The 224693-nt window shown below is 67.2% G+C and carries 219 protein-coding genes, 1 tRNA gene and 1 pseudogene (1 of these 221 cut by a window edge); 123 read left to right on the top strand and 98 right to left on the bottom strand.

The genetic code is table 11. The annotated features are described in order from the left end of the window. From O3305_RS14125 to O3305_RS14115, 3 genes are all read right to left on the bottom strand, one after another. Positions 1-839, bottom strand: partial view of a DNA-packaging protein gene (locus O3305_RS14125; RefSeq protein WP_269573117.1) — the 5' portion only. 466 nt of this gene lie to the left of the window's left edge; only the first 839 of its 1305 coding nucleotides appear in the window; its start codon is at positions 837-839; its stop codon lies off the left edge, out of view. After that, positions 829-1296, bottom strand: a complete 468-nt coding sequence (locus O3305_RS14120; protein ID WP_269573116.1) for a hypothetical protein — start codon at positions 1294-1296, stop codon at positions 829-831. The genes O3305_RS14125 and O3305_RS14120 overlap by 11 nt, the downstream gene beginning before the upstream one ends. A 241-nt stretch (positions 1297-1537) precedes the next feature. Beyond that, positions 1538-2332, bottom strand: a complete 795-nt coding sequence (locus O3305_RS14115; RefSeq protein ID WP_502958134.1) for a DUF1134 domain-containing protein — start codon at positions 2330-2332, stop codon at positions 1538-1540. 134 nt (positions 2333-2466) lie between these two features. On the opposite strand from O3305_RS14115, the gene O3305_RS14110 reads away from it, so the two are divergent. The 4 genes from O3305_RS14110 (at position 2467) to O3305_RS14095 (ending at position 5741) form a co-directional block, all read left to right on the top strand. Beyond that, positions 2467-2556 (top strand) — tRNA-Ser (locus O3305_RS14110). Positions 2557-2660: 104 nt separating this feature from the next. Continuing rightward, positions 2661-3458 carry a FadR/GntR family transcriptional regulator gene (locus O3305_RS14105; RefSeq protein WP_184163970.1) on the top strand — a complete coding sequence of 266 codons (798 nt, stop codon included), beginning with the start codon at positions 2661-2663 and terminating at the stop codon, positions 3456-3458. Between the two features lie 131 nt (positions 3459-3589). Then, a complete protein-coding gene (locus O3305_RS14100; RefSeq protein WP_269573115.1) occupies positions 3590-5161 on the top strand; it encodes an aldehyde dehydrogenase (NADP(+)) in 1572 nt (523 codons plus the stop codon). Positions 5162-5297: 136 nt separating this feature from the next. Further along, complete coding sequence (locus O3305_RS14095) at positions 5298-5741, top strand: nuclear transport factor 2 family protein (protein ID WP_269573114.1); 444 nt, start codon at positions 5298-5300, stop codon at positions 5739-5741. Between the two features lie 23 nt (positions 5742-5764). Here O3305_RS14095 and O3305_RS14090 read toward each other — a convergent pair whose 3' ends face one another. From O3305_RS14090 to O3305_RS14070, 5 genes are all read right to left on the bottom strand, one after another. After that, positions 5765-6232 (bottom strand): hypothetical protein, encoded by a 468-nt coding sequence (locus tag O3305_RS14090; protein WP_269573113.1) that lies wholly within the window; start codon positions 6230-6232, stop codon positions 5765-5767. Between the two features lie 85 nt (positions 6233-6317). Continuing rightward, positions 6318-7361 carry an aldose epimerase family protein gene (locus O3305_RS14085; protein ID WP_269576522.1) on the bottom strand — a complete coding sequence of 348 codons (1044 nt, stop codon included), beginning with the start codon at positions 7359-7361 and terminating at the stop codon, positions 6318-6320. Between the two features lie 2 nt (positions 7362-7363). Continuing rightward, positions 7364-9829: a glycoside hydrolase family 3 protein gene (locus O3305_RS14080; protein WP_269573112.1), complete on the bottom strand. Its 2466-nt coding sequence runs from the start codon at positions 9827-9829 to the stop codon at positions 7364-7366. A gap of 43 nt (positions 9830-9872) precedes the next feature. Beyond that, positions 9873-11375, bottom strand: a complete 1503-nt coding sequence (locus tag O3305_RS14075; protein ID WP_502958133.1) for an ABC transporter permease/substrate-binding protein — start codon at positions 11373-11375, stop codon at positions 9873-9875. A 17-nt stretch (positions 11376-11392) separates the two neighbouring features. Beyond that, complete coding sequence (locus O3305_RS14070) at positions 11393-12160, bottom strand: ATP-binding cassette domain-containing protein (protein ID WP_269573111.1); 768 nt, start codon at positions 12158-12160, stop codon at positions 11393-11395. A 55-nt stretch (positions 12161-12215) separates the two neighbouring features. Here O3305_RS14070 and O3305_RS14065 point away from each other — a divergent pair, with 55 nt between their 5' ends. Then, positions 12216-12995: an SDR family oxidoreductase gene (locus O3305_RS14065; RefSeq protein ID WP_269573110.1), complete on the top strand. Its 780-nt coding sequence runs from the start codon at positions 12216-12218 to the stop codon at positions 12993-12995. Between the two features lie 3 nt (positions 12996-12998). On the opposite strand, the gene O3305_RS14060 is transcribed toward O3305_RS14065, so the two are convergent. Further along, positions 12999-13289 (bottom strand): 4a-hydroxytetrahydrobiopterin dehydratase, encoded by a 291-nt coding sequence (locus O3305_RS14060; protein WP_269573109.1) that lies wholly within the window; start codon positions 13287-13289, stop codon positions 12999-13001. Positions 13290-13333: 44 nt separating this feature from the next. Here O3305_RS14060 and O3305_RS14055 point away from each other — a divergent pair, with 44 nt between their 5' ends. Genes O3305_RS14055 through O3305_RS14045 form a run of 3 tightly spaced genes read left to right on the top strand, consistent with a single transcriptional unit; the run spans position 13334 to position 14924 of the window. Continuing rightward, positions 13334-13726 (top strand): metallopeptidase family protein, encoded by a 393-nt coding sequence (locus O3305_RS14055; protein ID WP_269573108.1) that lies wholly within the window; start codon positions 13334-13336, stop codon positions 13724-13726. Next, complete coding sequence (gene ccmA, locus O3305_RS14050; protein WP_269573107.1) at positions 13723-14289, top strand: heme ABC exporter ATP-binding protein CcmA; 567 nt, start codon at positions 13723-13725, stop codon at positions 14287-14289. Before O3305_RS14055 ends, ccmA begins: the two co-directional genes overlap by 4 nt. After that, positions 14286-14924 (top strand): heme exporter protein CcmB, encoded by a 639-nt coding sequence (locus O3305_RS14045; RefSeq protein WP_269573106.1) that lies wholly within the window; start codon positions 14286-14288, stop codon positions 14922-14924. Before ccmA ends, O3305_RS14045 begins: the two co-directional genes overlap by 4 nt. Before the next feature lie 210 nt (positions 14925-15134). On the opposite strand, the gene O3305_RS14040 is transcribed toward O3305_RS14045, so the two are convergent. The 12 genes from O3305_RS14040 to coxB form a co-directional block, all read right to left on the bottom strand. Beyond that, positions 15135-15431 carry a hypothetical protein gene (locus tag O3305_RS14040; protein ID WP_269573105.1) on the bottom strand — a complete coding sequence of 99 codons (297 nt, stop codon included), beginning with the start codon at positions 15429-15431 and terminating at the stop codon, positions 15135-15137. Next, positions 15431-16303, bottom strand: coding sequence for a class I SAM-dependent methyltransferase (locus O3305_RS14035; protein ID WP_184164008.1), 873 nt, complete (start codon positions 16301-16303; stop codon positions 15431-15433). The genes O3305_RS14040 and O3305_RS14035 overlap by 1 nt, the downstream gene beginning before the upstream one ends. Before the next feature lie 131 nt (positions 16304-16434). Further along, positions 16435-17826 (bottom strand): threonine synthase, encoded by a 1392-nt coding sequence (gene thrC / locus O3305_RS14030; RefSeq protein WP_269573104.1) that lies wholly within the window; start codon positions 17824-17826, stop codon positions 16435-16437. A gap of 131 nt (positions 17827-17957) precedes the next feature. Further along, a complete protein-coding gene (locus O3305_RS14025; protein ID WP_269573103.1) occupies positions 17958-18578 on the bottom strand; it encodes an SURF1 family protein in 621 nt (206 codons plus the stop codon). Then, complete coding sequence (locus O3305_RS14020) at positions 18578-18937, bottom strand: DUF983 domain-containing protein (protein WP_269573102.1); 360 nt, start codon at positions 18935-18937, stop codon at positions 18578-18580. The genes O3305_RS14025 and O3305_RS14020 overlap by 1 nt, the downstream gene beginning before the upstream one ends. A gap of 43 nt (positions 18938-18980) precedes the next feature. Continuing rightward, positions 18981-19814, bottom strand: coding sequence for a cytochrome c oxidase subunit 3 (locus tag O3305_RS14015; protein WP_269573101.1), 834 nt, complete (start codon positions 19812-19814; stop codon positions 18981-18983). An 80-nt stretch (positions 19815-19894) separates the two neighbouring features. After that, positions 19895-20461 (bottom strand): cytochrome c oxidase assembly protein, encoded by a 567-nt coding sequence (locus O3305_RS14010; RefSeq protein ID WP_184164023.1) that lies wholly within the window; start codon positions 20459-20461, stop codon positions 19895-19897. Continuing rightward, positions 20458-20625, bottom strand: a complete 168-nt coding sequence (locus tag O3305_RS14005; protein ID WP_269573100.1) for a cytochrome c oxidase system small membrane protein — start codon at positions 20623-20625, stop codon at positions 20458-20460. Before O3305_RS14005 ends, O3305_RS14010 begins: the two co-directional genes overlap by 4 nt. Beyond that, positions 20622-21524: a heme o synthase gene (locus O3305_RS14000; RefSeq protein ID WP_184164029.1), complete on the bottom strand. Its 903-nt coding sequence runs from the start codon at positions 21522-21524 to the stop codon at positions 20622-20624. The genes O3305_RS14005 and O3305_RS14000 overlap by 4 nt, the downstream gene beginning before the upstream one ends. A gap of 70 nt (positions 21525-21594) precedes the next feature. After that, positions 21595-22482 (bottom strand): pepsin/retropepsin-like aspartic protease family protein, encoded by an 888-nt coding sequence (locus O3305_RS13995; RefSeq protein WP_269573099.1) that lies wholly within the window; start codon positions 22480-22482, stop codon positions 21595-21597. 169 nt (positions 22483-22651) lie between these two features. Continuing rightward, positions 22652-24331: a cytochrome c oxidase subunit I gene (gene ctaD, locus O3305_RS13990; protein WP_269573098.1), complete on the bottom strand. Its 1680-nt coding sequence runs from the start codon at positions 24329-24331 to the stop codon at positions 22652-22654. Between the two features lies 1 nt (position 24332). Continuing rightward, positions 24333-25418: a cytochrome c oxidase subunit II gene (coxB, locus tag O3305_RS13985; RefSeq protein WP_502958132.1), complete on the bottom strand. Its 1086-nt coding sequence runs from the start codon at positions 25416-25418 to the stop codon at positions 24333-24335. Between the two features lie 178 nt (positions 25419-25596). Here coxB and pyrE point away from each other — a divergent pair, with 178 nt between their 5' ends. Genes pyrE through O3305_RS13945 form a run of 8 tightly spaced genes read left to right on the top strand, consistent with a single transcriptional unit; the run spans position 25597 to position 32315 of the window. After that, positions 25597-26178 (top strand): orotate phosphoribosyltransferase, encoded by a 582-nt coding sequence (pyrE, locus tag O3305_RS13980; protein ID WP_269573096.1) that lies wholly within the window; start codon positions 25597-25599, stop codon positions 26176-26178. Between the two features lies 1 nt (position 26179). After that, a complete protein-coding gene (locus O3305_RS13975; protein WP_269573095.1) occupies positions 26180-26908 on the top strand; it encodes a pyridoxine 5'-phosphate synthase in 729 nt (242 codons plus the stop codon). 35 nt (positions 26909-26943) lie between these two features. Continuing rightward, positions 26944-27204 (top strand): hypothetical protein, encoded by a 261-nt coding sequence (locus O3305_RS13970; RefSeq protein ID WP_269573094.1) that lies wholly within the window; start codon positions 26944-26946, stop codon positions 27202-27204. After that, the gene (acpS, locus tag O3305_RS13965; RefSeq protein WP_184164049.1) at positions 27205-27609 is read left to right on the top strand and encodes a holo-ACP synthase; all 405 of its coding nucleotides are present in this window, start codon (positions 27205-27207) and stop codon (positions 27607-27609) included. Continuing rightward, entirely contained in the window at positions 27609-28481 is an 873-nt protein-coding gene (gene lepB, locus O3305_RS13960) for a signal peptidase I (protein ID WP_269573093.1), read from the top strand. Before acpS ends, lepB begins: the two co-directional genes overlap by 1 nt. Further along, a complete protein-coding gene (locus O3305_RS13955) occupies positions 28481-29644 on the top strand; it encodes an AI-2E family transporter (protein WP_269573092.1) in 1164 nt (387 codons plus the stop codon). The genes lepB and O3305_RS13955 overlap by 1 nt, the downstream gene beginning before the upstream one ends. Beyond that, positions 29641-30264 (top strand): maleylacetoacetate isomerase, encoded by a 624-nt coding sequence (gene maiA, locus O3305_RS13950; protein WP_269573091.1) that lies wholly within the window; start codon positions 29641-29643, stop codon positions 30262-30264. The genes O3305_RS13955 and maiA overlap by 4 nt, the downstream gene beginning before the upstream one ends. Then, the gene (locus tag O3305_RS13945; RefSeq protein WP_269573090.1) at positions 30261-32315 is read left to right on the top strand and encodes a TonB-dependent receptor; all 2055 of its coding nucleotides are present in this window, start codon (positions 30261-30263) and stop codon (positions 32313-32315) included. The genes maiA and O3305_RS13945 overlap by 4 nt, the downstream gene beginning before the upstream one ends. Positions 32316-32352: 37 nt before the next feature. Here the strand turns inward: O3305_RS13945 and O3305_RS13940 are convergent, their stop codons facing one another. Continuing rightward, positions 32353-33441, bottom strand: a complete 1089-nt coding sequence (locus O3305_RS13940) for a glycosyltransferase (RefSeq protein WP_269573089.1) — start codon at positions 33439-33441, stop codon at positions 32353-32355. 190 nt (positions 33442-33631) lie between these two features. On the opposite strand from O3305_RS13940, the gene O3305_RS13935 reads away from it, so the two are divergent. The 3 genes from O3305_RS13935 to O3305_RS13925 are packed head-to-tail and all read left to right on the top strand — an operon-like array spanning position 33632 to position 36293. Further along, positions 33632-34564: a hypothetical protein gene (locus tag O3305_RS13935; RefSeq protein ID WP_184164067.1), complete on the top strand. Its 933-nt coding sequence runs from the start codon at positions 33632-33634 to the stop codon at positions 34562-34564. Next, complete coding sequence (locus O3305_RS13930; protein WP_184164070.1) at positions 34561-35079, top strand: DUF2141 domain-containing protein; 519 nt, start codon at positions 34561-34563, stop codon at positions 35077-35079. The genes O3305_RS13935 and O3305_RS13930 overlap by 4 nt, the downstream gene beginning before the upstream one ends. A 14-nt stretch (positions 35080-35093) precedes the next feature. Continuing rightward, positions 35094-36293 (top strand): glycosyltransferase, encoded by a 1200-nt coding sequence (locus tag O3305_RS13925; protein WP_269573088.1) that lies wholly within the window; start codon positions 35094-35096, stop codon positions 36291-36293. Here O3305_RS13925 and O3305_RS13920 read toward each other — a convergent pair. Then, a complete protein-coding gene (locus O3305_RS13920) occupies positions 36230-37780 on the bottom strand; it encodes an ArnT family glycosyltransferase (protein ID WP_269573087.1) in 1551 nt (516 codons plus the stop codon). The two genes, O3305_RS13925 and O3305_RS13920, sit on opposite strands and share 64 nt — an antisense overlap. 164 nt (positions 37781-37944) lie before the next feature. Between O3305_RS13920 and O3305_RS13915 the strand changes: the two genes are divergently transcribed. Beyond that, positions 37945-39564, top strand: coding sequence for an alkaline phosphatase D family protein (locus tag O3305_RS13915; protein WP_269573086.1), 1620 nt, complete (start codon positions 37945-37947; stop codon positions 39562-39564). On the opposite strand, the gene O3305_RS13910 is transcribed toward O3305_RS13915, so the two are convergent. From O3305_RS13910 to pepN, 3 genes are all read right to left on the bottom strand, one after another. Continuing rightward, positions 39561-41063, bottom strand: a complete 1503-nt coding sequence (locus O3305_RS13910; protein WP_269573085.1) for an ABC1 kinase family protein — start codon at positions 41061-41063, stop codon at positions 39561-39563. The genes O3305_RS13915 and O3305_RS13910 overlap by 4 nt on opposite strands. Positions 41064-41096: 33 nt before the next feature. Continuing rightward, positions 41097-41582, bottom strand: coding sequence for a methylated-DNA--[protein]-cysteine S-methyltransferase (locus tag O3305_RS13905; protein WP_269573084.1), 486 nt, complete (start codon positions 41580-41582; stop codon positions 41097-41099). A gap of 71 nt (positions 41583-41653) precedes the next feature. Further along, a complete protein-coding gene (gene pepN / locus O3305_RS13900; RefSeq protein WP_269573083.1) occupies positions 41654-44257 on the bottom strand; it encodes an aminopeptidase N in 2604 nt (867 codons plus the stop codon). A gap of 294 nt (positions 44258-44551) precedes the next feature. Here pepN and O3305_RS13895 point away from each other — a divergent pair, with 294 nt between their 5' ends. From O3305_RS13895 to O3305_RS13880, 4 genes are all read left to right on the top strand, one after another. After that, a complete protein-coding gene (locus O3305_RS13895; RefSeq protein ID WP_269573082.1) occupies positions 44552-46237 on the top strand; it encodes a M28 family metallopeptidase in 1686 nt (561 codons plus the stop codon). Next, positions 46237-47811, top strand: coding sequence for a M20/M25/M40 family metallo-hydrolase (locus O3305_RS13890; RefSeq protein ID WP_269573081.1), 1575 nt, complete (start codon positions 46237-46239; stop codon positions 47809-47811). The genes O3305_RS13895 and O3305_RS13890 overlap by 1 nt, the downstream gene beginning before the upstream one ends. Beyond that, positions 47808-49430 (top strand): M28 family metallopeptidase, encoded by a 1623-nt coding sequence (locus O3305_RS13885; protein WP_269573080.1) that lies wholly within the window; start codon positions 47808-47810, stop codon positions 49428-49430. Before O3305_RS13890 ends, O3305_RS13885 begins: the two co-directional genes overlap by 4 nt. A 139-nt stretch (positions 49431-49569) precedes the next feature. Further along, positions 49570-50379, top strand: a complete 810-nt coding sequence (locus tag O3305_RS13880; protein WP_269573079.1) for a Rossmann-fold NAD(P)-binding domain-containing protein — start codon at positions 49570-49572, stop codon at positions 50377-50379. Here the strand turns inward: O3305_RS13880 and O3305_RS13875 are convergent. The 6 genes from O3305_RS13875 to O3305_RS13850 all read right to left on the bottom strand — a co-directional run bounded on the left by O3305_RS13875 (position 50289) and on the right by O3305_RS13850 (position 58251). Continuing rightward, positions 50289-51206: a DMT family transporter gene (locus tag O3305_RS13875; protein ID WP_269573078.1), complete on the bottom strand. Its 918-nt coding sequence runs from the start codon at positions 51204-51206 to the stop codon at positions 50289-50291. The two genes, O3305_RS13880 and O3305_RS13875, sit on opposite strands and share 91 nt — an antisense overlap. Next, positions 51203-52204, bottom strand: a complete 1002-nt coding sequence (locus O3305_RS13870) for a threonine aldolase family protein (RefSeq protein ID WP_269573077.1) — start codon at positions 52202-52204, stop codon at positions 51203-51205. Before O3305_RS13870 ends, O3305_RS13875 begins: the two co-directional genes overlap by 4 nt. Positions 52205-52538: 334 nt before the next feature. Beyond that, on the bottom strand, positions 52539-53237 hold the full coding sequence (locus tag O3305_RS13865; protein ID WP_269573076.1) for a hypothetical protein: 699 nt from the start codon (positions 53235-53237) through the stop codon (positions 52539-52541). Between the two features lie 292 nt (positions 53238-53529). Further along, positions 53530-55656 (bottom strand): transglycosylase domain-containing protein, encoded by a 2127-nt coding sequence (locus O3305_RS13860; protein ID WP_502958205.1) that lies wholly within the window; start codon positions 55654-55656, stop codon positions 53530-53532. Positions 55657-55935: 279 nt separating this feature from the next. After that, complete coding sequence (locus tag O3305_RS13855) at positions 55936-57522, bottom strand: serine hydrolase (protein WP_269573074.1); 1587 nt, start codon at positions 57520-57522, stop codon at positions 55936-55938. A 162-nt stretch (positions 57523-57684) separates the two neighbouring features. Beyond that, positions 57685-58251: an HNH endonuclease gene (locus tag O3305_RS13850; RefSeq protein WP_184164112.1), complete on the bottom strand. Its 567-nt coding sequence runs from the start codon at positions 58249-58251 to the stop codon at positions 57685-57687. Positions 58252-58349: 98 nt separating this feature from the next. Between O3305_RS13850 and gluQRS the strand changes: the two genes are divergently transcribed. The 7 genes from gluQRS (at position 58350) to egtD (ending at position 64273) form a co-directional block, all read left to right on the top strand. Further along, a complete protein-coding gene (gene gluQRS, locus O3305_RS13845) occupies positions 58350-59198 on the top strand; it encodes a tRNA glutamyl-Q(34) synthetase GluQRS (RefSeq protein WP_269573073.1) in 849 nt (282 codons plus the stop codon). Positions 59199-59207: 9 nt separating this feature from the next. Beyond that, complete coding sequence (locus O3305_RS13840) at positions 59208-59441, top strand: twin transmembrane helix small protein (protein ID WP_184000342.1); 234 nt, start codon at positions 59208-59210, stop codon at positions 59439-59441. A 41-nt stretch (positions 59442-59482) separates the two neighbouring features. Next, positions 59483-60118, top strand: coding sequence for a LysE family translocator (locus O3305_RS13835; RefSeq protein ID WP_269573072.1), 636 nt, complete (start codon positions 59483-59485; stop codon positions 60116-60118). A 46-nt stretch (positions 60119-60164) separates the two neighbouring features. Then, positions 60165-61034, top strand: coding sequence for a class I SAM-dependent methyltransferase (locus O3305_RS13830; RefSeq protein ID WP_269573071.1), 870 nt, complete (start codon positions 60165-60167; stop codon positions 61032-61034). A 43-nt stretch (positions 61035-61077) separates the two neighbouring features. Next, positions 61078-61623 (top strand): cob(I)yrinic acid a,c-diamide adenosyltransferase, encoded by a 546-nt coding sequence (locus tag O3305_RS13825; protein ID WP_269573070.1) that lies wholly within the window; start codon positions 61078-61080, stop codon positions 61621-61623. A 270-nt stretch (positions 61624-61893) separates the two neighbouring features. After that, positions 61894-63159 carry an ergothioneine biosynthesis protein EgtB gene (gene egtB, locus O3305_RS13820; protein ID WP_269573069.1) on the top strand — a complete coding sequence of 422 codons (1266 nt, stop codon included), beginning with the start codon at positions 61894-61896 and terminating at the stop codon, positions 63157-63159. A gap of 136 nt (positions 63160-63295) precedes the next feature. Further along, positions 63296-64273: an L-histidine N(alpha)-methyltransferase gene (egtD, locus tag O3305_RS13815; protein WP_269573068.1), complete on the top strand. Its 978-nt coding sequence runs from the start codon at positions 63296-63298 to the stop codon at positions 64271-64273. A gap of 79 nt (positions 64274-64352) precedes the next feature. On the opposite strand, the gene O3305_RS13810 is transcribed toward egtD, so the two are convergent. After that, complete coding sequence (locus tag O3305_RS13810) at positions 64353-65030, bottom strand: queuosine precursor transporter (protein WP_184164132.1); 678 nt, start codon at positions 65028-65030, stop codon at positions 64353-64355. A gap of 464 nt (positions 65031-65494) precedes the next feature. Between O3305_RS13810 and O3305_RS13805 the strand changes: the two genes are divergently transcribed. Further along, positions 65495-66790 carry a NupC/NupG family nucleoside CNT transporter gene (locus tag O3305_RS13805; protein WP_184164135.1) on the top strand — a complete coding sequence of 432 codons (1296 nt, stop codon included), beginning with the start codon at positions 65495-65497 and terminating at the stop codon, positions 66788-66790. Positions 66791-67353: 563 nt separating this feature from the next. Beyond that, entirely contained in the window at positions 67354-67896 is a 543-nt protein-coding gene (locus O3305_RS13800) for a PilZ domain-containing protein (RefSeq protein WP_269573067.1), read from the top strand. Here O3305_RS13800 and O3305_RS13795 read toward each other — a convergent pair. After that, a complete protein-coding gene (locus tag O3305_RS13795; RefSeq protein WP_269573066.1) occupies positions 67893-68762 on the bottom strand; it encodes a 3-hydroxyacyl-CoA dehydrogenase NAD-binding domain-containing protein in 870 nt (289 codons plus the stop codon). The two genes, O3305_RS13800 and O3305_RS13795, sit on opposite strands and share 4 nt — an antisense overlap. A 59-nt stretch (positions 68763-68821) precedes the next feature. Here O3305_RS13795 and O3305_RS13790 point away from each other — a divergent pair, with 59 nt between their 5' ends. The 7 genes from O3305_RS13790 to O3305_RS13760 all read left to right on the top strand — a co-directional run bounded on the left by O3305_RS13790 (position 68822) and on the right by O3305_RS13760 (position 73561). Further along, positions 68822-69811, top strand: coding sequence for a DUF1176 domain-containing protein (locus O3305_RS13790; protein WP_269573065.1), 990 nt, complete (start codon positions 68822-68824; stop codon positions 69809-69811). A gap of 38 nt (positions 69812-69849) precedes the next feature. Then, the gene (gene argB / locus O3305_RS13785) at positions 69850-70746 is read left to right on the top strand and encodes an acetylglutamate kinase (protein WP_269573064.1); all 897 of its coding nucleotides are present in this window, start codon (positions 69850-69852) and stop codon (positions 70744-70746) included. Positions 70747-70834: 88 nt separating this feature from the next. Next, positions 70835-71131 (top strand): YggT family protein, encoded by a 297-nt coding sequence (locus tag O3305_RS13780; RefSeq protein WP_184165130.1) that lies wholly within the window; start codon positions 70835-70837, stop codon positions 71129-71131. Between the two features lie 7 nt (positions 71132-71138). After that, positions 71139-71447, top strand: a complete 309-nt coding sequence (locus O3305_RS13775; RefSeq protein WP_269573063.1) for a DUF167 domain-containing protein — start codon at positions 71139-71141, stop codon at positions 71445-71447. After that, complete coding sequence (folD, locus tag O3305_RS13770; RefSeq protein ID WP_269573062.1) at positions 71437-72312, top strand: bifunctional methylenetetrahydrofolate dehydrogenase/methenyltetrahydrofolate cyclohydrolase FolD; 876 nt, start codon at positions 71437-71439, stop codon at positions 72310-72312. The genes O3305_RS13775 and folD overlap by 11 nt, the downstream gene beginning before the upstream one ends. Next, positions 72309-72923, top strand: a complete 615-nt coding sequence (locus O3305_RS13765) for a Cif family virulence factor (protein WP_269573061.1) — start codon at positions 72309-72311, stop codon at positions 72921-72923. The genes folD and O3305_RS13765 overlap by 4 nt, the downstream gene beginning before the upstream one ends. Continuing rightward, positions 72920-73561, top strand: a complete 642-nt coding sequence (locus O3305_RS13760; protein ID WP_184164160.1) for a MarC family protein — start codon at positions 72920-72922, stop codon at positions 73559-73561. Before O3305_RS13765 ends, O3305_RS13760 begins: the two co-directional genes overlap by 4 nt. Before the next feature lie 92 nt (positions 73562-73653). Here the strand turns inward: O3305_RS13760 and O3305_RS13755 are convergent, their stop codons facing one another. Beyond that, positions 73654-75492, bottom strand: coding sequence for an AcrB/AcrD/AcrF family protein (locus tag O3305_RS13755; RefSeq protein ID WP_269576520.1), 1839 nt, complete (start codon positions 75490-75492; stop codon positions 73654-73656). 127 nt (positions 75493-75619) lie between these two features. Here O3305_RS13755 and O3305_RS13750 point away from each other — a divergent pair, with 127 nt between their 5' ends. Together O3305_RS13750 and O3305_RS13745 are read left to right on the top strand one after the other, a co-directional pair. Then, complete coding sequence (locus tag O3305_RS13750; protein WP_311768414.1) at positions 75620-76036, top strand: GtrA family protein; 417 nt, start codon at positions 75620-75622, stop codon at positions 76034-76036. A 1-nt stretch (position 76037) separates the two neighbouring features. Beyond that, complete coding sequence (locus O3305_RS13745) at positions 76038-76769, top strand: class I SAM-dependent methyltransferase (protein WP_269573060.1); 732 nt, start codon at positions 76038-76040, stop codon at positions 76767-76769. 37 nt (positions 76770-76806) lie between these two features. Here O3305_RS13745 and O3305_RS13740 read toward each other — a convergent pair whose 3' ends face one another. Further along, positions 76807-77766 (bottom strand): glycosyltransferase family 2 protein, encoded by a 960-nt coding sequence (locus tag O3305_RS13740; RefSeq protein WP_269576519.1) that lies wholly within the window; start codon positions 77764-77766, stop codon positions 76807-76809. Positions 77767-78242: 476 nt separating this feature from the next. On the opposite strand from O3305_RS13740, the gene O3305_RS13735 reads away from it, so the two are divergent. Further along, positions 78243-80459 (top strand): TonB-dependent hemoglobin/transferrin/lactoferrin family receptor, encoded by a 2217-nt coding sequence (locus O3305_RS13735; RefSeq protein WP_269573059.1) that lies wholly within the window; start codon positions 78243-78245, stop codon positions 80457-80459. A 23-nt stretch (positions 80460-80482) separates the two neighbouring features. Beyond that, entirely contained in the window at positions 80483-81439 is a 957-nt protein-coding gene (locus tag O3305_RS13730; protein ID WP_269573058.1) for a DUF6607 family protein, read from the top strand. A 96-nt stretch (positions 81440-81535) separates the two neighbouring features. Here the strand turns inward: O3305_RS13730 and O3305_RS13725 are convergent, their stop codons facing one another. Beyond that, positions 81536-83107 carry a tail fiber domain-containing protein gene (locus O3305_RS13725; RefSeq protein WP_269573057.1) on the bottom strand — a complete coding sequence of 524 codons (1572 nt, stop codon included), beginning with the start codon at positions 83105-83107 and terminating at the stop codon, positions 81536-81538. Positions 83108-83299: 192 nt separating this feature from the next. Between O3305_RS13725 and O3305_RS13720 the strand changes: the two genes are divergently transcribed. The 4 genes from O3305_RS13720 (at position 83300) to O3305_RS13705 (ending at position 86662) form a co-directional block, all read left to right on the top strand. Next, positions 83300-83719 carry a DUF2946 family protein gene (locus O3305_RS13720; protein ID WP_269573056.1) on the top strand — a complete coding sequence of 140 codons (420 nt, stop codon included), beginning with the start codon at positions 83300-83302 and terminating at the stop codon, positions 83717-83719. A gap of 91 nt (positions 83720-83810) precedes the next feature. Then, positions 83811-85805, top strand: a complete 1995-nt coding sequence (locus tag O3305_RS13715) for a TonB-dependent receptor domain-containing protein (protein WP_269573055.1) — start codon at positions 83811-83813, stop codon at positions 85803-85805. A gap of 58 nt (positions 85806-85863) precedes the next feature. Then, entirely contained in the window at positions 85864-86274 is a 411-nt protein-coding gene (locus O3305_RS13710) for a MerC domain-containing protein (protein WP_269573054.1), read from the top strand. Then, positions 86225-86662: a Fur family transcriptional regulator gene (locus O3305_RS13705; protein ID WP_269573053.1), complete on the top strand. Its 438-nt coding sequence runs from the start codon at positions 86225-86227 to the stop codon at positions 86660-86662. Before O3305_RS13710 ends, O3305_RS13705 begins: the two co-directional genes overlap by 50 nt. Here the strand turns inward: O3305_RS13705 and O3305_RS13700 are convergent. After that, complete coding sequence (locus tag O3305_RS13700; protein WP_269573052.1) at positions 86659-88749, bottom strand: RelA/SpoT family protein; 2091 nt, start codon at positions 88747-88749, stop codon at positions 86659-86661. The two genes, O3305_RS13705 and O3305_RS13700, sit on opposite strands and share 4 nt — an antisense overlap. 115 nt (positions 88750-88864) lie before the next feature. Continuing rightward, the gene (locus tag O3305_RS13695) at positions 88865-89176 is read right to left on the bottom strand and encodes a CC_3452 family protein (RefSeq protein WP_184164190.1); all 312 of its coding nucleotides are present in this window, start codon (positions 89174-89176) and stop codon (positions 88865-88867) included. Between the two features lie 150 nt (positions 89177-89326). Here O3305_RS13695 and O3305_RS13690 point away from each other — a divergent pair, with 150 nt between their 5' ends. After that, positions 89327-89827, top strand: a complete 501-nt coding sequence (locus O3305_RS13690; protein ID WP_184164193.1) for a winged helix-turn-helix transcriptional regulator — start codon at positions 89327-89329, stop codon at positions 89825-89827. Between the two features lie 37 nt (positions 89828-89864). On the opposite strand, the gene O3305_RS13685 is transcribed toward O3305_RS13690, so the two are convergent. The 3 genes from O3305_RS13685 to O3305_RS13675 form a co-directional block, all read right to left on the bottom strand. Next, complete coding sequence (locus O3305_RS13685) at positions 89865-90284, bottom strand: acyl-CoA thioesterase (protein WP_269573051.1); 420 nt, start codon at positions 90282-90284, stop codon at positions 89865-89867. Positions 90285-90414: 130 nt separating this feature from the next. Continuing rightward, positions 90415-91191 carry a sulfite exporter TauE/SafE family protein gene (locus tag O3305_RS13680; RefSeq protein ID WP_269576518.1) on the bottom strand — a complete coding sequence of 259 codons (777 nt, stop codon included), beginning with the start codon at positions 91189-91191 and terminating at the stop codon, positions 90415-90417. Positions 91192-91203: 12 nt separating this feature from the next. After that, a complete protein-coding gene (locus O3305_RS13675; protein WP_184164199.1) occupies positions 91204-92409 on the bottom strand; it encodes an LL-diaminopimelate aminotransferase in 1206 nt (401 codons plus the stop codon). A gap of 122 nt (positions 92410-92531) precedes the next feature. Between O3305_RS13675 and O3305_RS13670 the strand changes: the two genes are divergently transcribed. The 3 genes from O3305_RS13670 (at position 92532) to clpS (ending at position 95712) form a co-directional block, all read left to right on the top strand. Then, a complete protein-coding gene (locus O3305_RS13670; RefSeq protein ID WP_502958204.1) occupies positions 92532-94280 on the top strand; it encodes a PHA/PHB synthase family protein in 1749 nt (582 codons plus the stop codon). Positions 94281-94398: 118 nt separating this feature from the next. Next, complete coding sequence (locus O3305_RS13665) at positions 94399-95151, top strand: phasin family protein (protein ID WP_184164205.1); 753 nt, start codon at positions 94399-94401, stop codon at positions 95149-95151. A 228-nt stretch (positions 95152-95379) separates the two neighbouring features. Next, positions 95380-95712 (top strand): ATP-dependent Clp protease adapter ClpS, encoded by a 333-nt coding sequence (gene clpS / locus O3305_RS13660; protein ID WP_184165141.1) that lies wholly within the window; start codon positions 95380-95382, stop codon positions 95710-95712. A gap of 361 nt (positions 95713-96073) precedes the next feature. Here the strand turns inward: clpS and O3305_RS13655 are convergent, their stop codons facing one another. Then, positions 96074-96808 (bottom strand): Crp/Fnr family transcriptional regulator, encoded by a 735-nt coding sequence (locus tag O3305_RS13655; RefSeq protein ID WP_269573049.1) that lies wholly within the window; start codon positions 96806-96808, stop codon positions 96074-96076. Between the two features lie 145 nt (positions 96809-96953). On the opposite strand from O3305_RS13655, the gene murA reads away from it, so the two are divergent. Together murA and O3305_RS13645 are read left to right on the top strand one after the other, a co-directional pair. After that, positions 96954-98237, top strand: coding sequence for a UDP-N-acetylglucosamine 1-carboxyvinyltransferase (gene murA / locus O3305_RS13650; RefSeq protein ID WP_184164208.1), 1284 nt, complete (start codon positions 96954-96956; stop codon positions 98235-98237). 1 nt (position 98238) lies between these two features. After that, complete coding sequence (locus O3305_RS13645; RefSeq protein WP_269573048.1) at positions 98239-99120, top strand: alpha/beta hydrolase; 882 nt, start codon at positions 98239-98241, stop codon at positions 99118-99120. A 3-nt stretch (positions 99121-99123) separates the two neighbouring features. Here the strand turns inward: O3305_RS13645 and O3305_RS13640 are convergent, their stop codons facing one another. The 3 genes from O3305_RS13640 to scpC form a co-directional block, all read right to left on the bottom strand. Beyond that, the gene (locus O3305_RS13640) at positions 99124-100383 is read right to left on the bottom strand and encodes a GGDEF domain-containing protein (RefSeq protein ID WP_269573047.1); all 1260 of its coding nucleotides are present in this window, start codon (positions 100381-100383) and stop codon (positions 99124-99126) included. A 72-nt stretch (positions 100384-100455) separates the two neighbouring features. Beyond that, complete coding sequence (locus tag O3305_RS13635) at positions 100456-102780, bottom strand: GH92 family glycosyl hydrolase (RefSeq protein WP_269573046.1); 2325 nt, start codon at positions 102778-102780, stop codon at positions 100456-100458. 43 nt (positions 102781-102823) lie between these two features. Beyond that, positions 102824-104335, bottom strand: a complete 1512-nt coding sequence (gene scpC, locus O3305_RS13630; RefSeq protein ID WP_269573045.1) for a succinyl-CoA:acetate CoA-transferase ScpC — start codon at positions 104333-104335, stop codon at positions 102824-102826. 133 nt (positions 104336-104468) lie between these two features. On the opposite strand from scpC, the gene O3305_RS13625 reads away from it, so the two are divergent. Next, entirely contained in the window at positions 104469-105482 is a 1014-nt protein-coding gene (locus O3305_RS13625; protein ID WP_269573044.1) for an SGNH/GDSL hydrolase family protein, read from the top strand. Here O3305_RS13625 and O3305_RS13620 read toward each other — a convergent pair. The 6 genes from O3305_RS13620 to lgt form a co-directional block, all read right to left on the bottom strand. After that, a complete protein-coding gene (locus O3305_RS13620) occupies positions 105463-107151 on the bottom strand; it encodes a UDP-N-acetylglucosamine--peptide N-acetylglucosaminyltransferase SPINDLY family protein (protein ID WP_269573043.1) in 1689 nt (562 codons plus the stop codon). The genes O3305_RS13625 and O3305_RS13620 overlap by 20 nt on opposite strands. A gap of 166 nt (positions 107152-107317) precedes the next feature. Further along, on the bottom strand, positions 107318-108628 hold the full coding sequence (locus O3305_RS13615; protein WP_269573042.1) for a cystathionine gamma-synthase family protein: 1311 nt from the start codon (positions 108626-108628) through the stop codon (positions 107318-107320). Positions 108629-108885: 257 nt separating this feature from the next. Further along, positions 108886-109656, bottom strand: a complete 771-nt coding sequence (gene pgeF, locus O3305_RS13610) for a peptidoglycan editing factor PgeF (protein WP_269573041.1) — start codon at positions 109654-109656, stop codon at positions 108886-108888. Between the two features lie 8 nt (positions 109657-109664). Then, on the bottom strand, positions 109665-110168 hold the full coding sequence (locus O3305_RS13605) for a GNAT family N-acetyltransferase (protein WP_269573040.1): 504 nt from the start codon (positions 110166-110168) through the stop codon (positions 109665-109667). Further along, positions 110165-111169, bottom strand: coding sequence for a class I SAM-dependent methyltransferase (locus O3305_RS13600; RefSeq protein WP_269573039.1), 1005 nt, complete (start codon positions 111167-111169; stop codon positions 110165-110167). The genes O3305_RS13605 and O3305_RS13600 overlap by 4 nt, the downstream gene beginning before the upstream one ends. Before the next feature lie 89 nt (positions 111170-111258). After that, complete coding sequence (lgt, locus tag O3305_RS13595; RefSeq protein ID WP_502958130.1) at positions 111259-112188, bottom strand: prolipoprotein diacylglyceryl transferase; 930 nt, start codon at positions 112186-112188, stop codon at positions 111259-111261. Between the two features lie 53 nt (positions 112189-112241). On the opposite strand from lgt, the gene O3305_RS13590 reads away from it, so the two are divergent. The 4 genes from O3305_RS13590 (at position 112242) to O3305_RS13575 (ending at position 117433) form a co-directional block, all read left to right on the top strand. Continuing rightward, positions 112242-114482, top strand: a complete 2241-nt coding sequence (locus O3305_RS13590) for a xanthine dehydrogenase family protein molybdopterin-binding subunit (RefSeq protein ID WP_269573037.1) — start codon at positions 112242-112244, stop codon at positions 114480-114482. Further along, entirely contained in the window at positions 114479-115486 is a 1008-nt protein-coding gene (hemH, locus tag O3305_RS13585; RefSeq protein ID WP_269573036.1) for a ferrochelatase, read from the top strand. The genes O3305_RS13590 and hemH overlap by 4 nt, the downstream gene beginning before the upstream one ends. Before the next feature lie 37 nt (positions 115487-115523). Then, the gene (gene phbB, locus O3305_RS13580; protein ID WP_269573035.1) at positions 115524-116246 is read left to right on the top strand and encodes an acetoacetyl-CoA reductase; all 723 of its coding nucleotides are present in this window, start codon (positions 115524-115526) and stop codon (positions 116244-116246) included. Between the two features lie 188 nt (positions 116247-116434). Then, on the top strand, positions 116435-117433 hold the full coding sequence (locus O3305_RS13575) for an esterase-like activity of phytase family protein (RefSeq protein WP_269573034.1): 999 nt from the start codon (positions 116435-116437) through the stop codon (positions 117431-117433). A gap of 4 nt (positions 117434-117437) precedes the next feature. Here the strand turns inward: O3305_RS13575 and O3305_RS13570 are convergent. Both O3305_RS13570 and rpmB read right to left on the bottom strand, forming a co-directional pair. Further along, positions 117438-117518 (bottom strand): annotated as a pseudogene (locus tag O3305_RS13570). Between the two features lie 75 nt (positions 117519-117593). Then, positions 117594-117890, bottom strand: coding sequence for a 50S ribosomal protein L28 (gene rpmB / locus O3305_RS13565; protein WP_116839891.1), 297 nt, complete (start codon positions 117888-117890; stop codon positions 117594-117596). A 173-nt stretch (positions 117891-118063) separates the two neighbouring features. Here rpmB and O3305_RS13560 point away from each other — a divergent pair, with 173 nt between their 5' ends. The 4 genes from O3305_RS13560 to O3305_RS13545 all read left to right on the top strand — a co-directional run bounded on the left by O3305_RS13560 (position 118064) and on the right by O3305_RS13545 (position 120455). Next, positions 118064-118360 carry a hypothetical protein gene (locus tag O3305_RS13560; RefSeq protein ID WP_184164256.1) on the top strand — a complete coding sequence of 99 codons (297 nt, stop codon included), beginning with the start codon at positions 118064-118066 and terminating at the stop codon, positions 118358-118360. Between the two features lie 23 nt (positions 118361-118383). Next, positions 118384-118557 carry a YqaE/Pmp3 family membrane protein gene (locus O3305_RS13555; RefSeq protein ID WP_269573033.1) on the top strand — a complete coding sequence of 58 codons (174 nt, stop codon included), beginning with the start codon at positions 118384-118386 and terminating at the stop codon, positions 118555-118557. 85 nt (positions 118558-118642) lie between these two features. Then, positions 118643-119074 carry a nucleoside deaminase gene (locus O3305_RS13550; protein WP_269576517.1) on the top strand — a complete coding sequence of 144 codons (432 nt, stop codon included), beginning with the start codon at positions 118643-118645 and terminating at the stop codon, positions 119072-119074. Positions 119075-119147: 73 nt separating this feature from the next. Further along, on the top strand, positions 119148-120455 hold the full coding sequence (locus O3305_RS13545; protein WP_184164262.1) for a hemolysin family protein: 1308 nt from the start codon (positions 119148-119150) through the stop codon (positions 120453-120455). Between the two features lie 345 nt (positions 120456-120800). Here O3305_RS13545 and O3305_RS13540 read toward each other — a convergent pair whose 3' ends face one another. Beyond that, the gene (locus O3305_RS13540) at positions 120801-121658 is read right to left on the bottom strand and encodes a helix-hairpin-helix domain-containing protein (RefSeq protein ID WP_269573032.1); all 858 of its coding nucleotides are present in this window, start codon (positions 121656-121658) and stop codon (positions 120801-120803) included. Positions 121659-121730: 72 nt separating this feature from the next. Then, positions 121731-123518, bottom strand: coding sequence for a vWA domain-containing protein (locus O3305_RS13535; RefSeq protein WP_269573031.1), 1788 nt, complete (start codon positions 123516-123518; stop codon positions 121731-121733). 249 nt (positions 123519-123767) lie between these two features. Here O3305_RS13535 and O3305_RS13530 point away from each other — a divergent pair, with 249 nt between their 5' ends. Beyond that, a complete protein-coding gene (locus O3305_RS13530) occupies positions 123768-124934 on the top strand; it encodes an HD-GYP domain-containing protein (protein ID WP_269573030.1) in 1167 nt (388 codons plus the stop codon). Here the strand turns inward: O3305_RS13530 and purD are convergent. Then, positions 124931-126193, bottom strand: coding sequence for a phosphoribosylamine--glycine ligase (purD, locus tag O3305_RS13525; RefSeq protein WP_269573029.1), 1263 nt, complete (start codon positions 126191-126193; stop codon positions 124931-124933). The genes O3305_RS13530 and purD overlap by 4 nt on opposite strands. Here purD and xseA point away from each other — a divergent pair. The 4 genes from xseA to O3305_RS13505 all read left to right on the top strand — a co-directional run bounded on the left by xseA (position 126192) and on the right by O3305_RS13505 (position 132022). Then, entirely contained in the window at positions 126192-127568 is a 1377-nt protein-coding gene (xseA, locus tag O3305_RS13520) for an exodeoxyribonuclease VII large subunit (protein ID WP_269573028.1), read from the top strand. The genes purD and xseA overlap by 2 nt on opposite strands. Positions 127569-127598: 30 nt before the next feature. Then, positions 127599-127799: a DUF2093 domain-containing protein gene (locus O3305_RS13515; RefSeq protein ID WP_269573027.1), complete on the top strand. Its 201-nt coding sequence runs from the start codon at positions 127599-127601 to the stop codon at positions 127797-127799. 13 nt (positions 127800-127812) lie between these two features. Further along, positions 127813-128715, top strand: coding sequence for a M23 family metallopeptidase (locus O3305_RS13510; RefSeq protein WP_269573026.1), 903 nt, complete (start codon positions 127813-127815; stop codon positions 128713-128715). Positions 128716-128971: 256 nt separating this feature from the next. After that, positions 128972-132022, top strand: coding sequence for a TonB-dependent receptor domain-containing protein (locus tag O3305_RS13505; RefSeq protein WP_269573025.1), 3051 nt, complete (start codon positions 128972-128974; stop codon positions 132020-132022). 115 nt (positions 132023-132137) lie between these two features. Here the strand turns inward: O3305_RS13505 and clpB are convergent, their stop codons facing one another. Next, positions 132138-134717: an ATP-dependent chaperone ClpB gene (gene clpB, locus O3305_RS13500; RefSeq protein WP_269573024.1), complete on the bottom strand. Its 2580-nt coding sequence runs from the start codon at positions 134715-134717 to the stop codon at positions 132138-132140. A gap of 263 nt (positions 134718-134980) precedes the next feature. Between clpB and O3305_RS13495 the strand changes: the two genes are divergently transcribed. Then, positions 134981-137287 carry a TonB-dependent receptor gene (locus O3305_RS13495; protein WP_269573023.1) on the top strand — a complete coding sequence of 769 codons (2307 nt, stop codon included), beginning with the start codon at positions 134981-134983 and terminating at the stop codon, positions 137285-137287. Between the two features lie 215 nt (positions 137288-137502). On the opposite strand, the gene O3305_RS13490 is transcribed toward O3305_RS13495, so the two are convergent. After that, positions 137503-139176, bottom strand: coding sequence for a M20/M25/M40 family metallo-hydrolase (locus tag O3305_RS13490; RefSeq protein WP_269573022.1), 1674 nt, complete (start codon positions 139174-139176; stop codon positions 137503-137505). 128 nt (positions 139177-139304) lie between these two features. On the opposite strand from O3305_RS13490, the gene O3305_RS13485 reads away from it, so the two are divergent. From O3305_RS13485 to O3305_RS13475, 3 genes are all read left to right on the top strand, one after another. Continuing rightward, on the top strand, positions 139305-142169 hold the full coding sequence (locus O3305_RS13485) for a M16 family metallopeptidase (protein ID WP_269573021.1): 2865 nt from the start codon (positions 139305-139307) through the stop codon (positions 142167-142169). A 14-nt stretch (positions 142170-142183) separates the two neighbouring features. Continuing rightward, a complete protein-coding gene (locus O3305_RS13480) occupies positions 142184-142483 on the top strand; it encodes a hypothetical protein (protein WP_269573020.1) in 300 nt (99 codons plus the stop codon). A gap of 156 nt (positions 142484-142639) precedes the next feature. Further along, positions 142640-143578 (top strand): DUF808 domain-containing protein, encoded by a 939-nt coding sequence (locus tag O3305_RS13475; RefSeq protein WP_269573019.1) that lies wholly within the window; start codon positions 142640-142642, stop codon positions 143576-143578. Between the two features lie 35 nt (positions 143579-143613). Here the strand turns inward: O3305_RS13475 and O3305_RS13470 are convergent, their stop codons facing one another. From O3305_RS13470 to gpmA, 3 genes are all read right to left on the bottom strand, one after another. After that, a complete protein-coding gene (locus tag O3305_RS13470) occupies positions 143614-144690 on the bottom strand; it encodes a 5-(carboxyamino)imidazole ribonucleotide synthase (RefSeq protein WP_269573018.1) in 1077 nt (358 codons plus the stop codon). Beyond that, entirely contained in the window at positions 144687-145142 is a 456-nt protein-coding gene (purE, locus tag O3305_RS13465; protein WP_269576516.1) for a 5-(carboxyamino)imidazole ribonucleotide mutase, read from the bottom strand. Before purE ends, O3305_RS13470 begins: the two co-directional genes overlap by 4 nt. Before the next feature lie 241 nt (positions 145143-145383). Then, positions 145384-146070 carry a 2,3-diphosphoglycerate-dependent phosphoglycerate mutase gene (gpmA, locus tag O3305_RS13460; RefSeq protein ID WP_269573017.1) on the bottom strand — a complete coding sequence of 229 codons (687 nt, stop codon included), beginning with the start codon at positions 146068-146070 and terminating at the stop codon, positions 145384-145386. Positions 146071-146146: 76 nt separating this feature from the next. Here gpmA and O3305_RS13455 point away from each other — a divergent pair, with 76 nt between their 5' ends. From O3305_RS13455 to O3305_RS13445, 3 genes are all read left to right on the top strand, one after another. Then, positions 146147-146869 (top strand): dienelactone hydrolase family protein, encoded by a 723-nt coding sequence (locus O3305_RS13455; RefSeq protein ID WP_269573016.1) that lies wholly within the window; start codon positions 146147-146149, stop codon positions 146867-146869. A gap of 114 nt (positions 146870-146983) precedes the next feature. Continuing rightward, positions 146984-148069: an FUSC family protein gene (locus O3305_RS13450; protein ID WP_269573015.1), complete on the top strand. Its 1086-nt coding sequence runs from the start codon at positions 146984-146986 to the stop codon at positions 148067-148069. A 175-nt stretch (positions 148070-148244) separates the two neighbouring features. Beyond that, complete coding sequence (locus O3305_RS13445) at positions 148245-149249, top strand: sigma-70 family RNA polymerase sigma factor (RefSeq protein WP_269573014.1); 1005 nt, start codon at positions 148245-148247, stop codon at positions 149247-149249. Between the two features lie 82 nt (positions 149250-149331). Here O3305_RS13445 and O3305_RS13440 read toward each other — a convergent pair whose 3' ends face one another. From O3305_RS13440 to O3305_RS13430, 3 genes are read right to left on the bottom strand one after another with little or no spacing between them, the layout of a single operon-like run. Next, positions 149332-149787 carry a GNAT family N-acetyltransferase gene (locus tag O3305_RS13440; RefSeq protein ID WP_269573013.1) on the bottom strand — a complete coding sequence of 152 codons (456 nt, stop codon included), beginning with the start codon at positions 149785-149787 and terminating at the stop codon, positions 149332-149334. Between the two features lie 31 nt (positions 149788-149818). Then, the gene (locus tag O3305_RS13435) at positions 149819-150937 is read right to left on the bottom strand and encodes a M14 family metallopeptidase (protein ID WP_269573012.1); all 1119 of its coding nucleotides are present in this window, start codon (positions 150935-150937) and stop codon (positions 149819-149821) included. Beyond that, positions 150934-151533, bottom strand: coding sequence for a DUF4136 domain-containing protein (locus O3305_RS13430; protein ID WP_269573011.1), 600 nt, complete (start codon positions 151531-151533; stop codon positions 150934-150936). The genes O3305_RS13435 and O3305_RS13430 overlap by 4 nt, the downstream gene beginning before the upstream one ends. A gap of 170 nt (positions 151534-151703) precedes the next feature. Here O3305_RS13430 and ykgO point away from each other — a divergent pair, with 170 nt between their 5' ends. Together ykgO and O3305_RS13420 are read left to right on the top strand one after the other, a co-directional pair. Then, a complete protein-coding gene (gene ykgO / locus O3305_RS13425; protein WP_086130464.1) occupies positions 151704-151829 on the top strand; it encodes a type B 50S ribosomal protein L36 in 126 nt (41 codons plus the stop codon). Between the two features lie 8 nt (positions 151830-151837). Beyond that, a complete protein-coding gene (locus tag O3305_RS13420; protein WP_269573010.1) occupies positions 151838-152449 on the top strand; it encodes an HAD family hydrolase in 612 nt (203 codons plus the stop codon). Positions 152450-152567: 118 nt separating this feature from the next. Here O3305_RS13420 and pyk read toward each other — a convergent pair whose 3' ends face one another. Then, the gene (gene pyk, locus O3305_RS13415) at positions 152568-154046 is read right to left on the bottom strand and encodes a pyruvate kinase (protein WP_269573009.1); all 1479 of its coding nucleotides are present in this window, start codon (positions 154044-154046) and stop codon (positions 152568-152570) included. Positions 154047-154120: 74 nt separating this feature from the next. Between pyk and O3305_RS13410 the strand changes: the two genes are divergently transcribed. Continuing rightward, on the top strand, positions 154121-154495 hold the full coding sequence (locus tag O3305_RS13410; protein ID WP_269573008.1) for a DUF1244 domain-containing protein: 375 nt from the start codon (positions 154121-154123) through the stop codon (positions 154493-154495). On the opposite strand, the gene O3305_RS13405 is transcribed toward O3305_RS13410, so the two are convergent. Then, positions 154458-155315, bottom strand: a complete 858-nt coding sequence (locus O3305_RS13405) for an SGNH/GDSL hydrolase family protein (RefSeq protein WP_269573007.1) — start codon at positions 155313-155315, stop codon at positions 154458-154460. The two genes, O3305_RS13410 and O3305_RS13405, sit on opposite strands and share 38 nt — an antisense overlap. 114 nt (positions 155316-155429) lie before the next feature. Here O3305_RS13405 and O3305_RS13400 point away from each other — a divergent pair, with 114 nt between their 5' ends. From O3305_RS13400 to ruvC, 4 genes are all read left to right on the top strand, one after another. Further along, positions 155430-157118, top strand: a complete 1689-nt coding sequence (locus O3305_RS13400; RefSeq protein WP_269573006.1) for a serine hydrolase domain-containing protein — start codon at positions 155430-155432, stop codon at positions 157116-157118. A 64-nt stretch (positions 157119-157182) separates the two neighbouring features. Then, positions 157183-157419 carry a DUF2312 domain-containing protein gene (locus O3305_RS13395; protein WP_183999475.1) on the top strand — a complete coding sequence of 79 codons (237 nt, stop codon included), beginning with the start codon at positions 157183-157185 and terminating at the stop codon, positions 157417-157419. A gap of 188 nt (positions 157420-157607) precedes the next feature. Then, positions 157608-158351, top strand: coding sequence for a YebC/PmpR family DNA-binding transcriptional regulator (locus O3305_RS13390; RefSeq protein ID WP_269573005.1), 744 nt, complete (start codon positions 157608-157610; stop codon positions 158349-158351). Positions 158352-158493: 142 nt separating this feature from the next. Further along, entirely contained in the window at positions 158494-158982 is a 489-nt protein-coding gene (gene ruvC, locus O3305_RS13385; RefSeq protein WP_269573004.1) for a crossover junction endodeoxyribonuclease RuvC, read from the top strand. Between the two features lie 114 nt (positions 158983-159096). On the opposite strand, the gene O3305_RS13380 is transcribed toward ruvC, so the two are convergent. Beyond that, positions 159097-159543 carry a hypothetical protein gene (locus O3305_RS13380; protein WP_269573003.1) on the bottom strand — a complete coding sequence of 149 codons (447 nt, stop codon included), beginning with the start codon at positions 159541-159543 and terminating at the stop codon, positions 159097-159099. A 225-nt stretch (positions 159544-159768) separates the two neighbouring features. On the opposite strand from O3305_RS13380, the gene ruvA reads away from it, so the two are divergent. Continuing rightward, on the top strand, positions 159769-160365 hold the full coding sequence (gene ruvA / locus O3305_RS13375; protein WP_269573002.1) for a Holliday junction branch migration protein RuvA: 597 nt from the start codon (positions 159769-159771) through the stop codon (positions 160363-160365). Next, positions 160362-160760, top strand: a complete 399-nt coding sequence (locus tag O3305_RS13370; protein WP_269573001.1) for a GFA family protein — start codon at positions 160362-160364, stop codon at positions 160758-160760. Before ruvA ends, O3305_RS13370 begins: the two co-directional genes overlap by 4 nt. A gap of 4 nt (positions 160761-160764) precedes the next feature. On the opposite strand, the gene O3305_RS13365 is transcribed toward O3305_RS13370, so the two are convergent. After that, complete coding sequence (locus tag O3305_RS13365; RefSeq protein WP_269573000.1) at positions 160765-161661, bottom strand: 2-hydroxyacid dehydrogenase; 897 nt, start codon at positions 161659-161661, stop codon at positions 160765-160767. A gap of 45 nt (positions 161662-161706) precedes the next feature. On the opposite strand from O3305_RS13365, the gene O3305_RS13360 reads away from it, so the two are divergent. The 9 genes from O3305_RS13360 (at position 161707) to pal (ending at position 168147) form a co-directional block, all read left to right on the top strand. Continuing rightward, the gene (locus O3305_RS13360) at positions 161707-162261 is read left to right on the top strand and encodes a DUF4337 domain-containing protein (RefSeq protein WP_269572999.1); all 555 of its coding nucleotides are present in this window, start codon (positions 161707-161709) and stop codon (positions 162259-162261) included. A 15-nt stretch (positions 162262-162276) separates the two neighbouring features. Then, positions 162277-162750 carry a hypothetical protein gene (locus tag O3305_RS13355; RefSeq protein WP_269572998.1) on the top strand — a complete coding sequence of 158 codons (474 nt, stop codon included), beginning with the start codon at positions 162277-162279 and terminating at the stop codon, positions 162748-162750. Then, positions 162747-163769, top strand: a complete 1023-nt coding sequence (gene ruvB, locus O3305_RS13350; RefSeq protein ID WP_269572997.1) for a Holliday junction branch migration DNA helicase RuvB — start codon at positions 162747-162749, stop codon at positions 163767-163769. The genes O3305_RS13355 and ruvB overlap by 4 nt, the downstream gene beginning before the upstream one ends. Before the next feature lie 44 nt (positions 163770-163813). After that, on the top strand, positions 163814-164260 hold the full coding sequence (locus tag O3305_RS13345; protein WP_269572996.1) for a YbgC/FadM family acyl-CoA thioesterase: 447 nt from the start codon (positions 163814-163816) through the stop codon (positions 164258-164260). A 7-nt stretch (positions 164261-164267) separates the two neighbouring features. After that, positions 164268-164957: a protein TolQ gene (gene tolQ, locus O3305_RS13340; protein WP_269572995.1), complete on the top strand. Its 690-nt coding sequence runs from the start codon at positions 164268-164270 to the stop codon at positions 164955-164957. 4 nt (positions 164958-164961) lie between these two features. Next, a complete protein-coding gene (gene tolR / locus O3305_RS13335) occupies positions 164962-165405 on the top strand; it encodes a protein TolR (protein ID WP_269572994.1) in 444 nt (147 codons plus the stop codon). Further along, positions 165402-166196: a cell envelope integrity protein TolA gene (gene tolA / locus O3305_RS13330; protein WP_184164369.1), complete on the top strand. Its 795-nt coding sequence runs from the start codon at positions 165402-165404 to the stop codon at positions 166194-166196. Before tolR ends, tolA begins: the two co-directional genes overlap by 4 nt. Positions 166197-166198: 2 nt before the next feature. Next, positions 166199-167566 (top strand): Tol-Pal system beta propeller repeat protein TolB, encoded by a 1368-nt coding sequence (gene tolB / locus O3305_RS13325; RefSeq protein WP_269572993.1) that lies wholly within the window; start codon positions 166199-166201, stop codon positions 167564-167566. 68 nt (positions 167567-167634) lie between these two features. Beyond that, positions 167635-168147 carry a peptidoglycan-associated lipoprotein Pal gene (pal, locus tag O3305_RS13320; RefSeq protein WP_184164375.1) on the top strand — a complete coding sequence of 171 codons (513 nt, stop codon included), beginning with the start codon at positions 167635-167637 and terminating at the stop codon, positions 168145-168147. A 58-nt stretch (positions 168148-168205) separates the two neighbouring features. Here the strand turns inward: pal and O3305_RS13315 are convergent, their stop codons facing one another. Continuing rightward, entirely contained in the window at positions 168206-169570 is a 1365-nt protein-coding gene (locus O3305_RS13315; RefSeq protein ID WP_269572992.1) for a serine hydrolase domain-containing protein, read from the bottom strand. Between the two features lie 129 nt (positions 169571-169699). Here O3305_RS13315 and O3305_RS13310 point away from each other — a divergent pair, with 129 nt between their 5' ends. The 6 genes from O3305_RS13310 (at position 169700) to O3305_RS13285 (ending at position 172780) form a co-directional block, all read left to right on the top strand. Then, the gene (locus tag O3305_RS13310; protein ID WP_269572991.1) at positions 169700-170605 is read left to right on the top strand and encodes an SPFH domain-containing protein; all 906 of its coding nucleotides are present in this window, start codon (positions 169700-169702) and stop codon (positions 170603-170605) included. A 17-nt stretch (positions 170606-170622) separates the two neighbouring features. Continuing rightward, the gene (locus O3305_RS13305) at positions 170623-170838 is read left to right on the top strand and encodes a type II toxin-antitoxin system antitoxin (RefSeq protein WP_184164383.1); all 216 of its coding nucleotides are present in this window, start codon (positions 170623-170625) and stop codon (positions 170836-170838) included. Continuing rightward, the gene (locus O3305_RS13300; RefSeq protein ID WP_269572990.1) at positions 170835-171098 is read left to right on the top strand and encodes a hypothetical protein; all 264 of its coding nucleotides are present in this window, start codon (positions 170835-170837) and stop codon (positions 171096-171098) included. Before O3305_RS13305 ends, O3305_RS13300 begins: the two co-directional genes overlap by 4 nt. Positions 171099-171211: 113 nt before the next feature. Further along, complete coding sequence (locus tag O3305_RS13295; protein ID WP_269572989.1) at positions 171212-171481, top strand: hypothetical protein; 270 nt, start codon at positions 171212-171214, stop codon at positions 171479-171481. 36 nt (positions 171482-171517) lie between these two features. After that, a complete protein-coding gene (locus O3305_RS13290) occupies positions 171518-171730 on the top strand; it encodes a PF20097 family protein (RefSeq protein WP_269572988.1) in 213 nt (70 codons plus the stop codon). Positions 171731-171781: 51 nt separating this feature from the next. Beyond that, positions 171782-172780 (top strand): alpha/beta hydrolase, encoded by a 999-nt coding sequence (locus O3305_RS13285; protein WP_269572987.1) that lies wholly within the window; start codon positions 171782-171784, stop codon positions 172778-172780. On the opposite strand, the gene O3305_RS13280 is transcribed toward O3305_RS13285, so the two are convergent. Together O3305_RS13280 and O3305_RS13275 are read right to left on the bottom strand one after the other, a co-directional pair. Further along, positions 172777-173613, bottom strand: a complete 837-nt coding sequence (locus O3305_RS13280; protein ID WP_342250674.1) for a S1/P1 nuclease — start codon at positions 173611-173613, stop codon at positions 172777-172779. The genes O3305_RS13285 and O3305_RS13280 overlap by 4 nt on opposite strands. Then, complete coding sequence (locus O3305_RS13275) at positions 173613-174824, bottom strand: acyltransferase family protein (RefSeq protein WP_269572986.1); 1212 nt, start codon at positions 174822-174824, stop codon at positions 173613-173615. The genes O3305_RS13280 and O3305_RS13275 overlap by 1 nt, the downstream gene beginning before the upstream one ends. 139 nt (positions 174825-174963) lie before the next feature. Between O3305_RS13275 and ispG the strand changes: the two genes are divergently transcribed. The 4 genes from ispG to O3305_RS13255 are packed head-to-tail and all read left to right on the top strand — an operon-like array spanning position 174964 to position 177819. Next, complete coding sequence (gene ispG / locus O3305_RS13270) at positions 174964-176088, top strand: flavodoxin-dependent (E)-4-hydroxy-3-methylbut-2-enyl-diphosphate synthase (RefSeq protein WP_184164397.1); 1125 nt, start codon at positions 174964-174966, stop codon at positions 176086-176088. After that, on the top strand, positions 176085-176987 hold the full coding sequence (locus tag O3305_RS13265; protein ID WP_342250676.1) for a DMT family transporter: 903 nt from the start codon (positions 176085-176087) through the stop codon (positions 176985-176987). The genes ispG and O3305_RS13265 overlap by 4 nt, the downstream gene beginning before the upstream one ends. Continuing rightward, positions 176984-177460 carry a GNAT family N-acetyltransferase gene (locus O3305_RS13260; RefSeq protein WP_269572985.1) on the top strand — a complete coding sequence of 159 codons (477 nt, stop codon included), beginning with the start codon at positions 176984-176986 and terminating at the stop codon, positions 177458-177460. The genes O3305_RS13265 and O3305_RS13260 overlap by 4 nt, the downstream gene beginning before the upstream one ends. After that, positions 177460-177819 (top strand): TfoX/Sxy family protein, encoded by a 360-nt coding sequence (locus O3305_RS13255; protein ID WP_269572984.1) that lies wholly within the window; start codon positions 177460-177462, stop codon positions 177817-177819. Before O3305_RS13260 ends, O3305_RS13255 begins: the two co-directional genes overlap by 1 nt. A gap of 123 nt (positions 177820-177942) precedes the next feature. Here the strand turns inward: O3305_RS13255 and O3305_RS13250 are convergent, their stop codons facing one another. The 4 genes from O3305_RS13250 to O3305_RS13235 are packed head-to-tail and all read right to left on the bottom strand — an operon-like array spanning position 177943 to position 181765. After that, positions 177943-178593, bottom strand: a complete 651-nt coding sequence (locus O3305_RS13250) for a DUF1345 domain-containing protein (RefSeq protein ID WP_269572983.1) — start codon at positions 178591-178593, stop codon at positions 177943-177945. Next, a complete protein-coding gene (locus tag O3305_RS13245; protein ID WP_269572982.1) occupies positions 178590-179273 on the bottom strand; it encodes a hypothetical protein in 684 nt (227 codons plus the stop codon). The genes O3305_RS13250 and O3305_RS13245 overlap by 4 nt, the downstream gene beginning before the upstream one ends. Next, positions 179270-179818, bottom strand: coding sequence for an inorganic diphosphatase (gene ppa, locus O3305_RS13240; RefSeq protein WP_269572981.1), 549 nt, complete (start codon positions 179816-179818; stop codon positions 179270-179272). Before ppa ends, O3305_RS13245 begins: the two co-directional genes overlap by 4 nt. A gap of 42 nt (positions 179819-179860) precedes the next feature. After that, positions 179861-181765 (bottom strand): M61 family metallopeptidase, encoded by a 1905-nt coding sequence (locus O3305_RS13235; RefSeq protein WP_269572980.1) that lies wholly within the window; start codon positions 181763-181765, stop codon positions 179861-179863. Between the two features lie 126 nt (positions 181766-181891). Between O3305_RS13235 and O3305_RS13230 the strand changes: the two genes are divergently transcribed. Then, on the top strand, positions 181892-183193 hold the full coding sequence (locus tag O3305_RS13230; protein WP_269572979.1) for a methyltransferase family protein: 1302 nt from the start codon (positions 181892-181894) through the stop codon (positions 183191-183193). A 113-nt stretch (positions 183194-183306) separates the two neighbouring features. Here O3305_RS13230 and O3305_RS13225 read toward each other — a convergent pair whose 3' ends face one another. Together O3305_RS13225 and O3305_RS13220 are read right to left on the bottom strand one after the other, a co-directional pair. Continuing rightward, a complete protein-coding gene (locus O3305_RS13225) occupies positions 183307-184047 on the bottom strand; it encodes a 16S rRNA (uracil(1498)-N(3))-methyltransferase (RefSeq protein WP_269572978.1) in 741 nt (246 codons plus the stop codon). Positions 184048-184186: 139 nt separating this feature from the next. Beyond that, the gene (locus tag O3305_RS13220; protein ID WP_269572977.1) at positions 184187-184876 is read right to left on the bottom strand and encodes an EF-hand domain-containing protein; all 690 of its coding nucleotides are present in this window, start codon (positions 184874-184876) and stop codon (positions 184187-184189) included. 114 nt (positions 184877-184990) lie between these two features. On the opposite strand from O3305_RS13220, the gene ubiA reads away from it, so the two are divergent. From ubiA to O3305_RS13205, 3 genes are read left to right on the top strand one after another with little or no spacing between them, the layout of a single operon-like run. Next, entirely contained in the window at positions 184991-185905 is a 915-nt protein-coding gene (ubiA, locus tag O3305_RS13215) for a 4-hydroxybenzoate octaprenyltransferase (RefSeq protein WP_269572976.1), read from the top strand. Positions 185906-185951: 46 nt separating this feature from the next. Next, positions 185952-187298: a TldD/PmbA family protein gene (locus tag O3305_RS13210; RefSeq protein ID WP_269572975.1), complete on the top strand. Its 1347-nt coding sequence runs from the start codon at positions 185952-185954 to the stop codon at positions 187296-187298. Next, complete coding sequence (locus O3305_RS13205; RefSeq protein WP_269572974.1) at positions 187291-188073, top strand: 3'(2'),5'-bisphosphate nucleotidase CysQ; 783 nt, start codon at positions 187291-187293, stop codon at positions 188071-188073. Before O3305_RS13210 ends, O3305_RS13205 begins: the two co-directional genes overlap by 8 nt. Positions 188074-188218: 145 nt before the next feature. On the opposite strand, the gene O3305_RS13200 is transcribed toward O3305_RS13205, so the two are convergent. After that, entirely contained in the window at positions 188219-189007 is a 789-nt protein-coding gene (locus O3305_RS13200; RefSeq protein WP_269572973.1) for a class I SAM-dependent methyltransferase, read from the bottom strand. 88 nt (positions 189008-189095) lie between these two features. On the opposite strand from O3305_RS13200, the gene O3305_RS13195 reads away from it, so the two are divergent. Beyond that, a complete protein-coding gene (locus tag O3305_RS13195) occupies positions 189096-189536 on the top strand; it encodes an Rrf2 family transcriptional regulator (RefSeq protein WP_269572972.1) in 441 nt (146 codons plus the stop codon). Between the two features lie 158 nt (positions 189537-189694). Here O3305_RS13195 and O3305_RS13190 read toward each other — a convergent pair whose 3' ends face one another. From O3305_RS13190 to O3305_RS13175, 4 genes are all read right to left on the bottom strand, one after another. Then, complete coding sequence (locus tag O3305_RS13190; RefSeq protein ID WP_269572971.1) at positions 189695-190405, bottom strand: hypothetical protein; 711 nt, start codon at positions 190403-190405, stop codon at positions 189695-189697. 3 nt (positions 190406-190408) lie between these two features. Continuing rightward, complete coding sequence (locus O3305_RS13185) at positions 190409-191608, bottom strand: toxic anion resistance protein (RefSeq protein ID WP_184164449.1); 1200 nt, start codon at positions 191606-191608, stop codon at positions 190409-190411. Positions 191609-191709: 101 nt separating this feature from the next. Further along, positions 191710-192066, bottom strand: coding sequence for a hypothetical protein (locus O3305_RS13180; RefSeq protein WP_269572970.1), 357 nt, complete (start codon positions 192064-192066; stop codon positions 191710-191712). A gap of 106 nt (positions 192067-192172) precedes the next feature. Continuing rightward, complete coding sequence (locus O3305_RS13175; protein ID WP_269572969.1) at positions 192173-192745, bottom strand: NADPH-dependent FMN reductase; 573 nt, start codon at positions 192743-192745, stop codon at positions 192173-192175. 287 nt (positions 192746-193032) lie between these two features. Between O3305_RS13175 and typA the strand changes: the two genes are divergently transcribed. The 4 genes from typA to O3305_RS13155 all read left to right on the top strand — a co-directional run bounded on the left by typA (position 193033) and on the right by O3305_RS13155 (position 198934). After that, positions 193033-194874: a translational GTPase TypA gene (typA, locus tag O3305_RS13170; RefSeq protein WP_269572968.1), complete on the top strand. Its 1842-nt coding sequence runs from the start codon at positions 193033-193035 to the stop codon at positions 194872-194874. A 173-nt stretch (positions 194875-195047) separates the two neighbouring features. After that, complete coding sequence (locus O3305_RS13165) at positions 195048-197315, top strand: tetratricopeptide repeat protein (protein WP_269572967.1); 2268 nt, start codon at positions 195048-195050, stop codon at positions 197313-197315. Positions 197316-197429: 114 nt separating this feature from the next. Next, the gene (locus O3305_RS13160) at positions 197430-197993 is read left to right on the top strand and encodes a hypothetical protein (protein ID WP_269572966.1); all 564 of its coding nucleotides are present in this window, start codon (positions 197430-197432) and stop codon (positions 197991-197993) included. Between the two features lie 56 nt (positions 197994-198049). After that, complete coding sequence (locus O3305_RS13155; RefSeq protein WP_269572965.1) at positions 198050-198934, top strand: rhamnogalacturonan acetylesterase; 885 nt, start codon at positions 198050-198052, stop codon at positions 198932-198934. Positions 198935-198977: 43 nt separating this feature from the next. On the opposite strand, the gene O3305_RS13150 is transcribed toward O3305_RS13155, so the two are convergent. From O3305_RS13150 to O3305_RS13135, 4 genes are all read right to left on the bottom strand, one after another. Beyond that, positions 198978-199271 (bottom strand): hypothetical protein, encoded by a 294-nt coding sequence (locus O3305_RS13150; protein WP_269572964.1) that lies wholly within the window; start codon positions 199269-199271, stop codon positions 198978-198980. Positions 199272-199298: 27 nt separating this feature from the next. Continuing rightward, the gene (locus O3305_RS13145; protein ID WP_269572963.1) at positions 199299-199961 is read right to left on the bottom strand and encodes a hypothetical protein; all 663 of its coding nucleotides are present in this window, start codon (positions 199959-199961) and stop codon (positions 199299-199301) included. Continuing rightward, on the bottom strand, positions 199958-200521 hold the full coding sequence (locus O3305_RS13140) for a sigma-70 family RNA polymerase sigma factor (RefSeq protein WP_269576513.1): 564 nt from the start codon (positions 200519-200521) through the stop codon (positions 199958-199960). The genes O3305_RS13145 and O3305_RS13140 overlap by 4 nt, the downstream gene beginning before the upstream one ends. Before the next feature lie 81 nt (positions 200522-200602). Then, positions 200603-201004 (bottom strand): EVE domain-containing protein, encoded by a 402-nt coding sequence (locus O3305_RS13135; protein WP_184164475.1) that lies wholly within the window; start codon positions 201002-201004, stop codon positions 200603-200605. A gap of 141 nt (positions 201005-201145) precedes the next feature. On the opposite strand from O3305_RS13135, the gene O3305_RS13130 reads away from it, so the two are divergent. From O3305_RS13130 to O3305_RS13120, 3 genes are read left to right on the top strand one after another with little or no spacing between them, the layout of a single operon-like run. After that, positions 201146-201520, top strand: coding sequence for a hypothetical protein (locus tag O3305_RS13130; RefSeq protein WP_184164478.1), 375 nt, complete (start codon positions 201146-201148; stop codon positions 201518-201520). A 48-nt stretch (positions 201521-201568) separates the two neighbouring features. Then, complete coding sequence (locus O3305_RS13125) at positions 201569-203227, top strand: FAD-dependent oxidoreductase (protein WP_269572962.1); 1659 nt, start codon at positions 201569-201571, stop codon at positions 203225-203227. 17 nt (positions 203228-203244) lie between these two features. After that, positions 203245-203517 carry a DUF3297 family protein gene (locus O3305_RS13120; protein ID WP_269572961.1) on the top strand — a complete coding sequence of 91 codons (273 nt, stop codon included), beginning with the start codon at positions 203245-203247 and terminating at the stop codon, positions 203515-203517. A 474-nt stretch (positions 203518-203991) separates the two neighbouring features. Here the strand turns inward: O3305_RS13120 and O3305_RS13115 are convergent, their stop codons facing one another. From O3305_RS13115 to ligA, 8 genes are all read right to left on the bottom strand, one after another. After that, entirely contained in the window at positions 203992-204324 is a 333-nt protein-coding gene (locus O3305_RS13115; RefSeq protein WP_269572960.1) for a GIY-YIG nuclease family protein, read from the bottom strand. Between the two features lie 4 nt (positions 204325-204328). Beyond that, positions 204329-205096, bottom strand: coding sequence for an isocitrate lyase/PEP mutase family protein (locus tag O3305_RS13110; protein ID WP_269572959.1), 768 nt, complete (start codon positions 205094-205096; stop codon positions 204329-204331). A gap of 181 nt (positions 205097-205277) precedes the next feature. Then, entirely contained in the window at positions 205278-206834 is a 1557-nt protein-coding gene (locus tag O3305_RS13105; RefSeq protein ID WP_269572958.1) for a methyl-accepting chemotaxis protein, read from the bottom strand. Beyond that, on the bottom strand, positions 206831-207178 hold the full coding sequence (locus O3305_RS13100) for a hypothetical protein (protein WP_269572957.1): 348 nt from the start codon (positions 207176-207178) through the stop codon (positions 206831-206833). Before O3305_RS13100 ends, O3305_RS13105 begins: the two co-directional genes overlap by 4 nt. Positions 207179-207254: 76 nt before the next feature. Continuing rightward, positions 207255-208061, bottom strand: a complete 807-nt coding sequence (locus O3305_RS13095; protein ID WP_269572956.1) for a LytR/AlgR family response regulator transcription factor — start codon at positions 208059-208061, stop codon at positions 207255-207257. Further along, entirely contained in the window at positions 208058-209095 is a 1038-nt protein-coding gene (locus O3305_RS13090; protein WP_269576512.1) for a sensor histidine kinase, read from the bottom strand. Before O3305_RS13090 ends, O3305_RS13095 begins: the two co-directional genes overlap by 4 nt. Positions 209096-209310: 215 nt before the next feature. Continuing rightward, positions 209311-212127, bottom strand: coding sequence for a TonB-dependent receptor (locus tag O3305_RS13085; protein WP_269572955.1), 2817 nt, complete (start codon positions 212125-212127; stop codon positions 209311-209313). A 169-nt stretch (positions 212128-212296) separates the two neighbouring features. Continuing rightward, on the bottom strand, positions 212297-214426 hold the full coding sequence (gene ligA / locus O3305_RS13080; protein ID WP_269572954.1) for an NAD-dependent DNA ligase LigA: 2130 nt from the start codon (positions 214424-214426) through the stop codon (positions 212297-212299). A 75-nt stretch (positions 214427-214501) separates the two neighbouring features. Between ligA and O3305_RS13075 the strand changes: the two genes are divergently transcribed. From O3305_RS13075 to O3305_RS13065, 3 genes are all read left to right on the top strand, one after another. Beyond that, positions 214502-215740, top strand: a complete 1239-nt coding sequence (locus O3305_RS13075; RefSeq protein WP_269572953.1) for an MBL fold metallo-hydrolase — start codon at positions 214502-214504, stop codon at positions 215738-215740. Positions 215741-215795: 55 nt separating this feature from the next. After that, positions 215796-216227 carry a hypothetical protein gene (locus O3305_RS13070; RefSeq protein WP_269572952.1) on the top strand — a complete coding sequence of 144 codons (432 nt, stop codon included), beginning with the start codon at positions 215796-215798 and terminating at the stop codon, positions 216225-216227. A 106-nt stretch (positions 216228-216333) separates the two neighbouring features. Next, the gene (locus O3305_RS13065; RefSeq protein ID WP_184164510.1) at positions 216334-216795 is read left to right on the top strand and encodes a hypothetical protein; all 462 of its coding nucleotides are present in this window, start codon (positions 216334-216336) and stop codon (positions 216793-216795) included. Positions 216796-216840: 45 nt separating this feature from the next. On the opposite strand, the gene O3305_RS13060 is transcribed toward O3305_RS13065, so the two are convergent. After that, the gene (locus O3305_RS13060; protein WP_269572951.1) at positions 216841-217413 is read right to left on the bottom strand and encodes a DUF3617 domain-containing protein; all 573 of its coding nucleotides are present in this window, start codon (positions 217411-217413) and stop codon (positions 216841-216843) included. A 183-nt stretch (positions 217414-217596) separates the two neighbouring features. On the opposite strand from O3305_RS13060, the gene O3305_RS13055 reads away from it, so the two are divergent. From O3305_RS13055 to O3305_RS13035, 5 genes are all read left to right on the top strand, one after another. After that, a complete protein-coding gene (locus tag O3305_RS13055; protein WP_269572950.1) occupies positions 217597-218613 on the top strand; it encodes a LysM peptidoglycan-binding domain-containing protein in 1017 nt (338 codons plus the stop codon). After that, positions 218610-219014, top strand: coding sequence for a hypothetical protein (locus O3305_RS13050; protein WP_269572949.1), 405 nt, complete (start codon positions 218610-218612; stop codon positions 219012-219014). The genes O3305_RS13055 and O3305_RS13050 overlap by 4 nt, the downstream gene beginning before the upstream one ends. Before the next feature lie 46 nt (positions 219015-219060). Continuing rightward, positions 219061-221247, top strand: coding sequence for an excinuclease ABC subunit UvrB (gene uvrB / locus O3305_RS13045; RefSeq protein WP_269572948.1), 2187 nt, complete (start codon positions 219061-219063; stop codon positions 221245-221247). A gap of 79 nt (positions 221248-221326) precedes the next feature. Beyond that, on the top strand, positions 221327-221869 hold the full coding sequence (locus O3305_RS13040) for a hypothetical protein (RefSeq protein ID WP_269572947.1): 543 nt from the start codon (positions 221327-221329) through the stop codon (positions 221867-221869). Between the two features lie 439 nt (positions 221870-222308). Beyond that, entirely contained in the window at positions 222309-222707 is a 399-nt protein-coding gene (locus O3305_RS13035; protein ID WP_269572946.1) for a hypothetical protein, read from the top strand. Here the strand turns inward: O3305_RS13035 and O3305_RS13030 are convergent. Together O3305_RS13030 and O3305_RS13025 are read right to left on the bottom strand one after the other, a co-directional pair. Continuing rightward, positions 222704-223636 (bottom strand): glutaminase, encoded by a 933-nt coding sequence (locus tag O3305_RS13030; RefSeq protein WP_269572945.1) that lies wholly within the window; start codon positions 223634-223636, stop codon positions 222704-222706. The two genes, O3305_RS13035 and O3305_RS13030, sit on opposite strands and share 4 nt — an antisense overlap. A gap of 76 nt (positions 223637-223712) precedes the next feature. Beyond that, entirely contained in the window at positions 223713-224633 is a 921-nt protein-coding gene (locus tag O3305_RS13025; RefSeq protein WP_269572944.1) for a hypothetical protein, read from the bottom strand. Positions 224634-224693: the final 60 nt, after the last annotated feature.

Below are 224693 nucleotides of genomic sequence, written 5' to 3'. Positions count from 1 at the left end.
ATCCCTGCCGGCGGATCGACGCCGATGATCCGGCGTACCAGCTCGGGCAATGCGTCCGCCCGGCAGGCGTCGAGCAGGTCGCGCGTCCACAGCGCGCCTTCCACCTGGTCGAGCATCTCGCCGTCCAGCTCCTGCCGGCCGAGCCTGCTGCCCGCATATTGCGCGGTCATCGCCTCGACGAAGCTTGCCGGCAGCCACGGATTGTCGCGCGTCTTGCCCAGGGTTTCGTGCACGCCGGGCAGCGCCATCACCATCCGCATCAGCTTGCCCGGGCGCGGAGTGGTGGTCACCACGATCTGCGGCATCTCGCCCACGCGCAGCGTCATCGCCAGATTGTCCCAGGCCGCCTGGCCGCCGCGCCCCCATTTGGCGAGCTCGTCGCACCAGGCGAAATGATGCTCGGGGCCGCGCAGGCTGTCGGGTGCCGCAGCCGAATAGACCTGGGCCTGCGCTCCGTTCGCAAAGCGCAGCGCGCCGGTGGTCCGGTGCCACACCGGTTCCTCATCCTCGCGGGCGCTGGCAAGCAGGCCGCCTTCGCCTTCCACCATCACCCGCTGCACATCGGCTTCATTGGCGCCGACCAGCGCGATCCGCGCACCGGGATGCGCGCGCGCCCGGGCGAGCACCCATTCGGCACCCGCGCGGGTCTTGCCGAAGCCGCGTCCGGCGCGGATCAGCCAGATCCGCCAGTCGCCTCCGGGCTCGGCCTGCCCGCGATGCGCCCATTGCCACCAGCGCTCGACATATTCGCGCTTCTGCGGCGCGCTCAGCGCGCGGATCGCATCGGCCCGCTTGTCGGGCGGATAGGTGAGCAGCCGCTCGAACGCGTCATTGGCCATCCTGCTTCTCCGCGCGCTCCGCGGCTTCGCGGGCCCGGGCGCGATCGATCGCGTCGAGCTTCCGCATGATGGCCGCATCGGTATCCTCGGGCCGCGCCCGCTTGAGCGGCGGGCCGCCCTTCCATTTGCCCTTCAGGCTGTTGCGATGCAGGCCGAGCAGGCGGATCGCCTCCTGCACATCGATCTCGCGCCCGTCCGCGCAAGCGATCGTCCTGCCGCCGCCGGCCAGGATATGGCCGAGCAGCTCGGTCTCCAGCATGTCATAGCCAAGCGCCAGCGCCTTGCGCCATTCCTCGGCGAATTCCTCGTCCTTGCGCCGCAGGTGATAGACGCTCGGCGGCGTCACCCCGGCGACATCGGCCGAGGCGCGGACATTGGCGGTGCCCGCGAGGTGATCGAGGAATGCTTCGCGCTTGGTCTTGGACCAGCGCACCCAGTGCCGTCGCTTCTTCTCCACGGCGCCTCTCCCGAAAAAGAAAAGGGCCGGATGGCGTTGCCGCCCCGGCCCGACTCGCAATTCTTCAGCGTTCCTGTTTTGTGCCATATCAGCGTGACGATGTCAAGCAAAAAGTGCCTATATGGTTCGTTGAAACGTGCGATTTCCGGTTCGCGGGAGGGGAATCCAAGGGAATGGCGGGTTCAGCGGCTCCCCGGCGAAAGCCGGGGAACCGGAAGGGCTGAATCTCGAGGCGCAGACCTCAGAAGGGCAGCCAGCGCGCCTTTTCGCTGAACTTCATATAGCCGGCGTTGACGCCCAGCCGCCAGCCGACGCCCAGGCGCACCGGGATCAGCACCACGTCGCCGCGGCGCATATAGGAGGCGGAGAGGCCGCCGACGAAATAGGCGCGGCCCTCGCCCTGGGGGAAGCGCTTGTAGAGGTCCTGGGTGTCGTAGAGGTTGTAGACCAGCACGAACACCTTGTTGGCGTCGCCGCCCAGGTCGAAGCCGATCGACGGGCCGGTCCAGTAGACTTTCCGCTGGCCCTCGACCTTGTGGAACAGCATGCCCGAACCATATCGCAGGCCGACGCCGATCGCGCCCGAGGCTTCGCTGCCGGCGATATAGCCATTGGGCTGGCCCTGATCCTTGAGGATGTCCTCGATCAGCTTGGCCAGGCCCGATGCGCCCTTGCCGAACACGCCCTCGGCGGCGCCGACCAGCTCGTCCTGCTGGTAGGTGGTGGCCTGGTCGCGCGAGGTGCCGCCCTGCTGGGCGGAGGGGGCGGGCTGCTGCTGCTGCTGGCCGGCCGGGCCCTGCTGCTGGGGATAGGGATCCTGCGGCGGCGGGGCGGGCACGTCCTGCTGCTGCGCCGGCCGGTTGTACGGGTCCTGCGCGGGCGGAGGCGTGTTGATGTCCGAATCGATCGCGGTGTTGGGATCGATCGTGGTCATCTGCTGCTGGGCGGCGGCGGGCATGGCCGTCATCGCGAATGCGGCCGTCGCAGCCATCAACACCAGTGCACGAACGTTCATCGCGGAATTACCCCAGCTCATCAGATTGGCCCTTTTGTAGGGGGCGGGGCTGTCGCGGCAATGAACGAGCGGCAAATTGAGTCGATTTCACGTCAAGCTGGGCGTTGATTGCTGCGAAACCCGTCGCTATAGGCCCTGCCTTCGAGCCGTTATCCGGAGACGTGGGTGAGTGGCTGAAACCAACGCTTTGCTAAAGCGTCATACGGGAAACCGTATCGAGGGTTCGAATCCCTCCGTCTCCGCCACCTTGGTAATGTGCTGATATTACTTATATTTTTAATGTGATGCCGGCCCGGCCCGCCCGATTCGCAGGTCTTGGCAGCCGCCGCCAAAGCGCTTAGGCAGGGATATGCCCAGCTGGCAGCCCAAAGCGTCGATCCCGCGCACAGAGAAAAAATCCCGCACCCGCAAGCCGCGGCCCCGTTCGCTGCGTCTGCACGGCACCGTCGCGCGCACCCTCGGCATCCGGATCGTCTCCGGCCAGATCACGCCGGGCGAGATCCTCGAGGGCGAAATCGCCGCGAGCGAGCAGTTCAAGGTCTCCCGCACCGCCTATCGCGAGGCGATCCGCATTCTCGCGGCGAAGGGGCTGGTGCACTCCCGTCCCAAGATCGGCACCCAGGTCAGCCCGCGCCGCGAATGGCATCTGCTCGATCCCGACGTGCTCAGCTGGATCTTCGCCGGCGAGCCCGACGATTCGCTGATCGAGAGCCTGTTCGAGTTGCGCCGAATCGTCGAGCCCGACGCCGCCCGCCTTGCCGCGCTGCGCCGCACGCCCGAGCAGCTCGCCCGCATGCAGGAAGGGTTGGCGGGGGTCGGCAGGCATGGATTCGATTCGGAGGAGGGGCGCTGCTGCGATGAGGCCTTTCATTCGGCATTACTCGAGGCTTCGGGCAATGATTTCATCATGTCGCTCACCAGCGGGGTCGCTGCCGCGATCGAGCTGACAACGGCGTTCAAGCAGCAGCACCTTCCCGCCCCGCACGACGCGCTGCCCGTCCACCTCGCAGTGCTCGAGGCGATCGAGGCGCAGGACGCGGACCGGGCACATGACGCGATGGCCCGGCTGGTAGAGCGCGGCTTCCAGGATACGATGGAAGCGCGCGATCCCGCCAACAACGCCGTCGGCCGTCGTCGCGCCTGCTGAACGCGACAGCTTTTCTATCGCCCGCCGCAACAACCGTGCTGACAAGCGCATTTGCATTTTGCCATAGCGCTGCCTAAGTCCCGCGCGAGCGATGTTACCGCTAACTTAATTCGAAAGACAGGAGAGCAGGCATGGCGCTGACCGGCGATTTGTTCATTGCATCGAAGCGCGTTCACCGCGACGGACCGGGCTTCCAGGCCGTCGCCGCGTCGACCGGCGCGCCGCTGGAGCCGAGCTTCAGCATGGCGACCAAGGAAGACGTCGAAGCCGCGACTGCCGCCGCCGAGGCTGCTTTCCCGATCTATTCCAACCTGCCGCGCGAGAAGCGTGCCGAGTTCCTTGAGGCGATCGCTGAGGAGATCGATGCGCTGGGCGAGACGCTCACTGAGCGCGCTATGCAGGAAAGCGGCCTGCCGCATGCCCGCCTCACCGGCGAGCGCGGCCGGACCTCGGGCCAGCTGCGCCTGTTCGCCAAGGAACTGCGCCTCGGCGAATATCTGCGCGCCCGCATCGACCACGCCATTCCGGATCGCCAGCCCGCCCCCAAGCCGGACCTGCGCCTGCGCATGATCCCCGTCGGCCCGGTCGTGGTGTTCGGCGCGTCCAACTTCCCGCTCGCCTTCTCGGTTGCCGGGGGCGACACCGCCTCGGCGCTCGCCGCGGGCTGCCCGGTGATCGTGAAGGGTCATTCGGCGCATCCCGGCACCTCGGAACTGGTCGCCGGCGCGATCGAGCGTGCGGTCGCGCGGACCGGCATGCCCGAGGGCGTGTTCTCGCTGATCAACGGCGCGGGCAACGAAGTCGGCTCGGCGCTGGTCAGCCACCCGGTGGTCAAGGCGGTGGGCTTCACCGGCTCGCGCGGCGGCGGCACGGCGCTGATGAAGCTTGCCGCGAGCCGCCCGGTGCCGATCCCGGTCTATGCCGAGATGAGCAGCATCAACCCGGTCTTCCTGCTCCCCGCCGCGCTCGAGTCGCGCGCCGAGGCGCTGGGCAAGGCCTATATCGGCAGCCTGACCATGGGTGCCGGCCAGTTCTGCACCAATCCGGGCCTGGTCCTCGCGCTGGAGAGTCCCGCGCTCGATCGCTTCCTCGCCGCTGCGACCGAGGCGGTTTCCGGCGCGGCAGCACAGACCATGCTCACCCCGGGCATCCTCAAGGCCTATGAGCAGGGCGTTGCCCGCTGGGCCGCCGCGCCGGGGCTGAACCAGGTCGCGCAGGGCCAGGAAGGCTCGGCGAGCTGCGGCCGCGCCGCGCTGTTCACGATGACCGGCGCGGACTTCATCGCCGATCCGAGCCATGCCGAGGAAGTCTTCGGTGCCGCTTCGCTGCTGGTGCGCTGCGCGACGATCGAGGAGCTGCTCAAGGTCGTGTCGCTGCTCGAGGGCCAGCTCACCGCGACGCTGCACCTCGACGATGCCGATACGGAAGTCGCAGCCAAGCTGCTGCCGCTGCTCGAGCGGCTCGCCGGGCGCATCCTCGCCAATGGCTGGCCGACAGGTGTCGAAGTGACCGACGCGCAGGTCCACGGTGGCCCGTTCCCGTCGACGGCGGATGGTCGCAGCACTTCGGTCGGCACGCTGGCGATCGACCGCTTCCTGCGCCCGGTTGCCTATCAGGACCTGCCGGCGGCACTGCTGCCAGCGGACCTGCGCGACGGCGACGCGGGCATCCCGCGCCGCATCGACGGCAAGCCGACCCTGTAAGGGCCCACTTTCCCTCCCTTCCAGGGGGAGGGGAGTATTGGTTGTTCGTCCCGCCTGCGCGACGTTCGGCCCGGGCCGGGTGCATGCCCGGTCATCGGATGCTAGCATGGGGATCTTCCTGCAACGGAGGGTCTCCATGCGTTTCCTGCTTGTCGCCACCGCTCTCAGTTTCGCCGCCCTGCCTGCCCATGCGCAGGAAAAGGACGAGGCGGGCGCCCGCGCCGCGGTGAACCACTATCTCGCCGGCCATGCGACCGGCAGCGCGGCCGAATTCTCCGCCGCATTCCATCCCAAGGCGATGCTCTACTGGAACCGCGAGGGCGCCTTTGCCGAGCGGACTCTCGCCGACTTCATCGCCGCCGCCGCGACGGGCAAGCCCGCCGCAGACGAGGCCCAGCGCAAGCGCTCGATCGAGAGCCTCGACGTCACCGGCAATGTCGGCATGGCCAAGGTGGTGCTCGACTACCCGGCCGTGCGCTTTGTCGATTATCTCTCGCTGGTGAAGGCCGATGGCGAGTGGCGGATCGTCAACAAGATCTTCCAGGCCGAGCGCAAGGCGAACCAGGGCGTGAGCCCGTAAACGACCGCTTTTTGCATGACGGGTTAGGAAGCCGTTGTTCTCCAGCACGCCTCAAGTTGCTTGAGAGACGTATCGACCCAGGCCGCAAGCGGAGTGCCTATGTTCGAACTAATCGTCAGCTTGCCCATGTTATCCGAGGACGGCGCCGTGAGCGAATAGCCCGTGCCATCCAGCGTGAGCGCCGTGGATTTGTCCTCCAGGCCATAGGGTGCCGGTGACGGCACTTGAATTTTCCGCATGGAGGCGATGACGGACCTGACGGCAGGGCATGTAGCGCTGTCGGCCCATGCGATTTCCGGTACCGCGTTGAGCGAATTTTTGGTGCGACGAAGGATGTATCGGAATTCCGCGTCCGTGCCCCGGTCCCCGGTCGCGATGTCGATATTTTCGCTGATATGATTGAGTGCCCCGGTTCGACTGAACTGCGCCCATTGTCGAGGCAGGTCAGACAGAGCAGGGTCGTTCATAAAAGCAAGCAAGACCGCGAGCATAATAGTCTCCCGAGCATCGGCTTCCGAAATTTACACGCTATTCTTGTAGCCGCAACTGGGGTGTTTATTGCCGGTGCTGCCTTTATCAGTCCATGACCTGACCAAAGGCCTGCTCGACACTTTCCGCCGTTCGGAAGCGGAAGGCGATGTCGTGGCGGTAAGACTCGCCCGGATCGAGCCGTGCCGACGGGAATTCCGGCCGGTTAGGGCTGTCGGGGAATTTCTGCGGCTCGAGGCACAGCCCCTGGCGCGTGACATAGGTTTTCCCGCTCGTGCCCGGCGCGCCGCCTGCCAGATGGTTGCCCGAATAGAATTGCAGCCCGGGCTCGCCGGAATGGAGGTCGAGCACCCGGCCCGAGCCCGGATCGAATAACGTGGCGACACAGCGCGGAGCACCGTCGATCACGAAATTATGGTCATAGCCATGGCCGAGCTTCAGCTGCGCATCGTCCGCGCCAATCCGCTCGCCGACCCGCCGCGGGGCGCGGAAATCGAAGGGTGTGCCGGTCACTTCCGCGAATGCCCCTGTGGGGATCAGTCCCGGGCCGACCGGCGTGGTGCGGCTGGAGGAAATCCGTAGCAGGTGATCGAGGATCGTCGCGCCGCTCGCCTCGCCGGCCAGGTTGAAATAGGCGTGGTGGGTGAGGTTCACGACAGTAGGCGCGTCGGTGGTCGCGCTCAGCGCGATGGCGAGCCCGTCCTCCTCGATCGTGTAGCGCGCTTCCATCGCCAGCGTGCCGGGAAAGCCGTTATGCCCGGCCGGGCTGACATGCCGGAAGGTGACCGACTCCGTCGATCGCGCGGTGATCTTCCAGATCTGCTGGTCGAGCCCGAGCGGCCCGGAATGAAGGCTGTTCGCCCCGTCATTCGCGGTGATGCGGTACTCGACGCCGTCGAGCGTGAAGCGCGCGCCGCCGATCCGGTTGGCGTAGCGCCCGGCAACCGCGCCATAGAAGCGGGGCTGCCCGCGATAGTTTTCGAGGTTCGCGAAACCGAGCACCACATTCGCCGGATTGCCGTGCCGATCGGGCACCTCCAGCATGCGCAGCGAAGCGCCGAGCGTCAGCAGCTCGGCGCGAAACCGGCCGCGGGCAATCGCGACCGTCTCGATCGGATCGCCCGCGACCATCGTCACTTCGGCGTACCCGGGCAGATCGAGTTGGCGGGATCGGAGACGATCCGCGCGTCGGACAGGCTGAACACCAGCGGATCCGAAGCGGTCACCACCACCGGTGCCGACACTGCGTTCATGTCGGTCCCGTTGGTCTGGTAGCATTTGAGCAGGATCTTCACCGTGCGCCAGGTGCCGGTCTCGCCGGTGAACAGGCTGGTCGCATCCAGGCCCTTGCCATTGCCCATGCCGAGCGTCACCGGCCCGCTCGCCGCGCGATCGAGGCGGTAGGTGAGGGCGAGCGACAGGTCGCCATTGGCTTCGCGGCCAAGGTTGATCGGCGCGCCTCCGCCGATGCTCAGCCGCGCCTGGCCACCGGTCCAGCTCAGCTGCTGCGCGCCTTCCTGGGTCTGGGGCCCGTCGATCGGCGCGCGGGTGATCTTCGATTCGGTGGCGAAGGAGAAGGGCTTGGGCGTCACGCCCTTGGCGAAATAGACGCTGGTGTTGAGCGACGAGGCATCGAAGCCCGGATCCTCGCCCAGCAGGGCGACCTTGCCCGGCTTGGCGTAGCTCAGACCATAGCCGAGCGCGAACAGCGGGTCATAGCCCGGCTTGCCCTTGTTGAGGGTGAACTGGCCCGCGGTCTTGGGCCAGCTGAACGACAGCGTGCCGTTGAAGTCCTTGCGCGGCTTGCCGGCCTTGTCGCCGATAATCACGTCCGCCACGCCCGCGCCTTCACTGCCCGGCAGCCAGGCGGCGACGAACGCGTCGGAGGCGTTGATCTCCGGGTTCACCCAGAGCGGCCGGCCCGAGAGGAACACCGAAACGGTCGGCACGCCGGCGGCCTTGAGCTTCTTGAGCAGGGCCAGCGCCTGCTTGTCGCCGGGCTGGAATTCCAGCGTCGGGATATCGCCGCGCATTTCGGCATAGGGCTGCTCGCCGAACACGACGATCGCGACATCGGGCTTGGCGGTGAAGCTGCCGTCCGCCGAAAGCGTCGCGGTGCCGCCGCCTGCCTTCACGGCTTCGGCAATGCCCGAGAAGATCGTCTGGCCGTTGGGGAACATCGAATTGTCGTTGCCGTCGCCCTGCCAGCTCAGTGTCCAGCCGCCGGTCTGCTGCGCCATCGAATCGGCGCCGGGCCCGGCGACCAGCACGTTGGCGGAAGCCTTTACCGGCAGCACGCCCGTGTTCTTGAGCAGCACCAGCGACTTGGCCACCGCCTCGCGGGCGACCGCGCGGTGCTCGGCATTGCCCAGCACCCCGGCCTTGCCTTCATAGGGGCGGGCCGGATCGAACAGGCCGAGCTTCACCTTGACGCGGAGGATGCGGCGCACCGCATCGTCGATGCGCGCCATCGGGATGGTGCCGTCCTTGGCATGGCGCACCGTGCTCTCGAACAGGCCCTTCCAGCTGTCCGGCGCCATCGCCATGTCGAGCCCGGCATTGAAGGTCTGGGCGCAGTCCTCCTTGGTGCAGCCCGGCACCTGGCCATGGCCGTTCCAGTCGCCGACGACGAAGCCTTCAAAGCCCATCCGGCCCTTGAGCACATCGGTGAGCAGCGACTTGTTGCCGTGCATCTTGGCGCCGTTCCAGCTCGAATAGCTGGCCATCACGGTGAGCGTGCCCGCCTGGATCGCCGGGACATAGCCCTGCGCGTGCGTCTTGATGAGTTCATCCTCGGAGACGCGGGTATCGCCCTGGTCGACGCCCTCGAAGGTGCCGCCATCGCCGAGGAAGTGCTTGGCCGAAGCTGCGACCCGCCCCTTCTGGATACGATCCCTGGTGCCGGGTTCGCCCTGCAGCCCCAGGATCATCTCGCCGCCATAGGAGCGGACCACCGCAGGGTCCTCCGAATAGCCTTCATAGCTGCGGCCCCAGCGATCATCCTGCGGCACGGCGAGGGTCGGGCCGAACGCCCAGTCGGGCCCGGTCGCGGCGGTTTCTTCCGCGGTCGCCTTGCCGATGCGGCGGATCAGCGCGGGATCGTGCATCGCGCCGAGCCCGACATTGTGCGGGAAGATCGTCGCGCCGATCACGTTGTTGTTGCCGTGCACCGCGTCGATGCCGAAGATCAGCGGGATCGGGGCATGCTTGCCGCGCGGTTCCATCGCGACGGCGCGGAAGGCCTTGGCGGTCTCCACCCAGGGGGCCTGGGGCGAGCGATCGGGTGCGCCGAGCGGCGGCGAGCTGCCGCCGGCCAGGATCGAGCCGAGCGGATATTGGCGCAGCTCCTCGGGCTTCATCGCGCCGATATCGGCCTGGATCATCTGGCCGACTTTCTCCTCCAGCGTCATCTGCGCCATCAGATCGGTGATGAATTTCTCGGTCGCGGGATCGACCAGGCCCTGCGAGCCGGCGGTCGGCCATTTGGCGGGATTGGCGATCTGCTGGCCAGACAGCGTTGTCGGCGCGTGCTGTGCAAAAGCGGGCGATGCGGCCCAGATCATGGTGGTCGACAGCAACAGCTTCAGGCCAGGCCGCATTTCACTCTCCTCTTTTCTTGTATCTGGTAGCGATAACAGAAGTTCATCGGGCGAGTCCACGCTCCAGCCAGCGCGCGGCTTCGTCGGGACTTGATTTGTTACTGTCGCGATCGACCATATAGTTTGCCTCGCGCATCCGCTCGACCGGGATCGCGCCGATCAGCGGGCGGAGTGCGGCCTGGAAGCGGACATCGTCGCCGCGCTTCGGGGTGAGCAGCAGGATCGCGTCATAGCCGGGGATCGCGCCCTTGGGATCGCTGAGCACCGCCAGCTTGTCCGCCGCGATCCGCCCGTCGGAGGAGAAAGCGGGGATCACGTCCGCCGTGCCGCTCGCCAGCGCGCGGTACATGAAGGTCGGCTGATAGGGATGGGCGGATTTGAAGCTCAGGCCATAGGCCTTCTTCACCGCCGCCCATTCGGGCCGCTCGAGGAACTCGACATCGGTGGCGAGGCTGAGGCTGCCGGCGATCGGCGCGAGGTCGGCGATGCTGGCGATGCCGCGCTTCCTGGCATCGTCGCCGCGCATCGCAAATGCATAGGCGTTCTCGAAGCCGAGCGAGCCGAGCAGGGTGACCCTGTGCCTGTCCTGCGCCCATTTGGCGACGCCGGCGACGATCGCGTCGCGCGGCGGTACGTCGCTGCGGCGCATCTCGTTGGTCCAGATCGTGCCGGAATAATCGACATAGACGTCGACATCGCCGCTCGCGAGCGCGCTGAACGCGACTGCCGATCCCAGCCCCTCGCGGTAGCGGACCTTGTAGCCCGCCGCCTCCAGCCGATGCCCGATCAGCCGGGCGAGGATATATTGCTCGGAGAAGCCCTTGGCGCCGATCGTCACCGTGCCGCGTGCCGAGGGCAGGGCCGGGACGAGCGCCACGGCAACCGCGACCAGCAGGGTGCCGAGGCTTGCCCAGGCCAGCGCGCGCCTGCGCCTGGCAATGCCATATTCCGCCAGTCCGAGCAGCCCGTCGACCGCCAGCGCCAGGCAGGCGGCGGCGATGCAGCCGGTCAGAACCAGCGACCAGTTCTGGGTCTGCAGCCCGGCGAAGATCAGGTCGCCCAGGCTCGGCTGGCCGACGGTGGTGGAGAGCGTCGCCGCGCCGATCGTCCAGACCGCGGCGGTGCGGATGCCTGCCATCAGCACCGGCAGCACCAAGGGCGTCTCGACCAGCCACAGCTTCTGCATCGCGGTCATGCCGACGCCGTCCGCCGCCTCGATTACCGCCGGGTCGATCGTCGCGAGCCCGGTCACACCGTTCCGCAGGATCGGCAGCAGCGCGTAGAGCGACAGCGCGAGCAGTGAGGGCAGGAAGCCCAATGCCGGTATCCCGCCGCCGACCAGCGAGGAGAGCGAAAGCAGGATCGGGTAGAACAGCGCGAGCAGCGCCAGGCTGGGGATCGTCTGGACCAGGCTGGCGAAACCCAGAGCGATCCGCCCCACGAGGCGGTTGCGCGCGGAGAGCACGGCAAGCGGCAGTGCGATCACCAGTCCGAGCAGCAGTGCCGCCAGCGCCAGCAGCAGATGCTGGGCGAGCAGCTCGGGCACCCGGGCGAGCGCGCCGCTCAGGGCTCGAGCTCCGCCAGCCGGTGCGCCTGCGCGCGGGGTACCGCGACCAGTGCATCCGCTGCCGCGCCGCCCTTGCCGGCAAGCAGGTCGCGCGGGTTGGCATCGGCGACGATGCGGCCCTTCTCCATCACCAGCACGCGATCGGCGAGCAGCAGCGCCTCGGCCATGTCGTGGGTGACCAGGATCGTGGTGAGCCCCATCCGGTCGTGCAGCGCGCGGATCGCCTTGCCCAGGCCGTCGCGCGTCACCGGATCGAGCGCGCCGAACGGCTCGTCCATCAGCAATATGCCCGGTCCCGTTGCCAGCGCCCGCGCCACGCCGACGCGCTGGCGCTGCCCGCCCGAAAGTTCATCCGGCATCCGCGTGGCCATGTCGGCCGGCAGCTCGACGAGTTCCAGCAGCTCGGCCACGCGCCCGGCGCTATCCTTCTCGCCCGCCAGCCGCAGCCCGATCGCGACATTCTCCCCCACTCGCATATGGGGGAACAGCCCGACATTCTGGAAGACATAGCCGATGCGCCGCCGCAGTTCCGGCGCGGGGCCGGCATCCACCGGCTCGCCGCCGACCAGCACCGCGCCTTCGCTCGGTTCGATCAGCCGGTTGACCATCTTGAGCAGGGTCGACTTGCCCGAGCCCGAGGCACCGACAAGTGCGACGAAGCTGCCCGCCGCAACCTCCAGCGATATGCCATCGACGGCCTTCACGCCCCCCGGCCAGACCTTGCTGACATTTTTGAAGGTAACGGAGCGGCTTTGCTCTGGCATCGTGCAGCGTTGTGCGAGATGAAATGGCAAAGGTCAAAAAAGGGAGAGTGGGGCAATGGCCAAGGCGGCATTCATCACCGGCGGCGCGTCGGGTATCGGTCTGGCGGTGGCGCAGAGCCTGGCGGCGGATGGCTGGCTGGTAGGATTGGCCGACGTCAACGCGGACGGCCTCGAAGCGGCAAAGGCGACAGTCCCTGGCGCCGAGACCTATGCGATGGATGTGCGCGACCGCGATGCCTGGGTGAAAGCGCTGGCCGATTTCGCGAGCAAGAGCGGCGGCCGGCTCGACTTCCTGTTCAACAATGCCGGGATCGCGGTGGGCGGACAGCTCGAGACGATGTCCGATGCCGACATCGAGCGCGGCCTGGCGATCAACATCAACGGCGTCGTTCATGGTGCCCGCGCCGCGCACGCCCTGCTCAAGGCAACGCCGGGGTCGGCGATGATCATCACCAGCTCGGCCGCCGGCATATCGGGCAATGCCGGCATGTCGATCTACAGCGCCGGCAAGTTCGCGATGCGCGGCTTTGCCGAGGCGCTCAACGCCGAATGGGGGCATGAGGGCATCTATGTCGGCTCGCTGATGCCGAGCTTCATCGACACGCCGCTGCTCAACCACGTCACCCAGGACTCGAACCGCAACGTGCGCGAATCGGTGACTGCTGCCGGGCTTGAGATCACCCCGGTGAGCGAAGTGGTGAAGACGGTCCGCCACATGCTGGATGTGCGCAAGGACGTCCATACCCGGGTCGGCAAGACCGCCCACCGGCTCTGGTTCATGCAGCGCTGGATGCCCGGTACGCTGCGCAAGCTGCAGCGTCGCGCGTTCAAGTAACGCTCAGAGCAGCGCGTCGATCTGCTGCGCCATCTGGATGTCGCGGGTGGAGAGCCCGTCGGCGTCATGCGTGGTCAGCAGGATCTCGACCTTGTTCCACACATTCGACCATTCGGGGTGATGATCGGCCTTTTCGGCGATCAGTGCTACGCGGGTCATGAAGCCGAAGGCCTGGTTGAAATCCCGGAACTCGAACTTGCGGGTGATCGCATCGCGTTCCGCGTCCCAGGTCCAGCCGGGCAGCGCGGCGAGCGATTCCTCGCGAAGTCCATCCGTCAACCGCGCAACCATCACTGCCTCCTTGCCGTAGCTCCGTTCCCCGGCCTATTCCGGGCGACATGACCGGGCAAGCCCCAGACGCCGCCATTATCGAGCGCCTCGCCCGCGCTGCCCTTGCGCGCATCCCCGAGCCCTTCCAGGGCTATCTCGCCGACATCGTGCTGGTGATCGAGGACTTCGCCGATGACGAGACGCTCGACGCCATGGGCATCGAGGATCCGTTCGACCTGACCGGTCTGTATCGCGGGCGCCCCGTCGGCGAGAAATCGGCCTGGGACGGGGTGACCATGCCCGATGAGATCCACCTCTATCGCCGGCCGCTACTCGACGAATGGGTGCACACCGGGGTGACGCTCGAATCGCTGGTCAACCACGTCGTGGTCCACGAGGTCGGACATCATTTCGGCCTGTCCGACGACGACATGCACGCGCTGGAAGACTCGGCCGAGTGACCCGCCTTGCCCTTGAAGGGGTGGCCTGCCTGCGTGGGGGGCGGCTGCTGTTCGAGGGGCTGGACCTGGTGCTGGCGCCGGGTGAGGCGGCGTTGGTCAGCGGGCCCAATGGCGTCGGCAAGTCGAGCCTGATCCGCATCGCCGCCGGCCTGCTCGCGCCCGCCGCCGGCAGCGTCGAAGTCGAGGGCGACCGCGCGCTGATGGCCGAGGCGCCGGCGCTCGATCCCGAACTCCCGCTGGGCAACGCGCTGGGCTTCTGGGCCGGGCTCGACGGCAGGCGCGACGCGGTGCCGGACGCGCTGGCCGCGGTCGGGCTCGCCGACATTGCCCGGGTGCCCGTCCGCATGCTCTCCACCGGCCAGCGGCGGCGCGCCGCGCTGGCACGGGTGGTGGCGGGCGGGGCGCCGATCTGGCTGCTCGACGAGCCGGCCAATGGGCTGGATGTGGCTTCGGTGGCGTTGCTCGAGGGGCTGATTGCCGGCCACCGTGCCGCCGGCGGCATCGCGCTGGTCGCCACCCATCTGCCGATCGCACTGCCTGATGTCCGCGAGGTTGCGCTGTGAGCGCCTATGCCGCGATCGTCTGGCGCGAGCTGCGGCGGGCGTGGAGCACCGGCGGACTGGCGCTGCCTGTCGTGTTCTTCCTGCTCGTTGCGATCCTTTTCCCCTTTGCGGTCGGCCCCGATGGGAAGCTGCTCGCCCGCATCGCGCCGGGGGTGATCTGGGCGGCGGCGCTGCTCGCCGCGTTGCTCCCGGTCGAGCGGCTGGTCGCGCCCGACCTGGAGAGCGGGGTGCTCGACCAGCTGGCGGTGCGCGGGCTGCCCGATGCCGGGATCGCTGCCGCCAAGGTCGCCGGGCACTGGCTGGGCTTTGCGCCGGCACTGCTCGTCGCGACGGTGATCGCCTCGGGCCTGCTCCAGTTGCCCGGCGATGCGCTGGTGCCGCTGCTGCTTGCGCTGCTGATCGGCACGCCGGGACTGGCCGCGCTGGGTGTTGCCACTGCCGCGCTCGTCGCCGGGCTGCGCGGGGCAGGGGCGCTGGCGGGGCTGGTGATGCTGCCCTTCGCCGTGCCGCTGCTGATCTTCGGCGCCACCGCCGAGCAGCCGGGTGCGCTCAAGCTGCTCGGCGCGGTAAGCCTGTTGCTGATGGCGGGCTGCCCGTTCGTGGCGGGGGCGGCGGTACGAATGGGGCGGAACTAGATCCGTTTTGGAAGTACACGAAGTACAGGCCAAGCGCGGTTTTTGCGGTCCTTATTCTCCAGCAGGCGCGCGTGTCGGATTGCGCCCTTGGTGGCGTCCTATCTTTCCAACCGGTTGAAGCGCCTGGCGGTCAATATTGGCTGAGGGTGCCGTCCTGCAAACCTGTTCCCCGGCTTTCGCCGGGGAGCGGTTTAGGCAAATGGCGCTAGCTCAGGCCTCGGGCGGCAGCTCGTCGCCATAGACGACCATCGCCGAGCCATCCGCCAGCGCATCGGCGGCGGCGGCGCGCAGGACCGGGTCCTCGGTCGCGCCCGGATCGGCGACTTCCATGCCCTTTTCCAGCCGGACCAGCATCCAGCCGGTGCCGAGCGCGACGCCGGCGGCCTTGGCCTGGGCTTCCTCGAAGCTGTCGGCCGAGACATAGATCAGCATGGCGTGGCGCCCGCCCGGGCGGCGGCCCTCGACCGTGTCCGCCACCGCGGTCGCCAGGAATACCGAGAGTCCCATCAGCCGCGGCTCCAGCGCGCGAAGATCGCGGTCGGCAGTTCGAGCCCGCGTGCTTCCTCGCGCACCGCGAGTTCGCCGCATTCCACCTTGCCCGGCAGGTGCGACACATGCTGGCGGAGCAGCTCGCCGATCGCCAGCGCCGACATGCGCACGGCATAGACGGTGAGGAACAGGAAGCGAGAATTGGCATCGAGCAGCTTTGTCGTGTCGGCGATCAGGCCGGGCAGGCCCTCTTCCAGCTTCCACACTTCGCCGTTCGGCCCACGGCCCCATTTCGGCGGATCGAGGATGATCCCGTCATAGCGCCGTCCGCGCCGCACTTCGCGCGCGGTGAACTTGGCGGCGTCGTCGATCATCCAGCGGATCGGCAAATCCTCCATGCCCGACAGCGCGGCATTGGCCTTGCCTTCGGCCACCGATTTCTTCGAGGCGTCGACATGGGTGACCTTGGCCCCCTTGGCGGCCATCGCGAGCGAACCGACGCCGGTATAGCCGAACAGGTTCATGAACTCGGGCGCGTCCATCCCGTCGATCTGCGACCGCATCCAGTGCCAGACCGGCGACATGTCGGGGAAGAAGGCGAGGTGGCGGAAGGGGGTGTTCTGCGCGGTGAAGCGCACTTCCTCCCAGCGCAGCGGCCAGCCTTCGCTCGGCACCGGCTTGGTGAAGTTCCAGCGGCCGCCGCCATCCTCATCGGCGCCGGGTACGAACTCGCCATGCGCGTCCCAGTTTTCGGACGCGGGCGCCCACATCGCCTGGGGCTCGGGGCGAATGAAGCGATATTTGCCATAGCGCTCGAGCTTGCGGCCATGGCCGCTGTCGACCAGCCCGTAATCGGCCCAGGGCTCGCCGGTGAGAGTGATGAGGTCCATGGGGGGTCTTTAGAACGCAACAAAACGCCCGTCATCCCCGCGAAGGCGGGGATCCAGAGTAACAGAGCGATGTCCTGCGTGACTCTGGATCCCCGCCTTCGCGGGGATGACGATTATTTGCGGATGAGGGTTTAGCCGCGCGGCCTGGCGCGCTCGGCGATATAGGCGCGCACCGCGTCGAGCGTGCCGGGCAGCACGTCGTAGCGCTCCTGCCGCTCGAACAGGTCGCCCACGCGTGCCGGCAGCGACGGGCGGATGCCGGTGGCGCGCTCGACGGCGTCGGCGAACTTGGCCGGGTGCGCGGTCGCCAGGGTGACGACCGGAACATCGGCGGGGATGTCCGCGCGGCGCGCGGCGGCGAGGCCGATCGCGGTATGCGGGTCGATCACCTGCGCCGCCTCGGCCGAGGCCCAGCGCATCGCGGCGTTCATTTCGTCCGGGGTGATCCGGTCGCTCGCGAAGATCCTGGCTGCGCCTTCGGTCTGGGCATTGGTCAGGCGCATCGCCTTGCTCGATTCGAAGCCGGCCATCTGCTCGGCGACGCTGCCGCCGGCGAGATCGGAGAGCAGCCGCTCGAAGTTGGAGCTGACCTGGATGTCCATGCTCGGCGCGGCGGTCGGCGTGACGGTGCCCGCCGAATAGTCGCCGCTCGACAGCGCGCGATGGAGGATGTCGTTGACGTTGGTGGCGACGACCAGCCGCTCGATGGGGAGGCCCATGCGCGCCGCGACATAGCCGGCGAAGACGTCGCCGAAATTGCCGGTCGGCACCGCGAAGGCGACCTTCTGCGCCGGCGCCCCGAGACGGACGGCGGCGTAAAAATAATAGACCACCTGCGCCATCAGCCGGGCCCAGTTGATCGAGTTGACCGCGCTCAGGCGGAAGCGGCCGGAGAAGTCGGCGTCGTTGAACAGCGCCTTCACCATCGCCTGCGCGTCGTCGAAGCTGCCCTCGATCGCGATGTTGTGGACGTTGGGCGCCAGCACCGTGGTCATCTGGCGGCGCTGCACGTCGGAGACGCGGCCCTTGGGGTGCAGCATGAAGATGTCGACGCCGTGCCGCCCGGCGACCGCGTCGATCGCGGCGCTGCCGGTGTCGCCCGATGTCGCGCCGACGATGGTCAGCGGCTCGCTGCTGCCGGTCAGGAACTTCTCGAAGAGCAGGCCGAGCAGCTGGAGCGCGACGTCCTTGAAGGCGAGGGTGGGGCCGTGGAACAGCTCGAGCAGGAAGTGGCGATGATCGAGCTGGGCGAGCGGGGTGACCGCAGCCTGGGAGAAGCGGCCATAGGCCTGCTCGCACAGCGCGCGGAGCTCGTCCTCGCTGAGGTCGTCGCCGGTGAAGGGCAGCATCACGCGGACCGCGGTCTCGACATAGGACAGGCCCTTGAGGCCTTCGATCTGCTCGCGGCTGAAGCTCGGCCAGCTGGTCGGGACATACAGACCGCCGTCGCTCGCCAGGCCGGCGAGCGTCACGTCACGGAAGCCAAGCAGCGGCGCAGCGCCTCGGGTGCTCTGATATTGCATGAGGGCGGGGCCTAGCGGGGAGCGGGGAGGGGGACAAGATAGGCTATGTTTAGGCGGCTCTCGTCGTCGAGATTTGAGACGCGTTATGCAACTGGACCCCGGCCTTCGCCGGGGAACTGAAAGTGCGTTGGTCAGGCTTTCGGCTTCTGCCGCCAGCGCAGCGCGAGGACGTAGATCACCGAGGCGATAAGCGCGAACAGGAACCATTGCACCGCATAGGAGAGATGGTTGTTCGGCACGCTCGACAGGTCGGGTTTCGCGGTCGGTTCGAGGCCCGGCGCGGCGCTTTCCGAAATAAGCATCAAATGCTTGGGTTCGCTGTCGAACAGGCCGGCAAGCAGCGGGCGGTGATCGGGGGCATGGGTGATCGTGCCCGTCACCTTGCCGCCGCTCCATGTAGGAAAGAATGTCGGATTGGCCGCCACGCCCATATCGACCAGCAGTAGCGGGCCCTCCGCGCCGGTGCGGCACCGGGCGATATGGCGATAGCCATTGGTGCCCTTGATCGAGCGCCCGCCCTGGGGTTGCCAGTCGATCACTTCGAGGCAGAAGGCATCGGCGCGGCGGAAGAGATTCTCGTCTCCCACTGGGAGGCGTGGAAAGGCCATTTTCGGCTTGCCGAGATTCTGCGCATAGAGCTGGAGCGCGGCGAGCTTCGCGCTCCGGCGCTCGAGTTGCCAGATGCCCAGGCCGATCATCGCGGCGACGGCGAGCGCGACGATGATCGTCGGGATCAGCGGGAAACGCGGCATCATTCCTCCCGAACGCGCCCTTCGCCCGCGCGGTTGCGATATTCGAGCGCGAGCAGCAGCCCCTTGGAGAAGCGCAGCGACAGGATCACCAGCGCGGCGGTGATCGGAATCCACAGCAGCGCATGGATCAGCAGGCCGGGCTGGAAAGTGAATTCGACCCAGAGCGCCAGTCCGGTGACCAGCGCGCCGATGCCGAGGGTTAGGAACACCACCGGCCCGTCGCCCACGTTGAACCGGGTGAAGTCGAGCCCGCAGGCACCGCATTTGTCGGCAAAGCCGACGAAGCTGCGGAACAGCGTGGCCGCCCCGCAGCGCGGGCAGGCGCCCCTGGTCCCCGAAAGGATAGGGGGAGGCGACACCGGGCCGCCTCCCCCTGGATTATCGTTGGTCGTGTCGGTCACGTCAGCCGTGGACCGGCGCGCCCCAGCCGCCCCAGACATAGATGGAGGCGAAGAGGAACAGCCACACCACGTCGACGAAGTGCCAGTACCAGGCCGCCGCCTCGAAGCCGAAATGCTGCTTCGGGGTGAAGTCGCCCTTGTACGCGCGCACCAGGTTCACGATCAGGAAGATCGTGCCGACGATGACGTGGAAGCCGTGGAAGCCGGTCGCCATGAAGAAGGCGCCGCCATAGCTCGAGCCGCCCTCGCTCGCCGCCTTGAAGGGGAAGGGAGCCTCCATATACTCATAGGCCTGGAAGAAGCTGAACGAGATGCCGAGCAGCACCGTCAGCCACAGGCCCTTCTTGAGCCCCTCGCGATCGCCGTTGATCAGCGCGTGGTGCGCCCAGGTCACGGTGCAGCCCGAGCAGAGCAGGATCAGCGTGTTGAGCAGCGGGAACTGCCAGGCGTTGAGCACTTCCATGCCCTTGGGTGGCCATTGCCCGCCGACTGCCTCGACGTGCGAGGGGAAGAGCGAGAAGTCGAACCAGGCCCAGAACCAGCCGACGAAGAACATCACTTCGGAAGCGATGAACAGGATCATGCCGTAGCGCAGGTGGAGCTGCACGATCGGCGTGTGATCGCCGGCATGCGCTTCCTGGATAACCTTGGCCCACCAGCCGAACATGGTGATCGCCACGAGCGCGAGGCCCGAGAAGAAGACCAGATAGGCGCTCGTGTAGCTGTGCATCACCATGATGCCGCCGATGGCGAGCACAAAGGCAGCAAATGCACCGAAGAGCGGCCAGATGCTGGGTGGAAGGATATGGTATTGGTGGTTCTTTGCCCCGGCCATCGATCTTCCCTGTCCTAAGCTTTTGCTCGGAGCTTAGGGCGCGAATTCGCTTCCCGCAACAACCCTCGTGCCTGGCGGATTCAGGATCCGTGCGCGGTGGCCGCCGCTGCCTTCACCGCGGGCGATTCGGACGGGTAGAAAGTGTAGGACAGGGTGATTTCCTGCACGTCGCGCGCATCCGGATCGTCGAGAATCTTGGGATCGACATAGAAGATCACCGGCATGCGCACCGTCTCGCCGGGCTTGAGCGTCTGCTGGGTGAAGCAGAAGCACTGGATCTTGGTGAAGTATTTGCCGACGAACGTGGGGGTGACGTTGAACGTCGCCGTGCCGGTCACTTCATGGTCGCCGGTGTTGGTGGCGGTGAAGAACGCCATGTCGCGCCCGCCGATATCGATCGTGTCCGACCGGCGTTCGGGCTGGAACTTCCAGGGAATGCCCTTCGCCACGTTCGAATCGAAGGCTACGGTGATCTTCTGGCCGACGCTGCCCGGCGCGCGCAGTCCGCGCTGGGTGGTGCCGTTCAGGCCCGTCGCCTCGCAGAACATCCGGTAGAGCGGTACCGCCGCGAAGCCGAGCCCGGTCATCGAACACACGCCGATGCCGGCGAGGATGGCGACGCGCAGGTTGCGGCTCGGCCACTTCATCCGGCGTGGCCCAGCTGGATCTTCACGATCGAGATCGCGAACACCAGCACCACGAACAGCCCGAGCAGCACCGCCATCACCACGGCGCGGCTGCGCTGGCGGGCGCGGACCAGTTCGGCCTCCTCGAGCGGAGTCGCGGGAGTCTGGATCAGATCATCGGTCATGCGAACCACCTGTCGATAACGAGCGCGCCGAAAACGACGAACAGATAGAGGATCGAGAATTTGAACAGCCGCTTCTCGGGCGCCATGTCGTCATCCGGCCCGGTGCGGCGGATCGCCACCTGCACCGCCATGGCGAGGAACAGGCCGGACATGACCGCGGCGGTGATCCCGTAGATCGCGCCGGTGAAGCCGAGCGGCCAGGGCGCGGCGGCGCACAGGATCATCGGGATCGTGTAGAGCCCGATCTGGATGCGCGTCGTGCGCTCGCCCGCCACCACCGGCAGCATCGGCACGCCGGCATTGGCGTAGTCGGTCTTCACGAACAGCGCGAGCGCCCAGAAATGCGGCGGGGTCCACAGGAAGATCAGCGCGAACAGCAGCACCGGCATGGTGCTGACATCGCCGGTCGCCGCCGCCCAGCCGATCATCGGGGGGAAGGCGCCGGCGGCACCGCCGATCACGATGTTCTGCGGCGTCCGGCGCTTGAGCCAGATCGTGTAGACGAACACGTAGAACAGGATCGAGGCGGCGAGGATCAGGGTCGCCGCCAGGTTGATCGCGAAGTACATCAGCACGAGGCTGAAACAGGCCAGCCCCACGCCGAAGTGCAGCGCCGACTGGCGGTCCATCCGCCCGGCCGGCAGCGGGCGCTTCTGCGTCCGCTTCATCTTGGCGTCGAGATCCGCCTCGTACCACTGGTTGAGCGCACCCGCCGCGCCCGCGCCCAGCGCGATGCACAGGATCGCGGTGAAGCCGAGGATCGGGTGGATGTGCGCCGGCGCGGCAAGCATGCCGCAAAGCCCGGTGAAGACGACAAGGGTCATCACCCGCGGCTTGGTCAGCGCGAGGAAGTCACGCCAGTCGGCGGGAAGCGAAACGGTGGCGGCGGAAGTGCTCATGGTCGTGCCACCGGCTATAGGACAGCACGAGCCGGCGGCAAAGTGGACGATTTGACCCCCGCTGGGCCGTTCAGTGTTTCACCGCGGTATCGAGCGGCACGGCGGGCCTGGGCGGCACCGGCGGCTCGCCGATCCAGGCGAGGCCGCGCGCCAGGTCCAGCGTCACCACCCAATTGCGCAGGAAGGGCATGCCGAGATTGCCGTCCATGATCATGTCGGGCGTGAAGGCGTCCGGCGTGGTCGCACGGATGTCGCCGAGGATCTCGAAATCTGCCGGCTGCTTGCCTTCCACCGCCGGGTCCATGCCCACCAGCCCGGCGACCGGCTTCGAAGCGAGCACGGTGCCGCCATTGCCCGAATCGAGCTCGAACCAGAGCGTGCCCTTCTTCGACGGCACCGCGGCCATCACCGCCAGCGCGCCGCCATCGACTTCACGCTTCAGCCGGATGCGCAGCGGGCGCATCTTCGCGATTCGCGCGGCACGGCTTGCCTCCGATTCGAGCGTCATCACGCCTGCGGCGAAGTCGAAGGTCACGGTACGGCCCTCGAACAGGTTGAGCCCGATGATCCCGTCGAGATCGACGTCCTTGGGGTTGAGCTTGCCCATGTTGATAAGGCCGAGGATCGGCGGCTTGAGCGTTGTCCCGGCCACCATGATCGGTACGGTCTCTCCGCAATGCGGCCCATCATGACGGGTGCCCATCATGTTGTAACCGGTCAGCCGGCCCCAGGGTTCGCATCCCGCCCGCTTTGCGCTTTCCGGCGAGACGAGGGTGATCCCCGCACCGGTGTCGAGCAGGTAGAGCCCCTTCCTGCCGCCAACCTCGGCTTCCATTGCCCAGCGGGTGCGCCAGGGCTTCATCTGGATGACTGCGTCGGGCGCCGCGGGGACCTGTTGCGCTTCGGCGGCGGGGATGGCGGCAAGCAGCAGCGCGAAGGCGGCGGGCAGGAACTTCATCTTCTGTCTCCCTGTGGTCCCGGGCATCGTTTCGATATCGCATCTTTCGCGATGATGAACTTTCGGCCGCGTCGCGACCAGATCCGCTCCTCACGCGACAGGGACGAAACGAAAGCGCCCCGGAAGTCTCCTCCCGGGGCGCTTTGCATTGTCAGCCTTTCGGCGCTGCTCAGTGGTGTCCGTGATCCTCGATCACCGGCAGCGTCTCGAACTGGTGGAACGGCGGCGGGCTGGACAGCGTCCATTCCAGCGTCGTCGCGCCTTCGCCCCAGGGATTGCCCTCGGCCTTGCGGCCGGCGACGAGCGCCCAGATGATGTTGACGAAGAACAGCACCATCGACGCGGCCATGATGAAATAGCCGATCGTCGCGACATGGTTCCACAGCGCATAGGCGTCCGGATAATCCGGATAGCGGCGCGGCATGCCCTGCAGGCCCAGGAAGTGCATCGGGAAGAACAGGATGTTCACGCCGAGGAAGAAGAACCAGAAGTGCAGCTGGCCGAGCAGCTCGCTGTACATCCGGCCCGACATCTTCGGGAACCAGTAGTAGAAGCCGGCGAACAGCGAGAACACCGCGCCGAGCGACAGCACATAGTGGAAGTGCGCGACGACGTAATAGGTGTCCTGCATATAGTCGTCGACGCCGCCGTTCGCGAGCACCACGCCGGTGACGCCGCCCACGGTGAACATGAAGATGAAGCCGATCGCCCAGACCATCGGGGTCTTGAAGCTGATCGAGCCGCCCCACATCGTCGCGATCCACGAGAAGATCTTCACGCCCGTGGGCACCGCGATCACCATGGTGGCGGCGGTGAAGTACATCTTGATCGTCACCGACATGCCGGTGGTGAACATATGGTGCGCCCACACCACGAAGCCGACCAGGCCGATCGCGACCATGGCATAGGCCATGCCGAGATAGCCGAACACCGGCTTGCGGCTGAACGTCGCGATGATGTGGCTGACGATGCCGAAGCCCGGCAGGATCATGATGTACACTTCGGGGTGGCCGAAGAACCAGAACAGGTGCTGGTACAGGATCGGGTCGCCGCCGTACTGCGGATCATAGAAGGCGGTACCGAAGTTGCGGTCGGTCAGCAGCATGGTGATCGCGGCGGCGAGCACCGGCAGTGCCAGCAGCAGCAGGAAGGCGGTGATCAGCACCGACCACACGAACAGCGGCATCTTGTGCAGGGTCATGCCCGGCGCGCGCATGTTGAAGATGGTGGTGATGAAGTTGATCGCGCCCAGGATCGAGCTGGCACCGGCAAGGTGGAGCGACAGGATCGCCATGTCGACCGACGGCCCGGGCTCGCCATAGGTGGAGAGCGGCGCATAGACCGTCCAGCCCGTGCCCGCGCCGATGCCGACGAAGGGCGAGGCGAGCAGCAGCAGGAAGGCCGGGATCAGCAGCCAGAACGAGATGTTGTTCATGCGCGGGAACGCCATGTCCGGCGCGCCGATCATGATCGGCACGAACCAGTTGCCGAAGCCGCCGATCATCGCCGGCATGACCATGAAGAACACCATGATCAGGCCGTGCGCGGTGATCAGCACGTTCCAGAAGTGCATGGCGTCGTCGAACTTGGTCTCGTTGCCGTGCAGGAAACTCAGCCAGTAGGGCAGGTACTGGATGCCGGGCTCGGCGAGCTCGACGCGCATCAGGCCCGAGATCGAGCCGCCGATGATGCCGGCGACGATCGCGAAGATCAGGTAGAGTGTGCCGATGTCCTTGTGGTTCGTCGACATGAACCAGCGGGCGAAGAAGCCCGGCTTGTGATCGGCATCATGGTGATCATGGGCATGGTCGTGCCCGTGATCATGCGCGTGGATGGCGGTGTCGGTCATCTCAGTTGCCCGTCGTGTTGCCGGCGGCGGCATTGGCGGCCGGCGCGGTCTCGTTGGTGGCGGCCGGTTCGGCGGCGGCGTTGGTCTCGGCAGCCGGCGCGGCCGCGTTCTGCGCGGCTTCGGCGGCTGCGGCAGCGGCAACCTCGTTCGGCATGGTGCCGCCCTTCGACTTCACCCATTGGGCGAATTCGGCCGGCGACACGGCTTCGACCGCGATCGGCATATAGGCATGGCGCGCGCCGCACAGTTCGGAGCACTGGCCGAAATAGAGGCCGGGCTTCTCGATGATGAAGCTGGTCTCGTTGAGCTTGCCCGGCACCGCGTCGAGCTTGATCCAGAAGGCGGGGACCGCCCAGCTGTGGATCACGTCCTGCGCGGTGGTGACCAGGCGGATCGGCACGCCGACCGGCAGCACGACGCGGGTGTCGGTCGCCAGCAGGCGGGGGCCGTCGGCATCGGTGCGGAAGCGCTCGCCCTTGCCGACCTGGCTTTGCTCCTTGAGCATGTTCGCGGTCAGCTGGATGCCGCCATTGTCCGGATATTCATAGCTCCAGAACCACTGGTTGCCGATCGCCTTGAGGGTGATCGCATCCTTCGGCGCCGGCTTGAACTGCGCGGCGAGCAGGCGGATCGAAGGAACCGCGATTGCGATCAGGATCAGCACCGGCACCAGCGTCCAGACGATCTCGATCGGCGTGTTGTGGGCGGTCCGGCTCGGCGTCGGATTGGCGGCGCGGCGATAGCGGACGATCACCCAGAGCAGCAGGATCAGCACGAAGATCGAGATGATCGTGATCAGCGGCAGCAGCACCACATTGTGGAACCAGTGCGCTTCGCGTCCGGTGGGCGTCACCTGCGGCTGCAGCGAGATCGCATCGGCGATCGGCTGGCCGATGCCCGGGGCCGCCTTGGTCTTCGGCTTGCCTGCGGCATCGAGTGTGGGATCAGCAATAGCGGGAGTCGCGGCCGCCGCCGGAGCGGCGGTGTTGGCGACCGGTGCCGCGGCATTTGCGGCGGGCTCCTGGGCGGATGCGGGCGTGGCGAACGCCATCCCCGCCGCCAGGAGGATCGAAGTCAACCCAAGCATGCGCATCGTCTATCTTCACCCTGTTCCGCAAGAGCCCCGGGCTGGGAAAGGATTACCCCCAGTGCAATCGGGGTATACGAGTCATGCATCCATTCTCAACCCTTTTTGATCGGCCGTTGCGGTCGATAGAGGCTGGTCCTAAGGGAAATCGACAATCCCGGGAATGATGGAGTGAGCATTGGAAGGCAACGCAGTTCTGGATGAGTTTCGTGCTGCAGGTGCGTTGCTCGAAGGTCATTTCATCCTGTCTTCCGGGCTTCGTTCGCCCATCTTCCTGCAAAAGATGCGTATTTTCGAGGACCCTGCGCGAACCGAGCGTGTGTGCAGTGCACTAGGAAAGTTGATTCGCGCGTCGTTCGGCGAAGTCGACATGGTCGTCTCGCCCGCGATCGGCGGAATCATTCCCGGCTACGAGACGGCGCGGGCACTTGGCTGCAAGGCCGTGTTCGTTGAGCGCGAGGACGGCGAATTCCAGCTGCGCCGCGGCTTCGAGATTCCCGAAGGTGCGCGGATCGTGATGGTCGAGGACATCGTAACCACGGGCCTGTCGTCGCGCGAATGCATCGCCGCGATCCGCAAGCATCCCGGAAACCTGCTCGGCGCCGCCTGCATCGTCGACCGTTCGAACGGTACCGCGGACGTCGGCGTGCCGCTCGTCTCGCTGCTCAAGATGGACGTGCCGGCCTATCCGGCCGACCAGCTCCCGCCCGAACTGGCCGCGATTCCCGCGACCAAGCCGGGCAGCCGCGCGATTGCCTGAGGTGGGCGGTCCGCTTCGCCTGGGCGTGAACATCGATCACGTCGCGACCGTGCGCAACGCGCGCGGCTCGGGCTATCCCGATCCGGTGCGCGCCGCGCTGCTCGCGGTCGAGGCGGGTGCCGATGGCATCACCGCGCACCTGCGCGAGGATCGCCGCCACATCACCGATGACGACATCGCCCGGCTGGTCGACCAGCTGACCGTGCCGCTCAACCTCGAGATGGCGGCGACCGAGGAGATGCTGGCGATCGCCCTGCGCGCGCGTCCGCACGCGGTGTGCATCGTGCCGGAGAAGCGCGAAGAACGGACCACCGAGGGCGGGCTCGATGCCGCCGGGTTGCACAACCATCTCGCGCCGATGGTCGAGAAGCTGCGTGCCAATGGCAGCCGCGTCTCGCTGTTCATCGAGCCCGACGAGCGCCAGATCGACGCGGCGCTCCAGCTGGGCGCCCCGGTCGTCGAGCTGCACACCGGCCGCTATTGCGAGCTGGAGGAGGGCGCGCGCGAGGCTGAGCTCAAGCGCATCGCCGATGCCGCCGCGCTGGCGGTGAAGGCGGGGCTGGAGCCCCATGCCGGCCACGGCCTGACCTTCGACAATGTGATCCCGATCGCGGCGATCCCGCAGATCATGGAGCTGAACATCGGGCATTTCCTGATCGGCGAGGCGATCTTCGATGGCCTGGCACCGGTGATCCGCCACATGCGCGCGCTGATGGACGCGGCGCGGTGAAGTCGCCACGCCGCGCGCCTATCGGGCTTGCGCTGGTGTCACTGCTGCCGCTGCTGCTTGCCGTCCGGGCGGCGTTGCTTCCGATCGAGATTCTCTACGGCAAGATTCCCGACCCTCCCGGCGATCTGCTTCTCAGAGCGATAGTGCGCGCAGGAATTATCCTTGCCCCTGCGATACTCTTCCAGGTCCTGGCCTGGATCAGCTATGTGCGCGGGAACGGCATCCGGTGGTGGCTGTTCCTGATGCTGCTCGCCGCCCCGGCCAGCATTTTGACCTTCCTCTGGACGGGACCCTAGATGATCCTCGGCCTCGGCTCCGACCTCTGCAATATCGAACGCATCCAGAAGTCGCTGGACCGTTTCGGCACACGTTTCGAGCAGCGCAGCTTCACCGATCGCGAGATCGCCAAGGCGAAGACCCGCCCGCACAATTATGCCGCCACGCTCGCCAAGCGCTTCGCCGCCAAGGAGGCTTTCTCCAAGGCGGTGGGAACCGGGTTCAAGGCGGGCGTGTTCATGAAGGACATCGGTGTCGTCAACGCGCCCTCCGGCGCGCCTACGCTGGCATTGACCGGAGGCGCGAAGGCGAGGCTTGACGCCATCACCCCTCCGGGTCACGTCGCCAAGGTGCATCTGACGCTGACGGACGATCATCCCTGGGCGTTCGCCATGGTGATGATCGAGGCGGTGAAGGAAGGTTGATGGGGGCGGACGAGCTCGCGTTGAGTCACGAAGCGTTCGAGGAAGAGGCCGAAGCCCGACCGCACACCGACTGGTGGGCGGAGGCGCGCGGCATCCTGTGGCTCGTGCTCGCCGTGCTCGGCTTCCACAGCCTGATCGCCAAACCCTTCTTCATTCCCAGCGAATCGATGCTGCCCGGGCTGCTGGTCGGCGATCGGCTGGTCGTCACCAAATATCCCTATGGCTATAGCTGGGTGACGCCGACCTTCCATGTGCTGCCGCACATGCCCGGCCGCATCCTGGGACGCCTGCCCGAGCGCGGCGACGTGGTGATCGTCACCCCGCCCGGCACCAATACCGACTATATCAAGCGGGTGATCGGCCTGCCCGGCGACATGATCGGGGTGCGCGGCGGCATCGTCTATCTGAACGGCAAGGCAGTGCCCCGCCGCGCGATGGGCGATCGCTACATTCCGGTCGATACCAACACCCGCTGCGACGACGATCATTATCATGGCTTCCTCGTCACGCGCGGCGGCAAGCAGTTCTGCCGCTTGCCGATCTTCCGCGAGACCCTGCCCAATGGCCGGTCCTACGACACGGTCGATCTCGGCTTCCGTGCGGGGCGCGGCGACAATTATCCCGAGATCCGGGTGCCCCAGGGCAAGGTGTTCCTGATGGGCGACAATCGCGACAATTCGGCCGACAGCCGCTTCCCGCTCTCGCAGAACGGGCTGGGCGGGCCGGTGCCCTGGGAGAATATCGGCGGTCGCGCCGAGTTCATCACCTTCAGCCTCGACGGCAGCGCCAGCTGGAACCCGCTGACCTGGCCCAAGTCCTTCCGTCCCGGCCGCGCCGGCACCACGCTCCACCCCCAACGGGATAACCAGTGATGAGTGATGCGCTCGAATCCGCGAAGGTCCATGTCGTCCAGGAGCCGGGCCCCAACGAGCTGCGCGATCCCGTGGTCCGCGCCGAGCTGAAAAAGGCGAGCGTCTGGTTCGGCCTCGGCATAGCGGTGGCGCTGTTCGTGCTGCTGGTCCAGCCGATCCTGATCATCTTCGGCGGCCTGGTCTTCGCCTCGATGCTGGATGGCGGCGCGCGCCTGCTCGGCCGCATCCTCCCGATCCCGCGCACGCTGCGCATCGTCATCGTCATCCTGCTGGTGATCGCCTTTTTCGGCGGCATCTTCTACCTGACCGGCATGCAGATCGCTGCTCAGGCGGAGCAGCTGCGCACCACGCTGGAAGTGCAGGCCAACAAGGTGGCGCAATGGGTGGCCGAGCTCGGGCTGATGCCGGGCCGTTCGGACCTGACGGGCCTGGCCAAGGAGGCGCTGGGCAGCGTCGGCAAGCTGACCTCCGCGGTCGGCTCGGTGTTCGGCGCGGTCTCCTCCTTCCTGATGATCGTGATCATCGGCCTGTTCGTGGCGCTGGAGCCGCGCATCTATGAGCGCGGGCTGCAATGGCTGGTGCCGAGCGATGCGCGCGACGCCTTCGCCGTCACGATCAGCCGCATGGCGACGACGATGCGCCGCCTGCTCGCCGGGCGCCTGCTCGGCATGCTCTTCGAAGGCGTGCTCACCGCGATCCTGCTGTGGTTCGCCGGGGTGCCGATGGCGCTGCTGCTCGGCATCATCACCGGCGTGCTCGCCTTCATCCCCAATATCGGCGCCTTCATCTCGGGCGTGATGATGGTCTCGGTTGGCTTCAGCGCCGGCACCGAGACCGGCATCTGGGCGATCATCATCTATTTCGGCGTGCAGAATTTCGACGGCTATGTCGTGCTGCCGCTGGTCGCGCGCCGCACGGTCGACATGCCGCCGGCGCTTACCCTGTCGTCGCAGATCCTCGCGAGTACCCTGTTCGGCGTGCTCGGCCTGGCGCTGGCCGATCCGATCGTGGCGATGATCAAGGTCGCGCTGGAGAGCGAGGCGGAGCGCGCCGCCCGCGCCGCCGACGAACAGGGTCCGCGGGTCAAATGGCGGGTGCGCCTGCGCAAGAGCTATGACCAGGATGCACCCACGCCGCTCGAGCCACCGACGAGCGCGGCATGATCCTCTACGATTATTTCCGCTCCTCGGCTTCCTACCGCGTCCGCATTGCGCTGAATCTCAAGGGCGTGGCGGTCGAGCGGCGCGACATCCTGCTGCTCGAGAACCAGCAGCGCAGCCCCGAGCACCTTGCCCGCAACCCGCAAGGTTTCGTGCCGGCGCTGGAGGCGGATGACGGCCATGTCATCACCCAAAGCCTGGCGATCCTCGACTGGCTCGACGCGCGCTTTCCCGAGCCGAGGCTGATTCCCGCCGATCCCGATGCCCGCGCCGCCGCGCTGGCCCGGGCGCTGGTGATCGCGGCGGACACCCACCCGCTCAACAATCTCCGCGTCATGCGCCGGCTCAAGGACATGGGCGTGGACGAGGCAGGGCGGAACGACTGGACGCGCCACTGGATCGCCGAAGGTTTCACCGCGCTGGAAGCGATGGCGGGGGACGGCCCGTTCCTTGGGGGCGATGCACCGGGAGTGGCAGACCTGTTCCTGGTGCCCCAGATGTACAATGCCCGGCGCTTCGACACGCCGCTGGATGCCTTTCCTCGGCTGGTCGCGATCGACGCGGCCTGCGCCGCGCTGCCCGCCTTCGCCGCTGCCCGTCCCGACGCCGTGGCGCCGAAGTGAGGCGCCTGGGGATCGTGGCGGGCTTGCTGCTCGCCGCGCCGGCCTTTGCCCAGGACCGTGATCCCGATGAGATTGTCGTCACCGGGCGCGGGCTGGAGGCGCCTCCGGGCGATGCCGCCTATGATGTGGTGACGATCGATCGTGCGCGGATCGCCGGCACCGCCAGCGGCCGGCTCGAAGATGTGCTGCGCGATGCTGCCGGGCTCGCCCAGTTCCGCCGTTCCGATTCGCGTTCGGCGCATCCGACCTCACAGGGCATTACGCTGCGCGGCCTGGGCGGCAATGCCTCGAGTCGGGCGCTGCTACTGCTCGACGGCGTGCCCCAGGCCGATCCGTTCGGCGGCTGGGTCGCCTTTCCGGCCTATCTCCCCAATCGTCTCGCCGGCGCCCGCATCGTCCGGGGCGGCGGCAGCGGCTATGCCGGGCCGGGCGCGCTGGCCGGCACGATCGAGCTGGAGAGTGGCAGCCCCGCACAGCTCGGTGCCCTCGGCCTTGATGCGCTCTATGGCAGCCGCGACAGCATCGACGTCTCGGGCGTCGGCGCGGCAACCCTGGGGCGCGGCTTCGTCACGCTTGCCGGCCAATATGCCCGAGGCGACGGTTTCACGCCGATCGTCGAGGGTGATCGCGGCCCGGCGGATCGGCCGGCGCCCTATGAGCAGGCGGCGGCGGCGCTGCGCGCGGTCACCGACCTTGGCGGCGATGTCGAGCTGCAGGCCAATCTTTCCGCCTTTACCGACCACCGCGATCGCGGCGTCGATTTCACCCGGGTGAAGAGCGAGGGCGCCGATGCCAGCATCCGCCTTGTCGGCCGCGGCACCTGGGGCTGGTCGGCCCTCGCCTATCTGCAGACGCGCGGTTTCGCCTCGGGCTTTGCCAGCGTCAACGATACGCGGACCACGGCGACCGCCACGCTCGACCAATATGCGGTGCCCGCTACCGGCATCGGCGCGCGCTTCGAGATCGCCCCACCCATTGGCGGCGGGGTGACCCTGCGTCTCGGCAGCGACCTGCGCCGGGTGTCGGGCCAGACCGAGGAGCTGTTCACCTATGTCGCCGGCCTGCCCACTCGCCGCCGGGTCGCGGGCGGCGAGAGCCTGACGGTGGGCGGCTTTGCCGATGCCAGCTATGAAAGCGGTCCGCTGACGCTCAGCCTGGGCGGCCGGCTCGATCATTGGGACATTACGGGCGGATCGCTGCGCGAGACTTCGCTGGCACCGGGACCGGTGTTGGCTGACAGCCGCTTCCCCGATCGTCACGGCTGGGAAGCCACCGGACGGGCCGGTGCGGCCTGGCGATTCGGCGCGGTGACCCTGCGCATGGCCGGCTATCGTGGCTGGCGCCTGCCGACACTCAACGAGCTCTACCGTCCCTTCCGGGCCGGTGCCGACGCGACTGCGGCGAACGCCGCGCTCGATCCGGAGCGGCTGACCGGTGCGGAGGTCGGTGCCGACTGGCGGCCGAGCCGCACGCTCAGCTTCCGTACGACCGGTTATTGGAACCGGCTCGACGGCGCGATCGCCAATGTCACGATTGCCCAGGGCCCCGGCACCTTCCCCGGCGTTGGGTTCGTCTCGGCGGCGGGCTTCTATCGCCAGCGCCGGAATCTCGACGCGGTGACGGCGAAGGGCGTCGAATTCGACGGCCGCTGGACGTCGGGCGATCTCAGCCTGGGGGCTTCCTATGCCTATACCGATTCGCGGGTTTCCGCCTCGGGCGTGTCCGCGCCGCTCGACGGGCTTCGCCCGGCCCAGACCGCGCGCCACCAGGCGAGTGCGACTCTCGGTTGGAGCCGGGACGATGCCGGCGCCTCGCTGACCGCGCGCTACGCCGGGCCGCAGTTCGAGGACGACCAGAACACACGAACCTTGAAGGGCGCCTTCACGCTCGACGCCGGTGCGGTGCTGCCGCTCACGCGCAGCTTCGCGCTCCAGGCGCGGGCAGAGAATATCTTCGATGCCGAGGTTCAGGCCGGGATCAGCGGGCCCGGCGTGATCGAACGCGCCCTGCCGCGGACCTTGTGGCTGGGGGCGAAGATCAGGCTGCGGTGATCGATCTTCGTCATCTCGGCTTCCGCCGGGATGACGGCTACTTCTCCCCAACTAGCCGATCGAACAGCGCGAGATATTCCGCGATCGGATCGCCGCTCACCGCGACCGGCGCGGGCCGCACCGCGTCTGCACGCAGCCAATGGTCCAGTGCCGCGACCAGCCCCTCGGCGTCCTCGCGGTCGATCACCGTTCCCAGTTCGGGCGCATGGACGATCTCGCGCACTGCAACACTCGATTCGGTCGAGACCACCGGCGTCCCCACCGACAGCGCTTCACGCAGCACGCCGGGTACGCCTTCATAGTCCGAAGTCAGCACCGCCACTGCCGCGCCTTTCAGAGCGGGCAGCGGATCGCCGGCATGGCCCGGCATCGTCACCCGGTCACCGAGCCCCAACGCCGCCACCTGCGCTTCGAGTTCCGCGCGAGCGCCGCCTTCGCCGAGCAGGAGGAGCTTCACCTGTTGATCCACCAGCCGGGGCAGGGCGGACAGCAGCCGGTCCCAGCGCTTCTGCGGTTCGAGCCGGCCGACGCCGATCAAATAGCGTCCGTCGGGCAAGGTCACGGGCGCCGCGCCGGCGATCGTAGCGGCCGGTGGATTGGCGATGACGCTCACCCGCGCGGCAGGCATGCCCATTTCGGCGATCGCTTCCGCCGCCATCGCCGGGGTCATCGCTACGACATGGTCGAGGAAGCGCGGGTGGAGCTTGAGCCACTGGCGATAGCGCCAGGCGGCGCCTGGAGAGAGTTCGGGGCGCACCAGTGCGTTCGAGACCTTGCCGACGATCGGCGGTGATGTGCGGCCCAGCCGCAGGCGCGCGAGCGCGGTGACGCCGGTATAGCGATTGCCGGGGCAGAACAGGATATCCGGCCGTACCCGCCGCACCTCGCCGGCAAGCCGGAACAGCGCCTGATATCGCGGGTCGCCCAGCTCGATCAGGTCGATCCCGTCTGGGATCTCGGAGGCCAGCGGCCCCTCGCGGCTGCCCAGCACCAAGGTCACCCGGCGCCCCTGGCGCAGCCACCCGGCAGCCATGCGCAGCATCGCCCGCTCCACGCCGCCGCCCTGCAAGCGCTGGGCATAAGTGAGGATGTGATGGGCGGTTTCAGGATGGGTGCAGTGCAACATAGACCTTGCGAATTGCCACTCTTACGCCCAAATCGCCCCCGCAATAAACCGCATTCTGCTGTCACCAGCCAATTTCGCGTCGTGTGAACTGGGGGCTGCAAAGCCGCATGGCGCCGGTAAAGTACTGTAATATGCCGGTTATTTAGGCAGCGGATACGAATCAGTGAACGAACCCAGTTTGGAGGCTTCGGTGAACACGAGCGTTGTCGAGGCCGTTCCCCTTCCGGGCGCGCCCGACCTTGCGGGCCTTGAGCCCGTCGAAAAGATCAAGCGTCGCTGGCCGGCGCTCGTCGGCGGTGCGCTGACGCTGCTGATGATCGTAGCGCTTGGCCGCGAGCTGTTCGGCTCGGGCTTGGCCGGCCTGTACCGCACGCTGCCGACCAACCCGCTCTTCTATCTGGTCTTCGCGCTCTATTATGTGGGGCCGCCGACCTTCGACTATATCATCTTCAAACGGCTGTGGCAGATTCCGCTCGCCGGACTCGCCGCGCTCCACAAGAAGCGCATCTCGAACGAAGTGCTGTTCGGCTATTCGGGTGAGGCCTATTTCTACGCCTGGGCCCGCCAGCGCACCCAGATGGTCGCGGCGCCCTTCGGCGCGGTGAAGGACGTCATGATCCTGTCGGCGATCGCGGGCAACGCGATCACCTTTGTGATGATGATCCTCGGCTTGCCGCTCTATCTGGGGCTGGTGCCGCCGCAGTGGAAGCTGGCGGTGATCGGATCGGTCGGGGTGCTGGCGCTGATGTCGCTGCCCTTCCTGCTCTTCTCCAAGCGCGTCTTCTCGCTGCCCCGCCGCGAGCTGTGGTGGGTGTTCATGGTCCACTGCATCCGTATCCTCACCGGATCGCTGCTCGTCGCCATCGCCTGGCATCTGGCGATGCCGAACGTATCGATCGGCGTGTGGCTGATGATGGCCGCCGGCCGCCTGCTCGTCTGGCGCCTGCCGCTGGTGCCGAGCAAGGAAGCCGCCTTCGCCGCGATCACCGGGGTGGTGATCGGCCAGGGCTCGGCGATGTCCGAGCTGATGGCGCTGATCGCCGGACTCACCCTTCTCGCCCATGTCACGCTGATCGGAGGGTTCAGCGTCCAGGCCCTGCTCATGAGGAACAAGCAGCAATGATCCGCGTCCTGACCGCCAGCACCGCCGCCCTGCTCGCCTTCGCCGCGAGCCCGGCCGCCGCGCAGCAGGATCCGGTCGACGGCACCTGCGCGATCCCCGGCGGTGCGCGGCTCTATGTCAACGTCACCGGCCTCAAGGACCGGACCGGCCGGCTCAAGGTCGAGCTCTATCCGCCGAACGAGGAAGACTTCCTGCGCGACGACACCTCGCTCAAGAAGGAAGGCAAGCCGTTCCGCCGCGTCTGGGCGTCGGTGCCGCAGTCGGGCCCGGTGCGCATCTGCATCCGCGCACCCCAGGCCGGCACCTGGGCGGTGCTGTTCACGCATGACCGCGACGGCAAGAACAAGTTCAACTTCTGGGAGGACGGCGCCGGCTTCGCCAGCAACCAGAAGCTCGGCCGCAGCCGGCCCAAGGTACGCCAGGCGCTGGTCAATGTCGGCCCGGCTGGTGGACAGATCACGATCAAGGCCCAATATCTGAGGGGCCTGGGCGGCTTCGGCCCGCTCGACGACTAGGGAAGGTGCGGCGGATGCGCATCGTCGACGTCAACGAGTTCTACTCCCCCACCGGCGGGGGCGTACGCACCTATCTCGATCGCAAGATGGGGATCATGGCCGATATGGGCCATGAGCTGACCGTGATCGCCCCCGCGCTCGAATCGAGCGTGGAGGAGCGGCCCGGCGGCGGCCGCGTGATCTGGGTGAAGGCGCCGCCGCTGATCCTCGATCGCAACTACGGCATCTTCGTCAAGGACGAGCCGGTCTGGAACCTGCTCGACGAGCTGAAGCCCGATATCGTCGAGACCAGCTCGCCCTGGCTGCCCGGCTGGACCGTGGCGCGGTGGAAGGGCGATGCGGTGAAGGTGTTCTTCGCGCATGGCGACAATATCGGCGCCTATCCGCAGCGCTGGCTCGACAGCGTGGCGACGCCGATCCAGGTCGAGCAGGCCTTTGCCTGGTACACGCGGTACATGAACCGCTTCCTTGCGTCCTATGACGCGTTCGTCACCAACGGTCCGGCGCTCGCCAAGCGTTTCCGCCGGCGCGGCATGCATGTCGATGCATCGATGCCGCTGGGGATTGAGCGGCAATGGTTCTCGCCCGACCTGCGCGACGAGAAGCTGCGCGTGGCGTTGCTCGCCCAGCTCGGCCTGCCGCCCGAGGGGCATCTGCTGCTCGGGCTCGGCCGGCATCACAAGGAAAAGCGCTGGCCGCTGGTGATCGACGCGGTCGAGGCGGCGGCGAACGACCTGCCGGTGGGGCTGATGCTGATCGGCGACGGCCCGCAGCGGCGCCAGCTCGAGGAGCGGATCGCCGGCAGCCCGCACATCAAGATCTTCCGCCCGGTCTATGACCGGGTGCGCTTCTCGCGGATCATGGCGAGCTGCGACGCGCTGATCCACGGCTCGGACGCGGAGCCGTTCGGACTCGTCGCCTCGGAAGCGCTTGCCTCGGGCCTGCCGCTGATCGGGCCGGACGAGGGCGGCTTCGCCGAGATCGCCGATCCGCTGTTCGCCGAAACCTATCGCGCCCGTGACGCCTATTCGGCGGCTGACGCGATTCGCCGCATGTTCGGCCGCGAGCAGACGATCCTGCGCAATGCCGCGCGCATCGCCGCCGGCAAGGTCCGCAGCGACGCCGATCACGCCGCCGAGCTGATGACCTATTATGCCGGCTTGCTCGAAGCCAGGCGCGGCGGCGTCGACTTGCGGGCTTCCGGCAACTCGTAGACCGAGATGTAGAGATCGCCGAGCGGCCAGCGGCCCCGCAGGCGATAGCCCAGCTCGTCCATCCGCTTCACCGCCAGCTGGTGCGATTCCGCGCGCTCGCCATAATAGGCCGGGCGCATCACCACGATCTCGGGCGGGTTGGCGAAGATCCGGTTGATCTCCTCGAGCTGATCGACGCCCAGCGCGCCATTCTCGCGCTCGCGCGACAAATGGCTGGGGAAGATCCACGGCGTCACCGTGCAGCGATCGGTATAGCTGTAGAGGATGGCGTTGCCCGAATAGACGTACATGCAGCCGCTGCCCTTGCCGATGCCATCGGCGAGCGCTTCGAGCTGCTCGGCGTTGCCGCGGTGCCACTTGGCGCTCCAGGCGGTATACTCGCCGCCCAGGCCCGCTGCGAGCAGCATCACCGGCGCTACCCATTTCCGGCCGAGTTCGGTGCCGCCCAGATATCCGGCACAGCACAGGCTGGCCGGCACCAGCACCGGCAGGGCATAATGGTTGAACCAGCTGCCGAACACGAGCAGCCCGATGACGGCGGTGATCAGCCAGCCGAAGAACAGCGCGCGCACCGGATGCTCGCTCGGGTCCTTCACCGGCACATGGCGCGACAGGCCCGAGACGATCAGGAGCAGCCCCAGGATCAGCGCGATCTTCAGGAAGGCGCGCAGCAGCACCAGGGGCGGATCGCTCAGCCGGTCCACGATCGAACCGAAATTGGCGTAGAACCAGGCCTCGCCATGCCCCATCAGGATGAACACGGCCCAGACGATCAGCGTCGGCAGCCACACCGCCGCTGCCCACAGGCAACCGCGGCGCAGGATATGGGCGATGCTGGTGCCCAGCCGCATCTCGCGCCACATCAGCCAGATGCCGAGGAACATCGCCTCGAACACCACCGAATACTTCACCTGCATCGCCACGCCGACGATCAGCATGGCCAGCGTGCCGCGATGGATGCGGCGGCGGTCGCCGCTCTGGTCCTCGGGCTTGGGCACCACCAGCAGGAAGGCCCAGGCCATCAGCAGGTTGTAGAAGACCGGCGCCTGGCCACCCTGGCCATCGGCGAAGTTGATCATGAACAGATAGAGCAGGGCCGCGATCAGCGCACCGCGTTCCCAGCCGGCCTTTTCGGCAAGCCGCGCGATCAGCATGGCGGTGCCCACCACACAGGCCAGCGCCATCGCCTGATATACCCAGATTCCCGCCGGCACGCCGAAGGCGGCGGGCAGCAGGTAGATCAGGAACAGGCCGACGGGCTTGCGGTCCCACACATCGACAAAGGGCACCGCGCCGTGCAGCATCTGCTGCGCCGTGACGAAGTAGAACTCCTCATCGACATGGACCACCGGGTTCCCGAAGGTCAGCGCGCGCACCACGACGGCAGCAAGCAACAGGATGGACCAGCGCGGCAGCTGGGCGAACCCTGTGGTGAGGTCGGTCAGGCGAGTCGTCCGGCTCCCCAGCACTTCGGACTTGCTTGCCATCAGGAGCGCGAAGCCCCGGGCGGAAGGTGATGCGGCATGGAGTCTGGTCAGGGCCTTGTTGCTTGCGACGTGCGCTGTGCTTAGCGTCCATGGCGCACGCTGTCACGAACTCGACACGCAGGCCCGGCAAGGCTTGCGACGAAATAGCTTGGGAACGCCTCAAAATGACACTGCGCATCGATCGCCGCTCGCTCATCCTCACCGGCACGCTCGGCCTTGGCGCGCTGGCCATCCCGGGCTTCGCGCTGGCGCAGAGTCTGGCGCGCGGCTTCACCCATTCGGTTGCCAGCGGCGAGCCGGGACCGGACACGATGCTGCTGTGGACGCGCTATGTCCCGGTCAGCGGCGGACCGGTGAAGCTCAAGGCCGAGATCTCGAAGACCGAGGATTTTGCCAGGATCGTCTCGGGCGGCGAGCAGATCACCGGCCCGTGGCGCGATCACACCGCCAAGATCACCGTCCAGGGCCTCGAGCCCGGCACCGACTATTTCTATCGCTTCGTGGCGCCGGACGGCAGCTTCTCGCCGGTCGGCCGCACCAAGACGCTGCCGGTCGTCAACACGGCCAGGTTCGGCATCGGCATCTTCTCCTGCTCGAACCTGCCCTTCGGCTATTTCAATGCCTATGGCCACGCGGCGGCGCGCAAGGACATCGACCTGTGGGTCCATCTCGGCGACTATCTCTACGAGTATAAGGCGGGCGGCTATGGCCCGAAGGACGGCCCCGTCGGCGGCCGATCGCCCGAGCCGGCCGGCGAGATCATCCTGCTCGCCGATTATCGCCTCCGTTATGCCAGCTATCGCTCCGATCCGGACCTGCAGGAGCTGCACCGCGTCAAGCCGATGCTCGTCCAGATGGACGATCACGAATCGGCCAACAACAGCCGCGAGATGAGCGCGCAGAACAACCAGCCCGGCGAAGCTGACTGGAACGATCGCAAGGCGGCGGCGCTCCAGGCGTTCAAGGAATGGATGCCGGTCTCGGAAACGCCCTGGGGCAGCTATGACATTGGCGGCCTCGCTACCCTGTTCCGCACCGAGAGCCGGTTGCTCTATCGCAGCGACGAGCCCGAGCTCGGCCCGCTGTTCCGCTCGGCCGATGCGCAAAAGGCGTTGATCGAGTTCCGCGACGGCGCGCTCCAGGATCCGGCGCGCACCATGCTCGGCACCGAGCAGGAAGCCTGGCTCGGCCATGCGATGAAGAAGTCGGTGCGCGCGGGCCAGAAGTGGCAGGTGGTCGGCTTCGGCACGATCATGGGCAAGCAGCGCATGCCCGAGAATGCGATGGACTGGATCAAGGCCGATGCCGGCGCCGGCACCAAGGCCTATGTCCAGGCCGGCGTCACCGCGAGCAAGCTCGGCCTGCCGTCGGACCTCGACAACTGGGGTGGCTTCCCGGCGGCGCGTGCGCGCTTCCTCAAGTCGGCCCAGGCGGCGAACGCCAATCTGCTGGTGATCTGCGGCGACAGCCACAATGCCTGGGCGTTCGACCTTGGTCAGGACGGCAAGCCGGCCGGCGTCGAGTTCGCCGGGCACAGCGTCACCTCGCCGGGCTATGAGAATGGCAGCAGCACCGATCCCAGGATCATTGCCGCCGCGCTCGTGGCCACCAATCCCGAGCTGAAATGGTGCGACACCAGCCGCCGCGGCTATATGGCGCTCACGCTGACGCCGGAAAAGGCGACCAACGACTGGGTGTTCATGGACACCATCCTCCAGCGCACCACCAAGGCGAGCGTCGGCCATACCGCGACGGTGACGCGCGGCCGGAACGTGATGGCCTAGGCCAGCAGCAACGCCGCTGCCAGGATCGCCGCCCCGCCCAGCAGCGCGGCGGCGATCCATCCGGTTCCGGTGCGGATTGCCGCTGCTGTAGCCGCGTCGCCAACCGGCTCCGCCTCGATCCGCCGGATCGCCGCGCGCACCAGCCGGGGTGCATCGTCGCCCAGCCCGGCCAGCGTCCAGGCGAGCATCCCGCCGCTCGCCGCCAGCCGGCCCGGCGCGAAGCGCTCCGCCACCAGCCGCGCCTGCGCCCGCCGGATCGCGCCCGACAGGTCGAAGCCCGGCGCGATCCGCGCCAGCACCCCGTCCATCGTCATGAAGGCCTTGAACACCAGCAGCAGGTCGGGCGGCATCACCAGCCCTTCCTCGCGCAGCAGCCGCAGGAAATCGGGCACCATCTCGGCCATCACGATCCGCCCGCCGCCATGGCGCTGGACGATCTGCTCGGCGGCGCGGTCGATCGTGCGACGGGGCACGCCATGCCCTTCGGACCAGAGCGCCAGCGTCTCGGCCAGTGCGCGCGGATTGCCCGAGGCGAGCGACATCACAAAGCCCAGGAATTCCTCGCGCCGCCCCGGCCCTACATGGCCGATCGATCCCAGGTCGAGCAGCGCCAGCCGGTTGCCGGGCAGGCACAGCAGATTGCCGGGATGGGGATCACCGTGGAAGCGGCCATGGATCAGCACCATCTCGATGACGAGGTCGGCGCCGAGCTCGGCGATCGCGCGCGGGTCGATCCCGCGTTCCTGCAGTGCTTCCGCCGAGAGCGGCTTCACCCCCTCGATATAGTCCATCACCAGCAGCGTCTCGCTGGTCCACTCCCAATGGATCTCGGGCACTACCGCGCCGGGCTGGTTGGTCAGGTCGGCGCGGATGCGATCGGCGTTGCGCCCTTCCTGGGTGAAGTCGAGCTCCTCGAGCATCGCCTGGCGCAGCTGCCGGGCAAGCGCGACCGGCTCGAAGCGCCGCGCCTCGGCGCTGCTCCGCTCGACCAGGGCGGCGAGCTCGGCGATCAGCCGCATGTCCGCTTCCATCGCCTTGCGGATGCCCGGGCGGCGGACCTTGAGCACCACTTCGCGCCCGTCCGTCAGTTGGGCGCGGTGGACCTGCGCCATCGATGCGGCGGCAAGCGGTATGGGGTCGAAGCGGGCGAACGCGGCTTCGGGCGGCTCGCCCAGCGCCTCTTCAACCGCCGCCCGGATCGTTTCGAAATCGAGCGTCGGCGCATCGCTGTGGAGCTGCTCCAGCTCGGCGATCCATTCGGGCGGCAGCAGGTCGCCGCGCGTCGCCAGGATCTGGCCGATCTTGACGAAGCTCGGCCCCAGCGCCTCCAGCGCCAGCCGGGTGCGGCGGGGCAGGGGCACGCCGCCATCGGGTTCGTCGCCTTCGCCGGCGAAGCCCAGCCGGGCAAGCAGCACGCCAAGCCCGAAGCGGGTGGCGACCCCGGCGATCTCGCGAACGCGGTGCTGGTCTCGAGCGGTGGCGGCAATCAGCTTGATCATGCCCCGCCAACGCGAGTGCCGGGCGAACGCTCCCTAGCCGGCGCGACCCTCGAGCTTCAGCAGATAGTCTTTGGCCTCCAGCCCGCCGGCGAAGCCGGTGAGCTTGCCGGTCGATCCGATCACCCGGTGGCAGGGCGCGACGATCGAGATCGGGTTGCGGCCATTGGCGGCACCTACGGCACGGGATGCCTGGGGGCGGCCGAGCTTCATCGCGATCTCGCCATACGACCGCGTCTCGCCGAACGGGATGGCGAGCAGCTCGGCCCAGACCGATTTCTGGAAATCGGTACCGCGGAAATCGAGCGGAAGGTCGAACGCCGTCCGGCTGCCGGCGAAATATTCCTTCAGCTGTGTCTCGGCAGCGGCCAGCACGGGATGATCCGCGCCTTCGGCAACCGCGCCCAGCTTCACGCGATCGGGGGAGTCATTCTCCCACAGGATCGCCACCAGCCCCTTGCCGCTGGCGACCAGGGTGAGGTCGCCGACCGGCGAGGGGATCGTCTTGCTCGACAGGGTCATCGGGTTTCTCCTTCCCTGTCGATATGGCCTGCGCCGGGCCGATCTACTTCCCGGCGCTTGCCACCAAAGCCTCAGTCGAGCGACTTGCTGGCCTGCTCGAACATGTCCTTGCTCAGCCCCGGCGTCGCGACGATCCGCTCCAGCTCGGCGCGCATCTTGGCGGCGCGGCCCGCGTCGAAGCGCTTCCAGCGGCCGAGCGGCGGGACCAGCTTGGCGGCGGTCTGCGGGTTGAGGCGATCGAGCGCGATCAGCTGGTCCGCCACGAAGCGATAGCCCCGGCCCGACACGTCGTGGAACGCCCGCTGGTTGACGCTGAACGCACCGATCAGCGCACGGGCGCGGTTCGGATTGGCGAGGGTGAAGTCCTTGTGGTTCGCCAGTGCCTCGACGGCCTGCGCCGTATCGTCGCGCGAGGACAGCGCCTGGGTCTGGAACCACTTGTCGAGGACCAGAAAATTGCTCTGGTAGCGTTGGTAGAAGGATTCGAGCGCCTCTGTGCGTTTTTCCGAATTGCCGTTTACCAGCGTGGTAAGCGCGCCCTGGCGGTCGGTCATGTTGTCCGCCGCCTGGAACTGGCCATAAGCGAGCTCGGCCGCGTCCGCCGCGCCGCTGGCGGCGATATAGCCGAGCGCCACCGTCTTCACCCGGCGCGCGCCCTTGGCCGCGGGCGAATATTCGAAGCGATTGGCCTGCGCCCCGTCATAGGCCGCGCGCCACTCCGCATTGAGCGCCTTGCCGAGATCGCCGCGCAGCGCCTCGCGCGCCGCGAAGATCGCGTCGGGATCGACTACGCCCATCTGGTCGCCGATGAAGCTGTCCGACGGCAGCAGCACCGCCTCGGCGATGAACGCCTGGTCGAGCGACGCGTCGGTGAGCGTGTTGCGCACCGCCTCGATCACCGCGCCATGCTCGCCCTTGCCGCTGGTCACCGCGGCGACCAGCGTATCGAGCATCAGCTGCTGCATCGCCTCGTAGCGGGCGAAGGGATCGTCATCATGCGCCGAGAGGAAGGCGAGGTCCTTCGCCGTCCGGTTGGTCTCGACGATCACCGGCGCCGAGAAGCCGCGGTTGATCGACAGCACCGGCGTCTCGGAGAGGTTCTCGAACACGATCTCCTGCGCCGCGTCCTTCAAAAGCACCAGCTGCTCGTCGCACATCGGCCGCCCGGTCACGCCGCCAAACAGCTTGAGCTTGAGCGGCAGCACCATCGGCTCCTTGACCGGCTGGCCCGGCGTCGGCGGCACGCTCTGGGCGAGCTTGAGACGCGCGCGCCCGCCTTCCTGGGTCAGGTTGGCCGAGACGCGCGGCGTGCCCGCCTGGCTGTACCAGCGGCGGAACTGGGTGAGGTCGACGCCGCCGGCCTCTTCCATGCAGCGCACGAAATCCTCGCAGGTCGCCGCCGTGCCGTCGAACCGGTCAAAATAGAGATCGGTCGCCGCGCGGAACTTCTGCGGGCCCAGGATGGTCGACATCATCCGGATCACTTCGGCGCCCTTGTTGTAGATGGTCGCCGTGTAGAAGTTCGAAATCTCGATATATTCGTCCGGGCGCACCGGATGCGCGAGCGGCCCCGAATCCTCCGGGAACTGCGAGGCGCGCAGGCCGCGCACATCCTCGATCCGCTTGACCGCCTTGCTGCCCTGGTCGCCCGAGAAGCTCTGGTCGCGGAAGACAGTGAAGCCTTCCTTCAATGAAAGCTGGAACCAGTCGCGGCAGGTCACGCGGTTGCCCGACCAGTTGTGGAAATATTCGTGCGCGACCACCGCGGCGATCGCGTCGTAGTCATAGTCGGTCGCGGTGTCGGGATCGGCGAGGATGTAGCGGCTGTTGAAGACGTTCAGCCCCTTGTTCTCCATCGCGCCGAAATTGAAATCATCGACCGCGACGATGTTGAACACGTCGAGATCATATTCGCGGCCATAGACGCTCTCGTCCCACGCCATCGACAGCTTGAGCGCGTGCAGCGCGTGATCGGTCTTCGGCAGATCGGCTTCGCGCACCCAGATGCCGAGATCGACCTTGCGGCCGCTCATCGTGGTGAAATGCCCCTTGTTCGCCACCAGGTCGCCGGCGACCAGCGCGAACAGATAGCTCGGCTTGGGGAAGGGGTCATGCCACTCGGCCCAGTGGCGGCCGTCTTCGGCATCGCCCCCCTCACAATCTCCTTGGGCGATCGGATCGCCATTGGCGAGCAGCACCGGGAAGCGCGCCTTGTCGCCGGTCATGCGGACCTTGTACTTCGACAGCACGTCCGGCCGGTCCGGGAAGAAGGTGATGCGGCGGAAGCCCTCGGCCTCGCACTGGGTGCAGAGCATGCCCGAGGAGGCGTAGAGCCCCTGCAGCTGGGTGTTGCGCTCGGGCGCGATCGTCACGACCGTCTCGATCACATGGGCGGTGCCGGTGAGCGGGATCACCAGGTCGGGCCCGTCCATCGTCCAGCCCTGCGCCTCGACGCCGTCGACGAGCACCGATTCCGCCGCCAGCGCATCGCCGTTGAGCACCAGCGGGCGATCATGCGCGCCGTTACGCTCGACCTTGAGCGTTGCGCGGACCTTGGTCGCGGTGGGGTCGAGATCGAAGTCGAGCGCGATCTCGGGAACAAACCAGTCCGGCGCGCGATAGTCTTCGCGACGAATGATCTGCGGGGCCTGCGGTGCGATGCGTGCGTCTGCCATGATCCCTCGGATATAGGGGCAACTATTGGATTGGGGACACCTAATTTGGTCGGGATCCCGGCTATTTTGCATCGTCATCCCCGCGCAGGCGGGGATCCATTGGCGTTGCGACCTGTGAAACTCACTGCGGCCAGCCAGAATGGATCCCCGCCTGCGCGGGGATGACGGCAGGTTTCAACGGCTCGCCGCGACTTCAATCTCCGCGCGCCGTAACGATATCTGCCGACTTGCGCCTGCGCCAAGCCGTGCTACCGAAGCGATATACCGAGTTTCTGCCGAGAGGTTCCCCCCAACATGATCCGCAACTCCACGCCGCTCGCCCTTGCGCTGTTGCTGGCGATGCCCGCCTATGCCCAGGATGCGGCCCCGGCACCTGCGCCGACTCCGACCGCCGCCGAGCGCAATGCGATCATCAATGCCGAGCTGCCGGCCGACCAGGCCGCGCTCAAGAGCCATGTGATGTTCCTCGCCTCGGACGCGCTCAAGGGCCGCGAGGCGGGCAGCAACGAGTTCAACATCGCCGCGCAGTACGTCGCCTCGCAATTCTATGCGGCGGGCCTCAAGCCGGCCGGTGACGACGGCGGCTACCTCCAGAACGTGCCGCTGATCAGCGCCAAGCTCGACGGCCCGGGCACCCTGTCGCTCACCCGCAAGGGCGGCACGCCGGTCGCGCTCGAATTCGGCAAGGACTTCGTCTCCTCGGCCAATCCCGAGACGCCTAATTACACCGTCACCGCGCCGGTGGTGTTCGTCGGCTATGGCATCGTCGGCCAAGGCCGTGACGACTATAAGGGCGTCAATGTGAAGGGTAAGATCGTCGCCTATTTCGGCGGCGCGCCCGAGAGCTTCCCCGGCGAAGTCGCCGCGCATTTCTCCAACCCGGCATCCAAGTCGGAGATCGCCGCCAAGCATGGCGCGGTCGCCACGATCACGCTCGAATCGCCGCGCACCGCCAAGACGCGCCCGTTCAGCGTCTATGCCGGCGCGGTGGCGCGGGCGCGCTTCACCTGGGGCAACGCCAACGGCACCGGCCATATCGCCGCGCCGGGCACGCCTTCGGCCGGCACGGTCAGCCTGGTTGGCGCCGAGAAGCTGTTCGCCGGCGCCAAGCAGAAATGGGCCGATATCGCCAAGGCGGCGGAAGCCGATGACGCGAAGTTCAAGGCCGAGGCGCTGCCGGTGAGCATCACCGTCGCCGCCAAGACCGCGCTGACCCCGGTGCAGAGCTACAATGTCGCCGGCATGCTGCCGGGCAGCGACCCGGCGCTGTCGAAGGAAGTCGTGGTCCTCTCGGCGCATCTCGATCACATCGGCGTCGGCCGCCCGGACAAGACCGGCGACACGATCAACAACGGCGCGCTCGACGACGCCGTCGGCATCGCCTCGCTGATCGAGGAAGCCAAGCGCTTCAAGACGGCCGGCACCAAGCCGCGCCGCTCGATCCTGTTCCTCGCGGTTACCGCCGAGGAGAAGGGCCTGGTCGGCTCGGACTATTTCGCCAACAACCCCACCGTGCCGCTGTCGAGCATCGTCGCCGATGTGAACCTCGACATGCCGATCATCACCTACAAGTTCCAGGACATCGTGGTGTACGGCGCCAGCCACTCGACGCTCGGCCCGATCGTCGAGCGAGCGGGCAAGGCGATCGGCGTGCCGCTGTCGGACGATCCGCTGCCCGGCGAGAACATCTTCGTCCGCTCGGACCATTACAACTTCGTCCGCAAGGGCGTGCCCTCGGTCTTCCTGTGGCCGGGTGCCGGCGGCCCGGGCCGCGCGGCGATCGATCACTTCATGAAGAACCACTATCACCAGCCTTCGGACGAAGTCGGCCAGTTGCCGGCGATCGACTGGGAATCGGGCGTGCGCTTCGTCGATGTGAACTATCGCATCGCCCGCGAGATCGCCGATGGCGACCAGAAGCCGGTGTGGAACAAGGGCGATTTCTTCGGCCTCACCTATGAAGGCGCGGGCGCGAAGTGATGATGAAGCGCGCACTCCTGCTCGCCGCGACCCTGCTCGCCGCGACTCCCGCTTTCGCCCAGGACCTCAGCAAGGACGAGGCGGCGCTCAAGGCGCATGTCCAGTTCCTCGCCTCGGATGCGATGAAGGGCCGCGACACCGGTTCGCCGGAGCTGACCATCGCCGAGCAATATGTCGCGGCGCAGATGCTCGCCGCCGGGCTCAAGCCGGCGGGCGTGGACGGGACGTGGTTCCAGCCGGTGCCGCTGGTCGCCTACAAGTCGGCCGATCACGGCACGCTCGTCATGACCCGCGGCGGCGTCCAGACCCCGCTCGAATGGGGCAAGGACTATGTCGCCCGCGCGGTGCCGTCCAACCCCAAGGTCGCGGTTGCCGGCCCGGTGGTGTTCGCCGGCTATGGCAGCGAAGCCGAATATAAGGGGCTGAACGCCAAGGGTGCGATCGTCGCGGTGCTGCGCGATTCGCCGCACGACCTGCCGAGCGACATCCGCGCGCATTCGTCGCAGCCCGACCAGCAGGCGGCGGTTGCCGCTCGCCATGGCGCGGTCGGCGTGATCCTGCTCGAGGGCAATGCCCGCCACGCGATCTTCCCGTTCGCGGTCAGCGTCGGCTATGCGCAGAGCGAGGCGATGACCTGGGCCGGATCGGACGCGGGCGGCGGCGCGCCGCCCTTCGCCTATCTGGGCTTTGACGGCGCGGCGAAGCTGTTCGCCGGCTCGAAGATCAAGTGGGACGCGGTGCTCGTCGCCGACAAGGCGGACAAGAAGCTGCCCACCGGCGCGATCGGCGTGACGATCACCGGCACCGCCAACACCGCGATCCGCAAGCTCAGCGCCAACAATGTCGCCGGCCTGCTGCCGGGCACCGACAAGGCGGGCGAATATGTGGTGATCTCCGCCCATCTCGATCATGTCGGCGTCGGCAAGCCCGATGCGAAGGGCGACACCATCTATAACGGCGCGATGGACAATGCCGTGGGCACCGCCTCGATGCTCGAGGTCGCCCGGCGTTTCCAGGCATCGGGCGAGGCGCCGAGCCGCTCGATCCTGTTCGTCGCGGTGACGGCGGAGGAGAAGGGGCTGGTCGGCTCCGAATATTTCGCCGCCAACCCGACCGTGCCCAAGGGATCGATCGTCGCCGACGTCAATCTCGACATGCCGATCCTGACCTACAATTTCGTCGATCTCGTCGCCTATGGCGCGGATCGCAGCACGGTGGGCAAGATCGTCGAGCAGGCCGCGGCGGCCGAGGGCGTCAAGCTGGTGCCTGATCCCACGCCCGAGGAAGCGAGCTTCGTCCGCTCGGATCACTACAGCTTCGTCAAGGCGGGCATCCCCGCGGTCTCGCTCGATCTCGGGCCGGGCGGCGAGGGGGCTGCCGCGACCAAGGAGTTCCTCGACAAGCACTACCACCAGCCTTCGGACCAGGTGGAGCTGATCAACTGGAAGCAGGGGCTGCGCTTCGTCGGCCTGAACTATGCGATCGCCCGCGCCATTGCCGATGGCGCGGACAAGCCGGTGTGGAACAAGGGCGACTTCTTCGGCACGCTGTACAAGGGCCCGATGGCTAAATGATCCTGCGCCGCCTCCTCCTCGCCGCCGCGCTGCTCGCGGCACCGCTCGCGCATGCGCAGACGGCGCCCCAGCCGCTGCCGCCCGAACAGGCGGCGCTGAAGGGGCATGTCCAGTTCCTCGCCTCGGATGCGATGCGCGGGCGCGAGGCGGGGACGCGCGACTATGAGATCGCGGCCGAATATGTCGCGGCGCAGATGCTCGCGATCGGGCTGCAGCCGGGGGTGGAGGGCAGCTGGTTCCAGCCGCTCAAGCTGGTGGCGTTCAAGCCGGCCGAGAAGGCGAAGTGGAGCCTGGTGCGCGGGTCGAGCGAGATCCCGCTCCAGTTCGGCATCGATTTCGTCAACACCCCGGCGCCGGCGACCCCGGACTTCAAGGCCGAGGGCGGGATGGTCTTTGCCGGCTACGGCATCGTCTATCCCGAGGGGAAGCGCGACGATTACAAGGGGCTCGACGTGAAGGGGAAGATCGTCGCGATCCTCCCCGGCGTGCCCAAGGGGCTGCCCAACGAAGTCGAGGCGCATTTCGGCGACGACGAGCAGAAGGCGGCGATCGCGCAGGCCAAGGGCGCGGTGGCGGTGGTCGTGCTGGAGTCCGTCGCGCAGCGCGAGCAGTTCCCGTTCGAAGCGATCGTTCCCTATTACGACTATGAGCGGAATACATGGGCGCGGCCGGACGGCACCGCCTTCGCCATCGCCGCGGGGGCGCCGCCGGTCGGCTATGTCGGCGGCACCGGCGCCGAGAAGCTGTTCCAGGGCGCGAAGATCAAATGGTCCGAGGTGCTGGCCGCCGAGCGCAAGGGCACGAAGATCCCGACCGGTCCGCTGGTCGGCACGCTCAAGGTGGCGAGCAAGACGCGGCTGGTGACCCAGTCGACCCGCAACGTGGTCGGGATGATCCCGGGCAGCGATCCCGCGCTCAAGGGCGAATATGTCGTGCTCTCCGCGCATCTCGATCATGTCGGGGTGGGCGACGCGGTGAACGGCGACCGCATCTATAATGGCGCGATGGACAATGCGGTGGGCGTCTCGACGATGCTCGAAGTGGCGCGCAAGTTCATCGCCTCGGGCGAGAAGCCGAAGCGCTCGATGCTGTTCGTCGCGCTGGCGGGCGAGGAGAAGGGGCTGCTCGGCTCCGACTATTTCGCGCATTATCCGCCGGTGCCGAAGGACAAGCTGGTCGCCGACGTCAACATGGACATGCCGATCCTCACCTATCCGCTGGTCGATGTGGTGGCGCTGGGCGGCGAGCGCTCGAGCCTGGGGCCGGTCATTGCTGCTGCGGCGGCGAGCGAGGGGCTCAAGGTCGTGCCCGATCCGAGCCCGGAGGAGATGTTCTTTGTCCGCTCCGATCATTACAGCTTCGTCAAGTCGGGCGTGCCGGCGGTGTCGCTCGATACCGGGCCGGGCGGGCAGGGCGCCGAGGCGCAGAAGAAGTTCCTGGCCGAGAATTACCACAAGCCCTCCGACCAGATCGACCTGCCGTTCGACTGGAACTCGGCCGCCAAGTATATGCGGCTGAACTATGCGATCGCCCGCACCCTCACCGACGCGCCCGAGCGGCCGCGCTGGAACAAGGGCGATTTCTTCGGGGTCCAGTTCGGGGGCTATGGAGCGGAGTGATCCCTGCTCCCCTCCCTGGAAGGGAGGGGCCGGGGGTGGGTGGATGCCCGCGATGGGGCGGCCATTGCATCTTTGGCGGCAGTATTGCCTGGACGCGACCCACCCCTCGATCCCCTCCCTTCCAGGGAGGGGAAGCTAGATGCGGCTGCTGGTGTTCGGTCCGGGCTATAGCGCCAGCCGCCTGATCGCGCGGCTTGCGGGGCAGGCGGAGGTCGCCACCGTCACCCGCGAGGACTTCGCCGGGCGGGCGGGCGAGATCGCGGGCGCCACGCATATCCTCTCCTCGGTCCCGCCGGGGGAGGCGGATCCGGTCCTCGCGGCATATGGCGCGGAGATCGCCGCGTCGGGCGCGTGGATCGGTTATCTCTCCTCGACCGGCGTCTATGGCGATACCGGCGGCGCCTGGGTGGACGAGACCGCGCCCACCGGCACCGGCCGCCGGACCGCGCGCAGCGACGCTGACGCCGCCTGGCTGGCGCTGGGTGCCCGCGTGTTCCGCCTGCCCGGCATCTACGGCCCCGGCCGCTCCCCGCTCGACCGCATCCGCGCCGGCGAGGCCAGGCGGATCGACGTGCCGGGACAGGTGTTCAGCCGGGTGCATGTCGAGGATATCGTGGGCGGCGTGATCGCCGGGTTCGACGGTCCGCCCGGCGCCTATAACCTTGCCGACGATTGCCCCGCGCCGCAGAGCGACGTCCTCGCCTATGGCTGCGCGCTGCTCCGCCTGCCGGTTCCGCCGCTGGTGCCGCTCGAACAGGCGAACCTCAGCCCCCAGGCCCGCGCCTTCTATGCGGAGAACCGGCGCGTCGCGAACGGGAAGGCGAAGCGCATTCTCGGCTGGCGCCCGCGCTATCCGGATTACCGGTTGGGCCTGCGCGCCTTGAGCGCCACGACCAGTCCGGCGACCACCAGCACCGCGCCGCCGGCCGCCAGCCACGACCAGCGATAGCCCTCGAACAGGGTGGAGAAGAGCATCGCGATCACCGGGATCAGCACCCCGGTATAGGCCGCCTTGGCCGGGCCGATCGTGCGGATCAGCCGGAAATAGAGGCTGAAGCTCACCGCCGATCCCAGCACGCCGAGATAGAGGATGCCGCCGGCATAGCTCGGCCGCCAGTCGAACACCGGCGCGCCGACCGTGGCGAGCGCGAACAGCGCGTCGAGCGCTGCGCCGCTCAGCATCGCCCAGCCGAGCATCGTCGCCATCGGATAGGCCCTGGCGGTGCTCGTCGCCTGCATGACATTCGCCACCGACGCGCACATCACGCCGCCCAGCGCGATGCCGATGCCGAGCAGCGCCGCATGCGGCCCGACCGCGCTCAGCCGCGCCTCATGGACGAACAGCAGCGCGACGCCTGCCACCGCGATGGCGGAGCCGATCACCAGCTGGCGGCCCATCTTCTGGCCCAGGAAGATCCGCGCCAGCACCGCATTGGGCACCAGCAGCAGCGCATAGACCACCGCGACCACGCCCGAGGTGATGTACTGCTCCGAACGGTAGACCAGGTTGAAGTTGAGCACGAACTGCGCGAGCCCGAGCAGCACCGCGAAGCCGATGCCGCGCGCATCCATCGCCAGGCGCTCGCCGCGCAACAGCGCCCAGCCGAGCATCGTCACGCCCGCCACGGTGAAGCGATAGGTCACCGACCAGCTCGGCGGTACCACCAGCAGCTGGTCGCGGATCACGATCCAGGTCGAGCCCCAGATCAGCGTGACGATCGCGAACGGGATCAGGACGCTGAGGCGCGTCGATTGGGGAGCTGGTTCCGCGCTCACAGCGCCGCGATGGCGTCGGCCAGCGGCCGGATCGCGTCCTCGCTCTGGTCCCAGCTGGTCACCAGCCGCACTTCGCCTTCGGCCCAGTCGTAGAAGTCGAAGCCGAGCGCACGCAGCGCCGCGGCTTCCGCCGGGCTCACCTTGAGGAACACTTCGTTGGCCTGGACGGCGTGCACAAGCCGCTCGCCCGCCGCCTGCGCCAGCAGCGCCGCGCCGGCATTGGCCGCGCGGCCGTTGCGGAGCCACAGATCGTCCTCGAGCAGCGCGAGGATCTGCGCCGCCAGATAGCGGCCCTTGGAGAAGAGCAGGCCCGCGCGCTTGCGGCGATAAAGCGTGGCGTCCGCCAGCTCGGGCTTGAAGAACACCAGCGCCTCGGCGCTCATGCCGCCATTCTTGACGAAGCCGAAGCTCAGCGCGTCGACGCCCGCGCGCCAGGTCACGTCGCCCGGATGGCAGCCGAGATGCGCCACCGCATTGGCGAAACGCGCCCCGTCCATGTGCAGCCCGAGCTTGCGCGCCTTGGCCAGCTCGCCGATCGCCGCGACTTCGTCGGGCGTATAGGCCAGGCCATATTCGGTGGCGTTGGTGATCGAGATCGCGTGGGGCTGGACCTGGTGGACGTCCGGCCGGATCGGATCGATCACCGCGCGGATCGCGTCCGGGGTCAGCTTCGAGCCTGCGCCTTCGCCGACCAGCAGCTTGGCGCCGTGCGTGTAGAATTCGGGTGCGCCGCATTCGTCGACATTGATGTGCGCATCGCGGTGGCAGACCACGCCGCCATAGGGCGGGCAGAGCGCCGCCAAGGCGAGGCTGTTCGCCGCCGTGCCGGTCGGCACCCAGAGCGCGCGCACCGCAGTGCCGAACAGGTCCGAGAACGCGCTGTCGAGCGACTGCGAGTATTTGTCGCCGTCATAGGCGGTGTCGAGCTGGTTCACCTTGCCGAGCGCGGCGAAGACCTCGGGGCAGACGGCGGCGGCGTTGTCGGAGAAGAAGCGCATGGCCGGTCCATGCGAGGACCGCGCACCAAGGTCAACAAACCAGTGCCGCAGCCAGGTCCCTCACTCGTTCCCGTTACCCCAGTCGTATAGCGATGTGCTGCTTTCATCCCTGCCGGAGGGCGGCCCGCCGCCCCTGAGGAACTGGATGACGCACCAGAGCATCAGCGCGCCGATCGGGAGTATCCACCAAAGACTGCCCATGGACTTGTCTCGCGTGCAAGTGGCTCCGGGGGCAGGGCTATCGGAAATGGACGGCGAGCGGAAGGGCTGGTCAGGGGGCGTTACCCGACATTAGCTCAATCGATCCCCGGCGAAAGCCGGATGCCGATACCTGCTAGGGCTGGCGCTTCCTTATGGTCATCGATTTGAAATAGCCCTCGGACCCTGGCCCCACCCACAGGCCGATGCCCCCTTCCTCCGCGGGAAGCTTCAGGTCGTTGACGATCAGGCTCGGCTGGCCGGCGCCATTGATGTAGAGTTGCGCGGTGGTGCCGCGGACCACGAGCTTGAGCCTGGTCCATGCGCCGGATTCCAGATCGGCATAGGATTCATATTGTCCCGGATGTTCCTTCCGCAGCCGATGCCAGGGATAGTCGGGATGGGAGATATATTGGGTGCTGTGATTGCGCCGCAGCTGGTCGGTGGCCCTGCCATTGGTCGGGCGGATGTAGATGGCCTCGAATTTCTTCGAATCCTCCGAAATCCGGAAGGCGATTCCGACGAACCCCCTGGCATCCGTATCGTTCTTGACCGGTTGCCCGGCCAGCACCAGGTCGATCGTGAAATCCCTGGCCTGAACCCCATCGAGGCGCGCGAACGTGGCATCACTGGTGGCACCGGCCCGAACGACCTCCAGGCGAAGCGCGCGCGCACCACGATACCTCACGCGGGAAGCATCGACCCCGACTGCAGTGATCTCCGCTCTGTCGAGCGACATGCTCCTTGCGGATGTCGCCGCGCGTTCCCGGGACTGCGCGGACGCACCGCCGGACGATGCAGCGAGCACCCCGAGGCACAATGCCGCGAGTTTCAAGGATCGGACTCTGGTGTCTCTCATCATCGGTGCGCTTTCCCCAGGTTGGATTCGCTATCCGTGCGCGCAGTATCCATCCATTGCCGTTCGTTCGGCGCCGCCCTTGCTGCTGCCAAGCTGAACGGAGGACGGACAAGGCCCCCAAAACCCGGGCGGTACCAGCTTTCAGTTTCCTTGGTTCCCCAGCGAAGGCCGGGGCCAGGTCCGACGAACCATCGATGGCGCGGGAACCTCTCGAACGACATTGCAACTGGGCCCCGGCCTTCGCCGGAGAACTGGATTTCGATACGCCCTAGCGCTCCTCGCCCCGCCGGTCATCCGGCCGCGCGCGATCCTGCGGTCCCGGCGTATCCGGTGCACGGTCGCGCCGTGGCCTGCGGTCCTCGGCCGGGCGCGCGTCGATCGGCGCTTCGCCCTGCTCGTCGGGATCGACGCCCTGCGGTACCACCTGGGTCTCGATGCCGCTGCCCTGGATGAACTCGCCGACGCCGTTCAGCACATCGTCGAGCGTGGTATCATTGCCGTCGGGTTCCACCGTCGGCTCGGGCGGCGGGATGCGCAGGTCGAGCGCGCGGGTCATGAAGTCGCGCCAGACGCGTGCCGGCAGGCCGCTGCCCGACAGGCCGGGATTGGGCGAATTGTCGTCATTGCCCAGCCACACGCCGCAGACGATGCCGCCCGCATAGCCGATGAACAGCGCGTCGCGATTGTCCTGGGTGGTGCCGGTCTTGCCATAGGTCGGGATCGGCAGCGCCGCGCCGCGTCCGGTGCCGGCCTCGACCACGGTACCGAGCAGGCTGCGCAGGTCGTCGAGCTGGCGGCCGTTGAACCGGGTCGGCCCGCCCAGGCGCCGCGCGAGCCAATCGCTCGCCGCCTCGTCCTCGCTCAGCCCCTGCGGGCGCACCGGATAGGAGCCGTTGGCGACCGAGGCATAGGCGGCGGTCAGCTCGAGCAGCGATACCGTGGAGGTGCCGAGTGCGATCGAGGCGTCGTCGCCAATCGGAGTGGAGATGCCGAGGTCACGCGCCGCCTGGGTCACCGCGCGCACGCCGAACTTCTGGGTCAGCCGCGCCGCCACGACATTGGACGAGCGGGCAAAGGCGCGGCGCAGCGTGATCTCGCCGGCGTAATCGCCGTGGGAGTTCTCGGGCTTCCAGTCGCCGATCTGGACGGGGCTGTCATCGACCATGCTGTCCGGCTCCATGCCCCCGCGCAGCGCGGCGAGATAGACGAACAGCTTGAAGGTCGAGCCCGGCTGGCGCCGTGCCTGGGTGGCGCGGTTGAACGGGCTCTCGCGATAGTTGCGGCCGCCGACCATCGCGATCACCCGGCCATCGGGATGCATCGCCACGATCGCGATCTGCGACTTGTTGAGCCCGGCGCCGCGCACCGCGCGCTCGGCGGCCTGCTGCGCGCTCAGCTCGAGCGTGGTCTGCACGGTCTGCTCGGTGCCGACGCCGCCGGCGCGGTCGCGCGCCTGGGGCAGCACCCAGTCGGCGAAATAGGTGCCGTTGGGCAGGTCGTCCTCGGACTTGGTGACGTTGAGCACCGCCGGGCGGATCGCGTCCGCCTTCGCCCTGGTCAGCAGCCCGGCATCGACCATCGAGGCGATCACCAGCTTCTGCCGGTCGCGCGCGCCCTTGAGGTTGCCGGTCGGCGCGAGGCGCGACGGGGCCTGCACCAGCCCCGCGAGCAGCGTCGCCTGGCTCAGGCTGAGGCCTTCGGGCTCGACGCTGAAATAATGGCGGGCGGCGGCGCGCAGGCCATAGACGTTGTCGCCGAAATAGACGTTGGAGAGATAGCGCGAGAGGATCTCGTCCTTGCTCAGCCAGGCCTCCAGCCAGAGGGCGATCAGCACTTCCTGCGCCTTGCGCCCGAAGGTGCGCTGCGAGTTGAGGAAGGCGTTCTTGGCGAGCTGCTGGGTGATCGTGCTGCCGCCCTGCGAGCCGCCGTCGCTGGTCACATTGTGGACGAAGGCGCGCATGATGCCGCGCGGATCGACGCCCCAATGGCCGTAGAAGCGCCGGTCCTCGATGCCGACGAACGCGTTGCGCACATAGTCGGGCAGCTTGGTCGCATCGACCGGGGCCGCGATCACCGCGCCGCGCCGGGCGATCGGCTTGCCCTCGGCGGAGAGCAGGGTGATCGAGGGCGGCGCCGGCGGCTGCAGCGACTTGGAGAGCGGCGCGGTCAGCGCCAGCCAGCCGACCGCGAGGAAGAACAGCACCAGCAGCCCGGCGATCGCCCAGCTCGCATAGCGCAGCCAGCTGCGCTTCTTGAGCACCACCGGCAGGTTGGTCGTGTAGCCGCCGGCGGGCAGCGGCGCGGCCAGGCCGGGCTGGATCGGCGGGGGTGGAGGCGGCGGCGGCGGAGTCGCGGCGCGGCGCCAGCGCGGGGCATAGTCCTCGGGCGCGGGCATGCCACCTGAAAGCTCGAGCGGCGGTTCGGGCTTTTGCGGCGTCACGCGCTTCAGGGCTTCGCCGATCCCCGCGCCGATCTTGTCGATCGAGCGCGGGCGCCAGGCACGCGGCTCGGGCTTCGGCGCCGGTGCGGGCGTCGGATCGGCATCGTCGCCGCCCCGGCGCAGCGGGAAGCGCACGTTCCGGGGATCGTTGCCGTCAGCCATTACTCGTCGAATCCGCCGCGTGCATGGCGCCCTTCTAGCGCAGCATCTGTGTTACTACAATAATACAGTTGATTACGAGACCGGCACGAATGCCAGGTGCTGGTAATCATAGCTGAAATCGGCGAGCGGCGAGAGCGCCTCCATGGTGATGCCGGTGATCCTGCCGTCCTTGACCTGGAAGCGGACGATCGCGTCCTCGCCGGCATCCTTGGCGAAGCGGGTGCGGAAGGTGTCGGGCCCCCAGGGCTCGAGCACGCTCTTGAACACCGGGGTCGGCGTGAAGTCGATCCACAGCTTGCCCGCCTTCTGGCGGACGACGACATCGCCGTACCAGGGATCGCGGTAACGCCCTGCATAGCTCGCCAGCGGCAGCGAGGGCGCGCCGGCCGGCGCCTTGTCGATGCCGCCCTCGACGCTGGCCAGCGCCTCGTCCTGCGCGGCCTTTTGCCGGGTCCGGTAGCTGGCGACCCAGTCGAACGCCGGCGCGTCGATCAGCCGGTCGAGGATCGCGTTGCGGATCGCGGCGGAGACGCTCTCCTCGACATTGCTCAGCACCGAGACGCCGATGCCGCGCGACGGGAGCATGCCGCTGTAGGTGACCTGGCCGGAAAGCCCGCCGCTGTGCTGGACCAGCCGCATGCCGCGATAGTCCTGGACGAACCAGCCGAGTGCATAGGCCGCAAGCACCGGGCGGGCGGGGTTGGTGTCGGTCGGGCCGTCGCTCGCCGAGGTGATCGTCTGGGGCTTCCACATCTCCTTGGCCTGCGCGGTGGACCAGAGCTGCCTGCCGTCGGGCAGCTTGCCCTGGGCGAGCTGGACCTGCAGCCACTTGGCCATGTCGCTCACGCTGGCGTTGATGCCGCCGGCGGCGTCGACCATCTTGCCTTCGTCGGGTTGCACCACTTCCTGCTTGCCGATCCCGCGCACCGGCGGCCCGAGCCGGGCATGGCGGCCGGCGACATTGTCGGTCTTGAGCGAAAGGCGCGAGCCGACCGCGTCCGTCATGCCGAGCGGGGCGAAGATCCGCGTCTCGACGAACTTGTCCCAGGGCGTGCCCGAGACGCGCTCGATCAGCAGCCCGGCGACGATGTAGAGGATGTTGTCATAGTCATAGCCGGCGCGGAAGCCGCGCGCGGGCTTGAGATGGGGCAGCGCGTTGAGCACGTCGGCGGCGACGTGGAGGCCTGCCGGGAAGAACATCAGGTCGCCGGCGCCCAGGGGAAGACCCGAGCGGTGGACCAGCAGGTCGCGCACCGTCATCATCTGGGTGACCGCGGGATCGGACATGCGGAACTCGGGCAGGTGCTTCACCACCGGGTCTTCCCAGCCGAGCTTGCCCTCATCGACCAGCAGCGCGAGCGCGGCGGCGGTGAACGCCTTGGAATGCGAGGCGATGCCGAAGCGGGTATGCGCATCGACCGCGCCGGGCTTGCCGAGGGTGCGGACGCCATAGCCCTTGGTGAAGGCGGGCATGCCGGGGCGGACGATCGCCACCGCGACGCCGGGCGTCTCGAACGCGGTGAGGAAGGGTGCGACGATCGCATCGATCGCCGCTTCGTCGAGCGCCGCCGCGAGCGCGAGGCGGGGGAAGGCGACCGTAGCCGCGCCGCCCAGCGAAAGCGCCAGCGCGGTGCGCCGGTCGATGGTGAAACCGCTCATGTTCCTATTCCCCGCAAGACATGGTTTGCGAGGATGCTAGCGCGCGCCTCTCGCTTCGTCACCCCGGCCTTGAGCCGGGGTCCCGCTGCCTTGCCCCGCAGAAGAAGAAGCGGGATCCCGGCTCAAGGCCGGGGTGACGGGGCAGGGAACACCAGAACAGGGCTACGCCAGCAGCTCCACATCCCAGTAGAGCCAGTCGCGCCAGGTATCGTGGAGATAATTGGGGGGATAGCGCCGGCCATGCTCCTGGAGCTGCCAGCTGGTCGGCCGTATCGGCTGGAGATAGAGGGGCATCGCGGCCTGCTGGGGAGTGCGCCCGCCCTTCTTGAGGTTGCAGGGCGCGCAGGCGGTGGCGACATTTTCCCAGGTGGTGCGCCCGCCCTGGGCGCGGGGAATGACATGGTCGAAGGTGAGGTCGCGGTGGCTGCCGCAATATTGGCAGGCGAACTTGTCGCGAAGGAACAGGTTGAACCGGGTGAAGGCGGGAAATTGCGAAGGTCTGACATATTGCTTGAGCGCGATGACCGAAGGAAGCTTCAGCCTCGCGCTGGGACTTCGCACCTCGCGTTCGTAATAGGAGACGACATCCACTCTATCGAGGAACAGCGCCTTGACCGCCGTCTGCCAGGGCCAGATGCTCAGCGGATAATAGCTCAGGGGCGTATAATCGGCGTTGAGCACAAGGGCAGGGCAGCTGTCCGGATGGCGGATCAGATCGGGATGATACATGCGCTCCCTCGCCCAGTTCGTGGTGGCACGCATCTCGCCGAGAAGCGTGACGCGGTGATGACAGCATATGCCGCGACTCGCGGTCAAGGGCCGTTCTGATGGTTGTCCACACCAGATTTGCACCGAGCCCGACGGGGCGCCTCCACCTCGGCCATGCCTGGTCGGCGCTGCAGGCGCACGACTTCGCGCGGGCGAACGGCGGGGCGTTTACCCTGCGTATCGAGGACATCGACGGCACCCGCTCGCGTCCCGAGCATGTCGAGGCGATCCTGCGCGATCTGGAGTGGCTGGGGCTAGGCTGGGACGGCGAGGTGACGTTCCAGTCCCGGAGGCTTGGCCTGTACGAGGAAGCTCTCGACGATTTGCGCGCGCGCGGCCTGCTCTATCCCTGTTTCTGCACCCGCGCCGACATCGCCGCGAGCCTGACCGCTCCGCACGGTCCCGACGGCGCGCTCTATCCGGGGACGTGCCGCGGGCTTGAAGCGCCCGACCTGAGCAAGCCCCATTGCTGGCGGCTGGATGTGGCGAAGGCGCTGGCGTCGCTCGGCGATCCCGAACTCCTATGGCACGACGCCTTTGCCGGCCAGGTCCGCGCCGACCCCGCCTCGGCCGGCGACGTCGTCCTCGCCCGCAAGGACGCGCCGGCCAGCTATCACCTCGCGGTCACGGTCGATGACGCCGCGCAGGGTGTCACCCATGTCGTGCGCGGGGTGGACCTGTTCGCCGCCACCCATGTCCACCGCCTGCTCCAGGCGCTGCTCGGCCTGCCGACACCCGAGTATCGCCACCACCCGCTCCTCCTCGGCCCCGACGGCACCCGCCTCGCCAAGCGCCACGGCGCGCCCAGCCTCGAGGCGATGCGGCTGGCGGGGGAGGATGGCCGCGCGCTCGCCGAGCGATTGCGCGCAGGACAACTGCCAGTTGGCATCGCCGCGGCACAGGCGTAGAGTCCGCGCATGATCTTCCTGGCCTTCCTGCTGCTCGCGGCGATGTTCGCCACCCTGTTCATCCTCATCAAGGGGCTGGTGAATATGGCGCAGACGACGAGCCAGGACCTTGAGGGCACCGGCGACGGTCCGAGCCCGCGCGCGCTCAAATCGCAAAAGCTGATGCAACAGCGCATCCTGTTCCAGGCGATCGCGATCGCCGTGATCGCGCTGATCCTGATCATGATGTCGGCCAAGGGCTGACGCGCGGGGCCACTGGCCTTTCATTCCCAAGGTTGCCTGCAATGACTCTCCAGACCTGGTGGCTGTTCGTCATGGCCGTGTTCCTGCTGTCGGGAACGCCGGGGCCGAACATGCTCCACATTCTCCAGCGCAGCGTCGATTTCGGCCTGCGCCGCACCGTCGCCGCGATGGCCGGGTGCCTGGCCGGGCTGGTGACGATCCTCGCCGCGTCGGCCGCGGGCCTGACGGCGCTGCTGCTCGCCATTCCCGGCGCGTTCGAAGTGCTGCGCTGGGGCGGCACCGCCTATCTGGTCTGGCTCGGCATCAAGGCATGGCGCGCCGACCCGACGCCGCTCGACGTCGGCGACGATGCCGCGCTCGCCGACCGGCGCCTCACCGCCGCCCAGCTGTTCCGCGGCGGCTTCGCGATCAGCATCTCCAACCCCAAGGCGCTGCTCTTCGCCGCCGCCTTCTTCCCCCAGTTCGTCAGCGCCGCCGCGCCCAAGGCCCCGCAGTTCGCGATACTGGTGCTCACCTTCGCCGTGGTCGAATGCTTCTGGTATCTGGTCTATGCGCTGGGCGGCCGCGGACTTGCCCGTCATCTCGGGCGGCCGTCGCTCAAGAAATGGTTCAATAGACTTACCGGCTCGATCTTCATCGGCTTTGGTGTGTTGCTGCTACGTTTCCGGCACAACTGAGTCCGCGGCGCTTCCTATAAGTTTGGGGTAAACAGGAGGATGCCCCATGACCTTCGGAACTTTCATCGCGCCTGACACCACGCTTCACGACGTCCCGGATCCTGCCGCCAAGCTCGGCGTTCCGATCCTCTCGGGCTATCAGACGCGCCACCAGATATCGGAGCTGCTCGGCCAGAATCGCATCTTCGATTCGATCGCCGAACGGGTCCGCCTGCTCAGCCTCGCCTATGAGGACCAGTGCTCGCCCCAATATTATTACGACATCGTCCGCACCCTGCGCGACTTCAACGGTCAGTTCGATCGGCTGGTCGAAGTCGGCGTCTATATGGGCGGCTCCACCGCCTATCTCGCCGGCTGCATCGATGCGTTCGACTTCGATCTCGACCTGGTCGATTTCCGCTCCGAATTCCTGCTCTTCACCTATGAGCGCGTCCGCCGCATGTTCCCGGAAGCCGCGCGCCGCATCCGCCTCTTCCATGGCGACGTGCCCAGCTATGTCCGCCATGTCATGCTCGAGGAGCGCGGCCACAGAAACATCGTCCATCACGACGGCGCGCATGATTTCAACCAGGTGGTGAAGGACTTCTCCGCCTTGTCCTTCGCCAGGGAGGATCTGGTAGCGCTGATCGCGCAGGACACGCATCTGCGTGGCACGCTCGAGGAGATGAACTTCGTCGATCTGGCGCTCTACGCGGTGTTCGGCACCGAGCTGAACTATGCCTCGATCGGCGTCGCCTATCACGGCGATACCGAGATGACCCGGCCCAACCGCTTCCAGGGCAATTACTTCATGCCCGGCGTGGCCGAGGGGGTGGTGCTGCCGATGGCGGCCAACCAGTTCCTCTATCCCCATCCCGCGCTGGGGATGGAGCATTTCCTGCCGCCGCGCCGCGCGGATATCGCCCGGGCCGCCTGATCCGGCTTCCCCCGTCATCGCCCGGGGCGTAGAGTCCCGGGCGATGGTCAAGCTCAACAAGATCTACACCCGCACCGGCGACGACGGCACCACCGGGCTGGTGGACGGCTCGCGCGTCTCCAAGGCGAGCCTGATCATGGCGGCGATCGGCGATGTCGACGAGGCGAACTGCACGATCGGCGTCGCCCGCGCGACGCTCGGCCATCATGCGTTCGGCGGCATGCTAGCGCACATCCAGAACGACCTGTTCGACCTGGGCGCCGATCTCGCCACGCCCGCGGGGATCGAAGGCGCGCTGCGCATCACCCCCGGCCAGGTCACCTGGCTCGAGGAGCGGATCGACCATATCAATTCGGCTCTCGAACCGCTGACCAGCTTCGTCCTTCCGGCCGGCGCTCCAGGTGCCCCGGAACTCCATCTCGCCCGCGCCGTCACCCGTCGGGCCGAGCGCACCGCTGTCGCCGCCGGCGCCGGGGTGCAGCCGCTGGCCTATCTCAACCGCCTGTCCGATCTGCTGTTCGTCGCTGCCCGCGCGGTCAACCAGAGCGAGGCGGGGGACGTACTCTGGGTGCCCGGCGCGTCGCGCTGAGCATTTTCTAGTCAGGCGGAATCGCCTGACGACCCGGAAAATGCGAAAAACAAAAGATAAATCGCACGGATTCGATCTAATTCGAATCCGCGCGAAGCGATACCTTGGCATAGCTTTGCGCCAGGCCGGTGCGCGCTATCTCCCGGTAAATGAACAGGCTTTTGCGTGAACAAAATCGCGGGGGCTTTCGTTGACTCGACTACCGGGGGCAATCCGGACACCTATATCTCGCCGGTTGACGGTGATTGCGCGCGCCGCTAGGAGAACATAATGAGAACGGAAACGGGATCCGCTCCGGCTTCCAGCGCGCTCGGCGCGAAGTTCCTTCGCACCCGCGGGCTGAGCGAAGCGCTGGTCCGGCCGCTCTCCGATGCCGACGCGACGATCCAGTCGATGGACGATGCCTCGCCCGCCAAATGGCACCTCGCGCATACGACCTGGTTCTTCGAGACCTTCGTGCTGCGCGATCATGTGCCGGGCTATGCGCTGCACGACACACGCTGGCCCTTCCTGTTCAACAGCTATTACGAAGCCGAAGGCCAGCGCCATGCGCGTCCTCGCAGAGGAATGCTCTCGCGCCCCAGCCTCGACGAGGTGCTGGCGTACCGCGCCCATGTCGATGCCGCGCTGGCCGATGCGCTCCCCGATCTGCCGCCGGCGGCGCAGGCGCTGGTCCTGCTCGGCTGCAATCATGAAGAGCAGCACCAGGAACTGCTGCTCACCGACATCCTCCACCATTTCTCGGTCAATCCGCTTGAGCCCGCCGTCTGGCAGGGCGCGCCGAAGGTTCCGGTGGCGATGCCCGGCCCGGTCGGCTGGATCGAGGGGCGTGCCGGCCTGGTGGATGCGGGATTCGATTCAAGCGATTCAACATTTTCGTTCGATTGCGAGGGGCCGCGCCACCAGGCACTGCTTACGCCGCATGCGATTGCCGACCGCACGGTCACCAATGGCGAATGGGCGGCGTTCCTCGCCGATGGCGGCTATCGCGACCCGCGCCACTGGCTGTCGGATGGCTGGGCCTGGGTGAAGTCGGAGGGGATCGAGGCGCCGCTCTACTGGCGCCGAGACGGCGATGTCTGGACCCGCTTCGGGCTCGACGGCCGGCGCCCGGTCGATCCCGCTGCGCCGGTTACCCATGTCAGCTTCTTCGAGGCGGATGCCTATGCCAGCTGGGCCGGCGCGCGCCTGCCCAGCGAGTTCGAATGGGAAGCGGCGGCATCCGCCTTCGACCCTGCGGGCGGCAACCAGCTCGACGCCGCCGGCCCGATCGAGCCGCGCCCGTCCACCGGCGGCCCGGCCTTTTTCGGCGATGTCTGGGAATGGACCGGCAGCGCCTTCCGGCCCTATCCCGGCTTTCGTCCGGTCGAGGGTGCGGTCGGCGAGTATAATGGCAAGTTCATGAGCGGGCAGTTCGTGCTGCGCGGCTCCTCCTGCGCCACGCCGCGCGGCCATAGCCGGGCGAGCTACCGCAACTTCTTCTACCCCCATCAGCGCTGGCAGTTCACCGGCGTGCGCCTGGCGAAGGACCTGTGATGGGTTCCGGGCGCCAGCACCCCTTCATCGTCATCCCCGCGCAGGCGGGGATCCAGGGTTTCTCTTCCGCGTCGCCCGGGGCTCTGGATCCCCGCCTGCGCGGGGATGACGGACAAAGCAGAAAGGCCGGCCGATAATGCTGAAACAGGAACTCGAAGACGGCCAGACCAGCCTGGCCGATCCGCATTTCCGCGCCGATGTGCTGAGCGGCCTGGAAGCGCGGCCGCGGGCGATCCCGGCGCGCTGGTTCTATGATCGCCGCGGCTCGGAACTGTTCGAGGAGATCACCCGGCTCCCCGAATATTACCCCACCCGCACCGAGACCGAGCTGCTCCGCCAGACCGGCCCCGAGCTGGGCGCGCTGGCGGCGCGCGGCGCGGCGGTGGTCGAGTTCGGTTCGGGCTCCTCGGTGAAGACGCCCTTGCTGCTGCGGGCGATCGATCCCGCCGCCTATGTCCCGATCGACATCTCGGGCGATTTCCTCCGCCAGTCCGCCGCCGAGCTGGGCCAGGCCTTTCCGGGCCTGCCGGTCTATCCGGTCGAGGCGAATTTCCTGCGCCCCGTGCCGCTGCCCGAGCAGGTGACCGGCATGCCCAAGCTCGGTTTCTTCCCCGGCTCGACGATCGGCAACATGCAGGCCTGGCATGCGGTCAACCTGCTGCGCGCGATGCGCGAATGGCTGGGCGACGGCGCACGGCTGCTGATCGGGATGGACCGGGTCAAGTCGCCCGACGTGCTGGTGCCGGCCTATGACGATGCCCAGGGCATCACCGCGGCGTTCAACCTCAACCTGCTCGAGCGGATCAACCGCGAGCTCGACGGCACGATTCCGGTCGAGGCCTTCCGTCACGTCGCGCTGTGGAACGACGATGCCGCGCGGATCGAGATGCATCTCGAAGCGGTGCGCGACATGGAATTCACCGTCGAGGGCCGGCCGTTCCACATGGCGGCGGGCGAGACGATCCACACCGAGAACAGCCATAAATATGGCCGCAACGGTGCCCGCATGCTGCTGCGCGCCGGCGGCTGGACCCCGATCCGGGAGTGGACGGACGACAATGACTGGTTCGCGCTGATCCTCTGCGAAGCCCAGCCGCTGCGGGTGGCGCCGTGATTGGAAGGGGCACTGCGTAGCCAGGCTCCTTGTTCCCCGGCGAAAGCCGGGGAGCGGGAACGGCTAAGTGCCTAAGGCTTCAATTCAGCGCCCGGCGCCGGTCCAGGCTGCGGCCGAACGCGACGAACAGGTAGATCGCGGCCGGCACCAGCACGATGCTCAGCACCACCTTGCTCAGCATCTGGCCGACCAGCAGCTCGCCGATCGGGAACACGCCGTAAAAGGCGACGGTGATGAAGATCAGCGTGTCGGCGATCTGGCTCAGCACCGATGCGATCGCGGCGCGCAGCCAGAGCAGCTTGCCGCCGCCGCTCTTGAGCGCGGAGAAGATGGTGACGTTGAGGATCTGCGAGATGCCATAGGCGATGATGCCGCCCAGCCAGATGCGCGGGGTGCCGCTCATCATCATCTCGAAGGCGTGCAGCCGGTCGGGCTCCATGCTCGGCGAGGCGGGGAGTGCCAGCACCAGCATCGAGAGCAGTACGGAAGTGACCAGCGGGACGAAGCCGATCAGCACCAGGCGACGGGCGGTGTCCGGTCCGTGCAGCTCGGCGACGGCGCTGGAGACCGAGACGAGCAGCAGGAAGGCGAAGATGCCGGCTTCCACGGCAAGCGGGCCGACGCCCACCCAGTTGCCGATCTGCGAGATCGGACCGAGCGAGACCTGCTTGTTGCCCAGCACGCCGGCAATGCAGACCATGCCGCCATAGAAGATCGACAGGAAGAAGAGCGAACGCGGGATGCGAATGGTGTCCATGGGCGGACGCTAGCGAGAAATGCCCGCATCGCAAGCCCCGGGGTCATGGACCTCGGGCACCCACTGGGTGGCAACGGGCTTCCAATGTAGGGAATGTTCGTGCATTGTTCCTTGGTTGCCGCCTCTCGGGGTGGCGCCGCTCTTTGAACCGTCGATACGCATACATTTGCGCCGGAGTTCCGGTGTGAAATCAATGCGTCGCCCTGCAACACGCACCGGTCCGGTGTGAACTTCCGTGTCGCCTGGCGTTTGGGCGCAACTTTCGACTCCGCAGGATTCCTGCTGTTCCTGGCCGGGTTCCATAGCATCCGGCGGGATATTGCAGGCGCGCTCCGCACAAGCTTCGCAAACGTCCGCGTATGGATGTGTCCGCTTGTGCGGGGAATGGAGCGGCTGGGCTCTGGCCTTGCGCCCTCCAGCGTGTATGGTGAGAGACTTGGGCGTTTGCCTGGGGGAATAAGCAGTTGAATCAGTTTCCGATCGGCATCTTCGGCGTGGTCGCGATCCTCGGGATCGCTTTCCTGTTCTCGTCGAACAAGCGCGCGATCAATCTGCGCGTGGTCGGCGCGGCCTTTGTCCTCCAGGCGGGCATCGCCGCGCTGGTGCTGCGGACCAGCTGGGGCCAGGCAGCGCTGCACGGCCTGTCCAACGGTGTCTCGGCGCTGCTCGGCTATGCCGGCGCCGGCACCAGCTTCCTGTTCGGCCCGCTCGCCAAGCCCGAGCTGGGCGGCCAGAGCTTCGCGATCGCCGCACTGCCGGTGATCATCTTCTTCGCGGCGCTCGTGTCGATCCTCTACCATCTGGGCGTGATGCAGTTCGTCGTCCGTTGGATCGGCGGCGCGATCGAGAAGGTGGTCGGCACCACCAAGGTCGAATCGCTGTGCGCGGCCGCGAACATCTTCGTCGGCCAGAGCGAATCGCCGCTGGTGATCCGCCCCTATCTCGCCCGGCTCACCCCGTCGCAGCTGTTCGCGGTGATGAGCGTCGGTATGGCGGGCGTCGCCGGCACTATCCTGGCCGCCTATGCCAGCCTGCTTGGACCGGCCTCGCTGCCCTATCTGCTCGCCGCCTCGTTCATGGCGGCGCCGGGCGGCCTGTTGATGGCCAAGATCATCATGCCCGACGAGCCGGTGAAGGCGGGCGAGCTTCCGCTCGGCGACGATGCCGAGGACGCGGCGATCAAGGTCGCCGAGCATGACATCGAGGAAGAGCGCGCTGCCAACATCATCATGGCGGCTGCTTCTGGTGCCTCGACCGGCGTGAAGATCGCCGTCGCGGTCGGTGCGATGGTGCTGGCCTTTGTCGCGCTGGTCGCGCTGGCCAATGGCCTGCTCGCCGGTGCCGGCAACTGGATCTACGACCTGACCGGCCATGCCGCCTGGGCGGGCTTCCTGCAGAATCTGAGCTTCCAGAAGATCATCGGCACGATCTTCGCCCCGGTCATGTACCTGCTCGGCATCTCCTGGCACGAGGCGACCGCGGCCGGCGGGCTGTTCGGCACCAAGGTGGTGCTCAACGAGTTCGTCGCCTTTATCGACCTGGGCGGGATGACCGATCTGGCGCCGCGCACCCGCGCGATCATCACCTTCGCGCTGTGTGGCTTCGCCAATTTCAGCTCGATCGCGATCCAGATGGCGGCCACCGGCAGCCTGGCGCCGAACCAGAGGCCGATGATCGCCAAGCTCGGCATCCGCGCGCTGCTCGCGGGCAGCCTGGCCAATCTGATGAGCGCGGCACTGGCGGGCCTGCTGCTGCCCTGATCCCTTGCGGGGTGCCGGCGTTAACCTTTTGGATACCGGCACCTCGTAAAATTACGTATATTCGCAGGCACAACGCTGCGCCGGGGGCGCGCTGTACCTGCCAAGAACAACCGACATCGGATGGAGAGCGGGTCGCGCGCCATCGAACGTACGTGCCGTGGATGCTCCGCGGCCTGGCGTCGGATGTGCGCTCTCCAGCACCTCAGTACCTGGAGTAAAGCGTGACCAATTTCATTGCCACCGGTCCGGACGCCCGTCCGCTCCGCATCCTGCGACGACCGCCGCCCACACCCGGCGAGGAGGCGCTGGCGCGGGTTCGGGACTGCCTGGCACTGGCCTTTGAACCCGCCACCGCCGCCGGTCCGCATGCGTCGCGGCATTTACCACGCCTCGTTGCGACCACGAAACGTTCCAGACATCTGACGGAAGCATATTCTCCGCGGGTCACAACAATCACGCCGTCGGAGGCCGACATCCGCACCGAAATCTCCTTCCAGCCCGAAGTGCCGACCATGGACCGCAGAACCGACGACCGTTCGAAAATCTCGGTCTATCGATCGGCGATGCTGCGATGGGATGGCTATGAGGCGCTGTGCCTGATCCGCAACATCTCGCCGGGTGGGCTGATGGGCAAGCTCCACACCAGCCTGCCGCCCGACGAGCCGGTGACGGTGGAGATCCGATCGGGAAACCATATCGCGGGCCGCGTCGCCTGGTCGGCTGACGGTATGGTCGGCGTGCAGTTCGACGAGAAGATCGACGTGCTCGAGGTGCTGCATGCGCCGGTGCACGGCGAGCCCGGCCTGGTCCAGCGCATGCCGCGGCTGCACATCGCGTGCCCGGTAAGCCTGGTGGCCGAGGGCATGCGGGTGAGCGTCACCCTGATCGACGTGTCGCAGGGCGGAGTGAAGGTGGAAGCCGATTTCCTGCGCGAAGGCGACGAGGTCGTCGTCGGCGTGCATGGGCTTGAGGGCCGCCGCGGCATCGTGCGTTGGGCGCATGACGGTCGCGCGGGGATCGCCTTCCTTGCGGCGATCCCGTTCGACACGCTCGCCAAATGGGCGCTCGACCGCCAGGCCGAGCTGGCGGAAGCCGGCGGCGCCTAGCGCGTCGGCACCGGCTCCGCGCCCGTATAGTCATAGAAGCCGCGCTTGGTCTTGCGGCCATACCAGCCGGCTTCGACATATTTCACCAGCAGCGGCGCCGGGCGGAACTTGGGATCGCCGGTACCCTCGAACAGCACGCGAGTGATCTCGAGGCAGGTGTCGAGGCCGATAAAGTCGGCCAGGGTGAACGGCCCCATCGGATGGTTGAGGCCGAGCTGGCAGGCGGCGTCGATGTCGGGAATCGTCGCCACGCCCTCGCCCAGCGCGAAGCACGCCTCGTTGAGCATCGGCATCAGCACGCGATTGACGATGAAGCCGGGCGCGTCGTTCGCATGGACGATGCGCTTGCCGAGCGACTGGCCGAACTTCTCGACCGCGGCGACGGTGGCGTCCGACGTGGCAAGGCCGCGGATCAGTTCGATCAGGCCCATCACCGGCACCGGATTGAAGAAGTGCACGCCCATGAAGCGCGCCGGATCGGGCGATGCCTGGGCGAGGCGGGTGATCGGGATCGACGAGGTGTTGCTCGCCAGGATCGCGTCGGCGCCCAGCACCTTGCCCACCGCCTCGAAGATCTGGCGCTTGATCGCTTCCCGCTCGGTCGCCGCCTCGATCACCAGGTCGCAGGGTGCGAAGGCATCGGTGCCGCCGACACAACGGATATTCGCCAGTGCCGCCTCGGCATCGGCGGCGCTGATCTTTTCCTTCTCGACCGCGCGGGCGAGCTGCTTGGCGATTCCGGCCTTGCCCACTTCGGCGCGCGCCTGATCGACGTCCGAGAGCAGCACGGCATAGCCCGCCTGGGCCGAAACCTGCGCGATGCCCGCGCCCATCTGCCCTGCACCGATAACGCCAACCGTCTTCATGCCGTCTCTCCTTTGGGCCGCTCCTATCGATTCGGAGTCGAATCGGCTAGGCTTGGCGCATGCTGCTGCTCGCTCTCCTCCTCGCCGTCCCGGCCCCGCAAGACGATCCCGAAAAGCTCTACGGCGACTGGGTGGTGGCCTGCGACAATCTGCATGGCTGCGAGATGACTTCGCTCCAGCCGGGCGACCAGCCGGTGCCCGAGGACGATTCGGCCTGGGACGCCAGCATGTCGCTCACTCGCGCTGCCGGTCCGGCCGGCGGTTTCACCGTCGAGGTCTGGGCATCCGGCAAGCTGGGTGGCAAGGTCACGCTCAAGATCGACGATGCCGCGCTCGCCACCGCGCTCGCCAAGGATGAGAGCGTGATCTTTACCGGCGCCGACGCGGCGCGGATCGCCGCCGCCATGCCCAATGGCAAGGCGCTGGTGGTGGCGGGCGCAGACGGCAGGGTTGCCGCGCGCATCTCGCTTGCCGGCTCCTCGGCGTCCCTGCGGCATATCGATGCCAATCAGGGCCGAGCCGGCACCGTGACCGCAGTGGTGGCCAAGGGTAGCAGGCCGGCCGGCGTCGTGCCTGCCGCTCCGGTAGCCGAGCGGGTCATGGGGATTCGCCCTGCAGGTGCGCCGGCCGTCGTGACCAAGGCGATGCGCGCGGGCATGGAAAAGCAGAGCGAGTGCGGCGGGCTCTATGACGGCGCTGACAGCGTGCCCGAGGTCGAGACCTTCGCGCTCGGCGGCGGCAAGACGCTGGCGCTGCTGCCCTGCGGCGCGGGGGCCTATAATTTCAGCAGCGTCGCCTTCATCGTCGCGGGCGGCAAGGCGGTGCGCGCCGTGTTCGATGGCGGCGACGGCACGCTGGTCAATGCCGGCTTCGGCAACGGCCGGCTCTCCAGCTACAACAAGGGGCGCGGCGTCGGGGATTGCGGCAATGCCGAAGTCTATGTGTGGGATGGACGGCGCTTCCGGCTGATCGAGGCACGCTCGATGGGCGAGTGCCGCGGCTCGTCCAATTGGCTTATCACCTACCGCGCGACGGCGGTCTTCCGCTGAAAGTTGCGGGCGCGTCCCACTGGCCCTATGGGGCCGGCATGACCAACGCCCCCGATCCCGCACTGCTTGCCAAGGCCGAAACGCTCACCGAGGCGCTGCCCTATCTGCAGCGCTATGCCGGTGCGACTTTCGTCGTGAAATATGGCGGCCACGCGATGGGTGATCCGGAGCTGCAGCGCGACTTTGCCGAGGACGTGGTGCTGCTCAAGGCGGTGGGCATCAACCCGATCGTCGTCCATGGCGGCGGCCCGCAGATCGGCGCCATGCTCAAGCGCCTCGGCGTCGAATCGAACTTTGTCGGCGGCCTGCGCGTCACCGATGCCGAGACCGCGCGCATCGCGGAGATGGTCCTGGCCGGCTCGATCAACAAGGAAATCGTCAGCTGGATCGGCGCCGCTGGCGGTCGCGCCGTCGGCATCTCGGGCAAGGATGCCGGCTTGGTCACTGCCGAGAAGGTCACCGGCCGCGAGGCCGATCCGCTCCAGGGCATCGAGCGCCATGTCGACCTGGGCTTTGTCGGCGAGCCGACCGGCGTCAATCCGGCGATCCTGCATTCGCTGGCGGCGCAGGGCTTCATCCCGGTGGTCGCGCCGATCGCGCTGGGCGCGGACGGCCACACCTACAACATCAATGCCGACACGATGGCGGGCGCGATCGCCAGCGCCTGCGGTGCGTCGCGCTTCTTCCTGCTGACCGATGTCGCCGGCGTGCTCGACAAGCAGGGCGAACTGCTGACCGATCTCGATCCTGCACGCGTCGATGTGCTCAAGGCCGATGGCACGATCAAGGGCGGCATGATCCCCAAGGTCGAAACCTGCGTCAACGCGGTGAGGTCGGGCGTTGACGCGGCGGTGATCCTGGACGGGCGCATCCCGCACGCGATGCTGCTCGAGATCTTCACCCGCCAGGGCGCGGGAACGCTGGTCCACGCCTGATCCGGCACGCGCCGGGGTTGTTGCGGGGCGCGGCCTTGCCTAAGTTCCCGCCCAACCATTCTCGGAGATCGCCTTGTCCTTTCTCATCATGCTCCTGCAGGTCGCGCAGTATCTGCTGTGGGTGCTCAGCTGGATCATCATCGTCCAGGCGATCCTGTCCTGGCTGATCGTGTTCAACGTGATCAACACGTACAACGACTTCGTCCGCTCGGTGTGGCAGACGCTCGAGGCGATTACCCGGCCGATTTATCGGCCGATCCGGCGGATCATGCCCGATTTCGGCGCGCTCGACCTGAGCCCGCTGGTCGCCCTGCTGCTGATCATCATCCTCAAGGACTATGTGCTGAACTGGGCGATCGCCCAACTCGCTCCAGCCGTCTACTGATCGGCCGGTGCCGGCCTGGCGGCGCATCGCGGATGGGATCGAGATCGCGGTCCGCGTGACGCCGCGCGCGTCGCGCGATGCCTTCCTTGCCGGCACCGACGCGCATTTCGTGGCAAGGCTCGCCGCGCCGCCGGTCGAGGGTGCGGCCAATTCGGCGCTGGTGCCACTGGTCGCCAAGGCGTTCGGGGTAGCGAAGCGCGAGGTGACGCTGATCGCGGGCGATACGTCGCGGCTCAAGCGACTTCGTGTCGAAGGCGACCCCACAGCGCTGGAAGAACTGGCGCAACGTCTCTATGGCGGGGCGCATGACGGCTGACATCATCGACGGCAAGGCGTTCGCTGCGGGACTTCGCGCCCGCGTGGCCGAACTGGTTCCCGCATTCCAGGCGGCGGCAGGGCGCGTGCCCGGCCTGGCCGTGGTGCTGGTCGGCGAGGATCCGGCGAGTGCGGTCTATGTCCGCTCCAAGGGCAAGCAGACCCGCGAGTGCGGCATGGAGAGCTTCGAGCACAAGCTGCCCGCCGAGACGACGCAGGAAGCACTGATCGCGCTGGTCGATCAGCTCAATGCCGATCCGGCAGTGGACGGCATCCTCGTCCAGCTGCCGCTGCCGAAGCATATCGACGAGCAGGCGGTGCTGCTGCGGATCAACCCGGACAAGGACGTGGACGGCTTCCACCCGGTCAATGCCGGGCGGCTGGCGACGGGCCTGCATGGCTTCGTTCCCTGCACGCCGCTCGGCTGCCTGATGCTGCTCGAGGACCGGCTGGGCGATTTGACCGGGCTCGATGCGGTGGTGATCGGCCGCTCGAACATCGTCGGCAAGCCGATGGCGGCGCTGCTGACCCGGGCAAGCGCGACGGTGACCATCGTCCATTCCAGGACGCGCAACCTGCCGCATTATCTGAAGCATGCCGATATCGTCGTGGCAGCGGTGGGCCGGGCGCACTTCGTCAAGGGCGAGTGGCTGAAGCCGGGCGCGACCGTGATCGACGTGGGCATCAACCGCACCGATGCGGGCCTGGTCGGCGATGTCGATTTCGACAGCGCGGCGAGCGTGGCGGGGGCGATCACGCCGGTGCCGGGCGGCGTCGGGCCGATGACCATCGCCTGCCTGCTGCGCAACACGCTGGTGGCCGCACACCGCAATGCGGGCGTGGCACTTGAGAAGGGCACGATATGATTCTTGCCGCGCTGATCCTTCAGGCCACTGCTCCGCAGACTGCAGTGGATGCCGAGCGGGCGTTCAATGCCGCTGCGCAGGCCAAGGGGCAGTGGACGGCGTTCCGCGAATTTGCCGCGAGCGATGCGACGATGTTCGTGCCGCAACCGGTGAAGGCGCAGGATTGGCTGAAGGATCGCAAGGACCCGCCCAAGTCGGTCGAGTGGTGGCCGACGGCGAGCTATGTCTCGTGCGACGGCAGGTTGGCGGTGAATACCGGTGGCTGGAAGCGGCCGGACGGGTCGGTGGGTTATTTCAGCACGGTGTGGCGCAAGGAAACGGGCGGCAGCTGGAAATGGATCGTCGATGGCGGGGACGCCCTGAAGGAGGCGCGACCGCGCCCGGCAGAGCCGATCGTCGTACGGGCGACCTGCGGACCCGACGGGGGGAGCATCTCATCGATTGCCGCACCCGCCGATGCGAAGGTCGGTTATGGCGAGTCGCCCGATGCAACGATCAGCTGGTACTGGCAGGTTACGCCTGACGGCGCGCGGCACTTCAACGCCTCGATCTGGAACGGCGAGGCAGATACCTCCGTCCTGACCGACGACATCGCGGCGCCCGCCAAATGATCGAGCTTTTCATCTCCACCTTCATCACCTTCTTCGTGGTGATCGATCCGCCGGGCTGCGCGCCGATCTTCGCGGGGCTGACTGCGGGCACCAGCGTGGCGCATCGCCGCGCCATGGCGCTGCGTGCGGTGGTGGTCGCGGCGATCATCCTGTTCGGCTTCGCGCTGTTCGGCGAGGCGCTGCTGCGTGCGCTCGGCATCAGCCTCAATGCCTTCAAGATCGCCGGCGGCATCATGCTGTTCCTGATCGCGCTCGAGATGGTGTTCGAGAAGCGAACCGAGCGGCGCGAGGACCGGGCCGAGAAGATCAAGGCCGAGGAACCGACCGACATCTCGATCTTCCCGATGGCGATGCCGATGATCGCGGGGCCGGGTTCGATCGCCTCGACCATGCTCCTGATGTCGCAGAACAACGGCATCGAGCGCACCGCCGTGGTGCTGGCGGCTATGGCGGCGATTCTGGTGCTCACCCTGCTTGCGCTGCTGGCCGCGGGCCCGTTGATGCGGGTGGTCGGCGCCAAGATCGAGGCGGTGGTGTCGCGGCTGCTCGGCGTGTTGCTCGGCGCGCTGGCGGTGCAGTTCGTGATTGACGGGATCAGCGCCGCGCTGGTCGCCGGGCGGGCGGTTACGGGGCACTAGGTTTCGTCATCCCGGCCTTGAGTCGGGATCCCGCTTCTTCTTTGGCAGCCAGACAGCGGGACCCCGGCTCAAGGCCGGGGTGACGGTGTAGGTTAGCGAGTAGCGGCCTTCGCCGGCGCATCCGGCAAGTCGTAGCGGATCTTCCACAGCTGGAACGGCAGCGGCGTGCCCGGGCGGACTTCGCGCAGCGTCACCGGCTCGAGCCAGTTCGGCACCTGGCCCTTGATCAGCTGGGAGTAGAAGCCGTTGGGGCCGCGGGCGCGGTAGAGCGTCGTCTCGGACATGTTCGGGCAGATCAACAGATACTGCGCGCCATGCGCCTTGGCGATCGGGCGGAAGTTTGGCGTCGGCCAGGTGAAGGCGTGGTGGACGTCGAGGATCGCCCGGCCGTTGCGATGATAGGGGCCCGCGATCGCACTGTGGTGCGTGGTGACGATCAGGCGCGGCCCGAGATCGACATGGGTGAAGATCGTCGCGGCCGGGATGTCGTTGAGCATGCGCAGGTTGCTCAGCCGGGCGCAGGCGGCATTGGCGGCGACGATCTTGTCCGGTGCGGCAGGCTTGCCCGGCTTCACGCCCTTGTCCGCCGAGAAGAAGGGCATGACCAGGCCGGCCCAGAGGCCCGACAACAGCAGGAAGGCGAGGACGGTGCCGAACACCCGGATCAGCACGCCGAGGATGCGCGCGGGCACCGCGCCGATCCAGCGGGCGAAGGGCTCGCGGATGCCCAGGAACCAGGGCACGATCACCACCAGCAGCGCGACCGAGCCGGGCACGGCGAGCAGCTGTGCGGCCGGGGCGGCGCGGACCTGCCAGAGCAGCATCGCGCTGGCGAAGGCAGTGAACAGTGCAACCGCCGCCCAGCCGGCCAGCGCCTCGCTGCGGCGTGCGCGCCAGGTGGCGAACAGCGCGCCGATCACGCCGATTACCGGCAGCACCGCCATCGGGAAGGCGGTCTTGAAGGCGTGCTTGTAGATCGGCCGCGCCTCGCGGACATTGTTGAGCCAGGTATTGGCCAGCTCGTCGGACACCTGCTCGGGTCGGCCCAGGCATTGCGGGAAGAGCAGGGCGAAGCCGGCGACGATCACCGCGCCGGCGGCCGCGGCCACGGCGAGGCGGACCCAGCGATTGGCCGGGTTGAGCAGCGACAGCCCGAACAGCAGCGCGCCGGCGGCGATCATGACGGTGAGCCAGACCGGGGTGAGCGCGTCGCAGCGCAGCACCTGGTTGGCGTTGGAGGCAAAGACCGCGAAGCCGAAGGCCGAGCCGCCGCCGAGAGTCAGCGCATAGACCTGCATGCGGCGGACATCTTCGCGGTCCCAGATCCAGCGCAGCGCGATGATCGCCCCGGCCATCGCGCAATAGGGCAGCATCTCGAGCCCGATAGTGAGCGAGGCGGCGCTGGCCAGGCCGACCGTGGCGCCGCCGCGGGCGCGCTTCGGGTCCGCCAGACCGGCGACGGTGAGCGCCAGGAAGGCAAGCTGCCAGCCATGATGATCGATCCGCATCGGCGCGTACATCGACATGGTCGAGGTGCAGCCCATCAGCACGACCAGCGCCACCGGCCAGGCCCAGGGCGCGATCAGCCGGCGTACCGCGAGCGACAGGCCGGCCATCGCCACCGACAGGGGGAGCAACGGCGCGAGTCCGCACGCCCAGCGCTCCGCCGTGGCGATGCCGACGAACGGCTTGAAGGCGAGGATCAGCCCGGCGAGCGGCAGATCGACCAGGCGCGACCAGTGGATGTCCGCTCCGCCCAGCGCCGGATCGAGGCGATACTGGCGAAGGTCGTACCAGCCCTGGCCGGCCAGCCAGGCGCGGACCTGCATCAGCCGCATATTGTCGTCGGTATCGCCGAGCAGCAGCCAATAGATGTTGCCCTGGCGATCGTGGAGGAACCAGGCGACGACGCAGAGCCAGAAGAGCGCCATCCAGCGCAGCCAGTTGCGGTCCAATTCTCGATCGAGGCGGAACCCGCCCAGTACGTCCGGCTTCAAAATCGCTTCCCTCGCATTGATGCAGGCATTAGGGCCGGCGCTCGGCACTGGGCAAGCGATAGTGACAGCAGTACTCAAGCGATTTGAAGAGATGTGGGCGAATGGCGTGCTGGGGCAGCTCGTCCGCTTCGGCATTGTGGGACTGGCGTCGACTTTCGTCTATGCCCTGGTCTACTGGCCGCTCGCCACCTATGCGATCCCGCCGGTGCTCGCCTCGATCGCGGGTTTTCTGGTCGCGGTCGTGTTCGGCTATGTCTTCCACAGCCGCTGGAGCTTCAAGGGGCATGAGGCCGAAGGCGGCGTCGGCACCCAGTCCAAGTTCGTCGCGGTCCAGTCGGTCGGCATGGCGATGAACGCTACCTTCACCTGGATCTGCACCGGCCCGCTGCATCAGCCGACCTGGGTTCCGCTGCTGCCCGTGGTCTTCGTAACCCCTGTCGTTACCTTCGCGCTCAACCGTTATCTGGTGTTCAAATAAGATGGACCGCATCGTCTACGAGCGCATGGCCGCGCATGACACCACCCATTGGTGGTACCGCGCCCGCCGCGAGATCCTTTCCGACTATCTGACGCGCTACGGCGCGCTTCCAGACGGCGCGCGCATCCTCGAGATCGGCTGCGGCACCGGCCACAACCTGCCGATGCTCGCCCAGTTCGGCGAGATCGACGCGATCGAGATCGACGAGACCGCCGCCGCCAAGGCGAGCGAGCGGCTGGGCAAGCAGGTCGGCTCCTCGCCGCTGCCTGAGCTGACCGGTGTGGCCGATGCGAGCTACGACCTGGTCGCGGTGCTCGACGTGGTCGAGCATGTCGAGGACGATGTCGCGGCATTGAAGGCGATCGCGCGCGTGCTCAAGCCGGGCGGCAAGATCCTGATTACGGTGCCCGCGCACCAGTGGATGTGGAGCGCACATGACGTGGTGAACCACCACAAGCGCCGCTATTCCAAGGGCACGCTGGTCGCTTCGCTGCAAAAGGCGGGGCTGGGCTGGCGCAAGCTGCTCTGGTTCAACTCGCTGCTGTTCCCGGTCGCCGTGGCGGCGCGCTTCGTCGGCAAGCTGACGGGCAAGGACGACAGTGACGATTCGCCGCCACCCAAGCCGCTCAATGCCGCGTTCGAGGCGGTGTTCGGGCTGGAGCGCCACCTGCTCGGCCGGCTGCCGATGCCGCCGGGCCTGTCGATCATCGTGCTGGCCGAGCCGAAGAAGTAACCGTCATCCCGCCTTTCGCCAGGATGACGGAATTGGACTAGCTCTCGCTGCGCGGCGTCACCGGCGAGACGCTGACTTCGCCCGAATCGGCGTAGCGATAACCGAGCGAGGCGTGGCCCATCACGGGGCCGGCGACATCCGCCACGATGTAGAGCGGACGGCGCTTGGACTCGACGTACAATCGGCCGAGATATTCGCCGATCATGCCGAGCACGAACATCTGCACCGCGCCTAGTACCACCACGACCAGCATCAGCGAGGTCCAGCCCGGGATCGCCGCGCCCATCAGCCAGCCGGCGACGATGTAGAGCACCAGCAGCGCCGACAGGCCGGTAAGGATCAGGCCGACATGGCTGGCGAAGCGCAGCGGCGCGGTCGAGAAGCCGGTGATCGCGTCGAGGGCGAAGCGGATCATCTTGCCGAGCGGGTATTTGGTCTCGCCGGCATGGCGCTCGTGCCGGTCATAGGGGAAGGGCACCTGCTTGAAGCCCACCCAGGCGACCATGCCGCGGATGAAGCGCGCCTGCTCGGGCAGCGACAGGAAGGCATCGAGCGCGCGCCGCGTCATCAGGCGGAAGTCGCCGGTGTCGAGCGGGATCGGCGTGTCGGTGATCTTGTCGAGCATGCGGTAGAAGAAGGCAGCGGTGATCTTCTTGAAGATCGTCTCGCCGTCGCGCTTGCGGCGGACGGCATAGACCACGTCGGCACCCTGCGAGCGCATCGCGGCGCGCATGTCGGTCAGCAGCTCGGGCGGATCCTGGAGATCGGCGTCGATGATCAGAATCTCGTCGCCCGAGCAGAGGTCGAGCCCGGCGGTGAGCGCGAGCTGGTGGCCGTGGTTACGCGACAGGTTGATCGCGACGAGGCGGGGGTCGCCGGCCGAGAGGCGCTGCATGACTTCCCAGCTCTTGTCGCGCGAACCGTCGTTGATCAGCACGATCTCGTAATCGTCGCCCACCGCTGCCTTGGCCGCGCCGGAGACGCGACTGTGCAGCATCTCGAGACACTGCTCTTCATTGTAGCAGGGGATGACGACGGAGAGCTTGGGACGCTTTTGCATGACCGGACGCTCTAACGCTGCGACGGGCCGACGTCGAGCGGCCCGTTGCACAGGCTTGTGGACACGGATGTTTGCATCCGTTGCGCGAGTCGTCCTTCGGCGGAAGCCGGAAACGATATCGTCCGCGAGAGCGGCGCGGTTGCGCCAGCAGACGCATCCAACCGCGAAAGGTTGCGCGGCTCCATCGCGCCCGTGGCGGAACCCGCGCATTTCCGGGCGTTCGCGCAGTGCTGCGCTTGGGATCCACTGAGTCAAAGAGCGGCCCTGAGGCTGTAAGAACATTAGCGGAACAAGGCCCTGTAGGACAGGCCTTTCACCCGGCGACCTCGTTACGGGGTTGACGCTCTTTGCCCCCGCGCCTAACGAACACGCGATTGAGAATCACTTGCATTAGCATAAAGGGGTTTACGGGCATGGGGCGGCATATCGCGCTTGGGGTCAGTCTTTGGGCGTTGGCGGCGGCATTGCCGGCGCAGGCGCAGGACAAGAAGGACGCCGAGCAGCAGGACTCGACGATCACCGTCACCGCCACGCGCATCCCGGCCGACGTCAAGGAAGTGCCCGCCACGGTCACCGTGATCGACGAGCGCAAGATGGCCGATGAGCTGACCACCGACATCAAGGACCTGGTCCGCTACGAGCCCGGCATCAGCGTGCCGCGCGGCCCAACCCGCTTCGGCGCGGCGCAGGGCACCACCGGCCGCGCGGGCAATGAAGGCTTCGTCATCCGCGGCATCGGCGGCAACCGCGTGCTGATCCAGGTGGACGGCGTGCGCGTGCCCGATGGCTTCGCCTTTGGCGCGCAATCCACCGGGCGCGGCGACTATGTCGACCTCGGCCTGGTCAAGTCGGTCGAGATCCTGCGTGGCCCGGCATCGGCGCTGTACGGCAGCGATGGCCTGGCTGGCGCGGTGAGCTTCACCACCAGCGACCCCGCGGACTTCCTGCAGGGCGACAAGAAGGTCGGCGGGCTGGCGCGCGCCGCCTATAGCTCGGCGGACGATGAATTCTCCGAGACCGGCGTGATCGCCGGCCGCTTCGGCGACCTGTCCGCGATGGTCGCCTATACCCGCCGTGACTATCACCAGCTCGACAACAAGGGCACTAGCGGCGGCATCGGCACGGCCCGCACCGAGCCCAATCCGCAGGACGGCCACTCCAATGCGGCGCTCGGCCGGCTCGTCTATGAGCCCGACGCACACAACCGCTTCCGGATCACCGGCGAATATGTCGACAGCCGGCTCGCCACCAATGTGCTGACCGGGCTTACGCTGCTGCCGGCCACCGGCACCACCATCGACCTGCTGCAGGCGCGCGACACCAGCAAGCGCGGCCGCATCGCCGGCGACTGGACCTGGAACGGCGAAGGCACGCTCGAGTTCGCGCGCCTCAGCGGCTATTGGCAGAACAGCAACGATCGCCAGTTCACCGACGAGGACCGCAGCCCCGTCGCCGATCGCGAGCGGCTCAACACCTTCGAGAACCGCGTCTATGGCGCCTCGGGCGAAGTGCGCCTCGGCTTTGGCGCGGAAGACGGGCTGCGCGCCAAGCTCACGCTGGCCGGGGATATCAGCTGGACCAACCAGAAGGGCCTGCGCGACGGCGTGACTCCGCCCGCGGGCGAGGCCTTCCCGACGCGTGCCTTCCCCGAGACCGACTATATGCTCGCCGGCCTGGTCGCCGCTGCGGAAGTCACCTTCGGGCCGCTGACGCTCTATCCCGCTCTGCGCTTCGATGCGTACAAGCTGACGCCCGAGAAGGATCCGCTGCTGCCAACCTTCGTCGCATCGGGCCAGGACGGATCGCGCGTTTCGCCCAAGGTGGGCGCGGTGATCAAGCTGACCGAAGGCGCCCGGCTGTTTGCCAACTATGCCCAGGGCTTCAAGGCGCCCGAGCCGAGCCAGGTGAACAACTTCTTCGCCAATCCGCCGGTCGGCTACACCAGCATCTCGAACCCGAACCTGAAGCCCGAGACCAGCGAGAGCTTCGAAGGCGGCTTCCGCTATTTCAACGACTTCGTTTCGTTCGACCTGACCGGCTTCTACGCCCGCTATCACGACTTCATCGACCAGGTGGAAACGACCGGCCGCCCGTTCCCGTCGCCGGCCAATCCCTGGATCTACCAGTGGCGCAACCTGGGCGGGGTGAAGATCCGCGGCTTCGAGGCGCGCACCGAAGTGCGCCCGGTGAAGGGCGTGACCGCCACGCTGGCGCTGTCCTATGCCCATGGCGACACGATCGGCACCAATGGCGCGAAGCTGCCGCTCCAGTCGGTCGATCCGCTCAAGGTGGTGGGCGGCATCGGCTATGACGCGGCCGACCGGCGCTTCGGCGGCCGGCTGATGGCGACCTATGGCGGGCAGAAGGAGATCGCCCGGACGCGCGGATCGAGCTGCTACACCGGCACGGCGCCGGGCTGCTTCACCGGCACCGACTTCGTCACGCTAGACCTCACCGCCTATGTTCGCGTGACCAACGACGTGACGCTGCGCGGCGGCGTGTTCAACCTGACCGACCGCAAATACTGGCTGTGGCAGGACATTCGCGGCCTGGCCGCGAGCTCCACGGTGCGTGACGCCTATACCCAGCCGGGCCGCAACGGCTCGGTCTCGATCAGCTATCGTTTCTAACCCCGCTTCTGAGGACCAAGATCATGAAGCTGCTGCTCCCGATTGCCCTTTCGCTGCTCGCGCCGATGCCGGCGCTGGCCCAGACCACCGGCGCCGCTCCGGTGGCAAAGCCCGCCTTCGAGGCGGACCGCTCCGACATCCTGGCGATGGCCGGCACCTACAAGGTGAAGTTCGACATGCAGGAGAGCACCTCCTGGCGTGCCGACTACACCCCGATCCCGGTGAAGGTGTCGGGCGGCAACGAAGTCGTCCGGGTGATCGAGGACAATGGCAAGACCATCCGCCTCCAGCACCTGCTCGTCGTCGACATGGGCGAGGGCAAGAAGATGGTGATCAAGCACTGGCGCCAGGACTGGCAGTATGAGCCGGCGAAGGTGCTGGTCTATTCGGACCGCGACGCCTGGACCTGGACCGACGTGCCCGCCGCCGAGCGCAAGGGCGCCTGGTCGCAGACCGTCTACCAGGTGGATGACTCGCCGCGCTATGGCGGCTGGGGCAAGTGGGTTGCGGTTGGCGGCCAGCGCCGCTGGGTGTCGAACGAGACCTGGCGCCCGCTTGCCCGGCGCGACGCGGTGCGCGGGCCGGTCTATGACCGCTATCTGGGCGTCAACCGCCATGCCGTCTCGCCGGCCGGCTGGATCCACTGGCAGGACAATCTGAAGATGGACGGCGCCACCACGCCGGTCGTCCAGGAATATGTCCTCAACAGCTACACCAGGTTCAGCGACTTCGATGTGAAGGCGGCGGACGATTACTGGGCGGCGACCAAGGGCTATTGGGCAGCGATCCGCGGTGAATGGGACCGGATCGCCGCGACGAAAAAGGGCATCCGCATCACCGAGGAAGCCGATCACGGCACGGTGATCGCCGGCCGCGTGCTCGAGATCGCCGACGAGATCCAGCAGGGCAAGACCAGCGAGGCCGACGGCATCAAGACCGCCAAGGCGCTGATGGATCAGGCGACGAGGGCCGCCAACTAGAGTTCCCCCTCGGGAAAAGGCCCGCTTTCCTTGGTCGGAGCGGGTCGGGGGTGCGCACGGTTCCCAAGCCCGTGCGCACCCCCTTTTTTACCTGCGTTACAGCGCGGCGAGCATGAAGGTCAGCAACTCCTCGTAGCGCAGGCTGTAGCGCTCCCCGCCCGGCACGAAGGGCCTCAGGACGTTGTCGTCATCGTCCAGAAGCTCCGGCTGATCCGCCCATGTGTCGTGGCAGAAGAGGCCATAGGCGTGGGCGTCCAGCCCTTCCTGGGCAAAGGCGTCCCGCACCTCCTGCGCGATGACGCCGAAATGCCACCGGGCATCGTCGCCCTTGTCCGCGACGGCGTCCCGGAACTTGTAGGCGCGGACCAGCGCCTTGCAGCGGATGGCGGCCGCGCGCTCCGCCGCGTCGAGGTCGCGGATCTGCTCCTTGGCATTGGCGTCGGAGGTGGAGATCGTGCCGCTGGCGGCATAGATGGTCGACCAGCGCAGCGGCCCGGAGCCGTTGGTGACGGTATTATCCGCACCTGGCTCGATCGCATTGCCGCCGCCGCGACCGACGAAGAGCAGCGTCACGCCATGGCCGCCCAGGGCGATGCCGCCGGCCGCATTGTCGTTGGTGAGATAATGATCGCCGGTGGCCGAGGTCTGGAAATAGCCGACCCGGGTGCCGTTCGCCCTTTCGAAACGGAGCTGGACGACATCCGATCGGAAGTTCGCCGCGATGTTCGATGCCGCGACGATGCTGGCGGACTGGATATTGATGCAGGGATCGCTCGGTGTCGGGTTGATGCCGAAGCCGATGCGGCCCGAGCGGATGCAGACCACGCCGGACAAGGTACCGTTGATATCGCCCTCGACGTCGATCAGCGTGCCCGAAGCGTTGGCACCGAAATAGGTGCCGAGCTTTCCGCCGGTGGCGATGCGGGATGCGATCAGGGTGGCGCGGCCGCGCTCGACATGCACCTGCCGGGCGGCGCCGGCGACGACCTGGCACCCTGCCATCAGCAGGTTCTTCGTGGTGTCGGCGCCGTTGTAGTAGAGGTTGTACTGGCCGGGATTGGCTTCGAAGTGCGAGCCGAAATAGTTGATGTTGCCGGCATCGTCATGTTCGGTGACCTTGATCCCGTCGCTGTCGGTTCCGAGCTGGTTGTTGCCTTCGATCTCGGAATTGAAGAAGTTGACGATGCCGTTCGGATTGGCGTGCGAATAGCCGCCGCGATCATTGTTGATCGCGCGGAGCCCGAAAAAGCCCAGGCTGTTGGGCGCGAAGCTGGCCGTTTCGCTCAGGTGGAAGCCGAAGCCGCTGTCGCGAAGCGTCAGGCCGTAAAAGTCGCTGATCAGGCCACCGGTGGTTTTCAGGGCGTAGTCATAGCTCGAGATCAGGCCGTCCTGGACATAGACATCGGCGGTGTCGTTGACGGCGATGCCGACCGAGCTGGTCGTCGTGCTGCGGTCCGGACCGGTGAGATTGAGGTTATGGAGCCGGAGGTTCAGCCGATATTCCGGAGCCGGATCGCTCAGGTCGCCCAGCTTCAGCGCCGGCCCATCCTGCGTCGACGTAATCTTGACGTTGCCGGCGTCCAGCGCCGCGGGGCCGCCGAGGTCGCCCTTGATGACGATCGGTGTGGTGATCGTGGTCGGAGTGGTGGGGAAGGAAGGCAGGGACATCGCGATCTCCTTTGGTTGCGAATCGATGTTCCCATTATGTTCTTAGTCAGAATCCTACATTGCAAGCGCCGGAATCAAGGGCGCCGGGCCGGCGGATGACGGGCAATGGGCTTGACCAATGTAATAGTACAACATAACGGTGATTTTTGCGCTGCGGCATGTGCGGCGGCGCGCTATGGTCGTGTTGGCGATATGAGCTTGCGGTATCAGCGGAGCGCCTGGGCGCGTGGCGGAGGTCGGCTTGCCGGCCTGCGCGCGCTCTGGGCGGCGATGCTGCTGCTTACGCTGTTCGCCTTTGGCTGGCAGAGCTTCGTCACCCAGACCCATCGGCATTTCGGGCAAGCTGGCGTTTCGCTTGCGCTGTCCGTCCAGCAGCTGGGCGGGACCCGCGTCGAGAAGGGTGGGCAGGCGCCGGCCGATACGCCGGACAATTGCCCGATCTGCCAGGAAATCGCGCATGGCGGCGCCTATCTGCTGCCCGCGCCGATCGCCTTCCAGCCGCCGGCGGCACTTGCCGCCTGGTTTGCCGTCACCCTGCTGCTCGCGCTGGCGCTGCGCCAGCAATCGCATGCCTGGCGCAGTCGCGCGCCGCCCCTCCGCTCCAAGGCCTGAACCCACATAGTCGCGAAGGGCAGAGCATGCCCTCGCACCCCGCCGGGCCGCTGATGCGCGCCCGGCGCCAAGGTCCTTGGAGTTTGTCTACATGCGCTATCTCTTCCTGCTGGGCGCGGCTTCCGCTGCCCTGATCCCGGCCGTCGCTTCCGCGCAGGACGCGCCTGCCTCGCCGCCCAAGCCTGACAGCAACACGATCATCGTCACCGGATCGCCGCTGGGCTCGCAGACGCCGACGATCGTCGCCACGGTCGATCGCGACACGATCGTCCAGACCGGCGGCGGCAATATCGCCGATGCGCTGAGCCAGGTGCCCGGGATCGCCGGCACCGGCTTTGCCTCGGGCGCGAGCCGGCCGATCATCCGCGGCATGGACGCGACGCGCGTGCGCATGCTCGAGGATGGCAGCAGCGCTTCCGACGTCTCCGATATCGGCCCCGATCACGGCGTGCCGATCGATCCGCTCTCGGCGCAGCGCATCGAGGTTGTGCGCGGTGCCGCGACGCTGCGCTATGGCAGCCAGGCGATCGGCGGCGTGGTCAATGTGCTCAACAACCGCGTGCCGACCGAGCTGCCGACCAAGGACCTGTCGGGCGAGCTGAGCGGCAGCTATGCGACCAATGCCGATACCTGGCAGACGGCGGGCCTCGTCGATGCCAAGGCCGGCGACCTCGCGCTGCACGCCGACGGTTTCTATCGGCATGCCGGCGACTATGAGACGCCGCTCGGCACGCAGGAGAACAGCTTCGTGCGCGGCTGGGGCGGGTCGCTGGGTGGTTCGGTGTTCTTCGGGCCGGACAAGGGCAGCCATATCGGCGCCGCGGTGATCCACTACGACAGCGAATACGGCATCCCGGCCGACACCGCCTGGATCGACATGCGCCAGACCAAGGTGATCGGCCGCTCGTCGTTCGCGCTGGGCGACGGTCTGCTCAAGTCGCTCGACGTCGATGCCAGCTATGGCGATTACCAGCACCAGGAGAAGAACCCGGACGGCTCGGTCAACACGACCTTCAAGAACAAGGAGTTCGACAGCCGCGCCGAGCTGCTGCTCGGCCAGATCGGCTTCCTCTCCAAGACCGCGCTCGGCATCCAGGTGGGCCACCGCGACTTCTCGGCGATCGGCGCAGACAGCTCGTATTTGTCGCCGGCGACGTCGCAGAGCGAAGCGGCCTATCTGTTCACCGAGATCCCGCTGAGCGGTGTGCTGCACATCCAGGCGAGCGGGCGGGTGGAGAATGTCCATATCGAGGGCACGCCGGCATCGGACGTGTTCACCAGGCGCGACTATACGCCGTTGAGCGGGGCGATCGGCGCGCTGCTCGAAGTGACGCCGGCAGTGAAGCTGGGCGTGACCTTCTCGAGCACGGGCCGCGCGCCGGCGCTGACCGAGCTGTTCGCGCGCGGCGGGCATGACGGGCCGCAGACTTTCGAGACGGGCGACCCCGCGCTCAAGATCGAGCGGGCCAATTCGCTCGAAGGCACGATCCGGGTGAACTCCGGGCCGTTCCGCTTCGAAGGCAGCGTCTATGGCACCTGGTTCCACAACTACATCTATGGCGACCTGACCGGGCGGACCTGCGACGATGACGGCGCGTGCGTGGTCGGCGACAGCGAGGAGCTGAAGGAGCTCAACTACGACCAGCAGGGCGCGCATTTCTGGGGGCTGGAGGGCGACCTGCGCTACCAGCTGTTCAAGACTGCGGCCGGCGGGCTCGAGGCACATGTGCTGGGCGATTATACCCGCGCCAAGCTCGACGACGGCAATAATGTCCCGCGCATCCCGCCTTACCGGATCGGTGGCGGGCTCAACTGGAAGAGCGACCGGTTCGATGCCGGCTTCCTGTGGATGCATGTCGGCGAACAGGACAAGTTCGGCGTCTTCGACACCCCGACCGACGGCTACAACAACCTCAGCGCCAATCTGGCGGTGCGGCCGTTCAAGAGCCAGCCCGGGATCGAGCTGGCGATCGTGGGCCAGAACCTGACCAACGACGTGATCCGCAACGCATCGGCCTTCAACAAGGAAGATGTGGTGATGCCGGGGCGCACCGTCCGCTTCGTGCTGCGCGTCGCCACCTTCTGAGCCGCCGTGCCGCCGCCGTGACGGGTTCGCGGCGGCGGTGCCGTGCAGGGAGATTCCCATGCGTTGCGTACCGCGGGAGAGGGGCGTGTCGCGGCTCGACTGGTTCGAGCGGGCGGCGGCGAGTGCGTCGATCCTGTGCCTGATCCATTGCGCCGGGCTGCCGCTGCTGCTGGCGGTGCTGCCGGCATTGTCGCGCGTGCTCGCGCTCCCCGAGAGCCTGCATCTGTGGCTGCTCGCCTTTGCCGTGCCGGCTTCGGGATCGGCATTGTTCTTCGGCTTCCGTCAACACCGGGCGTTGTGGCCGGTCCTCGCCGGCACGATCGGGCTGGCCCTGCTGGCTGTCGGCGCGTTGCTGCTGGAGGGCGGGCGATACGAGACGCTGGCGACGATGGCGGGGAGCATCAGCCTGGTCGCCGCGCATGTCGGCAACTGGCGGCGGCGCCATGGCGGGCGGCCGCATGGCGGGTAGGAAGCGCGGCGCCGGCTTCCTCCACGAGCGGGTGCTGCGGCTGCTCGAGCTGCGCTACCCACGGCCGCTGACCGGGCTCGAGCTGGTCGAAATGCTGCTCGACACGGGCGAAGTGGTGCCGCCGAGTCAGGTCTATCGCGCGCTCAAGCGGCTGATCGACGCGGGCGAGGCGTGCAAGGTGCTGGTCGCGGGCGGCTATGTGCCGGCCGGTCCGGCGCCAGCGATGCTGTTCTGGTGTCGCGGCTGCGGGACGGTGCACGCGGTGGCGTGTCCGGAACTGTTCGCGCGGCTGGAGGCGGGGGCGACTGAGGCGGGGATGCGCGACGTGCGCAGCGTGATCGAGGTGCCGGGGCTCTGCGGCAGGTGCGCAGGGCGGAACCCGGCCTAGCTCCGCTCGGCCGAGCTCACCACATCGGCTGCGCGGAGCGCCGCGAGCAGGCGCATCAGATGCGCGGCATTGCGCACTTCCAGGTCCATCGTGTTGGTGTGGAACGTGGTGTCGCGATTATCCATGCGCAGGCCGAGGATGTTCGCCTTTTGCTGGCCGATCAGCGTGGCGACCGCGCCGAGCGCGCCGGGCTCGTTCTTGAGCGTGATCTCGATCTGAGCGATGCCGCCCTCGGCCTTGTCGCCCCAGGTCAGATCGACCCAGTCTTCCTCGATCGTGTCGGCCAGGCTCGGGCAATCGATGCGGTGGACCTCGATCGGCTCGCCGGGGCGGCGGATGCCGACGATGCGGTCGCCAGGCACCGGGCGGCAATCGGGCGAGAAATGGAAGGCCACGCCGGGCGTGAGGCCCTTGATCTCGATCGCGTGCTGCTGCGGCGGCAGGTCATGCTCGTCCTCGCCCTCGGTCGAGCCGGGCATCAGCGCTTCCATCACCTGGAAATCGGTGAACTGGCGGCGCGCGATCGCTTCCATCAGCGTCGCCTCGTCCTGGACCTTGAGGCGCTTGAGCGCATCGGGGATCGCGCTTTCGCCCGGCGGCGTCGGCAGGCGCTCGACGATCTCGTCATAGAGCTTGCGGCCGAGCGCGATCGTCTCCTCGCGCTCCTTCAGGCGGATATGGCGACGGATCGCCGCGCGCGCCTTGCCGGTGATCGCGAAGTTGAGCCAGTTGGCCTGCGGCTCCTGCGCCTTGGAGCGGAGGATCTGGACCTGGTCGCCCTGCTCGATCTCGGTGCGCAGCGGCACGACGCGGCCATTGATCTTGGCGCCCACCGCCTGGTCGCCCAGGTTCGAGTGCACCGCATAGGCGAAGTCGATCGGCGTCGCGCCCTTGGGCAACTGGATAAGCTCGCCCTTCGGCGTGAAGGCGAAGATCCGGTCCTGGTACATCGCCATCCGGGTATGCTCGAGCAGTTCCTCGGGGCTGTCGGCATGCTCGAGGATTTCGATCAGGTCCTTGATCCAGCTGACCTGGGTATCCGGACGGACATTGCTGGTCTTGTAGGCCCAGTGGGCGGCGAGGCCGTACTCGGCCTGGGCATGCATGTCGCGCGTGCGGATCTGGATCTCGATGCGCGTGTCGCCAGCATGCATGATCGTGGTGTGCAGCGAGCGATAGCCGTTGCGCTTCGGCGTGGAGATGTAATCCTTGAACCGGCCCGGCACCATCGGCCAGCGGCGGTGGATCACGCCAAGCGCGCGATAGCATTCCTCTTCGGTATCGACGATCGCGCGGAAGGCCATGATGTCCGAAAGTTGTTCGAGCGACACGTGCCGCTCCGACATCTTCTTCCAGATCGAATAGGGATGCTTCTCGCGGCCGGTGATCTCGGCATCGATGCCGCCGCGCGAGAGGAGCAGTTTCAGGCCCGAGGAGATCTTGGCGATCCGGTCCTCGCCCTCGACCTTGAGGCTGTCGAGCCGTTTGGAGATCGATTCATAGGCTTCGGGCTCGATCTCCCGGAAGGCGAGCGTCTGCATCTCCTTCATGAACTCGTACATGCCGATCCGCTCGGCGAGCGGCGCGTAGATCTCCATCGTCTCGCGGGCGATGCGCTTGCGCTTGTCCGGGTTCTTGATGTGGACCAGCGTGCGCATGTTGTGCAGCCGGTCGGCCAGCTTGACGAGCAGCACGCGGACATCGTCCGACATGGCGAGCAGGAATTTCCGCAGATTCTCGGCGGCGCGTTCGCTCTCGGTCTGCGCCTCGATCTTGGAGAGCTTGGTGACGCCATCGACCATGCGCGCGACATTGTCGCCGAACAGGCGCTGGATGTCCTCGGGCGTGGCAACCGTGTCTTCCACCGTGTCGTGCAGGATCGCCGTGACGATCGTCTCGTCATCGAGGTGCAGGTCGGTGAGGATGCCGGCCACTTCGATCGGGTGGCTGAAATAAGGGTCGCCCGAGGCGCGCTTCTGGGTGCCGTGCGCATTCACCGAGAAGACATAGGCCCGGTTGAGCATAGCTTCATCGGCATCGGGGTCGTAGCTGAGGACCCGGTCTACAAGTTCATATTGACGCAGCACGATATCTAAATGGGGCGCGGCGCTGCTGCTTTGCAATGAAATTGAGCGCGATCCGGGAATTTCGGACCGCGCTCAATCACTTTAGCCGAACTGGTGTGGCGCCGGCGCCATAGGCTCAGTGCGCCTTGGCGTTGCACTTCTCGAGGCTGGCGGCGTCGAAATCGGTGCCATTGGCGCGGAAGGCCGAAAGCTTGCCGACTTCACGGGCGACGAGCTCGCAGACGATGCCGTCGCGGGCATTGGCCTTGGCGGCGGTGCAGGTGCCGCCATTGCACTTCCAGAGGGTCGAGCGGGTGACGAGGCTGGCCTTGGCCGGCGCGCTCACCGGAGTGGCGGCGTAATAGCCGTTCGGGGCACCCTGCGCGATGCCGGCGGCGGGGACGAGGGCCAGCGTGGCCGCGGCCGCTGCGGCGAAGAAGCGGGTCATGGAAACCTCCTGGGGTCGAATCACACTGCAACGGGTGTTGCGACTCAATATCTAATTGACATAAAGGTAAGTTGCAACGAGAAACTATTGCTGCAATGCAAGAAGTTACGGCATTCCGTAGCGTCATAAATTGCGATAGGGTGACAAGTCATGGGTGGTGCCATTCGAGAGTCCCTGCGCCAGCTGGCGAATGACTGCAGCCTTCCGGCGGCACTGGAAGCGATGGGCGAGCGCTGGTCGTTCCTGATCCTGCGCGGCTCGTTCAACGGGCTTCACCATTTCGAGGAATTCCAGTCCGAGCTGGGCATCGCGCGCAACATCCTCGCCAATCGGCTGGCGCGTCTGGTCGACAAGGGAATCCTGGTCCGCGAGCCCTGCGCCGACGATCGCCGCAAGATCGAATATCGCCTGACCGACAAAGGCTATGCGCTGCTGCCGGCGATGATCGCGCTCAGGCAATGGGGCGAGCGCTGGGAGACCGGCACCCCGGCCTATCCAGTGCTGGTCGATGCCCGCGACAGCCGCCCGATCCGGCCGGTGCAGGTGCTGAGCCATGACGGGCGCGCGCTGGGCAAGGGCGACCTGCTCTGGGCGCTGCCCGAGGACGTTGTGCGCGACGAGGAACTGGCCGAGGTGAAGGCGGCGGAGTAAATCTCTTATCCTCCCCCTGGCGGGGAAGGACTGAAGGTTAACCGCCCAACGCCTCCAGCCGGGCGCGGACGCCATCCGGGATCGGCTTCGACTTGCGCGTTTCCAGGTCGACATGGACGCTGACCATCTCGATCTCGGTGTGCAGCTCGCCGGTACTGGCGTGGCAGAGTTCGATGCGCATCGTCATGCTCGAGGTGCCGATGCGCTCGACGCGGGCGAAGCCTTCCACCATGTCGTCGAAGACGAAGGGCTTGCGGTAATCCACGCGCGCTCTGACGACGTTGAACTCGGCGTCGAGCCAGTCGGGGCCGATATCGCCCAGGTCCGCCCAGCGCCAGAATTCGCCGAGGGTGACGTCGGCATATTCGAGATAGCGCGAGTTGAAGACGATCTTCTGCCCGTCGATCTCGGAATAGCGGACACGGAAGCGGGTGGAGAATTGGAAGCCTGGGCGCATGGCGGTGGGTTGGCGCGGTGTGGGCGGCGCGTCAACCTGGGCGGTTCCCCGGCGAAGGCCGGGGGGCAGGATTTCGCTTCCGTGTCGCCTGAGGCCCTGGGCCCCGGCTTCCGGGGAACAGGAGGGAAGGCTAGGTCAGCAGCTTGACGCCGACGATCGCCAGCACCGTCGCCAGGATCGGCGTGAGCACCCGGTCGGACACGCGGGTCGCGATAAGGCTGCCGACGACGATGCCGGGGATCGAGCCGAGCAGCAGCGCCACCAGCAGGTTCAGATCGACCGAGCCCATCGACCAGTGGCCGAGCCCGGCGATGAAGGTGAGCGGCACGGCGTGCGCTATGTCCGAGCCAACCAGCCGGGCGACCGGCGAGCCGGGATAGAGGACGAGCAGGGCGGTCATCCCCAGCGCGCCGGCGCCGACCGAGGTGAGCGAGACCAGCACGCCAAGTACCACGCCGAGCAGCACGGTGAGCGCCGCCACCACCTGCTCGTCGAGCTTGGCGAAGCGCCGGCCCGCGGCGCGGACGATCTGGACACGGAACAGCACTGCAACTGCGGTGAATACCAGCGTGGCGCCGAGAATGACGGAGATCAGGTGCCCGGTATCCTTGGCGTCGCGGTGGGCGGCGGCGAGATAGAGCAAGGTGAGGATCGTCGCGGGTACGCTACCGGTCGCCAGCCGGCGGACCACTCGCCAATCGACCGAGCCGCGCCAGCCATGAACGGCGGTGCCGACCGCCTTGGTGCCCGAGGCATAGAGCAGGTCGGTGCCGACCGCGGTGGCCGGGTGGAAGCCGAAGGCGAGGACGAGCAAAGGCGTCATCAGCGATCCGCCGCCAACCCCGGTCAGCCCGACAAGCAGGCCGACCAGGATCCCGGCCAGCGAATAGAGCAGGTCGATATGCAGCACTGGCTGGGCTCAGCCTGCCTTTGCCGGGGTGTTGACGCCCATCGACTTCAGATACTGCTTCACGTTGCGCGCCGCCTGGCGCAGGCGCTGCTCGTTCTCGACCATCGCGATGCGCACAAAGCCCTCGCCATTCTCGCCGTACCCGACGCCGGGCGCGACCGCGACCTTGGCATGGGTGAGCAGCTGCTTGGAGAATTCGAGGCTGCCGAGATGCGCCAGCGCCGGGGGCAGCGGTGCCCAGGCAAACATCGAGGCGGGCGGGCTGGGGATATCCCAGCCGGCGCGGCCGAAGCTTTCGACCAGCACGTCGCGGCGCTTGTGGTAGAGTTGGCGGTTCGCCTCGACGATGTCCTGCGGGCCGTTAAGCGCTGCGCAGGCAGCGGCCTGGATCGGCGTGAAGGCACCGTAGTCGAGATACGACTTCACTCGGGTCATCGCCGCGATCAGCTTCTTGTTGCCCACCGCGAATCCCATGCGCCAGCCGGCCATCGAATAGGTCTTGGAGAGCGAGGTGAACTCGATTGCCACGTCCTTGGCGCCCTTGACCTGCAGGATCGAGACAGTCGGCTTGCCGTCGAAATAGAGCTCGGAATAGGCGAGGTCGGAAAGGATCCACACCTTGTTCTCGCGCGCCCAGGCGACGAGCCGCTCGTAGAAGGCGAGGTCGACCGTCTCCGCCGTCGGGTTCGACGGATAGTTGACCACCAGGATCGAGGGGCGCGGCACGGTGAAGGCGATCGCGCGCTCGAGGCTCTCGAAATAATGCTCGTCCGGCGTGGTCGGCACCGCGCGGATCGTCGCGCCGGCGAGGATGAAGCCGAAGGTGTGGATCGGGTAGCTGGGGTTGGGTGCCAGCACGACGTCGCCCGGCGCGGTGATCGCGGTGGCGAGGCTGGCCAGGCCCTCCTTCGAGCCCATGGTCACCACGACTTCGGTCTCGGGGTCGATCTCGACCCCGAAGCGGCGGGCGTAGTAATTCGCCTGGGCGCGGCGCAGGCCGGGAATGCCGCGCGACTGGGAATAGCCGTGCGCATCGGGCTTCTGCGCGACTTCGACCAGCTTCTCGATCACGTGTGGCGGCGGCGGCAGGTCCGGGTTGCCCATGCCGAGATCGATGATGTCCTCTCCCGCCGCACGCGCCGCTGCCCGCATCGCATTCACTTCGGCGATGACATACGGGGGCAGGCGCTTCATGCGGTAGAATTCTTCGGACATTTCCTCATCTCTCAGGGGTTGGAGCGCGGCACGACGCTGTACCGTTCGGGTTCCCTACGCCATGTTCGCGTCTGCGGGAATGACGAGTTGGATGTGGTGCGCTAAAGCAGCGCTTGAAGAGGATGCGCATGGCCGAGACGACGACCCCGCCGATTCCCGACCTGGAAGACCTGCAGCACTGGACCTGGGTGCTGGGGCGGGCCCAGCAGATGATGCTGGAACACGGCTTCGACTGGGTGGAGCACATGCCGGCGGCGCCGCCGTTCGGCGCGCTGCTCGATCCGACGGCGGCGGTGAAGGCGAGCACCGATTTCTGGGCGGACACGATGAAGCTGTGGCAGCGCTTCCTCGACCCGAGCCATGCCGAGCCTTTCGAGGAATCGCCCGAGCAGGCGCGCGACAAGCGCTTCAAGGCGCCGCAATGGCGCGAGGAGCCGGTGTTCGACTTCCTGCGCCAGAGCTATTTCGTGATCGCCGATCACATGCTGCGTGGCATCGACGCGATGGAGGGGATGGATTCGAAACAGAAGGAGCAGGTGCGCTTCGCGACCAGGGGATTCATCGATGCGCTGAGCCCGACCAACTTCCCGGCGACCAATCCCGAAGTGCTCGAGAAGATCGTCGAGACCAAGGGCGAGAGTCTGCTCAAGGGCCTGTCCAACATGATGGGCGACATGGCCAAGGGCCAGATGACCCAGACGGCGGAAGGCGCCTATGAGCTGGGCCGCAACCTGGCGATGACGCCGGGCAAGGTGGTCAAGCGCACGCCGCTCTACGAGCTGATCCATTATGCGCCGGCCGAGGGCGCCAAGCAGGTCTACGCCACCCCGCTGCTGATCTTCCCGCCCTGGATCAACCGCTTCTACATCCTCGATCTCAACCCCGAGAAGAGCTTCATCCGCTGGGCGGTGGAGCAGGGGCTGACCGTGTTCGTCGTCTCTTGGAAGTCCGCCGATGCCACGATGAAGGACGTGGTGTGGGACGATTTCGTCGAAGGCGGGCAGATCGACGCGATCGACACGGTCCGCGATCTGCTCGGCGTCGAGGGCGTGCACACGATCGGCTATTGCGTCGCCGGCACCACGCTCGCGGCGACGCTGGCGGTGCTGCATGCGCGGGGCGAGGCAAGGAAGGTGGCGAGCGCGACCTTCTTCACCGCGCAGGTCGATTTCTCCGAGGCCGGCGAGCTCGGCATGTTCGTCGATGACGACCAGCTGGCGATGATCCGCAACCTGAGCGCCGACGGCTTTCTCGACGGGCGCTACATGGCGGCGACGTTCAACCTGCTGCGCGGCCGCGACCTGATCTGGAACTACGTCACCAACAACTACCTGATGGGCAAGGACTATGCCCCGTTCGACCTGCTCCACTGGAACTCGGACGTGACCAACCTGCCGGCACGCTGGCACATGAGCTACCTGACCGACCTGTACCGCGACAACAAGCTGGTCCAGCCCGGCGCGCTGACGATCAACGGGACGCCGCTCGACCTCTCAAAGGTGCTGACGCCGACCTATGTCCAGGCCGGACGCGAGGACCATATCGCGCCGGCGCAGAGCGTCTGGAAGATGACCCATTACTTCAAGGGGCCGCTCAAGTTCGTGCTGGCGGGCTCCGGCCATATCGCGGGGGTGGTGAACCCCCCTTCGGCGCAAAAATACCAGTATTGGACCAATTCGGACAAGGTTGAGACGCTCGCGGAGTTCTTTGCGGGCGCAAAAGAGACTAAGGGGAGCTGGTGGCCCGACTGGATCGAATGGCTTGCAGCAATCGATTCGGAAAAGGTGCCGCCAAAGGGCGCTCGCGTGCCCGGCAAGGGGAAGCTTGCGGCGCTGGAAGATGCGCCCGGCAGCTACGTGCGTACGCGCTGATTTATCATCTAATTTGAACGCTTTGTGTATTTTTGTGCACTGCACAATAATGCTTGCAATGCCTGCCGGAAAAGCCTACATGTTGCATCGCAGCAATAGCTTTTAGGGAAGGCATATCATGGCCACCAAGGGACCGAAGACCGGCAAGCCAGCCGCTCCGAAGCCTGCGGCGCGCGCCAAGGCCGCGCCGGCGAAGGTTGCTGCGCCCAAGGCTGAGACGCCCGTGCAGGAGAAGGTTGCCAAACCGATCGTCGAGACGATCGTGAAAGCCCCCGTCGCCGAGCCGGCACCGGTCCTTGCGGACGCAACGCAGGAAGTGACTGAAACTGTTGAAGCCGTGGTCGAGCCGATCGTCGAGGCCGTCACGGAAACCGCAACCACCGCCGTGGAGATCGTCGAAGAGACGGTCGCCGCGCCGGCAGTGAAGGAAAAAGTGATGACCACCATCGAGAACGCCACCGGCAAGGCCCAGGCTCTGTTCGCCGAGTGGAACGACCGCACCAAGGCCGCTGTCGAGAAGTCGACCAAGCTGGTCGAGGAAGCCAATGACTTCGCCAAGGGCAATGTTGAGGCACTCGTCGAGTCGGGCCGCATCGCCGCCAAGGGCTTCGAAGGCCTTGGCCAGGACGCCGCCGAGTATAGCCGCAAGAGCTTCGAAAGCGCGACCGCCGCGCTGAAGAGCTTCTCGTCGGCCAAGACGCCGGCCGACTTCTTCAAGCTGCAGAGCGACTATTTCCGCGGCGCGTTCGACTCGTACGTCGCCGAGGCTTCGAAGAACACCGAGGCGCTGATCAAGCTCGCCAGCGACGCGGCCCAGCCGCTGTCGAACCGCGTTGCCGTCGCCGCCGAGAAGGTGAAGACCGCGGCGTAAGCCGGCGCTTCCCGCCAACCGGCGCAAGCCGGACAAATCGGCGCCGGAAGACACAGGATCAGGGCGGCCTTCCTTCGGGAAGGGCCGCCCTTTCCTTTTGCGAAAAGCACCCGGCTGTTCTCAATCAGGGTTTACGCGTGCGGCGTGGCCTTGCCCTTGGGGACGCGAGCCCATATTTTCCGCGGCGTGACAGATCCCGTGACATTCGACACCAACATGCCGCTGCGCATGGCCGAGGACGGCAATGACGACGATCGGGGCAACAACCCCTCGATCGGCCTCGCCACGCGTACTCGCACGCGCACCAAGAAGCCGACGCCCTATCGGGTGCTGATGCTCAACGACGATTACACGCCGATGGAGTTCGTCGTGCTGTGCCTGCAGCGCTTCTTCCGGATGGACATGGAAGAGGCGACTCGGGTGATGCTCCACGTCCACCAGCGCGGCGTGGGCGTGTGCGGGGTGTTCAGCTATGAAGTCGCCGAGACCAAGGTGAGCCAGGTGATCGAGTTCGCCCGGCAGAATCAGCATCCGCTCCAGTGCACGCTGGAAAAGGCCTGATCCTTTCCCGACTTTTCGCGTGATTGGAGTTCCCCGGCGAAGGCCGGGGCCCAGCCGCAGTGCAGTTCGAGAGTCTCCGGCGCCGTCGACCGTTCGTTGATACTGGATCCCGGCCTCCGCCGGGGAACGGCGTATGATCGCCCGCTGGACCCGTGATGACGGGCCCTTTGATCGTTACACCCCCGCCTAAGGGCTTGTCCGCGTAGGCGTTTTTCCGGGCGACACAGCTTCGGGGCGAATCGGTAAAAGGCCCTCAGTTCCTGGGAACCGGGGGGTTTTGGGCGGGAACGCAGGGCCGGACGGCGCGACTTGTCACCGCTGACGTCCGGCCCGACTTTTTCCGAGAATCGATGGATGCCGCTCAGCGCGCCCCGGGGAGCCAGCTGAGATCGAGCCCTTCATAGCGATTGACGTAATTGGCGGCGCGGGCGAGCGCGCGTTCGTCGAGCAAGGTGACGCGACCGCCTTCGCGCGCGATCAGATGCTCCTCCTCGAGCTGGCGCAGCATCCGGTTGACGTGCACGGCGGTCAACCCGGTGGCGTCCCCCACTTCCTCCTGCGTCAGTCCCAGCGAGAAGACATTGGCCAGGCTCTTGTCGGTGGCGCGCAGGCGATTGCGCAGCTCGAGCAGCAGCGCGGCGACGCGCGCCTTGGCGCTGGTGCGGCCGAGCGCGGCGAGCCGGTCGGTGAGCGCCACCCGCTCGATCTGCGAATAGACGAACACCATCGCCGAGAGGCGGGGATGGGCGAGCATCAGATCCGACAGCACGCCGCGATCGAACGGGCATACGACGCAGTCCGAAAGCGCGGCGAGTGTCTCGGGGGCTTCCTGATAGACGGCGCTGGAGACGCCGAGCATGTCCCCCGGGAACATGAAGCGCAGGATCTGGCGGCTGCCGTCGTCGAGCAGCACATAGCTCATCATCAGGCCCTTGCGCAGGATGTAGAGCTCGCTGCAGCCCTCATTCTCACGCTGGAGCACCGCCCCGCGACGCACATGCCGCTGGCGTTCCTCCAGTTTTTCGAGCGCATTCTGCTCGATCTCGGTCAGATCGATCAGCTCGCTCAGCTTTTCCGCAAAACAACTGCCGGACACGCGATGGCTTCCCCCCACGCGCCGATGCAAAGCAGTGCAATTGAATCAATGCATTAAAATCGATCAAGGGCGCAAAAAACGCCTGCACCCGAGCGGAGCGCCCCCTCAGACTTGCGTGCAGCGGGCGAGCGACTAGAAGCCCGGCATGGACCGTATTCTCATTCGTGGCGGCAATCGCCTCTCCGGCAAGATTCCCGTCTCCGGCGCCAAGAACGCCGCGCTCACGCTGATGCCCTGCGCGCTGCTCACCGACGAGCCGCTGACGCTGCGCAACCTGCCCCGCCTGGCCGACGTCGACAGCTTCGGCCACCTGCTCAACGAGCTGGGCGCCTCGACGGCGATCGAGGGCACGCGGCCGACCGATTTCGGGCGGGTGATGACGGTGCGCGCGGGCAAGCTGACCTCGACGGTCGCGCCCTATGACATCGTGCGGAAGATGCGCGCTTCGATCCTGGTGCTGGGTCCGCTGCTCGGCCGTGCCGGCGAGGCGACCGTCTCGCTGCCCGGCGGCTGCGCGATCGGCAACCGCCCGATCGACCTGCACCTGAAGGCGCTCGAGGCGATGGGCGCTGAGATCGAGATCGCTGCCGGCTATGTGAAGGCAAGCGCGCCGGGCGGGCGACTCAAGGGCGGGCGCTTCAGCTTCCCGGTGGTCTCGGTCGGCGCGACCGAGAATGCGCTGATGGCGGCGGTGACCTGCAAGGGCACCACCGTGCTCGACAACGCGGCGCGCGAGCCGGAGATCGTCGACCTGTGCAACCTGCTCGTCGCGATGGGCGCGCAGATCAGTGGCATCGGCACCGAGCGGCTGGAGATCGAAGGCGTCGATCGTCTGCACGGGGCGACCTATGCGGTGATGCCCGACCGGATCGAGGCGGGCAGCTATGCGTGCGCCGCCGCGATCACCGGCGGTGACGTCGAGCTGGTCGGCGCCGAGGCGAACGACATGCGCGCGACTCTCGATGCACTCGTGCAGGCCGGCGTCACGGTCGAGGAGACCAAGGGCGGCATCCGCGTCGCGGCCAATGGCCCGCTCAAGCCGCTGACGCTGTCGACCGCGCCCTTCCCGGGCTTCGCGACCGACATGCAGGCGCAGTTCATGGCGATGCAGCTGGTTGCCGAGGGCGCCAGCGTGTTCACCGAGACGATCTTCGAGAACCGCTACATGCACGTGCCCGAGCTCGCCCGCATGGGCGCGCATATCGACGTGCGCGGCCGCACCGCCGTGGTGCACGGGCCGACCAGGCTGGTCGGTGCCCAGGTGATGGCAACCGACCTGCGGGCCTCGATGAGCCTGATCCTTGCCGGCCTGGCCGCCGAGGGCGAGACCCAGGTCAATCGCGTCTATCATCTCGACCGCGGCTATGAGCGGCTCGAGGAGAAGCTGCAGGCCGTGGGCGCCGATATCGAGCGCGTCGGCGACGGCTAGGATGCCGCGGGGGCGGGGCATCAGGCTGGCGATGGGATCGGCGGCGCTGCTGCCGGCCCTTGTGCTTGCCGCAAGCTGGTTCCTCGCCTCGAAGATCGCCGCCGGCCATGCATCGGTGGTGACGCCGGCAGCGGCGCCGGCCGAGCAGGTGAAGCTCACGGCACGAGACGGCGTCGCGATCGCCGGCACCTATTGGCCGGGCCGAACGGCGAACGCGCCGGCGGTGCTGCTGCTCCACGGCGTCGGCGCCTCGCGCAACCAGACCGCGCCGATGGCCGAGGCGCTGGTCGCGCAGGGCTATGCGGCGCTGGCGATCGATCTGCGCGGGCATGGCGCATCGACAATCACCGATCACAGCTATGGTCTCGACGAGGGGCTGGACGCACGCGCCGCGTTCGACTGGCTGAAGGCGCGGCAGCATCGCGGCAAGGTGGCGGTGATCGGCGTCTCGCTGGGCGGGGCGGCGGCGCTGATCGGGCGCGACGGTCCGGTGCCGGCCGACGCGCTGGTGCTGGTCGCCGTGTTCCCGGACATCCGCCACGCCATCTACAACCGCATGGCTTCGGTGCTGACGCCGGTGGGCGGGACGATCGCCGAGCCGCTGCTCAGTTTCCAGTCGCTGCCGCGCTACGGCGTCTGGCCCGGGCGCATCGCGCCGATCGCGACGATCCGCGATTTCACCGCGCCGGTGCTGGTGATTGGCGGGGCGTCGGACCGCTACACGCCGCCGACGGAAACCCGCGCGCTGTTCGAGGCGGCGCCGGATCGCAAGGGGCTGTGGCTGGTGCCGGGGCTGAGCCACGGCGAGGTCAGCAACCTGCACGATGCCGAATGGAGCCGGCGGGTGAGCGGTTTCCTGCGCGGGACGATCGGGGCGCCCTAGCGGCTATTCCGCCGCGATCGCGATCGGCGGCAGGTCCTTGCGATGGGCCGAGGCGACCTGGTTCCGGCCATTCTCCTTGGCCTGATAGAGCGCCGCATCGGCCATGGTGAGCAGGTCGCCGGCGGTGCGGGTGGTCTCGGGGATCGAGGCGACACCGAACGAAGCCGAGATCCTGGCATCGTGGATCGCGGACAGCGCCTCGATGCGGGTGCGCAGCATCTCGCCGATCTGCATCGCATCGGCATGGTCGCATTCGGGCAGGATCACCACCAGCTCCTCGCCGCCATAGCGGCAGGCGACATCGGAGGGACGCAGTGCGCCGATGATCGCGCCGGCGACCGCGCGCAGCACGGCGTCGCCCATCGCATGGCCGTGCTCGTCGTTGAGCTTCTTGAAATGATCGAGGTCGATCATGATCGCCGAAAGCGGCGTGCCGCTGCGCTCGGCAAGGCTGGCATAGCGTTCCAGCGCATCTTCCATGTAGCGGCGATTGTAGAGCCCGGTCAGGGGATCGCGCAGCGCCTGGGTGCGCAGCTTCTCGCGCAGCGCGATATTGGAGACGGCGAGCGACATCGCGTCGGCGACCGCTTCGGCGAGCGGGCGGATCTCGGCGAGGCGCGCCGTGGCGTCCTCCGCGCTGGTGGCGACCTTGAGCATGCCCTGGATCTCGCCATGGGCCATCATCGGCACTTCGAGCACCGTCAGGCCCGACGCATGATGCTCGCAGCGGAGCATGCCGGGGCCGTTGCCGTTGATATGCGCCTTGCCGCGCTTGAGTGCCCAGCAGAGCGAGGGCGAGAGCGTCTTGAGCAGCCGCTCGTCCTCCGGCCAGTTCCAGCTCGTCGACAGCTCGAGCCGGTCGCGCGAATTGTTGAAGATGTAGAGCGCGCCGCAAAAGCCGGCGAGCAGGGTCTCGACCGTGGCGCGCAGCACGGCATTGGCGTCGGCATAGCCATTGGCGCTCTGCAGCATGTCGGTCATCTGGAGCAGGCGCTGGACGCGGCGGCGCTCCGCCTCGGCTTCGACCGCGGCGAGGCGGCGCTGCTCCAGGCCTTCGTTGTTGCGCGGCGTGGCGAAGACCAGGATCGCCAGGGCGACGCTGCCGGCCAGCATCTCGACCGCATAGGCGATGAACTGGCCGAGTTCGCCCTGCACGAACATGCTCGTGCCGCGCGCGACCATCATCAGGACGACCGAACCGGCAAGCGCCGCCGGCACGACGCGCATCAGCCGGTCAAGCGCTTGGGAGGACTTCGAGTTCATCTTCACCCATCCGAGAGCACCCGCTCGAACGGGCATACCCACTCATTATAGGGCGATCTCGGATGGGGTGGCTCAGCGGGTGGCGGTGCTCATCGAATAGGGGCGGGCGGCCTTGCCGGTCGCCCAGCTTTTGTTGGGAGTGGCGGACATGGTGAACTTCAGCTCGCCGCCGGCGACGATCTCGCCATGGGTCAGATAGCCGCGGGCCAGCGGCTTGCCGTTGAGCGTGACCTTGCCGACATATTTGTTGGCATCCGACAGGCCCTCGGCAACCACGGCGAAGCGCTTGCCGTTCGGCAGGTTGAGCGCGGCGCGATCGAGGAAGGGGCGGCCGATCACATACTGATTTGAGCCCGGTGCGACCGGATAGAAGCCGAGCGCGGTGAAGACGAGCCAGGCCGACATCTGGCCGAGATCGTCATTGCCCGACAGGCCGTCCGGCGTCGGCTTGTACTGGCTCTCGACAATCTGCTTCAGCCGCTCCTGGGTGCGCCAGGGCTGGCCGGCATAGCTGTAGAGATAGGCGACGTGGTGGCTCGGCTCGTTGCCATGGATATACTGGCCGATTAGCCCGGCAATGTCCTCGGCATGGCTGTAGTCGATCTTGGAATTGTCGAAGTCGAACATCGCATCGAGTTTCTTCACCACCGCGGCGTCGTTGCCGAGCAGCTTGAACATGCCGGCCTGGTCCTGGGGCACGAACCAGGAATATTGCCACGCATTGCCCTCGGTATAGTCCGATCCATAGTTGATCGCCGTGGGATCGAAGGGGGTGCGGTAGCTGCCGTCCGACTTGCGGGCGCGCAGGAACCCGGTCTTCGCGTCGAAGCTGTTGCGCCAGTTGCCGGCGCGCTTCTCGAAGGTCGCGGCGATGTCGGCCTTGCCCATCGCGCTCGCCATGCGGGCGATGGTCCAGTCGTCATAGGCATATTCGACCGTCTTGGAGGCCGCTTCCGGCTCCTTGTCGATCGGGACGTAGCCGAGCCTCATATACTGATCGAGGCCGCCATAGGGGCCGTAGGTGGCGCTCTTCACCATCGCATCGAGCGCGGCGTTCGGATCGAAGCCCTTGATGCCCTTGAGATAGGCGTCGGCGATCACCGGGACGGCGTGATAGCCGATCATCGTCCAGGTCTCGCGGCCATGGAATTGCCAGACCGGCAGGATGCCGAAGGGACTGACCTGCTGGCTGGCGATCAGCGAATTGACGAAATCGGCGTTCTTCTGCTCGCCCTGCGTGAGAAGAAGCAGCGGATGCTCGGCGCGGAAGGTATCCCAGAGCGAGAAGGTGGAGTGGAAGGTGAAGCCTTTGGCGGCATGGACCTGATCGTCCGGCCCGCGCCAGCGGCCGTCGGCGTCGGAGAAGACGCTGGGGGCGATCAGGCTGTGATAGAGCGCTGTCGCCGCGATCTTCTGCATCGGCGCCGGACCCTTGAGCTCGACGGCGGCGAGCGCGGTTTCCCAGGCCTTGCGGGTAGCGGCGCGAACGGTATCGAAGCCGCCAGACTCGCTATCGAGATTGGCGATCGCGCCATCCTCATCGACCGCGGAGATCGCGACTTTCACTTCGAGCGGCGCATTGAGTGGCCCGAAATCGAGCCGGGCGACCAACGCGCGTCCGGCAAGCTGTTGGGCGTCGTCGGCGCCGCGGCTCGGGCCCTGGAAGCCGCGATACTCGACCTTCTCCTCCTTGTTGAGGAAGGCATGGCCGGTGAGCGGCCGCGACGGGCGGATCGCGAAGAACAACTTGCGCGCCGGCGCCCAGCCGCGCGTCTCGCGGACGCCCGTGATCGTGCCGTCCGGCCGGATGCGGATCGAGGACCAGAGCGTCTTGCCGGGATAATTGTAGAGCGAGCTGCGCAGATCGAGCAGCAGATGCGCGTCCTTGCCGGCGGGGAAGGCATAGCGCTGCACGCCGATACGGGTGCCCGCGGTCATCTCGGCGCGGATGCCCTGCTTCGCCAGGGTGACGGCATAATAGCCGGGCTTGGCCTGTTCGGTCTGGTGATCGAAGGGCGAGCGATAGTCGTCGGGCTCGATGCCCGCCACCTCGCCCGAGACCGGCTGGATCAGGAAGTCGCCCAGGTCCGAATGGCCGGCACCCGAGAAATGGGTCATCGAGAAGCCCTGGATCGTTGGGTCCTCGTAGCGATAGCCGGCGGCGTGGCTGTAGCATTCGCGGATCTTGCAGGTCGTGTCGGTGTCCGGGCTCAGCTGGATCATCCCGAACGGTGCGACGGCGCCCGGGAAGGTGTGCCCCTCACCACCGGTGCCGATCATCGGATCGACCGATTCATAGGTGGATCCGCTGTCGCTCGTCTGCGCCGAAACCGGTGCAGTGGTGGTGAGCAGCAGGGTGGCGAGCGCGGCGAGGCCGGTGCGGAGCGGGGCGTTCATGGGCGCGGGTTAGAGCATGGCCCGCGCCCGCGTCCAAGCGAGATCAGAGCTTCATCGTGCCGGTATCGATGAACCGTTGATGCCAGGACAGCGCCTCGCCGCAGAGCATCGGCGTCTGCAACCCGTAGCTGCCCTTGAGCGCGCGGTCATAGTAATCGCGGAGCATCGGGCGATAGTCGGGATGCGCGCATTTCTCGATCACCAGCTCGGCGCGGCGGCGCGGGGCGAGGCCGCGCAGATCGGCCAGGCCCTGTTCGGTGACGATCACCTGCACGTCCTGGGCGATATGATCGACATGACTGACATGTGGCACGATCGTGGAGATCTTTCCGTTCTTGGCGGTGGAGCCGGTCATGAAGATCGAGAGATAGGCGTTGCGCGCGAAATCGCCCGAGCCGCCGATGCCGTTCTGGATGCGCGAGCCCATGATATGGGTCGAGTTGACGTTGCCATAGATGTCGGCCTCGATCAGCCCGTTCATCGCGAGGCAGCCCAGGCGGCGGACGAGCTCGGGATGGTTGCTCATCTCCTGCGGGCGCAGGATGATGCGATCGCGGAACTGCGCCATCTCTGCATTGAGCCGCGCCGCGGCATCCGGGCTGAGCGAGAAGGCGGTGCACGACGCCATGCGCAGCTTGCCCGAGGCGAGCAGGTCGAGCATCCCGTCCTGCAGCACTTCGGTATAGGCAGTCATGTCGGTGAAGGGTGAATCGAGCAGCCCGGTGAGCACCGCATTGGCGATGTTGCCTACGCCCGACTGGATCGGCAGCAGGTTCGGGGGCAGTCGGCCCTTGCCGACTTCGTGCTTGAAGAACTCGATGATGTGGCCGGCGATCGCCATCGCGCATTCGTCTGGCTTGGCGAAGGGCAGGTTGCGATCGGGCGCATCGGTCTCGACTACGGCGATCACCTTGTCCGGATCGCAGCGGAAGCTCGGCTGGCCGAAGCGATCGTCGGGGCGGACCAGCGGGATCGGCACGCGGTTGGGCGGCAGCGCCGTGCCGTAATAGATGTCGTGCATCCCATCGAGCGCGGGGTTCTGCCAGCTGTTGACCTCGAGGATCACGGCATGGGCACGATCGAGCCAGGTCTTGTTGTTGCCGACGGAGGAGGAGGGGATCAGCGAGCCATCGGCATTGATGCCGGCGACTTCGATCACCGCGATGTCGAGCGGGCCGAGAAAACCTTCCCAGGCCATCGGTGCGACCTGGCTCAAATGCATGTCGAGATATTCCATCTCGCCCTTGTTGATCCGCTCGCGCGCGGTGGGATCGGAGTTATAGGGCAGGCGCAGCTCGATGCCGTCAGCCGCGGCGAGCGCGCCGTCGAGCTCGGGGCCGGTCGAGGCGCCGGTCCACACCTTCACCCGCAGATTGCGTCCTGCCTTGCGCTCATCGGCGATCCGTTTCGCCAGCGCCATCGGCACCGCCTTGGGATAACCCGATCCGGTGAAACCGCTCATGCCGACGGTCATGTGATCGTCGATGAAGCTGGCGGCCTGCTCGGCGCTGGTTACCTTGGCGGCAAGTCCGGGATGGGCGATACGCGAAGTCATGGGTATCCTCTCGGGCGATGTTGCCCGCTCGCTAGCGCACGGTGGATGCATGCACGAATGCAGGTTTCGCATGCTGCACGCGCGAGGCGAGCACGGGGCTGACGCGGCGTGTCCGGCGCTCTAGGTTGGCGGCATGAAGATCGCCGCGCTGCTGCTGCCCGTCGCCCTTTCGGTTCCCGCGCCCGAGCAGGGCGAGCGCCTGCCGGTGCATATCGGCGGCCGCGCCGTGGCCGAGGGGAAGGCGCTGCGCTTCGGCTGGCCGGGAACCTATTTCGAAGGACGCTTCCGCGGCACCGACGTGACCGTGGCCTTCGATACCAGGACCGATTTCTATCGCGTGCTGATCGACGGCAAGGTCTTCCAGACCTTGACCAAGCCTGAGCGGACCGAGCTGCGGGTGAAGGGGCTCAAGCCCGGTGTGCACACGGTCCGGCTGGAGAAGCTGACCGAAAGCCAGTCGGGCGGTGGCATCTTCCTGGGCTTCTTCACCAGCGGCACGCCGATGGGGGCGCCGGCGCTGCGCAACCAGATCGAGTTCATCGGCGATTCGCACAGCGTCGGCTATGGCAACACCTCGCCCACGCGCGACTGCAAGTCGCAGCAGGTGCATGATACGACCGATACCAGCGCGGCGTTCGGGCCGGTCCTGGCGAAGCGGCTGGGCGCGGACTACCGGGTGATCGCCTATTCGGGCTACGGCATCGTCCGCAACTATGCCGGCAAGTTCCCGGGCGAGAACCTGCCCTATCTCTATGCGCGTGCCATTCCGGGCGAGGCCGGAGCCGCCGCGCCGGACAAGGGCTGGCGGCCGGGCGTGATCGTCATCAACCTCGGTACCAACGATTTCTCGACGCCGGTCCATGCCGGTGAGGCCTGGGCGGATGACGCGGCGCTTCGGGCGGACTACCGGGTCAAATACATCGCATTCGTCAGGGCCCGGCAGGCAGCGCAGCCTGGCGCGCGCGTCCTCCTGATGGGCGCCGAGAATTTCTACGCCGATGTCGCCGCCGTCGCCGCCGCGACGGGGGCAACCCCGGTGAAGGTGCCGGCGCTCGAAATGACAGGGTGCAACTGGCACCCGTCGCTCAAGGATCACCGGGTGATGGCGGACCTGCTCGCCGCGACGCTCAGAACGCCGAAGCGCTGAGCTTCACATCGGCGCGGACCCAGGCGGCGGCGAAGTCCTTTTCCGCCGTGCCGGCATCCTTGCCTTGCGCCTTCAATGCCTGGACGAGGCCGAACAGCGCCCAGCCGTTGTGCGGATTGCGCTTGAGGTCCTCGCGATACACTGCCTCGGCTTCCGCCGGCGTGTTGCTGCCGAGCAGGGCTGCGCCGAGCAAGTGGCGGCTCGGGAAGAACGCGTCCGAAGGCTCGTTGTACGAGAGCGTATCCTCGACCTTCACGGCTTCGCGTAGCGCCGTGAGCGCAGCCGGCTTGTCGCCGCTGTCCCAGGCGATCCGCGCTTCCGCGCGCAGCTCGGCGATGCGGAACAGCGGGGCGGCCATGTTCATGCCGGCCAACGCATCGGCGGGAGCACCGGCGATCTTCGCCTTGAGCTTCGCCAGCTCTGCTTTTGCCTCGTCGCGCTTGCCCGTGGCGGCGAGCGCGATGGTGCGGGCGGAGAGCCAGTTGACGGTAAGGTCGAGCAACCGGGCATCGGGCTGCGGCTCGGCGAGCATCTCCTGCCAGCGGCCAAAGCGGATCAGCGCTTCGTAGAGATAGCCGATGCCCCAATCCATGCCGGGCATGGCGGCGGCCTGATCGTCGGTGAATACCTTGCGGACGTCGCGCAGCGCCTTGATCGTCTCGGCGGTGCGGCCCTCCATCGAGGCGGCGGCGGCGAGGAACTGGAGATTGTGCGCCGAATACATCGGGTAATAATCGATCGCCGCGGTCTTCGCGTAATAGGCCTTGTCCGCCGCATCGGCGAGGCGATTGGCCTCGGCCGATTCCTCGTAGCGGCCCACGCGCTGGAGGATGTGCGAGGGCATGTGCACGACATGGCCGGCGCCTGGCATCATCGCCTTGAGCCGTTCGGCGGAGTCGATGGCCTTGCCCGGCGCGGTCGAGGCCTCGACGGCGTGGATATAATAATGGTTGGCGCCGGGATGATGCGGGTTGCGGGCGAGCACCGTCTCCAGGGTGGTCACGATCTCGGGCGTATCCCTGGCCGGGGTGCCGTCGGCGTTCCACAGCTTCCACGGGGTGCGGTTCATCTGCGCTTCGGCGAACAGGGTCAGGATGTCGTCATCCTTGGGGAAGGCCCTGGCGGCATCGCGCATCGCGTCGCCGAACGCGGCGAGCAGGGGGGCGCTGTTCGTCGGATCGACCGGCTGGGGGCCGGTGTAGCGCTTCGCCAGCGCGAGGATCAGCGCGCGGTTCGCCGGGGTCGCGGAGGGCGCCAAGGCTTCGGCCTTCTTGAGCGCGTCCCAGGCAACCCGCGCGCGCCCCTCGGCCATCATCGGCATGTTGTAGTTGGGACCCAGCGTCAGTGCGACGCCCCAATAGCAGATGCCGCATTTCGGATCGGCCTCGGCGGCCCTGGCGAAGCTGCGCGCGGCTTCGTCATGATTGAACGCCCAGAGCAGGCGCATGCCCTGGTCGAAATAGGCCTGGGCGGCGAGGACCTTGGTACCCGCATCGCGGTGGAAGCTGCCGAGATCGGGGAAGAGCTGGGCGCCGGCCGCCCAATCGGTGAGCGTCTGGGGGAAGCCGTGACCGGCGTGCATGCCGGCCATGTCGCTCGTCTGGGCGACGGCAGGCGGGGCCAGCAGCGGTGCGGCGAGCAGTGCGAGAAAGCGCGAAAGACGGATCATGGCCGAGTTCCCCCTCGGACCGGCAGGATACGCCTTTCGAGCCCTAACCTCAATCAGTCTCCCTGGCAGTTCCCCGGCGAAAGCCGGGGCCCAGGGTCACGAGTGAATCGGCCGGAAACCCTGGGCCCCGGCCTTCGCCGGGGATCCGTTCTCGCAAACCGATGACTCAGACCGCCTTCAGCGCCTCCTCGAAGTCAGCGATCAGGTCGTCGGCATCCTCGACGCCGATCGAGATGCGGACGAGATTGTCGGTGATGCCCAGCGCCTGCTTGCGCGCGTCCGGCACCGAGAGATGGGTCATGCCGGCGGGGTGGCTGGCCAGTGTCTCGGTGCCGCCGAGCGACACGGCGAGCTTGGCGATCTTGAGCGCGTCGAGGAAGGCGAAGGCCTCCTTCTCGCCGCCCTTCAGATAGAGCGAGAAGGTGGAGCCGGCGCCGGTGCAGTGGCGCTTGTAGATGTCCGCCTGGCGCGAGCCTTCCTCGAGGAAGCCGAGATAGCCGACATGCTCGACCTTGGGATGGTTGCGCAGGAACTCGCAGACCTTCACCGCATTCTCGCCGGCACGCGACATGCGCAGTTCCAGCGTCTCGAGGCTGCGGAGCAGCATCCAGGCGGTGTTGGGATCGCAGATCGTGCCGATCGTGTTGCGCATCAGCCGGATCGTGTTGATGTGCTCCTTCGAGCCGAGCACGCCGCCCGCCACCAGGTCCGAATGGCCGCCCGCATATTTGGTCAGCGAGTAGACGACGATGTCGGCACCCTGCTTGAGCGGCTGGGCCCAGAGCGGCCCGAGGAAGGTGTTGTCGATCGCGATCGGCGGCTTGTTGGCGCCGGTGAAGATCGCGTCGCGGCTGGCACGCACGGCCTCGACATCGACCAGCGCGTTGGTCGGGTTGGCCGGGCTCTCCAGATAGATCAGCGCGACATTGCCCGAGGCGGCCTTGCTCAGCACCGCGTCGATCTCCTCGCGGGTGGCGCCCGCCGGGAAGTCGAGCCAGTGGACGCCGAAGCGGCCGAGGATGCGGGCGATCAGCGTCTCGGTCGCCGCATAAAGCGGGCCCGAATGGACGATCGTATCGCCCGGCTTGACCATCGACAGGAACAGGGTGGCGATCGCCGACATGCCCGAGGAGAAGGCCAGCGCATCCTCGGCGCCTTCCCAGATGCCGAGGCGATCCTCGAGGATCTCCTGGTTCGGGCCGTTGAAGCGCGAATAGACCAGCCCGTCGGCGCCGCCCGGGCGCTTGCCGGTGACGCCTTCGAAGTGGCGCTTGCCTGCCGCGGCATTGGGGAAGACGAAGGTCGAGGTGAGGAAGATCGGCGGCTTCAGCGAGCCTTCCGAGAGCATCGGATCATAGCCATGGCCCATCATCATCGTGCTGGGCTTGAGCTGGCGGCTGCCGATCTTGTCAGCCGAGGGCTTGGGGCGTCGCCGCGGGGTGCCGCCGGTCAGATCGGCTTCGGTTTCGTCAGTCATGCAGGCTCTCCGGGACTCGGGTTATTTTGTTTCAACTGTAACGATCCAGGCGGAGTTGGGGAGCCTGAAACGTCCTAGAAGCCACAAAAGTCGCGGCGTGGCGGCGGAGCCGGCGGTCTGTCGATCACGTCCATTTCGTCATGCTGAACTCGTTTCAGCATCCAAGGTGCCGCAGGCGGTATCGCTTGCGGGGCGAGCGCGTCGCCCAGCCCGGACTTGGACCCTGAAACAAGTTCAGGGTGACGGTGGATATGGGCTTAGGTGAGCCCGATCAGGCTGATCTGCCGGCCGTAATCCGGCTCCTGCCGGTGCGTCGCGCGGCGGAAGCTGTAGAAATGCTTCGGCTGGGCATAGGTGTCCTGCCCCAGCATCTCGATCGTGCGCAGCCCGGCGGCAGCTAGGCGGGAGGCGACATAGGCCTCCAGGTCGAACTGCCAGTGATCCTCGCGCCGGCCTTCGGTGAAGAAGCGCTCATTGTCGGGATCGGCATCGGCGAAGCGCTGGAGGAAGCCGAGATCGACTTCGTAGGAAGCACGAGCGATGCACGGGCCGATCGCGGCGACGATGCGATCGCGGCTGGCGCCGAGGGCTTCCATCGCGGCGATCGTCGAATCGGTGACGCCGCCGACCGCGCCCTTCCACCCGGCATGAGCAGCGCCGACCACGCCGGCCTGCTTGTCGGCGAACAGCACCGGCGCGCAATCGGCGGTGAGGATGCCGAGCGCGAGGCCCGGGCGATCGGTGACCAGCGCATCGGCATGCGGGCGCACCCGCTCTTCCCAGGGCTCGGCAACGGTGACGCAATCGGCCGAATGGACCTGATAGAGCGAGACGAGCCGGCCGCCGGGCAGCACCGCTTCGGTCGCGCGGCGGCGGTTCTCGGCGATCAGATCGGGATTGTCGGTGGAGCCGAGCCCGACATTGAGGCTGGCCATCGCGCCGGTGGAGACGCCGCCTTTGCGGCCGAGAAAGCCATGCGCGATCCCGTTCAGCGCGCGGGCGCGGAAAACTTCGACTTCACTCGTCATGCCATCACTCACAATGCGCGGCGCATCAGCCGGTCTTCATCCTCATGCTCGCCGACCAGGAAGATATAGGGGCCGCGGTCCTCGAACCCGTTCTTCTCGTAGAAGCGCTTCGCCCGGTGATTGTCGATATAGACCGACAGCCAGAGCTCGTCGGCGCCGCGCGCGCGCCCCTCTTCCACTGCCCATTCGAGCAGGACCTGCGCGGCGCCGCTGCCCTTGGCGCGCTCGTCGAGATAGAGCTGGCGGAGTTCGTGGGGGCGCGAGGTCACCGTTGCAGGCAGGGTGAGCGCGCTGGTCTTGGCGAAGCCGGCCAGTCCCTGTTCGTCCTCGGCGAGGTGGAAGCGCAGGTCGGGCTGAGCGAACTCGTCGGCCCAGGCCTCGGGGGTGAAGCCGGCGAAGAAAGCCGCGAGATTCTCCGGCGTGTAGAGATGGCCGAAGGTCGCGGTGAAGCTGACCCGGAACAGCGCGTCGATCGCGGGCAGATCGGCGGGGGTGGCGTCGCGGTAGATCATTCGCTGAATCCTGCCGGTACCGGCCAGCCCGGTGCGGTGAAGGCGATCACCTTGAACAGCTCGCCCATCTGCTCGGGATCGGTCAGCCGCTCGCGATCGGTCGCGAGCTGGCCGGCGCGGTCGGGCGAAGCGAGCGACAGGCTGGCGGTGCGTTCGGTGATGCCGAGGCGGGTGAGGAACTCGCCCTGGGTGACCGGTCCGTGGACGACCAGCCCTTCGGCACGCGCGGCCTCGCCCAAGGTGGCGAAATCGACATGCGCGGTCAGGTCCGCCTCGCCGGGCTCTTCGAACGGGTTGGCATAGGCATGCCCCCTAACCGCCTGCAGCGTGTCGCCGAGGGCCGGGCCCATATAGCCATAGTCGATGACCAACGCCGCGCCGCCCTGGTCGTTCAGCCGCTTGGCGAGCTGGCGCAGCACCGCGACGCTTGCCGGCGAGGTCTCCATGATCGAGCCGGGCGCGGCATCCTTGTAGTCGCGCGGGATGATCATGTCGAAGCTGCGGTCGCCAGCGATCGGCAGGAATAGCGTGTCCTGGCATGCGATCAGCCGCTCTCGCCAGCCTTCCTGGGTGGCGATGAGCTGTCGGATCGGCAGTGCGTCGAAGAACTCGTTGGCGACGAAGACCAGCGGGGCATCGTCGGGCAGGCCGACCAGGTCGAGATGGAATTCGGCGCCCGGCACGCGCTCGGCCTGGGCGGCGCGCAGCGTCGGGCTGGTCTCGACGAGGTCGACGGGTGGGGCGAGGCCGATGCGCGACATCGCCCGCAGCGCGTCGGCCGCCAGCGTGCCGCGGCCCGGCCCGAGTTCGACATAGCGGATCGGCGGTTGCTCGGCGCGCTGCCAGATATCGGCGATCCACAGTCCGATCAGCTCGCCGAACATCTGGCTCACTTCGGGCGCAGTGGTGAAGTCGCCGCGTGCGCCCAGCGGATCGCGGGTTCCGTAATAATGCGCATTGGCGGCGCCCATGAACTGCGAGAGCGGGATCGGCCCGGCCATGGTGATGGCGCGGGCCAGCCGCTCGGCAAGCAGGGGCTCGGCGGCGTTGGCCGCGCGTTCCCCTGCCGGGGCATCGAGAGGGTTCTCGCTCAGGCTACACTCTCCGAGCCGAGGGTGGGCTCGACGCGCTGGCGGCGGGCCTTGGCGGTGACGATCAGATAGATGCCGCCGACGATCATCGGCAGGCACAGCACCTGGCCCATATGGATGACATGCTCGAAGATCGTGCCGGCGAACTGCGAATCCGGCTCGCGGAAATATTCGACGAAGAAGCGGAAACAGCCATAGCCGAGCAGGAAGATGCCGACGAGCTTGCCGGGCTCGTAGCGCGCCTTGGTGCGCCAGAAGGCGTAGGCGAGGATGGCGAACAGGAGCGCGCCTTCGAGCAGGGCCTCGTAGAGCTGGCTCGGATGGCGGGCGAGCGGGCCGGCGCCGGGGAAGACGATCGCCCAGGGCAGTTCCGCCGGCTTGCCCCACAGCTCGCCGTTCACGAAGTTCGCGAGGCGGCCGAAGAACAGGCCGAAGGGCGCGCAGCAGGCGACATAGTCATGGACGCGCAGCCAGTTCAGCCCCTGCTGGCGGCACATCAGGATGATCGCCAGCGTGGTGCCGATCACGCCGCCATGGAAGGACATGCCGCCGTCCCACAGCCGCAGGATGCGCAGTGGCTCGAGGAACATTTCCGGCGCGTAGAAGATCACATAGCCAAGGCGTCCACCCAGGATGATGCCGAGCGTCGCGTAGAAGACGAGGTCGTCGGCGTGCTTCTTGCTCATCGGGGCGCCGGGCTGGCGGATCATGCGAAGCAGATACCACCAGCCGACCAGGATGCCGGCGATATAGGCCAGCGAATACCATTTGATCTGGAAGAAGCCGAGATCGAGCGCGACCTTGTTCAGGCCGAGATCCTGGAAGTGGATATGATCGGCCGCCGCGGCAGCCAGGGTGGAAAGCAGCACTGTCGGTCCCTCCGGGTGTAGCGCCCCGATAGAACAGGCTCGGTGCAAACCCAAGTGCATCTTCAACTGGGGCGGGGATGACACATCAAGGGCCGCAGGATAGAGCGGGCGGGATGAAGGTCGATGTCGGCAAGCTCCAGAAGCTGGATCGGCGCACGCTGCTGATCGGCGGCGGCGTGGGCGTGGGGCTGGTGGTCGCCTGGGCGGTATGGCCGCGGACCTATCTCCCCAATCTCACCGCGGCGCCGGGCGAGAGCCTGTTTGGCGCCTGGATCAAGATCGGTACCGACGGGCATGTCTCGGTCGCGGTGCCGCAATGCGAGGAAGGGCAGGGCGTGTTCACCGCCATGCCGCAGATCATCGCCGACGAGCTGGGCGCGGACTGGAAGCTGGTCGGCGTCGAACCGGCGCCGCTCAATCCGCTCTACGCCAATCCGCTGGCGGCCGAGGAATTGTTCGAGCTGGCGCTGGGCGGCCTGCCCGAGCAGCTGCGCCGCACCCATGCCGCCCGCACCGGGCTGATGCTCACCGGTTGCTCGACGTCGATCCGCAGCTTCGAGGATCAGCTGCGCCATGCCGGCGCCACTGCGCGGGTGCTGCTGTGCAAGGCGGCCGCGCGCCGCTGGGGGACGGAATGGCAGAGCTGCGACACCGCCGCCGGCCAGGTGATCCACGGCAATTCGAAGCTCGGCTTCGGCGCATTGGCGGCGGAAGCCGCGGCGGAAAGCGTGCCCGGCGACGTGCCGCTGCGTACCGGCGAGACCAACCGGCTTTTCGGCCAGCCGCTGCCGCGGCTCGACGCGCCGGCCAAGGTTGATGGCAGCCTGGTCTATGCCGCCGATGTCCGTCTGCCGAACATGGTGTTCGCGTCGATCCGGATGGGGCCGATCGGCGAGACCGAGCTGGTGAAGCTGGATCGGGCGGCGGCGAACAAGATCCCCGGCATGCTCTCGATCGTGACCACGAAGGACTGGGTCGCGACGATCGCCAATAATGGCTGGGCGGCGGAGAAGGCGATCGACGCGATGCGTCCGCGCTTCAAGACGCCCGAGGAGGTGATCAACAATGATTCGATCGCCGATGCGCTGAACGCCGCGTTCGATGCCGACGGCGCCCGCGTTCATGAGGCAGGGAACCTCGCCGCCGATTTCCGTGGCGCCAAGGTGGTGTCGGCCGAATATCGCGTCGATGTAGCGCTCCATGCCGCACTCGAGCCGATGACCTGCACCGCGCATTATCATGACGGGCTGCTCTCGATCTGGCTGCCGACCCAGGCACCCGGGCTGGCGCGCGCCGCGGCGGCGCGGGCGGTCGGCATCTCGGAAGGCGCGGTGACGGTGCACGCAACGATGGCGGGCGGCTCGTTCGGCGCCAAGCTCGAGCATGAAGTGGCGGCGCAGGCGGCCCTGCTCAGCCAGAGCGTCGGCCGGCCAGTGCAGCTCACCTGGCCGCGCGGCGAGGACATGCGGCACGACCGCTATCGTCCGCCGGCGATCGGGCGGATGACCGGCAAGCTCAATCCGCAGGGACAGGTGACCGGCCTGCTTGCCAAGATCTCGACGCCGGAGACGGGGCGCGAGCTGGCGACGCGGCTGCTCGGCGGCGATCCGGTGGTGCAGGCGTCGCTAGCGCTGCCGGGCAAGGGCGATCCTTCGGCGGTAGCAGGTGCGCAGCCCGCCTATGGCATCGCCAATTATGCGGTGGACCATCATCCGGCCGCGATCGGCGTGCCGACCGGATACTGGCGCTCGGGGGCGCATAGCTATACCTGCTTCTTCACCGAGAGCTTCATGGACGAGCTGGCGCATGTCGCCGAGCAGGACGCGGTCTCGTTCCGCATGGCGATGCTTGGCGGCGAGACGCGGCTTGCCCGATGCCTGCAGACCGCGGCCCAACTCGGCGGCTGGCAGGGCGGGCAGCCCGGCAGCGGCCAGGGCATCGCCTGCCATGCGTTTCGCGGCTCCTATATCGCGGTGATGGCCGAGGCGCGGCTCGAGGGACGCAAGGTCAAGGTCGAGCGGCTGGTAGCGGCTGTGGACTGTGGGCGGGTGGTGAACCCGGACCTGGTCACCCAGCAGATCGAGGGCGGGCTGCTGTTCGGCATGGCGGCGGCGCTCGCGGGTTCGACCAGCTTCACCGAGAATGTCGCGGACGTACGCGAGCTCTCCGAGCTTGGCCTTCCGACGCTGGCGGACGCGCCGGACATCACCGTCGAGATCCTGCGCAACGGCGCCGATCCCGGCGGCGTGAGCGAGCTCGCGGTACCGCCGGTCGCGCCCGCCATCGCCAACGCGCTGCAATCGGCAAGCGGGGTGCGCTTCCGCGTGCTGCCGCTGCTCTCGGACGCCGAATGACCCTGCCCGCCGATCACCCGCCGGTTGCCGCGCCGAAGATCGGCGTACTGCTGGTCAACCTCGGCACGCCGGACGCGCCGGACGCGCCGTCGGTGCGGCGCTATCTCGGCGAGTTCCTGTCCGATCAGCGCGTCGTCGAGATTCCGCCGCTGCTCTGGCAGCCGATCCTGCGCGGCATCATCCTGCGCACCCGCCCGAAGAAGTCGGCGCATGCCTATCAGCAGGTCTGGCGCGAGGACGGTTCGCCGCTCGCCGCGATCACCAGGGCCCAGGCCCGGGCGCTCCAGGGCGCGTGGGGCGAGCAGGTGCTGGTCGATTACGCGATGCGCTATGGCTCGCCCGCGATCGGCGAGCGGATCGCCGCACTGAAGGCGCAGGGTGCCGAGCGCATCCTGATCGCGCCGCTCTACCCGCAATATTGCGGGGCGACGACGGCGACCGCCAATGACAAGGCGTTCGAAGCGCTGGCCGCGCTGCGCTGGCAGCCGGCGATCCGCACGCTGCCGCCTTATCATGACCATCCCGCCTATATCGCCGCGCTGAAGACGTCGGTGGAGGAAAGCCTCGCGAAGCTCGATTTCGAGCCCGATGCGATCCTAGCCAGTTTCCACGGCATGCCGGCGCGCACGCTGGAACTGGGCGATCCCTATCATTGCCACTGCCAGAAAACGGCGCGGCTGCTGCGCCAGGCGCTGGGCCGCGAACTGGTCATCACCTTCCAGTCGCGCTTCGGCCGGGCGAAATGGCTCGAACCGGCGACTGATGCGACGCTGGCGGCGCTGCCGGGCAAGGGCGCGAAGAAGGTCGCGATCCTGGCACCGGGCTTCTCGGCCGACTGCCTCGAAACGCTGGAGGAGCTGGCGATCCGCGGGCGCGAGACGTTCCTCGGCGCGGGTGGCACTCATTTCGCCTATCTCCCCTGTCTCAACGACAGCGAAGGCGGCATGGCGATGTTGCGTACAATTTTGAGCGAGGAGCTTGCGGGCTGGAGCCAGCCTGCCTAGCGTTTCGCGAAACCCCGGTAATTGGAGAGGATAAGGCATGGCACGCGTAGCGATCGTGACGGGCGGCACCCGCGGCATTGGCGAGGCGATCAGCCTTGCCCTCAAGGACGCCGGGATGATCGTCGCCGCCAACTATGCCGGCAACGAGGAGAAGGCCAAGGCCTTCACCGAGCGCACCGGTATCGCTTCGTACAAATGGGATGTGGGCGATTATGACGCCTGCCATGCGGGCGTGAAGCAGGTCGAGGCCGAACTCGGCCCGGTCGATGTGGTGGTCAACAATGCCGGCATCACCCGCGACGGCACCATCCTCAAGATGAGCCGTGACATGTGGGAGGATGTGATCCGCATCAACCTGGGCGGCTGCTTCAACATGGCGCATGCGGTGTTCCCGGGCATGCGCGACCGGAAGTGGGGCCGCATCGTCAATATCGGCTCGATCAACGGCCAGGCCGGCCAGTACGGCCAGGTCAACTACGCCGCCGCCAAGTCGGGCATCCACGGCTTCACCAAGGCACTGTCGCAGGAAGGCGCGCGTTTCGGCGTGACCGTGAACGCGATCGCGCCGGGTTATATCGACACCGACATGGTCGCCGCGGTGCCGCCCGAAGTGCTCGAGAAGATCGTCGCCAAGATCCCGGTCGGCCGTCTCGGCCAGGCGCACGAGATCGCGCGCGGCGTTGCGTTCCTCTGCTCGGACGAGGCCGGCTTCGTCACCGGATCGACGCTGTCGATCAACGGCGGCCAGCACATGTACTGATATGACGAGGGCCGCCCCTTGGGGCGGCCCTCAGCCCTCGATACGCTACGCGAGGGAAAAACGGTTCTGCCGTAACAACACCCTTGTCCTAGCGCAGTTCCCTTTATTTTCTCCTGAACGCACTGGTCATCTGGCGTTCATCTTTCCGGCACTGGTCCTCGGGCGCCCAGTCGCTATGAGCGAGCGTGATGCTGTTTCGCTCCGCAATCGCCCTGTTCTCGCTGGCTTTCATCCTGCTGCTGTCGGCGTCGGGGCGCGAGGGCCGCGACCTGTTCGGCAGGACGCCGCGGATGACGGTGGAGCGGGTGCCGCTCGATCTGCACGATCCCGCGCGCACTCGGGTGGGGGCGCTCACCTATCTTGGCGGCATCAGGCTCAGGAGCCCGGAGCGGGCGTTCGGTGGCTTCTCCTCGATGCGGATCAAGGGCGATGACTTCACCCTGCTCAGCGATGGGGGTACCTTCATCCGCTTCCGCATGGGCAAGGACTGGGCGCCGCGCGACGTGCAGTTCGGCGACCTGCCGGATGGCCCGAGAAACGGCTGGCTCAAGGCGGATCGCGATTCGGAATCGATGACCAGCGATCCGGCCACCGGGCAGGTCTGGGTCGGTTTCGAGCAATATAACGCGATCTGGCGCTATGACGCGGACCTTATCCGTGCCGAGCGCAGTGCCCGCCCGCCCGCGATGCGCGACTGGTCGGACAATGGCGGGCCCGAATCACTGGTGCGCCTGCATGATGGCAGCTTCGTCGTGCTCGGCGAGACTTCGCGGCCCAAGGGCAGCCGGATCGGTCGCGAGGGGCTTTTGTTTCCCGGTGACCCGACCATTCCGGGCACCAAGCCGGTCCGCTTCGTCTACATGCCGCCCAATGAGCTGTACGACCCAAGTGACGCGGTGCAGTTGCCGGATGGCCGGCTGATCGTGCTCAACCGGCGCTTCTCGGTGTCCGGGCTGTTCACCGCCAAGCTGACCCTGATCGATCCCCGCGCGATCCGCCCCGGCGCGGTGCTGCGCGGCACCGAGATCGCCACGCTGGCCGCGCCGCTGCTCCACGACAATTACGAGGCGCTGGCAGTGACCCGCGAAGGCGACGACACGATCCTGTGGATCGCATCGGACGACAACCAGCAATTCTGGGAATGGTCGCTGCTGCTCAAGTTCCGGATCGAGTTCGCGAAGCGCTGAGGGTTGCCGGCGGCAGGGGATCGAACCCGCACCCGGTCTCCCGGGATCGCTGTAGCGATACGTCTACCAATTCCGTCACGCCGGCGGAATCCGCACATGCGAAAAGCCCGCCCTCCGCCTGGAGAACGGGCTCGCATTGAGCCGTCGAAGGAACGGGCTGTTAGGCCGCGGTCTTCTCGGCCGACGCCTTGCGCACTTCGCGCTTCAGGCGACGGGCACGCAGCGACAGATCGTCGTCGCTGGTCTTGAGCAGCCAGTTGTCGAGGCCGCCATTGTGCTCGACCGAACGCAGGCCGTGCGTCGAAACGCGCAGGCGCACGCTGCGGCCCAGCGAATCGCTGATCAGCGTGACGTTCTGCAGGTTCGGCAGGAACGTACGCTTGGTCTTGTTGTTGGCGTGGGAAACGTTGTTACCCACCTGCCGGCCCTTGCCGGTCAGCTCGCAAATGCGCGACATCGCTTGATATCCTGGTTTGAGCCCTGGCGAACCACGGCCGGAAAGGCGGCGCGAATAACCGTAATGGGACGGAGCGTCAACCGATTCGCTCGAAGAAACGCCTTGTACCCATGCAACCGGCATGGTTGATGCGGCGTTGATTACGCAAACGATTCAATTGGGGAGATGAAGCGATGCGTGGAATTCTCGTGCTTATCGGACTGATCGCGCTTGCTGTCGTGGTGCTGATGTCGGTCGGCATGCTGCGGATCGAGCAGCAGCAGGGCGCGACCATGCCCACGATCACCTTCGATGCAAAGGGCGGCCAGTTGCCCAAATTCAAGGCCGAAACGGGATCGGTGGGGATCGGAACCACCAACACGACCGTTGCAGTCCCGACGGTAGAGATGAAGAACACCACGGTCACCTTGCCCACCATCGAAGTGAAGCAGGCCGGCGCCACTCCGACGCCGACGCCCGCCGCGAAGTGATGGCAGTGCGCCCCGGACCCATCGTGGCGGCGATCCTGCTGCCGCCGCTGGGCACGTACCTGGCAAGGGGTGCGGGGCGCGACTTCTGGATTACGTGCGGACTGACGGTGCTCGGGTTCCTGCCCGGTGTCGCGTTCGCGCTGTGGAGCGTGCTGCGCGATTCGTCCGCGAAGCCTGCCGAACCGGCAACTGCTTAACTGATCCCCGGCTTTCGCCGGGGAACACTTGGGAAGAACAGCCGTCTCGGCTACGCACCTTTCCATGTTCCCGCTCCCCGAACCGATGCGCCTGGCGCTCGATGCCGCCCGAGCGGCCGCCGAGGCCGGCGAGGTGCCGGTGGGTGCGGTGCTGGTGCATGACGGCAAGGTAATCGCCACCGCGGCCAATGCGCCGCGCACGCTCCACGACCCCACCGCCCATGCCGAGATGCGGGTGATTCGCGCCGCTGCCGAGCGGCTGGGCCGCGAGCGGCTCGAGGACTGCGACCTGTGGGTGACGCTCGAGCCCTGCGCGATGTGCGCCGGCGCGATCGCGCATGCCCGGATCGCGCGGATCTATTACGGCGCCGGCGATCCCAAGGGCGGCGCGGTGGAGCATGGCCCCCGCTTCTTCAGCCAGCCCACCTGCCACCACCGCCCCGAGCTCTACCCCGGCATCGGCGAGGCCGAGGCGGGCGAGATCCTGCGCGATTTCTTCCGCGAACGGCGCGGCTAAGCTGTCATTTCATTGCGCGGATGCAACACCGGTTGCCGCATGGCCCCCTGTGCGGATATGAAGGCGCCACACCATGTTAGCGCCTTTCCCCTGGATAGACGTAGCGATCATCTTCGCGCTGATCGTTCTCAACGGCCTTTTTTCGATGTCCGAGCTGGCGATCGTCTCGTCGCGCACTGCGCGGCTGGAGGCCATGGCTCGGGCTGGTCGCAGCGGTGCGGGCGCCCGTACCGCGATCCAGCTCGCCGCCGATCCGGGCAAGTTCCTCTCCACCGTGCAGATCGGCATCACGCTGATCGGCATCATCGCCGGTGCCTATTCGGGCGCCAGCCTCGGCGAGCCGACCGCGCAGCGAATCGCGCTGCTGGGGGTCAGTGACGAGCTGGCGCATACGCTCGGCATCGCGATCGTCATCGGCCTCACCACCTTCGGCTCGCTGGTCGCGGGCGAACTGGTGCCCAAGCAGTTCGCGCTGCGCTCCCCCGAGCCGATCGCGGTGCTCGTGTCGGTGCCACTGCTGTGGATCAGCCGCCTGACCGCGCCGCTGGTCTGGCTGCTCGATTCGACGACCAAGCTGATCTTCCGCCTGATCGGGCTCGACCGCGAATCGGAGAACCGGGTCACCGCCGAGGAGCTGCACCTGCTGGTCGCCGAGGCCAGCAAGTCGGGCGTGATCGAGGAGCATGAGCGCTCGATCATCTCCAGCGTCGTCCGCCTTGCCGATCGGCCGGTGCGCGAAGTGATGACGCCGCGCACCGATGTCGACTGGGTCGATGTGAACCTCGACGCCGACGGCATCCGCGAGGCGCTGCTGCTCACGCCGCACACCCGTCTGCCGGTGGCCGAGGGCTCGGTCGATACGGTGATCGGCGTGGTCCAGGCCCGCGACATCGCCGCCGCGCTGTTCCGCGGCGAGGCGCTAGACCTGCGCAAGCTGATGCGCGAGGCGCCGATCCTGCCCGATACGGTCGATGCGATGGACGCGCTGGGCGCGCTGCGCCGGGCCGAGGTGCCGATGGGGCTGGTGCATGACGAATATGGCCATTTCGAAGGCATTGTGACCCCGGCCAACCTGCTCGCGGCGATCGCCGGCGAGCTGGCATCGGACGTCGAGCCGGGCGACAATCCCAATATCGTGACCCGCGAGGACGGCTCGCTGCTGGTCTCGGGCCAGATGCCGGCGGACCTGCTGGCCGAGAAGCTCGGCCTCGATCTCGACGAGGACCGCGACTACGCCACCGTCGCCGGCCTGGCGCTGGCGGTGCTCAAGCACCTGCCGACCGAGGGCGAGAGCTTTGTCGAGCAGGGCTGGCGTTTCGAGATCGTCGACATGGACGGGCGCAAGATCGACAAGCTGCTGGTCGACCGGGCGGAGAAGTAACGGGCGGGCGCTGCGCCGCCCGTGCTTCCAACAGCGCGTGCGCGGCGACTCGCGAAAGTACACGAAGTACAGGCCAAGAGCGGGTTTCGCGGCCCGCCATTTCCCCTGTTTTCCCGGGAGCGCGGTGCACCTCGCAACTTTCTTGCGCGGGCGTGATCCTATTTTTCCAACCGGTTCAAGGAGCGGCCGGCCCAGGGGGCTGGCCGCGCCGGCCAGCAGACGAAATCCTGCATTGCAAGCGCGGCAGAGCCGCTCCCCGGCGAAAGCCGGGGTCCAGGGTCGTAAGCGGGACGGCAGAGAAACCCTGGGCCCCGGCTTTCGCCGGGGAACCGAGGAACGGCAGTGTCAGAGCTTTCCGAACACGCCCTCGAAGCCGGCAATGTCTTCCTTCGCCAGGAAGCTTGCCTGCTCGATCCAGCGGTCGCGGTGGATGCGGCCCTGGAAGTCGCCGAGCTTGGCGTCGAGCGCATCGGCTTCCTCGGGAGTGAGCGCCGCGAGCTGGGCGAAGCTGGTGATGCCGACGCTGTTGAGCTTCTCGCCCAGCCGCGGGCCGACGCCCTTCATGCGAGTGAGGTCGTCCGCAGCCGGCGTGGCGGGGGCGACTGCCGGTTCGGGTGCCGCCGTGACCGGTTCGGGCGCGGCTTCGGGCGCGGCCGCGACAGGCTCGGGCTCCGGTGCGGGCGCCGGCTCGGCATGCGCGGGTTCGGCGATGTCCGAAGCGAGCGATGCGGGCGACGCCTCGAGCGGCGCGGCGGCGGCGATGGGTTCGTCGGCGAGCGGCTCCGCGACAGGTGCCTCCTCGACAACGGGCGGAAGCGGCGCCGGGACGATCTCGGCGGCCGGCTCGGGTGCGGTCACGGGCTCGGGCTCCGCAACCGGGGCGGGCGCCGGGGCTACAGGTTCGGGCTCCACAACCGGAGCGGGAATCTCGGCAACGGGCTCGGGTGCCGGCGGGGCGATGGGAGCCTCGGCGAGAGGCGGTGGCGGCGGAGCGACCGGCGGGGTGATCGGCCGGGCGGTCGCTTCCTCGCGATATTCCTCGTTGAACTCCTCGATCTCCTCGCGCGCCTTGTTGCGGCGAGAGGCGAGGCGGGCCCCGAAGATCAGGATGAACAGCGCGAAGACCACTCCCGCCGCGATTGCCGCGAACGGGAGGGTCAGCCAGACCGGGGCTCCGTCAAAGAGCGGTTGCGTGCTGTCCATCTGCGCTTTCCCCGTCATGCAAGTTTGCGATTCCGGGCACCTGCATAACGTGGTGCGGCGCAGCGCGACAAGCTAGTCGCTCGACCCCGGCTTGGAGTGTCCCGAATCGGCAAGCTTCACCAGCCGGGTGAACTCGGCCCGCCAGTAGTTGCTGGAGGCCGGCGCGAGGGCGCCGATCTGGGTGTAGCTGTAGCCGTTGAGATATTTGTCGCCGCGCAGATGCTGGCCGAACGCGGCGACCGAGGTGACGAAGGCCATGTCGCCGCTGGGCGCACGGGCGCCCTGCATCAGGCTGGCCGGCACCGGGCGCTCGATCAGCTTCGAGGTCTCGCTGCCGGGCGCCTTGTAGCGGAGTTTGACGAAGGCCATCTCGCTGCCGCTCGAGGCTGCGGTGGCCGGGCGATTGGCATCGTAGCGCCGATCCGGCGTCCACCCCTGGGCATTGGCGGGGACGACTTCGTAGAGCGCGGTCACCTGATGCCCCGCGCCGATATCGCCGGCATCGACGGTATCGTTGTTGAAGTCCTCCTCGGCCAGCGCGCGGTTCTCATAGCCGATCAGGCGATACTGCTTCACCTGGGCGGGGTTGAACTCGACCTGGACCTTCACATCCTTGGCGATGGTGAAGAGCGTGGCGGAGAGCTCGTCGTCGAGCACCTTGCTCGCCTCCATCGCGCTGTCGATATAGGCATAGTTGCCGTTGCCGACATCGGCGATGCGCTCCATCATCGCTTCGTTATAATTGCCCTGGCCGAAGCCGAGCGTGGTGAGGGTGATGCCGTCGTCGCGGTTCTTCTTCACCAGCGCCTCGAGCGCCTTCTTGTCGTTGATGCCGACGTTGAAGTCGCCATCCGTGGCCAGGAAGATGCGGTTGATCCCGCCTTTCATGTAGTTGGCCCGCGCCACCGAATAGGCGAGCTGGATGCCCTCGCCGCCCGCAGTGGAGCCGCCGGCCGAGAGGCAATCGAGCGCGGCCTTCACATATTCCTTCCTGTAGGTCGGCTCGAGCACCACGCCTGCGGCGCCTGCATAGACGACGATCGAGACGCGGTCCTTCGCGGTCAGCCCGTCGGCGAGCTGGGTGAGCGCCTTCTTGACCAGCGGAAGCTTGTCGGTGTCCTCCATCGATCCCGAGACATCGACGAGGAAGACGAGATTGGCCGGCGGGCGCCCCTTCGCGTCCACGTCATAGCCGCGCAGGCCGATGCGCAGCAGCCTCGTCTCGGCGTTCCACGGCGTGGTCGAGACGTCGGTGGTCACGCTGAACGGCACGTCCTGCGAGGTCGGGCGCGGATAATCGTAGCGGAAATAGTTGATCATCTCCTCGGTGCGCACCGCGTCGGCGGGCACGTCCTGACCCTGGGTCAGGAAGCGGCGGACATTGGAATAGGCACCGGTGTCGACATCGACCGAGAAGGTGGAGACGGGCTGCTCGGCAACCGCCTGGATCGAGGCGACGGCCTTGCCGTCATAGCGCTCGGTATTGCCTGGCGCGCCATAGGGCTGGGGGCCGGCGATCCTGCCGCCGGTTACCACGGGTGCTCCCGCGACATACCCGTTTGCGACGCGCTTCTGGGCGGTGACGCTCAGCGCTTCGGCCATTGGCGCGGACGGCGGCGGCGGCGGAGCCGGCATCGGTTCGGGCGTGGGCATCACCGTCGGCAAGGGCGGCGGAGCATAGGTCGGCACCGGCCGGCGACGGACGGTGTCGCGTGTCCGGTCATTGTCGTCGCGCACGCAGCGGACCGGCGAATGGCGGTCCTGGCTGGCGGCGACCGGCCCTGCCTTGGGCAAGGGCGGCGGCGCGGCGGAGGTGGTGAGCAGGGCGGAACAACCGATCAACAGTGCGGAACGCGACATGGCAACTCTCCCCTTCAGAGTGCGGCGCGCGAGTCGCTGCGCGCCCAGGGATGGAATGTCGCGTTTTCGAGATGAGCGCCAGATGAACGAGATGTTATCATGTATCATTTCAATTTGTGTAATTTGCGCGGATTTGCCGCATTGAATCGGGCGTCGCGGTCTGTCCGGCGGGCAAACCTCCTAAGATAGGAGGGAGAATGTGAGACAGAATTGCTTCAACGGATATCGCCCAGCCAGGTTAAGTTAGGAATGTTCATCCACGGGTTCGAAGGCTCGTGGCTGAAGCATCCCTTCTGGCGCTCGCGATTCCTGCTGGAGCGGCCGGCCGACCTGGTGCTGCTCCGGACATGCGACGTGACTGCGGTGGTGATCGATCTCAGCCGCGGTGTCGGCCCCGATCCGTCCGCGCCGCCACCGCCACCGGCGCCCATGTTCCTTCCCGAGCCGCTGGCCGAGGCCGTGAAGGCCGATCGCGACTATGCCCGGCGGACGATCGCCCGGGCGCATGGCGTGGCGCGTGGGATCTATGAGAGCGCCGGCCAGGGCCTGCCGATCGATGCGCGCGAGGCGACCGCGGTGGTGGCGGAGATCGCCGATTGCGTTGCGCGCAATCCCGGCATGTTCGTCGACATGGCGCGGCTCAAGTCCAAGGACGAATATACCTATCTCCACTCGGTCTCGGTCTGCGGGCTGATGGTCAATCTGGCGCGCCAGATCGGGCTTGATGACGAGGCGATGCGCGCGATGGGGCTGGCCGGGCTGCTCCACGATGTCGGCAAGACCAGCGTGCCGGCCACGGTGCTCAACAAGCCCGGCCGGCTCGACGATGCCGAGTTCGCGATGATCAAGCGGCACCCCGAGGCCGGCCATGCGATGCTGCGCGGTGCCGAAGGGATCAACCAGGAGGCGCTGGACGTCTGCCTGATGCATCATGAGAAGATGGACGGCAGCGGCTATCCGTTCGGCCTCGAGGGCGCGGAGATCAGCCTGGCCGCGCGGATGGGCGCGATCTGCGACGTGTTCGACGCGCTGACCTCCGACCGTGCCTACAAGGATCGCTGGACCCCGCTCCGCGCGGTCACCGAGATGTTCGGCTGGACCGGCCATTTCGATCCGGAACTGCTGTTCCAGTTCTGCCGCAGCATCGGCGTGGCGCCGACCGGGCTGCTGGTGCGGATGGCATCCGGCCGGCTCGGCGTGGTGCTGCCCGATGGCGGGCAGGGCCTGCGCAGCATGGTCCGCCTATTCTACTCGGCCGAGCACCGCCGGATGATCCCGCTCGAGGATATCTTCCGCGGGATGAAGGAAGTCGTGGTCGGGCTGGAAAACCCGGCGGACTGGGGCTTTTCCGATTGGGATGCCGCGGTCCGCCTGCTTTCCGAAGGCCATAACGCGCTGCCGGATTCGCAGCGTTAGCCCTCGCGCGCGATCTCCCGCCAGCCGATGTCGCGCCGGCAGAAACCCGTCGGGAACTCGATCGCATCGACCGCTGCATAGGCCGCCGCCTGCGCGTCCTTCACCGTGTCGCCCAGCGCGGTCACGTTGAGCACGCGGCCACCGCTTGCAACCAGCATGTCGCCGTCCATCCGGGTGCCGGCATGGAAGACCTTGGCGCCGGTGGCCTCCGCCTTGTCGATGCCGGTGATCGCGCCGCCGGTCTCGGGCGTGCCGGGATAGCCGTTGGCGGCCATCACCACGGTGAGCGCGGTCTTCGCGGCGAAGGTCGGGGCCGGCTGGCTGGCGAGCTCGCCCTTGGCTACCGCGAGCATCAGCGCGAGCAGGTCGCCGGTGAAGCGCATCATCAGCACCTGGCATTCGGGATCGCCGAAGCGGGCGTTGTACTCGATCAGCTTCGGGCCGGTCGGGGTCAGCATCAGCCCGGCATAGAGCACGCCCGAATAGGGTGCCCCCATCCGTGCCAGTGCCTCGATCGTGGGGCGGACGATCTCGTCGATCGCCTGGGTCTCCAGCGCCGGGGTCAGCACCGGGGCGGGGCTGTAGGCGCCCATGCCGCCGGTGTTCGGGCCGGTATCGCCATCCCCGACGCGCTTGTGGTCCTGCGCCGATCCGAACGGGACGAGCGTCTCGCCATCGGTCAGCACGAACAGGCTGGCTTCCTCGCCTTCCAGGAATTCCTCGATCACCACGCTGGCGCCGGCATCGGCAAAGATCGCGCGGACCGCGCCTTCGGCTTCCTCATGGGTGAAGGCGACGGTGACGCCCTTGCCCGCGGCCAGGCCGTCGGCCTTGATGACGACCGGCAGGCCGAAATCCTCGAGCGAAGCGAGCGCGCCGTCGCGGCTCTCGCAGCGGACATAGCCGGCGGTCGGGATCTTCTCGCGAGCGCACAGATCCTTGGTGAAGCCCTTCGATCCTTCGAGCTGGGCGGGCAGCTTGTTCGGCCCGAACACGGCGATGCCCATGGTGCGCAGATTGTCGCCGAGACCCGCGACCAGCGGTGCCTCGGGCCCGATCACGACGAAGCCGATCGAATGGCGCAGGCAGAAATCGATCACGCCGCGATGGTCGTTCACCGCGATGTCCACGATTTCGGCATGCTCGGCTATTCCCGGATTGCCCGGGGCGGCGTAGAGCCGTTCGAGCAGCGGCGATTGTGCGAGCTTCCATGCAAGAGCATGTTCGCGGCCGCCCGAGCCGAGCAACAGGACATTCATGAGCGACCCCTTCTTCGATACACCAGCGCGGCTCGTAGCCGAGCAGGTGGCGGGCGACAACGCACCGGCGCTATCGGTCAGCGAATTATCTCTGGCCCTCAAGCGAATGGTCGAAGGCGAGTTCGGCCATGTCCGCCTGCGCGGCGAGATTTCGGGCTGGAAGCGGGCGGCTTCGGGCCATGCCTATCTGGCGCTGAAGGATACCGATGCGGTGATCGACGGGGTGATCTGGCGCGGTGCCGCCAGCGCAATCCCGTTCGCGCCGCAGGACGGGCTGGAGGTGATCGTCACCGGCAAGCTGACCATCTATCCGGGGCGCAGCAAATACCAGATCGTCATCGAGCGGATGGAGCTGGCCGGCGAAGGCGCGCTGATGGCGCTGTTCGAGAAATTGAAGGCCAAGCTCGCGGGCGAGGGGCTGTTCGACCGCGCCCGCAAGCAGCCATTGCCGTACATGCCCAGGGTGATCGGCGTGGTCACTTCGCCGACCGGCGCGGTGATCCGGGACATCCTGCATCGGCTCGCCGACCGCTTCCCGAGCCATGTGCTGGTCTGGCCGGTGAAGGTGCAGGGAGACGGCGCGGCGCAGGAAGTCGCCAATGCGATCCGCGGCTTCGATGCGCTGGGCGAGGGCAGTGCGGTGCCGCGGCCCGACCTGCTGATCGTCGCGCGCGGCGGCGGCTCGATCGAGGATCTCTGGGCGTTCAACGAGGAGGTCGTGGTGCGCGCGGTCGCCGACTGCCGAATCCCGGTGATCTCCGCCGTCGGCCACGAGACCGATACCAGCCTGTGTGACTATGCCGCAGACCTGCGCGCGCCGACGCCGACCGCGGCGGCCGAGATCGCGGTGCCGGTGCTGGCGGACGTGCGCCACACCATCGCGACGCTCGCGCACCGCACCGAGCGCTGCGTGCGCCGCTATCATGAGCGCGCCGGCGAGCGGCTGGCGGCCTTGGTCCGCGTGCTGCCGCGCCGCGACGCGCTGCTCGGGCCGCAGCGCCAGAAGATGGACGATCTCGGCGGCCGGCTCGATCGCGCGCTGGAGCGCCGCGTCACCGTGGCGCGCGGCGTGCTCGATCGCTCCGCGGGCGCGCTGCGCCCGGCGATGCTCGACCAGAAACTCTCCGCGGCGCGGCAGCTGCTGGAAGGGATCGGCCGGCATCTCGACCTGGTTCATCCCAATCGCCCGCTCGAGAAGGGCTATGCCTGGGTCGAGGCGCGCGGCACCAGGAAGGTGATCGGCACCGCCGACGCCGCGCGCGGCGCCGGTGCCGTGACGCTCCACTTCATCGACGGGGCCGTCGATGCGCGGGTTGAGCGCCCGGGCGCCAAATCCTATGATGCGCCCAAGCCCGAACAGCCCAGCCTGTTGTAAGAGAAGAGCCATTTCGAGGATGCCGCGCCCATGCTGATGTCGAACCCCGTCGCCCGCGCGGCTCGCCTCCACTTCATGGCCAATGGCTTTCGCGTGCTGACCCCGGGCGATCACGTCGTCTGCGCGGTCAGCGGCGAGAAGGTGCCGCTGCAGATGCTGCGCTACTGGAGCGTCGCCCGGCAGGAACCCTATGCCTCCGCCGCGCTGGCGATGCAGGCGATGCAGGGTTGAGGGGGCACCGCTGATGGGACTCGCAGCACGACTGCCCGCCGCCGTTCTGGGCTTCGTGCTGCTCGGCAGTGCCCAGCTTCCCGCCCTGCCGGGCTCCCCGGTCGCGGAGGCGATCGCCGCGCCGATTCCCGCCGCCCCCAATGTCGCCGGGCCCTTCGCCTTCCAGGGCCAGCTGATCCAGGGCGGCGCCGTGATCGGCACCGCGCCCAAGGGCGCCAGCATGCTTACGCTCGACGGGGAACCGGTGCCGGTAACGCCGGATCGCAAGTTCCTGATCGCCTTTGATCGCGACCATGGCCCGAGCGCAACGCTGATCGCGACCATGGGCGACGGCAGCCAGCAGCGCCAGGTGCTGGCGATCGCGCCGCGTGCCTGGGATATTTCACGTTTGGATACACTTCCGAAATATCCGGTGCCGCGTCCGGAGTTCGAGCGGGTGCGCCCGGCAGAGCTCGCGCAGATCAACGCGGCGCGGAAAATGCAGACCGATGCGACCGGCTGGCGGCAGATGCCCTTCTTCTGGCCGGCGGTTGGGCGCATCTCCACGCTGTTCGGTTCGCAACGCATTTATCGCGGTGAGCCGGGGTCCTATCATTCCGGAATCGACATCGCCCGGCCGACCGGCACGGCGGTGCTTGCACCGGCCGATGGTGTGGTCATCCTTGCTGCTGCCAAGCCCTTCACATTGGAGGGGAATTTGCTGATGATCGATCATGGCGCGGGGCTCAACAGCGCCTTCATGCACCTGTCGCGAATCGACGTGAAGCTGGGCGAGCATGTCCGCCGGGGCCAGCCGATCGGCGCCGTGGGGATGACGGGGCGCGCGACGGGGCCGCATTTGCACTGGAGTCTCAAGTGGCGTGACGCGCGGATCGATCCGCTGCTTGTCGCGGGGTCGATGCCTGTTATCGATTGAGGCGCGAATGTGTCGCGCTGCAACATAAAGCAACATAAAACGAGGTTGTTGCGCAATATTCTGCCCGTTGTTGTGGCATTTTGGCTACAGGTTTGTTGAAAGCGCGCGCAGCATGGCCTTCCCAGTTTACAGGGAGGGGGTCCACATTCACGATCCGTTCAAGCTTCGCCATCCCGACACGTGAGTTGCACACGAATGGATGGTGAAGCGGGGAGACAATCCGGCTGTAAAACAGCCGGACAACAGAGGGATCATCATGAAGAACTCGCAGATCACCCTGCGCGGTAGCACGGCGCTGTTTGCGCTCGTACTCGCGGGCGCGACGGCGGCTACGCCGGCTTTCGCCCAGACCACGCCGACGCCGACCCCGTCGACGACCGTCCCGACCACTCAGGACAGCAGCAGCCAGGACGAAGGCACGATCGTCGTCACCGGCTCGATGTTCCAGAGCGCCGCCGGTGCGGCGACCCCGTCGCCGGTCACCGTCGTGACCGCCGAGAATCTCGACAAGCGCGGCATCTCGACGGTGCAGGACGCCATCCAGTCGCTCGCTTCGAACAACGGCCCGGCGCTGACCAACAGCTTCTCGGCCAACGGCGCGTTCGCTGCCGGCGCTTCGGCCGTTTCGCTGCGCGGCCTTTCGACCAACTCGACGCTCGTGCTGTTCGACGGCCTGCGCGCGGCCTACTACCCGCTCGCCGACGACGGTTCGCGTAACTTCGTCGACCTGAACACCATTCCCGACGACATCATCGAGCGCATCGAAGTGCTGCGCGACGGCGCTTCGTCGACCTACGGCGCAGACGCGATCGCGGGCGTGGTCAACATCATCACCAAGAAGGAAGTGAAGGGCTTCAGCGCACGCGCCGAAGCAGGCATTTCCGATCGCGGCGACGCTCCGAGCTATCGCCTGACGGCTTCGGCCGGCACCGGCGACCTCGATGAGGACGGCTACAACGCCTATATCTCGGGCTTCTGGTACAAGTCCGAAGCGCTGATGAACAAGGATCGTCCGTATCCGTACAACTCGGACGACCAGCAGGGCATCTGCTTCGAGGGTCACTGCGGCGGCACCTCGGTCCGCAACGCGATCAACCCGGCCACCGGCCAGGTCGCGCTCAGCACCGGCGCCAACTTCATGGTTCGCCCGTACGACATCACCAACACCACCACGCCTGCTGGCAGCCGTTACCAGAACCTGAGCGGTTGCGGCATCGGCACGCTGGTCAACCTGACCGCGGCGCAGCAGACCGCGACGTCGCCGTCTTCGGTCTGCCAGTATGACGCGACCAACCTGTGGGGCACCATCACGCCGAACATCGAGCGCTTCGGCGTTTCGGGCCGCGTGACCGCTCGCCTGGGTGACACGATCGAGGCATATGCCGAGGTCAACTTCATGCAGAGCAGCGTGGACTACACCGGCTTCCCGGCGACCATCTACGGCACTGCGCCGACCGGCATCAACTTCCCGACCTTCGCGACCAACTCGAACACCGTTCCGCCGCGCGCGGCCGGCTCGGGCATCCTGGCGCTTCCGGTCTATGTCTGCGCCCGCGCCAACGGCGCTTCGGCGACGATGGTCAACGGCGTCCCGACGGTTCCGGGCTGCACCGCGGCCAATGGCACGCTGAACCCGAACAACCCGTTCGCGGCAGCCGGCCAGGTCGCTCGCCTGATCGGTATGGACACCAGCGAAGTCACCTATAACGCGACCCGCAACCGTGCATATCGCGGCGCCCTCGGCGTCACCGGCAACCTCACCGACAACATCACCTTCAACGTCGGTGCGACTGCGATGCACACCGACCTGCGTCGCACGCAGGACGGCTATGTCTACATCCAGCACCTGCTCGATGTGATCGCGGACGGCACCTACAACTTCCGCAACCCGTCGGCGACGCCGCAGTCGGTCCGTGACTATCTGACCCCGGTCAACGTCACGAACGCCAGCTCGGATCAGTTCCAGTTCCAGGCGAGCGTCAGCGCTGCCGTGGTCGACCTTCCGGGTGGCCCGCTGCAGATCGGTGTCGGCGGCTCGATCCGTTACGAAGCCGTGGATGCCCCCAGCGGCAACTCGGACATCAACGGCCCGACCCAGCGCTACTTCACGCTGAACGCCTTCGGCACCAGCGGTAATCGTACCATCAGCTCGGCCTTCGCCGAACTCGATGCGCCGATCACCGAGTGGATCGGCCTGAACGCTTCGGGTCGCTATGACCGTTACTCGAGCGGCCAGGACGCCTTCTCGCCGAAGGTCGGCCTGAAGGTCACCCCGATCAAGCAGATCGTGGTGCGCGGCACCTACTCGCGCGGCTTCCGTATCCCGTCGTTCGGCGAAGCTAACGCTCTCCCGACCACCGGCTACGTCACGCCGTCGTCGAGCGCGTTCACCAACGCCTATCTGTCGCAGTACGGCGCGGCCTGCACCGTGGCCAACTTCGCAGCGGGCTGCCCGGCCTATGTGAAGCAGAGCTATGGTCTGACCACGCTCGCCAGCCCGAACCTGAAGCCCGAAAAGTCGCGCAGCTGGACTGCCGGCGCGATCTTCGAGCCGGTGCGCGGCATCTCGTTCACCGTCGACTACTACAACATCGAGAAGACCGGTGCGATCACCTCGCCGGATACCGGTTCGGCGCTGCAGGCATATTATGCCGGCACGGCGATCGATCCGACGATCACGATCATTCCGGACGCGCCGGACATCAACAACCCGACCGCGAAGCCGCGTGTTGCGTTCATCCAGTCGACGCTGATCAACGCCGACACGATCAAGGCGGAAGGCCTGGACTTCACCGCCAGCGCCGACTTCAAGGTCACGGATGGCTTCCGCGTCTCGACCTCGGTCGAAGCCAGCTACATCCTGAAGCTGTCGACGATCGTGAATGGTGTTGAGCAGCGCTATGACGGCACGCTCGGCAACTTCAACCTGACCTCGGGCAACGGCACGCAGAAGTGGCATGGCAGCTGGCTGACCACGCTCGACTTCGGCAGCCTGCAGGTGAACGGCACCGTCAACTATTTCGGCGGGTACAACCTGTCCGCGATGGACCAGGGCGATGCCTATAAGGATTGCGGATCGAGCCTCGGCATCACGCCGTGCGACGTCAGCGATTACATCACCTTCGACATGAGCGCTCGCGTGAAGATCAACGACAAGTTCACGATCTACGGTGTCGTGAACAACGTCTTCGATCGCCTGCCTCCGATCGATCCGGTCACCTACGGTGCCAACAACTACAACGCAGTCCAGGGCGGCAACGGCATCCTGGGCCGCTATCTGAAGATGGGCGTGAAGGTGAACTACTAAGTCTCACCGGACTGCCAGACAAAATGGGGGCGGCTCCTTCGGGAGCCGCCCCTTTCTTTTGCCTGCGATAGCGGGAAGCATCCGCCGCCCCGGAGCCAGCCGGAACGGCGGAAGGTCAGGCGACCGACAGCGCCAGCGCCCCGTCGCCTTCGTCGATCTTCACCGTCGATCCGTCCTTCACGTCGCCGCGCAGGATCATGTCGGCCAGCGGATCCTGGAGGTAGCGCTGCACCGCCCTTTTCAGGGGACGCGCGCCATAGACCGGATCGTACCCCACCCGGCCCAGCCAGGCGCGGGCGGCATCGGTCAGGTCCAGCCCGATCTTGCGATCCTTGAGCAGCTTCGCGACGCGGTTCACCTGGATGTCGACGATCGGCGCCATGTGCTCGGCCGCCAGCCGGTGGAACAGGATGATCTCGTCCAGCCGGTTGAGGAACTCCGGGCGGAAATGCGCGCGGACGATCTCCATCACCTGCGGCTCGACGCTCTCGACCGACTGCCCCTCGCCGAGATTGGTGAGGAACTGGCTGCCCAGGTTCGAGGTCAGGATCACGATCGTGTTCGAGAAATCGACCGTGCGGCCCTGGCCGTCGGTCAGGCGCCCGTCGTCGAGCACCTGCAGCAGCACGTTGAACACGTCGCCATGCGCCTTCTCGACCTCGTCGAACAGCACGACCTGATAGGGCCGCCGCCGTACCGCCTCGGTCAGCACGCCGCCTTCCTCATAGCCGACATAGCCGGGAGGGGCGCCGATCAGCCGCGCGACCGCGTGCTTCTCCATGAACTCGCTCATGTCGATGCGCACCATCGCGTTGGGATCGTCGAACAGGAATTCGGCGAGCGCCTTGGTCAGCTCGGTCTTGCCGACGCCCGTCGGGCCGAGGAACAGGAAGCTGCCCAGCGGCCGGTTCGGGTCCTGCAGGCCGGCGCGCGAGCGGCGCACCGCGGTTGACACGGCCTTCACCGCATCGGCCTGGCCGATGACGCGCTTGCCGAGCTGCTCCTCCATGTTGAGGAGCTTCTCGCGCTCGCCTTCCATCATCTTGTCGACCGGGATGCCCGTCCAGCGCGCGACCACCGCGGCGATGTCCTCGGCGGTCACTTCCTCGCGCAGCATCGCGCCGCGGCTGGTGTTCCGGGCCTCCGCCAGCTGTTTCTCCAGCGCCGGAATCGCGCCGTAGCTGAGCTCGGCCATCTTCGCGAGATCGCCGGCGCGCTGCGCCTGTTCGAGCTCGCCGCGCGCGGCATCGATCTGCGCCTTGATCTGCGCCTCGGCGTTGATCTTGTCCTTCTCGCCCTGCCAGCGGGTGGTCAGCTCGGCCGACTGCTGCTTGAGGTTGGCGAGTTCGCTCTCCAGCGAAGCAAGGCGGTCCCTGGACGCGGCATCGCTCTCCTTCTTCAGCGCCTCGCGCTCGATCTCGAGCTGCATGATCCGGCGATCGAGATTCTCGATCTCCTCGGGCTTGGACTCGACTTCCATGCGGATGCGCGACGCGGCCTCGTCCATCAGGTCGATCGCCTTGTCGGGCAGGAAGCGGTCGGTGATGTAGCGGTTGGACAGCGTGGCCGCCGCGACGATCGCGCCGTCGCTGATCCGCACGCCGTGGTGCAGGTCGTACTTCTCCTTGATTCCGCGCAGGATCGAGATCGTATCCTCGACCGTCGGCTCGCCGACGAACACCGGCTGGAAGCGCCGCTGCAGCGCGGGGTCCTTCTCGACGTACTTGCGATACTCGTCGAGCGTGGTCGCGCCGATGCAGTGCAGCTCGCCGCGGGCGAGCGCCGGTTTGAGCAGGTTGCCCGCGTCCATCGCGCCCTCGGTCTTGCCCGCGCCGATCAGCGTGTGCATCTCGTCGATGAACAGGATGATATGCCCTTCCGCGGCCTTGACCTCGTCGAGGACGCCCTTGAGCCGCTCCTCGAACTCGCCGCGATATTTCGCGCCGGCGATCAGCGAGCCCATGTCGAGCGACATGAGCGCGCGGTCCTTCAGCGTATCGGGCACGTCGCCATTGGCGATGCGCAGGGCGAGGCCTTCCGCGATCGCGGTCTTGCCGACGCCAGGCTCGCCGATCAGCACCGGATTGTTCTTGGTGCGGCGCGCCAGGATCTGGATGGTGCGGCGGATCTCCTCGTCGCGGCCGATCACCGGATCGAGCTTGCCGGCCCGCGCGGCCTCGGTCAGGTCGCGCGCGAACTTCTTGAGCGCGTCATAGCGATCCTCGGCGCCCGCCGTATCGGCGGTGCGCCCGCCGCGCAGCTGGTTGATCGCCGCATTGAGCGCCTCGGGCCGCGCGCCAGCCGCCTGCAACGCCTTGCCCGCCGCCGTATTCAGCGACAGCGCCAGCGCGACGAGCAGCCGCTCGACCGTGACGAAGCTGTCGCCGGCCTTCTGGGCGATCTGCTCGGCCTGGTCGAGCACGCGCACGGTGTCGTTGTCGAGCCCGGGTTGCTGCTGCGCGCCGCCACCCGAGACCGCGGGGATCTTGGAAAGCGCCAGATCGGTCTCGCTCAGCGCACGCTTCGCGTCGCCGCCGGCGGCGTTGATCAGCCCGCTGGCCATGCCCTGCTCGTCTTCGAGCAGCGCCTTCAGGAGGTGTTCGGGGGCAATCCGCTGATGGCTCATCCGGATCGCGACGGTAAGCGCCGACTGGAGGAAGCCCTTGGCGCGGTCGGTGAATTTCTCGAGGTTCATGCTCGTCCCTGTTGGTTCCTGCCCCGCGAGATAGTGTTGCAAAGATGCAACACAAGGGGCGCTTCCTGCGCTAGTCGTAACATGTAGTGACACAGCCGCCCGCGCCAAGTCACGGCGTGCGCTGGGCTTTGTTGCTTGTCCGAAACCTGTAACTGCACCGTCGCGCAAATGACATGCGGGCTACCCGATGTTGCAACGCACAATCCCTAGCGCCCGTGCAGCGGGGCATTGGGGCCCTGCCAATATTTTTCAGGGAAACATGCATGCGCAAGGCTGCAATCTGGCTGCTCGCCGGTAGTTCGATTCTGATTTCTGGCACGGCGATGGCGCAGGACGTCCAGCCGGTCGCGCCGGCCTCGGCCGCCGACGAGGGCGGTGAAGAGGGCCAGATCGTCGTGATCGGGCGCGGCGAAACCCGTCAGGTCCAGCAGATCTCGGCGAGCGACATCGCTGAGCTCGCGGCCGGCACCAGCCCGCTCAAGGCGATCGAGAAGCTGCCCAGCGTCAACTTCCAGTCGGCCGATCCGTTCGGTGCCTATGAATGGGCGCAGCGCGTCTCGATCCGCGGCTTCAACCAGAACCAGCTCGGCTTCACGCTCGACGGCATCCCGCTCGGCGACGCCAGCTATGGCAACGTCAACGGCCTGCACATCAGCCGCGCGATCAGCAGCGAGAATGTCGGCGAGGTCCGCGTCTCGCAGGGCGCCGGCTCGATCGGTACCCAGGCGACCAACAATCTCGGCGGCACGCTGGAATTCTTCTCGCGCGATCCGTCGGACAGCTTCGGCCTCCATGCCGAGGGCACCTATGGCAGCGAGAACACGGTGCGCCTGTTCGGCCGTATCGAGAGCGGCGACCTGGGCGGCGGCGTGAAGGCCTATGCCTCCTATGTCTATTCGGACATGGACAAGTGGAAGGGCTGGGGTTCGCAGCGCACCAACCAGGCCAACGGCAAGATCGTCGCCCCGGTGGCCGCCGGCATCCGCCTGGTCGGCACGATCAGCTATTCGGATCGCCGCGAGAACGACTATCAGGACCTGTCGCTCGGCATGATCCAGCGCTTCGGCTATGACTGGGACAATATCTCGAACAACTATGCCCTGGCGGTGCGCATCGCCGACATCGCCAACAATCGCGGCGACACCGGCGCCCCGGTCTCGAACGCGGCCGCCGGCACGGTCTATCCGGCGCCGATCACCTCGGTCGACGATGCCTATTTCAACGCAGCGGGCCTGCGCCGCGACTGGCTGGGCTCGTTCGGGGTCGAGGGCGACACCGGCGGGCTGAACTTCGCGCTCAAGGGCTATTACCACAACAACCACGGCCAGGGCCTGTGGTACACGCCGTACGTCCCGAGCCCGGGTGCCGGCGCCTCGCCGATCTCGATCCGCACCACCGAATATGACATGGACCGCAAGGGCGTGTTCGGCCATCTCACCGGCGAGATCGGCGGCAACAACGCGCTGACCGTCGGCGCCTGGTACGAGAACAACGCCTTCCAGCAGGCCCGCCGCTTCTACGCGCTGAGCAGCCGCACCGAAGTGACCCGCGACAGCCTCGACTTCCAGTCGAACCCGTTCGCGACCCAGTGGGACTATGACTACACCACCGACACCTTCCAATATTATGTCCAGGACAAGCTGACGCTTGGCGCGCTGACGCTGAACCTGGGCTGGAAGGGCTTCAGCGTGAAGAACCAGGCCGATCCGAACGTCGCCGGCAGCCTCGCCTCGGGCGAGATCAAGGTGACCGACTGGTTTCAGCCGACCGCGGGCTTCAACTTCCGCCTCGGCAGCGGCGCCGAGCTGTTCGGCGGCTTCAGCCAGGTGACCCGCGCCTTCACCGCCTCGGCCACCACCGGCCCGTTCGCCACCACCCAGGCCGGCTTCAACGCGCTGCTCTCGGGCTCGACCAAGCTCAAGCCCGAACAGTCGGACACTTATGAGCTCGGCGGCCGCCTGCGCTCGGGCCCGTTCACCGCCTCGCTGGCCGGCTATTATGTCAACTTCCGCAACCGCCTGCTCGGCGTGACCACGGGTGCCGGCATCGTCGGCAATCCGGTGACGCTGCAGAATGTCGGCGACGTCCGCTCGCTCGGCTTCGAGGCGACCGGCGATCTGCGCCTGGGCAGCGGCTTCGGCGCCTTCGTGTCGTACAGCTACAATGACTCGACCTATCGCGACGACGTCCGCAACGCCGCCGGCACGCTGCTCGCGGCTACCAGGGGCAAGACCGTGGTCGATGCGCCCAAGCACCTGCTCAAGGGCGAGCTGACCTATGACCTGGGCGGCTTCAACGCCCGTGTCGGCGCCAACTATATGAGCAAGCGCTACTTCACCTACACCAACGACCAGTCGGTCGAGGGCCGCGTCGTGGTCGATGCCACGCTCGGCTACAAGTTCGACCTGGCCGGGCGCCAGCTCGAGATCCAGGCGAACGCGACCAACCTGTTCGACAAGAAGTACATCTCGACGATCGGCACGAACGGCTTCGGCAATTCGGGCGACAACATGACGCTGATGGTCGGCGCGCCGCAGCAGTTCTTCGTGACGCTCAAGGCCGGCTTCTAGGCGGCTTCTCTCTCCCGGACAGCAGGGAGGGAAGGGAAAGGCCGGGGCGAAAGCTCCGGCCTTTTCCGTTTGGGAGCGTCGCCGCCCAGTCCCGCCGTCACCCTGAACTTGTTTCAGGGTCCAAGGTTGGGCTTGGCGACAGCCTCGATAATCGAGCGCTGTCGCCCGCCGCGCGTTGGATGCTGAAACAAGTTCAGCATGACGGTGATGGGAGATCAGTTCTTCTTCGGCGCAGCCACCGGAATCGTGATCACCGCCGGCGACCGTCCCGGAGCCGCAGCCGGCGCCCCCGCGGGCCGCGGTGCCTTGGGCGCGTCCTTGGCGAAGCGCTCGCCGAAGCTGTTGCCGACATACCAGCGCGGTTCCTGATCGGCATCGGCGATCTCGCGCGCGATCAGGTAATTGATCTTCGCGAACTTGGCGCCGGCCTTCCAGTCGAAGGGCTGGCGGATGTCGTCGCTCACCTTGTGGTAGTTGGTCTTCAGGAAGTCGCGGAACGCCTTCTCGCCGCCATTCTTGAAGCCGGTGACGAGGAACACCGAAGGCACGCCCGCCTTGACGAAGCTGTAGTGATCCGAGCGCAGGAACAGCTGCTCCTCGGGCATCGGATCGGGCGACAGGGTGACGCCCATCTTCGCCGCCGCGCGCTCGACGATCGGGCCAAGCGTCGAATGCTCCGCGCCGAAGGCGACGACGTCCTGGAAGTCGTAGAGCAGGATCGGCATGTCGAGATTGACGTCGGCCACCACCTTGCCGCTGCCGACCACCGGATAGCGGGCAAGATATTCCGAGCCGATCAGCCCGTCCTCCTCCGCGGTCAGCGCGACGAACAGGATCGAGCGACGCGGCCGCTTGCCGCTCTGGGTGAAGGCGCGGGCGGCTTCCAGCATCGAGGCGACGCCGGCGGCATTGTCCATCGCGCCGTTGAAGATCTTGTCCTCGCCTTCCACGTCGAGCTGGGTGCCCTCGTGATCGAGATGCGCGGAGAGCACGACATATTCATTGGCGAGCTTCGGGTCCGATCCCGGCAGGATGCCGATGACGTTGTTGCTCTTCTTGATGGTGACGGTGCTGGTCCGCTGCAGCGTGACCTTCTGCTTGAGCGCGAAGCTTGCCGGCGCCGCATCCGGCTTGGCGAGCGCGGCGTAGAGCTGCGCCGCACTGGTCGGCGCGCCCTTGAACAGCGCGTCGGCGGCGAGGCCCTTGATATAGGCGCCGATCTTGAGCCCGGGGTCCTCGCCCTTGGGGAATCCCTTTGCGTCGAGCCAGTTGCTCTGCGGCATCTGGAAATAGCTGATTGCCTGCGCCCAGGGGAAAGCGCCCTTCAGATTCTCGGGCGTCACCAGATAGATCATGCCGAGCGCGCCGTGCTTGCCGGCGATGCCCGGCTTGTCGATCTTGCCCGGCGCCATGCCCGGCGGCGTGCCGATCAGGGCGACGACGAACTTTCCGGTCACGTCGAGCCCGGCATAATCCTCCTCGCGGCCATGGCCGACGAACACGGCGTCGGCGGTGAGGGTCTGGGTCTCGTCGCCATAGAGCGGGCTCGGCCCGAACAGCACATCCTCGCCGCCCGCGAACTTCTTCGTGCCGATCGTCGCCGAGGCCGGTTTCTCGGCATCGAGCACATAGTCCGCGATGTTGACCGGCTGGTACCAGCCCTGGGTGCCGCCCGGCTTGAAGCCCATCGCGTCGAAGCGACTGGAGACATAGCGCGCCGCGATGTCGAAGCCTTCGGTGCCGTTGTCGCGTCCGCCGAGCAGGTCGTCGGCCAGGAACTCGACATGCGCGCGCACTTCGTCCGGGCTGAACACCGGCTCGCTTTGCGCCCAGGCGACAGCGGGCGCGAGGCCGAGCGACAGCGCGGCGATAAGAGGCTTCAGGCGCATGGATACTCCCGGAATGGCGCGATTTTTCCGCAGGCTAGAGGAAATGAAAGGCGGCGCAACTGACTTGCGGAGGTCATACACCGCGTTATGCTCGACCCCATCCAGACCGTTCGGGGGAATCAAGACAGATGAAATCGTTCCTGATGCTTTGCAGCGCGGCCAGCTGTGCGCTGGCGATCGGCGCCGCGATGCCGGCCGCTGCGCAGCAGGCACCTGCCGCCGCGCCGGCCACCGCTGAGGCCAAGCCGGTGCCGGTCGCCGAGCTCGTGAAGAAGGTCGACATCCCGTATGAGAGCTTCACGCTCAAGAACGGCCTGCGCGTGCTCGTCCACACCGATCGCAAGGCGCCGATCGTCGCGGTTTCGACCTGGTACGATGTCGGCTCGAAGCATGAGCCGACCGGCAAGACCGGCTTCGCCCATCTGTTCGAGCATCTGATGTTCAACGGCTCTGAAAACGCCCCGGGCGATTTCTTCGAGCCGCTCAAGCAGGTCGGCGCCACCGATTTCAACGGCACCACCAGCTTCGATCGTACCAATTATTTCGAGACCGTGCCGCGCCCGGCGCTCGATCGCGCGCTGTTCCTCGAGAGCGACCGCATGGGCTACCTGCTCGGCGCGATCACCCAGGACGTGCTCGATGAGCAGCGCGGCGTCGTCCAGAACGAGAAGCGCCAGGGCGACAACCAGCCTTACGGCCTGGTCTATTACAAGGTGCTCGAGGAACTGCTCGGCACCACCCCCTATGGCCATAACGTCATCGGCTCGATGGCCGATCTCGATGCCGCCAGCCTCGACGACGTGAAGAACTGGTTCCGCTCGCACTATGGCCCGAACAACGCGATCCTGGTGCTCGCCGGCGATATCGACGCGAAGGAAGCAAAGCCGCTCGTCGAGAAGTATTTCGGCGCGATCCCGGCCGGCCCCAAGAGCGTGCTGCCCAAGGTGACCGTACCGACGCTGCCTGCGGCCAAGACGGTGACGATCAAGGACAGCGTGGCCGCCACCCTGATCCTGCGCAGCTGGGCGGTGCCCGGGCTGAACGACAAGGATGCGGTGCCGCTCAGCGTCTTCGCCTCGGTGCTCGGCGGCCTCGCCAGCTCGCGGCTCGACAATGAACTGGTCCGCAAGGACAAGACCGCGGTGCAGGTCTCGTCCGGTATCCAGTCGATGGCGCAGCTCGGCATCTTCACGGTCCAGGCCGTGGTGAAGCCCGGTGTCGACCCGGCGGTCGTCTCCAAGCGGCTCGACGAGATCCTCGCCGATCTGCTCAAGAGCGGCCCGACCGCGGACGAAGTGACCCGCGTCGCCACCACCAAGGTCTCGGGCCGTATCTCGGGGCTGGAATCGGTCGGCGGCTTCGGCGGCAAGGCCGTGGCGCTGGCTTCGGGCGAACTCTATTCGAACGATCCGCTGTTCTTCAAGAAGGAGCTGGAGGCGACCGCGAAGGTCACGCCGGCCGAAGTGAAGGCCGCCGCGAACAAATGGCTCAACCGCCCGGCGCTCACCGTGATGGTCGTCCCCGGCCAGCGCGAGGCATATCAGGAAGCGACCGCGGTCGCCGCCAAGCCGGCCGAGGGTCCCAAGGCCGAGCCGGTCAAGGGCACGCGCGGCGCACTGCCGGCGGTGTCGCCGATCGGCGACCTCGTCTTCCCGAAGGTGGAGCGCACCAGGCTCTCCAACGGCATCGAGCTGATCTACGCCAACCGCACGGCGGTGCCGGTCACCCAGGTCGAGATGAGCTTCGACGCGGGCGTTGCCGCCGATCCGTCGGAGAAGCTGGGCACCCAGCGCCTGACGCTCAACATGATGGACGAGGGTACCACCAGCCTCGATTCGACGGCGCTGGCCGAAGCGCGCGAGCGCCTCGGCGCCGGGATCAGCTCGGGCAGCTCGGCGGACCGCACCTATCTCAGCGTCGATGCGCCGAGCCCCAATTTGGCGGGCGCGCTCGATCTGTTCGCCGATGTCGTCGAGCGTCCGGCCTTCGCCCCGGCGGAGCTGGAGCGCGTGCGCGGCCAGTCGCTGACCGGCATCGCCCAGGAGCTGACCACGCCGCAGAGCCTCGCTGCCCGCATGACCCCGCGCGTGCTCTACCCGGCCACCAGCCCCTATGCGAAGCTGGGCGCCGGCTCGGGTGACCCGGCGGTGGTCAAGACGATCACCCGCGACGATCTCGTCGCCTGGCACAAGGCGTGGATCCGCCCGGACAAGGCCAAGATCTTCGTCGTCAGCGATCGTCCGCTCGCCGAGATCAAGGCGGCGCTCGAGGCGCGCTTCGGCGGCTGGAAGGTCGATGGCCCGGCGGGCACCAAGGCGTTCGCCGCCGCCAGCCAGGCGGTGACGCCCAAGATCATCCTGATCGACCGGCCGAACTCGCCCCAGTCGCTGATCGTCGCCGCGCAGCTCACCCCGGTCGATCCCTTCGCGGACACGCTGGCGGTGGCGACCGCCAACCAGGCGCTCGGCTCGGGCTTCCTGTCGCGCATCAACATGGACCTGCGCGAGGCCAAGCACTGGTCCTACGGCGCCGGCGGCGGCTTCAACTTCATGGAGCACGCGGTTCCCTACACGATCAGCGCCCCGGTCCAGGCCGACAAGACGGGCGATTCGATCAAGGCGATCCAGCAGCAGGTGAAGGACTTCCTCACCACCAAGGGCGTCACGCCCGAGGAGCTGACCCGCGAAGTCAACGGCTCGACTCGCGAACTGCCCGGCCGCTTCGAAACCTCGGACGCGGTGCTCAACGCGATGCAGCAGAACGACATCCGGCGCCGTCCGGACGACTATTTCAGCACCATCGCGCAAAAATATCGCGCGCTCACCATTCCGCAGCTTGACGCTGCGGCACGCGCGGCTCTCGACCCGAACAAGTTCGTTTACGTGGTCGTGGGCGACGCTTCCAAGGTCCGGCCGCAGCTTGACAGCATCGGCCTCCCCGTCGAGGTGGTTCCGGCAGCGTCGCTGGCGAGCACCAAGCCGGCGGGCAACTAATCAGGAGAGCTCTCATGGCGAATGTGGATGGCAGCTGGAACACGGTCGTGAAGTCGCCGCTCGGTGACCAGGCGGCGGTGTTCACCGTGACCAGCAACGGCGATACCTTCACCGGCACCTTCTCGGGCGCGATGGGCAATGCCGAGGCCAAGGACGGCAAGGTCGATGGCGACAAGCTGACCTGGTCGATGGACGTCTCGGTTCCCATGCCGATGACGCTGACCGGCGAAGCGACCGTGGACGGCGACACGATCACCGGCACCGTCACCGCCGGCGCGTTCGGCGCTTTCCCGCTCACCGGCTCGCGCGCCTAAGCACGCGGCCGCAAGGCTAGACGAGGCGCCCGTCCCGCACCCGCGGGGCGGGCGCCTTGCTTTTGGGCTTCTCAAGCCCCTCCCCTTCAGGGGAGGGGCTTTCATAGGCCCTGCACTCCGCTATGGGCTGAACCCGGGTTCACAAAAGGGGATGACATGGCGGGCGGTCTGGTCGCATTGCTGGATGACGTGGCGGCGATAGCCAAGCTGGCGGCGGCGTCGCTCGACGATGTCGCGGGCGCCGCGGGCCGCGCCGGCACCAAGGCGGCGGGCGTGGTGATCGACGATGCCGCGGTCACCCCGCGCTACGTCGTCGGCCTCACCCCGGACCGCGAACTGCCGATCATCTGGAAGATCACGCTCGGGTCGCTGCGCAACAAGCTGCTCTTCATCCTGCCCGTTGCCCTGCTGCTCAGCGCCTTCGCGCCCTGGGCGGTCACCCCGCTGCTGATGCTCGGCGGCTCCTATCTCTGCTTCGAGGCGGCCGAGAAGATCATCGAGGCGCTCGCCGGCCATCATGCCGAAGAGGAAGTTGCCGAGATCGCCAGCCCGGAGGAGCTCGAGCAGCGCCAGGTCAGCGGCGCGGTCCGCACCGATTTCATCCTCTCCGCCGAGATCATGGCGATCGCGCTCGCCGAGCTGCCCGACGCCTCGCTGCCGATGCGTGCCGCGGCGCTGGCGGCGGTGGCGATAGCGATCACTATCGGCGTCTATGGCGTGGTCGCGCTGATCGTGAAGATGGATGACATCGGCCTGCACCTCAGCCGCAAGCCCTCGGCCGGCGCGCGCCAGCTCGGCGCCGGGCTGGTCAAGGCGATGCCGGTGCTGCTCACCGCGCTGTCGCATATCGGCGTGGCCGCGATGGTCTGGGTCGGCGGCGGCATCCTGCTGCACGGGCTCGAGGTGTTCCACCTCGGCGCGATCCCGCACTTCGTCCACCATATCGCCGAGCTCGCCGGCCATGCCGTGCCGTTCGCCCAGGGCTTCGTGGAGTGGCTGGTCGGCGCGATCGGCGCGGGCATCTGCGGGCTGATCGTCGGCGCGGTGATCGCCGGGGTGCTCCACCTGGTACCGAAGAAGAAGGCGGCGCACTGACCTTAAACTCCCCTCCCTGGAAGGGAGGGGAAGAATCAGCCCCGCTTCACGCGCGTGACATGTCCCATCTTCCGCCCCGGACGCACATCGCCCTTGCCGTAGAGGTGCAGGTGCGTGCCTGGCTCGGCAAGCAGCTCGGCCCAGCGATGGGCGTCCTCGCCGATCAGGTTCTCCATCTCGATCGCGGTGCCGGTAAGCCCGGTCGAGCCCAGCGGCAGGCCGCAGATCGCGCGGATATGGTTCTCGAACTGCGAGCACTCGGCGCCTTCGATCGTCCAGTGCCCCGAATTGTGCACGCGCGGTGCCATCTCGTTGAACACGGGGCCTTCGTCGGTCGCGAAGAACTCGAGCGTCAGCACGCCGACATGGCCCAGCGCCTCGGCGACGCGGCCGGCCAGCGTCGCCGCTTCGGTCCAGTGGCGGGCGATCTCGGCGGGAGCGGGCACGGTCGACTTGTCGAGGATGCCGTCCTTGTGCTCGTTCCAGGGCGGCGGATAGCTCGCCAGCGAGCCATCGACGCCGCGCACCGTGATGATCGAGAATTCGTGGCTGAACGTGACGAAGCCCTCGAGGATCGCCGGACGCTCGCCGATCTCCTCCCAGGCGCTCGCCGCTTCGGCCGCGTCGCGGATGCGCACCTGGCCCTTGCCGTCATAGCCGAGCCGCAGCGTCTTCAGGATCGACGGCGCGCCGATCTCGGCGATCGCCGCTTCGAGCTGCTCGCGCGTCTCGACCAGCGCCCAGGGTGCGGTGCGCCCGCCAAGCGCCGCGACGAACGCCTTCTCCCGCGCGCGGTCCTGCGCGATCGACAGGCTCTGCGCGCCGGGGCGCACCGGCACCTTGCCGGCGAGGAACTCGACCGGGCCGACCGCGATATTCTCGAACTCATAGGTGATCACGTCGCACTGGGCGGCGAGCTCATCGAGGACGATGCGGCTGTGATAATCGGCGCGGGTGTAGCTGGAAGCGGTCTGGGCGGCGACGCTCTCCTCGTCGGGCGCCAGCACATGGGTGCGATAGCCGAGCTGGGCTGCGGCGACCGCGAGCATGCGGCCAAGCTGGCCGCCGCCCAGGATGCCGATGGTCGAGCCGGGGGGAAGCGCGCCGCTCATTCGGGGTCGATCGCCACGCTCTCGGTCTGCGCCGCGCGCCACGCCTGGAGGCGTTCGCTCAGCGCCTCGTCCGACGTTGCCAGGATCGCCGCGGCGAGCAGGCCGGCATTGATCGCGCCCGCCTTGCCGATCGCCAGCGTGCCGACGGGGATGCCGCCGGGCATCTGGGCGATCGAGAGCAGGCTGTCCATGCCCTTCAGCGCCTTGGACTCCACCGGCACGCCCAGCACCGGCAGATGCGTCATCGAAGCGGCCATGCCGGGCAGATGCGCTGCGCCGCCGGCGCCGGCGATGATCACCTTGAGCCCGCGATCGGCCGCGCCGGTCGCATAGTCATAGAGGCGCTGCGGGGTACGGTGCGCGCTGACCACCTTGGTCTCGTGCGGCACGCCGAGCTTCTCGAGCACTTTGGCGGCGTGGTGCATCGTCTCCCAATCGGAGGTGCTGCCCATGATGATGCCGACCAGAGGTGCCACGTCTTGCCCCAAGCTGTTGGAAGCGCGCTGACTAGAGCGAAGGGCGGGGGAGGGCAACGGCTAATCAAATCCTCCCCCAGCTTGCTGGGGGAGGGGGACCGCGACGCGAAGCGTCGGGGTGGAGGGGCGCGGCGGTTCACCGCCGCGTTGCGGCGGCCCCTCCACCATCGCTGCGCGATGGTCCCCCTCCCCGAGACAAGCTCGGGGAGGATTAAGGTCAGCGCTCGCTCAGATAATAACGATCCACCGCGTTCAGCTCGTCGTCCAGCTCATAGACGATCGGTGCGCCGGTCGGGATCTCGAGGCTGACGATCTCCTCGTCGGGAATGCCCGAGAGATGCTTGACCAGCGCGCGCAGCGAATTGCCGTGCGCCGCGATCAGTACGCGCTTGCCGGCCTTCAGCTCCGGCGCGATCGTCTCTTCCCAATAGGGCAGCACGCGCGCGATCGTGTCCTTCAGCGATTCGGTCTGCGGGATCGGCACGCCGTGATAGCGCTCGTCCTTGGCAAGGTCCCAGGGCGAGCCCTCTTCCGGCAGCGGCGGCGGCACGTCGAAGCTGCGGCGCCAGATCTTCACCTGCTCGTCGCCATGTTTCGCAGCTGTTTCCGCCTTGTTGAGCCCGGTCAGACCGCCATAATGGCGCTCGTTGAGCTTCCAGCTCTTCTCCTCGGGCAGCCACAGCCGGCCCATCGCTTCCAGCGCGAGGTGCAGCGTCTTGATCGCGCGGCTCTGGAAGCTGGTGAAGCACAGGTCGAAGTCGAGCCCCTTCTCCTTCATCAGCACGCCCGCGGCGGTCGCCTCGGCGACGCCCTGCTCGGTCAGGTCGACGTCCCACCAGCCGGTGAAGCGGTTCTCGAGGTTCCAGGCCGACTGGCCGTGGCGGATCAGGACAAGCGTGGGCATCGGGGAACTCCTTGCAACCGGTTGAGGGCGCTCTTAGCGGCAGCAGCGACAGGGACAAGCGCAAGGGAGTCGCAAGATGGCGATCATTCGGCAAACTCTGGTGTATCAAGGCTCCGGCGGCCCGTTCGAAGGCGTGATCGCCTATGAGGACGAAGTGACGACGGCGCGCCCCGGCGTGCTCGTCCTGCCGAACGTGCTCGGCCAGAAGGAAGCCGACAACGTCCATGCCGAGAATCTCGCCAAGCTCGGCTATGTCGCGCTGGCGGCCGACGTCTATGGCCAGGGCAAGCGGACGCAGCACGGCCCCGATGCCGGCGTCTACATGAACGAGCTCAACGCCGATCGCGCGCTGCTGCGCGACCGGCTGGAGGCATCGCTCGAGGCGCTGGCCAGCTTCGGCAATGTCGATCCCGGCAAGCTGGCGGCGATCGGCTTCTGCTTCGGCGGCAAATGCGTGCTCGACATGGCGCGCAGCGGCCTGCCGATCCTCGGCGGCGTTTCCTTCCACGGCGTCTATGACCAGCCGAACTATTTCACGGTCTCGCCGATCAAGACGAAGCTGCTGGTCTGCCATGGCTGGGAAGACCCGATCGCCCCGCCCGAGAAGACCGTGGCGCTGGCGCAGGAGCTGACCGAATCGGGCGCCGACTGGCAGATCCACGCTTATGGCCATGCCGGCCACGCCTTTACCGACCAGGACCGCAAGACCTCGACCGTGCCCGGCGTGGTCTATGAACCCAAAGCCGATCGCCGCAGCTGGCAGGCGATGACCAACTTCCTCGAAGAGGTGTTCGCCTGAGCAGCGGGATTCCCGCGCTGCCCCCTCGCTGATCCCCGGCGTTCGCCGGGGATCAGCGCACCGAAAGGCTGATTCATTGATCCGCACCGCTGATCGAGTCGGGACTTGGAAGAGATGACGCCGCCCCGCCCCAAGCTGCTGGACCGCGTCAACACCCGCACGGTCGACGAGGCGGAAGTCGTCGCCTCGGTGCTGCTGGCGATCGCGGTGGCGCACTGGCTGGGCGCGGCGAACGTCTATTGGGCGGCCTTTGCCGGATATATGGTGATGCGCGGCCATGCCGGCGAGACGCTGGTGCGCGGGCTGCTGCGGATCACCGGCACCGGCGCGGGTGGCCTGCTCGCGCTCGCCGCCGCGCCGTTCCTCGGCTGGTGGCCGGCCGCCGCGGCGGCCTTGTTCCTGGTCGGCGGCGGCGCGCTCTATGCGGCGATCACTGCCAGGCGCTCCTATGCCTGGCTGTTCTTCGGGCTCACCTTCGCAATGGTCGTGCTCGACAAGCTTGCCCATCCGCACGTCGCGCTTGCCAGCTTCGTCGAGACGCGGGTGCTGGAGACGGTGGCGGGCACGCTCGCCTGCGTCGCGGTCAGCCTTGCCTCCACGCTCACCCTGCGCCGGCGCTGGCCGGCGACGCCCGCGCCGCGTCCCGCCGGGCTCGGCTGGCACCCGGAAGCCGCGCGGCACGCGCTGCAGGCGGCGACCGCGCTGGCGCTGCTTGTCGGCCTGTCCGCCTGGCTGCATGTCCCGGCGCTGTCCCAGGCCGCGATCGGGATCATGGCGGTGATGCTGGTCCCCGCCGATTCGATCGGGGCGAGCGGGCTGCTGCCGGTCAGCCGCCGGCTGGTGCAGCGCTTCCTCGGCTGCCTGGCCGGTGCCGCGCTCGCCGCGCTCTTCCTGTTCGTCGCGCACGGATCGGCGCCGCTGCTGGTCCTCGGCACCGTGATCGGCGTGGTGATCGGCAAGCATCTTGAAAATGGCGATCATGCCCATCGCTATGTCGGCACCCAGTTCGCGCTGGCGATTCTCATCGTGCTGGTTCCGGACAGCTATGCCGATGCCGAGATCGGCCCGGCCCTGATGCGACTCGCCGGGGTGCTGATCGGCTTCGCGGTGCTCGAGCCGGTGCTGCTCGCCTGGCACTGGATCGCGCCGCGCCGGCAAGTAGTGCAACAGTCAAACAGCGACGGGCCCGGCGATATCTAAGGAAACCGGCGAGTCGCCCCGGATGGTTAACGAAATGCCTCCAGCAGCAACTAGGATTCATCCGTAAGGTGCGACTACCATAAGGGTCTGCGCCGAATATTCGCGGGTCCTTGCCCGGTTCATAAACCCCTCACGACAGCAGCCGAGCGGTTGCAGAAGCAGGGGATTGCAGACCATGTCGAAGACCACGATCGCGCTTGAAGCCGCCGTTGCCACCGTCCTTGAGAACACCCCCAAGGATGCGCCGCAGACCAATCGCCAGCGCGTCACTGTCGACCGTGCCTTCGCCCAGATCCTCAAGCTGATCGCCCCGCGCATCCGCCATTTCGTCCGCCAGTATGGCCTCACCGCGCACTGGGAAGACGCCGAGCAGTGCTGCGCCATCGCGGTGCACCGCGCGATCGAGAGCTACGACCCCACCAAGGCGCAGTTCACCACCTTCGTGAACTGGCAGATCCGCGGCGAGCTGCAGAGCCTGCGCTTCCGCCTGATGACCGACCAGCGCCCCTCGGCGAAGAAGGTCGAGGCGACCACGATTTCGCTCTCCGCCCTTGCAACTTCGCCCGACGGTGACGAGATCTCGCCCGAAGCGATGATCGAGGACGAGGATGCGCTGGGCCGCACCGAGGCCGGCGCGTCGGACTATCTCGCCGAGGGCGCGGTTTCCGACCTGATCGACGCCTATGTCGACCAGCTCCGCAAGGTGGGTATCGAATCCCTCCGCCGCCGCCCCCGCGCCAAGGGTGCCGATGCGCCCGTCCGCCGCTCGGGCCCGTTCAAGACGGTCGATCCGGTCGAGATGGAGAAGCTCGAAGCCAAGCTGCAGCGCGACCGCGAGATCGTCGAGCGCCGCATCTTCGAAACCGCCACGCTCGACGAGATCTCGAACGACACCGGCGTAACCAAGGAGCGCATCCGCCAGATCACCAAGCGCGCCACCAAGACGCTGGTCGAGATCGCCACCGAGCAGCCCCGCTTCGCCGTGATGGCCGAGGATGCGCGCCGCGCCATGCCGCCGGCTCGTCCGCGCCGCAGCGCCGCGGTTGCCGCCGCCAAGATCTCGCTGCTCCCCGATCCCAGCGCGCTCCACAACCGCCTCGCCCATGTCGAAGCGATCGAGGCCGAGCGCCGCTCCTACATCACCCCGGCGCTGCCGGTGATGCAGCTGGTGATGCACTGATCCCGCGCACCGGGCTGCGCTGAACCGAAAAAGGCCGAGGCTGGGTGCCTCGGCCTTTTCCGTTTCCGGCGTTGGATCGGTCCTAGACCACCCGCGACAGGAAGCGGCTGAACGGATCCTCGCGATAGTCGCCGAACGGTCCGCAATCGGTGAAGCCGAACTGGCGGTAGAGCGCATGGGCGGCGTCGAACGCGTCGCCCGATCCGGTTTCCAGGCTCACCCGCTTGTAGCCGCGCGCGCGGGCGGTGGTCAGGATGTGTCCGACCAGCTTGGCCCCGGTGCCACGGCGCAGATGCTCGGAGGCGGTGCGCATCGACTTGATCTCGCCATGCTCCGAATCGAGCTCGCGCAGCGCCCCGCAGCCGAGCAGGTCCTCGCCATCCCATACGCTCCAGAAGGTCACGTCGGGCGTGGCGAGGCCGGAGAGGTCGAGGAAATGGCAGCTGTCCTTGGGCGAATTCGCCAGCATCCCGGCGAAATGCGTCTCAAGCAGCGCACGGACTCGCGAATCGTCGAGCCCGCCCTCGCGGATTTCCATTTCCTGCTCCCCCTTCTTGTTTTCCTTGGGCTCAGATCTCGTCGATAAATCCTGCCAAAGTCTCAAGACACGAGTGCGCCAGCGTCTTGCACCGCGCCGGCGACCAGGCGAACTCGGGGTCCGCATTCACTTCGTGGTCCTTGAACGGCATCTCCAGCGTCATCGAGACCGCGCCGAAGCGCTCGGCGAGCTGGTTGGTCGACATCGAGAGATTGGCCTGGCCCGGCGCCGACTTCTCATAGCCCAGGTCGAGCTGGAAATCGGGGGTCTGCTTGGCGAGGCGGCGGGCATATTCGTAGAATTTCTCGCCATGTTCGTCGGTCCAGGACGCGATGCCCTCATAGCCGGCCAGGAAGTTGGCCGGGATCGCCTCGTCGCCATGGATGTCCATCGCGAAATCGACGCCGGTTCCGTCCATCGCCGCCTTGACGAGGAACACCTCGGGGCTCTTCTCCATCGTCGGCGCATGCCATTCGCGGTTGAGGTTGATGCCCGCCGCGTTGGTGCGCAGATGGCCGCGGCGCGAGCCGTCGGGGTTCATGTTCGGCACGATGTGGAACACGGCCTTTTCGCGCAGGGCGAGCGCGGTCTGGTTGGTCGGATCGGTCAGGAACTCGAGCGCGCCTTCCATCCACCACTCGGCCATGGTCTCGCCCGGATGCTGGCGGGCATAGAGCCACACGGTCTTGGGGCCGGTGCCGAGCGTCAGCAGGTCCATCGGCTGGCCGTCGAGCGTCTTGCCGAGCTCGCGGTGCGCCACGCCGGGCATCAGCGCCATGCGGCTGATCAGGTCGTGGTGCCGCTCCATCGAATAGGGCGCGAAATAGGCGAACCAGACGAGATCGGTGTCGATCTCCTTGGTGAAGGTCAGCACGCCGTCGGCATAGGACGAATCGGCCGTCCGCCACGCCTCGCGGTCGGTCGACCAGCGCGCCTTGTAGCCCGGCCAGCCGAACGCATAGGCCGCGTTCCCCGCGTTCAGCAGGCGGAAGGTGAGCTTGCGCCCCTTCGCGCCCGCCACGCGGAAATGGAACCACTGGTAGAAGTCGGACAGGTGATCGGTGACGATCTCGAGGTCGACGCGGTCGCCCTCGATGCCGACGAGGCGGATGTTGCCGGAATCGAAGCCGGAATTGATCTGGATGGTCATTTCACCGTGATAGTGATGCCGGACTCGCCGGGGAAGTCCTTGAACAGCGCCCGGGCCATGCGTGCCGCCGCAACCGCCGGCTGGTCGGGATCGGTGCCGCTCACGCTGCCGCTCTGGGCGCGGCCTTCCCACACCGTGGTGTTGTCGCTGCGCCGGCGCAGCTGCACCCACAGCTCGGTCTGGTAGAGCTCGCGCACCTTGCCGCCGATGCCGAATCCGACATCGCCGCCAACGCCCACGCCGCCGCGGCGCCCGCCGCTATAGCTGCCGCCGCCGACGCCGATAGTGACGGGCGGCGGCTCCTTGAAGGCGCCCTTGCTCGTGCGGCGGAAAGCGACCGCGGCGATATAGCCCGAGGGCGTGCTGCTCACCGACTGGACATAGCCCAGCCGCTCCAGCTCGGCACGCACCGCGTCCGAATAGGCTTGGTATTCGGGCCCGAACGTATCGGTGTTGGCCATCGGCTCGACCGCCACCGTGGTGCGCTCCAGCGGCGCGCCCAGATGGTAGCGGGTCACGTCGATCGGCTGGGGACGATAGGTGGGAGCGCAGGCCCCCAGCGCGACGAGCAAGGCGATGCTGAGCGGCTTCTTCACGCGACGAACTCCTGTTTCGCGAACGGAACGTCCCCGTTTGCCCTCCAACACCGACCGCGTCGAGTCGGTTCCGTAGGGCGGTCGGGCGACTCCTGCCTTGACTTGCCCGGGATCGGACACTAGGCGAGCCCCTCTTTTCCGGCATTCCAAATTTGAGAAGCGAATCGGTCATGAAGATCGTGAATTCATTGAAGTCGCTCAAGGATCGGCATCGCGACAACCGCGTGATCCGTCGTCGTGGGCGCATCTACGTCATCAACAAGACCCAGAAGCGGTTCAAGGCCCGCCAGGGCTGATCCTGCGCGTGGAGGCCCCGTCGGCCGTCATCTTCGACGTCGGCAACGTCCTCTACGACTGGAATCCGCGGTACTTGTACGAGCGCCTGATCGGTGACGATCGGGCGCTCGACGCGTTTCTGGGTAACGTTGCCACCAAGGCGTGGCATTTCCAGCACGATGCTGGTCGCCCCTTTGCCGAGACCTCGGCAGAGCTGGCCGCCGCGCACCCCGAGTTCGCCGAGATGATCGCGCTCTGGGGTCCGCGATTCGACGAGCAGATCCCGCATGCGCTGCCGGGCATGCCGGAGCTGGTCACGGAGCTCGACGAATCGGGCGTGCCGCTCTTCGCGATCACCAATTTCTCGGGCGAGTTCTGGCCGCCCTTCCGCAACCGCGAATCGGCCTTGTTCGATCGTTTCCGCGACGTGGTCGTCTCGGGCGATGAGAAGCTGGTGAAGCCCGATCCCGCGATCTACGCGCTGGCGCTTTCGCGATTCGGGCTGGCGGGATCGGATGCGGTGTTCATCGACGATCGCGAGGACAATGTCGCCGCCGCCAATGACGCGGGCATCCATGGCCTGCTGTTCACCGGCGCGGACAAGCTGCGCGCGGACCTGAAAGGCCTGGGCCTCCTCTGAGCCCTTACCCGTTCCCCGGCGAAAGCCGGGGCCCAGGGTTTCTCGTCCGAATCGCTTGTGGTCCTGGGCCCCGGCTTTCGCCGGGGAGCCAGCTTAATTCAGCACCGGCAGCAGCGAATCAGATCGCGTCCGGGCCTTCCTTGCCCGGGTGGTTCTTCAGTTCGTCGCCGACCAGGGTCACCACGTGCAGCACGTTGGTCGAGCCCGGCGTCTTGAACGGCACGCCGGCGCACAGCACCACGCGGTCGCCCGATGCGGCGATATGATGGCGCAGCGCCATCCGCTTCGACTTGGCGACCATCTCCTCGAACGAATCGACGTCGCGGGTGTGCACCGCGTGCACGCCCCACAGCAGGCCGAGCCGGCGCGCGGTGTCGATATGCGGGGTCAGCACCAGGATCGGCACCGCCGGACGCTCGCGGGCGATGCGGCGCGCGGTCGAGCCCGAGCTGGTGAAGCAGGCGATGCCCGATGCCGAAACCGTCTTGGCGATGTTCTTCGCCGCTTCGGCAAGGGCATCCGCGGTCGTGGGATCGGGGCGCAGCACGGTGAAGTGGACGCGGTCGCCATGCGCGGGGTCGCGCTCCACCGCATCGGCGATCGAGTTCATCATCGCCACCGATTCGACCGGCCACTTGCCCGCGGCGCTCTCGGCCGAGAGCATGATCGCGTCGGCGCCGTCGTACACGGCGGTGGCGACGTCCGAGACTTCGGCGCGGGTCGGCGACGGGCTCTCGATCATCGATTCGAGCATCTGGGTGGCGACGATCACCGGACGGCCCATGCGGCGGGCGGTCTCGACGATGCGCTTCTGCAGCGGCGGCACGGTCTGCGGCGGCAGCTCGACGCCCAGGTCGCCGCGCGCGACCATCACGCCGTCGCACTGCTCGACGATCTCGTCGAGGCGGGCGATCGCCGAGGGCTTCTCGATCTTGGCGAGCAAAGCCGCCTTGCCGCCGATCAGGCGGCGGGCTTCCATCAGGTCCTCGGGGCGCTGGACGAAGCTGAGCGCGATCCAGTCGGCGCCCTGCTCGACCGCGAAGGCCAGGTCGCTGCGGTCCTTCTCGGTGAGTGCCGCGAGCGGCAGCACCATGTCGGGCACGTTCAGGCCCTTGTTGTTCGACAGCGGGCCGCCGACCTCGACGATCGTGGTCAGCCGGTCGGGCGCGACCGAGATCACGCGCAGCACCAGCTTGCCGTCATCGAGCAGCAGGCGGGCATTCTCGTGCGCCGCCTCGAAGATCTCGCGGTGCGGGAGTTCCACACGGGTGGCGTCGCCCGGCGTCTTGTCGCGGTCGAGGATGAATTCGTGGCCGGTGACCAGCTGCACCTTGCCGTCGGCGAACTTGCCGACGCGCAGCTTCGGCCCCTGAAGGTCGGCCAGGATCGTGGTCGGTCGCCCGAACTTCTTCTCCAGGCCGCGGATCGCCTCGAACAACGGCACCTTCGATGCCTGGTCGCCATGGCTCATGTTGATGCGGAACGCGTCGGCGCCGGCTTCGAACAGCTTGGCGATCATCTCCGGGGACGCGCTGGCGGGGCCGAGCGTCGCGAGGATGCGAACCTTGCGGGTGCGGGGGCTGATTGCCTTTGTCATCGTTGTCATATCCTCGGCTTGTGCCTCGGTGCCTCTAACCTCATATCGCACAGGATCAACCGCCGAGGTGGAAAATGGACGAACTCGATCATCTGGATGACGCTACCGCCGCCAAGGCGTTCCGCACGCTTGTCCGCCACCTCCGCCATCGCACCGATGCGCAGAACATCGACCTGATGGGCCTTGCCGGCTTCTGCCGCAACTGCCTGGCCGACTGGATCACCGAGGCGGATCCGTCGATCGCGAAGGACGAGGCGCGCCGCATCATCTACGACATGCCCTTCTCGGAGTGGAAGGCGCAGCACCAGGGCGAGGCAACGCCCGAGCAGATCGCCCGGATGGAAGAGAGCCTCAGGAAGAACGAAGTCCGCGACGGGGAGCTGGACGAAGCGCTCGACGAGAGCTTCCCGGCTAGCGACCCGCCTTCGATGACCGAACCGGGCCGCTGACCGGCTTTGCCGGCGGCTTGCCCGCGCCGTGTGTCGGTGGCTTGGGCAGCGCGCGCGGGGGCAGGGGCGCCAGCTTCCACTTCATCGCCTTGCCCACCGCCGCGCGCCAGATGTCATAGCCGGTACGGGTCATGTGCAGCCCGTCGCCGAGGAACAGTTCGGGGCGCGGCCTGCCGTCCGGCCCCAGCATCTGCGGCACGATGTCGACATAGCCGAGCAGCGGATCGGTCGCGGTGTATTCGCGCACCAGCGCGTTGGTCGCGCGGATGCCGTCGATCAGCCGCCAACGCGAGATACTCGGCTTGATCGAAAGGAACAGGATGCGCGTGCCGGGCAGCTTCGCCCGGATCCTGGCCACCAGCGCCTGGAAATCGGCGAAGACCTCGTCGGGGGTGTGGCCCGCCTCCAGGTCGTTGTCGCCGGCGTAGAAGACCACCGTCTTCGGCGCATAGGGCGTGACGATGCGATCGACATAGCGCACGCTGTCCGGGATCGTGGAGCCGCCGAAGCCGCGGTTGATGACATTGTGGCCCGGGAAATCCTTGGCCAGGTCGGTCCACATCCGGATGCTCGAGCTGCCGAGGAACAGCACGCCGCCTTTCGCCGGCCTGGCGACCGCGTCGCGCGCCTCGAACGCGGCGATCTCGGCGGCGAAGGGCTGCTTCTCGACCGGGATCGGGGCGGGGCGGATCGGAGCCGGCACGCGCATCGTCGGCGGCAGCTGCACCGGCACGGCCGGTTTGGTCTGCGCCAGGGCGGTGGCGGGCTGCAGGACAAGCGTCAGGGCGGCGAGAAGCGGGATTCGGCGGAAAAACGGCATGGCCCCGGGATAGCCGTCCCTGCCGCCGGGGGCAATCGACCGAAATGGATGGGGATGCGACCAGCGCGGAGCACGCGGATTGCGAGCTTGTGACTACAGACGTAAACGTTCTTCATGACCCGCCTCGCCTCCCTTCTCGCCCTGTCGCTCCTGCTTGCCGGCGGCCCGGCGCCGGTCCGTGCACAGGCGGCGGATCCGTCCGCCGAGATCGACAAGCTGATGGCGCCGTGGAGCAGGCCGGACCGGCCGGGCTGCGCGGTTTCCGTGATCCAGGGTGGAAAGTCGCTCCACGCGCGCGGCTACGGCGCCGCCAATGTCGAGGCGGGCATCGCCAACACGCCCGACACCGCCTTCCACATCGCCTCGCTTTCCAAGCAGTTCACGGCTTTCGCGGTGCTGCTGCTGCAGGGCGAGGGCAAGCTCTCGCTCCAGGACGATGTGCGCAAATATGTGCCCGAGCTGCACCGCTTCGCTCGGCCGATCACGCTGGCCCAGCTCCTGCACCACAGCAGCGGGCTGCGCGACCAGCTCAGCCTGTTCTGGCTGCAGGGGCGGCGCGGCGAAGACAGCGTCACCCAGCAGGACGCGCTGCGCGTGATCTTTGGCCAGCGCGAGCTCAATTTCGCGCCGGGCACGGCCTTTGGCTATTCCAATTCGAACTACACGCTGCTCGCGCTGGTGGTCGAGCGTGTCTCGGGCAGGTCCTTCGCCGATTTCCTCGCCGAGCGGGTGTTCCGGCCGCTCGGGATGGACCACAGCTATGTGGTCGACGACTATCACCGCATCCGCGCCGGTCAGGCAATGCCCTATGCGGCCGGCGAGAAGGAGGGGGCGCCTGGGGACAAGCTGCCCGAGCGCCGCTTCCTGCCCTATGCCAGCTATGGCTCCACCGATATCCGCTCCACCGCCGCGGACCTCGCCCGCTGGGCGGGCAATTTCCACGATCCGAAGGTCGGCGGCAGGGCGATCATCGACGCGATGCTGAAGGCCGATCCGGTCACCGGTTACGGCGGCGGCCTCTATATCGGCACGCATCGCGGCCTGGCGATCGCCGGGCATAGCGGCATCGATCCGGGTTTTGTCGGCCACTTCCTGGTGGTTCCCGCACAGGGCCTTTCGGTCTCGCTGGTCTGCAATATCGAGACCGAGGACCCCGTCTTCCTGGCGCGCCGCATCGCCGATCTCTATCTGGGCGGCCCCTTCACCGATCCGCCGCGCCCGGAAGTGAAGCTCGCCCCGGCCGAGCTGCGGCGCGTCGCGGGCAACTACCGCGATCCGCTCGGCGTCGGCTTCCTGATCGAGGCGCGCGAGGGAAAGCTGTGGATGCAGGGTTTCGCGCCGATGGTCGCGCACGGCGCGGGCGCCTTCAGCGTGAAGGACGCGCCGGTGGCGATCCGCTTCTCCGGAGAAGTGCCGGCGCGCACGCTGACGATCGACGGCCCCGGCGGCGCCCAGGTAGCGACGCGCTATGTGAAGCGGCGCGCGGTGGCGCTCACCCCGGCGGGCATGGCCGACTATCTCGGAACCTATTACAGCCCCGAGCTCGCCACGCTGGTGACGGTCGCGCGGCGCAAGGATGCGCTCTGGATCATCGGGCCGGGGTGGGAAGCCAGGATCAGCCAGCCGCCCGAGAAATATCGCGAGCACGATATTTTCGACACCGACTCGGTGACCGGCACGGTCCGCTTCCGTCGCGATGCGCGTGGCAGGGTGGTCGCGCTGACCAGCACCAATGGCCGCATCGTCAACCTGCGCTTCCTGCGCGTGACCGGGTTGCCGCAGCTTGGCGCGCTTGGGGGTTGAGCGGCGGGGCCGGCTCCGATAATCGCGCCCCTTTCCCGACTCTATTCTTCCAGGAGCTTCCACCTTGTCCGATTCGATTTCCGCCGAGCAGCTGCGCCTTTTCATCGAGCGGATCGAGCGCCTCGAGGAAGAGAAGAAGGGCATCGCCGACGACATCAAGGATGTCTATGCCGAAGCCAAGTCGACCGGTTTCGACGTGAAGACGATGCGCAACATCGTCCGCCTGCGGAAGATGGAGAAGCATCACCGCGACGAGGCGGAGATGCTGCTCGAGACCTACAAGCAGGCGCTGGGCATCTAGGACAACGCGTCATCCCGCCCCGGACCCGATCCGGGACGGGAGCTCGTGCCACGGGCCGGGCAATTGCCGCCTGAGGTCCCGGCTTTCGCGGGATGACCCAGTGGGCCGGGATGCCGAAATGGGGCAGGCATTGCCCATCCCCCCGCGCCTGGCCTAAAGCCGCGCGACCAGATTCATAGAGAAGCGCAATGGCAGGCCATTCCAAGTTCAAGAACATCATGCACCGCAAGGGCGCGCAGGATAAGAAGCGCTCGAGCATGTTCTCCAAGCTCAGCCGCGAAATCACCGTCGCCGCCAAGATGGGCTTGCCCGATCCGGACATGAACCCGCGCCTGCGTGCCGCGATCGCCGCCGCCAAGGCGCAGTCGATGCCCAAGGACAACATCCAGCGCTCGATCGACAAGGCGAGCAAGGGCGATGCGGAGAATTACGAAGAGATCCGCTACGAGGGCTTCGGCCCGGGCGGCGTCTCGCTGATCATCGAGGCGCTGACCGACAATCGCAACCGCACCGCCACCAATGTGCGCACCGCGGTTTCGAAGAATGGCGGCAATCTCGGCACCGCCGGCTCGGTGAGCCACGGCTTCGACCGGATGGGCCTGATCAACTATCCCGCCAGCGCCGGCGACGCCGAGAAGGTATTCGAGGCGGCGCTCGAAGCGGGTGCCGAGGACGTGACCTCTTCAGAGGACGGCCACGAGATCTGGACCGCCCAGGGCGATCTCCACGAAGTCGCCAAGGCGCTCGAGCCGGTGCTCGGCGAGGCCGAGGGCGCGAAGCTCGCCTGGCGCCCGCAGACCATGGTCGATGTCAACGAAGACGACGCGACCAAGCTGTTCAAGCTGATCGACGCGCTCGACGATGACGACGACGTCCAGACCGTCTGGGGCAATTACGAAGTCTCCGACGCCGTGATGGAGAAGCTGGGTTGATCCCAGCTCCCTCTCCCATTGGGAGAGGGAAGGGGCCCGCTGCCGAAGGCAGTGGGAAGGGTGAGGGTCGAAACCTCACCCCTGCGGCCCTCACCCTTCCGGCGCTTCGCGCCTCCCTCCCTCTCCCAAAGGGAGAGGGATATTGATCATCCTCGGCCTCGATCCCGGCCTCGGCACCACCGGCTGGGGCCTGATCCGCGCCGAGGGCAATCGCCTGTCGCACCTCGCCAACGGCAAGCTGAAGACCGATACCAAGGCGGCGCTGCCCCGCCGCCTCGCGCATCTCGATGCCATGCTCGCCGCGCTGATCGCCGATCACGCGCCGGAAGCGGCGGCGGTCGAGGAAGTGTTCGTCAATTCCAATGCCCAGTCGACGCTCAAGCTCGGCCAGGCGCGCGGCGTGGTGCTGTGCGCCGCCGCGCGGATCGGCATCGATGTCGGCGAGTACAAGCCGAGCACGGTCAAGAAGTCGGTGGTCGGCGTCGGCAATGCCGAGAAGGAGCAGGTCCACGCCATGGTCTCGCGCCTGCTGCCCGGGGTGAAGATCGACGGGCCGGATGCGGCGGACGCGCTCGCCGTGGCGATCTGCCACGCGCACCATCTCGCCAGCGCGCGGCTGGGGTTGCGTTGAGTTTTTCTATCTCGTCACCCCGGCCCTGAGCCGGGGTCCCGCTGCCTCGCTCCCAGACGAGAGAAGAAAGAAGCGGGAGCCCGGCTCAAGGCCGGGATGACGGTGGAGATGAATCTAGGCAGCCAGCGCCAACCCCGCTCCATCCTCGTCATCATTGGAAGCCTCACGCCTCACCGGCCGAACCCGCCGCGCCCGCGTTGCCCGGCGCCCGATCGGCAACCGTGCCGCCACCCAGCCGCGCACCGCGCCCAGTCGCAGCGTCGATGCCGCCGCCGCCGTCACCACAAGCGCGTCGACCAGCGCGCTGATCTCGAACATCGAGACCCAGCCGGCGATCTCCGGCATCGCCATGGTGAACAGGCGAAGGCCATCCTCCTCGAGGAACCAGAAGCACAGCAGCCCGATCACTCCGAGCAGCGCCCAGGTGATGACTGCGCCGCGCTCGATCCGCGCCAGCCGCGCCGCCGGCCATTCGACCAGCACCCGGCGCAGCATCCGCCCGATCGGCGTGCCTTCCGCCAGCACCAGCATGCACCAAAGCCCAAGCAACGCGACGAACATCGAAAATCCCCCAATTCCCTGTCCGTGAATTGGGAAGGCGCGCGGCATTCCGCCAGAGCAGCCGGGGTGATTTCGCTTTCCTACACCCCGTTGTTCCGCTTATGTACCGGCCATGCGCCAGGCTCTCCCTTGTCCATCGATCCCGCTTCATGCGCGCATGCGTGGGGACTCAAGAGATTCAACATTTTTGCCCGGCTGCCCGGCTGGACAGGAGGGGGAGGCGGCATGATCGCGCATCTCAAGGGCCGCATCGAAGCGACCGGGATCGACAGCGTCGTGATCGACGTCAACGGCGTCGGCTATCTCGCCGGCGCTTCGGCGCGCACCCTGGCGGCGCTCGGTGCGGTCGGCGAGTTCGCGACACTGCATACCGAGATGCTGGTCAGCGAGGACTCGATCCGGCTGATGGGCTTCGCCACTGCCGCCGAGCGGGACTGGTTCCGCCATCTGACCAGCGTGCAGGGCGTCGGCGCCAAGGTCGCGCTGGCGATCCTTTCGATCCTGTCCCCTGAGGAAGTGCAGACCGCCGTCGCCCGTGCCGATGCGGCGATGATCGCCCGCGCCAATGGCGTCGGGCCCAAGCTCGCCCAGCGCATCGTCAACGAACTCAAGGACAAGGCCGGTGGCGTCGCGCTCGGTGCCAGCGCCGGCGGTGCGGCTCCGGCGAGCGGCGCGGCGCAGGACGCCGTCTCGGCGATGCTCAACCTCGGCTTCAAGCCGGCCGAGGCGAGCGCCGCGGTCAATGCCGCCGCCGATGAGCTGGGCGCGGGCGCCACGCTCGACGCCTTGGTCCGCCTCGCCCTGCGCAAGGCCGCCAAGTGACCACCCGCACCGCCGCCTGCCGCTGCGGCCAGCTCCGCGCCGAATGCACGGGCGAGCCGGTGCGCGTCTCGGTCTGCCACTGTCTCAACTGCAAGCGGCGCAGCGGATCGGCCTTCGCCGTGCAGGCGCGCTTCCCCACGGATCAGGTGACGATAACGGGCCAGTCGACCGAATGGCTCGCCCCTTCGGAGAGTGGCGGTGCGCCGGCCAGCTTCCATTTCTGCCCGGTCTGCGGCGGCAATGTCTGGTACAGCGGCGGCGGCATCGCCGACACCATCGCCATTCCCATCGGCCATTTCGCCGACCCCGCTTTCCCGGCGCCGAGCATCTCGGTGTTCGAGGACCGGCAATGTGCCTGGCTCAGCATCACCGGCGTGGTCGAGCATTATGACTGAAAGGTCAGAGCAGAGGCGTCACCAGCCGCTGGCCCGCGAAATGCGCGTCGAGATTGGCGAGCACCAGCTTTCGCATCTCGGTGCGGCTTTCCTCGGTGGCGCTGCCCTGGTGCGGGGCGAGGACGACCCGGTCCATCGCCTTGAGGGCGTCGGGCACCTGCGGCTCATGCGCGAACACGTCGAGTCCGGCGCCGGCGATGCGGCCCTCGGCAAGGGCGGCCACCAGCGCCGCCTCGTCAACCAGGCTGCCCCGGGCGATATTGATCAGCACGCCGTCCGGCCCCAGCCGGTCGAGTATCTCGGCATCGACGATGTTCTGCGTGTCGCTCCCGCCCGGCGCCGCGATAATCAGCACGTCGCTGGCTTCGGCGAGCGCACCGATGTCGGGCACGAAACGCCACGGCACCGGCTTTGCGCTGCGGGCAGTGTAGAGCAGCTCGCCGGCGAAGGGCGCGGCGCGAAGGGCAATGGCGTGGCCGATCCGGCCCAGCCCGAAAATGCCGATGCGCCGACCGCTCGCCCGGCGCCCCAGCGGCGCGCTCCAGCCGCCGTTGCGCACCAGCGCGTCGTTCGCGGCAATCCGCCGGTGCACCGCGAGCATCAGCGCGATGGCAAGATCGGCGACATCCTCGGTCAGCACGTCCGGGGTCAGCGTCAGCGGAATGTTGCGAGCCCGCAGCGCCGCTGTGTCGATGCCGTCATGGCCGATGCCATGGATCGCGACGATCTCCAGATCGGGCAGCTGGTCGAGCAGCGCCGCGTCGAGCTTCGCCATGCCGCCGCCCACCACGCCGCGGATGCCGGGCACGGCCTCGCCTTCGTGCAAGGTGAAGCGTTCGGCCAGCGCCGCGCGGAGCGGGGCGGGCAGGTTCGAGATCAGCAACAGGTCGGGGCGGGGCATGCACCGGCCCTAGCTCCTAGGGTGCAGGCAGGATAGGGCAGCGCGATGGAAATCGAAGTCAGCGCCGAGGCCAAGGACAAGTCGCTCAACCGCAAGGTGGCGATCACCGTGGTCGTGCTGTCGGTGTTCATGGGCCTGTGCGGGATCAAGGACGGCAATATCGTCCAGGCGATGCAACAGGCCCAGTCGGCCTCGGTCGACAAGTGGAATGAATATCAGGCGACCAAGACCAAGCAGCATGTCGCCGAGGCGAGCCGCGTCCAGATCGCCGCGCTCGCCGACCCGAAGCGCGCCGCCCCGGTCCTCGCCGGACTCGACGCCGATATCGCCAAGTACAAGGCCGAGGCGCCTCGCCTGGCCGCCGATGCGAAGGCGCAGGGCGACCAATATGACGCGCTCAATGTCCATGACGACCAGTTCGACGCCAGCGACGCGGCGGTCTCCACCGCCATCTCGATCGCGGCGGTGGCGGCGCTGGTCGAGAGCGGGTGGCTGCTCTGGGCCGGCTGGGCCTTCGGCGCCTTCGGCCTGTTCATGGGGCTGTGCGGGTTCCTCGGCTGGGGTTTCCACCCGGCGCTGCTGAGCGGGGTGCTGGGGTGAGTAGGAGGGGAATCCATGAATGATGCGATAACCTTGCGTGCTCTGGCGTTGATCGAGGGCACGGACGACCCCGACGGTCTCAGGAAGATCGCGGCCAATGCCCGACGCCAGGGCAATGAAGTCGTTGCCCGTGCAGCAAAATTGCGCCTGTATTCTGTGTTGCCTTCGGAGGAGCCGGGCACGCTGGAATATGATGTTTGGCAGAGCATTTTTGCACTGGAAGGAACGCTTAGCGAGGAGCGGGACAAGACCATTCGCCTCTCCAGGACACGGCAGAAAATTTCCCGGGACCTTGAACAGCAAACCGTTGAGGATCTCGTGCTCGGAAAGCAGTCTGAAGGTTTCGATTTGCTGGTAGAGCGCGACATGGGTGAGCTGACATTTGAGGCATTGGCGCTTCGCCACCCGGATCGATTTGAAGCAGCGATACTCGACGCAGCAAAGTCGCGGCTGAGTGCCGCCGGTCTAGACGAACAAGGTAAAAAGTGACCGACACCGATCGCCTCCTTTCCTCCGGCCGACGCGCCGATGACGTGGACGCCGCGCTGCGCCCGAAGAGCCTCGACGAGTTCGTCGGCCAGCGTGCGGCGCGCGAGAATCTCCGGGTGTTCATTGATGCGGCCAAGTCGCGGGGCGATGCGCTGGACCATGTCCTGTTCTTCGGCCCCCCGGGGCTGGGCAAGACCACGCTCGCCCAGATCATCGCCCGCGAGATGGGGGTCGGCTTCCGCTCCACTTCGGGTCCCGTCATCGCCAAGTCCGGGGACCTCGCCGCGCTGTTGACCAATCTCGAGGATGGCGACGTCCTGTTCATCGACGAGATCCACCGGCTGAATCCCGCGGTCGAGGAAGTCCTCTATCCGGCGATGGAGGACCGCGCGCTCGACCTGATGATCGGCGAGGGGCCGTCGGCACGCAGCGTGCGGATCGACCTGCCGCGCTTTACCCTGGTCGGCGCCACCACCCGCCAGGGACTGCTCACCCAACCGCTCCGGGATCGCTTCGGCATCCCGGTGCGCCTCAATTTCTATGGCGTCGACGAGCTGGAGAAGGTGGTCACCCGCGCCGCCACGTTGCTCGATCTCCATGTCGCCCCCGATGGCGCGCACGAGATCGCGCGGCGTTCGCGGGGCACGCCGCGCATCGCCGGCCGGCTGCTGCGCCGGGTGCGCGACTTCGCCAATGTGCTGGGCGAGGATGTGGTGCATGCCCGGGTGGCCGATCAGTCGCTCACCCGGCTCGAGGTGGACGCGCTCGGCCTCGATGCGATGGACCGGCGCTACCTGATGATGATCGCCGACATCTACAAGGGCGGTCCGGTCGGCGTGGAGACGCTGGCGGCGGGGCTCAGCGAGCCGCGCGACACGATCGAGGAAGTGATCGAGCCCTATCTGATCCAGATCGGGATGATCGCGCGCACGGCGCGCGGACGCTGCCTGAATGCGGCGGGATGGAAGCATCTCGGGCTCAATCCTCCGTCCACCGCGCAGGAAGGGCTGTTCGACTGAGGCAAGGGGTTCCCCCACGGTAAGCGCTGCGTTAGGGGCCGGGCATGGACGTCCGTTTCGCCCCTGGCCGGTTCGAGGGCCTCGAGCATCATTTCGTCCTGCGTGTCTATTTCGAGGACACCGATCTCAGCGGCGTGGTCTATCACGCCAACTATCTCAGGTTCATGGAGCGGGCCCGCTCGGATATGCTGGCCCTGGCCGGCGTCGACCAGCGCGCCGTCCATGAGGCCGGCACCGGCGCCTATGCGCTGCGCGAGGCGAACATTCGATTCCGGGCGCCGGCGCGCCTGGGTGACGAACTGGTGGTGGTCAGCCGGCTGGTCCAGCTGGGCCCCGCCGCAGTGGATATTCATCAACGAGTCATGCGCGACGTTACCATATTGGCCGAAGCGGAAGTCGAGGCGGTGTTCGTCTCCCCGTCCGGGCGGCCCCGCCGGCAGCCGGCGGAATGGATGGATCGATTCGCGCCGCTGGTCTGGAAGGGGAACTGAACCGATCATGGAATTTATCAGCACCGACGCCGCAACCATGTCGCCGATCGGCCTGTTCCTGCAGGCGGACTGGGTGGTGCGCGCCGTGATGATCGGCCTGCTGCTCGCCTCGCTATGGACCTGGACGATCATTCTGAGCTTCGGCTTCCGGGTCAGCTCGGTGAAGAAGGCGATCGACAAGTTCGAGGGCGAATATCGCGAAGCCGACGATATCGACGAGTTCCACCGCCGCGCCGCCGGCCGCGAGCAACCGATCGCTCGGGTCTTCGCCGCCGGCGTCACCGAATGGCGCCGCTCCACCAGTGGCAAGGCTATCGACCGCGAAGGTACCCGCGAGCGTCTTGCGACGGCGATGGGCGCGACGATCGCGAACGAGATCGACAAGCTGGCCGACCGGCTGAACTTCCTCGCCACCATCGCCTCGGCGGCGCCGTTCATCGGCTTGTTCGGCACGGTGTGGGGCATCATGCGCAGCTTCACCGGCATCGCCAAGGAGCAGAGCTCGTCGCTCGCCGTGGTCGCGCCGGGCATCGCCGAGGCGCTGTTCGCCACCGCGATCGGCCTGTTCGCCGCCATTCCCGCGCTGATCGCGTACAACCGCTATTCGCACGCCGTGAACCGCGTCGAGGCGCGGCTCAACCGCTTCGCCGACGGCTTCCACGCGACGCTCAGCCGTCGCCTGGAGATGGAGGCCTAAGCCGGTGTCGATGCATCTCCCTTCGAACAAGGGGCGCGGCCGCCGCGCGCCGATGGCCGACATCAACGTCACGCCGCTGGTCGACGTGATGCTGGTGCTGCTGATCATCTTCATGGTCACGGCACCGCTGCTCACCGCCGGCGTGCCGGTGAACCTGCCCGAGAGCCGCGCCAAGCCGGTCGACCAGGACCAGAAGCCCGTCCAGATCTCGATCGACGACAAGGGCCAGGTGTTCGTCGACAACGAGCTGACCGCCGACACGGCGCTGCCCGCCAAGCTCGAGGAGATCGCCGGCCGCGCGCCGGGGCCGGACGGCAAGCCGGCGGCGGTGTTCCTGCGCGCCGACCAGGGCCTGGGCTATGGCAAGGTCATGAAGGTGATGGGTGAGCTCAACCATGCCGGGCTCAACCGCGTCTCGCTGATCACCGACGCGAGCACCAAGCCGTGAACCGGACCGAGGGAGCAGGGCTGACCGTTGCGCTGATCGGGCATCTCGCCCTGTTCGGCGTGCTGTCGGTCGGTTTCCTCGCCACCCCCAATCCGATGAAGCTGAAGCCGACGCCGATCGAAGTCGCGCTGGTCGATCAGGTCGCGCTGGAAAGCACGTCGCCGACGCCGACCAGCGAGGAGCCGGCCGCCAAGCTCTCGCCGGTGGAAGCGCCGATCGAGCCGGACAGCGCGCCGCCCGAGCCCGCGCCCAATCCCCAGCCTATCGCCAAGCCGCAGCCTGCTCCGCCCAAGCCGGCACCGGCGCCCGATGCGGTAAAGCCCGCGCCGAAGACGCCGCCCAAGGCAGCCCCGGCTCAGGCGCCGTCGCGCCCGTCCAACCGCCCGGTCGCGCCGACCGGCCGGCTCGACGGCCTGCTCAACGGCATCAACGACAAGCCGGCAAAGAGCACGTCGGTCACGCCGCCGGCCGCCACGGTCGGGCCGGAGCAGAAGGCTGCGCTCAGCGCCGCGATCATCCGCCAGATCCGCCCCCATTGGGCTCCGCCCAGCGGCGCCGATTCGGACAAGCTGCGCACGACGGTGACGGTGCGCCTCAACGAGGACGGCTCGCTTGCGGGCGAGCCGCGCGTCACGGCGCAGACCGGCATCACCGACAGCAACCGCGCCCAGGCCGATCTCGCCCGGGACCGCGCGATCCGAGCGGTGAAGCTGGCGGCCCCTTTCAAGCTGCCGCCGCAATTCTACAGCGCGTGGCGAGTCATAGCCCCGGTTTTGTACGAGGACCTGTGAAGATGAAATTTGCCCATCTGACGATCGCGGCCCTGCTGGCGAGCACCGTGGCCACCGTCGCGCAGGCGCAGGATGTGCCGGCGCCCGCGCCGATCCCGACCCAAGACCAGGACACGCCGCTCAGCGTCGATGTGAGCAACACGGCGGCCAAGGATCTGGTCATCGCGATACCGGCGATGCCGACCTCGCAGAACGTCGACACGCCGGCGGGTCCGACCGACCAGCTCGGTGCCAAGCTCGCCCAGGTGGTCGAGGACGATCTGCGCAACACCGGCCTGTTCAAGACGCGCGGGCCCTCGGCCAGCCGCGGCATCGCCTATAGCGAAGTCGCTACGCCCAATTACGGCAGCTGGAACGGCAATCAGGCGATCATCCAGGGCTATGTCCGCGCGAATGGCAATGGCTCGCTGACCGTCGGCTGCTATCTCTATGACGTGCTGTTGCAGAGCGAGCTGGTCCGCCAGGGCTTCGTCGTCTCGCCTGGCGACTGGCGCCGCGCGGCGCATAAGTGCGCCGACGCGGTCTATTCGAAGCTGACCGGCGAAGGCCCCTATTTCGACAGCCAAGTGGTGTACGTCGCCGAGACCGGCCCAAAGAACAAGCGCCGCAAGCAGCTGGCGATCATGGACCAGGACGGCGCCAACCACCGCTTCCTGACCAACGGGCAGTCGATCGTGCTGACGCCGCGCATGTCGCCGAAGCAGAACGCGATCGTCTATATGAGCTACACCCAGCGCAAGCCGTCCATCTATGTCTATGACATGGCGGCGCGCTCGAACCGGCTGCTCGTCTCGAATGTGAGCCTCAGCTTCGCGCCGCGCTTCTCGCCGGACGGTCGCTGGGTGCTGTTCTCGATGTCGCAGGCTGGCAACACCGACATTTATCGCATCGCAGCGGCGGGCGGCGAATCGCAGCGGCTCACCAACTCGCCGGGCATCGATACCGGCGGCAGCTATTCGCCCGACGGCTCGAAGATCGTGTTCGAGAGCGATCGCGGCGGCACCCAGCAGCTCTATGTGATGAACGCCGATGGCTCGAACCAGCACCGGATCAGCTTCGGCGGCGGCCGCTACGCCACGCCGGTGTGGAGCCCGCGCGGCGACCTGATCGCCTTCACCCGCACCGGCGGCGGCGCCTTCCGGATCGGCGTGATGAACCCTTCGGGCGGCGGCGAGAAGCTGCTGACCAACAGCTGGGGCGACGAGGCGCCGAGCTGGTCGCCCAATGGCCGCGTGCTGATGTTCTTCCGTTCGGCCCAGGGTTCGGGCCGGCCGGACCTTTGGTCGGTGGACCTCACCGGCACCAATGCGCGGCGCATTCCCACGCCGCTCGACGGATCGGATCCCAGCTGGGGACCGATTCGCCCCTGAAACGTTACCGCATCTGTGCTAGCGTCCGGGCAAGCGGACGAGATGCGACCAGAGAAGGAGGAAAGACCATGTCCAAGATCACGACTGGCCTGGTGCTCGGCATCGCGCTGATCGCCACTGCGGGTTGCACCAAGAAGCGCAATGTCGCCGACATTCCGCCCGCGCCGTCGGATACCGGTCCGGTCAATGCCGGCGAGGGCGACAGCGACACGGTTGCGGCGCCGATCAACGAGCAGTTCCGCCGCGAAGTGGCGAGCGACACGATCCACTTCTCGTTCGACCAGTATGACATCGATCCGGAAGCGCGCGCGATCCTGGACAGCCAGGCGCAGTGGCTGACCAGCCACCCGAATACGCGCATCACGATCGAGGGGCATTGCGACGAGCGCGGCACCCGCGAGTACAATCTCGGCCTGGGCGATCGCCGCGCCAATGCCGCGAAGAACTACCTCGCTTCGCGCGGCATCTCGCCCGCGCGGATCACCACGATCAGCTATGGCAAGGAGCGCCCGATCGCGCTCGGCTCGGACGACGCCAGCTGGGCACAGAACCGCCGCGCTGTGACCATCGTCATCAGCTGAGGCGTTTCGCCTGACAGGAAACGGGCCGCCGGAGCAATTCCGGCGGCCTTTTTCGTGTTCAGGGCTGGCGAGGCAGCGGCAGTGCCGGGCCTTCGCCGCGGGCGAAATAGTCGAGCCGGATCACCGCACCCTCCGCATCGCGTACCGGCAGGAAATAGCTGAGCTCGTCGGGCACGAAGCGGAGCGCGCCGTCGCTGCCCAGCACGGCCGGGATGCCGCCGCGATTGGGGCGGTTGATCACCAGCCTGCCGTCCTGCACCGCGATCGTGCGGGACGTTGCCGGATCGCTGCCATAGCTGCCGGCAAGCGGCCTCAGCGATTCGGCTGGAACGGCGCTGGGGCGTGGCAGCGGATAGGGCTTGCCGATCAGGATCGCCGCCATCCGCCGGGCGAGCGTCTGCGCGTCGAAGCTGTCGCTGTTGGCGAGCACCACCACCGTCGCGTCTTCGGCGGGCAGGTAGAACAGCGCCGAGGTGAAGCCGTTGATCTGGCCCGTATGCCCGATCGCGTCCTGACCGCGGATCTGCCAGCGATAGAGGCCCAGCCCATAGCGCTCCTGCACACCGACGCTTGCCAGCGCAGGTTTGCTCATCTCGGCAAAGCCAGCTGTGCCGACCACCCGGCCCTGCGACAAGGCCCGCATCCAGCGCAGCAGGTCCGCAGCCGTCGAGCGGAGTGATCCGGCGGTCTTGGGGATCGAGACGTTGAACGGCGCGGCATTGCGCAGCACGCCCTTGTCACTGGAATAGCCGCTCGTCCGGCCGGGCACGATGTCGTCCAAGCGGTCATAGGCGGTTTCGGCCAGTCCGAGTGGCACGAACAGGCGCGTCCGCATCGCCTCGTCCCAGCTTTGCCCGGTCACTTTCTCGATCACCGCTGCGAGCAGGATATAGCCGGCGTTCGAATAGCGCTGCGCGGTACCGGGCTCGAAGGCGAGTGGCCGCGCGGCGATCCGCCGCACCTGCTCGGCGATCGGCACTTCGCCATTGCCGAAGGGCGGCTGCGGCACTGCGTCGGTCTCGCTGACACCGGCAGTATGGCTGAGCAGCTGGCGCAGCGTGATCCGCGGATCCAGCGGCAGGTCGCTCAGGTAACGCACCGCCGGCGCATCGAGCGAGACTTCGCCGCGTGCCGCCATCTGGACGAGCAGCGCGCCGGTGAAGCTCTTGGTGATCGAAGCGATGCGAAACACCTGGTCGGGCGCGAGCGGCACGCCCAGCTCGACTTCGGCCATGCCGCGTGCCTTGCGATAGAGCACCGTGTCGCCCCGCGCGATCAGCACCACCGCGCCCGATCCCTTCGCATCGATTGCCGCGGCCATCGCCGAATCGGCATCGCGGGCGATCATTGCGGGGGAGGGCTGGGCCCAAGCCGGCGTCGCCAGCATCACGGTGCAGAGCATGGCAGGCAGAAAAGGTCGCATCGATTCCCCCTCTCGAACGGCGGGCACTCTCTCGAATGCGGATGAGCCGGGCATGAACCGCATTCCGATTCCGCTTGCGGGGCGTTCCGACTCGATATAAATACGATATCATAATTTCGGGAGGTAATGATGACTGACGTTCGTAGCGCCGCGCCGGCACTGCGCCAGAGCAGCGAGAAGACTGCAACCACGGCAAGCGGCTATGGCATGCTGCTCGTGGCGCTGCTCGCGATTGTCGCGGCGGGCGCGGCGCTCTCGCAGATCGACCGCATCGCCGACTGGATCGTGATCACCACGCTCCTTGTCGCGATCCTCGTCGAGCTGTTCGTGCTGTGCGGCTTCTACCTGCTCCAGCCCAACCAGGCGGCGGTGATCACGCTGTTCGGCGACTATCAGGGCACCGATCGCACCACCGGTCTGCGCTGGGCCATGCCGTGGCTGATCAAGAAGAAGGTCTCGGTGCGCGCCAACAACATCATTTCGGAGCGCATCAAGGTGAACGACCTGCGCGGCAACCCGATCGAGATGGCGGCGCAGGTGGTGTGGCGCGTGACCGACACGGCGCAGGCGCTGTTCGACGTCGACGATTACAAGGCGTTCGTGAACGTCCAGATCGAAGCGGCGGTGCGCACCATCGGTTCGCGCTACCCCTATGACGATTTCGAGCATCAGGAAGTCACGCTGCGCGGCAATCACGACCAGGTCGGCACCGAACTGCGCGGCGAGCTGATCGAGCGGCTGCGCGTCGCCGGCATCACCGTCGACGAGTGCGGCTTTACCCATCTGGCCTATGCCCAGGAGATCGCGGGTGCGATGCTCCGCCGCCAGCAGGCCCAGGCCGTGGTCGCCGCCCGCCAGACGCTGGTCGAAGGCGCGGTCGGCATGGTCGAGATGGCGCTGGCCCAGCTTTCGGCCAAGGACGTGGTGCATCTCGACGACGAGCGCCGCGCCGCCATGGTATCGAACCTGATGGTCGTGCTGTGCGGCGAGCGGGATACCCAGCCGGTGGTCAACACGGGCTCGCTCTACCAGTAAGTATCAAGGCGTACCCCGTGTCCGAACCGCCCCAGAAGAAAGCTTTCCCGCTCCGGCTCGATCCCGCGCTCTATGCGGCGATCGAGCGGTCGGCGGCGGCCGACCTGCGCAGCGTCAATGCCCAGGTCGAATGCCTGCTGCGCGAGGCGCTGGGGCGCCGGGGCGTGAAGCTGGCCGAGCCGGTGCGTGCCCGGCGCGGCCGACCGCCCAAGGCAAGGGAAGACGAAGCATGACCCGGCCCCGGCGTCCCGATGCATGGTTCGTCCGGATCCGCCGGGGCGCCAAATACAACATCACGCCGTGCACGCGGCAGGGCTGGGCGGTCACCATCGCCTATGTGCTGTTCAGCATGGCGCTTACCCCGGTGATCCTTCCGCCCGAGCCGGTGCGGGTCGCCGCCTGGTTGATCCTGTTCCTTGCCGCGACGGCGCTGTTCCTGGTCGTCGCCTGGCGCACATCCTCGCCTGCCGCGGACGACGGCAAGGCTGACTGAAAGGGTTTCGCGATGTTGCTCGCCACGCATATCCGCCGCGTGCATCTCCCCTATGTGCTCGGCATCGCCGGGCTCGCGCTGGTCGCCGGCATCGCCCTGGCGCTGTTCCAGTGATGGGCGCCCGCTTCCGTGAGCAGGGCTCGGTTCGCCCCGGCTATTGGTTCCGTCCCAAGCGCTTCGGCCTGGGTGCGGTGCCGGTCACCTGGCAGGGCTGGGCGGCGACCTTTGCCTTTGTCGCGATCGTCGGCCTGATCGTCAATTTCGCGACGCACCGCGATCGGCTGTGGCTGGTGCTGCTCCTGCCGGTGATCGGCGCTTATCTGTGGCTGATTGCCAGCAAGACCGATGGCGACTGGCGTTTCCGCTGGGGCGGCGATGCGTAACGAACGATCAGTGCCCGGCACTGGAAGGAGAGGGCCATGCGGTCGAACAGCTGCCCGAAATGCCAGGGCTCTATGGAGGAAGGTTTCACGCTCGCCGACCGCGATAGCTATCGGCGGACAACGGGCTGGGTAGCCGGGCCGCCCCGCAAGGCGCTGCTGCTCGGCCTCAAGCTGCCGCACAAGCCGATCAGCATCCAGACCTGGCGCTGCCCGCGCTGTGGCTTCCTGGAGAACTACGCCAAGGGCTAGGCGGCGCGTCGCGCGCGGTTCCGGCCGGGGACGCAAGAAGGGAGGTTGCGCATGACTGGCAAAGCATTCCGGGTTCGCCCCGGCCATTCTTCTCTGAAGGTTGTGCTGGCGCTGGCATTTGCCGCCGTGCCTCAGGCCTTTGCGCAGCAGGCGCCCGCGGGTGTCGAGATCACCGCGCCGGGGCCGCAGGGGGATCTCGCCGGCACGCTGATCGATCCAGATCCCAAGGCGCCGCTGGTGCTGATCGTGCCCGGCTCCGGCCCCACCGATCGCGACGGCAACAACCGTTATGGCGTCGCCGGCGGGCCCTATCGCCAGCTCGCCGATGGGCTGGCGAAGCGCGGCGTCGCCACGCTGCGTATCGACAAGCGCGGCATGTTCGGCAGCAGGGCGGCGGTCGCGGACGGCAATCATGTCACGATCGCCGATTACGCGGCGGATGTCCGCGCCTGGATCGAGGTCGCGCGCAAGCGTACCGGCCGCTCCTGCATCTGGCTGGGCGGGCATAGCGAGGGCGGGCTGGTCGTGCTCGCCGCCGCGCAGCAGCCCGAAGGGGTGTGCGGCGTGGTGCTGGTCGCCGCCGCCGGGCGGCCGCTCGCCGCGATCATGCGCGCGCAGTTTCGCGCCAATCCGGCCAATGCACCTTTGCTCGAGCCGCTGCTGTCGCTCGTCGATACGCTGGAGAGCGGCAAGCATGCCGACACCGCCGCGATGCCGCCGCCGCTGCCCGCCTTGTTTCCGGATGCGGTGCAGGACTTCCTGATCGACCAGTTCCGCTATGATCCGCCCAAGCTCGCGGCGTCGCTGAAGGTGCCGCTGCTCGTCACCCAGGGCGATCGCGACATCCAGATCGGTGTGCCGGACGCCCAGGCGCTTGCCGGGGCAAGGCCGGGTGCCAGGCTCGCGATCGTGCCGGGGATGACGCATGTGCTCCGCATCGCCGCGAGCGAGGAGCGGATGGCGAGCATCGCGACCTATGGCGATGCGTCGCTGCCCGTTGCCCCGGCGCTGGTCGATGCCATCGCCGGGTTCGTCACGGAGAAGCGTTAGGCCAGGGCCTCGTCAAGCAGGCGAGCAAGGCGAAGGCCGCCCTTGATGACCTGGGTGCGTGCCTCGGGCACCCACTTCTCGATCATCGGCTCGGTGATCGCGATGCGGGTGGTGATCGGCTTGCAGGTCTCGCCGCCATTCAGGTCGGCATAGACGGTCTTGGCCAGCTCCCAGCTGTCCTTGCCCCAGTCCTGCACGGTGCCCCCGCCCAGTTCGGCGCGGTCCTTGCGGCTATAGGTGCGCACGATGTTCGGGCCCGAGGTGATCGCGCGCTCGGCGAGCAGCCCGTCCCACACCGAATGGAGGTTCAGCCGGTCGGTGGTGTAGATGCCATAGCTGACCTGCGCCTTGTTGCCGCCGGCGTCATGGTCGTGCTCGGCGCCGTGCAGCGGCTGGCCGATATCGCCGACGAAATGGACCAGGAAGAGCAAGGCCTTCACCCGCTCGACCTGCGGCGCCTTGCGGTCCTTGAGGATCTTCACGTCGCGCTCGATCTGGGCGGAGACGCAATTGCCGTCCTTGCATTCGGCGGTCACGTCGAACGGCTTGCAGACGTCGGCGTCCTGATAGTGCCAGACCGAGGCGTAGCGCCAGTCATTGCCCAGCTTCTTGATGCAATCGGCCCAGACCGAAGCCTCTTCGATATTGGTCGCCGGGCAGCCCTCGGTCTTGAGCAGGTCGGTGTGGCGGAGCAGCTGGGTGATCTTCGCGCGGGTGGCCGGGGTGACGTTGCGCCAGGCGATCGCGGCGACCGTCTGGTGGCCATATTCCCAATAGGCGTTGGCGGGCGCGGCGAAGCCGATCAGGGCCGCGAGGATCACGAGAAAGCGCATCAGACTACTCCAGAGGCAGGCGCTGTCTCCCTAGCAGGATGTTCGGGCTTCGCCAGCCGGTTGAGTCCGATCAGCGGGCGCAGCCAGCCGATCCGTCGGCCGATCAGATAGGTCGCGGCACAGACGCTCGCCGTGCCGCCGAGCAGCAGCGCGAAGTCGAGCGGGGCGCTCAGGTGCAGCGGCAGCGAATACCAGGCGATCAGCACGATCGCGGGATGGTGGACGATGTAGAAGGGGAACACCGCCTCGGCGAGCGGCTTGCGCAGCGGATGATCGCGGTTCCAGCGCGTCTCGGCAATGTGGAACAGCGCGAGGATCATGCCCCAGGCCATGGCAGTGCGGGCGGCCCGATCGAGCGCCATCACTTCATGCGGCGGCACGCTGGCGCCCGGCCAGGCCAGCTCGACCGATACGACCACCGCGCCGGCCAGCGCCGCCATCGCCGCGCCCGGCTTCCAGTTGCGCGCGATCGCCGCCCATAGTCCGGGCGATCCCGCCAGCGCGAAGCCGAACAGGAAGATCGGCACATATTGCGCATGCCCGCCCCAGTCGCGCAGCAGCCCCTGGCGTTCGGGCGCCACGAACAGCAGCGCCAGCCGCGCTACCGCCAGTGCCGCCACCGGCACCCAGAGCAGGCGGCGACCCTGGGTGAGCCATTCCGCCGCTGCGTCGATCGCGCGCAGCGTCCGCCCGCCAGCGCGCGCCAGCACCAGCGCGAGCAGCAAGGTGTAGGCGGCGAGATAGGCGACGAACCAGAGATGCTCCCAGCTCGGGAACTCGCGGCCCCAGAAGATGCCGCTGCGCCAGTAGTCGAGCGCCCAGAAATGGAGATAGCCATGGGGATAGCCATTCTCCATCACCCGCACCCACATCTCGAGCGGCACCAGCACCGCCATGCCGAAGGCCAGCGGGATGAGCAGCCGCAGCGCACGGCTCCGCGCGAAATCGCCGGGCGCGCGGTCATAGAGCTTGCGCGAGGCATAGCCGGAGACGGCGAACAGCAACGGCAGCCGCCAGGGGGTGAGGAGCGCCATGGGCGGGATCAGCCACTGGAAGGCATAGCCGGTCTTGATCACCCAGTCCCAGGGCGAGAAGGCCATGGCGATGTGATAGAGTATCAGCAGCCCGAACGCAGCGATCCGCAGCCAGTCCATGCCGTAATGGCGCTGGCTGGTTCGCGGTGCAGCTACGGGAACAGGATCGTGCCGCATCAGGCCTCGGGCTAATCGAACAGCCTGCAAGCTTAACCCGGGTTGCTTAGCATCGCGTAAAGCGCGGGGCGCGCATCTGCACGGAATCTCGATATTCTGGCGACTGGCCCCCCGGGGCCAAAGCGCCTATATCGCCGCCATGTCCGTACGTCCCTGGCGCGATATCGTCCGGCGGCCCAGCCGTCAGATCATGGTGGGTAATGTGCCCGTTGGCGGTGATGCGCCGGTGACGGTGCAGACCATGACCAACACTGCCACCTCCGATGCCCGCGCGACGATCGACCAGATCCGCCGCTGCGAGGATGCCGGCGTGGATATCATCCGCGTTTCCTGCCCGGACGTCGAATCGACCGCGGCGCTCAAGCAGATCGTCCGTGCCAGCCGTGTGCCGATCGTCGCGGACATCCATTTCCACTACAAGCGCGCGCTCGAAGCCGCCGATGCCGGCGCCGCTTGCCTGCGCATCAATCCGGGCAATATCGGCTCGGCCGACCGCGTGAACGAAGTGGTCAACGCCGCCAAGGCCAATGGCTGCGCGATCCGCATCGGCGTGAATGCCGGCAGCCTCGAGAAGGACCTGCTCGAGAAATATGGCGAGCCGTGCCCCGAGGCGCTGGTCGAATCGGCGCTCGACCATATCAAGCTGCTCCAGGACCGTGACTTCCACGAGTTCAAGGTCGCGGTGAAGGCGTCGGACGTGTTCCTGGCCGTCGCCGCATACCAGCAGCTCGCCGACGCAGTGGATTGCCCGCTGCACCTCGGCATCACCGAGGCGGGCGGGTTCGTCGGCGGTACGGTCAAGTCGGCGATCGGCATCGGTTCGCTGCTGTGGTTCGGCATCGGCGACACCATCCGCGTCAGCCTTTCGGCCGAGCCGGAGGAAGAGGTCCGCGTCGGCTTCGAGATTTTGAAGGCGCTCGGTATCCGCAATCGCGGTGTCCGCGTCGTCAGCTGCCCCAGCTGCGCGCGCCAGGGCTTCGACGTGATCCGCACGGTGCAGGCGCTCGAGGACCGGCTCCAGCACATCCGCACGCCGCTGTCGCTCTCGGTGCTCGGCTGCGTGGTCAACGGCCCCGGCGAAGCGCGCGAGACCGATATCGGCCTCACCGGCGGCGGCAATGGCAAGCACATGGTCTATCTGTCGGGCGTCACCGATCACACGGTGAACGATGCCGACATGCTCGATCACATCGTCAAGCTGGTCGAGGCCAAGGCGGCGGAGATCGAGGCGGCCAGCGAGGCCGCCGCGCAAGCCGCGGAGTGACCGCACGGCAGCGCGTGGTCGCGGCGCTGCTCGCCGCCTGCGCGGGCATTGCGCTCTATTCGATCATGGACGCGGTGATGAAGGGGATCAGCCTCGTCATCGGCGCCTATGCCGCGATCTTCTGGCGGCTGGTGGCGGGCGCGGCGATCATGACGCCGCTGTTCGCCTTTTCCGGGCAGCGCCTGCCGTCGGCCCGGGTACTCCGCATCCATGCGATCCGCAGCGTGGTGATCGCGGTGATGGCGATCGCCTTCTTCTGGGGGATCGTCCGCGTGCCGCTGGCCGAGGCGATCGCGCTCACCTTCATCGCCCCGCTGATCGCGCTCGCGCTCGCCGCGGTCTTCCTGCACGAGAAGATCGGCACCCGCTCGATCCTCGGCTCGCTGCTCGGCCTGGCCGGGGTCGGCATCATTCTGGCCGGGCAACTCGGCGCGCCGCACCGGCCCGATTCGGCGCTGGGCATGATCGCGATCCTCACCTCGGCGGTGTTTTACGCGGTCAATCTCGTCATCGCGCGGCACCAGGCGCAGCAGGCCGGGCCGATCGAGATCGCCTTCTTCCAGAACTGGATCATCCTCGGCCTGTTCGCGCTGCCGGCGCCCTGGCTGCTGGTGATGCCGGCACCCGGCCAATGGTGGCTGGTGGTGCTGGCGGCCGGCCTGGCGATCGTCTCCCTGCTGCTGCTGTCCTGGGCCTACGCCAGGGCGGAGGCCCAGGTGCTGCTCACTGTCGAATATACCGCCTTCATCTGGGCGGCACTGATGGGCTGGCTGTTCTTCCGCGAGCCGCTCACGCTACTCACCATCGGCGGCACCTTGCTGATCGTCGCCGGATGCGTGATGGCGGCGCGCAGCAAGCCCGGCATCGCCGAGCCCGAAGTGGAGCCCGCCCTTTCATGATCGCCATCCGCACCGCCACCCCCGACGACGTCGCGCTGATCCTCGGCCTGGTCCGCGAGCTTGCCGTCTATGAGCGCGAGCCCGACGCGGTGGTCGCGACCGAGGCGATGCTGCACAAGGCGCTGTTCGAGACCCGCGTTGCCGAAAGCCTGATCGCCGAGCTGGACGGCGTGGCCGTGGGCTTCGCGCTGTTCTTCCACAATTTCTCGACCTGGACCGGCAAGCCCGGCATCTATCTCGAAGACCTGTACGTCACCCCCGACGCGCGCGGCGCGGGGGCGGGCAAGGCGCTGCTCCGGCATCTGGCGGGCATCGCGCTCGACCGGGATTGCGGCCGCTTCGAATGGTCGGTGCTCGACTGGAACACGCCGGCGATCGATTTCTACCGGGCGATGGGCGCCGAGGCGATGGAAGAATGGACTGTGCAGCGCGTCTCGGGCGATGCGCTGCTCAAGCTGGCCGGACGCGGCTGATGGCGATCGACCAGGGCCTGGTCGATTGGGTGGCGGAGGCGATGGAGCCGATCGGCACGGTCACCTCGAAGCGGCTGTTCGGCGGCGCGGCGCTCTATTGCGACGGGCTGGCCTTCGCGATCCTCGCCTTCGACGCGCTGTGGCTCAAGGCGGATGCGGAGAGCGATGCCGAATGGGGCGATGCCGAGCGCTTCTCGGTCACGCGCGAGGACGGCAAGGTCCAGTCGCTCAACTATCGCCGCGCGCCCGACGAGACCTATGACGATGCCGACGAACTGCGCCGCTGGGCGCTGCTCGCGCTCGATGCGGCCCGTCGCGCGCCGCCGAAGAAGCCGAGGGCGAAGGCAAGGAAGCGCTGACCGCATTCTTTGTCATGCTGAACTTGCGTCGGCATCCAACGTGCGGCGCGGGGAAGCGCTCGAGCCTCTTGCCCCTTCCTCGCGGAGGGTTCAACCCTGAAGCCAGTTCAAGGTGACGATCGCCTAGCCGCCGCCCAGCACGTTGATCGTGAACGCCAGGATGCCCAGGTTGAACACGAACGCCGCCAGGCAGTGCGCGGTCACCACGCGGCGCAGGCGCCGGCTGGAGATGGTCACGTCGCTGGTCTGGAAGGTCATGCCCAGGCAGACCGCGAAATAGAGGAAGTCCCAGTAATCGGGCTCCTTGGTGTCCGGGAATTCCAGCCCGCCCGAATCGGCGCCGTTCCGTGCCGCCGTGTAGAAGATATGCGCATAGTGCAGCGCGTAGATGGTGTTGCTGAACGTCCAGCTCAGCGCCAGTGTGCCGAGGATCGCGGGCAGCGCCCAGGGGTTGGACTTGATCCCGCTCAGCACTTCGGCGGCGATCGAGGTGAACACAGCGGCGCCCACCATTACCGTGATCAGCAGCAGCATCGGCCGGTTGGCATCGTTGCGGCAGGCGCTCTCACGCATCCCGCTGGCGCGGTGGCTCAGCAGGGGTATCGTCGAAATCAGGAAGGCGGCCGCGCCGATATCGAAGGCCAGCATGACGCCGAAATGCAGGCCAACCGCCGGCAACAGGATCCAGCCAGACGCGAGGGTCGCGGCGAGGAACAGCAGGAAGCGCGGCGGCGCCACGACATTGCCGATGCCGCGGCGATGCGGCGCGCTCATGCCCGGCGCACCCAGCGCGGGTTGATCGCACCCACCACGGCAAGCGCGAGCAGCGCCATCCAGCCATAGCTGTGCGCCTGCATCATCCAGGGATGGTGCGGTTCGCTCAGCAGGAACCAGAGCGAGACCAGCCCGCCTGCCGCCAGCGGCACGGCGGTAAGCTTGGCGACCAGGGTTCCGCGCCATGCCAGCAGCGACAACATCAGCTCGCCGATGCCGAGCAGCGCGAACTTGGTGCGCACCACGACGAACAGCATGTCGAACAGGCTCTGGGCATCGGGGCCGACCGGCAGGATCTGGAGCAGGATCACGCCCTCGACCTGGTCGAACAGCGCGGCGGCGAACAGCACGCCCATCGCGGCGAGGCCCAGCGTGCGTGCGCCGTGGCGCAGCGCCCAGGCGCCGAGGACCAGGAAGGTCGCGTAAGCGGGGATGAAGACGAGCGCGTCCCACCAGCTCGCGCTCAGCTGCGCGATGCGGAACTTCTCCGAACAGGGCGGGGCGCCGAACAGTTCGGCGAGCTCGGCGGGATTGCGGACCAGCTCGAGCGCAATGATCGGCCCGGCACCATGGGTGGGGCCGCAGGCGACGAGGTCCGGGATGCGCCCGAACCCCATCGACGCTGCCAGCGTCGCCAGCCCGGCCACTGCGCACAGTCGCCAGGCCAGCGCGCCATTCAAGCCGCGGCGGCCTCCTTGGCCTTCTTCGCGGCTTCGATCGCTTCGATCACGATCTTCTTGGCTTCCTCGGCATCGCCCCACTGGCCGATGCGCACCCACTTCTCGGACTCGAGGTCCTTGTAGTGCTTGAAGAAGTGCTCGATCTGCTGGAGCACGATCGAGGGCAGGTCCTGCCGCTCGCCGATGTCCGAATAGTAAGGGAAGGTCGAGTCGACCGGCACGCAGATCAGCTTCTCGTCGCCGCCGGCCTCGTCCTCGAGCTTGAGCACGCCGATCGGGCGGGCGCGCACGACGCAGCCCGGCACGAAGGGCGAGCGCGCGATGACCAGCGCATCAAGCGGATCGCCGTCGGGCGACAGGGTGTGCGGCACGAAGCCGTAATTCGCCGGATAGCGCATCGGAGTGTGCAGGATGCGATCGACGAAGAGCGCACCGCTCTCCTTGTCGAACTCATACTTCACCGGCTCGCCGCCGACCGGCACTTCGATGATGACGTTCAGGCTGTTCGGCGGATCATCACCCACCGGAATAAGATCAATACGCACGCTGCTGTTATCCCTTAGCTGGGCGGTTGCGCCCCTCCGGCCTCACTTGGGCTGGAGGAGTTTGTCCAGGCCAGCCTCTCCTTCGCTTGTTTTTTCGAGGTGCGGATAGCGCAGCCCGTCAAGATAGTCGATGGCCACGTCGCGGTAGCGCGAACCGCGCTTCACGGTGAGCTTGATCGGCTCCTTGCTGCCCTTGGCGGCCTTCACCGCGTCCCGCAGCTTGTCGCCGCTGAACACCGCGCCGTTCACCGCGACGATCTCGTCGGCCAGGGTGATGCCCGCGTCGAACGCCGGACTGCCCCACATCACGCCCGTAATGCCCTTGGGCCCGATCGACAGGCCGATCGAATAGGACAGGTCGGTGGCGGTCTTGGGCGTCACCTTGTTGGGGGTGTCGTTATAGACCAGCTTGTAGCCGTTGCGCTCGAACCCGCTAAGCGGCGCATGCTCCGACACGTCGTTGACACGCTCCTTGAGCAGCGTGCGCCAGTCATAGGGCAGGACCTGGTTGAGCGTCGCGACGACATCGTCGAACGTGTAGGTCAGCTCGCCGAAATCGCCGTCGCGGCCGCCGAAGAAGATATGCGCGAAATCGTCGATCGACTTGGTGCCGCCCGACTTCTCGCGCAGGATCGAATCGACTTCCATCCAGATCAGCAGGCCTTCGTTGTAATAGTCCTCGCTGCGCTGCCAGCTCACCCAGCCCTTTGGCGAGCGCGGGGTGATCACCGGATCGTTGGTGGTGTCGCCCATCGGGCGCCAGGTGCGGCCCTGGCGATTGTCGAGGTTGGCGGCGATATTGGCATAGGCATCCAGGGTATCGGCCTTGCTCACCAGCCCAGAGCGCGCCTGGAACACATAGCCCCAGAACTGGGTCTGGCCCTCATAGACCCACAGCAGCGAGCCGCGCATCGGCACGCGATAGTCCGGGGTCCACAGGTCGGCGCCGCGGCGGAACTTGCCGTCCCAGCTATGGGTGTATTCGTGCGGCAGCAGGTTGCGGCTGGTCGCCTTCTCGTCCCACTTGGTGAAATAGCCCAGGCCCGTGCCGTTCTCCGAGCTGCGGTGATGCTCCACGCCGATCCCGCCCAGTTCCTCGCTGATCGAGAGCAGGAAGCGGTAGTGATCATAATGCTCGACGCCGAAGGTCTTCACTGCCTGGTCGACCAGCTTGGCATGCGCCGCGATCTGCTCGGGCTTGGCGGCCAGCTCCTCGGCACTGTCGGCATAGGTCTCGATGGTCACGCGGTCGCTCAGCTTGAGCTGGCGGTAATAGCGGCCGGCGAGCACCGGCGAGTCCATCAGGATGTCGTAGCTGGTCTTGTCATAGCTGTAGACATTGCCGGCCACCTTGGCGTCCACCGCCGAGCTGGCGGTCCAGCCCTGGGGATAGGTCACCTTCGCCTGGATCGGCACGCGGCGGACGAAATAGCCGGCCGGATAGAGGCTCAGCGAGAAGAACTGCAGGCTCATCAGGTTGGGCGTCATCACGATGCGGCCCTGGTCGCCCACGGTGGCCGAGACGAAGTTGAAGCTTACCTCGAGCTTCTTCGCGCCCGCCGGCACGTCGATGTGGAAGGCATAGACGTCCACGGGATCGCGCTTCCACGGAATCACCTTGCCGTTCGCCTTGATGACGAGACCGCCGACCTTCTCGATCTCGCCGCGCGGGCCGTGCTTGCCGGGAATCCACTTCGGATAGAGCAGCACCATGTGCCCGCTCTTCGCGACCGGGATCGTCTCCTTCACGTTGAAGATGCCGCGCGTGATGTCGGTCGCGTCGATGTCGAGCGTCAGCGTGCCGGGATAGGCGACGTCGCGCGCATCGGGGATGGTGTTCGGATAGGGCGCGGTCTGCGCCGGTGCCGATTGGACCACCGAATTCTGGGCGATGGCGGGAGCGGAGACGGAGGCGAGCAGGGCAGCTGCGGCAAGCGCACGGATCATCGGTGGAAGCGACCTCTCATTTTCGAGTGGGAGGGTCATAGGACCCTGCGGGCGGAAGCGTAAAGACCTGCGCGTGACAGCAATCCTTCACGGGACGCTAACCATTGCGCGCTACTCGTTTCCGCCATGTATCACGATCCCAAGCTGACGGCGGAAAGCCAGGCCGATCCGCGGCCCCGCTCGGCGGTGAGTACCGGTGTCGGCATGGCGGGCCTGGCCGGCATGAGCCTGTGGACCGCGATCGCGACTTTCTACGGCATGGACGGGCCCTATTCGGCACTGGTCAATGTCGTCGCCTGTGCCCTGCCGATGGTGCTCTGGTCGATCTTTATCGACAAGGTCCACCTGAACCCCAGCACCGGTATCGACTGGTCCTCGAAGCGTACGCTCAGGGATACGCTCGACATCTCGATCACCAAGCTCACCGGCCTTTGGCTCACCTGGGGCGGGATCGCGCTGATCTATGCCACGTTCCGCTTCTGGTGGACGGGCCGCTACGCCAATTTCGGCTGGTCGATCTGGTGCATCGAGATGGCGGCTCCGGCGCTGTTCCTGCTCTCGATCCCCTATGTCCTGTGGCTCGATCGCAAGCTGGTGCAGCCGAAGGACGGTGCCTGGCATCTCGGCGCCTGGCTGATGGGGATCAAGGAGCCGATCGATATCCCGGCGATCCAGAACCATCTGCGCAGCTGGGCGATCAAGGGCTTCTTCCTCGCCTTCATGCTCTCGATCGTACCGCCCAATTTCGGCGATTTCGTCGGCTGGAACTTCGCGCGCATGTTCGACAGCCCGGCGGTGATCGCCAATTACTGCATCAGCTTCATGTTCGTGATCGACGTGGCCTTCGCCACCGCCGGCTACATCCTGACGATGCGCCCGCTCGATTCGCACATCCGCAGCGCCACGCCCTATGCGGCGGGCTGGACCGCGGCGCTGATCTGCTACCCGCCCTTCGTGCTGATGAACGAAGGCGGCGTGCTCGATTATCACCCGGGCAGCGCCGACTGGACCTTCTGGTTCGCCAATCATCCCTGGATCCTGGGCGGGCTCGGCGCGGTGCTGGTGGTGCTGACCGGCATCTATGCCTGGGCGACGATCGCCTTCGGCCTGCGCTTCTCCAACCTCACGCACCGCGGTGTCCTGACCCATGGGCCGTACGCGTGGAGCCGCCACCCGGCCTATCTGTCGAAGAACCTGTTCTGGTGGCTCTCGGGCCTGCCCTTCCTCGCCACCACCAGCTGGGTCGAGGGGCTGCGCAACGCGGCCATCATGGGCGTGGTCAGCGGCATCTATTATTGGCGCGCCCGCACCGAGGAGCTGCACCTGGGTGCCGATCCGGCCTATCAGGAATACAGCGCCTGGATGCAGCGCAACGCCCCGGTGCCGCGCTTCTTCGCCTGGGTGGGTAGCAAGCTGCGGCCGGCCTGATCCACTCCGTCATGCTGAACTTGTTTCAGCATCCAGCGCGCCTCGGAAGATATCGTTGGTGGAGAATTGGACCCTGAAACAAGTTCAGGGTGACGGTTGGTGATACGCGGCGATCACCAGTCCCCCGCAGCCCCCATCCACAGCGACACCGCCGCCGCCGCCGCCGTCTCCGCCCGCAGGATCCGCGGCCCCAGCGCGATCCCGATCGCTTTCGGATGCGCCCGGATCGCCTCGCGCTCGCTCTCGTCGAACCCACCTTCGGGCCCGATCAGGATCGCCGCCGGCCCCGGATTCGCCCGCATCGCGTCCACCGCCGGCACGCCGCCGGTCTCGTCGGCGAAGAACAGCACGCGCGCCTCGGGCCAGTCGCGCAGCAGCGCGGGCAGCTTCACCATCTCGTCGAGCCGGGGCAGGGCGGTGCGCCCGCATTGCTCGGCCGCCTCGATCATGTGCGCACGCAGCCGCTCGAGGTTGAGCTTGTCGACCACCGCGCGCCGGGTCAGCACCGGCACCAGCCGGTCGACCCCCAGCTCGCAGGCCTTCTCTGCGATCCAGTCGATCCGTCCCTTCTTGATCGGCGCGGCGCACAGCCACAGGTCCGGCACCGGCTCGCGCTCGCGCAACTGGTTGGTCACTTCGAGGATCAGGTCGCGCTTGCCGATCGAGCGCGCCACCCCGGCCCATTCGCCGGTGCGATCGTCGAACAGCTTGATCGCCTCGCCGATCTTTATCCGCATCACCGAGATCAGATAATGCGCCTGCGGGCCGTCGATCTTGATCTCGCCGGGCGAAAGCTCGGTCTCGACGAACAGGCGCGGGGCGGACTGGGGCGGCCAGGCGGGCGTAGCGGGCATGGCAATGCTCTAGACTGGAACCCAATCCGGTTGAATCATTTTCCTGTCACCCCGGCCGTGAGCCGGGGTCCCGTTTCTGCTTGGTTTGGAAACAGCGGGGCCCCCGGGGTCGAGCCCGGGGTGACGAGAAAAGGCGGCCTTAGTCGCCCATGCCACCCATGCCGCCGCCCGAGCCCATGCCGCCACCGCCATAGCCGCCGCCACCGCGACGCCCGCCGCCGCCATGCCCACCGCGTCCGCGACCACCACCGCTGCCGCGCTTGCCGGGCCTGAAGCTCGCCTTCTCGATCTTGGGCAGTTCGGACTTCTCCAGCTTGCCGTCGCCATTCTTGTCGAGCAGCGCGAAGCGCTTGTCGGCGGCGACGCGGAACTCGCGCGCATCCACGCCGCGGTCGAAATTGGTGTCGGCCACCACCACCGGCTCGGGATAGTCGAAATAGCCGAAGCGGGCGGCGCCCTGCGCGACATAGGCAGGCGCACGCTTCTGGCCGTCGCCATCGCCTTCGGTGCTTTCCGGCTGGTCGCCCATATAGCCGCCGACGCTGATCATCGGCGCGACCACCGTCTCGTAATTCTCGATCTCCTCGGGATCGAGCTCGCCATCCTTGTTCTTGTCGAGCGTCGCGAAGAAGCGCGCCGCATCGGCTTCCATTTCGTCCTGGGTAAGCACGCCGTCATGATTGGCATCGGCCTTGTCGAACCAGATATTGGGCGCGTCCGGCCCGCGGAACGGCTCGCCCATCGGGCTGATGAAGAAGCTCGGCGCATCATCGGCCAGGGCAGGGGTGGCGACAGCGGCAAGCGTCAGGCTGGCGAGGAAAAGGCGCATCGACTGTTTCCCGGGTGAAATAAAGGCAATCCGCGCCTGCGCCCGCTTTGTCGCAGGAGTATGCCAGAATGTTGCGGGCTTGATCTTTGGCGCGCAGGCGCGGAGGGACAGGCCATGGCCGAAGCGCAGCAGATCGTACCCGATACCGAGCATCGCGGGCTGGTGGGCCTGCTCCCCGCCGCCGCACGACCCTATGCCCTGCTCGCCCGGTTCGACCGGCCGATCGGCTGGTGGCTGCTGTTCTGGCCCGGCGCCTGGGCGGTCGCGCTGTCGGGCGGTGCGGTCGAGCGCTGGGATCTGATCCTCTGGCTTCTCCTCGGCAGCATCGCGATGCGCGGCGCCGGCTGCGTGTTCAACGACATCGTCGACCGCGATCTCGATCGCCAGGTCGCCCGCACCCGCAGCCGCCCGGTGGCGAGCGGCGCGGTGTCGGTGAAGGCTGCCCTGCTCTGGCTCGGCCTGCTCTGTCTGGTCGGGCTGGTCGTCTGGTTCCAGCTCCACTGGCCGGCGCGGCTGGTGGCGCTCGCCAGCATCGCGCCCGTCGCCGCCTATCCCTTCATGAAGCGGATCACCTGGTGGCCCCAGGCCTGGCTCGGCATGGTCTTCTCCTGGGCGGCTCTGGTCGGCTGGGCCGAGATCGGCACCCAGCCCTTGCTCCCGCTCGCCTTGCTCTATGCCGGCTGCATCGCCTGGGTGATCGGCTACGACACCATCTATGCGATCCAGGATATCGAGGATGACGCGCTGGTCGGCGTCCGCTCCTCGGCCCGCGCGATGGGCGCGCATATCCAGGGCGGCGTGACGGCGTTCTACGTCGTCGCGATAGCCTGCTGGGGCGCCGCGATCTGGCAGCTCCGCCCCGACTGGCTCGCGCTCCTCGCCCTGCTGCCGATGGCGCTCCACCTGCTCTGGCAGGTCGCGACGCTCGACACCGCCGACGGCGCCAACGCGCTCGCCCGCTTCCGGTCGAACCGCAATGCCGGGCTGCTGATGTTCGCCGCCTGCTTCGTCGTCGGCCAGACGCTTTGACTGCTGCCGCTTTGACCTTCGGCCCCGGCATACCTAAGTCGGCGCGATGCTGACCATTTCCGAAGCCTGTGAACGCGCCGCCGATGTCGTCGCGCGGGCGCGCCGGGCGGGCGCCGATGCCGCCGATGCCGTGTTCGCCGCCGACAGCTCGCAGTCCGTCTCCGTCCGCATGGGTGCGCTCGAGGATGTCGAGCGTTCCGAGAGCGAGGAACTCGGCCTGCGCGTCTTCATCGGCCAGCGCTCGGCCAGCGTCTCCACCTCGGACCTGAGTTCGGCCGCACTCGACATGCTGGTCGAGCGCGTCGTCGCGATGGCGAAGGAAGCGCCCGAGGACAAATGGGCCGGCCTCGCCCCGCAGGACAGGCTGCTCCACGGCGCCCCGCCCCAGCTCGATCTCGACGACGGCGCGCATGTCGATCCGCAGAGCCTCAAGGCCCTGGCCGAGCGCGCCGAGCAGGCCGCGCGCAGCGTCGAGGGCGTCACCAACAGCGAGGGTGCCAGCGCCGGCGCCTCGCGCTCGGTGATGACGCTCGCGACCAGCCACGGTTTCACCGGCGGCTATGCCCAGACCAGCCACGGCATCTCGGCCAGTGTCCTCGCCGGCGCCGGCGGCAACATGCAGCGCGACTATGCGCACCATTCGGCCCGCCACGCCGCCCAGCTCGAGGCGCCCGAGGCGATCGGCACGCTCGCCGGCGAGCGCGCGGTCGCCCGGCTCGATCCGGCCAGGATCCCCAGCGGCGCGATGCCGGTCGTCTTCGATCGCCGCGTCTCGGCCGGGCTGATCGGCCATTTCCTCGGCGCGATCTCGGGTGCCGCGATCACCCGCAAGACCAGCTTCCTGCTCGATCGGCTCGGCCAGCAGGTCTTCGCCAGGGGCGTGACGATCCGCGACGATCCGCACCGCCCGCGCGGGCTGCGCTCGCGCCCCTTCGATGGCGAGGGGCTGCCGGTCCAGCCGGTCAAGCTGGTCGATGCCGGCATGCTCGAGACCTGGCTGCTCGAAAGTGCCTCGGCCCGCCAGCTCGGTCTCGAGCCGACCGGCCATGCCTCGCGCGGCATCGGCGGCGCGCCGGGCGTGGCGCCGTCCAACCTCTATATGGAAGCCGGCCATATCCCGGCGGAAACGCTGGTCGGCGAGATCGACTATGGCATCCTCGTTACCGAGCTGATCGGCCAGGGCGTCAACGGCGTCACCGGCGACTATAGCCGCGGTGCCGCCGGCTATCTGATCGAGAAGGGCGAGATCACCCGCCCGGTTTCGGAGATCACGATCGCGAGCAACTTGAAGGACATGTTCCTCGCGATGACCCCGGCGAACGATCTCGAGTTCCGCTACGGGATCAACGCGCCGACGATCCGCATCGACGGCATGACGATCGCCGGTGCCTGAAGCCGGCCTCGCCTCCGAAGTCGCGGCGATCGCCGCGGAGGCGGGCCGCCTCGCCATGACGCGCTGGGAGACCGAGTTCAAACGCTGGGAGAAGGTGCCCGGCAGCCCGGTCTGCGATGTCGATCTCGAATTGGACGCGCTGCTCCGCGAACGGCTGAGTGCGCTGCTTCCCGATGCCGGCTGGCTGTCCGAGGAGACCGCCGACAGCCGCGCGCGGCTCGACGCGCGGCGCATCTGGGTGGTCGATCCGATCGACGGCACCCGCGACTATCTCCGCCACCGTCCCGGCTGGTCGGTCTCGGTCGCGCTGGTCGAGGACGGCGCGCCGGTGATCGGCGTGCTCGATGCGCCGGCGCGCGGCGAGCGCTGGATCGCCGAAGCCGGCAGGGGCGCCGCGCGCAACGGCGTGCAGCTCCACGTCACCCCGCGCGACCAGCTGGCCGGATCGCGCATGCCGACCGACCATTTGCCCAAGGTCGATGCCGACCTGGTGATCGTCGACAAGCCCAATTCGATCGCGCTGCGCATCGCGATGGTCGCGGCGGGCGAGGCGGACCTGCTCGCCACGATCCGCTGGGGCAATGAATGGGACGTCGCCGCCGCCGTGCTGCTGGTGCACGAGGCCGGCGGGGTGATCACCGACGTGCTCGGCCAGCCGCTCGCCTTCAACACGCCGAGCGCCAAGGCCTTCGGCCTGCTCGCGAGCGCGCCGGGCATCCACGAAGCCGCGATCGAGCGACTGGCGCACCGCGCGCGGGAAGCGCTGGAGAGCTAGTTAGTTTCCTCCCTTAAGTTCCCCGGCGAAGGCCGGGGCCCAGTTTCGGCGCAACTGGTTGGCGCGGTCTAACCTCTCAGGCAACATTGCAACTGGGCCCCGGCCTTCGCCGGGGAACAGCTGATACCATTCCGTCATCAGAACTTCACCGCCCCGCCACCGCAATCAGCGCCGTCGAGGGTATCGGCAACACCGCTTGCCCATCGGCCATACGCCGCACCTCCTCGACCACCGCCGCCTGCTGCTCCGCATCCAGCGCCACCCAGTCCGGGCTCATCCCGAACAATTCGTCCGGCGTGTCGAGCTGCGACACGTCCAGCACGAAATCATGCGTCACTTGGCTGATCTCCGGCGCCGCGAACCCGGCATCGACCATCGCGGCCGACAGCCATTCGGGATCGCCCAGCGCCACCGCGCCCTCGGGCAGCCGGGTCTTGCCGTCGAGCCTGGGGAACAGTCGCCGCCGGATCTGCGAGAGCAGCAGGAACGTCGCCGCGCCTTCGCTCCGCCAGGTGGCGAGTACACCCAGCCCGCCGGGTTTCGTCACCCGCGCCATCTCGGCCAGCCCCTTGCGCCAGTCGGGGAACATGATGACTCCGAAGATCGAGAAGCTGATGTCGAAGCTCGCATCCGGCAGGTCGAGCGCCTGCCCGTCCATCACCTCGGCATCGACATTGGACAGCTTCGCGGCGGCGATCCGCGCGACCATCCCGGCCGAGAAATCGGTGGCGAGCACATAGGCGCCGCTCCGCGCAGCGGCCAGCGTCAGCGCTCCGGTCCCCGCCGCCACGTCGAGCACCTGCATGCCGCGCGTCAGCGTCACCCGCGCCAGCGCCGCCTCGGCGAACTGCGCGGTGAAGGGATGGGCGGTGCGCTCGTAATTGGCCGCCGTCTCGTCCCAATGCGCGGGGTTCTCGTGCTTCTTCTCGGTCATTGGCTGCCTTTCGCGAATCATGTAACAATGCAAGTATCGTGAAAGCACGCGCTTGCCAACCGGCCCGGCGCGCCCGAGGAAAGACAGGATGCGAAAGGACAGCCGCCTATCCCGGATGCTCCATGTGCTGCTCCACATGGCGCGGCACGACGGGCCGATGACGTCGGAGCACATCGCCCAGATGCTCCAGACCAATCCGGTGGTCGTCCGCCGGACGATGGCGGGGCTGCGTGATGCGGGCTATGTCCGCTCGGAAAAGGGCCATGGCGGCGGCTGGGCGATCGCCGCCGATCTCGACAAGGTCTCGCTGCTCGACATCCACCGCGCCGTCGGCGGCCCGACCCTGTTCGCGATCGGCAGCGAGCATGCGAACCCGGCCTGCGCGGTCGAGCAGGCGGTCAACGAAGCGCTGGACGATGCGCTGCGCGAGGCGGAGGCTTTATTGGTGGCGCGGCTGGGCTCGGTGAGCCTGGCCGAGCTGGCCCGCAGCTTCGACGCGCGCTGCGCGGCGGGCGGCTGGCCGCATTAGGCCCTGCCAACATACTTCTTCAGTTACCCGGCAAAGGCCGGGGCCCGGTTTCGGCGAAGCTGGTTGGGGCGGTCTACCCTCGCGGGCGACAGTGCAACTGGGTCCCGGCCTTCGCCGGGGAACAGTTGGAAGCACGACGCGCCCGGATAGGCCCGCGCCTAGCCCTCTTCGCCCTGATACTTGATCTGCAGGAACCGCCCGCGCGTCGCGAGATTGTCGAGGTCGCCCTGCGCCAGCTGCGCGGTCATCTCGGCGATCTCGTCGTCGATCAGCTGCAGGCCCTGGGCAAGCTGCTGGTCCGGGGTGAGGCCGTTGCGCTCCACCCGGCGCAGCGGCTCGGGTACGCGGCCATAGCCCTTGACCAGCTCGGGCAGCTGCTCGCCGACCAGCTTGCGCACTTCCACCGCCGCCGGGCTGTTCTCGTCGAGCGTTGCCAGCTGCGGCGCCAGCGTCTCCAGCCTCACCCCGATCGAATCGACCAGCCCGCGCACCGGCGAGGGCAGGGCCGGGCGCTGCGTCTCCAGCCAGCGCTCCGTCGAGCGCGGCAGCGCCTTGAGCGGGATCTCCGCCAGCTTCTCGACATTCACCGGCGTGCTCGCCGGCATTACGGCGAAGAGCATCGTCGCCGCGATCATCAGCACCGCCACCAGCATCGCGCCCATGATGCCCAGCGGCGCCACGATCAGTGCAAAGGCGATGGCGCCGACGAGGATCGCGCCGTCCGCCGCCGCGATCCGCCCGAGCCGGCGGACCACTTCGGCCTCGCGGTGCTGGCGGTTGCGGCTGGAGACGGCCAGGTCGGTGCGGCTGCGCACGCGGTCCAGCGTGCTCCCGATCCGGTTCAGTTCGCGATCGACATCGGTGGGCACGGCTTACATCGCCTCCAGCTTGAACGTCTCCGCCCCGCCCGAGACCTGGTTCTGCGAAGCCCCCTCGGCGCGGGCGATATAGCCCTTCGACTTCTCGACTTCGTTCGACAGCGTGTTGACCGTCACCTTCATGTTGTCGAGCGCCTTGAGCTTGAACGTGTCGATCGCGTCCATCGTGTCATAGATGTTCTGGAAGGCACGCTGCAGCGTCTCGACCGGGATGGTCGAGTTCGCCGCCTGTTCGTGGATCGCCGCCGACTGGCTCTTGAGCAGCGCGCCGGTCGAATCGATCAGCCCCGCGGTGGTGCTGTTCAGCGCGGTGATCTGGTCGAGCACCAGCTTCTGGTTGGTCAGCGCCTGCGCCACGGTCACCGCGGTACGCAGTGCCGAGACGGTGGTGGTGCTGGCGCGGTCGACGCCCTTCACCAGCTCGACATTGTTCTTCTTGACCAGGTCGAGCGCGAGATAGCCCTGCACCGTCACCGCCATCTGGGTGAGCAGGTCGGTGGTACGCTGGCGGACATAGAAGAGCGCGGTCTCGCGCAGCGCCTTGGCCTTGGCGGGATCGGTGTGATCCAGCTCGTTTGCCTTGTCCTCGATCTTCGCGTCCATCGCCTTGGACAAATAGATCATCTGCTCCAGCCGCCCCATCGACGCCCAGAGATTCTGCCGCTCGGTATCGATCGCGGCATTGTCCATCAGTAGCTCGTCCTTGCCGTTGGCCAGGCTCTTGAGGATGCCGTTGATGTGCGTCTGCGACGACTGGTACTTGCGGAAATATTGCTGCATCCCGCCGCCAAACAGCTTGGACAGGAAGCCCTGGCTGCCGCCGATCAGCTTGCCGTTCTGGCTGGGATCGAGCTCCTCCACCTTCTTGCGCAGCGCGAGCAGGTCGGCGCCGACGCCGTCATTGCCCATCGCCTTGACCGGCCGGTCGAGGAAGCGGTTGGACTGGCCCGCCGCGTCGCGGATCTCCTTCTGCCCCATCGCCGCGATCGCATCGACGCGCTTGCCGAACTCGGGCGAGTTGACGTCCTGCGCGACGAGATCCTCGATGAAGCTGTCGACGCGGGTCTCCAGCTCGGTCTTCTTGGTATCGTCCACCGGCACCAGCCCGGCTGCCTTTTCCGGCGCGACGACCTTCACCGGCTCGGGCGGGGTCAGCACCAGATCCTGTTCGGCCACCAAGGTCTCGCTTGCCATTCTCGCGTCTCCAAACTGTCCGGCCTAAGCATAGGGTCATCCGGACAACAGTCCAACTGTGTCGTTTATATAATACACCCACGGGCCAAGCCAAGGGGCGCTTATTTGCTCTCGGTCTTCACCCGGCTCGAGCGATAGATCTGCTCGCCGTCGCGCAGCGGGGTGAGGCTGCAGCCGTTCTGCGGCTCGGCCCCGCCGGCGCAGAAGCGCGCGCCCTCGGCCGCGCCGGTCGCCGATTCCGCCGTCTTGCCCTTCTCCGCGCTCAGCCGCACCGGCTCGCCCGATCCGGCGACCAGCACATGGCAGCTGCCGCTGCTCGAATCGCGGCAGGTCAGCAGCAGCGTGCCGGTGGTGAAATCGGCATCGAGCACCAGGTTCACGCTCTGCTTCTCGGTGGTCGTCGCGCCCGAGCAGCCCGCCAGCAGCGCCAGCCCGAGCAGCGCCATTCCCTTGTTCATTCCCTTACTCCCTTGCGTGCCACACCCGGCAGCGCCGCTTGTGATATAGCTATATACCACACTCTGTTCGCGTCACCCCGAAACAGCTGGGCTGGAACCACGGGGCTCAGCCTTGCTCCCGCCCGGCCCGCAGCGTCCGGCCCCACCAGGTCAGCTCGTCATAAAGGTGCTGGGTCCAGCGTGCATCCTTGTCGTCCGGCGCGAAGCGGCCGCCGGTCACCTTGCTCCACACGCTCATGATGTGCACCGACGCTTCCAGCGGCGCCATGCGCAGCTCGCGCGCCACCATCGTCGCCTGCTCGATCGATCGTGCCGCGCCATTGCCGCCATAGCCGACAAAGGCCACCGGCTTGCGGTGCCATTCGGCATAGACGAAATCGAGCGCGTTCTTGAGCACCGCCGGCAGCCCGTGATTATATTCGGGGCAGATCAGGATATAGCCGTCGGCGCTCGCGATCTTCTCCGCCCAGCGCTGCTGCAGCGGGTCCTGATAGTCCCCCGCCGCCGGCGGCTTGGCAAAGGCATAGAAGGGCAGGTTCCAGTCCTTGAGGTCGATCAGCTCGGGATCGAGCTCCGGCCGCGCCGCCGCGCCCTCGACCACCCATTGGCCCACCGGCTCGGCCATCCGCCCCTCGCGGATGCTCCCCAGGATGACGAGGATCTTGAGCGGCTCGGCCATGGTCTTCCCTTCATGCGGTTCGCGCTGTCCTACACGGCGCCTTTGTGGTTCAGAATGTCCGATGCGCGCACTTGCTCCAATCCCCCCATTTGGTGAACCCGGCTCCCCTTGCCGCCGGCAATGCGCCTGCCCATCTCCCCTGAGAGACACCCCGCAGGCATGCGTAGTGATTCAAGGGATTCAACATTTTCGGGGCGGCAGGCGTTGAAGGCCGCGGCGAATCACCGGGCTTCCCGCAACGCACAAATTGCTGTACGGGCCCGCCAACTTACTTCCAGGATAGCATCATGAACCTCCGCAACGTGGCGATCATCGCGCACGTCGACCACGGCAAGACCACGCTCGTCGACCAGCTCTTCCGTCAGTCCGGCACCTTCCGCGACAACCAGCGCGTCGAAGAGCGCGCGATGGATTCGAACGACCTCGAAAAGGAGCGCGGCATCACCATTCTGGCGAAGCCGACCTCGGTCGAGTGGGCGCCTCCGGGTGGCGGCGAGCCGGTTCGCATCAACATCGTCGATACGCCCGGCCACGCCGACTTCGGCGGCGAGGTGGAGCGCATCCTCTCGATGGTCGACGGCGTGATCCTGCTGGTCGATTCGTCGGAAGGCGCGATGCCGCAGACCAAGTTCGTCACCGGCAAGGCGCTCAAGCTCGGCCTGCGCCCGATCGTGGTCGTCAACAAGATCGACCGTTCGGACGCGCGCGTGCAGGAAGTGCTCGACGAAGTGTTCGACCTGTTCGTCACGCTCGAAGCCAATGACGACCAGCTCGACTTCCCGGTGCTCTACGCCTCGGGCCGCAACGGCTATGCCTCGGACGATGCCGATGCGCGCGAAGGCACGCTGCAGCCGCTGTTCGAGAAGATCGTCGAGCATGTGCCGCCGCCCGCGCTCGACCAGGACGCGCCGTTCAGCTTCCTCGTGACGCTGCTCGATCGCGACAACTTCCTCGGCCGTATCCTCACCGGCCGCGTCCAGTCGGGCACGGTCAAGCTCAACCAGCCGATCCATGCGCTCGACATGGACGGCAAGGTGATCGAGACCGGCCGCGCCTCGAAGATCATGACCTTCCAGGGCCTGGAGCGCGTGCCGACCGACGAAGCCAAGGCGGGCGACATCATCTCGCTGGCCGGCCTGACGGTCGCCACCGTGTCGAACACCATTGCCGACACCACGGTATCGACGCCGATCCAGGCGCAGCCGATCGATCCGCCGACGCTGTCGATGCGTTTCGCGGTGAACGATTCGCCGATGGCCGGCCGTGAAGGCTCGAAGGTCACCAGCCGCATGATCCGCGACCGTCTCGAGCGCGAAGCCGAGAGCAATGTCGCGATCAAGGTCACCGAGAGCGAGGACAAGGACTCGTTCGAAGTCGCCGGCCGCGGCGAACTCCAGCTCGGCGTTCTGATCGAGACGATGCGCCGCGAGGGCTTCGAGCTCGGCATCAGCCGTCCGCGCGTGCTGTTCGGCGAGGACGAGAACGGCAAGAAGACCGAGCCGTACGAAACCGTCGTGATCGACGTGGACGATGAATTCTCGGGCACGGTCGTCGACAAGATGAACCAGCGCAAGGCCGAGATGACCGACATGCGTCCCTCGGGCGGCGGCAAGACCCGCATCACCTTCTCGGCGCCGTCGCGCGGCCTGATCGGCTATCATGGCGAGTTCCTGTCGGACACCCGCGGTACCGGCATCATGAACCGCCTGTTCGAGAAGTACGGCCCCCACAAGGGCCAGATCGAAGGCCGCAAGAACGGCGTGCTGATCTCGAACGGCAATGGCGAAGCGCAGAGCTACGCCCTGGGCCCGCTCGAAGAGCGCGGCATCCTGTTCGTCGGCCATGGCGAGGCGCTGTACGAGGGCATGATCGTCGGCGAGAACGCCAAGACGGAAGACCTTGAGGTCAACCCGATGAAGGCGAAGCAGCTCACCAACTTCCGCGCTTCGGGCGGCAAGGACGACGCCGTCCGCCTCACCCCGCCGAAGAAGATGACGCTGGAGCAGGCTATCGCGTACATCGACGATGACGAGATGGTCGAGGTCACCCCGACCAAGATCCGCCTCCGCAAGCGCCACCTCGATCCGCACGAGCGCAAGCGCGCCAGCCGCGCGAAGAACGCGGCCTGAGGCTCGAAGACACGAAAGGCGCCGGAGGGAAACCCCGGCGCCTTTTGCTTTGGGGGAGCTTCCTCTCGGAAAGGCGGGGAGGGTGCGCGCGAATGCAAATGGGTCATTTGCGCGTTAACTTCGCTTGATTTCAGCGCTCCCTTTGCCATCCTCCAGGCGGGGCGGAGGGGGCGATGCCGAGCTGGTGGGGATCACTTAAGGCGATATTCGTTTCGGGCGGCGCGTTTCTTGGAGGCGGGGCCGTGGCGGTCGGTGCTGCCTATGACAAGATCAAGGATACGCCAGGCACGGATTGGTCTGACGCCTGTATCGCCGCCTTTACGCCCGGCTTCCCCCTGATCGGCAGCATCGCCGCGATCCTCGGTTTCGTGGCGACAGCGGCGCAATTGCTCGGGCCGAGGCCGGTCACGGCAAAGGAAGCCTTGGCGATCGTCACCGACGACGGAGACCGGACGCGAGCGCTGGCCGAGGAGGCGCTTGCCAACACGGCGTTGCAGGGTGCGGAATCGGAGCAGCGCGACGCTGGGATGTCCGCACAGCTGGATGAAATCCTTGCGATCCTCAAGCAACAGGGCGGTGTCGGCGGGCAGCAGCTCGAGACCGCGGCGCGCACCGTCCAGCAACTCGCCGGATCGGAATCCGCCCGCGACCGCGAGATCGCGAACGAGGCGACCAGCGGCGACCCGGAAGGCGCCTACCGGGCGCTGGTTGCCGAAGCCGAAGCCGGCAAGCGCCGCAACGCCGAACGGTTCCGCCAAGCCGCGCGTCTCATCGCGCCATTCTCCCCCGGCAAGGCGCGTGACGCCTATCGATCCGCCGTTGAGCTCGATCCCGAGGATATGTGGAGCTGGATCGAACTGGGCCGCCTGGAGATGGCTTACACCTCGCTCGCCGAGGCCCGCGCTTGTTTCCTGGCGGCGCTGCAGCGCGTTCAGGACGAAAGGAATCGTAGCGTCCTGCACAATGAGTTCGGCGATATCCTGATCGCCGAAGGGGAATTGCGTCTCGCTCGGTCTGAATTCGAAGCGGGGTTTGCGATTTCCGAGCGACTGGCGGAGCAGGATCCAGGGGACGTCCTATTGCAGCACGACCTGACGGTGAGCAACAACAGGCTCGGTAACGTCGAGGTCGCTTCGGGCAATCTGGGTGCAGCGCGCGAGCGGTTCGAAGCGGGACTTGCCATTCGAGAGAGACTGGCGGCGCAGGAGCCGGGCAACAGTCTGTGGTGGCGCGACCTGTCGGTGAGCTACAATAATCTCGGCGATGTCGAGGTGGCGACGGGCAATCTGGGTGCGGCGCGCGAGCGGTTCGAGGCGGGGCTCGCCATTCGTGAACAGCTGGCGGCGCAGGAGCAGAGCAGCGAGCAGCAGCGCGGCTTGTCCGTGAGCTATGACAGACTTGGCGATGTCGAGGTGGCGTCGGGCAATCTGGGTGTGGCGCGCGAACGGTTCGAGGCGGGACTTGCGATTTCCGAGCGGCTGGCGGCGCAGGAGCCCGCGAACAACGCATGGCAGCGCGATCTGTCGGTGAGCTACAACAAGCTTGGCGAAGTCGAGGTGGCGTCGGGCAATCTGGGCGCGGCGCGCGAACGATACGAGGCAGGGCTTGCCATTCGCGAACGGCTGGCGGCGCAGGAGCCGGGGAACAGCGCGTGGCAGCGCGACCTGTCCGTGAGCTATGAAAGGCTCGGCGACGTCGAGGTGGCGTCGGGCAATCTGGACATGGCGCGCGAACGATTCGAGGCGGGGCTTGCCATTCGCGAGCGCCTGGCGGCGCGGGAGCCGGGGAACAGCGCGTGGCAGCGTGACCTGTCGGTGAGCTACAATCAGCTCGGCAATGTCGAAGCGGCTACGGGCAATCTGGATGCAGCGCGTGAACGGTTCGAGGCGGATCTGGCCATTGCCGAGCGGCTGGCGATGCTGGAACCGGGGAACGGCGCGTGGCAGCGTGATCTGTCGGTGAGCTACAACAAGCTTGGTGAACTCGAGGTGGCTACGGGCAATCTCGGCGCGGCGCGCGAACGGTTCGAGGCGGGGCTTGCCATTCGCGAGCGGCTGGCGGCACGGGAACCCGGAAACAGCGAGTGGCAGCGCGACTTGTCGGTAAGCTATAACCAGCTTGGCGACGTCGAGGTGGCGTCGGGCAATCTGCGTGCTGCACGCGAACGGTTCGAGGCGGATCTCGCCATTGCCGAGCGGCTGGCGGCGCGGGAGCCGGGGAACAGTGAGTGGCAACGCGACCTGTTCGTCAGCAAGGCTAAGCTGGCGCAGCTTGTGGAGGCAGAGGGAGATACGGCGGAGGCGATCGCTGGGTTCGAAGCTGCCGAGGCCGTCGTTGTACAGCTGGCGGAGCGGTGGCCCGATCATCCAGGCTTTGCGCGCGATCTTGTGCGGGTTCGTCAGGAGCTCGCCCGGGTGCGCGCGACGGATAAGCGGGGCTGATTCCCCAGCGCGCTCGCGCCGCCTTCGAGTGATTTCTCCACCCCAAGGGCTTCCCTACAGGCGGTTATCCATGGTTAGCTCCGTCTAGTCCCCGGTGGATGGGCGGAGTTTTTGATGCTGCTTGTGGTGCTGGCCCTGATTGCCGCGCAGGATGCGCCAGGCACCGTCAACCAGCCCAGGCAGGCGGCGGACGGCAAGCAGAGCTGGTCGATCCTCAACGATCCCTGCACCAGCGGCCCGCCGCGCAAGCAGAACGAGATCCTGGTCTGCGGCCAGGGCGCCGATTCGGTGCCGCGCCTGCCCTTGCCCGACGAGCGCGGGCCGCCCGACCGGCCGATGCCCAGCAACCCGGATGTCACCGGCATCGGGGCGCTCAACGCCTCGATCGCGCCCTGCGCGACGCGGTCGGAAGGCTGCACCACCGGGATCAACATCTTTGGCATGGGCACCGCGCTGATCCGCGGCATCGGCAAGATCGTCGATCCGAACAGCTGCTGCGAGGAGCCCGGCGAGTCGACTAATCCGGTCAAGCTGGTCGGCGATGCGATCGGCGGGGTCGGGCGGGTGTTTCGGAAGAAGCCCGACAAATCCGGCCGCGTCGCGATCGACCTGGACAACCTCCCGCCTCCAGAGCCCGCGGGGCTGCGCGATCTGGACATCCAGCTGCCCCTTCCTTGACCGTTGGTACCGGTGTCATCTAGCTCCTCGCGGCAAAGAGGATTCAGGAGGGATGGATGTCGAAATGGATGCTCGCCGGGCTCGGCTTGGTGCTTTCGGCCGGCATGGCCCAGGCCCAGACGGCCCCGCGGACGACCTCGCAAGTCGTGCCTGCCGAGCGCCCGCCGGCGGTGCCGATCAAGGCGTCGAAGATCATCCTGGTCGGCGATTCGACCACCCAGGTGCTGTCGGGCTGGGGCGGCAGCTTCTGCGCCTATCACGTCACCAGTTTTGCGGCGTGCGTGAACCTGGCGCGGGGCGGGCGGAGTACCTATAGTTATCGGGCGGAGGGCAGCTGGGATCTGGCGCTGGCCGAGATGAAGACGCCGGGCTTCGTGAAGACCTATGTGCTCATCCAGTTCGGTCACAACGACCAGCCGGGCAAGCCGGGCCGCTCGACCGATCTCGCCACCGAGTTCCCCGCGAACCTGCGGCGCTATGTGGCGGAAGCGCGGGCGGCCGGTGCCGAACCGATATTGCTCACGCCGCTCACGCGAAGGCAGTTCAAGGACGGAAAGCTGGACCGCGATCTCGAGCCCTGGTCGGAGTCGATCCGCAAGGTTGCTGCTGAGTTGAATGTTCCGCTGATCGATTTGAATAAGCGCAGCGCGGACGCTGTCGAAGCACTGGGCCCCTCCATGGCAAACCGCTTCGCCCAGGTGCCGCCGGTGCGGGAAGTCTCGGCAGCCGCGCTGACCGGGACAACGATCGCGAACCCCACCGCCGTTGCCGCCTCGCTGGCGGCGCCGCAGAACAACGCTGCGGTAGAGCCGCTTGGTGATGCCAAGCTGGCCTTCGATTACACGCATCTCGGGCCGGTCGGTGCCGACTTCTTCTCCAAGATGGTTGCGGACGAACTTGCGGTGGTGGTGCCGAAGATGCGCCCGCTGGTGGTGCCCTGAGGGTTTCGGCGGCCCGCGGGATTGCGGGCCGCCGGACGAGAGCTCAGTGGCGGCGGAAGCTTCGGCTGCGTGCAATCGAGCGGCCGCCGAATCCGGTCGAGGCCCGGCTGGCGCTCCAGCCGCCATCGCTGCGGACGCGGCTGTAGTTGTGCGAGGCGATAGCGCCGTCGGACTTGCGGACGACGCTGGTGCCGCGGCTGACATTGCCCTGGCCGTCTCGCGTGACGGTGCGCGAACCCTGGTAATTGGGCCGGTCGACCGTGGTCGAGTGCGACGACTGGGCATGGGCGGGCAGGGCGATCAGGGCCAGGGGTGCGATAAACAACAGGCGCTTCATGGCTTTTCTCCGTGGGTTGCTGCTCCCCTAACGGTCGACTGGAAGATTCCCTTCGCGGTCCATTTCGATCCGACGTCGCTCCCGCCATGCGCGGCGGCGTTCGAAGCGCTCGCGGATCGCCTGGGCTTGCGGGCTCTCGGAAATGGCGCGAGCGATCGGATGCGGATCGCCCTCTGCGTGCAATTGCCGGGCGCGGGCGGCGATCTCGGGATGCCGTTCGGCGACGCGACGACGCAGCGCCTCGCGCCGCTCGGGCGGCATCGCCTGGATATGGGCGCGGATCGCCGCGCGCCGCTCCAGCCGGTGGATGAGGATGGGGTTGGTCTCCTCCGGAGCAGCTGACGGAGTCGCCTGCGGCGCCGGTTTTGCCAACCTGGGTCGCGGGGGATGCACCACGGGCGCCGGCTTGGGGGCGGGCGAGAAGACAGCGGCGATGGCGGGGAGCGGGTCGGGCAGCTTGCCGAGTACACCCGAGGCTGCCGCCGCAGCGCTGGTGAGCAGCAGCACGCCCGCTCCGGTGAAGAGCGCACGGTGGCGGCGGATACTTCCCCGCAGCGTCCGTCGTGGCGGGGGCAATTGGCCGGCCAGCGCCACCGCCGTCACGTCCCTGGCGAATCCGGCACGCAATGGCGGCGGGCTTGCCCGGTCGAGTGCGGCACGTTCGCCGGCGGTGAAGGGCTCGCCGCTCATGCCGCGTGCTCCAGCGATACCAGACCGCGTGCCGCCAGTGCTTCGCGCATGGCGGTACGGGCTCGAAGCAGGAGGGATTCGAAAGCCTTGAGGTTCATGTCCATCGCGGTGGCTGCGGCGTGGTTCGGCAGCTCCTCATAATAGGTCAGCACGATCGCCGCGCGGTGACGCTCGCGCAAAGCGCCGAGTGCCGCCACCGCCTGCGCCCGTAGCCGCTCGGCATCGAGCAGCGCGTCGGCGGCGGGGCTTTCGTCGGCGCGCTCGGGCACGGCTTCGTCGCTGGCGAAGCGTCGGCGGCGTAGCCGATCGAGGCACAGGTTCATCGCCACCCGCGTCAGCCAGGCCGCGATCCCCGAGCGGCCGGTCTTCCACCCGCCCGCCTGGCTCCACAGCCGCAACAATGCTTCCTGTGCCACGTCCTCGGCCTCCGCGGCATCGCCGATCATCCGCCACGCGATGCGATGCAGCCGCTCGGCATGCAGATCGACGAGATGCGAGAAGGCCACCGCATCGCGCCGTGCGATCCGGGCCATCATCGCGTCGTCATCGCCACTCTGCATCAACACCCGACCGGCATAGACTGTCCTGCACTGCAGGGCCTTAACGGCCGGCGGTGCAAAACCCTTCGCGGCTTTTTCGGGTCAGGCGTCGCCCAGTTCGAGGATCACCGCCCATTCGTCCTCGCGCACCGGCGTCACCGAGAGGCGGGACTGGCGCAGCACCTCCAGCTTTGCGAGCCGGGGCTCGGCCTTGAGCATCGCAAGGGTGACAGGCTTGGCTAGCTTGCGCACAGGCTTCACCGCCACGCTCGCCCATTTGCCGTCGTCGCCATCCGGCTGCCAGGCGCGGGTGATCTCCATGATCCCGACCGCGGCCTTCTCCGTGTTCGAATGGTAGAACAGCGCCAGGTCGCCCGGCTCCATCTCCTTGAGGAAGTTGCGGGCGGTGTAGTTGCGCACGCCGTTCCACTCGGTGGCGCCCTCCTTGATCAGGTCATCCCAGCCATAGACATCGGGTTCGGAGCGCAGCAGCCAGTATCGCATGCCCGGGGCTTAGCCGCCTAAACCGCCGCTTAACAACCGATTCCGAACCAGTTCAGCCACCGGGCGTTATCTCCATAACCTCAGCGCCGCGACTCGTCCCTCCTCGGGCAGCCGGAGGCGCCATCAGTTGAGGAGGATATGATGTTCAAGTTCACGCAGAGGGTGGTGCTCGGCTTCGCCATGGGTGCCGCGGCACTCACCGCCTTCGCACCGTCGGCCGAGGCGCAGCGCTATCGCGGCGGCTATTATGGCGACCGCCACCATTATCGCGGCCATGACGATACCGGCACCGCGATCGTCGCGGGCATCGCCGGCCTGGCCATCGGCGCCGCGATCGCCAACAACAATGACCGCCGCTACGACTATGATCGCGGCTATTACCGCGATCACGGCTATTACCCGACCGACGGCTATTACTACCGCAACCACTACCGCTCGTATCGCGGCTGGTGCGAGACCCGCCGCGTCTGGGATCCGTATCTCGATCGTCCGGTCCGGGTGCGTTACTGCCGCTAACACTTTCAGGGGGGTGGTCACCGGCCACCCCCTTGTTACGCTGCGGCCATGGGCACCGATTCGCACCTGCAGCCGCAGCTCGCCGCCGATCCTTCCGATCCCTATCGGCGGGAGGCCCAGACCTTTCCGGAACTCAATGACGACATGGCCGGGCGCGTCGCCGCGTTCGGCAGCGTCGAGGACTGGCCGGATGGCGGCATGCTGTTCGAGCGGGGCGAGCGCAGCGTCGACTTCTTCCTGGTCCTCGAAGGCGCGGTCGAAGTGCTCGATGCGAATGCCAAGGGCTGCGAGCATGTCGTCCATGTCCATGGGCCGCGCCAGTTCACCGGCGAGCTCGACCTGTTCAACGACCGCAAGATCCTCGTCTCCGCCCGGGCACGACCGGGCACCAGGGTCGCCCGGGTCGAGCGGCTCGATTTTCGCCGGCTGATCGCATCCGAGCCGGATATCGGCGAAGTGGTGATGCGCGCCTTCATCCTGCGCCGGGTGGGGATGATGCTCCATGGCGAGGCGGGCATCGCGCTGATCGGGCCCGCGCACGGCGCCGCCACCGCGCGGATCGAGAGCTTCCTGCGCCGCAACGGCCTGCCGCATCGCCAGATCGACACCGAGACCGATGCCGATGCCGGCGGCTTCCTCGAATGTTTCCAGCTCAGCCCCGAGGATCTGCCGGTGGTGGTGGTCCGCGGCCAGACGCTGCGCCGGCCGAGCAACGGCCAGGTCGCCGATGCGCTGGGCCTCACCGTCGAGCTCGACCCGAGCCATGTCCACGACGTTGCCGTGGTCGGCGGCGGACCGGCAGGGCTCGCCTCGGCGGTCTATGCCGCCTCGGAAGGGCTCGATACCATCGTCATCGAGTCGATCGCGCCGGGCGGACAGGCGGGGACCAGCTCCAAGATCGAGAACTATCTGGGCTTCCCGACCGGCATCTCGGGCCAGGCGCTGGCGGGGCGGGCGCAGGTGCAGGCGCAGAAATTCGGGGCGCGGCTGCTGATCTCGCGCGGCGCGGTGGGGCTCGACTGCTCGCAGACGCCATTCACCGTTCGGCTCGACGACGACACCGAGATCAAGGCCCGCGCCGTGGTCGTCGCCACCGGCGCGCGCTACCGCAAGCTCGACCTGCCCAATTATGCCGCGCTGGAAGGCAATGGCATCTATTACGCCGCGACCAACATGGAGGCCGGGCTGTGCGCCGGACAGGAAGTGGTGGTCGTCGGCGGCGGCAATTCGGCGGGGCAGGCGGCGATCTACCTCGCGCGCAGCGCCGGGCACGTCCATATCCTGGTCCGCGGCAAGGGCCTGGCCGAGACCATGTCGCGCTATCTGATCGACCGGATCGAGGCATCGGACCGGATCACGCTCCATCCCTTTACCGAAGTGACCGAGCTGGAGGGCGAGCGGCACCTGGAAGGGCTGCGCTGGACCGACCGCAAGACCGGCGAGACCAGCCGCCGCCGGGTGGGGGCGCTGTTCGTCATGATCGGCGCGGTGCCCTCGACCGACTGGCTTGAGGACTGCCTGGCGCTCGATTCCTCCGGCTTCGTGCGGACGGGTAGCGGCGAGACCTTCTTCTGCTCGTCCAAGCCCGGCATCTTCGCGGTCGGCGATGTCCGCTCGGGATCGGTGAAGCGGGTCGCGTCCGGGGTGGGCGAGGGATCGGTGGTGGTCTCGTCGATCCACCGTTATCTTGAAAGCCTGCGCCAATAGCGGCAAAGGGCTCGGCCATGAGTGATACGCCTCCGGACCGCCTGTCGGTCAACCAGAACAGCCCCTTTTTCCAGCGCGAACTGCTGGAGCGCGGCATCGGCATCCGCTTCAAGGGCGTCGAGCGCCGCGACGTCGAGGAATATTGCATTTCCGAAGGCTGGATCCGCGCCGCGCTGGGCAACAAGGTCGACCGCAAGGGCAACCCGCTGACCATCAAGCTGAACGGCCCGGTGGAAGCCTGGTTCGAGCGCCCGGCCGCCGGCGAAGCGGAAGAGACGGCCGAGGGCTGATCTTCGGCCGGTTGGCTGCGCGATTCATTGAATCTCTTGATACTCCCACGCATGTGCGCGGGGGTGCGGTTTTGTGCGCCTCGGGGGAGTGTTCGACGATGAGAAAGAGCCTGTCGGGGGTGGCAGGTGAAATCCTACATTCCTAGCCCCTCCGCGCAGGAAAGACGGAGCATCAGAATTCCTCGTCACCCTGAACTTGTTTCAGGGTCCAAGGTCGGGCTTGGCCATGGCCTGGCGGATCAGGCGGTATCGCCTGCCGCGCGTTGGATGCTGAAACAAGTTCAGCATGACGGTGAGTTTGGGGCGGCGGTTCGGCAGTTCGCGGGCCGGCGCAGGTTCAGTCCGGACTTTCGAAGCTTGGCTGCCTCACCGGCGTCGCCACCCCGAACATGTTTCAGGGTCCAAGGCTGGGCCGGGCCGTAGCCTGGCGGATCAGGCGGCGTCGCCCGCCGCGCGTTGGATGCTGAAACGAGTTCAGCATGACGGTGGGGGTTGGGGCAGCGGCTCGGCAATTCCCAGACGCGGTGCCAGGTCGTTCCATTCGGGGTTCTGGCGTTCGATCAGGTTGAGCTTCCAGTCGCGGTGCCAGCGTTTGAGCTGCTTCTCGCGGGCGATGGCCGATTCCATGCATTCGGCGACTTCGTACCAGACCAGCCGGTAGACCCGGTGCTCGTGCACGAAGCCACCCGTGATGCCATTACGATGCTGGAAGAGCCGGCCGGGCAGGTCCGAGGTTACGCCGATATAGATCGTGCCTCTCGGACCGCTGGCGAGGATATAGACGCAGGGTGTTCGTTCCCGCGTCATCGGTTCATCCCCCGAACACCGCCCGTGCCGCGTCCTCGAAGGCCTTGAGCGCGGCCATGTGGGGGAAGGGGCCGTGGCTGATGCGGGCCACGCCGGTTTCCGCCACGGCCTTCGCCTCGGGCGCGCCGGGGAAGGCCATGAAGTTGACCGGGAGCGGCACGGCCTTGGCCACGCGCTCGAGCAGCGCCAGGTCGGCCAGGCCGGGGACGAAGAAGCCGCTGGCGCCGGCATCGGCATAGGCCTTGCCCCGCTCGATCGCCGCATCGGCCATCGCCGCGTCATGCGTGTCGCCCGGCGCGATCAGGAAGATATCGGTGCGGGCGTTGAGGAAGAAGTTCGGGCCCACCGTCCAGCGGATCGCCGCGATGCGCGAGGACTGCTCCACGGCGCTGTGCATCACGCGTGCCGCGGTGCCGTTGCTCGCGACGACCTGGTCTTCGAAATTGCAGCCGATCGCGCCGGTGGCGGCAAGCTTCTCGACATTGGCGGCAACCGCATCGGGATCGACGGCATAGCCGCCCTCGAAATCGACGCTTACCGGCAGCGCCACCGCGGCGACGGTGCGCCGGGCATTGGCGAGCGCGAGTTCGAGCGGCAGCGCCTCGGCATCGTCAAAGCCATGCGCGGTCGAGACCGAGGCGCTGCCGGTGGCGATCGCCTTCGCCCCCGCACGCTCGGCGACGCGGGCGCTCCCCGCGTCCCACACGTTGAACAGGATCACCGGATCGCCGGGCACGTGCAGCGCGGCGAAGCTCTGGAACTTTGCGGACATTTGGGAACCCCTCTTGTTCTCTTATTGTTCTAGATCGGCATCAGAACAACCGCAAGAGTCCGTAGCGTCCTTTTGTGTTGGGTGGCGTTAGCTGGTGCGGGTTTCGCGACAGGTGCCGCGTGTTTGCGCTACCACCCCGGCGCGTGCCGGGGCGGCGGTGCAAGATGGAAGCGCAGTCGGCTCAATGCAGCCGGGTGCTCGCCGGGGCGTTGCGGCGAATCGGGTTCGCCGGGGCGTCCGCCACCTGGAACTGCGCGGCACTGTCGGCCAGTACCTCGACTTCGTCGCTGAGCTTGCGCGCGGTGGCGGAGGTTTCCTCGACCATTGCGGCGTTCTGGCGGGTGGTGGCGTCCATCGTGCCGATCGCGCTGCTGATCCGGCCGATCGCGGCGGCCTGGGTCTGGTTGTCCTCGGCCATGGCGCCGAGCAGCTGGTGGACCTGGGCGACATGCTCCGAGATGCTGCCGAGCGCGCCATCGACCTTGCCGACCGCGCCGACGGCGTTCTGGATGTCTTCCTGGGTGACGGTCAGCTGCTCGCGGGCGCGCTTGGCTTCCTCTTCCGCGCGCATCGCCAGCGCGGAGACGAGATCGGCGACCACGGCGAAACCGCGGCCCGCCTCGCCGGCACGGCCGGCTTCCACAGCGGCGTTCATCGCGAGCACGCGGGTCTGGAAGGCGATCTTGTCGAGGCCCTCGATCACATCGTCGATGCCCTTGGCGCTGTCCGACACGCGGCCCATCGCGCCGACGACTTCATCGGCCACGGTGCGGCTCTCGCGTACGGTGAGGATCGCTTCGTCGGCACGGGCGACGACGCCGTCGGCGCTGATCGCGATCGCCTTGAGCCGGTGGTCCATCTGGCCGATCGCCTCGCTGGTCTGCTCGAGGCTGGCGGCGGTGCTCTCGGTGCGGCGGGCAAGGTCTTCCGACGCGGCGGCGATCTCGCTCGAGGCGAGGCGGATCGCCTCGGTGCCCATGCCGACCGAGCCGATCAGCTTGCTCAGGCTTTCCACCGCCTGGGTGAAGTCGGCCTCGAGCGCGGCATAGGCGGCGGGCAGGTGCCCGGCGATGCCGCTGCGCAGATCGCCCCTGGCGAGCGCGGAGAGGCTGGCGCTGACCGTCTCGATGACGGTGGTGAGCTCGGCCTCGTGGCGCGCGCGCTCGGCGGCGGTGCGCGCTTCGATCTCGGCGCGCTGGCGGGTCTCGGTGTTGAGCGCGTCGATCAGCCCGGCGAGCTGGGCCGAGAGGAAGACGAGCGCACCGGTCTCGGCGATCAGGATCACCGCGTGGAGCAGGATGCGGCCGAGGCCGCCGCCGTTGAGGAACACCCAGTCGGGCACCAGCATGCCGAGCCCGAGATGGTGGAGCGCGACGACGGCGGCGCCGGCGACGATCGCGCGCCAGTCGACCAGCATCGCCGTGGTGGCGAGCGAGGCGAAGAACAGCATGTGCAGGTCGACCTGCCAGGGCTGACCCTGGAAGACAAACAGCATCACCGCGGGCTGGGCGACCATCGTCATGGTGACCACCATGCGGGCCTGCGCATCGGTGCGGCCGCCCAGCGCCAGCCAGATCGGCCAGGCGGGCAGCGCCAGCGCGAGGAACAGGGCGATGCCCTCATTGCCCACGCTGGTGAAGAAGGTGCCGACGACGGTGGCAAGCGCCATCACGCCCATCAGGGCGGCGAGCAGCTTCATGCCCATGCGGCGCATCGCGTCGAGGGAGAGTTCGGTCATTGCTGGGGTTCCATCTGGAATTCGCCGCAGATGCGCGGCGATACGCTGACGAGAATCATGCCGCGGCGGAGCGCGGCGGGGAGCAGGCGGGCACGATCGCCCTGGACGAAGCGCGAGCGCGGCAGCGGGCCCACGGCGCCCGGGGTCCCGCCGGCTGCCAGGGCGGCATCCTCCACCGTGGCGGCGCTGGCCGGATAGAGCGGCACGAGGAGCATCGTGCCGTTCACGGGCGGCGCGAAGATCAGCAGGCCGGGGGCGAGCAGCAGCAGCGCCTGCCACGCGAGTGCGAGGGGCAGGCGGCCACGCGGCTTGGCGGTCGCCGGAGAGGCTGGGTGCTGGTGCACCCTCCATTATAGAAAAATCGCGGGCGCGCCGGTCCGGTCACGCCCGCGACTGCGGATTTTTCCTGAGGTGCGGCGCCTAGTGGACGAAGCGCGCGACGACGTCGCGGTAGCTGCGGCTCACCTTCACCTGCGCGCCCGAATCGAGCACCAGGAAACACTCGCCATTGGTGTGCGGCTTGACCTGGCGGACCAGGTCGAGGTTCACGATGGTCGAGCGGTGGACGCGCTGGAAGCGGCGCGGATCGAGCCGCTTCTCCAGATCCTTCATCGTCTCGCGCAGGATCAGCGTGTTGTCGCCGGTGTAGATGCACATGTAATCGCCGGCCGCGTCGATCCGCTCGATCGTGTCGACGTCGACGCGGAAGATCTGGCCGCGATCCTTGATGTTGATGAGCTTCTCGAAGCGGCTCGACGCCATCTCGCCATCGACGGCGGAGGCGGCGATCTCGTCGGCCGCGTCGGGTGCGACTTCGGCGAGTACTTCCTTGAGCTTCTCGATCTCCTCGACGCCGCGCTTCTCGCTCAGGCGCTGGCGCACCCGCTCGATCGTGTCGGCGAGCCGGGCGGGTTCGACCGGCTTCATGAGGTAATCCATCGCCTGCGCCTCGAAGGCGCGGATGGCATGATCGCTATAGGCGGTCACGAACACGAACAGCGGCGGTTCGACTTCCATCAGGCCCTGGACGACGGAGAACCCGTCGAAGCCGGGCATCTGGATGTCGAGGAAGACAAGGTCTGGCTTGTGCGTCTTGATCGAACGGATCGCTTCGCGCCCGTTCGAGCATTTGTCGATGATCTCGACATCTTCATGTTCCTGGAGCCGGAGCTCGAGCCCCTGAATTGCCAGGGATTCGTCGTCTACCAGGATGGTCCGAATGGTCATGCGGCCTCTCGATTAGGTTCCTCGATCTGGAACGGTATCTCGATCTCAACGCTGAACCCCTTCCCTGGGTCCGAACGCGCTTCAAATCGATGGTCAGGCCCGAAAGCCTGGGCCAACCGCTCCTTGATATTGGCGAGCCCCACGCCGGTTGAAAGAGTCGGCCGCTGCTTGGCTTCGATCAATCCCGGACCCGTGTCGGATACGGTGATCTGCACCCGTTCTCCGGCGAGCCGAGCGGAGACGGTGATTTCGGCGCCCTCCTCCTGCGGGGTCACCGCATATTTGATCGCGTTCTCGACCAAGGGCTGGAGCAGCAGCGACGGCAGCCGCGCCTTGGCGACGCGCTCGTCGATCTCGAACACCGGGCGCAGGCGATCGTCGAAGCGCATCTTCTCGATCTCGAGATAGAGCTTCAGCGTCTCGGCCTCCTGCTGGAGCGTGACATGCGCGGTCGGTTCGTTGGCGAGCGTGTAGCGCAGGAAGGAGGAGAGGCGGCTGAGCATGATGTTCGCCCGCTCGGTCTGCTTGAGCAGCACCAGCGTCGAGATCGAGTTCAGCGTGTTGAACAGGAAATGCGGGTTGAGCTGGTAGCGCAGCATCGCGAGCTGGGCCTGGCTGGCCTGCATCTCCAGCGCCTGCATCTGGTCGATCTGGCGCTCGACCACCAGGTAGAAGTTCACCGCGAAATAGAGCGCCGACCAGCCGGCCAGCACGGTGAAGTTGATGAACACCGTGCCGACGACGAGATTGATCGAGATGCTCGGCTCCGGCATCTTGATGAAGGAATAGATGAAGGCATCGAGCACCGCGTAGATCACGGTGGCGGTGCCGAGCGTCGCCAGCGTCAGCAGGATCGCGGGGATGCGCGGCAGCCGGCGGTACGTGCCGTACAGCGTCGAGAGCAGCAGCGTGAGGCAATAGCCGATGATCGCCTCGATGATCACCGCGATCACGCCTTCGACGCTGAAGCCGTTGGACAGCGACACCACGGTGCGCAGCAGCAGATAGCCGGTCCAGCCGCCCGCCTGGAGCATCCAGAAGGCGCGGTTCTTGTCCTCGAAGAACGGACGCGACAGCGCGACCGGAGGCTTTACCGGCTGCGCGAAGAACGGAGAGCTTGGGTCGAGGGTCGCCACGAACCCGCCTCTACCATCGGCGCGGCGCGAGGGCAAAACCGTGAGTGCCCGAAACGAAAACCGCCGCCCCGGTTGCCCGGAGCGGCGGAATTCGTTGCCGTCAGGCGGGTCGCTTAGAAAGCGACGACCAGCGAGCCGGTGATCGAGCGCGGCGTGCCGATGATGGCGTTGCCGACCGAGTAGCGGTTCGGGAGGCCGACGAAGCCCGACGAGCCCGACAGGCCGCCAACGTAGAACCGGTCGAACAGGTTGCTGACGTTGAGCTGGAAGTAGGTCTTCTGGTTGTCGAGCAGCTTGCCCAGGTTGAAGCGGACGTCGAGGTCGACAACCGCATAGGCCGGGATCTTCGCATAGTAGATCACGTACTGCTGCGCGCTCGGGCAGAGACCGCCGCTGATGGTGCCAGCGCAACCATAGACCGGCAGGTTCTCGTCGTTGACGAAGCGCGGGCCGGTGTACTTCGACTGCACGCCGATGTCGAACAGGCCGATGGTGCCCTGGACGCGGCCACCGACGGTCCAGTCGGGCGAGCCGCCTTCACGCTTGCCGGCCGTCTGGAAGTAGTTGACGGTGCCGGTCGAGGTCACGCCGGCCTCGATGTTGTCCTTGATCTTCGAGTGCAGGTACGAAGTGAAGGCATAGACCGTCAGGTCGCGGACCGGACGATAGGCGATCGACGCTTCGAAGCCATACTTATCGACGGCGCCGAGGTTGCGATACACGCTGGTGTCGCTCTCGATGTCGTAGACCGAGACGGTGCGGTTCTGGAACTTGGTGTACCAGCCCGACAGCTGCGCCTGGATGCTGCCGGTGTTGTAGCGGAAGCCACCTTCGAAGCTGTCCGTGGTTTCCGGCACCGGCTTCGCCTGGGGCGAACCGGCCGCATAGTAGAACGAGTTGTACAGGTTGTCGGTGCCCGGGACCGAGAGGCCCTTCGCATAGCTGGCATAGACGCTGTAGCCGTCACCGAACTTGTAGGTGACGCCGACGTTCGGAAGCGCGCGGTTGTAGTTGAAGGTGCGCTTCTGCGGCGGGGCGAAGCCGACGACGCAGGCGCGGGTGGTGATGGCGCACGAACCGGTGGTCGGACGAACGACCGTGCCGACCGTGGTCACGCCCGGCGCGAAGTAGGTGTAGGGGTTGGCGGCCGCATAGGCGGCAACCTGGCTCGGCGAGATGCACGAGACGTTGCCGTTGCCCTGCACGGTGAAGCAGCGCTGGTCGAGACGACGCTCGAAGAACGGTGCACGGACGCCGACCTTGACGATCAGCTTCTCGTCCATGAACTGGCCGCGATATTCGCCCGACACCTGGTTGAGCATCGCGATCGACTTGCGGTCACGCTTCTCGATCAGGGCGCCCTTCGAGTCCAGGATCCCGTTGTTGACCGGGAACACGTCGAACGGCTCGCCGTCGGTGCCGACCAGGCCGGCTTCGCCGGTCTGACGGTGACGACCATAGTCGAAGGTGTAGGTCAGGCGAACGCGGTTGTTGTCGTTCAGGTCATAGATCAGGTTGGCGACTGCGCCGAAGCGGCGGGTCTGGGTCTGGCTCGGCGCGATCGCGAGGATCGTGTCGAGGGTGTCGCCGTCACCGTTCAGGTCGCGGCCGACATAATAGCCGAAGCCGCCCGGCGAACCGTTGCCGGTGTTGCCGGTGGTGTTGATCACGCCGGTGTAGGTGCCCGCGCCGCAGGTGCGCAGCGTGGTGCTGCCCTGGGTGCCGCAGCCCTCGAGCAGGCTGACCGTGCCGCCGCCATTGGCCTTGGTGTACTGGTAGCTGGCGTCGAGCGTGAAGACGAGGCTGTCGGTCAGCGAGAAGCGCGAACCGAAGCGCAGGCTGCCGGTGTTCGACGGGTTGTAGCGACGATCGAATTCCTGGCCGCAGCTGGCGCCGGCGGTCGGAGCAACCGGAGCGGCCGACGGCGTGTCGGCGAGACCCGGACGTGCCGCGGTGTTGATCGTGCACGGATAGTTGATGTTGTAGTAGCGCTCGTCGCGGTTCCACGGGAAGCGGTTGGCGCTGTTCGGACCGGTGATGCGGGTGCCCAGGCCCTGGATGAAGGCCGGGGTGGTCGGGGTCGCCGGAACGAGGGTGTAGCTCGCATAGCGATCGGTGCGCAGCGGAACCGAACCGAAGAAGTTGTTGCGGTTCTCGTTGTACTGGCCGGCGAGCGAGACGAAGTCGCCATTGTCGCCCAGGCTCTTGTAGATGCGGCCGTTATACTGCTGCTTCTTCAGGCGGCCATAGTTGTTGAACGGCTGGCGGGCTTCGAGGTTCGAAGCCGAGAAGAAGGCGCGGACGCCGGTGTGGGCGATGTCGCCGGTGTCGACCATGCCGAACATGCGGAACATCGGGCGGCTCATGTTGTTGCCGATGCCGATATAGTCACCATAGGTGCCCGACAGCATCGCGCCGAACTGCTCCGAGGGAACGCGGGTGCGGATGTTGACGGTGCCGCCGACGGCCGATGCCGTGGGGCTGTCCACGTCGGTGGTGCCCAGGTTCACGCTCACCGATTCGAGCGTTTCCGGATCCTGCTGCTGGTTGGTGTAGATCGCATAGTTGCCGGTGTCGTTCAGCGGAATGCCGTCCAGCGTCTGCGAGATGCGCGAGCTGTCGAAGCCGCGGATCGTGAAGGTGCCGCCCGCGGCGCCCGTCGCGTCGTTGTTCTGGAAGCTGACGCCCGGAACCAGGTTGATGATTTCGTTGACCGTCTGGCCGGGGCGCTGGCGCGAGATCGTCTCGGCGCCCACCGTGACGCGCGTCTTCGGCTCATCGGGGATGGTGATCTGACCCGTGTTCACACGCGAACCGGTGACGACGATTTCCTCGCCCTCGAAGTCCGCGGAACCGGTCGACTGCGCGAAGGCGGCCCCCGGGATCAGCAGCGCGGCAAAAGCCACGCCCGCAAAAAGCTTGGTGCGCATTAGAGGTGTTTCCCTTTCGGTGTGTGCTTATCGTGTGCACTGAACGCGGTGCGGTTCACCGTCGTCGCCGCCCATGCTATTGTTTTATGTCGGTCCTGTGACAGTCAATCCGAGTCATGCTGGGGCGGGCTGTTAATCTGTAATTCAGGATTGTTGCGTTGCAAAAAAGTCACGCCACCGTGGCGACGATTTGCAGCCATTCGCTCTCGGAAATGACGCGAATCCCGAGGTCCGCGGCCTTTTTCAGCTTCGATCCGGCGCCGGGCCCGGCAATCACCAGATCGGTCTTCGCGGACACCGATCCGGCGACTCGCGCGCCCAGCGATTCGGCCTGGGCCTTGGCTTCGTCGCGACTCAGCGCCTCCAGCGTGCCGGTGAAAACCAGCGTTTTTCCCGAGACTTCCGATTCGCGGGTTTCGACGATGTAGGGCGGCGGCGCCACCTCGCGCAGCAGGTCGTCCCACACCGCGCGATTGTGCGGCTCGTGGAAGAAGTCCGCCAGCGCCTGGCCGACCGCACCGCCGACATTCTCGACGCCGATATGCTCGGCGATGGCCTTGTCGAGCCGGGCGCGATGCTTGGCCTCGGTCTCGCCGATCTGGGGCGGGGTGGCATCGCGCAGCGCGATCACCTCGTCGGCCAGCGCCTGCAGCGCGGGCAGGGTGGTGTAGCGCTTGAGCAGGTCGCGTGCCGTGATCGCGCCGATATGGCGGATGCCCAGACCGAACAGCAGCCGCGCCGCGTCGGGGGCGCGCTTGGCTTCGATCGCGGCGATCAGCGCATCGACCGACTTCTCCTGCCAGCCTTCGCGCCCGAGCAGCTCCTCGCGGTGCGCGGCAAGGCGGAAGATGTCCGCCGGCTCGGCGATCCAGCCGAGATCGAGGAACTCGACCAGCGTCTTCTCGCCCAGCCCCTCGATGTCGAGCGCGCCGCGGCTGACGAAATGCTTGAGCCGCTCGAGCCGCTGGGCCGGGCAGATCAGCCCGCCGGTGCAGCGGATATCGACTTCGCCTTCCTCCGCCACCGCTTCGGAATTGCAGATCGGGCAATGGGTCGGGAAGGCCCAGGGCTCGCGTGCCTCGTCGCGGGTAAGGTTCTCGACGATCTGCGGGATCACGTCGCCTGCGCGCTGGAGGACGACGCGGTCGCCGGGGCGCACGCCGAGCCGCGCGATCTCGTCGGCATTGTGCAGCGTGGCGTTGGTGACGACGACGCCGCCGACAGTGACCGGCTCGAGTCGCGCCACGGGCGTGAGCTTGCCGGTGCGGCCGACCTGGATGTCGATCGCGCGCAGGATCGTCTGGGCGCGCTCGGCGGGGAATTTGTGCGCCAGGCCCCAGCGCGGGAAGCGGCCGACGAAACCGAGCCGCGCCTGCCAGTCGAGCCGGTTCACCTTGTAGACCACGCCGTCGATATCGAAGGGCAGGTCGGCGCGCACCGCTTCGATCTTCCGGTACTGCGCCAGCGCGGCATCGAGATCGACGGGGCCGATGAACAGGTCCGAGACCGGGAAGCCCATCGCCTCGATCGCGCGGATCACCGCGACCTGGGTCTCGCCCGGCAGCGCCGTGACTTCGCCCCAGCCCCAGGCCCAGAAGCGCAGGGGGCGCGAGGCGGTTACGGTCGCGTCCTTCTGGCGCAGCGAGCCGGCGGCGGCGTTGCGCGGATTGGCGAACTGGCGGGCTTCCTTGCCGCTTGCCTCGGCCTCGGCGAGCAGCCTGGCATTCAGGGCGGCGAAATCCTCCTTGGCCATATAGACTTCGCCGCGCACCTCGAAGATTTCGGGCGCACCGCTGATCTCATGCGGGATGTCCCGGATCGTGCGCGCATTGGCGGTCACGTCCTCGCCGATCTGGCCGTCGCCGCGGGTGAGCGCCTGGACCAGCTTGCCGTTCACATAGCGCAGCGAGCAGGACAGCCCGTCGATCTTGGGCTCCGCGGTCAGCGCGACCGGCTCGGCATCGCCAAGGTTGAGAAAGCGGCGGACGCGGCCGAGGAAGTCGGCGACATCCTCGTCGTTGAAGCCATTGTCGAGGCTGAACATCGGTCGGGCATGGGCGATCTTGGACAAGGCGCCCGACGGGGCCGCGCCGACCAGCTTCGACGGCGAATCGGCGCGGACCAGATCGGGGAAGGCCGCCTCGATCGCGGTGTTGCGCCGCATCAGCGCGTCATAGTCCGCGTCGCTGATCTCGGGCGCATCCTCGGCGTGGTAGAGCCGGTTGTGGTGCGCGATTTCGGCGGCGAGCTTCTCGAGCTCTGCTGCTGCCTGTTCCGGAGTCTGGGGAAGCGGATTCATGGCGCCGGGGTTAGGCTGGCGGGCCTGCCACGATCAAGCTTGAAGACGGGCGAAGGCGTAACGATAAAGTGGGCAATGCGCCTGATCCGGATTGCTCTCGCTTCGCTGCTCTGGATCGTGGTGGCGTTCTGCCTCGTCGCCACGGCCGCGCCCTTCTTCCTCGATCGCATCTACTATACCGGGCCGGTCAGCGGCCATTTCGACGGCAAGCGCTTCTTCAACCCGGACGGCGGCGATGCGCTCGATATTTCCGCCACGCGCCGCAACAAATTGCTCTGGCAGCAGATATTCGGCGATCCGACGCGACCGGCCTGGCCCGACAAGGTTGCGGTGACGCCCTCCAAGCCGCCGGCCAGCGTGGAGGGTGAACGGATGCGCGTGACCTGGATCGGCCATGCCAGCGTGCTGGTGCAGGCGAGCGGGCTCAACATCCTCACCGACCCGGTGTGGAGCGAGACGGTCGGCCCCTATGGCTTCGGCCCGAAGCGGGTGGCCGAGCCCGGCGTGCGCTTCGAGGATCTGCCGAAGATCGATATCGTCCTCGTCAGCCACAATCACTACGACCATATGGACCTGGCGACGCTCAAGCGGCTCTGGGACCGCGACCATCCGATCATCGTCACCAGCCTGGGCAACGACACGCTGCTGCATCAGGCGGGGATTCCGTCGCCGCCGATGTTTGATTGCGGCGATTGCCCGGGTGTCGTCGCGCGCGACTGGGGCGAGGAAGCGATCGCGATCCGTTCCGAGGAGCCCGAGAAGGGCAAGCCGTATCGGGCGCCGCGGCCGGCGGTCGTCCATGTGACGCGCAGCCACCATTGGGACAGCCGCTGGTTCGCCGATCGCAATCGTGCGCTCTGGTCGAGCTTCTTGGTGCGGCTGCCGTACGGCAATTTCTTCTTCGCCGGCGATACCGGCCTCGGCGACGGCAAATGGCCAGCCGAGGCAGCGGCGCTGGGTCCGATCCGCTTCGCTGCGATCCCGATCGGTGCCTTCCGCTTCGATGAAGGGCAGATGGAGAGCGGCAGCCATATCGGGCCGAAGGACGCGATCCGGGTATGGGACGGGCTGGGCCGCCCGCCTTCGCTGGCGGTGCATTGGGGCACCTTCCGCCTGTCGCGCGAAGGCTATGCGACCCCGCCGAAAATGCTGCGCGGCATGATGCAATGCGCGGGCGAGGATCCGGCCAGCTTTGCCGCGCATCCGATCGGGCAGGGCTTCGAGGTGCCGCCGATGGGTGCTGCGCCGCGCGCGCCCGATTATGCCGGGCTCGATCGCTGCATCCGAAACGGGAATTTCGACGCGCTGCGCTGACTTCCGCTTTGGCGCGGATGCGCTAGGCTGCGGCCTCTCGAAGGGGGAGAGACAGATGCGCAAGTTCATTGCCCTGGCCGTGATCGCGGCAATGGGGATCGCCGCCGCGCCGATCCAGGAGAAGCAGGAAGGCAAGCTGCCCAACAAGGGCCGCGACATGATGCTGTCGATGGGCGCGGGAATGAAGGGCAACAAGCTCGAAAAGGCGATCGCCAAGGCCGCGGAATCGCCGCTCGGCAGCAAGGCGAATCCGGTGCGCGAGAACATGCCCGAGGGGGAAGTCGCCTATCTGCGCAAGCTGCGCTGCGAGGATGGCACCGCGCCGAAATTCGATCGCGCCGGCAATGTCGGCGAAGGGCCCTATGGCTTCATCGTCGATCTCTACAAAGTGACCTGCCCCGGCAAGGACGCGGTCGATGTCCATATCGACATGTATCATGACGGCGGCGAGACGCGGCCGGTGCCCGGCTTCACCATCGTCAACTGAGCGCCGCGGGGGCCGTTCCGTTTCGGGCGGCCTCCGTATCTTTCAGGTGCTTGAAGGGACTCGGCGCCCGGGTTTATCCTCCCGCGAATCCGGGAGGGGGTCCCAAGTGAACGACCGCGCCGCCAGCGCCGTGCGAAGCTATGACACGACCATCGACCGCGCCGGCCTGGCGCTGGGCGTGGGCAGTATGTTTGCCGGGCTGATCGTGCTCGGGCTGCTGCTGCTCGGCGGCAAGCGCGACCCGCTCAGCCTGGTCGGCGGCTGGATGATCGGCAGCCTGATCGCCGGCATCGCGATCACCGCGGTGGGCGGGCCGGTCTGGGTGGCAATGCATGTCGCCGGGCTGCGCCGCGCGCGCCATGCCGCGCTGGTCGGCGCGCTGACCGCGCTCGCCATCTTCATCGGCGCGCAGACCTATGGCTTCGGGCTGTTCGAGATGCCGCCGATGGACAATCGCGCGCTCGTGCTACGCTGGCTCAGCGCGCTGGCGACCAGCGGTATCCTGGCCCTGTTCGCTGCCGCTACCGCCACGCTGATGTGGCGCATCGCCTATCGTCGCGAATATTGACGCCGGCTGATCGGCGCATGCCCGTGCGGCATGCGCCGTGGCGGGTCACGCCTTGCACGCGCCCAGGCGCTTGCCGGTCAGGCGGATCGTCATCGACGATTCCTTGGTCTGGCCGGGCATGGTCATGCTGCGCTTCATCGTCAGGTCATAGGCGTTGGGACCCTGGGTGCCGCTGATCGACACGCGCGAAGGGCCCGCCGGCGTGGTGCATTCCATCACCGCATCGACCTTGCCCGCCTTCGAAGCGAATTTGGGGAAGCGGCAGATGCTCTGCATCGCCGGGAATTGCGTGACGTCGAACGGCTTGACGTCCTGCGCGGTGCGGCAGCCGCTGCGCATCCGCGGCGGCTTGCCGATCTCGGCCTTGAGCGGGGCGACCTTCTCCTCGGGTGCGCCGCCGGCCTCGAGCGCGACCAGCTGCTCGCCTTCCTCCCACTGGCCCGCCGACTGGCCGGGCGCCTTGGTCTCGGCCGCCGCGCTCTGCTTGGCGACCTCTTCCATGCTGGCATTCTCCAGCTGGATCACCCCGGTCTGACGCGCGCTCTCCTCGGTCGAGGGCCCCTGGTTGCAGGCGGCGAGCGGGAGCAGCGCTCCGGCAGCGAGAATCGTCAGACGCATGATGTTCCCCTGGGGTTGGCGTGCGGGGCAGCCAGAACGGAACTTGCGGGGGATTACAAGGGGCGATTGGCGCCGCGGTCGGCGGGATACCCGGGACCCGCAGTGAATTTGAACCAAATAGGTTCAGTTGTTCTTGATATGTTCCATGGGGTCCCCACGTTGCTGCCCGGGGAGAGGTGGCACATGAAATTGAAGCGATCGAATTCCCGAAGGGCTGAGAGCGCCTTCGCGATCTATCTGCGGACGGGGTATCGTGCGGCGCCGGGCGTCGAGTTCAAGTTCAACCCCTGGCACGATACCGGGAACGGCCGTTTCACCTTTGTCGGACAGGGGCGGTTCTATCCGAATGGCTATGCGCCGCAGGATCACACGCAGCGCGACCGCGAGGCCGGCGCCAAGCTGATACGCGAAGATTATGGAGGGCGGCGGCAGCCGTCGGAGCGCGATCCCTATGTTCCGGATCGCAGCGATCTGAGTCCCTGGCATCCGGCGAACTGGAAAGTTTACGTTGTTCGACCGGGCGATAGCCTGACCAGCATCGCACGCATGCGGAAGGGGCTGACCGTTGAAGATCTCGCAGGGCTGAACCGCATTCCCGTGGGCAAGTTGCGCATAGGGCAGATGCTTATGCTGCCTACGCAGCGCTCGTTGGATGAGGGGCGGGATGCTCGCAGCAAGTTCATGGCCCTGGCACTGTATATGGGAACCCATGATGGGCGGATGCCGCCCAACCCCGCGAAGCCGCCGTCCGTGGCGGAGCAGATCAGCGCTACGTATCAACGGATTTCAAGAAATGGCTATCTGTATGAGTTGGATTTGGCCAACCGGTTCAAGCGGGTGACTGGTATTCTCACCCGCAATCCAGCGCAGGGTCGTTCGCGGAAAGCGCAAGAGATGGCGGGCGGTCCCGATCGCTTGCCCAAGGATCACGGCGGTCATGTCATTGCGCGCGTGTTCAATGGCCCCAAAGACTGGTTCAACCACTTCGCCCAGGACGGTTCCTTCAATGTGACTGCATATGCGGGGCTTGAGCGAAGTTGGAACAACGCCTTGAAGGCCGGTCAAAAGGTGAGAGTCGATATTCGGGCCAGCTATGAAGGCCTGTCTAGGCGGCCTAATTTGATAGTGGCGTATTATTGGATCGATGGCGAACCCCATATTCGCCGTTTCAAGAACACGTCCGGAGGGGGAGGACAATGACCGAAAAATCCATGGATGAATGCCTCAATGCGATCGGCCAGGCGATAGCCGACGAGATCGATGGCGACCCAGATGGTGCATTTTTGTATGCGGAGGCAGAGCCTGGAGCGATCTACGAGGCATTGTTCCTGGATAGGGGGAACAGTGTCGAATATATCGAAGCTAGCGCTGCGCTTTCTACGGTGCTCTTCGAAGCGTGGTACGCGTCTGGGCCTGGAAAAGCCTGGGCCACACTGTCCTATGCCATCGTCGGAAAAGCATTCGACGCCAGTTTCCAATATCCCGATGAGATTTCCAATGACGAAGGACCAGAGGAGCGCCGCCGCCGGGTCTTGAAGGAGAGATACGGCGACAAGCCAATCAAATATCCCACGCCGCCATCGGATCTCATCGAACTGTAACCTGCCGCGATTGCTACCGCCTCCCCCGCTTCCCATATTCCCCGCGATGGCAATCCAGATTCGCACCAGCCTGGCCGAGCCCGAGACCGGGCAGAGCTTTGTCCCCCACCGCCCGCAGCGCCCCGACAAGCTCGAGGGCGGGCGGCCGTTCAAGCTCGTCAGCGAATATGAGCCCTCGGGCGACCAGCGGTTCGCGATCCCCGAGCTGGTCGAGCAGGCACGGGCCGGCGAGCGGGATCAGGTGCTGCTGGGCGTCACCGGCTCGGGCAAGACCTATACCATGGCCAAGGTGATCGAGACGCTGCAGCGCCCGGCGCTGGTTCTGGCGCCGAACAAGATCCTGGCCGCGCAGCTCTATGGCGAGATGAAGTCGTTCTTCCCGGAGAACGCGGTCGAGTATTTCGTCAGCTATTACGACTACTACCAGCCCGAGGCGTACGTTCCGCGGTCGGACACCTACATCGAGAAGGAAAGCTCGGTGAACGAGGCGATCGACCGGATGCGCCACTCGGCGACGCGTTCGCTGCTCGAGCGCGACGACGTCATCATCGTTGCCTCGGTGTCGTGCCTCTACGGTATCGGCTCGGTCGAGACCTATTCGGCGATGATCTTCGACCTGAAGAAGGGCCAGTCGGTCGACCAGCGCGAGGTGATCCGCAAGCTGGTCGCGCTCCAGTACAAGCGCAACGACGCCGCCTTCGGGCGCGGCGCCTTCCGGGTGCGCGGCGACAGCCTGGAGATCTTCCCCTCGCACTATGAGGACAGCGCCTGGCGCATTTCCTTCTTCGGCGACGATATCGAGGAGATCACCGAGTTCGACCCGCTGACCGGCGCGAAGGTGGCGAGCCTCGACTATGTCCGCGTCTTCGCCAACTCGCACTATGTGACGCCCGGGCCGACGATGAAGCAGGCGATGGAGGGCATCCGCCACGAGCTGAGCGAGCGGCTCAAGGAGCTGGAGGCGGAGGGCAAGCTGCTCGAGCACCAGCGGCTGGAGCAGCGCACGAATTTCGACCTCGAGATGATCGCCGCGACGGGCAGTTGCGCGGGCATCGAGAACTACTCGCGTTTCCTCACCGGACGCCTGCCCGGCGAGCCGCCGCCCACGCTGTTCGAGTATCTGCCGGAGAACGCGCTGCTCTTCGTCGACGAGAGCCACCAGACGATCGGCCAGATCAACGGCATGTCGCGCGGCGACCATCGCCGCAAGGTGACGCTGGCCGAGTACGGCTTCCGCCTGCCCAGCGCGATCGACAACCGGCCGCTGCGCTTCAACGAATGGGAGGCGATGCGTCCGCAGACCGTCTATGTCTCGGCGACGCCGGGCGGCTGGGAGATGGAGCAGACCGGCGGCGTGTTCGTCGAGCAGGTGATCCGCCCGACCGGGCTCATCGATCCGCCGGTCGAGATCAAGCCGGTCGAGGAGCAGGTCCAGGACCTGATCCAGGAGTGCAAGGCGACCACGGCCAAGGGCTATCGCACGCTGGTGACGACGCTCACCAAGCGCATGGCCGAGGATTTGACCGAATATATGCACGAGGCGGGCGTGAAGGTCCGCTACATGCACTCGGACACCGAGACGCTGGAGCGCATCGAGCTGATCCGCGACCTGCGCATGGGCGTGTACGACGTGCTCGTCGGCATCAACCTGCTGCGCGAGGGCCTCGACATCCCGGAATGCGGCCTCGTCGCGATCCTCGATGCCGACAAGGAAGGCTTCCTGCGCAGCGAGACCTCGCTGATCCAGACGATCGGTCGCGCGGCGCGCAACGTCGAGGGGCGGGTGATCCTCTATGCCGATCGCATGACCGGCAGCATGGAGCGCGCGCTTGCCGAGACCGGCCGCCGCCGCGAGAAGCAGGAGGAATATAACCGCGAGCACGGCATCACGCCGGCGACGATCAAGCGCAATATCGGCGATATCATCGCGCACGTCGCCTCGAAGGACCAGGTGACGGTCGAGATCGACGCCGACCGTCCGCACATGGTCGGCCACAACCTGCGCGCGTATATCGAGGAACTCGAGAAGAAGATGCGCGACGCGGCGGCGAACCTCGAGTTCGAGGAAGCCGGGCGCCTGCGCGACGAGATCCGTGCGCTCGAAGCCGAGGAGCTCGGCCTGCCCGAGGACCAGCGCAAGGCGCCGGTCATGGGGCGGTCGAACGAAGGCAAGCCGGGCACGCGCAAGACGCGCTACGGCAAGGTGCAGAAGAAATGGGGCGGGAAGCGCTAGGCACGTCGCCACGCGCCGGCGGGCCGTTTCGTCGCCGCGGCGGTTGAGCCCTTCCGGTACTTCCCCCATAAGGCCGGGCATGCGCCGCCAATTGCTCGTCTTCGCCTCCGCGCTTGCCATTGCGGGCTGTTCGGAAACCCCGCCCATCGTGCCGCCGCCGGCACCCCGGCCGGTTCCCGTGCCCACGCCCGCTCCGGCACCCGCGCCCGCGCCGCCCCCCACGCTGGGTGCCGACTGGCGCGATTGGCCGCTGACGCCCGGGACCTGGGCCTACAAGCAGGACGGGCGCGGCTCGGTCGCGCTCTATGGCGTGGCCGGGGCCGAGGCGGAGCTGATCCTGCGCTGCGACAATGCGCGCGGCCGGGTGGTGCTGTCGCGCCGCGGTGAGGGTGCGGCGAACCTGACGGTGCGCACCACCAGCACGCTGCGCCAGCTTCCCGTCCAGCCGCTGCCTGCCGGCGCCACGCCCTGGCTGGCCGCCGATCTGGGGCCGCGCGATTCCGTCCTCGACGCCATGGGCTATAGCCGCGGGCGCTTCCTGGTGGAGGGCAGCGGGCTGCCGACTCTGGTGGTGCCGGCCTATGCCGAGATCCTGCGCGTCGCCGAGGATTGCCGCAGCTAGGCCGCGGGTCGCGGCGGCGGGCCTTTGGTAGCGATGCCGGGGGTGCCCGGGCCAGCTTCCGGCCCAGAATTCCAGAATCGCTCAGAAAAAGATTTTATACAAGACTTGTTCTGCGACTCGCGGTGATTCAAATAGTTGGCGTGCCCTTCGAGTGCACAGGCTTCTTCAACTAGCGAAAGGAGGTGATCCGATGTCTCATGGTTCAGCAATGGGGTCGGTTCAGTTCGTTCGGGAGACGCACCGCTAAGCTTCAGGCGCGATCGGAAGCCCTCCGATCGTACGGCGCCGGGAGGTATTCTCCTCCAATCAACGGCGTCAGTCCGAAGCAAAGCGGTCCGCATGGTCTCCCGGGCTGGAGCTTCCGGCCGCTGACCATGTCGGAGGTCGCCGGGTCGTCGGGAGACGCCCCGGCGACCTCTTTCATTTTGGGGAAGGCGAGATGATCGATCGCGGCAGCCCGGCATGGCGCTGGATCCGCATTGCGGGCGGTGGCCTGGTGCTGGGCCTGCTCGGCGTCGTCATCGGCAACCTGCTGTTCCCGGGCTCGGGAGCCGGCGAGGCACAGGCCCCGGCGCTGCTGCGCGACTTGCCCGGCGAATATGCCAAAGCGAGCCCGGCGCTGACGGCGCGGCTGCGTGCGCGCTTCCCGAGGGGCAGTGACGAAGCAGCGCTGATCCGCGAGCTTGCCGCACAGGGTTTCACGGTCAGCCCGCCCTCGCACGGCGCCGACTGGCGGCGGGAGGGCTTCCCCTGCATCGAGATCGCCCGCGTCTGGTGGCAGGCCGACGCCGGCAGGATCACTGCGATCGAAGGCCTCAGGAACGCGATCTGCCCCTAGCGCGGATCGAAGATCGACCAGCCGGTGTGATGGACCAGCCGCTCGAGCGCCAGCGTGCCGAGCTGCGAATTGCCGCGCTCGTTGAGCCCCGGCGACCAGACCGCGATCGAAGCGATGCCAGGAGCGACCGCGAGGATCCCGCCGCCCACGCCCGACTTGCCCGGCAGGCCGACGCGGAAGGCGAATTCGCCCGATCCGTCATAATGGCCGCAGGTGAGCATCAGCGCGTTGATGCGGCGGGCGCGGCGCGTCGAGACGATGCTGAGCCCGGTATCGGGCTGGACCCCGCCCGCCATCAGGAAGCGGCCTGCGCGGGCGAGCTGGCGGCAGCTCATCGCGATGGCGCATTGGTGGAAATAGACGCCGAGCACTTCCTCTGCCGGGCGGTGGAGGTTGCCGAAGGCGCGCATATACTGGGCAAGCGCGAAGTTGCGGAAGCCAGTGTCCTGCTCCGCCCGGGCGACGGTTTCGTCGACATGGATCGCCTCGTCGCCCGCCAGTCCGCGCACGAAGCGCAGCATCTCGCCGATGACTTCACGCGGGGCGCCGCGGCCGAGCAGGACATCGTCGACCACGATCGCGCCGGCGTTGACGAAGGGATTGCGCGGGATGCCGTGCTCGGTCTCGAGCTGGACGATCGAGTTGAACGCGCTTCCCGAAGGCTCGCGCCCGACGCGCTGCCAGAGCTGGTCCCCCACCGCGCCCAGCGCCTGGGTGAGCGCGAACACCTTGGAGACCGACTGGATCGAGAAGGGCAGATCCGCGTCGCCGGCGGCATATTCGCTGCCGTCCGCAAGGGTGATCGCGATGCCGAAATGCGCCGGATCCACGGCGGCGAGGGGCGGGATATACTGGGCCGGGGTGCCGCGATCGGGCGCTGCGGCCATCTCGGCGGCGATATCGGCAACGATCCGCGACAGGCTTTCCATCTGCCCTTGCTAGACGGCGACGGCGCGAACGCAAATCATCGCGCCGAAATAGCCGCCGGCGCCCCGCCGCGCCCGACTAGGGGTTTGCCGGTTCGCCGGTGCTCTTGGCGACGCCGGAGGTGATCTGCCCCATCTGCGACGCCGCGCTGCGGTTGCCGCGGCCATAATAGAGGCCGGAAAGATAGGCACGATCGCTGGCGGTCAGGGTCGTCGGGCCGGGCAGCGCGCCGGGCTCGAACAGGCGCAGGATGGTGTCGTCGTCGGTCGCCAGCTTTTCGGGGCGGCTCTGCATCAGGCCGCGCATCGCGGCATAATCGGCCACCTGCATCAGGTTCTTGCCGAGCGTCGCGCGCGTCTCGATCACGACATAGGCGAGCTCGATCTGCTGCTGGGTGGACTGGTTGATGATCGATGCCTGGGGGATGCGCAGCACCGGCTTGCCGTTGCCGATGGTGATCCGCGCGCCGTTCCCGCTGGTGTCGCTGTCGCTCGAACGGGATTCGCCGATCATCTGGCCATCCTCGTTATGGATGCGCGTGACGGTCCAGCTGCGCGCTGCCGCCGTGGAGGCGAGCAGGCGCTTGCGCTTGGTGGGGTCCATGTCGGTGAACTGGGTGGGATAGAGGCGGTAGAGCTCGCGAGTGAATTCGCGGCCGTCATCCACGATCACCACCACCAGATTGGGCCGGCACCTGGCGTCGCCGGGCTTCGCGCCCGCCTCCGTCGCCACCTTGCGAATGCGCGCGGCGACCTTCTGGGCATAGACATCGGTAAAGCCCGAGACGAAGGGGCAGACCTCGTCGCCGTAGCGCGCGAGCTGTCCCTCCACCGGCACCGACATCCGGCCGACCAGCGCCCGTGCCTGCTCCTTGGCATCGAGCACCTTGCCGCGGACGATGATCGTCGACTGGCCGTCGGAATCGGCGCGGTCCTGCGCGAAGGCCGGGGTGGCGAGGAGCAGCGCAGCCGCGCCGATTGCTTGAGACAGTTTCCGCACAGGTACCTCGTTGAACAAAGTGCGGCCCTTGTATCGCAAGCGATTGCGGCGGCCAACGGC

It is taken from the genome of Sphingomonas sp. NIBR02145 (genome assembly GCF_027359115.1).
Taxonomy (GTDB): domain Bacteria; phylum Pseudomonadota; class Alphaproteobacteria; order Sphingomonadales; family Sphingomonadaceae; genus Sphingomonas; species Sphingomonas kyeonggiensis_A.
Note: the sequence above shows the minus strand (reverse complement) of the source record. Positions and strands in the feature narration are given on the sequence as shown.

Excerpts from the sequence above, each read along its gene's own strand:
- O3305_RS13380 (WP_269573003.1), bottom strand. The coding sequence starts at position 159,543 with ATGTTCGTCGCGTTGCTTGGGCTTTGGTGCATGCTGGTGCTGGCGGAA.
- O3305_RS13250 (WP_269572983.1), bottom strand. The coding sequence starts at position 178,593 with ATGAGCGCGCCGCATCGCCGCGGCATCGGCAATGTCGTGGCGCCGCCG.
- O3305_RS14025 (WP_269573103.1), bottom strand. The coding sequence starts at position 18,578 with ATGCCGCGTTTCCCGCTGATCCCGACGATCATCGTCGCGCTCGCCGTC.
- O3305_RS13545 (WP_184164262.1), top strand. The coding sequence starts at position 119,148 with ATGTTAGCGCCTTTCCCCTGGATAGACGTAGCGATCATCTTCGCGCTG.
- clpB (WP_269573024.1), bottom strand. The coding sequence starts at position 134,717 with ATGAACCTCGAGAAATTCACCGACCGCGCCAAGGGCTTCCTCCAGTCG.
- ykgO (WP_086130464.1), top strand. The coding sequence starts at position 151,704 with ATGAAGATCGTGAATTCATTGAAGTCGCTCAAGGATCGGCATCGCGAC.
- clpS (WP_184165141.1), top strand. The coding sequence starts at position 95,380 with ATGGCCGAGGACGGCAATGACGACGATCGGGGCAACAACCCCTCGATC.
- O3305_RS13535 (WP_269573031.1), bottom strand. The coding sequence starts at position 123,518 with ATGTCGCGTTCCGCACTGTTGATCGGTTGTTCCGCCCTGCTCACCACC.
- O3305_RS13405 (WP_269573007.1), bottom strand. The coding sequence starts at position 155,315 with ATGCCGTTTTTCCGCCGAATCCCGCTTCTCGCCGCCCTGACGCTTGTC.
- purD (WP_269573029.1), bottom strand. The coding sequence starts at position 126,193 with ATGAATGTCCTGTTGCTCGGCTCGGGCGGCCGCGAACATGCTCTTGCA.
- O3305_RS13495 (WP_269573023.1), top strand. The coding sequence starts at position 134,981 with ATGCGCAAGGCTGCAATCTGGCTGCTCGCCGGTAGTTCGATTCTGATT.
- O3305_RS13940 (WP_269573089.1), bottom strand. The coding sequence starts at position 33,441 with ATGTTGCACTGCACCCATCCTGAAACCGCCCATCACATCCTCACTTAT.
- ligA (WP_269572954.1), bottom strand. The coding sequence starts at position 214,426 with ATGAATCCGCTTCCCCAGACTCCGGAACAGGCAGCAGCAGAGCTCGAG.
- O3305_RS13165 (WP_269572967.1), top strand. The coding sequence starts at position 195,048 with ATGCCGAGCTGGTGGGGATCACTTAAGGCGATATTCGTTTCGGGCGGC.
- O3305_RS13915 (WP_269573086.1), top strand. The coding sequence starts at position 37,945 with ATGACACTGCGCATCGATCGCCGCTCGCTCATCCTCACCGGCACGCTC.
- O3305_RS13895 (WP_269573082.1), top strand. The coding sequence starts at position 44,552 with ATGATCCGCAACTCCACGCCGCTCGCCCTTGCGCTGTTGCTGGCGATG.
- O3305_RS13435 (WP_269573012.1), bottom strand. The coding sequence starts at position 150,937 with ATGACCATCCAGATCAATTCCGGCTTCGATTCCGGCAACATCCGCCTC.
- O3305_RS13920 (WP_269573087.1), bottom strand. The coding sequence starts at position 37,780 with ATGGCAAGCAAGTCCGAAGTGCTGGGGAGCCGGACGACTCGCCTGACC.
- O3305_RS13625 (WP_269573044.1), top strand. The coding sequence starts at position 104,469 with ATGAAGATCGCCGCGCTGCTGCTGCCCGTCGCCCTTTCGGTTCCCGCG.
- O3305_RS13125 (WP_269572962.1), top strand. The coding sequence starts at position 201,569 with ATGGGCACCGATTCGCACCTGCAGCCGCAGCTCGCCGCCGATCCTTCC.
- O3305_RS13800 (WP_269573067.1), top strand. The coding sequence starts at position 67,354 with ATGCTGCGATGGGATGGCTATGAGGCGCTGTGCCTGATCCGCAACATC.
- O3305_RS13765 (WP_269573061.1), top strand. The coding sequence starts at position 72,309 with ATGATTCTTGCCGCGCTGATCCTTCAGGCCACTGCTCCGCAGACTGCA.
- egtB (WP_269573069.1), top strand. The coding sequence starts at position 61,894 with ATGAGAACGGAAACGGGATCCGCTCCGGCTTCCAGCGCGCTCGGCGCG.
- O3305_RS14080 (WP_269573112.1), bottom strand. The coding sequence starts at position 9,829 with ATGCGGCCTGGCCTGAAGCTGTTGCTGTCGACCACCATGATCTGGGCC.
- egtD (WP_269573068.1), top strand. The coding sequence starts at position 63,296 with ATGCTGAAACAGGAACTCGAAGACGGCCAGACCAGCCTGGCCGATCCG.
- O3305_RS13095 (WP_269572956.1), bottom strand. The coding sequence starts at position 208,061 with ATGACCATTCGGACCATCCTGGTAGACGACGAATCCCTGGCAATTCAG.
- O3305_RS13115 (WP_269572960.1), bottom strand. The coding sequence starts at position 204,324 with ATGACGCGGGAACGAACACCCTGCGTCTATATCCTCGCCAGCGGTCCG.
- lgt (WP_502958130.1), bottom strand. The coding sequence starts at position 112,188 with ATGCACTTGGGTTTGCACCGAGCCTGTTCTATCGGGGCGCTACACCCG.
- pyk (WP_269573009.1), bottom strand. The coding sequence starts at position 154,046 with ATGACAAAGGCAATCAGCCCCCGCACCCGCAAGGTTCGCATCCTCGCG.
- ubiA (WP_269572976.1), top strand. The coding sequence starts at position 184,991 with ATGGCCGAAGCGCAGCAGATCGTACCCGATACCGAGCATCGCGGGCTG.
- tolQ (WP_269572995.1), top strand. The coding sequence starts at position 164,268 with ATGGAATTTATCAGCACCGACGCCGCAACCATGTCGCCGATCGGCCTG.
- O3305_RS13105 (WP_269572958.1), bottom strand. The coding sequence starts at position 206,834 with ATGACCGAACTCTCCCTCGACGCGATGCGCCGCATGGGCATGAAGCTG.
- O3305_RS13925 (WP_269573088.1), top strand. The coding sequence starts at position 35,094 with ATGCGCATCGTCGACGTCAACGAGTTCTACTCCCCCACCGGCGGGGGC.
- O3305_RS13155 (WP_269572965.1), top strand. The coding sequence starts at position 198,050 with ATGTCGAAATGGATGCTCGCCGGGCTCGGCTTGGTGCTTTCGGCCGGC.
- maiA (WP_269573091.1), top strand. The coding sequence starts at position 29,641 with ATGATCCTCTACGATTATTTCCGCTCCTCGGCTTCCTACCGCGTCCGC.
- O3305_RS13575 (WP_269573034.1), top strand. The coding sequence starts at position 116,435 with ATGCTGTTTCGCTCCGCAATCGCCCTGTTCTCGCTGGCTTTCATCCTG.
- O3305_RS13835 (WP_269573072.1), top strand. The coding sequence starts at position 59,483 with ATGACTCTCCAGACCTGGTGGCTGTTCGTCATGGCCGTGTTCCTGCTG.
- coxB (WP_502958132.1), bottom strand. The coding sequence starts at position 25,418 with ATGCTTGGGTTGACTTCGATCCTCCTGGCGGCGGGGATGGCGTTCGCC.
- O3305_RS13860 (WP_502958205.1), bottom strand. The coding sequence starts at position 55,656 with ATGCCCGCGCCCGAGGACTATGCCCCGCGCTGGCGCCGCGCCGCGACT.
- O3305_RS13410 (WP_269573008.1), top strand. The coding sequence starts at position 154,121 with ATGGACGAACTCGATCATCTGGATGACGCTACCGCCGCCAAGGCGTTC.
- O3305_RS13880 (WP_269573079.1), top strand. The coding sequence starts at position 49,570 with ATGCGGCTGCTGGTGTTCGGTCCGGGCTATAGCGCCAGCCGCCTGATC.
- O3305_RS13060 (WP_269572951.1), bottom strand. The coding sequence starts at position 217,413 with ATGCGTCTGACGATTCTCGCTGCCGGAGCGCTGCTCCCGCTCGCCGCC.
- O3305_RS14085 (WP_269576522.1), bottom strand. The coding sequence starts at position 7,361 with ATGGTCGCGGGCGATCCGATCGAGACGGTCGCGATTGCCCGCGGCCGG.
- scpC (WP_269573045.1), bottom strand. The coding sequence starts at position 104,335 with ATGACTTCGCGTATCGCCCATCCCGGACTTGCCGCCAAGGTAACCAGC.
- acpS (WP_184164049.1), top strand. The coding sequence starts at position 27,205 with ATGATCCTCGGCCTCGGCTCCGACCTCTGCAATATCGAACGCATCCAG.
- O3305_RS13840 (WP_184000342.1), top strand. The coding sequence starts at position 59,208 with ATGATCTTCCTGGCCTTCCTGCTGCTCGCGGCGATGTTCGCCACCCTG.
- O3305_RS13755 (WP_269576520.1), bottom strand. The coding sequence starts at position 75,492 with ATGGCGCTCTTCTGGCTCTGCGTCGTCGCCTGGTTCCTCCACGATCGC.
- O3305_RS13605 (WP_269573040.1), bottom strand. The coding sequence starts at position 110,168 with ATGATCTACCGCGACGCCACCCCCGCCGATCTGCCCGCGATCGACGCG.
- O3305_RS13220 (WP_269572977.1), bottom strand. The coding sequence starts at position 184,876 with ATGCGCCTTTTCCTCGCCAGCCTGACGCTTGCCGCTGTCGCCACCCCT.
- murA (WP_184164208.1), top strand. The coding sequence starts at position 96,954 with ATGGACCGTATTCTCATTCGTGGCGGCAATCGCCTCTCCGGCAAGATT.
- O3305_RS13645 (WP_269573048.1), top strand. The coding sequence starts at position 98,239 with ATGCCGCGGGGGCGGGGCATCAGGCTGGCGATGGGATCGGCGGCGCTG.
- O3305_RS13145 (WP_269572963.1), bottom strand. The coding sequence starts at position 199,961 with ATGAGCGGCGAGCCCTTCACCGCCGGCGAACGTGCCGCACTCGACCGG.
- ispG (WP_184164397.1), top strand. The coding sequence starts at position 174,964 with ATGTCCGTACGTCCCTGGCGCGATATCGTCCGGCGGCCCAGCCGTCAG.
- O3305_RS13440 (WP_269573013.1), bottom strand. The coding sequence starts at position 149,787 with ATGGAAATCCGCGAGGGCGGGCTCGACGATTCGCGAGTCCGTGCGCTG.
- O3305_RS14070 (WP_269573111.1), bottom strand. The coding sequence starts at position 12,160 with ATGCCAGAGCAAAGCCGCTCCGTTACCTTCAAAAATGTCAGCAAGGTC.
- O3305_RS13185 (WP_184164449.1), bottom strand. The coding sequence starts at position 191,608 with ATGGCAAGCGAGACCTTGGTGGCCGAACAGGATCTGGTGCTGACCCCG.
- O3305_RS13130 (WP_184164478.1), top strand. The coding sequence starts at position 201,146 with ATGTTCAAGTTCACGCAGAGGGTGGTGCTCGGCTTCGCCATGGGTGCC.
- O3305_RS13280 (WP_342250674.1), bottom strand. The coding sequence starts at position 173,613 with ATGCGCTTTCTCGTGATCCTCGCGGCCCTGATCGGCTTCGCCGCGCCC.
- O3305_RS13150 (WP_269572964.1), bottom strand. The coding sequence starts at position 199,271 with ATGAAGCGCCTGTTGTTTATCGCACCCCTGGCCCTGATCGCCCTGCCC.
- O3305_RS13275 (WP_269572986.1), bottom strand. The coding sequence starts at position 174,824 with ATGCGGCACGATCCTGTTCCCGTAGCTGCACCGCGAACCAGCCAGCGC.
- typA (WP_269572968.1), top strand. The coding sequence starts at position 193,033 with ATGAACCTCCGCAACGTGGCGATCATCGCGCACGTCGACCACGGCAAG.
- pal (WP_184164375.1), top strand. The coding sequence starts at position 167,635 with ATGTCCAAGATCACGACTGGCCTGGTGCTCGGCATCGCGCTGATCGCC.
- O3305_RS13510 (WP_269573026.1), top strand. The coding sequence starts at position 127,813 with ATGGGACTCGCAGCACGACTGCCCGCCGCCGTTCTGGGCTTCGTGCTG.
- O3305_RS13695 (WP_184164190.1), bottom strand. The coding sequence starts at position 89,176 with ATGACCCGCTTCTTCGCCGCAGCGGCCGCGGCCACGCTGGCCCTCGTC.
- O3305_RS13640 (WP_269573047.1), bottom strand. The coding sequence starts at position 100,383 with ATGAACTCGAAGTCCTCCCAAGCGCTTGACCGGCTGATGCGCGTCGTG.
- O3305_RS13090 (WP_269576512.1), bottom strand. The coding sequence starts at position 209,095 with ATGCTCCAGGCGGGCGGCTGGACCGGCTATCTGCTGCTGCGCACCGTG.
- O3305_RS13910 (WP_269573085.1), bottom strand. The coding sequence starts at position 41,063 with ATGATCAAGCTGATTGCCGCCACCGCTCGAGACCAGCACCGCGTTCGC.
- O3305_RS13180 (WP_269572970.1), bottom strand. The coding sequence starts at position 192,066 with ATGAACAAGGGAATGGCGCTGCTCGGGCTGGCGCTGCTGGCGGGCTGC.
- O3305_RS13475 (WP_269573019.1), top strand. The coding sequence starts at position 142,640 with ATGGCGGGCGGTCTGGTCGCATTGCTGGATGACGTGGCGGCGATAGCC.
- O3305_RS13140 (WP_269576513.1), bottom strand. The coding sequence starts at position 200,521 with ATGCAGAGTGGCGATGACGACGCGATGATGGCCCGGATCGCACGGCGC.
- O3305_RS13255 (WP_269572984.1), top strand. The coding sequence starts at position 177,460 with ATGGCGATCGACCAGGGCCTGGTCGATTGGGTGGCGGAGGCGATGGAG.
- O3305_RS13445 (WP_269573014.1), top strand. The coding sequence starts at position 148,245 with ATGTCGAAGACCACGATCGCGCTTGAAGCCGCCGTTGCCACCGTCCTT.
- O3305_RS13515 (WP_269573027.1), top strand. The coding sequence starts at position 127,599 with ATGCTGATGTCGAACCCCGTCGCCCGCGCGGCTCGCCTCCACTTCATG.
- O3305_RS14040 (WP_269573105.1), bottom strand. The coding sequence starts at position 15,431 with ATGGGACTCTCGGTATTCCTGGCGACCGCGGTGGCGGACACGGTCGAG.
- O3305_RS13360 (WP_269572999.1), top strand. The coding sequence starts at position 161,707 with ATGGAAATCGAAGTCAGCGCCGAGGCCAAGGACAAGTCGCTCAACCGC.
- O3305_RS14010 (WP_184164023.1), bottom strand. The coding sequence starts at position 20,461 with ATGAAGTGGCCGAGCCGCAACCTGCGCGTCGCCATCCTCGCCGGCATC.
- O3305_RS13810 (WP_184164132.1), bottom strand. The coding sequence starts at position 65,030 with ATGGACACCATTCGCATCCCGCGTTCGCTCTTCTTCCTGTCGATCTTC.
- O3305_RS14090 (WP_269573113.1), bottom strand. The coding sequence starts at position 6,232 with ATGCTCGCGGTCTTGCTTGCTTTTATGAACGACCCTGCTCTGTCTGAC.
- O3305_RS13850 (WP_184164112.1), bottom strand. The coding sequence starts at position 58,251 with ATGTATCATCCCGATCTGATCCGCCATCCGGACAGCTGCCCTGCCCTT.
- O3305_RS13600 (WP_269573039.1), bottom strand. The coding sequence starts at position 111,169 with ATGGCCGGGCCGATCCCGCTCTCGCAGTTCATGGGCGCCGCCAATGCG.
- O3305_RS13135 (WP_184164475.1), bottom strand. The coding sequence starts at position 201,004 with ATGCGATACTGGCTGCTGCGCTCCGAACCCGATGTCTATGGCTGGGAT.
- O3305_RS13365 (WP_269573000.1), bottom strand. The coding sequence starts at position 161,661 with ATGCCCCGCCCCGACCTGTTGCTGATCTCGAACCTGCCCGCCCCGCTC.
- purE (WP_269576516.1), bottom strand. The coding sequence starts at position 145,142 with ATGGGCAGCACCTCCGATTGGGAGACGATGCACCACGCCGCCAAAGTG.
- rpmB (WP_116839891.1), bottom strand. The coding sequence starts at position 117,890 with ATGTCGCGCATTTGCGAGCTGACCGGCAAGGGCCGGCAGGTGGGTAAC.
- pepN (WP_269573083.1), bottom strand. The coding sequence starts at position 44,257 with ATGGCAGACGCACGCATCGCACCGCAGGCCCCGCAGATCATTCGTCGC.
- O3305_RS13355 (WP_269572998.1), top strand. The coding sequence starts at position 162,277 with ATGAATGATGCGATAACCTTGCGTGCTCTGGCGTTGATCGAGGGCACG.
- O3305_RS13715 (WP_269573055.1), top strand. The coding sequence starts at position 83,811 with ATGCGCTATCTCTTCCTGCTGGGCGCGGCTTCCGCTGCCCTGATCCCG.
- O3305_RS13830 (WP_269573071.1), top strand. The coding sequence starts at position 60,165 with ATGACCTTCGGAACTTTCATCGCGCCTGACACCACGCTTCACGACGTC.
- O3305_RS13730 (WP_269573058.1), top strand. The coding sequence starts at position 80,483 with ATGAAGCTGCTGCTCCCGATTGCCCTTTCGCTGCTCGCGCCGATGCCG.
- O3305_RS13620 (WP_269573043.1), bottom strand. The coding sequence starts at position 107,151 with ATGATCCGTCTTTCGCGCTTTCTCGCACTGCTCGCCGCACCGCTGCTG.
- O3305_RS13890 (WP_269573081.1), top strand. The coding sequence starts at position 46,237 with ATGATGAAGCGCGCACTCCTGCTCGCCGCGACCCTGCTCGCCGCGACT.
- O3305_RS13540 (WP_269573032.1), bottom strand. The coding sequence starts at position 121,658 with ATGGACAGCACGCAACCGCTCTTTGACGGAGCCCCGGTCTGGCTGACC.
- O3305_RS13160 (WP_269572966.1), top strand. The coding sequence starts at position 197,430 with ATGCTGCTTGTGGTGCTGGCCCTGATTGCCGCGCAGGATGCGCCAGGC.
- O3305_RS13530 (WP_269573030.1), top strand. The coding sequence starts at position 123,768 with ATGTTCATCCACGGGTTCGAAGGCTCGTGGCTGAAGCATCCCTTCTGG.
- O3305_RS13505 (WP_269573025.1), top strand. The coding sequence starts at position 128,972 with ATGAAGAACTCGCAGATCACCCTGCGCGGTAGCACGGCGCTGTTTGCG.
- O3305_RS13310 (WP_269572991.1), top strand. The coding sequence starts at position 169,700 with ATGACTGACGTTCGTAGCGCCGCGCCGGCACTGCGCCAGAGCAGCGAG.
- hemH (WP_269573036.1), top strand. The coding sequence starts at position 114,479 with ATGACCCTGCCCGCCGATCACCCGCCGGTTGCCGCGCCGAAGATCGGC.
- O3305_RS13030 (WP_269572945.1), bottom strand. The coding sequence starts at position 223,636 with ATGGAAAGCCTGTCGCGGATCGTTGCCGATATCGCCGCCGAGATGGCC.
- O3305_RS14095 (WP_269573114.1), top strand. The coding sequence starts at position 5,298 with ATGCGTTTCCTGCTTGTCGCCACCGCTCTCAGTTTCGCCGCCCTGCCT.
- O3305_RS13670 (WP_502958204.1), top strand. The coding sequence starts at position 92,532 with ATGCGCATGGCCGAGACGACGACCCCGCCGATTCCCGACCTGGAAGAC.
- O3305_RS13230 (WP_269572979.1), top strand. The coding sequence starts at position 181,892 with ATGTATCACGATCCCAAGCTGACGGCGGAAAGCCAGGCCGATCCGCGG.
- O3305_RS13685 (WP_269573051.1), bottom strand. The coding sequence starts at position 90,284 with ATGCGCCCAGGCTTCCAATTCTCCACCCGCTTCCGTGTCCGCTATTCC.
- O3305_RS13120 (WP_269572961.1), top strand. The coding sequence starts at position 203,245 with ATGAGTGATACGCCTCCGGACCGCCTGTCGGTCAACCAGAACAGCCCC.
- O3305_RS14100 (WP_269573115.1), top strand. The coding sequence starts at position 3,590 with ATGGCGCTGACCGGCGATTTGTTCATTGCATCGAAGCGCGTTCACCGC.
- ctaD (WP_269573098.1), bottom strand. The coding sequence starts at position 24,331 with ATGACCGACACCGCCATCCACGCGCATGATCACGGGCACGACCATGCC.
- O3305_RS13480 (WP_269573020.1), top strand. The coding sequence starts at position 142,184 with ATGGCGAATGTGGATGGCAGCTGGAACACGGTCGTGAAGTCGCCGCTC.
- folD (WP_269573062.1), top strand. The coding sequence starts at position 71,437 with ATGACGGCTGACATCATCGACGGCAAGGCGTTCGCTGCGGGACTTCGC.
- O3305_RS14000 (WP_184164029.1), bottom strand. The coding sequence starts at position 21,524 with ATGAGCACTTCCGCCGCCACCGTTTCGCTTCCCGCCGACTGGCGTGAC.
- O3305_RS13790 (WP_269573065.1), top strand. The coding sequence starts at position 68,822 with ATGCTGCTGCTCGCTCTCCTCCTCGCCGTCCCGGCCCCGCAAGACGAT.
- O3305_RS14105 (WP_184163970.1), top strand. The coding sequence starts at position 2,661 with ATGCCCAGCTGGCAGCCCAAAGCGTCGATCCCGCGCACAGAGAAAAAA.
- O3305_RS13930 (WP_184164070.1), top strand. The coding sequence starts at position 34,561 with ATGATCCGCGTCCTGACCGCCAGCACCGCCGCCCTGCTCGCCTTCGCC.
- O3305_RS13590 (WP_269573037.1), top strand. The coding sequence starts at position 112,242 with ATGAAGGTCGATGTCGGCAAGCTCCAGAAGCTGGATCGGCGCACGCTG.
- O3305_RS13855 (WP_269573074.1), bottom strand. The coding sequence starts at position 57,522 with ATGAGCGGTTTCACCATCGACCGGCGCACCGCGCTGGCGCTTTCGCTG.
- O3305_RS14065 (WP_269573110.1), top strand. The coding sequence starts at position 12,216 with ATGGCCAAGGCGGCATTCATCACCGGCGGCGCGTCGGGTATCGGTCTG.
- O3305_RS13690 (WP_184164193.1), top strand. The coding sequence starts at position 89,327 with ATGGGTGGTGCCATTCGAGAGTCCCTGCGCCAGCTGGCGAATGACTGC.
- O3305_RS13955 (WP_269573092.1), top strand. The coding sequence starts at position 28,481 with ATGAGTGATGCGCTCGAATCCGCGAAGGTCCATGTCGTCCAGGAGCCG.
- O3305_RS13490 (WP_269573022.1), bottom strand. The coding sequence starts at position 139,176 with ATGCGCCTGAAGCCTCTTATCGCCGCGCTGTCGCTCGGCCTCGCGCCC.
- O3305_RS14055 (WP_269573108.1), top strand. The coding sequence starts at position 13,334 with ATGACCGGGCAAGCCCCAGACGCCGCCATTATCGAGCGCCTCGCCCGC.
- O3305_RS14115 (WP_502958134.1), bottom strand. The coding sequence starts at position 2,332 with ATGAGCTGGGGTAATTCCGCGATGAACGTTCGTGCACTGGTGTTGATG.
- O3305_RS13705 (WP_269573053.1), top strand. The coding sequence starts at position 86,225 with ATGTCGGCAACTGGCGGCGGCGCCATGGCGGGCGGCCGCATGGCGGGT.
- O3305_RS13665 (WP_184164205.1), top strand. The coding sequence starts at position 94,399 with ATGGCCACCAAGGGACCGAAGACCGGCAAGCCAGCCGCTCCGAAGCCT.
- thrC (WP_269573104.1), bottom strand. The coding sequence starts at position 17,826 with ATGCAATATCAGAGCACCCGAGGCGCTGCGCCGCTGCTTGGCTTCCGT.
- O3305_RS13470 (WP_269573018.1), bottom strand. The coding sequence starts at position 144,690 with ATGAGCGGCGCGCTTCCCCCCGGCTCGACCATCGGCATCCTGGGCGGC.
- O3305_RS13260 (WP_269572985.1), top strand. The coding sequence starts at position 176,984 with ATGATCGCCATCCGCACCGCCACCCCCGACGACGTCGCGCTGATCCTC.
- O3305_RS13345 (WP_269572996.1), top strand. The coding sequence starts at position 163,814 with ATGGACGTCCGTTTCGCCCCTGGCCGGTTCGAGGGCCTCGAGCATCAT.
- O3305_RS13400 (WP_269573006.1), top strand. The coding sequence starts at position 155,430 with ATGACCCGCCTCGCCTCCCTTCTCGCCCTGTCGCTCCTGCTTGCCGGC.
- O3305_RS13300 (WP_269572990.1), top strand. The coding sequence starts at position 170,835 with ATGACCCGGCCCCGGCGTCCCGATGCATGGTTCGTCCGGATCCGCCGG.
- O3305_RS13780 (WP_184165130.1), top strand. The coding sequence starts at position 70,835 with ATGCTCCTGCAGGTCGCGCAGTATCTGCTGTGGGTGCTCAGCTGGATC.
- O3305_RS13735 (WP_269573059.1), top strand. The coding sequence starts at position 78,243 with ATGGGGCGGCATATCGCGCTTGGGGTCAGTCTTTGGGCGTTGGCGGCG.
- O3305_RS13235 (WP_269572980.1), bottom strand. The coding sequence starts at position 181,765 with ATGATCCGTGCGCTTGCCGCAGCTGCCCTGCTCGCCTCCGTCTCCGCT.
- O3305_RS13675 (WP_184164199.1), bottom strand. The coding sequence starts at position 92,409 with ATGTCCGAAGAATTCTACCGCATGAAGCGCCTGCCCCCGTATGTCATC.
- O3305_RS13905 (WP_269573084.1), bottom strand. The coding sequence starts at position 41,582 with ATGACCCTGTCGAGCAAGACGATCCCCTCGCCGGTCGGCGACCTCACC.
- O3305_RS13485 (WP_269573021.1), top strand. The coding sequence starts at position 139,305 with ATGAAATCGTTCCTGATGCTTTGCAGCGCGGCCAGCTGTGCGCTGGCG.
- O3305_RS13210 (WP_269572975.1), top strand. The coding sequence starts at position 185,952 with ATGCTGACCATTTCCGAAGCCTGTGAACGCGCCGCCGATGTCGTCGCG.
- O3305_RS13040 (WP_269572947.1), top strand. The coding sequence starts at position 221,327 with ATGCGCCGCCAATTGCTCGTCTTCGCCTCCGCGCTTGCCATTGCGGGC.
- O3305_RS14005 (WP_269573100.1), bottom strand. The coding sequence starts at position 20,625 with ATGACCGATGATCTGATCCAGACTCCCGCGACTCCGCTCGAGGAGGCC.
- gpmA (WP_269573017.1), bottom strand. The coding sequence starts at position 146,070 with ATGCCCACGCTTGTCCTGATCCGCCACGGCCAGTCGGCCTGGAACCTC.
- O3305_RS13450 (WP_269573015.1), top strand. The coding sequence starts at position 146,984 with ATGACGCCGCCCCGCCCCAAGCTGCTGGACCGCGTCAACACCCGCACG.
- O3305_RS13075 (WP_269572953.1), top strand. The coding sequence starts at position 214,502 with ATGCGCCTGATCCGGATTGCTCTCGCTTCGCTGCTCTGGATCGTGGTG.
- gluQRS (WP_269573073.1), top strand. The coding sequence starts at position 58,350 with ATGGTTGTCCACACCAGATTTGCACCGAGCCCGACGGGGCGCCTCCAC.
- tolB (WP_269572993.1), top strand. The coding sequence starts at position 166,199 with ATGAAATTTGCCCATCTGACGATCGCGGCCCTGCTGGCGAGCACCGTG.
- O3305_RS13290 (WP_269572988.1), top strand. The coding sequence starts at position 171,518 with ATGCGGTCGAACAGCTGCCCGAAATGCCAGGGCTCTATGGAGGAAGGT.
- O3305_RS13635 (WP_269573046.1), bottom strand. The coding sequence starts at position 102,780 with ATGAACGCCCCGCTCCGCACCGGCCTCGCCGCGCTCGCCACCCTGCTG.
- O3305_RS13760 (WP_184164160.1), top strand. The coding sequence starts at position 72,920 with ATGATCGAGCTTTTCATCTCCACCTTCATCACCTTCTTCGTGGTGATC.
- O3305_RS13710 (WP_269573054.1), top strand. The coding sequence starts at position 85,864 with ATGCGTTGCGTACCGCGGGAGAGGGGCGTGTCGCGGCTCGACTGGTTC.
- O3305_RS13995 (WP_269573099.1), bottom strand. The coding sequence starts at position 22,482 with ATGAAGTTCCTGCCCGCCGCCTTCGCGCTGCTGCTTGCCGCCATCCCC.
- xseA (WP_269573028.1), top strand. The coding sequence starts at position 126,192 with ATGAGCGACCCCTTCTTCGATACACCAGCGCGGCTCGTAGCCGAGCAG.
- ruvA (WP_269573002.1), top strand. The coding sequence starts at position 159,769 with ATGATCGCGCATCTCAAGGGCCGCATCGAAGCGACCGGGATCGACAGC.
- O3305_RS13085 (WP_269572955.1), bottom strand. The coding sequence starts at position 212,127 with ATGCGCACCAAGCTTTTTGCGGGCGTGGCTTTTGCCGCGCTGCTGATC.
- O3305_RS13055 (WP_269572950.1), top strand. The coding sequence starts at position 217,597 with ATGAAATTGAAGCGATCGAATTCCCGAAGGGCTGAGAGCGCCTTCGCG.
- O3305_RS13315 (WP_269572992.1), bottom strand. The coding sequence starts at position 169,570 with ATGCGACCTTTTCTGCCTGCCATGCTCTGCACCGTGATGCTGGCGACG.
- O3305_RS13885 (WP_269573080.1), top strand. The coding sequence starts at position 47,808 with ATGATCCTGCGCCGCCTCCTCCTCGCCGCCGCGCTGCTCGCGGCACCG.
- O3305_RS14035 (WP_184164008.1), bottom strand. The coding sequence starts at position 16,303 with ATGGACCTCATCACTCTCACCGGCGAGCCCTGGGCCGATTACGGGCTG.
- O3305_RS13295 (WP_269572989.1), top strand. The coding sequence starts at position 171,212 with ATGGGCGCCCGCTTCCGTGAGCAGGGCTCGGTTCGCCCCGGCTATTGG.
- O3305_RS13745 (WP_269573060.1), top strand. The coding sequence starts at position 76,038 with ATGGACCGCATCGTCTACGAGCGCATGGCCGCGCATGACACCACCCAT.
- O3305_RS13390 (WP_269573005.1), top strand. The coding sequence starts at position 157,608 with ATGGCAGGCCATTCCAAGTTCAAGAACATCATGCACCGCAAGGGCGCG.
- argB (WP_269573064.1), top strand. The coding sequence starts at position 69,850 with ATGACCAACGCCCCCGATCCCGCACTGCTTGCCAAGGCCGAAACGCTC.
- O3305_RS13200 (WP_269572973.1), bottom strand. The coding sequence starts at position 189,007 with ATGACCGAGAAGAAGCACGAGAACCCCGCGCATTGGGACGAGACGGCG.
- pgeF (WP_269573041.1), bottom strand. The coding sequence starts at position 109,656 with ATGACGAGTGAAGTCGAAGTTTTCCGCGCCCGCGCGCTGAACGGGATC.
- O3305_RS13225 (WP_269572978.1), bottom strand. The coding sequence starts at position 184,047 with ATGCCCGCTACGCCCGCCTGGCCGCCCCAGTCCGCCCCGCGCCTGTTC.
- O3305_RS13740 (WP_269576519.1), bottom strand. The coding sequence starts at position 77,766 with ATGCTGCACAGTCGCGTCTCCGGCGCGGCCAAGGCAGCGGTGGGCGAC.
- O3305_RS13050 (WP_269572949.1), top strand. The coding sequence starts at position 218,610 with ATGACCGAAAAATCCATGGATGAATGCCTCAATGCGATCGGCCAGGCG.
- O3305_RS13175 (WP_269572969.1), bottom strand. The coding sequence starts at position 192,745 with ATGGCCGAGCCGCTCAAGATCCTCGTCATCCTGGGGAGCATCCGCGAG.
- O3305_RS13035 (WP_269572946.1), top strand. The coding sequence starts at position 222,309 with ATGATCGATCGCGGCAGCCCGGCATGGCGCTGGATCCGCATTGCGGGC.
- O3305_RS13870 (WP_269573077.1), bottom strand. The coding sequence starts at position 52,204 with ATGCGCTTCTTCTCCGACAACGCCGCCGCCGTCTGCCCCGAGGTCTTC.
- O3305_RS13560 (WP_184164256.1), top strand. The coding sequence starts at position 118,064 with ATGCGTGGAATTCTCGTGCTTATCGGACTGATCGCGCTTGCTGTCGTG.
- O3305_RS14015 (WP_269573101.1), bottom strand. The coding sequence starts at position 19,814 with ATGGCCGGGGCAAAGAACCACCAATACCATATCCTTCCACCCAGCATC.
- O3305_RS13615 (WP_269573042.1), bottom strand. The coding sequence starts at position 108,628 with ATGACTGACGAAACCGAAGCCGATCTGACCGGCGGCACCCCGCGGCGA.
- O3305_RS13725 (WP_269573057.1), bottom strand. The coding sequence starts at position 83,107 with ATGTCCCTGCCTTCCTTCCCCACCACTCCGACCACGATCACCACACCG.
- uvrB (WP_269572948.1), top strand. The coding sequence starts at position 219,061 with ATGGCAATCCAGATTCGCACCAGCCTGGCCGAGCCCGAGACCGGGCAG.
- O3305_RS13195 (WP_269572972.1), top strand. The coding sequence starts at position 189,096 with ATGCGAAAGGACAGCCGCCTATCCCGGATGCTCCATGTGCTGCTCCAC.
- O3305_RS13720 (WP_269573056.1), top strand. The coding sequence starts at position 83,300 with ATGAGCTTGCGGTATCAGCGGAGCGCCTGGGCGCGTGGCGGAGGTCGG.
- O3305_RS13825 (WP_269573070.1), top strand. The coding sequence starts at position 61,078 with ATGGTCAAGCTCAACAAGATCTACACCCGCACCGGCGACGACGGCACC.
- O3305_RS13070 (WP_269572952.1), top strand. The coding sequence starts at position 215,796 with ATGCGCAAGTTCATTGCCCTGGCCGTGATCGCGGCAATGGGGATCGCC.
- O3305_RS13455 (WP_269573016.1), top strand. The coding sequence starts at position 146,147 with ATGGCGATCATTCGGCAAACTCTGGTGTATCAAGGCTCCGGCGGCCCG.
- O3305_RS13285 (WP_269572987.1), top strand. The coding sequence starts at position 171,782 with ATGACTGGCAAAGCATTCCGGGTTCGCCCCGGCCATTCTTCTCTGAAG.
- O3305_RS13795 (WP_269573066.1), bottom strand. The coding sequence starts at position 68,762 with ATGAAGACGGTTGGCGTTATCGGTGCAGGGCAGATGGGCGCGGGCATC.
- phbB (WP_269573035.1), top strand. The coding sequence starts at position 115,524 with ATGGCACGCGTAGCGATCGTGACGGGCGGCACCCGCGGCATTGGCGAG.
- O3305_RS13550 (WP_269576517.1), top strand. The coding sequence starts at position 118,643 with ATGCGCCTGGCGCTCGATGCCGCCCGAGCGGCCGCCGAGGCCGGCGAG.
- lepB (WP_269573093.1), top strand. The coding sequence starts at position 27,609 with ATGGGGGCGGACGAGCTCGCGTTGAGTCACGAAGCGTTCGAGGAAGAG.
- O3305_RS13110 (WP_269572959.1), bottom strand. The coding sequence starts at position 205,096 with ATGTCCGCAAAGTTCCAGAGCTTCGCCGCGCTGCACGTGCCCGGCGAT.